Here is a 230,686-nt window from a genome sequence, read left to right as displayed (position 1 = left end):
ACCAGATCATCAATGATCAAAACACCAACACCCTTGGTATCGAGAATTTTGCTGGAGACTGTTTTCAGGATCGCCAGTGCTCCTTGCGTCTGCTCACCTGTGCCGCCATGATCATAGCTTGCAATGGACACCGTATCGATGGTGCGAATGCCCAGTTCGCGGCACACAATGGCCGCAGGCACCAACCCACCACGGGTGATCGTTACCATGGAATCGAACGGCCCTTTTTCGGCCAGGCGCCAAGCCAAAGCTCGAGCATCGCGGTGGAACTGATCCCAGGAGACCGGGAAGGCTTTGTCGTTGAGGGGGTCACTCACAAGATCGGTCCTTGGCTAGTCGGCGTTCATTTGGGTGCGCAGCTTTTGGGCTGCTTGGGTGGCGGCGTCAAGCGCGGCTTTATCGCGTGAGCGCAGCACAATCTCGGTGGTGAAGCGTCCATTGGTGAGTTTGGGATAACTACCAATGGCCACGGTTGGAAAATGGGAGTCAATGGACGCAAGACTTTCAGCCAAATCCCCTTCGCCGCAATTGAACGGCAGAGTTTGGACAGAGATTGGCACACCACCATTGAGGCTCGGCAAGACGCTTTCCAGCATCGCCGCGAAAACCGACGGCACGCCAGCCATGACGTGAACGTTGCCCAGGCGAAAACCTGGCGCGATCGAAACCGGATTATCGATCAAATCGGCACCGTCGGGAATGCGTGTCATGCGTTCACGCCCAGCGTTCATCTCGCGCCCGGTGCGGTCATAGAAGTCAGAAAGCAACGCGTAAGCTCGTGGATCAACGCCAATACCGACACCAAACGCTTTGGCCACGCTGTCGGCTGTGATGTCATCATGGGTTGGTCCGATGCCACCGGAGGTGAACACGTAGGTGGTGCTGGTGCGCATGGCATTGAGAGCGGAGATAATCGCACCCTCTTCATCAGACACGATGCGCACCTCGATCAGGTCAATGCCCACCATGGTCAGCGCATCGGCAAGCACACCGATGTTCTTGTCCTTGGTTTTGCCTGAAAGGATTTCATCCCCGATCACCAGCATGGATGCTGTGGCTGTCATTTGCACTCTCCTGTGCACGCATCCCTAAACCCGCCTTGGGACGCTTGCAATTTCGCTGCGCCGCCGCCAAGCCAAAAGGATGCAGTTTCCCACACCCCTTTTTGAAGCGCGGCTGATCAAACGCTACAAACGCTTCCTAGCGGACGTTGAAATGATCACTGGGCCGGATGCCGGTCAGATGATCACCATCCATTGTCCTAACCCTGGATCGATGATGGGCCTTGCTCGTCCTGGCGCGCCGGTTTTTGTATCCCGCTCTCCCAACTCCAAGCGCAAGCTGGCCTACACCTACGAGCTGGAACATGTAGAGGGTCCTGGCAGCCCTTGCCTGGTTGGCATCAACACGATGCACCCCAACAAGCTTGCCGAAGAAGCAATTGTCGCCGGATTGGTTCCAGGCCTGACAGGTTTTGACAGATTAAAGCGCGAGCAAAAATATGGCGAAAAATCCCGCATCGACATTTTGCTTGAAACTGACGCTGCGCCCCTCACCTATGTGGAGGTGAAGAACGTCCACCTAATGCGCCAAGCTGGGCATTTGGAATTTCCAGATTCAGTCACCGCGCGAGGCGCCAAGCATCTGGCTGAGCTTTCAGCCATGGTCGAAGCGGGACACCGGGCGGTCATGCTTTTTGTGGCACAATGGCCCGGCGCACAAACGATGAGCGTGGCTGCGGACATCGATCCCAAATATGCGACTGCACTGACCAACGCCATCAATGCTGGTGTTGAGGTTCTGGCGCTCGATTGCGCTGTGACCCAAGACGCAATCACGCCCTGTGGGATGGTGGAGTTCGTCGCGCCCTAGCGCGTCAGCACCACGTTAAGGCGCGTCTCGGCGATCACCTGATAACCCTTGCTCTGCGCCAGCGTGATGCAATTGGTTTGCCAGCTCTCCGGGCTGTTCTCAATGATCATCAGGCGCGGCCAAAGGCTTTCCGGCCCATCTTGGAAGAAAGGCACCAGAGCCAAATCTTCAGCACCTTCAATATCGATCTTCAGCGCATCGATACGTGGCAGATCGCGCTCGCCAAGGATCGACGACAGCGGCTTGGCCTGCACCTCAATCATAGTGGCGGAATGCGTGTCACTGCGCACGCGCCGCATACTGGTTTCGCCGGCATTGCCACTGTCCACAAACAGTTGGATCGGCCCATCAACGTCGGCAACAGCCAGCGCAATCGGCTCAATCGGTACACCAGGATTGTAAGCAATGTTGTCACAGAGACGCTGATAAACATCCGGCTGGGGTTCAATAGCCAAAATCTTAGCAACCGAACTCATGCAGGATGCAGCAAAGAAGCTGTACGCGCCGACATTAGCGCCGATATCGACGAACACCCCATCGCCAGGCAGCACCCGTCGCAGCAAATCGCGCTCTACCGGATCAAAATATTGCGGTGTAAAAAGCACGCGCTTCTCAGCCAAATTGGCCATCGGTTCGATGCGCATTCTGTGCCCAAAAACGTCCACATCCACCGGGCCACTCACCGCCGCCAAAGCCATTTTCCGCGCCAGAAAGGCAAGCCGTTTTCCCACATAGCCATCGGACTGTGCACTGGAAAAGCCACGCAAACGCTCAATCCAAACTGATGGTGTGTAGGCGCCCCATTGAGGGGGTGAGCTGAGAGACTGAGACATGGAAGACGTGTTGGTTTCTTCAGAGACTGGCATCACGTGATGTTCGCAAGGTTTGGTATGCTGCTCTGCAGCAAAAACAGATGTCGTAATTGCCCCAATGTGATGCCCTTCTTTTTGAGATCAATTACGGTTAAGTTTATCGCGTCGTGACCCGACTATTTCCATTCGTCACGTCCGGCGCCCAATTCAAGACGCTGCTTTTACACCAAATGTGTGCGATGTCACCGCATCGTGCCGACGTTAAGTGAAGCCACAGCCAGGTCACCATGCTGCAAACGCAACCGCCCATCAAACTGTTCGGCCCCGAAGCCTTTGAAGGCATGCACCGCGCGGGACGCTTGACGGCCACGATCCTTGACCAGCTTATCGATCTGATCAAACCCGGCGTGACCACGCAGGAGATCGACGATGCGGTGATGGATTTTGCATTGGCCAACAATGCCGTACCGGCAACGCTGAACTATCGCGGCTATGGCAAATCAAGCTGCACGTCGATCAACCACGTTGTGTGCCATGGTATTCCCAACACCAAGCCGCTGCGCCAAGGCGACATCGTCAATGTCGATGTCACGCTGATCCTGGACGGCTGGCATGGCGATTCCAGTCGCATGTATCCGGTAGGCGAGATCAAACGGGCGCCCGAACGACTTGTTGAAGTGACTTATCTGGCGCTGATGCGTGGCATCGCAGCAGTCAAACCCGGCAACCGGACAGGCGACATCGGTGCCGCGATCCAAACCTATGCTGAGGCCGAGCGCTGCTCGGTTGTTCGCGATTTTTGCGGCCATGGCATCGGCGATGTGTTCCACCTCCCCCCCAACATCTTGCACTATGGCAGGTCTGGCGAGGGTGTCGATTTGCGTCCCGGTATGATCTTCACCGTCGAGCCGATGATCAATCTGGGTCGTCCCCATGTGAAAATTCTCTCCGATGGTTGGACCGCCGTCACCCGTGATCGCTCCCTTTCGGCCCAGTACGAGCACTCCATCGGCGTCACCGAAGATGGCTGCGAGATCTTCACCGCCTCGCCTGCTGGTCTGTTTGCGCCACCAACCTTGCGCGAGGAAGCCGCCACATCCTGACGGGGTCCTCTCCATCGATGTCGGAAAAGTCAGCGCCAAAACCTCACTTTCATGGCCATCGTGAACGGTTGCGCACGCGCTTTGCTGAGGGTGGTCGGCAAGCTCTGGCAGACTATGAAATGCTGGAACTCTTGCTCTTTCGCTCCATTCCCAGGCGCGACACCAAGCAACTGGCCAAGGATTTGATCGCCCGCTTCGGCTCGCTGGCCGATGTTCTGACCGCTCCGGCAAACCAGCTATGCGAGGTGCGTGGCATCCAGGAAGCTACTGCCAACGATCTGGCTTTGGTGCGCGCGGCTGCGGAGGCGTTGGCTCAGGGCAACGTCGCCCAGAAGGAGGTGCTTTCGTCTTGGTCAGATGTGGTGAGCTACTGCCGTGCGGTCATGGCCTATGATGCGGTGGAGGCATTCCGGGTTCTCTTTTTGGATAAGAAGAACCGCTTGCTGCGCGATGAGGTTTTGCAATCAGGAACCGTCGATCACACCCCGGTCTATCCCCGCGAAGTGGTCAAACGAGCCCTCGAACTCGGCGCATCAGCGATGATCTTGGTGCACAACCACCCCTCTGGTGACCCAACACCATCACGCGCCGACATTGAAATGACAGGCACGATCATCACCGCCGCCTCAGCCCTGGGGGTGAGCGTTCACGATCATATCATCGTTGGACGCGAGGGTCATGCCAGCCTGCGGGCTTTAGGCTTGATGCACGCGGAGTAGCTGCCCAAGCATTTTTTGAACCATGCCATCGTTTGTGCGTTGCAACGTTCAACCGAACCCGCGTTTACTTCGCCTGCATATCATGCTGCACTCGCATATGCCGGCGACGCCAAGCGCGAGATGACATGCACAACCATATGGGGCGCGATGACAGCATTTGACGAGATGAGCGTGGATGGCAGCCAGTGCCGGACACCCTATGAATTGGTCCGCACATGGCTTGATAGCCTTGATCCTGAAGCCCTCAAACGCCAAAGCGCTGAAGCGGAGATGCTCTTCCGTCGCATCGGCATCACCTTTGCGGTCTATGGCGAAGCGGACGCTGAAGAACGGCTCATCCCATTTGATCTCATCCCGCGCATCATCGCTCATGACGAGTGGGTGCAACTGGAGAAGGGTCTCACCCAGCGGGTTAACACGCTGAACGCCTTTCTTGCGGACATATATGGCCCCCGAGAGTGTATCAAAGCAGGCGTCATCCCAGCCGATTTGATTGATCAAAACCCGCAGTACCGGCCAGAAATGATTGGCGCCAAACTGCCTGGCGACATCTGGGTCAACATTGCGGGCATCGACATTGTCCGTGTTGATGCCGACAATTTCTATGTTTTGGAAGACAATGCCCGCACGCCATCCGGGGTGTCTTACATGATGGAAAACCGCGAAGTGATGATGCGCATCGCGCCGGAGGTTTTCTATGATCACGCAGTCGAACCGGTCGACAATTATGGCGATGAACTCTTGCAGGCTTTGCAGTCTGTCGCGCCGCGCAATGCACGCAAAGATCCAACCTGCGCACTCCTAACCCCCGGCCCTTTCAACAGCGCTTATTACGAGCACTCGTTTTTAGCCGACAAACTGGGCATTGAACTGGTGGAGGGCCGCGACCTCTTTGTGCGCGATGCGGTTCTTTACATGCGCACAACGCTCGGCCCGCAGCGTGTGGATGTGATTTATCGCAGGATCGACGATGACTTCATTGATCCGCTGGTCTTCAACCCAGACTCGATGCTGGGCGTGCCCGGCCTGATGACAGCCTATCTGGCTGGTAATGTCACGCTGGCCAACGCGGTTGGCACAGGCATTTCCGACGACAAGGCCATCTACACCTACATGCCAGAGCTGACGAAATTCTTCCTCAATGAAGAACCGATGCTCAAAAACGTGCCCACCTGGCGCTGCCGCGAACCGGACGCGCTTTCCTACGTGCTCGACCATCTGGATGAGCTGGTCGTTAAAGAGGTCGCAGGGTCCGGCGGCTACGGCATGTTGGTGGGGCCGAAATCCACCAAGGATGAGATCGAGATTTTTCGAGCCAAGCTGAAAGCCAACCCGGATGATTTCATCGCTCAGCCAACCTTGGCGCTGTCCACTTGCCCCACATTTGTTGGCGAAGGTGTTGCACCACGTCATGTGGACCTGCGTCCTTTCGTTCTGTCGGGCACCAATGGCGTGAACATCATTCCTGGCGGGCTAACACGTGTTGCCCTCAAAGAAGGTTCCCTTGTCGTGAACTCCAGCCAAGGCGGCGGGACGAAAGACACCTGGGTTCTGGCGCGATAGGGAGGGACAGATCATGCTTTTAAGCCGCACAGCCGACAGCCTCTTCTGGACCGCCCGCTACATTGAACGTGCCGAAAACACAGCGCGCCTTCTGGAAGCCGCCACACGGCTTTCCAATGTTGGCAGCAGCAGCGAGCAGGTTTCCAACGAGTGGGAATCCGCCGTTTTGGCAACAGGCATGGAGGAGCTCTTCAAAGAGCGGTATGGCGAGGCCAGCGCCCGCACGGTGGTGGATTTTTTGGCTTTCTCTGAGGCCAACCCCTCCTCAATCCGCTCTTGCCTGGAAGCCGCTCGTGCCAACGCGCGCTCGGTACGCACAGCCATCACCATAGAAATGTGGGAAACCATCAACGCCGCCTGGCTTGAGCTGAAGCGCTACCGCACCTTTGGTCAGTCGCGTGGCGAGCTGATGGAGTTCCTGCGCTTCGTCAAACAGGTCGCGCTCAGTGTCGATGGCATCGCCCACCGTACCATGCTGCGCACTGACGGGTTCTCGTTCTTCCAGCTTGGCAGTGCCATTGAACGCGCCGACAACACCGCACGCATATTGGATGTGAAGTATCATGTGCTTTTGCCAGCCGGTGATCGCGTGGGCGGTGGCTTGGACTACTTTCAATGGACATCGATCCTGCGATCGGTTTCAGCGCTCACCGCCTATCACTGGGTGTATCGCGAGAGTCTCAAACCTTGGCTGATTGCTGACCTATTGATTCTCAATGAAAAAATGCCCCGCTCCCTTGCCAGCTGTTATGGCAATGTAACCAGACATCTCGACAGCCTGTCCAAAACCTATGGACGGCAAGGCAAGGCACAGCGCATGGCGCGATCGATCCACAGCGAGTTCCGCAACCGTGATATCGACACGATTTTTCACACCGGACTGCACGAGTTCGTCGAAGACTTTATTGGCAAGAACAACAAGCTCGGCGGGACCATTGCCGAGCAATACTTGTTTTAGAAACCAACGCCTTCAGCCCAGCCAGCTCTTTCACACAAGCAAGACGTCCCGATGCGATTATCGATCCACCACACCGAAACACTTACCTATGCGACGCCGAGCATGGGCACTATTCAGGTACTGCGGCTCACCCCACGCGACCATACCGGGCACTATGTGTGTGATTGGTCAGTGGATGTGGACGCGGACTGCAAGATCGAGAGCAACAAGGACGCTTTCGGCAACATCGTGACCAGTTTTTCGCTCAATGGACCGCTCGAAACACTCACGATCAGCGCCGTTGGTGAAGTCGAGACCGAAGAAACCCACGGCATCGTGCGCGGCGCGCCTGATAAAGTACCCCATGGTGTTTTCCTTCGGCCAAGTCATGCCGAGGGCGACGCAGCGCTTGTACGCACTGCGATGAATGCCCTTACCGATGTTTCTGGCCCGGTGTTGGCACAAATGCACGCCTTGATGGCGGTGGTGCATGCCGCTCAACCAACCAACCAAGATGGAAGCGAGCAGGCAGCTCATGAGCAAGCGGCCATGCAAGCGCAAGCGCAGGCACAAATGGGTGGGGCAAACAATCAGCAACAACAGGTTGCAGGCGCTGAGGAAGATGCGCTGACGTCTCCGGCTGCAACACGCCTGCGCGCCATGCTGGAAGAGCGCAAGGTTGAAAGCGCGGCGGATTTGGCTGAGATCTTCTGCAACACCGCTCGCCGCCTTGATCTGCCTGCACGTTTGGTTTCCGGCTACCGCTGGCCGGGTGAAGACAAGGCCGACGGAAAATCACGGGACATCTGGGCTGAAGTGCATATCGATGATCTAGGCTGGGTTGCCTTCGATCCCCGTGAAGGCAACTGCCCCAGCGAGGACAGTGTGCGGGCGGCGATCGGCCTCGATCAGCACGCTGTCGCGAGCACAAGAGTTGGGCATTACGGCGGTATCAACGACTTTGAACGCGAAACCAGCATTGCCGTGCGCCGCATAGGGGGCTAACGCTAGTCTGTTGTGGCAACAATCGGCGCGCATTTGCAGCGCCGATGACGGCATGAAGGACATTCCCCCTTGACCTATTGCGTGGGCCTGCTGGTCGAAGATGGCCTGGTGATGATCGCCGACACCCGCACCAATGCTGGGCTGGACAACATCGCCACCTTCCAAAAGCTCTATCGCTTTGAACAACCCGGCGAGCGCAGCATTGCCATCGCCACATCGGGCAATCTGGCGGTTAGCCAAGCGGTGATGTCGATCATGAGTGACGGCTTTGAAAACCCGCAAACCGGCATGTTGGAGACCATCTACGACCATCCCACCATGTTCCGTACCGCCAGCTATATCGGCCGCGCCATTGGCGAAGTGATGCGCATGAACAATGGCGGATCCCAGGGCATGGGGATGGCTTTTGACGTCACCATGCTGGTGGGTGGTCAGGTGAAAGGCGGGCGATTGCGCCTCTTCATGGTCTATTCAGCCGGCAACTTCATTGAGGCGACCGAAGACACGCCCTACCTGCAAATTGGCGAGCACAAATATGGAAAGCCGATTCTCGATCGCGCAATCACTTTCAAAACCAATCTACCCGATGCGGTGAAGATTGGCCTGATCTCCATGGACTCCACCATGCGCTCCAACCTCGGCGTGGGCATGCCAATCGATCTTTGGGGGCTGCGCCGCGATGCGCTGGAAACAAGCCTCTCCACACGTATCGAGCCGGGCGAGCCTTACTTCCATGATCTTCAAGAGCGATGGTCATCTGCCCTTAGGTCAGCACATCAGTCGATCCCAACACCACCTTATTTTTAGTATCGCGTGATACGTCAGTGTTCTTAGACAACGATTTGTTCTGAATACAAATTCTCAAAAAATGACTCTGCGTCATTTTTGATTGCAACACGCCGTTCATCACTCGTTCGTTCTAGCGAACGATAGATCATACCCATCCGCGGATTGGCTTTAAGCTTGTCCGCATTGCGCATCACAAAATCCCAATAAAGATAGTTGAACGGGCACGCCTCAGGACTGTTTTTCACCTTCACCTTGTAGCGACAGCCAGCGCAGTGATCGCTCATCTTGTCGATGTAGGCGCCAGAGGCTGCATAGGGCTTGGAGGCCATGATCCCGCCATCGGCATAAATAGCCATTCCGTGCGTGTTCGGCAGCTCCACCCATTCATACGCATCGGCATACACAACCATGTACCATTCATTGATCGCATCCGGTGCGATGCCAGCAAGCAACGCGAAGTTACCGGTGATCATGAGCCGCTGGATATGATGGGCGTAAGCATGCTGCTTTGTGGTTGAGATCGCATCAGCCAGGCACGCCATATCGGTCTTACCGGTCCAGTAAAAGTCCGGCAAAGGCCTATCGGCTTCCAAAGCATTCAGCCCTTTGTAGTCCGGCATTTTCAGCCAATAGAGGCCGCGCACATACTCCCGCCAGCCAAGGATCTGACGGATGAACCCTTCCACCGCATTGAGCGGAGCTTGGCCAGCTTGATAGGCGGTTTCTGCGGCTTCACAGACCTCGCTGGCAAGCAGCAACCCAGCATTCATCGCCGCGGAAACGGTGGAGTGGAACAAAAACGCCTCTCCCTCCGCCATCGCATCCTGATAGTCTCCAAACCGCGGCAAGCATGTTTCGATAAAATGGGTGAGAACCTCCAATGCCTGCGCGCGCGTCACGGGCATACCGAAGGGCTCAAGATCACCGAAATTGTCCGGAAAACGGTCATTCACCAGTGCCAGAACCTCTGTGGTGATGGCATCAGGCTCAAAACGTAGCCGATCTGGCAACGTCACGTCCTTGGGTAGTTTACGGCGGTTTTCCTTGTCGAAATTCCACTGCCCGCCTTCTGGTTTATCGCCATCCATCAGATGGCCCGTTTCACGACGCATTTCGCGGTAGAAGAACTCCATGCGCAGTTGCTTCTTGCCGTCAGCCCAGCGCTCAAACCGGTCAAGCGATGCAAAGAAGCGGGTGTCTTCGCGCACAATCACTGGCACATCCAAACTGTCTTGCCAGCTATGGATCATCTCCATCACGCGGTACTCGCCGGGCTCGGTGATCACAACCCGGTCGAAGTCGCCCTCGCCCAGCATCCTTTCCAGCTCGCCGGTGAAACTGCCCGAATTGTCCTGATCATCAAGCTTCACATACCGCACTGGCTTATCATCGGCTTCCAACGCCCCTCTAAAGTGCCGCATGGCCGAGAAGATGAAGGCGAGCTTCTTTTTGTGGTGCGGTACATAACGCGCCTCTTCCATCACCTCGCACATCAGGATCGTGTCGCCCTCTTGCCAATCGACAAGCGAAGAAAGGCTCATGGAAAGCTGGTCTCCAAGCACGAGACGAAGTGTGGGCATAAAACACCTATGATTTGCGATGGCTGGCGCGCTGGCGGTCTGCGCGCGACGCCTTAGATTAGCTCCCAACCTAGGGCGCACGGAGCCAGTTCAACCCCAATGATCGAGCTTGTTTGGTTCAAACGCGATTTGCGTGCCGCTGATCACGCGCCCTTAGCAATGGCAGCCAAGAGCGGGCCAGTTCTACCGCTTGCCGTGGTTGAATCAGATTATTGGAAACTGCCTGAAACCTCTTCGCGGCATTATCTTTTTTGGCGTGAGAGCATTGATGATCTGCGAAGGCAGGGCGTTCCGCTCTGTGTGCGGATCGGCGAGGTCACTGCCATCCTCAAGGCGCTTCATGACAGTCATGGCATTCGACGCATCTGGTCGCATGAAGAAACGGGCAATGCCTGGACGTACGAACGCGATAAATCCGTTACGCGCTGGTGCCGGGAAAACAGCGTCGGATGGAAGCAAATCAGGCAGTTCGGCGTCCTGCGTGGCCCGACTGACCGAGACCGCTGGGCAAAGCAGTGGGAAGCCTTCATGGCAGAGCCTTTGGCGAAACTGCCCGATAACATCACCTATGCAGACACAACGGGCGATCAGCTACCAAGCCACGAAGGGCTCGGTCTGACCTATGCTCCTTGCCCGCAGCGCCAGCGCGGCGGCCGCACAGAGGGTCTTGCGCTTTTTGAAAGCTTTCTCAGCTCGGGTCGAGCACGTCACTATCAGCGCGCCATGTCCAGCCCGACAAGTGCTGCGGAGGCGTGCTCACGGCTTTCCCCTCACCTTGCTTATGGTACGCTTTCAATGCGCGAGGTTGTGCAGCGCGCATACAGCGAAGTGAGCGCCCTTAAGGCCGTACCGCCAGACCATCAGCCGATCCCGCCGCGCGGTCTAAACGCCTTCATCGCGCGGCTGCACTGGCATTGCCACTTCATCCAAAAGCTTGAAAGCGAACCGGAAACGGAATGGCGCGACCTGCATCCAGCCTTTCGCGATGCGCGGACCCAAGGCTTTGGCGACCCGCTTTTCGAAGCTTGGGCCAACGGCAACACCGGCTTTCCGTTCGTCGATGCTTGCATGCGCTCGCTCATCGCCACTGGCTGGATCAACTTTCGTATGCGCGCCATGTTGGTGGCGTTCGCAAGCTATCATCTTTGGCTCGATTGGCGGGCTACCGGCACGCGGCTGGCGCAGCTTTTCACCGATTACGAGCCAGGCATTCATTGGCCACAGGTGCAAATGCAGTCAGGTTCCACCGCGATCAACACGCCGCGCCTCTACAACCCAGTCAAGCAAAGCCATGACCAGGACCCAGACGGCATTTTTATCAAGCAATGGGTGCCAGAGCTAAGCAAGCTCAAAGGTCGGGCGGTCCATGAACCGTGGACGCTCTCGCCGCTAGAGGCGCGTGAACAGGGCTTTATTCTCGATGAAAGCTACCCCGCCCCCATCATCGATCATGAGGCCGCTGCACGCGCCGCTCGTGAGCGCCTCACCCGCATCCGCGCCAGCGATGGGTTCTATCAGCATCAGCGTGCTATCTACCTGAAACATGGCTCACGCAAATCTTCTCGCCATACGCCAAAACAAGGGCGTGCCTGGGTGAAGAAGAAACCAGCCAACCAACTGGAGTTGGACCTCTAGCTATGGCCAAGATGCGCAGGAAAGCTGACCTGCCCACCAAAATCTGCCCTGTTTGCCAAAAGCCCTTTGCCTGGCGCAAAAAATGGGAGCGCGACTGGGAGCATGTTGTCTACTGCTCCAAACGCTGCGCCACTACAGGCAAAACGCGCGCCTCGAACGTCAGCGCATCAACGCATGGTTGAGCCAGAAATCAAACGCAACCGCATTCAGAGTTTCTCAACTCGAAACTAGTACGATCTTTTCTTCATATCCGCATGAAGCCGGAGAAAAGCGTATGTATTTGTTTCGACTGACCTATTACAGCCGCAACACGATCAAAGATCTTAGCTTGCCGGTTGGCGCCGAAGTGAAAAAGATCATGCAGGAATCAAGCGCCAACAACCCTGCAGCAGGGATCACCGGCGCTCTTGTCTTCAACGATCACTATTTTGCACAGGTTCTTGAAGGTGATCGTAAGGCGGTCACGCAGGCCTTTTGCAAGATTGCAGCCGACGAGCGACATTCCGAAATCGTCATATTGGAAGCCAAACCAGTCAGCGATCGCATGTTTGACGGTTGGGCTATGGCTTTTGCTGGCCATTCGCCAGAACTGGATCGCCTCTACCTGAAATACGGCACAGCCATCGGCTTTGCACCAGCGAAGATGTCAGCGGACGCCTTCGTTAGCTTGGTCAATGATCTGGTGGAATCAGGATCACGCATCGCCAAAACCCCACTGGTCGAGGACAACGAGCAACCTGCAGAGCCAATGGCCAAAAGCGCCTAATACCAACCTCGCATAAGGCCTTGAAGCACCAGATCTTGCGGCATCACGACACTGCAACAGCGCGTGAAGTGGGGTTTCAACGCGCCGCCGCTTGCGCCATATCAGTGGCATGGTTGAGCCTAACCCTCCGCGCGCAGGCTCAGCACCACGCGAGATAGGGCCATAGATCGAATGATCGGCGAACTGACATTGGCAGCTGTTTTTGTAGCAGGGGTTATTTCCTTCCTCTCCCCGTGCGTGCTGCCGCTTGTGCCAGCCTATCTCACCTACATGACCGGCGCTTCGCTGGAAGAACTGTCCGATGACGAGCGCAGCGCCAAGCTATCGCGTTTCCTGTTGGTTCAGTCCGTCGCCTTTGTGGTCGGGATTGCCTTGGTTTTCGTGCTGCTGGGCGCAACGGCAACGCAGATCAGCCTGCTTCTTCGGCAATACTCGTCCATTCTATCGATTGTGGCAGGGATCGCGATCATCATCATGGGTCTGCATTTCTTGGGCATCTTTCGATGGTCACTGCTCTACCGGCAAGCCAAAATGGGAGGGCCGAAGTCAACATCAGGGCCTGGAGGCGCACTTGCGATGGGTCTTGCCTTTGGCTTCGCCTGGACACCCTGCATCGGACCAATTCTTGGCGCGGTGCTTGCTGTTGCGGCCAGTCGTGAGACGGTGGGGCAAGGCGCTGGGTTGTTGCTGGTCTACGCGCTGGGCATGGGCTTGCCGTTCATCTTATCGGCACTGGCTGTTGGGCCTTTCACACGATTTCTGGCGAAGTTTCGCCAGCACATGCAAACCATGGAGCGGGCGACGGGTGCCTTGTTGGTGGCCACAGGCATGGCCTTCTTGCTCGGCTGGCACACAATTTTGGCCAATTGGATGCTCGACCGCTTCCCAGGCCTTGTAGCGCTGACCTGATCCGCATCTAGCCTTCTTCAGCGGAGGCCGGTTCAAACGGCCAGATCAAATCATCACGCCACTGCCAGAGCTGGAATGACGGCACATTGGCATCGCCATTGGCGTCAAAGCGTATCGGACCAAGAACGGTTTCAAACGGCGCTTCATCGCCATCGACCAGTTGCAAAGCAACTTGGGCAGCCGCCATAGACGGCAGGATCAGCCCCGCCATAGATCCCAATTCTTCGCCTTCCAGCTCGCTCAAAACCTCATCATCCACCAAGGAGCGCCAAGGCGTAGGCCGGGCAAAGACAACCCCTTCCACACCGTCAGCCGCCATGAGGCGAAACTCAGACGTCATGACGCTATCACCAGCAAGAACCGGAACCTCTGGCAGGCTCTGATGCAACTGATCGGCCAGCAGCGCGCTATCGGCTTGGCCGGCAAGCACAATCACCAGCCCGGCGCCTTCTGCCTGCGCCAGCGAGGCAAGCTCGGACAAGTCATCATCCGGCGCAAAGGCTTGGTAAAGCGCAAGCGTCACACCGTCCTCGCCCAGCGCATTTTCAACGCCTTCGGCCAAGGTGCGGCCATAATTGCCATCGGTGTAGAAAAGTACCAACGGGCGGTTGCGCGCGGGACCTCCGACCAGGTCATCAAGCGAGCCATCGAGAATGGCGTCAGCCAGATAACGCGCTTGATCATCATCGCGCCCACTCAGCCGAAACACCGGGCCATCGGCCTCATCGGTAAAACTCTGGTACCGCACACCGCTCGAAACGAAGGGAATATCGGCAAAGGCAAAAACATTGCGTGCGGAAACAGCCGGGCGCCAGCAAACACCGCCCACGACCACATCCACTTGTGCACCAACCAGCTGATTGGCAGCATCACGTCCGCGCTCTTCATCGCACCCATCATCGACGGCCATCACGGTGATGTTGGCTTGATCAGGCAGACCTTCCAAAGCCAAGGCCACACCCTGTTCCAGTTGACGGCCCAGCACTTCAAACGGACCAGACAGCGGCGCAAGAACGCCGATATGGATCGTGTCCGGCTCGCCCACTTGATCCTGAGCACTGGCAGGCATGCCAACAACGCAGAGCACAGAAAGAAAGGCGGTTCTTAGCAGGAGAGACTTTACTTCGCGCATAGAATCCCTTGGGCTATCGCAAACATCACTGATTTAGACCTGCAAGCGGTGACGCCCGCAAGGCTTTCACGTTTTTGTCATACCGCGAACGTGCCACAGAGTAAGGAGAAAGCGCCATGTGGCATAAGGGAAAGACAAACGGCCCAACCGATATCGCAGGCGTGCGTGTTGGGCATGCTAGCGACGCCAAGGCCAAGACAGGGACGAGCGTCATTGTGTTTGACGCGCCTGCCACCGCCAGTGTTTCCGTGCTTGGACAAGCACCAGGAACCCGGGAGACCGACCTCCTCGACCCAAGCCGCACGGTCGGAATGATCGATGCACTCGTTTTATCGGGTGGATCAGCCTTTGGTTTGGCAGCCGCCGACCCGGTTGTGGCGGAGCTCGCCAAAGCTGGTCGAGGTTTTGCAGCAGGTCCCGCCCGCGTTCCAATCGTACCTGCGGCGATCCTGTTCGATTTGGCCAACGGTGAAAAACCTGACGATCCAACGGCACTTTACCGCGAGTTGGGTGATGCAGCCTTCAAAAGTGCCGACACAACGCAACACATCGGCAGTGTTGGCGCAGGCACGGGCGCGACAACAGGTGCTGGTCCGGGCGGATTAGGCGCTGCATCCAGTGTGTTTGGCGATGAGGTACCCGAACCGTTACGCGGCCACACCCTTGCCGCCCTCGTCGCGGTAAACGCCATCGGCAGCCCTTACATTGGCGATGGTCCGCACTTTCGCGCGGCCTCGTTTGAGTTGGATGATGAGTTTGGTGGTCTCGGAATGGCTCACACACCTCCCAATCCAATGCCGCGCATGAAAACGCTGGCAAAGCCCGGCCAAAACACCACGATTGGCGCGATCATCACCGACATCGCTCTTAGCAAACGCGCCTGTCACAGCCTCGCCATTGCTGGGCAGGATGGCATCGCCAACTCAATCTATCCCGCACACACGAGCCTCGATGGTGACTTGGTTTTTGCCGCATCAACAAACAAAGAGCCCGTCACGGATGACCCCGCTTTGCTCGCACTGCTTCAAGCCTGTGCCACTGCCACCATGGCGCGCGCGATCGCTCGTGGTGTTTACGCAGCCGCACACCCGTTCCAAGGACGCCCTTTTCAAGCGTGACCAAAGGGGCGTAAAGCGCCTTCATGCATGTTTTCCTCGCTCCGCTAACCTTTTTGGGCCGTCACGGCACGCTTGCCATCGCTCTTAGCCTGCTGGTGGGCACTGCCCTGCCTTTCTTGTCAGCGGTCATGCGGCCCTTTCTTGATGAAGCGATCCTCACTCTGCTGACACTGGCTTTCCTGCGCATCGGGTTTCGCGCAGTCGGTAATGAGTTCAAGTCACCACTGCCCGTTATCATCGCCACCGTCATCGCAATGCTTGTGATGCCTGCGCTGGCCTTCTGGATTGCCAAGGCGTTTGGATTTGATGAGTCGCACCCTGGTCTTTATCTGGCGCTGTTTATCGCCCTGGCCGTCCCACCCATCACGGCCGTGCCCATTTTTGCCAGCTTGCTGCGCTTGCCGGGCGCCATTGCTTTGGCGTTCCTCATCCTTTGCATGGCGGCAACGCCGTTTGTGGCAACACTACACGCGCGTCTCTTCTTTTCCGGGCAAGGCCTGCCCTTCGATGGCATGACAATTGGCCTGCGCTTGGCGGGCTTCATGGCCGGCGCAATCATCCTTGCGACCATTATCAAGCAGCTTATCGGTGAAGAACGGTTGGAGCGTCATCGCACCACGTTTGATGGCATCAACGTACTGGTCATGCTGGTGTTTGCCATTGCCGTAATGGACGGGTTTGGCCCGGCAATTGTGACCTCACCCGGCTTGGTGGCTAGCTTGTTTGTTGCCACTTTTGCGCTGGCGACAGCGCAAATGGCGGTGATGCGCACGGCACTTTTCTTCTTGCCGACTGACCAAGCCATGTCCATCGCGTTTGCCACCGGCTTGCGCAATATGGGCCTTATGGTGGCCGCTCTAGGCCTCGCAATCCCCGAAACCACATGGCTCTGGTTCGCGGTGGGCCAGTTTCCGATCTATTTCATGCCCTGGTTCATTGAACTGGCCCGGCGCCAACGCCAATCCTCACAGCTTACACCTTAGCGCACCTTGACCCTCACCGGAGGATGGCGCACTCGAAACCCATGACTGATCTCATCATCGCTCCCTCTATCCTCGCCGCTGATTTTTCACGCCTGCGCGATGAAGTATGCGCCATTGATCAAGCCGGGTGCGACTGGGTGCACCTGGATGTGATGGATGGTCACTTCGTGCCCAACATCAGCTTTGGCCCAGCGGTCGTGGAAGCCATTCGTCCGCATACCAACAAGATTCTCGACGTCCATTTGATGATCGCACCATGCGACCCGTATCTGGATGCCTTTGCCGAGGCTGGCGCCGACATCATCACCGTGCACGCTGAAGCAGGCCCGCATCTCCATCGCTCGCTGATGGCCATCAAAGCGCTGGGCAAAAAGGCTGGAGTCTCGCTGAACCCAGGCACGCCCGCACATGCCATTGCCGAAGTGCTCGATCTGATCGATCTGGTGTTGGTGATGACCGTGAACCCCGGGTTTGGGGGACAAAGCTTCATCGCCAGCCAGGTGGGCAAGATCGCACAGATCAAAACCATGATCGGTGATCGCGATATCGTTCTGGAAGTCGATGGCGGCATCACGCCGCAAACAGCACCCAGCGTGGCAAAGGCAGGCGCCAACGCGCTGGTCGCAGGCTCGTCCGTGTTCAAAGGCGGAACACCAGACGACCCAAGCCACTATCAAGCCACCATGAACGCCATCCGCACTGCCGCCACCAACTAAGGACACCCCCCATGATACCTCGCTATGCGCGCCAACCGATGGTGGACATCTGGTCGCCGGAAACAAAGTTCCGCATCTGGTTTGAGATCGAGGCGCATGCCTGTGACGCACAAGCCGAGCTGGGCGTCATTCCCAAACAGGCTGCTGAAGCGGTTTGGGCGCGCGGCGGCAACGCAACGTTCGACATTGACCGCATTGACGAAATTGAGCGCGAAACCAAGCACGATGTGATCGCGTTTCTAACCCATCTGGCTGAAATAGTCGGACCGGAAGCGCGCCTAGTACACCAAGGCATGACATCGTCTGATGTTTTGGACACATGCCTAGCGGTGCAGCTTACGCGCGCCGCTGACATTCTGTTGGAGGATATGGACGCTCTGCTCGCTGCGCTGAAAAAGCGCGCGCAAGAGCACAAGATGACGGTGTGCATCGGCCGCTCGCATGGCATCCACGCAGAGCCCGTGACGTTCGGTCTGAAATTGGCACAGGCTTACGCGGAGTTCGACCGCTGCAAACAGCGCTTGGTTACTGCCCGTGCCGATGTCGCCACCTGCGCACTGTCAGGAGCAGTTGGCACTTTCGCCAACATTGATCCAGCCGTTGAAGCGCATGTGGCCCAGAAAATGGGCCTTACACCGGAACCGATTTCCACCCAGGTTATCCCACGCGACCGGCACGCCATGTTCTTTGCGACGTTGGGTGTGATTGCCTCCTCCGTTGAGCGGGTAGCAACAGAAATCCGTCACCTTCAACGCACCGAAGTTCTTGAAGTGGAAGAGTATTTCTCGCCGGGCCAGAAAGGCTCTTCGGCCATGCCACACAAACGCAATCCTGTGCTGACAGAAAATCTCACAGGCCTTGCTCGCATGGTGCGCAGCTATGCAATGCCCGCGATGGAAAATGTGGCGCTTTGGCATGAGCGCGACATCTCCCACTCCTCGGTGGAACGGTATGTCGGCCCCGATGCAACGATCACGCTCGATTTTGCCTTATCGCGGCTCACCGGCGTTATCGACAAGCTTCTGGTTTATCCCGACCGCATGGAAGCCAACATGAACAAGCTTGGCGGCCTTATGCATTCGCAACGCGTGCTGCTGGCCCTCACGCAAGCTGGTGTCAGCCGTGAAGACGCTTACCGCTTGGTTCAGCGCAACGCCATGAAAGTCTGGCACGAAGGTGCGGACTTTTTTGATGAGTTGACGGGTGACGAGGAGGTCATGGCAAGTCTGTCCAAGGCAGACTTGGAAGACCTGTTCGATCTCGGCTACCACACAAAGCATGTCGACACGATTTTTGCCCGTGTCTTCAAAGGCTAAACAGGACGTGACATATGGCCATCTCTGACATTGATGTTCTGGTAGCCCCTGGCTGGAAAGGCGGCGACAAGGACACGTGGTACACTGGCTGGATCGAAAAACTGCCGCACGCACGTCGCGTGGAGCAGCGAGACTTTGAAACGCCGACCCTGTCTGATTGGACCGATGAGATCGAAAAGCAGATCTTGCTCAGCGAACGCCCTGTGGCACTGGTCGGCCATTCTCTGGGTGCACTGACCATTGCTCATATGGCAGAAACGCTTGCTAAGCTGCCAGTGATCGCTGCTTTCCTGGTGACACCCCCAGAGCTCGATGGCCCAAGCACGATCGGTCCAATGCTCACCGGTTTTCAGGCGATGCCCACAGATCCTCTGCCGGTGCCATCGTTTTTGGTGGCCAGCCGCAACGATCCCTTTGCCACCTACCCGTTCTCTGAAGCCTGCGCCAACGCGTGGGGTTCAGAACTGATTGATGCCGGCGATGCAGGACATATCAATTCCGATTCAGGGCATGGCCCATGGCCTGAAGGACTGTTGCGTTTTGGGGTGCTTTTGAAGCGCGCAAGGGCGGCCAGCTAGGCGCACTGCCACATTTGCGCCTTGCAAGTTTCATGGTCGCACTAAAAATCTGCCCAATTGTTCAAATCTGATGGATCACCTTTAGCGGGTTGAAAGAGCAACGGCTCTATTGTCCCGCTAGGCCAGTCAGATGGCTTGAAAAACGACCTCACAGATCGTCAAACAAACTCACGTTTTGGCGGCCAACACTCCCCCTGTTGGCCGCCCTTTTTCTGTTTACTGCCAAAGCTTTAGGATGCAGCAGCACCGACAGCCGCAGCCGCCTTGAGAGCAATCAAATCAGAGCCGACAGCCGCAAAGGTGAACCCTTGCTCGAAGAAAGCTTCAGCCTTCTGCGCATCAAACGCGTAGACGCCCGCGATCTTGCCCGCCGCCTTTGCGCGAGCGCCAAGATCAGCTGCTGCCTCAAGGACATGCGGCGCCGTTGCCTCAATCCGGGCACCGTCAGCAAGCGTGATCGAAAGGTCAGAAGGCCCTACAAAAATGCCATCGATACCTGGAACGGCCAAAATAGCATCGAGATTGTCCCGCGCCTCAACGGTTTCGATCATCGCGATTGTCAGCGTCAGCTCATTACCAGCGGCCAAATAGTCGCCTTGCGCGGCTCCCCAAAGTTCTAAAGCTGCCGCAGGGCCCCATGATCGGCCACCAATGGGCGGATACTTGGTTGCGGCTGCCAAGGCTTCAGCATCCGCAACCGTGTTGATCATCGGCGCGATCACAAACTGCGCGCCAGCATCCAGGGCACGCGAAGCCAGATCAAACCGACCGACAGGAATACGCAGACCTGGCGCCGATCCAGCCAGATGCACCGCTTGCATGGAGGCAAACATCGAGGCTTCATCATGAAAGCCATGCTGCAGGTCAACGCAGACGGCTTGAAACCCTCCGCGTGCCATCGCTCCAGCGTTCATGGGCGCTGGGATCGAGCTCCATCCCATCGGAACGGTCACGCCGTTGCGAAGCGATTGTGCGAACGCAAGCCCGCGGTCAAGAGATGGTGACAAGCGCCTAGCCTTTGGTTTGGATCTCTTCGATCGCCTTGTCCATCAGGTCAGCCATCTCGCGACGCAACTGATGCTCGGAGATATCGACGTTCTTCTCTTCAAAATCAGCTTTGATCTTGCGATAGACATCTTCATCGCCCGGCTCTTCAAAATCAGCCAAAACAACAGACTTTGCATAGGCTTCCGCAGCGTCGCCCGACAGACCCAGCTTGTCAGCCGCCCATGCGCCCAACACCTTGTTGCGGCGTGCTTCAGCCTTAAAGCGCAGCTCTTCGTCATGCGCGAACTTGTTCTCAAAACCTTCTTGGCGTTTGTCGAATGTTGACATCGTGATCTCTCCTCAAAGTGCACCGATAAGCGGCATATCACCGACATGACGCTTACATGGGGTGCCGCAAACAATCCCCCAAGCCCATAGCCAGCGCACTGTCTCAAATCAATGACCATAAGGAGGTTAGGAGAAGCCCGTGTACAGCTGCGCATTGTGTTTGCGAAGCGACCCTTGCTTGGCGTAGGTTCCCGCCACACAAAAGATTCTTTGGCCCGCCATAGCGTTGGGGCCATATCCACCCCAGACAAAAGGCATCTGTATGAGCCGTCGCCGCAAGATTTATGAGGGCAAAGCAAAGACGCTTTACGAGGGCCCTGAGCCTGGCACGCTGGTGCAGCACTTCAAAGACGACACCACCGCCAACAATGCTGAAAAGCATGAGGTGATCGACGGCAAAGGCGTCATCAACAATCGGATTTCGGAATACATCTTCGATCAACTCAATGCGATGGGCATCGGCACCCATTTCATCAAGCGCATGAACATGCGCGAGCAATTGATCCGAGAAGTGGAAATCATCCCCGTTGAAGTGGTTGTGCGCAACATTGCCGCCGGATCGCTGGCCAAGCGGTTAGGTCTGGATGAAGGCACCGCACTGCCCCGCTCCATCGTTGAGTTCTATTGTAAGAACGATGCGCTGGGCGACCCGATGGTGTCGGATGAGCACATCACCGCGTTTGGCTGGGCAAACCCGCAAGAGATCGATGAGATGATGGCGATTGCCATTCGCGTGAATGATTTTCTTACCGGGCTATTCCTGGGCGCAGGCATCAAACTGGTCGATTTCAAAATTGAATGCGGCCGCCTTTGGGAAAACGAGATGATGCGGATTGTTGTCGCGGACGAGATATCGCCTGATTCCTGCCGCCTCTGGGACAACAAGACCGGCGAGAAGCTCGACAAAGACCGGTTCCGCCGTGATCTTGGCGGCATGCTCGACGCCTATCAGGAAGTGGCACGCCGCCTTGGCGTGCTCAATGAAAATGATCCGGTGCCCACCGGTGGTCCAAGATTGGTCAAAGGCTGATGCGCCACTATTCTGCCCGTATCATCATCACGCTGAAAAACGGCGTGCTCGACCCGCAGGGCAAAGCAAGTGCGGGCGCGCTTTCAGGGCTCGGCTTTGAGGGCGTGAACAGCGTGCGCCAGGGCAAAGTGATGGATGTGGAACTGTCAGCATCCGATGATGCAACCGCACGCGCTGACCTCGCTGCCATGTGCGAAAAACTGCTTGCCAACACGGTGATCGAGGACTTTGAGATCGCCGCCCTCACCGAACGGCAGATGGCTTAACCCATGGCTGTATCCGTCATCCAGTTCCCCGGCTCCAATCGCGATCAGGACATGCTGGACGCGATGGCCCACACCACAGGCAAAGCGCCCCACGACGTTTGGCACGCTGATACGGCGCTGCCGACCGATACGCAGGCTATCGTTTTACCGGGAGGTTTCTCCTACGGCGATTACCTGCGCTGCGGCGCCATTGCCGCTCGCGCTCCGATCATGGCCGACGTGATCAAGGCAGCTGAGCGTGGCATGCCAGTGCTCGGCGTGTGCAACGGCTTTCAAATCCTCATTGAGGCTGGCCTTCTGCCAGGTGCCCTGATGCGCAATGCGAGCCTGCGCTTTGTCTGCAAATCAGTGGATTTGAGGGTGGAAAGCACCCGCTCGGCGTTCATGTCCGGCTTTACCAAAGGCGATGTTTGGTCCTGCCCTGTTGCCCATGGAGACGGCAATTATGTCTGCACGCCAGACATGCTGAAAAACCTGCAAGACGATGATTGCATCGCGGTCACCTATGCAGGCGGCTCCAACCCCAATGGATCGGTGGCCGATATTGCAGGTATCACCAACAAAGCTGGCAATGTGCTTGGCATGATGCCCCATCCGGAAAACATCGCCCTACCCCACCAGCCAAGCCAAACCGGCGCCAAACTGTTTGAAGGACTTTTGAACCTTGCTGCGTAACGCGCTTCTGGGCCTGGCCACCGCCGCCCTACTAACCGGTTGCATGAGCATTGACCTGCCTGAGGGCTCCTATGCTGCACGTGGCGGCCTTGGCTCGACATCAGAACGCATCGCTGAGCGCATCCGTGTATGCTGGTTCCAATTAGGCGATACAGCTTTTGCAGCTTACCGCCAGGAAACTGAAATCACCTCTATGTCAGGTCAACCGCGCATTTTGCTGGTGAACCGCGATGACCGTGGTGGCTTGCCGCAACTGGTCGTGACCATGCGAACCATTTCAGGTGCTGGAACGGTTGTCTCATCCTTTGGACCGCTCACCGAAACACCGCTGGTGAACCGCATCAACGCTGATTTGTCGCGCTGGGCCCGTGGAAGCCGTGCCTGTGGAGCCGCTGCTTAATGTTGAACCCAGATATCGCGATCACTGATGAGATGATCGCTGCGCATGGCCTTACTGACGACGAGTACGCCCACTTCAAAAGCCTGATCGGTGGCCGCGAGCCAACCTTCACCGAACTTGGCATCGTCTCAGCCATGTGGAACGAGCACTGCTCCTACAAAAGCTCCAAAAAGTGGCTGAAAACACTGCCAACCGAGGGAGCGCACGTCATTGAAGGCCCGGGCGAGAATGCCGGTGTCGTTGATATCGGTGATGGCGAGGCTGTGGTGTTCAAAATGGAGAGCCATAACCACCCCTCTTACATCGAGCCATATCAAGGCGCCGCAACCGGAGTTGGCGGGATCTTACGTGATGTTTTCACCATGGGCGCACGGCCTGTGGCGGCCATGAACGCACTGCGCTTTGGTGAACCTGATCATCCTAAAACTCGCCATCTTGTTTCCGGTGTGGTCGCTGGGGTCGGCGGCTATGGCAACGCGTTTGGCGTGCCAACCGTTGGCGGCGAAGTAGAGTTCCATGCCCGCTACAATGGCAACTGCCTGGTGAACGCATTCGCGGCAGGCATCGCCAAAACCGATGGTATTTTCACCTCGCGTGCTGAAGGTGTTGGTTTGCCGGTTGTGTATCTTGGCGCCAAGACGGGTCGAGACGGTGTTGGCGGCGCAACCATGGCTTCGGCGGAATTCGATGATTCCATTGAAGAAAAACGCCCAACGGTTCAAGTCGGTGATCCGTTCACCGAAAAATGCCTTCTGGAAGCCTGTCTGGAATTGATGGCAACCGGTGCGGTGATCGCCATCCAGGATATGGGCGCGGCGGGCCTCACCTGCTCTGCGGTGGAGATGGGCGCCAAGGGCGATCTGGGCATCCATCTTGACCTTGATAAAGTCCCCTGCCGCGAAACAAACATGTCGGCCTATGAGATGATGCTCTCAGAAAGCCAGGAGCGCATGCTCATGGTGCTTCGGCCGGAAAAACACGCACAAGCGGAGGCGGTGTTCGTCAAGTGGGGACTGGACTTCGCGGTGGTTGGCAAGACCACCGATACGCTGCGCTTTGAAATCTTCCACGAGGGCGTCAAAGTCGCAGATCTACCGATCAAAGAGCTGGGTGACGAAGCACCGGAATATGATCGCCCTTGGGTGCCACCGACCTCGCCCAAGCCGCTGCAAGACAACAACTTTGACGGCGATATCGCCGATGGGTTGCTAACTCTGCTTGCCGCCCCGAATGGGGCATCTAAGCGTTGGGTTTACGAACAATATGACACGCTTGTTCGCGGCCAAACGCTGGCAACGCCCGGTGGAGATGCTGGCGTCGTGCAGGTGAACGCAGCAGGCAAGGCGCTTGCCTTTACAGCAGACGTGACGCCGCGCTACGTGGAGGCTGATCCATTTGAGGGCGCCAAGCAGGCCGTCGCCGAAGTCTGGCGCAACTTGACCGCCGTTGGCGCAACACCTCTGGCTGTCACTGACAATCTCAATTTCGGCAATCCCGAACGCCCGGAAATTATGGGTGGGTTTGTCGCCGCCATCAAAGGCCTTGGCGAAGCGTGCCGAGAATTGGATTTCCCCATCGTGTCGGGCAATGTCTCGCTCTACAACGAAACCAATGGTGTTGGCATTTTGCCGACACCCGCAATCGCAGGCGTTGGGCTGCTAGAGGCAGGCGCGCGGCGGGTCGGTGCAGCCTTTGCCACCGCTCATGAAGCGATTTTGCTTGTCGGCGGGCCAGAGGGCTGGGGCGGCCACATGGGCCAGTCTGCTTATTTACGCGACGTACTTGGCCGCGAAGAAGGTGCACCGCCACCCGTTGATCTGTTTGAAGAAAAGCGAACGGGTGATTTCGTCCGCGGCCTCATCCAGGACGGCAAAGTCAGCGCCGTGCATGACCTATCAGACGGCGGCCTCGCCGTTGCACTGGCCGAAATGGCCATGGGTTCCGGCATTGGTGCCAAGGTCGATGCACCGGACAGTGTCATCCCGGCCTTTTTCGGTGAAGACCAGGGCCGGTATCTGGTCACAGCATCGGCTGATGGCCAAAAAGACATTCTGGATCAAGCCAAAACACTTTCAATTTCTGTCATGATACTCGGCGCGACAGGCGGGAAAGAATTGAAACTGGGCGAGAGCCGGGCCATATCTATTGAAGACCTGTGCGCCGCTTATGAGAGTTGGTTGCCAGACTTCATGGACACCGCCACCTAGCCAAAAAGGGCCGATGCCACATGCCGATGAATGCCGCTGACATCGAGAAAATGATCCTGGACTCCTTGCCCGACGCACATGTTGAGATTCGCGATCTAGCAGGCGATGGCGATCACTATGCCGCTGTGGTGGTATCTGAAGCGTTTCGCGGAAAGTCGCGTGTGCAGCAGCATCAAATGGTTTATGATGCGCTTAAAGGCAATATGGGCGGCGTGTTGCACGCCCTTGCTCTGCAAACCTCCGCACCCACGACTGACGCCTGAAAGGCGCCCTCCCAGAAAGTTGAGGAACACCCTATGACCGATGCCGCCACAACCATCGACAATGCCGTCAAAACCAATGATGTCGTTCTCTTCATGAAAGGCACAAAGCAGTTTCCGCAGTGCGGCTTTTCTGGCCAAGTGGTGCAGATCCTCGACTATGTCGGGGCTGACTATCAGGATGTGAATGTCCTGGAAGACATGGATATTCGCGAAGGCATCAAGGAATATTCCAACTGGCCGACCATCCCGCAGCTCTACATCAAGGGCGAGTTTGTTGGCGGTTGCGACATCATCCGCGAGATGTTCCAGGCTGGCGAATTGCAGCAGATGATGACCGACAAGGGCATCGCGGTGAAGAACGCCGAAAGCGCCTAAACCCGTGTCTAACATTCCACCCTTCAAGGGCATGGGCAAAAAGGCCCTGCCCTTTTTGAAGGCGCTTGGCTTTCACCAAGACAGGGACTGGTTCAAGGAAAACAAAGCGCTCTATGAGAGCGAAGTGAAGGTCCCACTTGGCGATCTCATTGAGCATGTCTCAGCCCGGATGGAAGCTGAAGGCTTGCCACTCCGCGGCACACGCAAGACCTCTCTCTACCGCGTGAACCGGGATGTACGTTTCTCCAAAAACAAAGACCCGTACAACACCCACGCCAGTGCACTTCTGACCCGTACAGGAACCAAGAAGGACCAAGGCTTTGCCTATGTGCACATGTCCAACGAGCGCTCTTTCGTCGCCACGGGTTTCTACGGGCTAGCCAGTGCCGAGCTTGCCGCCATGCGCGCTGCGATTGTCGCCAACCATGCAAAGCTTCAAACCATGCTGGATGGGTTCCAAACTCAGGGGCTGGCGTTCGACTTCTCTGAAAGCTTGAAGCGTAACCCCCGTGGGTTTGAAAAGCTCGATGACGAAGCTCTGCAAAAGCTGGTGCGCCTGAAGCATCACCACTTTGTGCGTGAAATGGACAACAAAGACATCACAACACCAAAAATTGCCGACGCGCTGTTGGAGCTGACGCACATCACCTTACCCTTCCTGGAGTTTGGCTGGGCTGCGATTGATCCGGTTCGCGAAGAAGAAGCCTTGAAGAACGCCACCTAGCCGATAGCTCTGCCCATGACCGATCTTCCCAACTGGCAAGGCTGCGCGCCACCACGCCCCAGACGCCTTGAAGGGCGCACTGTGGCGCTCGAAGCATTCGATGCAACGGTTCACGCGCACGATATCTGGCAGGCTTTGGGTGGCGATATGGGTGCCAACACACGCATTCGCTTCTTCCCGGACGCGCCCTATCGCGACGCCGATCATTTTGGTCAAGCCTATCAGGCAAAGCAGGGCGAATGGCACACCATGGTCATGCGCGACACGCATTGGAACATCGTGCGGGGTATGGCGAGCTACATGCGCATGCGTCCTGAGCAGGGCTCGGTCGAAATCGGCGCTGTGGCCCATGGTGATGCGATGGCGCGCTCACCGCTGGCCACCGAGGCGCACTATCTGCTGGCAAAACACGTTTTTGAGGACCTTAGCTACCGCCGCTATGAGTGGAAGCTCAATGACGACAATGCGCCATCCCACAAAGCTGCGGTGCGCCTTGGCTTCACATTTGAGGGCACATTTCGCCAGGACATGGTGGTTCACGGCGTAAACCGCGACACCGCTTGGTATTCCATGCTTGATTCTGAGTGGCCAAGCCGCAAAGAGGCTTTGGAGACCTGGCTCGCCCCCGGCAATTTCTCCGAGGACGGCCAACAAATCCAAAAACTAGAGGCCTTGCGGGCAAGCTAGGCCTGATAGCTTTTGATGCTTTCTGCCGATGCCAGAATCGCATCGCGCGCAGGAATGAAGTCTATCCCAAGCACATCTTTTGCCCTTTGATTGGAGATGTGCTTCGGCACACCCAGCTGAGGGATGATGGTTTTGATGTCGCTATCGAACAACGCCATCATCTTGATCAGAAAATCCGGGGCTTCTCGAGCTTTGATCCCGCGATCTGGATAGGCCTGCTTCATGGTTTCAGCCATATCTTTCATCCACTGAAAGCTCTCGCTGGCCAAGATGCGTTGTCCCTCACTCTGCGGCGTTGAGAGCGCTTTGACATGCATCGCTGCCACATCGCGCACATCCACCACAGGAATGCCAAAGCGCGGCTGCATGGGATCTTTTCCGGAGAAAATCCGTTCGGCCACCTGAAGCGAGGTCCCATAGTTGCCATCAAGCGCCGGACCGAGCACCAGAACGGGGTTGATGGTCGTCAGCCGAATAGTGACGCCGTCTTTGGCGACAAAGGCCCAGGCCGCCTTCTCCGCATGCGTTTTAGAGCGGCCATAAGCATTTTGAGTGGGGTAGAAGTCTTCAGACCAATCGGCCTCGTCATAGGCCTGTCGCCCTCTCGGTAAGTCGCTATGCATCACAGCAACAGCCGACGATGTGAGAACAACGCGCTCGATGCCCGCCGTCTGCGCCGCCTTCAGCGCGCGTTCGGTGCCATCAACAGCTGGTCGGATGATCTCCTCATCATTATCCGGTTGCTGCAAAGGAAAGGGTGACGCGGTATGCAGCAGCACGGAACACCCTTCCATAACCCCGTCCCAGCCATCATCTTTGCTGAGATCCAAAGCCACGAATGAAAGCCGCTCCTCCAGCTTACTGGCATCATCCAACTGGGGCGTCACGGCCTTGATGATCTCATCGCTGCGAGAGAGTGAACGCACTGATCCGCGCACTTGGTAACCAGCATTGAGCAGCTGCACGATGATGTGCTTAGCGATGAACCCAGATGCGCCGGTAAGGAAAACAGTTTCCGTCATGTTAGTATCTCTTACTTGTGATCTTTGGGCGCAGATAAGCTCAAGGCGTCATGGTTCAACCCCTTGAGTTTCAGAAAGCTGCAAAAATCGTCTTCTAGGACGAAGAAGCGGCGATCCGCCGGTCACCAAGCACGTTGATCGCAAGTCCAGCCAACACCAAAACAGCACCCACGCCGATACCAAGGCTCCAGCGTTCGCCAAGGAAAAGGGCCGCCCCACCGAACCCAAAAATCGGCACCAGCAACGCAAACGGCATCACAATCGCCGCTTGGTAGGTCCGCAACAGCCAAACCCAGATGGCAAAAGCCAAGATGGTGGTTGGGACAGCCAGCGCCATGGTCGTCCAGGTGAGTGTCCATAGATCCACACCGCGCAAACCCATCAATGCGTTCAAAGCACCTGGTTCCAAGACCAGGCTACCAGCCACAAGCAAGGGTGGCGCGGCGGCACTGGACCAAACAACAAAAGATACAGGATCGGCTGATTTTGCCCGCCGCGAAACGATGTTCGCCATGCCCCAGGCGAAAGCCGCCATAACGGTCAAGATGAGAGGCCAAAGCGGCACAGTCTGCCCATCCGTTTTGGCCAGCGCGATGACAAAAATGCCCAATGCAGCAATGCCCGCTGCCAAAAAATGATGGCGCTTGGGCCGCTCTCCGTCAAACAGCGCGGCCAGCCCAACTGTGAAGAACACCTGGCACTGCACCACTAGGGACGCCAAGCCAGCGGGCATGCCAATAGAGATGGCGTGGAACACAAGGCCGAACATGATCGCACCCTGGATTACGCCATACGCCACAACGATGTGCCAGGGTGCTTTGGGCGGTCGCAAGAAAAGCAGCAAGGGAAACGCTGCAAAAACAAAGCGTAACGCCGTCAGAAGCAGGGGTGATACCACGTCCAGCCCAAGGCGAATGACAGTGAAGGCAATGCCCCAAATCGCAGCAACCAGCAGCGCCAAAGCCATATGTTTGATGGTCATGCCTTGCTTAGATCAGCTAAAGCGCAAACAAAAAAGGCCGCCAAATGGCGGCCTTTGAAAGCGTCCAAGCAAGATGTGCTTGTTAGCGTGAGTAGAACTCGACCACGAGGTTTGGTTCCATCGCCACCGGGTAAGGCACATCGGTCAGCGTTGGAATACGTGTCAGGCTGGCAGTGAGTTTGCCATGATCGGCGTTGACGTAATCGGGCACGTCGCGCTCATCAAGCGCCACAGCTTCCAGCACGATGCCCAACTGACGCGAGCGTTCGCGAATCTCGACCACATCACCAACTTTCAGACGGTAAGATGGGATATTCACGCGCTTGCCATTCACCAGCACATGGCCGTGATTGACGAACTGACGGGCAGCAAAAACAGTGGGCACGAACTTGGCGCGGTAAACTACGGTGTCCAAACGACGCTCAAGCAGACCAATCAGGTTCTCAGAGGTGTCGCCCTTCATTTTCGAAGCCTGATCGTAAATCTTACGGAACTGCTTCTCCATGATGGAGCCGTAATAGCCTTTCAGCTTCTGCTTGGCGCGCAGCTGAATGCCGAAATCAGAAAGCTTGCTGCGGCGACCTTGGCCATGCTGGCCTGGGCCATACTCGCGGCGATTGACGGGGCTTTTCGGGCGGCCCCAGATGTTTTCGCCCATGCGGCGATCGATTTTGTATTTCACACTGTCGCGTTTTGACATCGCGGTATCCTTTCAAAAGTGAGGTTACACGCGCCCTCCTCTTTCGTCTCGCAAGAGACAAACGACAGAACTGTGACGCCAGCGTTTTGTCGCCACAACACAGTCCACGGGACACGGGAATGAGAAAAGGGGGCGTAAAGCCCCCAAAACTCGAAGCGTTCTCTAGGCTTTCTGGGCTAAGCCGTCAAGCCGGACCGTACTGGTTGTCGCCCTCATCGCCGCGCTGAACAAACCAATAGATCAGGATGAGTGTCCCAATCAGCGGGATGAAGCCGAGCAACAACCACCAAGCCGACCGTCCAAGATCATGCATGCGACGAAACGCAACGCCCAATGAGGGCAGAAAAGTACCCAGGCTGAACAAGGGGCTGAGAATAGCCAGGTCGTTCGCATCGAAGCCGAAAATGACGCCATCAACAACGGTCAAAGCGATGCTGACCAGGATGACGAAGAGAATCCAATACCAGTACTCCGAACGTCGCGCACGACCGCGAAACAGAACGTACCGGCTGAAAACCGTGCGAATAACATCGGCAAACTGCGTGGGGTGGTAATAGTCACCGCTGGCATAAGCTGCACCGCCACCAGAGGAGGCCGTTCCAAAGCTGGGTGGTGTTGCAGCGCCTGGCGCTGGTGCCGACATCGCATCCACCCAACTCTGTGGAACCATCGACCCTGGCAAGCTGGCGCGCGCTGCGCCCCACTCGCTCATACCTTCACGCCAGACAAGTGTGTCTGGTCCAATCTCACCGCGCCCGATCAACAGGGCAATATCATCTGTGCTTACTGGGCCGCTCTGCTGGCTGCCGACGGCGTAGTACCAAGCCGCATCACTCATGGTTAGCTTTCCTTATTGGGTATCCCCACCGGCATCGCCTAACCGCGAAAGCCTGCAAGCTCAACCCAAAAGGCTCAACCTAAACGTTCAAGTTTTTGATTTGCGTCCGCGTTCGTGGGCTCGATCAAGGGATGAAAACACCCCGCGAAGGGTACGAACTTCCTGCTCGTTAAGCCGAGCACGCTGAAAAAGCGTGCGCAGATTGTGAATCATGCCTTCGCGTTTTTCAGGCGGGCGAAAGAAACCCGACGCATCCAGCAGCCCCTCCAAATGCGAGAAAAGCCCCACCATCTGACCCTTGTCGGCAATAGGCGAGCGCTCAGCTGTCTCCACCGGCAGTCCGTCTTCCTCACGCTGCGCCCCACCCTGTTCCAAAGCGTGTTTGCGCCACTCATAGGCACAGACAATGACAGCCTGTGCGATGTTGAGCGAGGCACAGTCGGGGTCCACCGGCAGGGTTAGAATATCATCGCAGAGGGCGACCTCCTCATTCGTCAAACCCCAAGCCTCCCGGCCAAAAACGTAACCAACCCGCGTTTCCTCGGTCACTTCCACGCCCCGGCGTCCCGCCTCCATCGGCCCAACAACGGTTTTGGCCAAATCATGCTTGCGAGCCGATGTTGCAAAAACCAAAGACAGATCGGCCAGCGCATCCTCCAGCGTGTCAAAAAGGTCAGCGTTCTCCACCACGTGTACGCCGCCGCTGGCCGTAGCATTTGCCCGCTCGTTCGGCCAACCATCGCGCGGACGCACCAGACGCAGACGCCGCCAACCAAAATTGGCCATGGCACGCGCGACCATACCGATGTTCTCACCCATTTGGGGCTCAACAAGAATCGCCACGGGCGGCCTGACACCCAACTGCGACAGATTGCTTGGCGCGCCATCGGGACCAAATCGGCTCACGGAAAACTCCAAAAATATCAGCTTGCTGCCACGAGATAGGATTAGGCGTCTTCACCCTTCGACCGGTTTGAAGCCGCCCTTACCCTTTGCTATAGCCCGCGCAGACATAATCCATTCCTGTCACCTTCCATACACACGCACGGCGCACAAGCGCCCACAACACGAGGACCATTCATGGCGAAGATCAAGGTTGCCAATCCCGTTGTCGAACTCGATGGCGACGAGATGACTCGGATCATCTGGCAGTTCATCAAGGACAAGCTGATCCATCCCTATCTCGATATCGACCTGCACTATTACGATCTGGGTATCGAAGAGCGCGACCGCACCGACGATCAGATCACCGTGGATGCGGCCAACGCGATCAAAGAGCATGGTGTTGGCGTCAAATGCGCGACCATCACGCCAGACGAAGCGCGCGTGGAAGAGTTCAACTTGAAGCGCATGTACCGTTCGCCCAACGGCACGATCCGCAACATTCTTGGCGGCGTTGTCTTCCGCGAGCCAATCATCATGCAAAACGTGCCACGTCTGGTTCCTGGCTGGACTCAGCCCATCGTAATTGGCCGCCACGCTTTCGGTGATCAGTACCGCGCCACCGACATCGTCGTGCCCGGCAAAGGCACGCTGACCATGAAGTTTGTCGGTGATGACGGCACGGTGATCGAAGAAGAAATCTTCAAGTTCCCTGAAGCTGGCGTTGCCATGGGGATGTACAATCTGGATGAATCCATCAAGGATTTTGCCCGCGCGTCCATGAACTACGGCCTTAACCGCGGTTACCCTGTGTACCTCTCCACCAAAAACACCATCATGAAAAAGTATGATGGCCGGTTCAAAGATATCTTCCAGGAAATCTTCGACACCGAGTTCGCCGGCAAGTTCAAAGAAGCCGGCATCACCTATGAGCACCGTTTGATCGACGACATGGTGGCTGCCGCTATGAAATGGTCCGGCGGCTATGTCTGGGCCTGTAAGAACTATGATGGCGATGTGCAGTCCGACACGGTTGCTCAGGGCTTTGGTTCGCTTGGCCTGATGACATCAGTGCTCATGTCACCTGATGGCAAAACAGCCGAAGCAGAAGCTGCGCACGGCACCGTGACCCGCCATTACCGCATGCATCAGCAAGGCAAGGAAACGTCCACCAACCCAATCGCCTCCATCTTTGCTTGGACGCGCGGTTTGGCCCATCGCGGCAAGCTGGACGACAATCAGGCGCTGGTGGACTTTGCCAACACGCTGGAGCGGGTGTGCATTGAGACGGTGGAAGCCGGCGACATGACCAAGGATCTTGCGATCCTTATCGGCCCAGACCAAACCTGGCACACAACGCAAAGCTTCCTGGCTAAGATCGATGAGAACTTGCAGAAAGCTATTGGGTGACGCGGTTGGTCCAACCTGGACCATGCAAAACTGGGATCAAACCAACCAAGTAATCGGCCGATAGGCCAGAAAACATCAAGGCCCGCCGTCAATCGATGGCGGGCCTTTTTCATGGGTTTAGCACGCTGCTTAGGCTGCCACAGGCACGCAGACTTTCGTCACAAGCTCGCTTGCTGGCACCTCACGGGGATTGTTCAAATAGTCCTCGTATGGCGGGGCAGCGCGCAAAGGCAGGTCTCGATCCTTCAGCCACACCGAGTAGAACCAATCATAAGCCGATGGCAGATCGGAGTACGGACCCTTGTGGGTCAGGACGGCATAGCTGCCACCTTCCAGTTTCTCGGCCTCCAAAGGTGACTGGATGTTGGCATCGTCAGCGACAATGAAAGCCGCTCGCGAGCGAAGCTCTTCTTCTGGCGTCGCCATAGGGTCATCGTAGTAGACGCCGACCATGCCGCGAACATCGGCCATAAGCCCGCGCGTCGCAGCGAGGCCAACCAGTTTCTCAAAGCTTTCGCCGATGCGCTGATAGGAGCCTTTGTGAAGGACGCCAGCGATGGTGCGAGATGGTAGGGTTTCAATCTCAACAGTGTACATGGGGTTGCTCACTTTGTGTGCCGTTTGGGTGTAACGGCTATGCCCCCCAGAGGATCGGTACTTCCCCGGCGGCACACCGTAGGCATCGGTGAACGCGCGGGAGAAAGACCGTTGGTTGGGATAGCCGCAGCGCCGCGCAACCGCATCAAGCGACAGTGTGCCCTCGGCCAGATCAAAGCCTGCGCGCGTCATACGCACCCGCTTCAGTGTCTGGGCCGCTGTTTCGCCCTGAATGGCCCGGTAAATCCGGTGCCAGTGAAAGCGCGAGAGGCAAGCAATCTCGGCCAGTCGATCAAGATCCAATGGCTCATCGATATGCTCGTGAAGATACTGGGTGACCCGGTTGATACGCTCTTCATAAGCCGACCAGTCGCCAGGCATGTTGGTGAAGACAAAGTCTCGGCCTGTGTCTGCGGTGTCAGCTTCTGATAGCGGTTTGGTCATGGTCGGCTCTTCGTCTGGATGGACACACCATGCATGGCACCACACCGCAGAAACGGTGTGGCAGGCTGCGTGGCACGTTCACCAAAGCATGGGTGGAACGGACAAATCTTGCTGACTTGCGGGCGATGCCGACAAGCGACTTTCGCTAACCAGCTAGCGCCGATTTCACCGCTTCCAGAGCGGCCTCAGCTTTGGACGCATCGGGGCCACCGGCCTGCGCCATGTCAGGCCGTCCGCCGCCGCCTTTGCCGCCAAGAGCTGCTGATCCAGCGCGCACCAGATCCACAGCGCTGTGGCTGCCCGTCAGATCGTCGGTCACACCGACAACAATCGCAGCTTTGCCTTCGCCCGTTGCGACAAGGGTCACAACACCAGAACCGAGCTCGCGCTTCATTTCATCGGCAATGCCTTTCAGGTCTTTCGGGCTGACGCCGTCCAGCACACGCCCGGAGAACGCAATACCAGCCACATCTTCCTGAGCGGTCGCCTGCTGCCCGCCACCACCAAGCGCCACCTGCTTTTTCAGCTCGGCGACTTCACGCTCAAGCTTGCGGCGCTCTTCCATCAAAGCATCGACACGCTCCAACGCCTGATCAGGCGTGACCTTGAGACGCGAAGCAATGGCTTTCACGCGCGTGTCTTGATCAGAAAGATAAGCGCGAGCCGCCTCACCGGTTAGCGCTTCGACGCGGCGTACACCAGCGGCAACAGCACCTTCCGACACCACGCGCACAAGACCAATTTCGCCTGTGCGCCCAACATGCGTTCCACCGCAGAGTTCCACCGAGAAGGTCGATCCATCAGGTTTGTCGCCCATGGAGACAACACGCACCTCATCGCCATATTTCTCGCCGAACAGGGCACGCGCACCTGACTCAATCGCGCTGTCGACATCCATCAGACGCGTCTCCACTGGGCTGTCCTGAAGGATCATACGGTTGGAAATGTCTTCGATGGCAGACAGCTCATCGGCTTCGATGGGTTTAGGGTGAGAAAAGTCGAACCGCAAACGATCGGGCGCAACAAGCGAGCCTTTCTGTGCGACGTGATCGCCCAGTGTTTCGCGCAAAGCTTCATGCAACAAATGGGTCGCCGAGTGGTTCGAACGTATCGCCTGGCGACGGACACCATCAACGGCAAGATCAACGGGCTCGCCCACCTTCAAAGGTGTGCCGGACACTGTGCCCATATGCACAAAAACACCATCGGCACGCTTCACCGTATCGCGCACAGTGAAAAGAGCATCGCCTTGTTTGATCGTGCCTTGGTCGCCCTGCTGGCCGCCGGATTCAGCGTAAAAAGGCGTCTGATTGACAACAACGGCGCCCTCCTCACCTGGCTTCAGAGCCTCAACCTCCGCACCATCCTTCACCGCAGCAACCAGCACACCTTCAGCGATCAGGGTATCGTAACCTAGAAACTCGCTGGCGCCATGGGCATCGCGAACGGCAAACCAGACTGTGTCGGTGCCGGCATCACCTGATCCCGCCCAAGCAGCCCGCGCATCAGCGCGCTGGCGTTCCATCGCCGCGTCAAAAGCATTCGTGTCCACAGAGATCGCCCGCGAGCGCAACGCATCCTGTGTCAGATCAAGTGGGAAACCATAGGTATCGTAGAGTTTAAACGCGACCTCGCCATCAAACGTATCGCCATCGCTGAGAGTTTTCGATGCATCGTCAAGCAAACCAAGACCACGGTCGAGCATCTTTTTGAAGCGATTTTCTTCAAGCTCCAACGTTTCGGAAATCAATGCGCGAGCGCGGTCGAGCTCTGGATAGGCCTCCCCCATCTCCCGCAGTAACGCTGGTACCAAACGGTGCAGCACAGGGTCTTTGGCCCCGAGCAAATGGGCATGGCGCATAGCACGGCGCATGATCCGGCGCAGCACGTAGCCCCGTCCTTCGTTGGACGGCAAAACCCCATCGGCGATCAAAAAGCTGGTCGCACGCAGATGATCGGCAATCACGCGGTGGCTAGCCTGAGCATCACCCTCAGCCGATACGCCGGTCAGATCAACCGAAGCTGCGATCAGTGACTGGAAAAGGTCCGTGTCATAGTTGTCATGCTTGCCTTGCAGAAGCGCAGCTAGGCGCTCCAACCCCATGCCTGTGTCGATGGATGGCTTGGGCAGCGCGATCCGATTGTCGGCGTCGACCTGCTCATATTGCATGAAAACCAGGTTCCAAATCTCGATGAAGCGGTCCCCATCTTCATCCGGTGAACCTGGAGGACCACCTGGAATGCTCGGCCCATGATCATAGAAGATCTCTGAGCATGGCCCGCAAGGACCCGTGTCACCCATGGCCCAGAAATTGTCAGACGTTCCAATGCGAATGATCTTCTCATCCGGCAGACCAGCTATCTTACCCCAAAGGTCAAACGCCTCATCATCATCGGCATACACGGTGACGAGCAGCTTGTCCGGATTGATGTCGAAGTCTTTGGTGACAAGGTTCCACGAATGGTAGATCGCCTCTTCCTTGAAGTAGTCGCCAAAAGAAAAGTTGCCGAGCATCTCAAAGAAGGTGTGGTGCCGCGCCGTGTAGCCGACATTGTCCAAATCATTGTGCTTGCCACCTGCGCGCACGCACTTTTGCGAGGTGGCAGCGCGCGGCGGTTCGCGGGTTTCAAGACCGGTAAAAACGTTCTTGAACTGCACCATGCCCGCATTGGTGAACATGAGCGTTGGGTCGTTGCGCGGAACAAGCGGTGAAGACGGCAGAACCGCATGGCCATGCTTCTCAAAGTAGGACAGAAACGCCGACCGAATTTCGTTTACACTGCTCATTTCAACCGTTCACCTTTGAACAAACGCCAGCTACCGCAATGCCAGCAAAAAACGTTTCAAACCAAGGTTTGAAAGGCTGGTGGGCAGCAAACAATAGGAAACGGTCGACCTCACGACATGAGATCGACCGCTCATAAAAGTTATCTATAGCTGGTGATGAAAGCTGTCCAGCAAACCAAAGAGTGTTTGCTGATCAACCCGGTTAGGCTGAGTGCCTACTCGCTTTTGCCATCGTCCGGAGCGTCAGTCTCATCATCATTGACCGGCTCGCCTTCCAAAATCTGCTCAGCAATCAAACCGGCATTTTGGCGGATTGCCGCTTCAATCTCATCGGCAATATCGGGATTGTCGCGCATGAACTGCTTGGCATTCTCGCGACCCTGACCAAGACGCTGGCTATCATAGGAAAACCAAGCGCCGGACTTCTCAACGATCCCGGCCTTCACACCAAGATCGATCAGCTCGCCCATCTTTGAGACGCCCTCGCCATACATGATGTCGAACTCAACTTGGCGAAACGGTGGAGCCACCTTATTCTTCACCACCTTCACACGTGTCTGGTTGCCCACCACCTCATCGCGATCCTTGATGGCGCCGATCCTGCGAATATCTAAACGTACCGAGGCATAGAATTTCAGCGCATTACCGCCTGTTGTGGTCTCCGGGTTGCCGAACATCACACCGATCTTCAACCGGATTTGGTTGATGAAGATCACCATCGTGTTCGATTTGGAAATCGATGCGGTCAGCTTGCGCAGTGCTTGGCTCATCAAGCGGGCCTGCATGCCAGGAAGACTGTCGCCCATCTCGCCCTCAAGCTCAGCGCGTGGCGTCAGCGCGGCAACGGAGTCGACCACCAGCACATCCACGGCGCCCGAACGCACTAAGGTATCAGCAATCTCCAAGGCCTGTTCACCAGCATCAGGTTGCGAGACCAAAAGATCATCGACATTGACACCCAACTTGCGGGCGTAAATCGGGTCAAGCGCGTGCTCTGCATCGACGAAGGCGCAGATGCCACCCTTCTTCTGGGCTTCTGCAATGGTGTGTAGCGCAAGCGTTGTTTTACCGGAGGATTCTGGGCCATAAATTTCAATCACACGGCCACGCGGCAAACCGCCAATCCCAAGCGCAATATCAAGGCCCAAGGAACCCGTAGAAACCGCCTCGATCTCCAGCGCCTCACCGGCACCAAGCTTCATGATTGAGCCTTTGCCGAACGAGCGCTCAATCTGTGAGAGGGCTGCATCCAGCGCCTTGCTCTTATCCATACCGTTGCCTTCCACCAAACGAAGCGTCGATTGCGCCATACCAGATATCCCTTCTTTTCACGCAGCGCCGATTCCCGCAACGCAAACCCTTCCGGCTGCATTTGGTGCGCTCAATGGGGGGTATGTACCATGTTTGTTCACAGTGAACAAGATAGGAACAAACGTTTTGAAGATAGTCGCTTAGCTCGCCAAAACGCGTTTCACTGTCTCAGCAAAATCCTTCATCGAGAAGGGCTTAGCCAGGAACGTGAACTCTTGATCATCCGGCAAGTTTTTAGCAAAGGCGTCCTCGGCATAGCCGGAGACAAAAATGAACCGCATCTCAGGATAAAGACTGCGCGCTTCGTGCAACAGCGTTGGGCCGTCCATCTCTGGCATCACCACATCAGAGACGATGAGTTGGATCTCATCACCAAACTCTTCAAGCACCTCAAGCGCTTCCACACCGCTATCGGCCTCATGCACCGTGTAGCCACCTGAACGCAGCAGCGTGGCGTTCACCATCCGCACACCCTCATCGTCCTCAACCAGCAACACACTGGCAGCACCTGTTAGGTCTTCTTGCGGCTGGTTTTGTGATTGTGCGGCCTGTACGGCGGCAACTTCAGTGCCAACATAGCGCGGAAGGAAGATATGGAAGCTGGTGCCCTCACCCACCGTGCTTTCAGGGTACACATAGCCACCCGTCTGCTTAATGGTGCCGTAAACGGTTGCCAGCCCAAGCCCCGTACCTTTGCCGACATCTTTGGTGGTGAAGAACGGCTCGAAAATCTTCTCCATCACCTCCGGCTCAATGCCGGTGCCTGTGTCTGTCACCGATACCAGAACGTAGTCGGCAGCCTCCAAGCCCTTGAAGTTGAATGTGGCGCACTCCTCACGCATCACATTGCGCGTGGTCATGGTCAGCTTGCCACCATCGGGCATCGCGTCGCGAGCATTGACGGCGAGATTGATCAGCACATTTTCAAGCTGAGTAAGATCGGCCATCACGGGCCAAACATCTCCGGAGATATCAACCTCCAGCTTCACTGTTTCACCCACCAGGCGATCAACCGTCATGGAGAGATCAGACAACACATCGTCCATATGCATCACTTGCGGGCGCAAGGTCTGTTTGCGGGAGAAGGCAAGCAGATGGCGCACAAGAGCCGCCGCACGGTTACAGTTTTGGCGGATCGGCGAAATGTAGCGATAGCTTGGGTCAGACGGAGGATGGTTGAGCATCAACAAATCCACATTGCCCATAATGGCTTGCAGCATATTGTTGAAGTCGTGCGCCACCCCGCCGGCCAGCTGGCCAAAGGCCATCATCTTCTGGGTCTGGGCGAACTGCTGCTCCAGCGCTTTTTGCTCGGTCGTATCGATCAGAAACACCAGCGCTTCGGTGTCCGCGCCATCCCCAACAGCGGAGACAAAGAGCTGCGCGGAAATCTGATTGCCAAGATCAGGCATGCCCGGTTGTTCAGACTGTTCCGGTGACTGACCAATCACCACATCAACCGGTCGCATACGACCACGTTGGGCAGCAGCATCATCCAGTGCACGCTGAACAGCATCACGGGCTTCGTTTGAGAAAAGCTCCACCAGTTTGGCCGCGCTGGGTGAGGATGCCTCATGCGCTGAGAGCGCGGCATCGTCGGGCACTTGTTCTGGAAAGAGGCTAGCAAAGGGCGCGTTCATCTGCACCAGAGCGCCATCGCGGTTTACCACAGCGATGGCAATCGGCGCATTATTAAAGAAGCGGGCGAACTTCACCTCAGCGGCCCGCACACTTTCATCGACATCGAATCCGCTGGACCGGTTGATCACCAACGTGCGTGAAGCACGCGGCGAACCATCGACTGAAATCGGCACACGATGATGAATACGCACCGGCAGCCGGGCCCCATCGCGGCGCACCAGATCAACATCAATGATCGTTGCCAACCCGTCAAAATCGGTGGTGGTTGGAGCCGCCGCGAGCAACGCAGCCCCGTCCCCAGCCAACAGCTCATCCAGCGTCAGGCCAGTTTGGTCGATCATCGCAAGATCGTAGCCGAGCCAGGCCGCCAGCGTGGCGTTCATGTAGTTGATCGTGCCTTCCGGATCGGATGAGAAAAATCCAGCGGGCGCATGGTCCAGATAATCCACCGCCTGCTGCAAATCCTGAAACACCTGTTCCTGGCGCGCACGCTCATCAGTCACATCGGCGATACGCCAGACCACGCCATAGGGTGTCTCAAAGTCCGCCACGGAGGCAACCGACACACCGTCTTCGGGCAAGGGCCGAGCGGTCACGTGGTACCAACGTGGCGCCCCCTGCCCGGTTGCCCCACGCGCCAGGCGCACATCGGCCTCTCCCACCTTGCCCTCGGCCACCGTACGCAACAGTTGGAACATGGTGTCAGCGGCATCAGCTTCGGTGCCAAAAACACGATCTGGCAGCCGGATCATCTGCGGGTCATCCACGCCGGTCAGCGTGCCATACGCCCGGTTGGCATAAACAATCTGGCCTTGTGCGCTGGTGGACAAAACCCCTTGGGCATCTTCATCCATAAACTGATCGGCCCAACTCGGCGCCGGCGCACGGCCAGACAGCTGAAGAAACCCAAGAACCATCGCCAAAAGCGCCGCGATACCCAGCGCAGCGAACACACCCAGCACCATCAGCAGAACGGTTGGACTGGAGCCCATATCCGAAAAGCCGATGAAAACCATCAAGGCGAGCAGGCTGATAAGGGTGAGCACGACAAGCGATCGGCGTTGTCGGCTGCGCGAGAAACGCGGCGCATCAGCATTGCGCAGATCAATCAAAGGCTCAGTCACAGAACGGCAAGCACCATAGAAAAAGACGAAAGCAGGCTTAAGCAAACCGAACGATTCGGCCAGCCCAAACTATCGCGGCACATACTGGTTCGCCTAGCGCAGGCCAGCGTAGCAGCAGCAAAAGCTGTGATTGATGGGATCAAAGCCGGGCAGAGCGCTTCTCACGCATGCGCATCACAAAGCCGATCACTTTGGCCACGGCCTCAAAATACTCAGCAGGGATCGACTGATCGATATCAACGCTAGCATGCAGCGCCCGGGCGAGTGGCGGGTTCTCAACAATCGTCACCTCGTGCTCACGCGCGACCTGGCGGATGGAGAGCGCCAGCGCATCAACGCCTTTTGCCACGCAGATGGGCGCTTGCATGCCGCTTTCATACTTCAAGGCAACAGCAAAATGGGTCGGGTTGGTCACCACCACAGTCGCATCGGGCACAGCAGCCATCATGCGCTTACGCGAGCGTTCCATACGCACCTGTCGCAGCTTGGCTTTGACCGTTGGGTCACCCTCTTGCTGCTTGTACTCGTCGCGCACCTCTTTGACCGTCATTTTCTGACGCTCAAACCAGCGGTGACGCTGATAGAGATAGTCGGCCACGCCAATCACAATCATCACAGCGGCACTGGCAAGCAACAGAGCAACAGCAAGATCAAGCATCGCAGGAAAGAACTGGCGAAGGTCCGTGAAAAGGATAGCGTCCAGCTCGTCACGCCGTGGCAGCAAGATCAGCACCATAAGCACGCCAATCAGGCTGATTTTCAAAAGCCCTTTGATGAAGTTCATCAGGCTCTCGCTTGAGAACAAGCGCTTGAAACCGGCCACAGGCGAGATTTTTGAAAGCTTTGGCGTGATGGGCTCAACCGAAAGCACAGGACGGTGCTGCACCACATTGCCTAGCACAGCCATGGCCATCAAAAACAAAAACGGCACCGCCACAGCCAGGGCAATGGCCGGGCCAAAAGCGCCAGTCAACGCGACAATGGCGCCGCCATCAACGGGTATCAACGCCGCTTGCTGCATCAAATTGGCGAACAAAGGCGTTAGCTTGGCCATGGCGGGGCCCACCATCAAGCCAACCACCAACGTGCCTCCAAGTAAGACAAAAGCGGAGGAAAGCTCTTGCGACTTGGGAACGTCACCCTTTTGGTGCGCGTCTTCTAAGCGTTTATGGGAGGGGTCCTCAGTCTTTTCTGACTGGTCGGCTTCTTCCGCCATCAGTCCTCCTGCGGCCTGTTGGCTCTAACCGCTAGGACGGGAAAAGAACCAACATGACCTCGCGCACATGGTCGATGTAAAGCGCCATCAACGCGCTGAGCATCGCCGCCAAAAGAATAAACCCGCCCAAAATGTTCACCGGCATGGCGATCATGAAGATCTGCAACTGTGGCATAAGACGAGAAAGAATGCCGAGCCCCAGATAAAAGATCAGGCCAAACACCATGAAGGGCGCGGAGATTTGTATCGCCACCTCGAACGCCTTGGCCGCGCTCATCAGCGCGTACTGCGTAAAATCGCCGATTGGAATGATGCTGCCGACGGAAAACACGTCGTAACTGCGCACAATGCCTGCCAACGCCAAGTGATGAAGATCGGACAGGAAGATCAACGTGATCCCCAAAAGGCCCAAAAAGTTGCCCAGCAACACGCCTTGCACCCCCTGCGAGGGATCGACGTTGAGCGCAAAACCCAGCCCCATCTGGAACGCTATGGTGGTGCCGGCGACCTGCATTACCGAAAGCACGAACCGTACCGCGAGCCCGAGGCCAAGCCCAATCAAGATTTCCCAGATAATCAGGCCAAACACTTCCACGGCGCTTTGTGGGACCTGCGGAAGAACCCCTGAAACAGTGGGATAGACGACCAACAGCGTCGCCAAAGCCATCACCAAGCGCACGCGCACAGGAACGGTTTGCTCGCCAATGCCAGGCATCAGAAGAAACAAGGTGCCCAGCCGCGCGAACAACAGCAGTGCGAGCCAAGCAAGATCTGGCAGGAGCGAAATGTCCAACGACTGAGCCTATCAAGGATGCTGACATCAACACTGGCTCAGCCATGGCAGCCGGCCTAACCAGCGATGATTCGTTCAGCGACGCGGTTCATGTAGCCTGCCATGAGGCTGCCCATGAACGGAAGGGTGAGCATGAAGGTGACGAAGATCGCCATGATCTTCGGCACGAACACCAACGTCATCTCCTGGATTTGTGTAAGCGCCTGGATAAGACCAATGGCAACACCAACCCCGAGACCAACGATCATCATTGGCCCGCAGACATAGATCAGCGTCACGACGCCATCGCGGGCAACATCAAGCACTTCAGGTCCGGTCATTGAAACGTCCTAGAAACAAAGGAGCACAGGCCTTAGATCGGCATGCGGAGAATTTCTTGATAGGCTTGGATCACCCGGTCACGCACGGTCACCACGGTTTCAAGCAGCACCTCGGTTTCGGCAACCGCTGTCACAACATCAACAACATCCGCTCGCCCTTGCACCAAATCCATGCCGGCAGCTTCGAAAGCGCGCCCTTCATCGACCAAGTTGGTGGCCTGCTGTTCAATGAGGGCGCCAAACCCATCTGATGGGCTGGTGCTCGCGGCCTGCGCACCACTCTGCCCGTTGCCAGACAGCGCCTGGGCAGCTTGAGCATAGGCCTGAATGGCTTGGTTGGTTGGAATGCTGGTCATGACGGCCTACCCTTCTAAACGCGCAGAATATCAAGCGTGCGTGAGATCATCTGGCGTGTGGATTGCACGACATTGAGGTTGGCTTCGTAAGAGCGCTGCGCGTTGCGCATGTCCATGGCTTCCACCAGGCGGTTCACGTTGGGCATGGCGACATACCCTTCGTCATTGGCAGCAGGATGGCTGGGATCAAAGCGCATACGAAACTCACCGCGATCGGGGCGAACCGGGCCCAACTCAACGATGCGCGAGTTTATTTCTCGGTCCAAAGAGGCGCGAAATGTCGGGATTTGCCGACGATACGGGTCACCCTCTGGCGTTTGTGCCGTTGAATCGGCGTTCGCGATGTTCTCAGCGATGATACGCATGCGCCCAGACTGAGCTTGCAGGCCCGAAGCTGCCGTCACCAAGCTTTTGAGGAAGTCCATGTATGCCGTCCTTCAATTAAGCGCTAGCGACGGCCAACAGCCGTGCGCAGCATGCCAAGGGATTTCTGGTAAAGCGTTGCCACCGTTTGATAATCGAGCTGGTTGGCAGTCATTTTCATGACCTCTTCTTCCAGCACCACCGAGTTGCCTTCCGGCGTTACTTCAAACGTTTGCTCGCGATTGTTGTCGAACCCGGTTGTGTCGGTCACAGGCCGCCCGGCGATGTGTTTGGCATCCGTGCGGACAGGCGCTGTGGCCGTGGGCCGGGCAACCGAAAACTGAGCTTCATGATTCACGCGCTGTAAATCGCGCGCTTGAAAGCCTGGCGTGTCAGCATTGGCAATGTTTTCTGCCAGCACAGACTGGCGCGCAGAATGCCATTGCATTTGCGTGCGCAGGGCCGAAAAGAAGGGCAGATTACGAAGCATTGGGCCAAAGCCACCAAGAGTTTATGGTTAACGGGACATATCAATCTGGGCAGAATGTGCCGGGTTCACAGTTAACAAGCTGTTAACGGCCAAGCGCTGTGACAGGTGAACCCTTGGAAAACCTCAACAATTCGCGCCAACAAGTTGGGGGCTTAAACCCACCCCCTAACGACAAGCCTTGCTCAATTGAGTAATCTTACGATCACAGCTTGCCGAATCGCAGAAGGTGCACCTGCGCCATCTGCAATGGCCGGTCAGCTAAAGAGGTCAGCACGCGCCTCTTCACACATGTGACGCGTGGAGGCCTGTGGTGTGCGTTGGAGGGGTACGGTGTGTTCGAGGAACAGTTAGGCGAAACCGGCGGTACCATCGCCCAGTTTGGGCTTTCTTTGATCGTTGTTGTCGCGCTGATCTTTTTGGTGGCCTGGGTTGTCAAACGCTTTGGCGGCGCACGATTTGGAGGCCACCAGGGCGAGGAGGCCGAGCTGCAGGTGGTCGACACACTGTCCATCGACCCCAAGCGCAAGCTTGTTTTGGTGCGTCACGGCAAGCTGGAACATCTCCTGCTGATTGGAGGCAACTCCGATGAGGTGATTGAACGTTCCATGGTCGGCGGCATTCCGCTGGCGGCGCGCATGCAGGCCAGCAAAGCGCAAGAGAAGCAGGAGGAAGAAACCTATGCTCGCCCTGCTGATCGTTTCAGAACAACCAATCGGTTCTCCTCTGCCTTGCTGCGCACCAAAGCCGGAGAAGAAAACCGCGAGCCGACACCCCCACCGGCAAGTTCGCCCAGCGCAGCCGTGGCGGCTGCAGGCGTTGCAGCAGGTGCCGTTGGCGCGGCAGCAACAGTGGCAGCGGCAAAACCTGACGCAGCAGCCAAACCAAAAGCTGCAGAGGCCGCCCCACCCAAACCGCCAAGCACACAAGCAAACGAACCTGCCGCTCCACCTGTGATCAGTCCTGTCGTCCAAGACGAACGTGCTGCGCTGGATCGCTCCTTGGATGAAGCTCTATCCGCTTCGTTGCTTGATGAACCCGCCGCTGCACCACCTGTGCCCAAAGAGCCAACGAAGCCGGTCGCAAGTCCTGCTGCGGAAGCATCCAAACCTGACCCGCTCAAACTTGACTCGCTTAAAACAGAGCCCGCGGCCGCACAGCCAATGCCGGCCTCGCCAGCAGCATCCGTATCAACGCCAAAGCCAGACACCCCCGCTGCTACACCGACGGCCTCTCCACCACCGTCAGCAGCGATCGACGATTTGGATTTGGAACGCGAGCTGGAAGCGGCGCTCGAACTGGATGGCTTCGAAACACCGTCCAACAACGGCGATGCGCCTGCAGCCGTTGATCTCCCACCCCTGCCCGATATGCCCGACCTGCCAGACCTTTCCACCCTCACCGGCAATGGTGACAGTGAGAAAGAAGCTGCACCAAGCCCAGAGGCGGCAAAGAGTGAGGCTGTTGAGGCACCCAAAGACGTAGCCGAAACCAAGTCGAGTGAACTTGAAGCGGGCGAACCAGCAGATCCACTTAAGCTATCGAGCGTTCGCGATATCAAGGAGAGCGGCGAAGCCGATCAAGCGGCGAAAGTTTCCGACGGAGAGGCGGAGACAGCAGCGGAACCCGCACCAGCGCCTGACATCCCTGTTGCACTGTCAGGCCGTGATGATCCGCCCATCCCCGTGACCATTCCAAGCAGAGGCCCAGCCGCCAACGCCACGACGCTGGCTAAAGCAGATGAACAAGAAGCAACTGAGGGTGCTGACGAGAACCCGGTAGAACAAGCCGTCGATATCTCGTCCAAGCTTCAGCCCGTACCGGCATCGACCGAGGATACTTCCGGTAAGGCCAGCACTGAAAAGTCTTCTGATGATCTGGACGACGAAATGCGGCGGTTGCTCGGAGAGATCGCAGGCGAGCCTGAATCCAAGTGAGCGGCGAAAACCGGCACAACCACACACGTTCAGCTCACGCAAATTCTGCCGACAATATAGGTGAGGTTGAGCGACCAAGATTACGCGTTGGGTGGGTTGTTGTGGCCCTCCTGCCGCTCGCGCTAGCATCTCTTTTGGCCTTAGTGCCACAGAGCATGGCCCAGGACATCTCCATCTCACTCGGCGATGATATCGGCGTGACCGAACGCGCCGTTCAGATCATTCTGCTGATCACCATACTGTCTTTGGCGCCGTCTATCCTGGTGATGGTAACATCGTTCACGCGCATTGTGGTTGTGCTGTCACTGCTGCGCACGGCCATCGGCTTGCAAACCGCGCCGCCTAACACGGTGATCATCTCGCTAGCGCTGTTTCTTACAGCCTTCATTATGGCACCAACCTTTCAAGAGGCCTATGACGTCGGTATCCAGCCGCTGATTGATGAAACAATCGAACTGGACGAGGCCTTTGAGCGCGCCTCTGAACCATTCCACGTGTTCATGCGCGCTCATGTGCGCGAGAACGATCTGCGCCTCTTCCTCGATCTGTCGCAAACGCCCACACCCGAGGGCCCTGAAGCCATTCCGCTGACCGTTTTGGTTCCGGCCTTCATGATCTCAGAGTTGCGCCGGGCCTTCGAAATCGGCTTCTTGCTGTTCGTCCCGTTCATCATCATCGATCTGGTCGTCGCATCGGTTTTGATGTCGATGGGTATGATGATGCTACCCCCAGTGATCATCTCCCTGCCGTTCAAACTGATATTTTTCGTGCTTGTTGACGGCTGGAACCTGGTGGCAGGATCGCTGGTGCAAAGCTATGGGCCGCCGCCCGGCTTATAGCCAGACTGCTCAAACCTTTGGCCATCAAACGCCTGGTGGGCTGCTTGGAACCGTTTGAGAGGAGAACGTGGAGCGGTAGTCCGACAAGAACCGGTTGAGTGTGTTGAGGCTGGCGATACCACGCACCACATCGCGGAACGCGCTGCCCTGCGTCTCGATGGGCGCGGTCACAACATCGAACGCACTTGCATAAATGCCTTCAGACATTTTGCCGTCAAACCGTGCGCGCAAACGCTCCAAGGCATACTCATCACCGGCGAAACCAAAGGCGATGGATGCCCTTAACACTTGCTGCATTTCGTCTTCGTCCAGTGGAATACGATCGTTCCAACGATCTGCAAGAGAGCGCTCGATAACCTCTCCGGCCTCAACCCAACGTTCAGCGTTCCACAGCACATCAGCACGCACGGCATCGACATCACTGCCGTCTAAGCTGCGCAGCATCTCCAGCGCCAACTCGTGGCGACCCAGCTCTGATAGCGCCCGCGCTTCAATCACCCGGCGACCGCGTTCAATCGATGGCGGCACCTGCGATACGCGCGAGCGTTGAAGAACAGCCACGGCTTCAGAAGGTCGGTAATCCATCAGGTAGATCAGCGCCAAGTCAGCTGCAATTTGCGCTTTGGCCGTTCCAGTCAGTCGGTTTTCAACCTGATGCTCAAGAAGATCAGCGGCTTGGTCGAGCAAGTCGATACTCACCAGACGCTCAGCAAGACGCCGAACCAGTTCATCGCCACGGCGACCGATCGGGGTTAGCTCGCGAAAATCATAGAACAGAGTCAGCGCATCGATGGCCGCCATTTGATCAGCTTCGCCATTCAGAAACAGATCGACAAAAATCGCCTGCATATCATCCGACACGTCGGTCGCGTCAGGATGGTCGGGTTGCGCGATCAAAATGCCTTTGAGAGCCGAAAGCGCTTCGGCGTAACGCCCTTGCTCCACGTAGAGTTCACCCAACAAACGCCGGGTTCGAACCTCGGTGTCGTCACCGCGCCAAGCGACCGCCAAGTTTTCCAGCTGATCAAGGCCTGTTGCAAGACTGATCTCCTCATTGGCAATCCGCGTCTCAATGGCAAGCAACGTCGCCTGTGCGCCGAGCGGCCCCTCATTACCATCACGAACTTTGTCGAATACGCCAAGAGCGTCGTCATCTCGGCCTTTAGCCAGGGCAACTCTGCCTTGCAGCAACTCCAACCGATCTTCTTTGGGACTGCCAGTAAGACGGGACGGGTCGATCTGCGAGAGCCGCTCAGTCGCCAGATCTAGGGCGCGCACATGCAGAGCAGCTTCAACACCGTCCAAACGCGCCTGCGCCACAAGCGATGCTGGATACCCATCAAAAAGGGCCGCCACTTCATCATAAGCAGAGTTTACCGCAGGCCAGTCATGCAAGGCAGCGTTGGCCAATAGACCCCAGAAACCGGCATCCACCACACCATCCATGACATGGGAGTTGACGATATCGCGGGCTTCCTCATTGCGCTGGGCCAACGTTAAGGCCGCCGCGCGAACCATCAGATAGCCTGCATCATGCTCAAGCGAAGATGCTTCGGACAGCACAATGTCCAAAGCTCCGTTGGCCTCCTGGCCAAGGTCAAAGGCGAGCAGAAACCGCGCGAACGCCATCAATCGTTCTATGCGCACGGCCCCTTCGGAGGCTGCGATGGAGTTTTGGAAATCCTCGTAACGCCCACTAAAGGCAGAGGGGCCCTCGCCGGCGTAGGCCCGCAAATCGAAATAGCCTGGACGCTCATCAGCAGAGAACCCAAACGACCCCAACGACAAACCAACTTCAGAGAGAGTTAGTCCTTGCTCACGGGAGAGAACCACGCGCTGCGGTTCGGCTTCGAGTGTCAGCGCGTCAACGTTGGGCCGCACAACCAAGCCATGGGCCGATGGCAAGACGTCAAACTCCACCAATTCTTGCCGCGACAGTGCACCTTGCGATGGGCCGAGCATCGGTACAACAAACAAGGCATCGCCCACATGCGGGTGCGTGATCTGCCGCATGGTGCCGAAGCCATCGCCCAAAACTTCAAAAAAGGCCTTGCCGTCCGGGAACGTGCCACGCCCGACCTCCAGGCCTTGAGGTGGTTCCAAAACCGATGGACCAAGCACCACAACCCAACGATCCCCGCTGGGAACCATCGAAACCAAGGCATCTTCATGCAGCTCGAGGTGAATCAGATTGAGGTCATTCACCCGTGCAGGCTGAATGGACCGCACCAGATCATTGAGCTCTGAGCGCATAGCACGCAGGTCAAAAGGGATCGGATTCTCAAAAACGAGCGTAACGAAGGACTCGCGACGGAATGCGGCAGCTGGCGTTGGCTGCGTAAACGGGAAGATAAGACGCGTTGCATCGCCATCCATCCGCACCTCGACACGAATGACATTCGGGTCAACAGCATCACCTGTGGGCTCACCAACTTCGGGAGAACGCCCGCTCTGTAGAACAGGGGCCGAGGCGACATCCGGGCGCATGGCGAGCGACTGAAGGTCATCTTCCGTTGGGGGAAGACGGTCATCGGCCATCTGCGCAACAGGTACCTCTTCTGTCATATCGCCAGACGATGCGGCCATCGGACCGATATCACCTGGATCAAGCGGGCTGACCTCGTTGGCAACGCTTTCATCTGGCTGAGGCACCACCACGTCTTCTTCGCGCGGTCCCACGGTTGAAAACCGCGTTGTGCCAGCATTCACACCCTCTATGGGCGGCGACAGCGTTTCCATCACACGATCGAGCGCGGCTTGATCAATACCTTCCATCTCAAGCGGGATTTCGCGTTCCAAATCGATGATAAAGCGTTGATCATCCTCAAACCAGCGCAGGCCCGCGCCCGGGAGAACATCCATCGTGACGGAGAGGCTTGCGCCATCACGCTCGTACTCAAGACCTTCCAACTCTATGGGCTGGTCAACAAAGGCAGGTGTCAGATCAATCGGCACATCATAGTCGAACTGCAACACAACCTGCGGTCCGGTTTGGGAGACAGCGACATTGAATGGCACGTTCCAATTGAATGCGTATCGGGTGAAAGTTGGTGCAGCCCCGACGCGCAGCGTCACCTCTGGCTCCAACTCACCAAGCAAACGACGACGCTCGGCTTCAGCCGCTTCACGTGCGGCCTGTTGCGCGCGCTCAGCAAGGCGCTGAACAACCTCTTCAGGCAGAGGCGGTGGAAAACCCTGCCAAGAGGTGGGGAGGAAATCGATGAACAGCGTTTCACCAGCTTCCATCGTGTTGACCCGCACCGCTCGTGACAGGCCAAATCGCATTGCGCGCCCATCAGGGTCTTGACGGGCGATGGTCACAAAATCTGACAGCACCCGCATGGCGTCGCGAATATCGGTCTCCACGGCCTCTTCAAAGACAATGCGCAAAACACCGTTTTCAGCGTCGATCTCATAAGGTGGAAGATCAAGGCGATCACGGAACTCAAGAGTCAAACGGCCAAAATCGCGCTCGCGTTCGGCCACGGCAACGGCAACGGCTTGCAAACCTTGTGCTTGAGCGCTCCCTGTCAACACAGCCATCCATGCAAGCACAAGCACACTCAACAGACCTACCAGAAGCGGCAGCTGAGGCGTGCGATGTAGGTGCAGCTTGGAACGCGGATTCAACACAGCAAAGATCACCGGACTAACGATCCGATGACCTTAAATTCCACGCCTTAAGAAGCGCTTACTGAAACCTATTGAATGGGAACACCTTCAATGCGCGGCAATTCGCCGGGGGCTTCGCTGGTTTCTGTGGGCACATGGACGGGCATTCCAGCCAGAGCAATTGTTAGCCTGCGGGCGGACTCTGTGTTCATTTCACCTAGAATATCAGCCATCTTGCGCGGGTTCATCGCATTGGCAACTTGCATCAATATGGGCAGATCAAGCAGATCGAAAATTGCCGCGGCATCCTTAGCGCGCATGGCCGAATAGACCTGAACAAGGCGCGCAATCTCTTCGTTTTCCCGCTCTTCTTCAGCATCGGCCACAGCCGTGACGCGCGCTTCGAGGGCCTCCAACTCGGCAAGCCGCTCTTCCAAGCGGCGTTCTGCAGCGGCAAGCAACTGCTCACGTACGCGCAGATCCTGTTCGCGCTCTTCCATCAAAACACGCCGCTCGCCTAGACGCTCAAGCAGCGCTTCGCGCGACGTTGCAACGGGCAGTTCAATCTGATCCTGGACCGTGGTGCCGCTTCCATTGCCCATAAGCGGCGCTTCGCCAGCAGGGTCGGCATCGGCGTCACCATTGATGTCGGCATCAGCCATAGCAGCTTCAGTTTCAGCCATGGCAGCATCATCAGCCGCATCCTCCACCACTACAGCGTCACCCTCATCGCTTTCCTGGGCACGTGCGGTTTCCACACCACCAACGCTGTTACCCGGCCCAGCAACAAGGTTAAAACCTTTCATGCCGAGCAACATCATCGACGTCAGAATGACGATTGGCAGCAGACGGATCGAACGCATGGTGAAGCTCCCCCAACCAGACTTCTAAGATGCCACGCGCTGCAGACGTTCCTGCAACGCCCGGGCGGCGTCATCCAAACGACGGCTCGGGCTGGCAGCCTGCTGCGCTGGAACGGCCTGTATAGATGGTGCCTGAACTGGCGCTGGCTGAGGTTGGGCTGGCTTCACCGCCCTGGCAGCGGGTTTTGTTGCTGGCGCTTCCCCCATTGGGATCCCGGCCATTTTACCGAGGCGTTCCACTACGGCACCGGCTGCGGTCAGCTTGGTGGACAGTTCATCTGAAACTTGTCCTGCCTGGTGCAAACGCTGACCAAGGGTCTGATCACACTGGGCTGAGGTTGTACGAAGGCCTTGAATGGCTCGTTCAGCAATCTCAGTAGCAGTCAAGAGTTCAGCGATCGTGGCGCGTAGACCTTCTTCATCAGCACGCAAACGCTTCAAACGACCATTGAGAAGGATGCAGTAGCCGATGGTGATCACCAAAAGAATGGCCACCAGTCCTTCAATCACCAGGCTTAGAGGAAGGTTCAGCATCACGACTCCATAGGGTTTGGCTGCTCGGCATGCTCAAAAGATGCCAATGTTGTTTTTGGTTTGCGCAGATCTTTCATCACGCGAACGGCCACGTTGCGGTCACGCTGACCAAGTTGACCTTCGGTGATGATGGTTTCGCCACATTTCAAATAAATCGGATCAGTTGGCGCCGTCTCGAACATCAAAGTCTGCCCCTCTTTGAAGTCCATCACCTTGGAAAGCGGCATCATCTCTTCATAGATCACGGCATCAACGCCGATTTTGGCCGAATAGATTTCGGTTGCCAGATGGCCTTCCCAAATGGAATCACGCCCGAATTTCTCCCCCATGAACATCTGCAGAAGAAGTTCACGAATGGGCTCGATGGTGGCGTAAGGAATGAGCAGCTCGACCTTGCCACCGCGATCTTCCATGTCGACGCGCATTTCAACCAGAATAGCCGCGTTGGCAGGCCGACAAATGGTGGCAAAGCGCGGGTTGGTCTCCAGTCGGTCAACGTTAAAGGTAACCTTGGACAGCGGCGCAAACGCTGCTTCGGCATCGTTGATCAAAACCTCGACCATGCGCCGCACAAGGTTCATCTCGATGGTGGTGTAAGGACGGCCCTCAACCCGCATAGAAGATGATGAGCGACGGCCACCCAAAAGCACGTCAATGACGGAGTAAATGAGACTGGAATCAACCGTGATCAGCCCGAAATTGTCCCACTCTTCAGCCTTAAACACCGATAGAATGGCGGGCAGCGGGATAGAATTGAGATAGTCACCAAAACGCACCGAGGTGATACCATCGAGCGACACCTCCACATTGTCGGAGGTGAAATTGCGCAAGCTTGTTGTCGTCAGGCGCACCAACCTGTCGAAGATGATCTCCAACATCGGCAGGCGCTCATAAGACACCAAAGCCGAGTTGATAATGGCGCGTACCCCAGAGGTTTCGCCGTCATGCCCTTGCTCAGCGTTGAAGCCAAGCAGATTATCGATCTCATCCTGGCTTAGGACACGGTCTGCGCCTTTCTGCTGGGACTCAGAATCGTCTTCATCCTCATCATCAAGCATAGCCGCCCATTGGGCCGCCATATCATCGGCGTCGTCATCATCTTCAAAATCGTCTTCTTCAGCCATCATGATCGGCTCCTATTGAACGATGATTTCACGAAACAGAACGGCGTCGATTTCCGCAGGAAAGATCGCCAAGTTGATCCGGCGCTGAAGCTCGTGCTTCAGTCGAAACAGGCCCGCGGACCCTTCCAGATCAGACACGCGCAGCTCCCGCAGATATGTTTGAAAGACGTCCAAGATGCGCGGCAGGTTTGGCTCGATAACCGCGCCAATTTCTTCGTTCGACATTTCCAGCGCCACCAAGAGGCGGAGATATTGCGCACGCCGCTCCGCATTGGCGAGGTTCACGGTGATCTCGGGAAGGTCATAATAGAACTTCGGCGCCTGAGCTTGCTCAATGGCAATCTCTTCGGGACTTTCACCTCCGCCCACCCAACCAAGCAGGAACGCAGCGCCAACGCCGCCGCCGACAAGAAACAGAACGCCCACGCCAGCGATGATCATAAGCATCTTTTTGGAGAGCTTACGCTTGCCACCTTCTTCGGACGCATCATCGCCTTCGCCAGCGGCATCAGCAGCCACATCGTCGGGGGTTACATCTACGTCGGCCATGAGCGCGCCCTGTTGGAAAAGTCTCGTGCATTAACCAATGGGCGCCGTTGGTTAACGAAGTGTTGACAACCCGGCCAGATTTGCCGGGCGGCGGCAGTTCAAGGGCGGCAAGAACACCCTTTTGGTAAGGGCTGCAGCCGGTAAAAACCTTCTAAAATATTGAAAAAATTGTATTTTTCAAACTGGCACAGCTCCTGCAACAGGTAACACATCATTCACCATGTTGCCCGCTGGGGAGCTCGGCATCATGACCTGAATGAGACCCACATCACCGGATTTTGGCGGTGTGTCTTAACGATTCATGGAGAGGAATCGCCCGTCATGATGAATGCTCAGCTTGTTGGATTGTCCCGCGAGGTAGCCTTACGGCGCGAACTGGACGTCATCGCCAACAATTTGGCGAACATGAACACCAATGCCTTTCAGGCTGAGCGTGTCGCATTTGAAGACTATTTGATGCCACGCGCTGAAGCTTCGGCGTTTCAACATCGCGATCACGATGTAGCCTTCGTACAAGACTGGGCGACCTACCGCGATACGCAGCCCGGCGCACGCGAAATGACAGGCAACGAACTGGACGTTGCCCTTTCGCCTGGCGGGTATCTTACCGTCGAGACGCCACAGGGCATCCGCTACACCCGCGACGGTGCGTTGCAAATCAACAATCAGGGCCAACTGGTCACGCAAAGTGGCCACCCGGTCATTTCGCTCGGCGGTACGCCGATCCTCTTCACGCCTGCTGACAGCGACATCACCATCACCGGGACAGGCCAAATCACCACCAACGCTGGCGGTCGCGGCACGCTGCAACTGGTCTCGTTCGCTAGCGAGCAGACGTTGGAGAAAGTTGGCTACAACCTTTTCGCAGCACCAGAAGTTGCCGACCCCGACCCGAGTGTCCGCCTAACACAAGGCGTGATCGAGACCTCCAATGTTCAACCGGTGCGGGAAATGTCGCGTTTGGTTGAGGTCCAGAGGGCCTACGAAATGCAATCCAACATGCTTCGCCAATCTGATCAGATGCGCCAGGAGGCTATCCGCCTTCTTGGTCGTCTGAGCTAAGCGCCTAGGAGATCACGTCAATGCAAGCGCTTTACATCGCATCCACAGGCATGATGGCCCAGGAAACGAATGTGGAGGTCATCTCCAACAACATCGCCAACATGCGCACAGCAGGCTTCAAGAAGCAGCGTGCTGAGTTTCAGGACCTTCTCTACCAAAACCTGCGCCGTGTTGGAGCAGAAACGTCTGAGCAGGGCACGATCCTGCCATCAGGCGTTCAGATCGGTTCAGGCGTCATGACCGCCGCCACGCCACGCATCATGAGCCAAGGCTCCATTCAGCCGACCGACAAAGAGCTCGACATGGCGATCTCAGGAGACGGGTTTTTCCAGATCCAACTGCCAGACGGGGGTACGGCGTACACCCGCGCGGGCACCTTTGAGCGCGATGCCACCGGAACACTTGTGACAGCCGATGGTTTCACCGTGGAGCCCGGTATCACCATCCCGGAAAATGCGCGTGGTTTGGCCATCGGGGTTGATGGCACGGTCACCGCCGTTTTGGGCACCGGAGGCACGGCAACGACAATCGGCCAAGTACAGCTTGCCCGTTTCATCAACCAAAGCGGGTTGCAAGCCATCGGCGACAATCTGTTCACCGAAACAGCCTCCAGCGGCGCGCCGGTGACCGGTAATCCGACGGATGAAGGCTTTGGCTCGATCCGCCAAGGCTACATTGAGCTCGCCAACGTGAACTCGGTGACCGAAATCTCCGATCTCATCGCCGCTCAACGCGCCTATGAGATGAACGCACGCGTGGTGCGGGCAGCTGATGAGATGCTGTCAAACACCTCGCAAATGATGCGCTAAGGGAGGGTTGAACCATGATCACCCGCTTGCTCCTGGCCCTGCTCTTTTTCTTCGTGGCCGCCCCGTTTTCCGCCGCCCAGTCGACCATCGGCGCGCGCATCTCCGATCAATTCGATGCGCCACTGCCGATGCTGCGTCCACAGGTCATCGTGACATCCGACCTGGTCACACTTGGCGACCTTTTTGATCACGCCGGAATGTACGCTGAAACACCCGTTTTTCGCGCTCCCGCTCCAGGCACTCGTGGTCGTGTTCAAGCGCACACCGTTTTGGATGCTGCACGCCAAGCTGGGCTCGACATCGTTGACTTGGCCGGGCTGACTGAGATTTCTGTTGAACGCGCTGGTGTCCGTTTGAACGTTATGGACTTCGAACAGTTGGTGCGGGACGCGCTGCAAACGCAGTTGAGCAGTCTGTATGGTGAGAACCCCGGTCGCTACGCGATCACACTGACCAGCAACCCCTCACCAACAACAATCGCGACAGAGATTGCGAACCGCTTGGTGGTGGATCTGCTTGTTGCTCCATCAGGACGTTCAGAGCGCTTTTCAGCGCTCATCCGAACCCCATCAGGCCAAGAAATCGCACGCCTTGATGGCCGTGCTGAGCACCGGGTTATGGTGCCCGTTCTTGGACGCGCCTTAGCGCGCGGCGATGTTGTGCGGGCTTCGGACTTGCGCCTGCAAGATGTTCCGTTCAGCCGCACAATGGGAACACCAACTCTGTTGGAAAACGCCGATATCATAGGCCAAGCTGCAAAGCGTTCGCTTCGCGCTGGTTCACCGCTCAATCCAGATGACTTGACGGCCCCACTGATGGTCGAACGGCAGGACCTGGTGACACTGGTCTACCGCCATGGGGCGCTTGCTCTCACGGTGCGCGCCCGCGCCATGGACGAGGGAGCCGAGGGCCAGTCCATCGACGTTATGAATCTACAGTCTGATCGCGTTGTGCGCGGCGTCGTGGCCGGTCACGGGTTGGTCCATGTCCTTGGCCCTATGCAGGACATCGCCGCTTCAACTGATCTTCTTTCTTCAAACACTGCGACGGCGGAGCGCATCCAATGAGCCTTTTTTCAAACTATCAGCGTCTTGCCGTTCTGACCCTTGCAGGGCTCGCATTGGCTGGCTGTTCAGCTGCAGACCGTGTTGCCAACATTGGTGAACAACCAGCGCTCTCAGCGATCGAAAACCCAACCACACAGCCCGGCTACCGCCCGGTTTCGATGCCAATGCCTGAGCCGATGGTGGCGACCTATAGCCCAAACTCGCTGTGGCGCTCCGGCTCACGGGCTTTCTTTAACGATCAGCGTGCCTCGCGTGTTGGTGACCTGGTGACAGTGCAGGTCGATATCACGGACAGCGCACAGATTGCCAACCAGACGGCACGCACCCGCTCCTCCACCGAGCAACTTGGTGGCGGTGCATTCATCGGCACCACGCTCGATCGAATCATTCCATCCGAACTTGGAGCGACGGCCGAGACCATTGCGGATTTTGACTCCGATTCTTCCTCCAACGGCCAAGGCTCGGTTAACCGATCAGAGCGCCTCACCACCACGGTTGCGGCGGTGGTGACGCAAGTTCTTCCCAATGGCAACATGGTCATTGAAGGTCGGCAAGAGGTTCGCGTGAACTTTGAGGTACGCGAGCTCATCGTCGCCGGTGTGGTTCGTCCTGAGGACATCGATGCCTCCAACACCATCGAATCCTCAAAGATTGCCGAGGCACGTATCGCCTACGGTGGACGCGGGCAGATCACCGATGTCCAGCAGCCACGTTACGGGCAACAACTCTTTGACATCCTAATGCCGTTCTAGACAAAGCGGTCAAATTGGCGGAGGTCACTGGGCCCCCAACCTGACGACCTCCACCCCTGGCATGCCCTCTCCAAAGATGGGCTGAAGCTCCCCAATTTTTCGGCCCATCACACCGCATGTCAGACAAAAAAGGCGCGGCATTCAGAACAGATGCCGCGCCTTATTGCGTTGAATATCAAGCGATAAGATCAATCGTCGCGATAAACCTTTTCGCGGCGCTCGTGAGCCTCTTGCGCTTCCAACGAAAGCGTCGCGATGGGTCGGGCGTCCAAGCGTTTCAATGTAATCGGATCGCCAGTTTCCTCACAGAACCCATACGTTCCATCATCGAGCCGCCGCAATGCCGCATCGATCTTAGAGATCAGCTTGCGCTGGCGGTCACGCGCCCGCAGCTCAATCGAGCGATCAGTCTCAGATGAGGCGCGATCAGTGAGGTCGGGGTGATTGACCGTATCGTCCTGCATGTGGGCCAGCGTGTCGCGCGCCTCGGCCAGTATGTCATCTTTCCAGGCAATCAACTTCTTTCGAAAGTAATTGCGCTGCCGCTCATTCATAAACGGCTCATCCTCAGATGGCCGGTAGTCATCTTGTACGTCCAACATAACGCTCCCTCCGCCCAGATTCGGCCTATCGCCAAGGTTGAAGTTTCGGCAGCCTATACGCCATAGCTTCGCACGCTACAAGCAACGCGTGCGCGAGCGATATGTGAACCCGGTATGAGGCTGTTAGCAAAACCAACACGACAAAAATATGATAATCGATCGAGGTTTTCGACGTGCTAAGCGTCGATCCCAAGCTTGGCCAACTCGACCCGGGCCCGCAGCGCGATATCATCAATCAACACAACGAGTTTTGGATCATCAGCACCTTGTTTTGCACGAACAAGGGAAAGAAGAGAGCCAACACGCTGCGGTGAAACATGTCCTGCTAACAGGTCGGCACGAAGCGCTTCCAATTGGTCCAACAGATCATGCCCATGGCGCACAGCACGCCGTTCGCGATCTTCCGGATTATCCACAGATTGCAGGGCTAGGATCGCATCAAGGCTTTGAACGCCAGCGACACCGCTAGGGACAGTGGAGGAAGCGCTGGTTGCATCACTGCCTTGCGAAGGAACGGAGAAACCGCTCGCCGCACTGCTGTTTTTGCGCGTCTTGCCAGCACCTGTGGATGTCTTTGGTCCTTCGACCCGCATAAGGCCCTCCAGCCCAGTTCCTCAACCCCACCCTTTGTTCTGCCATTTTGGTTAACCAAACCTTAAAAGCTCGGCAGATTTGGCCGACTTCAAGGCAAGCCTCGCCATGCCTTGACCATATTGCCGCCTCTTCAGCGCCGCCTTTGCCTCAATTTTACATCGATAAATCAAAAGGCTAGCGTGTTCGGGACACGTTGGCACGGCTCTTGTAGCGAAAGACAGCAAACCGTTGCCATTAGGAACCGCACATGCGCGCCCATATCCTGTCTATCACCACCCTTCTGTTTGCGATTGCGCTGACCATTGCGCTGGCGATTCCCGCAGGCGCCACGTCACGCATCAAAGATATCGCCGATTTCGAGGGCGTTCGAGAAAACCAACTGGTTGGCTATGGCCTGGTGGTTGGTCTCAACGGTACTGGCGACACACTCAACAACGCGCCTTTTACCAGGCAATCTCTGCGCGCCATGCTAGAGCGGCTGGGCGTCAACACACCCAGCGCTGAATTGCGCACAGCCAATGTTGCCGCGGTGATGGTCACCGCCAATCTCCCACCCTTTGCCACCCAAGGCACGCGGATCGACATCACTGTTTCCGCGCTTGGTGATGCCGACAGCCTTCAAGGCGGCACACTGCTGGTAACCCCTCTTTTGGGCGCTGATGGCGAGGTCTACGCCATCGGACAAGGCCCGGTGGCAATTGCCGGTTTCGAAGCTGGTGGAGCAGCGGCATCCATCACCCGAGGCGTACCGACCACTGGCCGCATCGCCAACGGTGCCCTTGTGGAAAGAGAGGTGCATTTCGACCTCGCCAACATGAGTTCAATTCGCCTAGCCTTGCGCAACCCTGATCTGACAACAGCGCGTCGGATGGCTTTGGCAATCAATGCCTTGTTGGGGGAAGAGCTGGCTGTCAGCACCGATCCTGGCACGGTTCAACTCACCCTGCCCTCGCACTACCAGACATCCATGGTTGAACTGCTCACTGACATTGAGCAGCTACTCATCGAGCCCGATCAAACCGCCCGCATCGTTGTCGATGAAAGCTCCGGTATCATCGTACTTGGCCGCGATGTTCGCGTCTCAACAGTCGCGATCGCACAAGGCAACTTAACCGTAACCATCACCGAAGAACCGCAAGTCAGCCAAGCCCTGCCCTTTGCTGAAGGCGGTGAAACAGTTGTCGTTCCACGCACCGCCATTGACGTGGTGGAAGGTCAAGAGACCCAACTCGGCATTGTTGAGCAAACGGTGACGCTCCGCGAACTGGTAGATGGCCTCAACTCGTTGGGCATCGGCCCTCGGGACCTGATCGCCATCCTCCATGCGATCAAAGCAGCCGGCGCGCTGCAAGCTGATATCGAGGTGATGTAAATGGACAGCTCCCTGCAAACCCAAGCTGCAGCTCTGGCAAGCCCGTCAACTCAATCACTCCACCGCATGGCAGCTGCCACACAAGGTGATCCTGAAGCCGTGAATGCAGCCGCCGAAGAGTTCGAGGCGGTGATGCTAACGGCGATGCTGAAACCCATCTTTGATGGTGTTGAAATCTCAGAACCCTTTGGCGGTGGCGAAGGGGAGAAAATGTGGAAGGGCCTACTCGTTGAAGAGTACGCCAAAGAGATGGCGGCATCCGGCGGCATCGGCATTGCCGATCAAGTTCGCTCAGAGCTGCTGCGTATCCAAGAAACGATGAACTAGAGTAACCATCATGACACAACCGCCTCTGACGCCTGATGTGCCGATCACCGACCGCGAAAGCGCTGCCAACTTTGCCGAACGCCTGCATGGTTTGATGATCGCCCTCACCCAACATCTACGTCGCGAGACCAAAGCACTGCGCGATGGCTCCTTCTCAAAAGACGCAACCGATCAAGACACCAAAAACGAGTTGATGTTCGCCTATCGCGCAGCACTTGGGCACCTTCAGACGCACAAAGACATCATCTCGCGCTATGTGCCAGTGAAGCTGGATGAACTGCGCCGACTGAACGAAGAGTTTCAGACCGAGCTGCAAAAGAACCTGGCAACAGTATCAACAGCCAAAGCGGTCTCGGAGCATCTTCTCACCCGCCTCTCCGACAAGGTTTCTGCCGGCCGCCAGCCAAAAACCTATGGCGCTTCTGGAACCATCACGTCCGGCGGTCAAGCGGCAGCCATCTCCATTGATCGTGCTCTTTGATCACTTACCGCTACGGCACAATACCTAACGGAATTCTTAACCGAAGATTCACGCGTTCGTCCTATCCTGACTCACAGTGAGACAAGTTCGCCTCTCTTGTAGTGAGTAACCGAGGATAGGACGATGGATACGCGAGCACCGCAGGGCTTTGTGCCTCTTGTTGCCGCTGTCGAACCCAAAGCAAAGCGCGGTTCGGCCGCGACTGATTTGCCAAAGCCAAAAGCCGTTGAGCCAAGCGCAGAAACACCACGCTCCAACAATGAGCGTATTGCCGAAGATGAAGCGCGCCGCGCCAGACAGCAGGCCAACGCGGAAGCGCTGCGGGCTCAGTCGGAGTGGGATGTCAAAACCCATGAAGCGACCGGCTCTTTGGTGATCCAGACACTCGCCGGTGACACTGGCGAACTGCGCCATCAGTTCCCCAACAATGCGATCCTTAAGCAGCGTGCGATTGCCCGTTACGATGCGTTGCAAGGTGTGTCTGAGATCCGTCGTACGGTTTAGGGCGCACTCTACCCCACGGCAGCACCCAGCCAAGTCCCTGTCAGGCGATTCGGCGGCGTGGTTTTGTCGCTGAACACACCCACCTTCCCCAGCCAAACTTTTCTACCGGGCACGATAAGTGTTTGCTGTTGTCGGCAGACCCACAGCAGCTTGAAAACGCGTCTGGCCATTGGGGCGTCAGGGTTAAGCAAATATGACCCAGATGGTCGCTGTTAACACACCAGAAATCATAGCCCCAAAACTCGGCTAAATGACTAAAATCATTCAAAATTTACCATTCCACTTAAGCAGCTCTTAGCTGGCTCAGGTCATGGTGCTCGAACGCTTCAGGAAGAGGCGTTTTTTGACCCTAGGAAAGGTACAACAATGTCTGATGTTACTCTCTCAAGCGCTGTGCGCAACAACCTCCTCTCTTTGCAGAACACCGCAGACCTCATGTCGAAGACGCAAGAGCGTCTGGCTACAGGTCTTAAAGTGAACTCAGCCCTCGATAACCCAACCAACTTCTTCAATGCGTCTGCGCTGAACAGCCGGGCCGGTGATCTGGGTCGTTTGCTCGATGGTGTTTCCAACGCCACACAAACGCTGGAAGCTGCCGACAACGGTATTGAAGCCATTACCAAACTGGTTGAGTCTGCGCAGGCGACTGCCCGTCAGGCTCTCCAAACGCCAGGTACAGTTGAAACCGCAGCCTCCGTGGAGGGATCTGCACTGGCTAACGACACCGCGGCAGTCGCCACCGGTTCAACCGGTCTGACAGGCTCCAACGATTCAGATACCGTTTTCACCTCTGGTGAAACGCTCACAATCGATATCGGCGGTACGTCCCGCACGTATGAGTTCGTGACCAACCAAGGCGATTCTGCATCGGGTTCCAACGTTGCCATCGCTTTGAATACAACTGGTGGTGCCGCTGCCATTGATATCGACACCGCTCTTGGTGCTATCCAAAGCGACGTGCAAGCCAACATTGATTCAGATGCGACAGTCGCATTGGATTCAGGGACCATTACAGTGAATACCGTCGGCGTCGGCTCCGGTGATCTGACCATCAGCGGCACTGGAAATGCCGAATTTGGTGGCAGTGCTACTTATACCGATACCAATGCTGCTCTGGCGGCATCAAGTGACAGCTTCACCGTTCAGTTTGGCAGTGCAGCTGCCTCAACGATCGATCTGTCCAGCGTCAACTCTGTTGAAGAGCTGACAACAGCTCTTAGCTCGGTCTCCGGCGTTACCTATGATGCCACCGATGGCCGCGTTGAGATCACAGCAAGCAACACCGATGATTCCATCGTGATTGCTGGTACCGGCGCAGCTGCTGCTGGTCTGACCGCTGGGACAACAGCACCAACCTCTGAGGTCAATGCTGAACGCGGTGAGTTCGTCTCGCAGTACAACGAATTGATGGGTCAGATCGACGAACTGGCTGAAGATGCTGGCTTTAACGGCGTCAACTTGCTCAATGGCGATGATCTGTCGGTGATCTTCAACGAAGATGGCTCGTCCACTCTGTCGATCACAGGTGTCTCTTTCGATGCCGCCGGTCTCGGCCTGAGCGAGCTTGCGTCAACAGGTTTAGACACCGATGCAAGCATCAACAGCACGCTAGACTCGCTGGACTCTGCCATCAGTTCACTGCGCTCGCAGGCCTCTGAGTTTGGTTCCAACCTCTCCATCGTTGAGACTCGCGAAGACTTCACCAAGTCGATGATCAATACGCTGGAAACCGGTGCTGCCAACCTGACGCTGGCCGACACCAACGAAGAGGGTGCGAACCTTTTGGCCCTGCAAACCCGCCAGAGCTTGTCTTCGACATCTCTGTCGCTCGCCTCGCAAGCTGACCAGAACGTGCTGCGTCTGCTTTAAGACGCCCTACCCTTCACACTTTCTGCCAGAGGGCGGCGCTTCGGCGCCGCCCTTTTTTTTGCTGCCTGAAAGTCATTCAAAATCAGTCAGTTAATGGACATGATCAATGATCTGTAAGAGTTTCTGATTGGGTATGGTTACCCGTTAACCACCTTTTATCGTTTCCAAGGCCATGGTGATGTAACGCCCAGAATGAGGCGTGTTGGACCCTAGGAAAGGATCAATTATGTCAGATATCACTCTCTCGAGCGCCGTACGCTCCAACCTCCTCTCGCTGCAGAACACCGCAGACTTGATGTCGAAGACGCAAGAGCGTTTGGCGACCGGCCTGAAAGTGAACTCAGCTCTCGACAACCCAACCAACTTCTTCACCGCTTCCGCTTTGAACAGCCGCGCCAGCGATCTGGGTCGTTTGCTGGATGGTGTTTCCAACGCCACGCAGACTCTGGAAGCAGCCGATAATGGTATTGAAGCCATCACCAAACTGGTTGAGTCTGCACAGGCAACTGCACGTCAGGCGCTTCAAACACCTGGAACAGTGGAAACAGCCGCTTTGGTCAACGGTTCGGCTCTTGCGAACGACACGGCTGCGACGACAACTGGTACAGCCACGATAACAGCTGACTCAGCAGCTGTGCTCACCGGCACAGTTGCATTCCCTGGTTCTGTGACAGCCGGTGATGAAGATGCTGGTACAACGCTGTCTGGTGTAGGCGATGATGAGTCCTTCACCGTAACCGTTGACGACGGCTCCGGCCCAACTGCTGTGACCTTTGAACTGGACACCGCAGGTGACGGTGGTTCGGGCGCAGGCGGTGTAACTGTCATCGATATCTCTGGCGCTGAGACAATTGCTGACATTGGAACAGCGGTGCAAACTGCGGTTCGCACTGCAACCAGCGGCACCGAAACAGTTGGCTTCGACGGAAGTGGTAACTTCACCATCACCGCCGATGACAACACGACAACCATCGCTGTTTCAGGTACAGCAGCCGGCGATCTATTCGGCACGACAACGTCCGCCGATCCAACCAACGCTCAAATTGGTGCCCTCACCGGCTCTATCACAGTTGGCTCGGAAACGCTGACCTTTGGCTCCGGCAACATTGAAACCCGTGCTGATTTGGAAACGGCCTTGGGCGCACTGACCGGTGTGACGGCTTCGGTTGATGGCTCAAACAATGTCACCTTTCAGGCCAACAACACGACTGATGACATCGTGATTGGCGGTGACGCGGGCAACTTGACCGCCTTAGGTCTAACGGCCGGCACCACAACCGCGACCAACGCTGCTCTGGCTGCATCAAGCGACAGCTTCACCGTTCAGTTCGGCAGTGCAGCTGCCTCAACGATCGATCTGTCCAGCATCAACTCTGTTGAACAGCTGACAACAGCACTGAGTTCGGTGGCTGGTGTGACCTATGACGCCACCGATGGCCGTGTTGAAGTCGAAGCCAGCAACACCGATGATTCCATCGTCATCGCTGGCGCAGGTGCAGCCGCTGCTGGCCTGACTGCCGGGACAACAGCACCAACCTCTACGGTCAATACTGAGCGCGGTGAGTTCGTAACGCAGTACAACGAACTGATGGGTCAGATCGACGAATTGGCCGAAGATTCAGGCTTCAATGGTGTGAACCTCCTTGATGGTGATGATCTTTCGGTGATCTTCAACGAAGATGGCTCGTCCACTCTGTCGATCACAGGTGTCTCTTTTGATGCTACAGGTCTCGGTCTGAGTGAGCTTGCCTCAACAGGTTTGGACACCGATGCAAGCATCAACAGCACGCTAGATACCTTGGACACCGCCATCAGTTCACTGCGTTCGCAGGCTTCTGAGTTTGGTTCCAACCTCTCCATCGTTGAGACTCGCGAGAATTTCACCAAGTCGATGATCAACACGCTGGAAACCGGTGCTGCCAACCTGACGCTGGCCGACACCAACGAAGAGGGTGCGAACCTTCTGGCCCTGCAAACCCGCCAGCAGCTGTCTTCGACCGCTCTGTCGCTCGCTTCGCAGGCCGACCAGAACGTGCTGCGTCTCTTCTAAGACCAGCCTTCCTACTAAGTCTTCTCAGAAGGGCGGTGCTACGGCATCGCCCTTTTTGCTGGGCGCTCGCATTATTGCTCAAGCGTTAATCGGACCCTTCAACTCAGAGCGTCCGTCCCTACCCGTCCTTCAGCTCCGCTGGCGTAGGCTCGTCACACCAAACCACCTCCTTGACCGGGAAACCGGCAAAGCGTGGTAGATTGGCAGCGCCGCAGAATCACTGGCGATGGAGTAGGCTAGAATGGCCCTAAAAGTAGAACTGAAGCCCGGCGAACGCATTATCTTGGGCGACTGTGTCATCACCAACGACAATCAGCGTACCCGGCTGTTTATCGAAGGCGATGCGCCCATTCTGCGGGAAAAGGACATCCTGACCGCAGAGACGGCCGACACGCCGGCCAAGCGCGTCTATTTCGCCGTTCAACTGATGTACTTGGACGGCAACATCGACAGCCACGCGGATGGCTTTTTGGCGCTCAGCAAAGACTTCATGAACGCCGCCCCTTCAAGCGCTGGAATCATCGAGCGCATCAATAACAAAATATTAACGGGTGACCTCTACAAAGCGTTAAGAGAAGCTAAGGCTTTGATTTCGCACGAAGAGGAGCGATTGAAGGATGCAACACTCAGCGGCGGCGGCTTACGGGCGCACGACACAGGCGACGGTCCAACCACGTGACCTGGAAGCGCATTTGCTGATGAAATCAGCTTCGCAGTTGCAGACCATCTACGACAATTGGGATGACCTTCAAGAAACCCTCAACGATGCCCTCCTCTACAACCGACGTCTTTGGGCGGTGTTCCTTGATGCGGTAACTGCCGAGGACAGCCCATTGCCAAAGCCCGTCGCGCAAAACGTTGCCAATCTGGGCTTCTTTGTTTTCAACCACACACTGAAAATTCAAATGAAGCCCGAAGCCGCCAAGCTTCGTAGCCTCATATCCATCAACAAAGAGATCGCAGCAGGCCTTCGCGGCGTCGACGAAGATGATGCAAGCATTGAAAGCGCTGAGACGCAGCCACCATCAGCTGCTTAGGTCACCACACCCTATTCCAAGAAAAAACCCGGCGATTTCGCCGGGTTTTTTGTATCTGTCGGGTGAAAACTTAAACCTGCTTATTAAAGGTAGTTCACCAGAGAGAGATCACGGAGCAAGGCGGTGACTGAATAGGAGGCTTCAAGTCGCGTTTGAATGTTCAGCAGCTTGGCCGCCACTTCTTCCTGTGTGATCCCATCTGTTCCCGCCAAGATATCGTTGAAGACCGCACGGGTTGCAATGTGACGCTCTTTGGTCGCCTCCACCAGCGTTGATGCGGTACCAACCTCCAGCGCAACAGATCGTGGCAGGGTTCCGCCCGAAGGATCATCCAAATTCTCTCGTGTGCGTCCAGCGACTTGGGTGTAGCGGTCAGCAGCAGACGGATCATCGACATCAAAGCTTTGGGCCGAGAACACAGCCAGCTCTCGCAGCGTGGTGCGCAAGGCCTCCTCATTGGCACGGGCGCCATAGGCAACCTGCACGCCATCATCAACGCGCGTTGTGTTGGTCAAACGCGCATCCAACGGGCCATCCTCACCCTGGTACCAGATCACCGTGTTGGTCGCGTCGGCAACCGTGCTGGTTGCGCCTGCAATACCGTTCAGTGCATCGGGAACCACACGCAATGGAGGGTTGTTGTCAAAAAAGTCCTGCCCTGCCCGCACCGCTGAAGACGCAGCGAGATCGGTGCGCGCCAGATGATCAATGGCATCGCGGATCGCAACGCCGAGGTTCGCTGCTGTTGCGGCTGGATTGGCATCGACTTGGAAGACATTCTCACCATCTTCCCAGCTGTTGGCCGCCGTCAACGTTATATCTTCGCGCGTGCCGTCAGGCATCGTGACGGCGAAACGCACCGTCTCACCAACATCCACGGCCCCTGTCACATCAAAGCTTAGAGCCTCTGGGGCACCGGCAGGGCCAGTTGTCGTGATCGATGGCGATGAAGAAGACGCACCAGCCACGGTATCCAGCTGGAAGCCAAAAACATCACCGCCAGCCTCGGTGAGTGAAGTCGTGGTGCCCACAGTTGCCAGATCAAGCCGACCTGTCAGCAGTGGATCAGAAAGGCTGCCGCCCAGATCGGCTTCTTGGCGCTCATCGAGCACCTGCTTAAACCCATCACGCGCGCCAGCACCTTCCATGATGTCGGCGGCGGGTGCCACGGGCTCAGTGTCGGTTGATAGCCCGGAGAACAGATACTGCCCCTCAATATCGGAGTTAAGCAGGGTCACCGTCTCGTAAAAGCGATACTCTGCCGAAACCTGAGCCGTGGTGCGATCACCGTTCTGGATCACGAACGATGTTGGCAGCGCATCACCCTTCATGTCGCTGGCAATCTCGTCCAAGCGCTCAAGCGTTTTCGACATAAGGGAGAACGTGACTTCGGTGCGCTCGATTGCAGCTTGGAAGCCATCAAGGGCCGCACGCTCGGCACGAAAAGTCAGCGATGTGGACCGCGAGGAACCCAGATCGGCATAGTTGTCGGCGCGCATGCCTGTGCCCAGCTGCCGCTGAAGGTTATCAAGCTGCGAACGCAGCGAAAGCATCCGATCGGTGTTGATGGAGGTCTGCGTGACGGAATTCACGGTCATTGCGATACGCTCCTTTAAATGTTGAGCAACAGGTCCATCATCTCGCGCGCGGCACTCATCACTTGAGCGTTGGCGGCGTAGACAGCCTGAAGTTCGGTGAGACGGGCCATTTCTTCGTCAATGTTGACGCCAGACTCCGCGCTTTGGCGGGCCAAGAGGCCGTTGGTAACGATGTCTTGGCCTTCCTGCGCACGTTGTGCTGCGGCGGCATCAAACGCCGTCTTGTTGACAATCTCCCGGCCAAAGGATGCCAGGCTGATCTCAAGCGGATTGGCTTCTGATCCGATGCCCGTGTTCGCATCCACGCCAAACTGCGTGGAGGTGAACTGCTCGTAGAGATAGGTCGCGCGCGTTGCATCCCCAGAGGCAGTGGTGGGCGTCATTTTGGAAAGAACGGATGGATCGCTCAAGATTCCAGTGTTGAGCTGAATACGGGCGGAAAAGCCAACTTTCTGATCCTGGCCGTCCTGGCTGTTGGTGTAAAAGCCATTATTCTCAATACCATCATTGAACATTGGCAACTGTGCAGATCCACTTTGCAGATCCGTCACAGACACGCGCGCAGACAGGGAGTTGATGTCGTATTGGCCAGCCGCACCATCATCAATGAACTGCAACGCACCGCCCGTGCCGGTTCCAACTGTAAGGCCGATGCCATTGGCCGCCAGCGCAGCCTCGACGGCGGCCGGGTCGGTGAGATCAACGCCGATGACCAGATCGTTGGGATTGGTGGTCAGGTCATTGTCCAGCGGCAAAGATGCCGGATCCGTCACATGCACCAGCGTGATCTGCTGGGTGGAGGATGCCACATTGTCCGTGACATTCAATGAGACCTGATTGCCAGGCTGAATGTTCGTTAGATCAACCTGCAATCCATCAAAAGCCGAACCACCGGTCGCGGTGCCATTAGCGAGCGTGGTCGTGCCAGCAAGGTTCGCTTCGGTGTAGGAGGCGACCCCAACGTTGGAGCCGGCACCGGTTGTACCAGAGCGTAAATCAATCGCGGTGCCGTCAGCGGCAGCATAGGTCACGCCAACAGTCGAGAACGCGGTGTTGGCTTCTTGGTTGATAAGGTTCACCAGCTCCGCTTGCGTGACTGCTGCGGGGTCAACGGCACCGGCAGCGGCTTCGGCATAGGTGATATCGACCGTCTGGGTCACGCCATCAATGGTCAGGTCAAATGAGATAGTGCCGTCATTGGAACCGGCGTTGGTGAAGTCGATCGGCGCAAACGCACCTGTTCCGCCAAGGTCGGCGTTGGTGTCGCCAGGGATCGGATCGAGCGCTGCACTCTCTTGCGTCACCGTTGACATTGAAAGTGCCAAATGATGCGCGAACTCATCCAGCCGGTTTTGCATCTCCACCAACGTGTCGTCGCGCAGCTCAACAAAAGCGGCCAAACGACCTGAACGAATGTTGTTGCCTGCCAGCAGATCGATGGAGTCACTGCCCAGCGAGCCAATGCTCACCGTGCCAACCGTACGTTCGCTTGGGATGCTTGAATATTGCGACAACGGGGTGAGCTTGGCCACTTGATCAAATTCAAGCGTCTGCGCTTCACCAGTGAACAGCGAAATGCCCGAGTTTGTGAAGATCGAAACCGAGCCATTTTGTTGCTCAATCACCTGAATATCGATTTCCTTCGCCAGGGCGTCGATATGGCGGTCACGCTCATCGAGAAGATCGGCTGGAATCTTAAAGTCACCGGCAACACCCAAAATGGTGTTGTTGACGTCTTCGATACGTTGCAGCGCATCGTTGATGTTGCGCACACTCTCAGCGATGCCCTGCTCTGCCTCGGTACGCAGCTGCTGGATGTCATCGCTCATTGAGTTCAGCGTTTGCGCCAGCACCTGTGCATCGCCGATCACCGCCTGCTGTGCGGTGAAAGAGGACGGGTTATCGCTGAGCGTGGAGAGGCTGGTGGAAAAGTTACTCACCAGCGTATCGAAAGCACTGGCAGAGCCTGGCTGGCCCATCATGGCGTTCAAACGATCATGATAGCTCGCCGTGGTTTGCACATAGCCCGACGCGCCAAGTTCGGAGCGAATTTGCTTTTGCAACAGCACATCAAGTTGCCGATCAAGAGACTCAGTGCGAACACCGATAACCCGATCACCAGCAATTGTGGTCGATTGAGATAGGCTCTTGCGGGTATAGCCAGGCGTATCTGCATTGGAGATGTTGACCGCCAAGACATCAAGCTGTGCCTTGGTGACCGACAATCCTGAAAGTGAAGCGCCAAGCGCGCCGTAAACACCCATTCTGCTGCCCTTACTCTATACCCGTTGAACCAAGCTGGGAGGCGGCCCTAACGGACCATACCCAGCACCTCCTGCATCATTTCATCGGACACAGAGACGATGCGGGTGGAGGCCGAGTAGGCCTGCTGGGTCACGATCAATTTGGTGAACTCATTGGAGATATCGACGTTCGACATCTCCAAGGCACTGCCGACCACATCACTGGCATCCACCAGGATTGGGTCACCCGACTCTCGGGTGGCAAGGAATCCCCCGCCCTCGGTTTTGCGTAGCTGTGAGTCACCGTTAAAGGTGGCAATGGCAACTTCGGCGATATCAACCACCTGGCCGTTCGAATAGGCCGCCACGACGCGTCCAGCTTCAGAGATAGAAACACCGATCAGCTCACCTGCGGCATAGCCGTTTTGGCTCAGGCTGGTCAGCTGAGCGTTACCACTTGGATCAGAGAACTGTGTCACGCCATCGCTGTCATGGCGCATGCGCACACTGTTGAGCGTCGAACCATTGATCTGGAAGTTGACGACTGGATCCGTTGTTGGTGCCGTCATCGTGCCATCAGTGGCAAAGGTGTATGTTGTTTCTGTGCTGCGCCAAGCTGGGTCAGTGCCGGTAGCCGTTGAATCGCTAAGATAATAAAGCTGCCACTGATCAGCCGGATCGCCATTGCCGACAGAGGCAGTTTTCGCCCAACGGAACTGAATGTTCACAGGCGCACCGGACTCATCAAACACAGTCGTCGCACCGCCAGCCACCGTGTTTTGTAAGAACACCGGAACATCAGCGGCCTGGATAAAGCCATCTGTTGCTGTTGCAGGCACAACCGTTGGGTCATTGGTGAAATCGGTGGGGTCGAGAAGCTCTGAGCCCGGCACATCAACATCAGCGTCAGCGGTCAGCGGAAAACGAGCCAGGTTGACCCGATAATCGATCTGCGTTGTTGGCAGAGCCGCCAAGAAATCGCTCTGAATTTGAACAGTTTCAGGGGCAGAACCTTGCGGGTTACCGGTGGTCGGATCAATCGGCAGACCTTGCAGGAAATACCCTGCGCCATTCACCAAATAGCCTGACCGATCAATCTCAAAATCACCGCGACGGGTGTAAGCGTCCGTGTCATCAAAAACTGGGCGGTTGTCCACCTCACCAATTTGTTGGGCAACGACGAAGTAACCGTCGCCCTGGATCGCCATGAAGGTTTCAACGTCGCTTCGCTGAACTGAGCCCTGCACATCGTTGGTCGCGCGGGTCGATGCCGTCACACCACCAGGAACCTGCCGCTGCGGCGCCGCATCAGCCACCATATCGGCAAAGCTTGTCTCTGCACGCTTATAACCAACCGTTTGCGAGTTCGCGATGTTGCCTGAGATTTGCTCCAATGCGTAGGCCTGCGACTGCAAACCAGACACCGCATTGTTCAGTGCGCCAAAGATACCCATAACTCTGCCCTAGCCTTTATCGTCTGTGGTTTGGCCCCTGCCGCGCAGGGACACGTCAACTGCGGGAAGAGATGCAGCATCCGTGCCAGAGTTTTTTAGTATTATTTTTCAATAGACTAAGCTGGGAGCGCGATCTGACCGACGCGTTTCAATCCGGCAAAACTCGCCCTGCCCGGCAAGTTTTTCCCTGCTTGCCCAGCCGGGTGCGCGCTTCCCAATTAGACGCCTGTCAGCTAAGCCGTAGCCATGGATGAGATGGACACCACACCCCCTACGGGCCGCAAGACGTTGCTCTTGATGCGTCATGCCAAATCGTCTTGGAACGACTCTGGACTGGCCGATTTTGACCGCCCTTTGAACAAGCGTGGCAAGCGCTCCGCTCGGGCATTGGCGCCACTGATTGCCGCTTGGCAGCCGCACTGGATTGGATGTTCAACCGCCAAACGCACCAGGCAAACGCTTCTGCCAATCTTGGATGAGCTGCCGACACCGAGCGAAGTTTCCCTTTCGCCAGCGCTCTACGAAAGCAATGAGGCAGCGTATCTGCGCATGCTCCGCGCGCTGCCGAGCGCCGTCGACCGCGCTTTGGTCATCGGCCATAACCCGGTGATGGAAGATCTAACGCGCCTGCTTATCGGTTCTGCTGAGCCGCGGGCGCTTGATCGTATCTCGGAGAAATTCCCCACTGGCACGCTGGTCGTGCTGGAATGCGCCATCAATCGTTGGTCCGACCTGGCACCTCATTGCGCCAATCTGCTCGACACCATTCGCCCCCGCGATGTTCTGGAACTTGGCTAGGGTGGGAACCTGGCGCTTGCAATCGCCCCCATCCAAGCAAATATGAAGGTCGCTCAAGGGTCAGTCAGTGACCCAGACCAGTTGCCCGGACCGTCTTTTCTTGCCCAATCTCACCGTTCTTGATGATGTTCGCCTCGGCGCACAAAGCTTGGTCAGCAGCGCCGCTGACTTGGCCACACCTAGCGTGCGCATTGGGATCACGGGGCTTTCTCGGGCAGGCAAAACGGTGTTTCTCACATCGCTGGTCCATGCCCTACTGCACGGCGGCCACCTACCTGCCCTTCAAGCATCCCGATCAGGCCGTTTGATCGGCGCAAGCCTCACACAGCAGCCCGATGATGATGTCGCCCGCTTTGCGCTGGAAGACCATGTCCATGATTTGCTGCACAACCGGACCTGGCCAAACTCCACGCGGCAGATTTCAGAGCTGCGGCTCACGTTGCGTTTTGAACCAAACTCTGCACTCGCCCGCACCCTAGGGCGCACAAGCCTGCACCTTGATTTGGTGGATTATCCCGGCGAATGGCTGCTGGACTTGCCATTGCTCGATCAAGACTATGAAACCTTCTCCCGCGAAGCTCTAACCCGAGCACGCGACCCGGAGCGCAAGGCTCTCGCACAGCCCTTTTTGGATGCCATGCGCCGGGTAGACGGTGCAAAGGCGCTTGATGAGCCACAAGCAGCGCGTCTGGCAGAGCTCTACACCCAGTATTTGCGCGCCTGCAAAGAAAGCGAGAACGCGCTCTCCATGTTGCCACCAGGACGCTTCTTGATGCCTGGTGAACTGGAGGGCTCACCAGCCCTCACCTTTGTCCCGCTTGATCCACCTCTCAATGGCAAGCCAGCCAAGAACAGCCTCTACGCAGCTATGGAGCATCGTTTTGAGGCCTACAAACGCGTGGTGGTCAAACCGTTCTTCATCAACCATTTCGCGCGCCTGGACAGGCAGATCGTTCTGGTTGACACCCTGGCAGCCATCAATGCTGGGCCCAGCGCACTGAGCGATCTACGCGACGCGCTATCGGCCATTCTCTCTTGCTTCAAAGCAGGCGAAAACTCGATCCTCTCCAAACTGTTTGGACCACGCATCGACAAGATCGTGTTTGCTGCCACAAAAGCCGACCATCTGCACCACACCCAGCACGATCAGTTGGAGGCCGTTCTCGACCATTTGGTCAATGATGCGCGCAAGAAGGCGCTCTTCTCAGGAGCAAAAGTCGAAACCATGGCCATTGCCTCGGTACGGGCAACCCGTGAAGCCAGCGCGAAAACGGGCAACGACACCATAGGCGCGGTGGCAGGCGTGCCTATGAAAGGCGAAACCATCAATGGCCAGACCTTTGATGGCGAACGCGAGGTGGCAATCTTCCCCGGCGATCTACCCGCCGACCCCGCTAAACTGATGGGGCCAACCGCGAAAACCTACCCGCTGCGCTTCGTGCGTTTTCGCCCACCCAAGCTCGATACCCGACCAACCGCAAAACCTGGCCTGCCGCACATCAGGCTTGACCGGCTGTTGCAGTTTCTTCTTAGCGACAAGCTAGCCTAGGCCTTTCTCAATGACCAAAACCCGCAAACCTCAGGTTCTTGAACTCACCTCTGTTGACGTGGAGAGCGAAGCGCCGATGTTCACCGAACCGCCAAGCAGTGCCGAAAGCCAGGCCGTACCATCATCACGTGGGTTCAAGTGGCTGGCGCTGTTTGGCTCTGGCTTGGCCGGGTTGGCGGTGCTCGGCATCACGCTTTGGGCAGAAAACCTGGTGCGCACCCTGCTGGAACGACAACCAGCACTTGGATGGGTGGCTCTGGGCTTGCTTGTTTTGGCAGCGCTTGGCCTGCTGGGTTTCATCGCCAAGGAAACGCGGGCCGTCATGCGCTTAGAAAAGCTCGATGATCTGCGTGAAAGCTTTCAACAGGCCTACGACGAGGAAGATGCGCTAGCGGCCCGCAAAGCGATAGATCAGGTCACCGCCATCTACCGCAGGCACCCAAACACCGCCCAAGGCCGCGCAACCTTTGAGCAACAACGCGTCGGCGTGTTGGACGCGCAGGACTTGATCGTCATCGCCGAAGAAACGCTGATGGAACCGCTTGATCGTGAAGCGGTGCGGCTGGTCTCCACATCGGCAAGGCGCGTTTCGCTGGTCACAGCACTCTCTCCTCGCGCGCTGGTCGATATCGCGATGGTCGCGTTTCAATGCGTCACGCTAACCCGACAGGTCGCCCAGCTCTATGGCGCCCGACCAGGCCTGCTTGGCGCACTGAAGCTTGGGCGTCATATGATGGCCCATCTGGCCATTACCGGCGGCATTGCGGCAACGGAGGGACTTGTTTCGCAAGTTTTGGGTCACTCACTTGCGGCACGGCTTTCCACGCGCCTTGGTGAAGGTGTGATCAATGGGCTGCTCACCGCACGTGTTGGCATCGCTGCCATCGCTGTTACACGGCCCATGCCGCACATAGCAGGCAATGGGCCGACCTTGAGCGAAGTTACCAAAGGCATCGCCGGGCTTGGCGGATCAAACGATAAGAAAACCGACGGCTAACCGGTGCGGGCCAAAGGCAGGTCGAACACAGTGATGTTGGCGCCATCAACAATCGTGGTCACCAGAAGCCGAACCTGATTGGAACTTTGCGCGACCAGAAGGAGCCGGCCTTCCGAACCATCGTCGGCCGATAGGCGCAAAAACAAGTCGCCACGCGACAGACGGCCATTTAGTCCGCCACTGATGTAATTGAGCGGGCTGGTGAGCTCTCCGTGAAACTGCTGGGTCATATCGCTGAAATAGAGCGACATGCCGATGCTACCGGACTGACCTTGAGTTCGACAGTCTGCGCGGAACGAAATGCGCGCAGCCGCCTGCATCTGGCTTTCCACCTCACAGATCACTGGCGTTTCACCGCGTGTGGTGGCTGCTCGGCCTTGCCCAGTCCAGCGCCCTTCCAAGGTCTGCAAAAAACTCACCTCGGCAGGCCCGGCATAGCCCGTACCACCCGCCCAAAACCCGGTGCACAGCGCCACTAAAACGGCCATGCAATGGCGCAAGCGAAAGGATGAAAGAACAGCGGTCAAAAAACACCCAGTTTCGTTTGCGGGTTCGATGAGGACATCGTGCGTTGGTAAACGAGACGTGTATCCTCAGCAACAATGCGCTGAACCGACGTTGCCATCAAGACATCCTGGCGAAAACCGGTGGGGTAAGCTCAGCAGGCGACCGCCGCTAGGGGTCGGATTAGGCAAAAAAACGGCAGAATGCACGGGTGCCCGAGCTTTGCCGAGCCACCCGTGTTTCAGACCCATGAACATCCAATGCCCCATGCGTTCAGGGGAAAAAAGTGCTTAAGCTTGGAACTCTGGTACGCGCACGACAAGGCCGTTGAAAGCAGGCGTCACGCGCAATTGGCACGACAAACGGCTTTCATCGCGGATCTCATAGGCGAGGTCCAACATGTCCTCTTCCATGACTTCAGGACTGCCCGTTGTCTCTTTCCAAGCGGGATCGACGTAAACATGACAGGTCGCGCAAGCGCAGGCTCCGCCGCAGCTCGCTTCAATGCCGGGCACTCCGTTCATTACAGCAGCCTCCATCACGGTTGAGCCTTCTTGAGCCTCAACCTCGTGCTGCGTTCCATTGTGTTCGATGAATGTAATTTTGATCATAAACCTGCCTGTCCGTGGGCGCCGCACCTGTTGAGCGTTCACTCAGGCGCAAGAAGATGGCGCCTCCTAGCAAAGGGCACCTTACCTTGTGAAGCGCAACAATAGCTTCAACAGCAGGTTCATTTAGGTTGCAATGTCGCAGGACCAAGCCGTTAAGAGGCCAAAAGCTCGCTTACACGGTTTGAAACGGCTTCAATAGCGCTGAGTGTGCCAGCAAGGTTCGCATCATCATGCGGCTGATTTTCGCCAGCCTGCGCCAAAGCCGCCAGTTGGAACGCGCCAACACCGCGCGCACTGCCCTTCACCAAGTGATATAGACGGCCACGCTCAACCGCGCTGGATGTGGCCCGCAAGGCACGCCCTGTGCTCTCAGCTTGATCAAGGAAGAGGCGCAAGACGTCGCGCTCAAGGTCCGCATCGCCAAAAGTCTGGCAGCTCAAGTGAACCAAATCGAGAAGCTTCGCCGACTGGCCCAGATCTCCATCCGCGGTTTGTCCGCCAACTCCAATTGGCTGTGGCACCTGTTGTGCGCCCATCATCTTGTCCCTTGTCTGACACGCATTGCTTGCCAGCCCGTACCCAATCCGAACGTCAACCTAATGCCATCGCCCTTTCATCGGCGTTAACGGCCAGATGGGCTCCTGTCCTAAATCCGGCGACATTAACTATGATGAACAAATTGCTAACAAAGCGACGCAAGTGTCTTCAATTTGAACGGTCAAAGGAATAGTTTGTCCGCTCAATTGTGGGCAAGTGTGGCTGTCCGTGCGCCCGGCATTGGGTGCGAACGGACAAAGGAATGCCCAAAAAGCGTGAGGCGTATCAATGGCGAAGAAACCTTCCGAAGCGAACAAAGCAGCGCTCGATGCAGTCGAAGAGGCCTTGGCCATCGACTTTGCAGACGACGGCTTTGACGGTTCTGCGGACGATAAGGATCAAGAATCGACCAAAGCATCTTCCAACAAAGGCTCGGCCGTTATGCCGCGCGCTGACGATGTTCTTGGTGACCCGCTGGCTACGCCGCCAGCCCAGGAAGATGTGCCATCGGCTCGCGAGCGCGCCGAAGATCAACGCCTGCGCGAACGTCGCGCACCTGCCAATGACGACCGCCGTGCCACCAGCGCGCTTGTCTATGAGCTGCAACGCCGCCCAGCCAACACGCCCTACCTGTTTGCCACCATCGCCAGCGCCTTGTGGGTTGGCATCGCCCTAGCACTTGCGCCATCGGTGTTCGGCACAAGCTTTGGCGGCCTGTTCTCTGACGGAACAACCCTGACCTCACCAGGGTTCATCGCCTACACGGTCGCCGCACTTGCACCCGTTCTGCTGTTCTTCACCATCGCCTTCATGGTGTACCGAGCGGCGGAAATGCGCATCGTTGCCAAGTCCATGGCCAACGTCACAATGCGGATCGCGCAGCCTGATGAACTGGCCAAAGAGCAAGTGTTGTCGGTCAGCCAAGCCATCCGCCGCGAAGTCGCAGCCATGGGCGACGGCGTGGAACGGGCCCTCGCCCGTGCTGGCGAACTTGAATCGATGGTTCAAGGCGAGGTTTCCAATCTGGAACGGGCCTACTCTGACAACGAAACCAAACTGCGCACGCTTTTGGGCCAACTGACCAGCGAGCGTCAGGACATTCTTCTCAACGCCGAGAAAGTTCGCGAAGCGATCTCCTCCTCACACGATCGTTTGAACGCTGATCTGCTCACCGCATCCGACGCCCTGACCCAATCATTGGCTGAAACCGGCGCAACCGTTGCACACAGTCTGGCCGACAAAGCCTCGCAAATCACAAATGCCCTGTCACAGGCCGGTGAAACCATGAGTGACACCCTGCAGTCGCACGGTGATCGCTTGGTGGAACAGCTGTCCTCAACCGGGCTTGATGTCAGCGACAAGTTGGCCATCATCGGCGGCGACATTGTCCGCGAAATCACTGAAAAATCAGCAGAAGTTGATACTGTTCTCAAAGATCGCTCGGCCACAATTTCCGCCGATCTGGCAGACACGACCAATGCTATTGTGAGCGAGTTTGAACAGCGCGGCAGCAATGTGACGCGCGAACTGGAAGAAACCAGCCACTCGGTGACCGAGAACTTTGCCGCGCGTGCCGAAGACGTCACAACGACGCTCAAGACAACTGCGGACTCGTTGCTCATCGACATGGAGTTGCGTGGCACGGCCATCACCGCCAAGCTGGATGATGCGGGAACACAAATCTCTGACAGCATCACCGAACAAGGTGGCGCCCTCGCCCAGCGCATGGAGGCATCCGCCGAGCGTTTGCATGATGCCGTTGTGGAGCGCGGTGTTGAACTGCGCGACGGATTTGAGCTTTCCGCTCAATCTCTTATCTCCTCCGTTGACGCGAAACTGGAAGAGCTGCGGAAAACCGCCGACGACACCAGCGCAACCATCCAGTCGAGCATTATGCGTGATCTCGATCTGGTCGATATGCGCATGGCCCAGGGCCGTGACGCGGTTGAAGACCTCATCAAATCAGGCACTGGCAACCTGACCGACAATGTGCAGGCCGTTGGTGAACGCGTCGTGCAGATCGTTCTGGAGCAAGGTGAAAACCTTGGCCTGGCCTTCACGCAACGCGCTGAAGAATATGCAAACATTCTCAAATCAGACAGCGACGCGCTGGTTTCTGCCCTGGATGACCGCACCGTTGCTCTGGATGAGCAGATGCAAACCCGCGCGCACGCCATCCGCGCGCTGCTGGACGACAAAGCTCAGTCCATTGATCTGGCACTGGCGGACCGTTCTGGTGCCATCGAGGCCTCCTTCCTCAACCAGCGCACCGCACTTGAGGAGAGCATCGACCGTGCAGCCGCTGAAGCCAGCGCGGTGTTGGGTGAGCGCTCGGCCGTTATCTCCGAGCACATCAACACCTCCACGCGCGAATATCTGGAAACGCTGAACGACCGCACACAGCGGTTCATGAGCGTTTTGACCGAAGCCAACTCGGGCGTTGAGAGCCGGATGAATGCGCTCTCCGATACGCTGGTCGAGCGCATCAGCACTGATACCACCGGCTATCTGGAAGCCATGGACAGCCGCACCACTGGCCTGATCGACGCCCTTAATGAGCGCTCGGACACGCTGATGCAGTCGCTTCAAGAGGTTACTGGCAGCACCGAAGAGCGGATTATTGGCATTGCCGGCGAACTCAACAACCGTGTGGTGGATACCGCTGACGGCTTTGTTGAGCAGCTTGAAAAAACCGCAACAGGGCTGGTCAACCGTGTCGACCAGACCGCCATCGGCCTCGTCATCCGCGTTGATGAGAGCACGACCAACCTCACCAACCAGGTTGAGGAAACCTCAAGCGGTATCACTGGTCGCATCGATCAAGCTGCCACCAACCTGGCAAGCCATGTCAATGAGACAACCACCAACCTTGTGAACCGCGTTGAAGGCACCACCTCCAGCCTGGCAACGCAGGTGGATCAAGCAACATCGAACCTTGTCAGCACCATCGACAACCGCACTCAGGGCCTCACAGATGCTATGAGCGCCGTTGGTGGTGACCTGACCACGCGTGCTGAAGCGATCGACAATCAATTGCGTGAGCAGATTGAAAGCCTGTCGAGCGCCCTTCAGATGCGCACAGTTCAGCTTGAAACCACCGTGGACGAGCGCCTTTCGGCCTTCGACGTCAAGGTCAACCAGCGCATTGAAGACGCAACCACTACGTTCGTGGAGCGAGCCGATCAGCTCGATGGCGCCCTTTCCAACCGTGGCCGCGAAATCTCCGAGACACTTATCGAACGCACCCGCGAAGTGGCGCAGGCCTTTGTCAGCGGTCGTGATGATATCGAGCGCGCGATCACAGCCCGCATCGAAGCCGTTGGTGAGACCGTCAATGAGCAGACCAACAACCTCACCGATCTGATGGCTGGCCGCGTGGCTGACATCAATCAGTTGCTTGGCGACCGGGTTATGGAAGTTTCTCAAACCATCAAAGCGCAGGGCGATGCTCTCGAAGCGATGGTGTCGGATCGTGCCAACAGCTTCGGTGAGACGCTAAGCAGCGAAGCAACCAGCGCCCTTGAAGGCTTTGAGGTTCAGGTCGGCTCGGCCACCAATGCCTTGGTGGCTGCCGCGGCCAATGTTCGCTCGGCGGCGCACGATGAAACCATCACAGCCAGCCAACAACTGGCTGAGCGCGCCGATGCGCTGCGAGAGGCCCTTGCAGGTCAAACAACGGCGATGGAATCCATTCTCGACGACCGTGGCCAAGCCCTTGTTGGTGCCTTGGAAAGCCGGACGAGCGAGTTTGCTCGCTCCATCCATTCGGCAACACAGTCCTTGCAGAGCAGCGTTGAAGAACGCGAACGCGAGATGGTCGACACGCTTGCTGGCCAGACCGATACACTGGCACAAAGCCTGCAATCGGCCACCAACCAACTCGGCACCGTTCTCGACAGCCGCTCCAAAGAGCTGTCTGGTGTTCTTGACGACCGGGCTTCCACTCTCAGTGCAAGCATCACGGCAGCAACCGAGTCCATCGAAACGGTGCTCAACAGCCGCGGTCACTCGCTGCTCGGTGCCCTCGATACACGCACCAGCGCTTTCAACCAGTCAGTTGAAGCGGCAACCCAGCTTATGGACACAACGCTGGAAGAGCGCACACGCGACGCCTCCTCTAACCTTGCCCGTGCACGCAACCTGCTGAACCAGGATCTGCAGGAACTGACCGGCCAGATTGGGTCGGTGAACAGCTCCATTGAGGAACTGCTCAACAAGTCCGCTGTCACACTCGGGTCGATGGGTGAGGTTCTTCAAGAGAAGATCGCTCGCTTCAGCACCTCTGTTCAATCCATTAGCAACGACACGGCGACAACCTCAGACGCGCTTGAAAAGCAGCTTGAAGCCCTCAGCGGCATCTCAACTGAGGTTTTGAGCTCCATCGTTGACCTGTCTGATCGCTTCGATGTCCATGGTCGCTCGCTTTCGGGTGCCTCACAGGCCATCTTGCGCACGACCGAGAAACTGGAAGGTTCTGTTGGAACACAGGTCACCCAGATGGACACGATCAGCGAAAACATCGCTGACCGCACCAACCGTGCTGAGCAGGCTCTGCAGCTGACCTCAGAGCGCTTGGCATCAACACTTATCGATGCTGAGGAACGCGCAGCCGCCCTCGCCTCGGCTCTTTCTTTGGCGGCCGATGACGCCGCCAAAGGCGTGATCGCGCAGTTCAACAATCTGCGCGAAACAGCCAGCAGTGAGAGCGCCAAGGCCAGCGACATCGTGCGGACCACTCAGGAAGAGGTTGCGCGCGAGCTTCAAGGTGGTTTGGAAACCGCTGTCTCAGCGTTCCATTCTTCCATCGAAGATATGCGCCGCATGACGAGCGATCTGAGCTCTGAACTGGCCACGACCCGTGCCGACATCCGTCGAGGCGTCTTTGAACTGCCCGAAGAGGCCCGCGAAAGTGCATCGGCGCTCCGTCAGGTGGTCAATGAGCAGGTGGCAGCACTCAAAGAGCTCTCCAGCTTGGTGTCTGACGAAGGCAATGCCCGTGATGCGTCCTCCCGTCAGCTTCAGGCCCCTGCTCCAGCGCCTGCCATCGCCTCCTCACGGGGTAGCGCACAGCTTGCAGAAGCCCCCAGTGCCATAAGCCTGGAGGATCAGCGCGTGGACGATGACATCGCCCGCAGCATGGAAGATGTCCGCCAAGCGGTCTCCCCTGCCGTTGCACCTCCTGCAACACCGGCACCAGCATCCAACAACAATGGTGATGCACCATCAGGTGGTTGGATCAGCGACCTGCTGCGCCGCGCTTCAAGCGACGAAGGCAAGGATGGTCCACTGCAAGAGATCCACGATCAGCTTGCCGATGCGTTGGACGAGCGTGCCTACGCGCAACAGTGGGACAGCTACCTGTCAGGCAACAAAGCGAGCTTCTCTCGTCGCATCTATACGTTGAACGGTCAGCAGGTTTTTGACGATATCCGTCGCCAGATTGGCCGCGATACCGATCTGCGCAATGCTGCGCAGGAGCACCTGACATCGTTTGAAGCGACACTGCGTGAGATGGCATCACGGCGCGCAAGCCGGTCAGAAACCCGCACCCTGTTGATGTCCGATCAGGGCCGCCTTTACACGGTTCTTGGTCAGGCCTTGGGTCGCTTCGGCAGCTAAAACTGCGACAAACAAAAAACAAGAAAGCCGTCGACCAGAACCCTGGCCGACGGCTTTTTCTATTGTCTTAGAGGGGCTAAAAGAAGAGGTCGCCTCAAACCGCGTCGAGAACGAAAACCACCATCTCACGCAAGAGCGCATCGAGCGCTGTGTTCAGCGCCTCAACGCCATCCTCAACGCCATCGCTGGCTGCGGGCACCGTGGCAGCAAATGTCTGGCCAGCCAGAATGCGGCCATTGGCATCGTTCATGATTTTTAGCGCGATATCGATCACAGCATTGGCTTGACCGCCATCGGCGATCGCGATCTCAAACGAGCGAATTTCAGGCACCAGACGGATATCGATCAGGAGTCCCTGCCCTGGACGCCCCACGGCGCGCGCGCGGCCAGTCCGCTCAATGGCCTCGGCAAAGCGGGCCTGAAGCAAGTCTGGCAAAGCATCCGACCAGGAGGCGCCGGGGAAATAGGCAAGAGTGGCAGCACTGTCGCGCACCACAATCCGGTCTGTGGCGTAAAAACGAACCGCCGCAGGCTCAGCTACCAAAAGCTGGCGGCTGGTGCGGCTGTTGCCAACATCAATGGAGGCTGGAGCGCGCAAGTCATAGATACGTGGCGCGGCCTCCAGGCCCAGTGTGGAACATCCAGCCAGCAGTAAGGCAGCACAAACACTGCCAATCAATGGCAGCCGCTTGCCCCCGATTTTACGCCCTACATTGCTCATAGCACTCTACTCACACGTCCCAGCTTGGCGCACCAGCCTACTACAGCCTTGATTTGTCTATCAATCATCGCCTCACCGCCTTTGCGGCGAGTATTCAGGGGCACGATCACCACCAAAAATGAATTGCTGCGGGTTACGCTCAATCGACGTCACCACACGCTCCAACCGGTTCAGAACACGGCGCCCATCGCCGATCAAAGCCTCAGCATCACGCAAGCCAGGGCCGGTAAAGCGTGCCAATCCAGCTGCGATTTCATCCGAACGGCCTTCAAATGAGACAGCGACATTGCGCAAGGCCCGCGCCGCTTCGCGTGCATCGGCGATCAAGCCTTGGGTTTCGTCTTCACCCAGCAACCCATCAACAGAGGCCAGAAGTCCATCGATCCGTCGTGAGGCAACCTCAAGCCGATCGGCGATCACCACCGCGTCTTCAAAAATCGCATCCACTTGCTCAGCATTGTCTTCCAAGCTTGAGGTGAAGGCCGTGACACTCTCCGTTGCCTCTTGGGCACCGGCCAGCACTGCGTCAACGCGTTCTCCTGCTTCGGGCAACTGCGCAGTGAACGCACGCACATCCGCCACCGACTGGGAAATGACTGCCGGATCAACGGCTTCCACCACAGCTTGAACTGTATCGAGCGTCTCAACCAGCGTGCCGGATGAGGCTTCCAAATTGTCGAAAACAACCTCGCCGCGAGCCATTAAGGTGCGCGCATCTTCGCCAATGCCACGAAACTCGGTGGAGGCAACGCGCACATTCTCGACCACTTCGCTCACGCTTTCCGGATCAACCGCTGCGATCAATTGTTCTGAGCCGGAGATAATCCCTTCCAATCGACCGGAAAGCCCCGATATCTCGCTGGCAATCGACCCAACGCCCTCCATCAGCAGTTCGATGTTGTCAGACTGTGAGGCCACCGCACTGGTGACTTCGTTGATGTCAGCGATGGTCTGGGTCAGGAACGGCTCGTTGACGAGAAGAAAGTTCTCAATCGTCTGCATGGCATCATCAGCACGGCCAAGAACGTTGCGCGCACCATCAATCAAATCCTGGACCGCTGAGACCTGCGCCTCGATGATCACCGGTGTGGTGGGGTCAAGAACAGCGGGTTCATCCATCGACCCACCGCGCAAAGCAACAAAAGCGGTACCGGTGATGCCGGTGATGCCCAAAGATGCGTCGGTATCAGAGCGAATGGGTGTGTCGCCTTCCACAACCGCAAGCGCGAGCGCTTCCTGCGGGTTGTTTGGGTTGAGTGACAGGGTGCGCACTTCACCAACCTGGATGCCGTTGAAGAGCACAGGGCTGCCAGCGCTGAGGCCGTTTACGGGCCCGTTGAACTGAAAAATCACCTCAGCGGTGTTGTCCTGACCGCCAATTTCGGCGACCCAATAGATGAACGCCATGCCCGCAGCGATAACTGCCAAGGCAAACAGGCCGATCACAATATGGTTGGCTCGAGTTTCCATGAATTAGGGCCTTACCGTGGCAACCAAAGCGAGCAAAGCGTCATCACAGCTTTGACGCTGGAAACGCTGCACTTTTCGACCAACCGTTGCATTTTGACTGCGCATTGCTGCCCTATTCCAACCGAGTAGCGGCCGGAGAGCCTCTACCCACCGCGCGGCCGGTGTTGAAATAGTCCTGTACCCATGGGTGATCAAACCGGCGCACCTCTTCAACTGGCCCAACAGTCAGCACCTTTTGGTTGCCAAGAACCGCCACCCGGTCGCAAACGGAGAAGAGGCTATCGAGATCATGTGTCACCATAAAAACGGTCAGACCAAGGGCGGAGCGCAGATCCGAAATCAACTCGTCGAACGCAGCTGCGCCGAGCGGATCTAGGCCCGAGGTCGGCTCATCGAGAAAGACGACATCTGGGTCCAGAGCCAAAGCACGCGCAAGCGCTGCACGTTTGATCATCCCACCTGAAAGCTCAGATGGCGCCTTGAGTGCAGCATCTTCCGGCAACCCGACCATGGAAAGCTTCACCGCTGCCAACCGGTCCATCATCGGCTTATCAAGACGCCAGTGCTCTCGCATCGGCACCTGGACGTTTTGGATGACATTAAGCGCAGAAAAAAGCGCGCCATGTTGGAACAGAACACCCAATCGTTCTTCCACATGCACCCGCTCGCGTTCATCCATCTGCGAATAGGGCTCGCCAAACACATCGATTGTGCCAGCTCGCTTTTGGTTGAGACCCAAAATAGCGCGCAACAACACCGACTTGCCGGTACCGGACGCGCCAACAAACCCCAAAATCTCTCCGCGATAGACCGTGAGATCAAGGTCTTTGAGCACCGTCACATCGCCAAACCCGACCTCAAGTCCGCGCACGTCGATAATCGACTCGCGCGTTGATGCCGTGTTCTGAATATCGTGCACTGCCATACCAGCCTCTAATAGTTTACCGAGGCGAAATAGATGGCAAAAACACCATCAAGCACGATGACTGCGAAAATGGATTTCACCACCGCCGCCGTCACCCGTCGACCCAGCGACTCAGTGCTTCCGCTCACCCGGAAACCCTCCATACAGGCAATGCAGCCAATAGCCAGCGCCATAAACGGCGCCTTGATAAGACCGACCATGACCGTCTCAACCAGAACGCTGTCATGCATCCGGTCAATGAATACCACTGGGCTGATTCCCGAGTAAGCCCAAAGGGTTAGCATGCCACCAAGAAGCGCGGCGGCATTGGCAATGATGGTAAGCAGCGGCAGGGCCACGACCAGGCCCATGATGCGCGGCACCACCAACACATCCACCGGATCAAGACCGATGACCCGCATGGCATCGACCTCTTCGCGCATACGCATCGCGCCAATTTCGGCGGTGTAGGCAGACCCTGTGCGACCGGCGACCATAATGGCCGATATCAGCACACCCATCTCACGCAGCACCAAAATGGCCACCAGATTGACCGTGAAAATCTCCGCACCGAAGAAACGCAACTGGTAGGCGCTCTGCTGAGCGACAATCCCGCCAATAACAAACTGAATGAGCAGAATGATTGGCACGGCGCGAAACGCGCTTTTATCAAGCTGCGTTACAAACGCATTGAACCGCCAGCGAGAAGGATTGATCAGAGTCTGCCCAACGGAGCTCAACACCAAGCCGAGCATGCCCACAACGCCGAGCATATCATCCCATGTAGCGGCAACACCACGCCCAAAGGCGGCAACGGCAGCATCCAGACCAAAACGCGGGCTATCAGGACGGCGAACATCTGCTCGCTCGCGCACGACCTCATAGAGGTCGCGCTTATCGGCGGACAGATTAACCAGCTCAACGGACTGGCCTGATGCAGCAAGCTCTTTTTCAAGGTCTGCAAGCGCCAAGCATCCCAATGTGTCCAACTGACCGAGACCGGACGCATCGACTTTGATTGGCGCGTCCGTGGAGTGTTCATCGGCCCACTGCGCAGCGTTTGCAAAACCGGCATCCATCAGCACGGTGCGCACGCACGGCCTGATCCAATCACCATGAACGGATAGGCCATTACCATCACGCAACACTTCAGCTGCACGCGGAGCATCACCGCCACGCTTGGCAAAAGGAACATCGGTTGGGGGCCCAGACCAAAGGGCGTCGGTTGCTGTCACGCAAAGGCTGCCAGATCACTCAAACAAGGGCCTATAAGTGCCACGCAGAACCGCTATGCGCAAAGCCCATTTCGCACCGTGACAAAATATGCGACGTGAGGATGTCCTTCTCCTTTTGTAACATTTGTGCGGGCGCGACTTTATGGCTGAACTGCAAAAACCCTACCTTCTTTTTCTTGGCGATGTGCCTGATGCACTCGCGGCAAAAACCGCAACCGGCGTTGTGGATTGGCGCCGCGACTGGTGTGTCGGCCAAGTGCGCTTGGAAGGATGCCAAGCCGACACGGGCCTGCAAGACATGAATATCGCCCAAGGTGTTGAAAATGGGGCGAAAACCATGGTCATCGGCGCGGTAAACGCTGGCGGCGTTCTACCAGATCATTGGGTGACTAGCATCGTGGAAGCCATTCATGCGGGGCTTGATATTGCCAGCGGTCTGCATGCCCGTTTGCAAGACGTCCCTGCCATTGCCCAGGCAGCCGCCGCCAAAGGCGCGACACTCCACAATGTCCGCCATGTGGAACAAGACCTTGCCACCGGCAAAGGTACAAAGCGTAGTGGCATGCGGGTTCTCGCCGTTGGTACCGATTGCTCAGTGGGTAAGAAATACACCGCCCTTGCTCTAGAGCAGGGGATGAGCGCGAAAGGGATGAAAGCCAGTTTTCGCGCCACCGGCCAAACCGGCGTGCTTATCTCAGGGCGTGGATTGGCCATCGATTCGGTCGTGGCCGACTTTATTTCAGGCGCTGCGGAGTGGATTTCTCCGGCCAACGATGCCGATCATTGGGATGTCATTGAAGGTCAGGGCTCGCTGTTTCACCCATCTTTCGCCGGCGTGTCGCTTGGCCTGTTACACGGTTCGCAACCCGACGCTTTTATCGTGTGTCATGAGCCAACCCGCACAACCATGCGCGGCGTGACAACACCTTTGCCCAGCATCCAAGAGGTGATCGAGGCGACAATCGCCATGGGCAAACTCACCAATCCAACTATCCGTTGCACCGGCCTGGCGGTGAACACCGCTGCACTTGATGGAGCAGCAGCCAAAGCACTCCTCAGCGAACTCTCTGACGCGCATGGTTTGCCGGCCACAGACCCGGTGCGTTTCGGTGTTGAAAGCCTCATCGCACCTCTTCAGGATATGACGCCAACACCATGATATCCCTCCATATTGATGATGATGCATTTCGCATCCGTGGGCTGTTCTCGATTGCACGAGGGTCGCGCACCCACGCGCATGTGGTCACCGTCACGCTGAAAGATGGTGAGCATGTTGGGCGGGGCGAGTGCACACCCTATGCACGCTACGACGAGAGCGTTGAGAGCGTCACGGCGCAAATTGAAGCCCTTCGCGACAGACTTGAGCAGGGCCTCACCCGCGAAGCCCTCCAGGAGCTGCTTCCCGCCGGTGCCGCGCGCAATGCGGTGGACTGCGCCCTATGGGACTTGGAGGCCAAGCGCACTGGCAAGCCCGTTCATGAATTGGCCCGAGTGCCTGCTGTTCAGCCGCTCGAAACCGCCTACACCATCAGCCTTGATACGCCTGATGAGATGGCACGCGTGGCGTACGACCATCGCAACCGCCCTCTGTTGAAGGTCAAGCTTGGTGGCGATGGTGATCCTGACCGCATGCGTGCGGTCTGCGGCCATGCCGGTGATGCGAAAGTGATCGTTGACGCCAACGAGGCCTGGGCGCCAGAAAACCTCTGGACCTGGATGGATCTGGCAGCAGAGCTCGGAATTGCGCTGGTTGAACAACCCCTACCGGCAGGCAAAGACGCTATCCTTGCCGACCGTCCACATACCGTTCCAATCTGCGCCGACGAAAGCGCGCATGACCGAGAAGGTTTGTCCCACCTGGCCAGGCTCTACGATGTCATCAACATCAAGCTCGACAAAACCGGCGGTCTGACCGAAGCACTAGCACTGAAAGCCGAGGCCAAAGCTGCTGGTCTTGGCATTTTCGTCGGCTGCATGATGGGATCATCGCTCGCCATGGCCCCGGGCACGCTGCTGGCCCATGATGCCGACTATGTTGATCTCGATGCGCCTTTGTTGCTGGCCGAAGACCGCGACCCGGCCCTTCAGTTCAACGGCAGCATCTTACAGCCACCAAGCCATGCCTTGTGGGGCTAGGCGACCAGCGCCTAGCATTTGGGTTGAGGGACGACACCACCTGGTATCCGCAACCGGTCGATGAAGATAACGACAACGCCAAGCGCTGTCATTGCCCCCATCACAAGATACGCCATCGCGCCGAAAGCCTCATATAGCGGCCCAGCTGACAGAGTTGCCACTGCCATCAACGCACCGGAGACAACGCCGTACACGCCTTGAGCGGCGCGCAATTCACGGGGACGCGCCCGCCTTTGAATATAGCTGATCAGCGCCAAATGGGTCATGCCGAAGGAGAACCCGTGTAGGATCTGCAAGGCAGCCGTGAACGCCAAATCGGGTGAGAAGGCAAAAATCACCCATCTCACCGTCGCACCGATGCCTCCAAGGATAAGCAAGCCCCGCGCACCGAGCTTGGCAATGATCGGCGCAGAGATCGCAAACAAAATGATCTCGCACACCACACTGAATGCCCAAAGCAGCCCAATAGCGGTTTCTGAAAACCCCTGCGATGCCCATGACAGGCTGCCGAACCCGTACAGCAAAGCATGACTTGCCTGCATCAACCCGGCACCGATGAAAACACTCATCGCTCCCTTACGGCGCAGAAAAAACACCCAGCCTGAGCGCAGTTTTGGCGAGGTTCCGGCGTTTTTTGCTGTCGGATTTTCTATTTTAGGTTGCACAAAACTGGACGGTAGAGAAGCGCACACCAGCACAATCGCAGCAAATGTCGCGAGCACCATCCACGGAATGGTTCCATTGCCGTAACGCTCAATAACCGCCCCAGCAGCAAAGCTGGCTGCAACGAAAGCAATCGAACCCCAAACGCGCACACGGCCATAATCAACACCAGACTGCCGCGACAGTTGAATACCCAAGGCATCGCTAAGCGGCAGCAACGCATTCCATCCAACGGCCATAATCGCAACGACCACCAGGATCATCCAGGGTGTTGAAAAAAGACCAGAAAGCGAGGGAACAAGCGTCGCCAGCGGCAACAGCGAAAACACCAACGTTGCGGCAATCGACAGGCCAAGAAGCGGCTTTCGCGGATCGTCGAAGCGCTCGGCGCGATCTGTAACTGCACTCGTCGTCACAACACGAACGATCAGAGGCACCGACACCAAAACGGCGATCCAGCCTGCCGAAAAACCCAACCAGTCCAGCCAGACGGGAAAAAACGGCAAAAAGACACCGAATCCAGCGAAATAAGCTGCGAACAAAGCCGCGACGGTAACCCTTTGGTGACCAGCTTGGGTTGCAATGGGGGCTAGTGGCTGCACGAAGTGAGACCTTACACTGTGAGGGCAAGGCTCCGATTCGCTGGTTTGGGCGCGGAACCTTGATCGGTTTGGGCAGACAAAAGGAACGTGAACCGCCGTGACGAGGGCTCGTACCGGCGATTGAATGGGGGTAGATTCTGCAGTGCAGCTGTCACGCTGCATCGCAGGGTCTTTGGGGCCACGGGACAGACCATGAGCGAAACGCCGCTGGCGACCATGAGTCAAGATGGTGATGAAGGCGACGCACGCGTGGCCTCCACCAATGGTATGCCTGAATCAAGCGCAAGCACAACGGTGTCTGCCAACGCACCGATCAGTGAAGCTGACTATGAGGCCATCGCCGATGCTGTGATGGAAACCGAGCGCGGCCGCTGGTTCCTAAAAGAATACGCACGTCGCAACCGCAACACCGACACGCAAACCGTCCTCAACGCGCTGGAACGCTTGGAAGATCGCATCAGCTCCGCCGACACCGGCGGCGACACATCTGTCGCGCTTATCAGCCACAATGTGATTGATCTGGCTGAAGCCATCACCCAGGTAAAGCGCGAAGTACAAGAGCTTGGTGGTCAAGGCGACGACAAAGATCATTTCAACTCAGCCACCGAAGAGCTTGAGGCCATTGTCACCCAAACCGAGACGGCGACCGGCGAAATTCTGGAGGCAGCTGAAAAGATCCAGGAAGTGCTTTGGACCCTGCGTGAAGAGGGGGCCAATGAAACGCAGTGCGACATCATCGAAAGCAAAATCATCGATGTCTACACAGCCTGCTCCTTCCAGGATTTAACAGGCCAACGCTCAAGCAAGGTCGTGCGTTTGGTTGGCTACGTCGAAAAACGCGTTTCGGCGATGATGGAAATTCTCGGCTTGTCCTCGCAGGACACCGCAGATCAAAGCGCGCCAAAAGCATCCGCTTCCTCCGAGCCTAACACTGAAATAGAAGCCTCTGAAGCCTATCAAGAGGGCGATAAACGCGCCGATGCGCACTTGCTGCATGGCCCCGGGCTTGAAGGCGAAGGTATTGAGCAAGACGATGTGGACGCCCTGTTTGGTGGCGAAGCTGTTGAGGCAAACAACGCAGCGGCCACAGAAGAATCTGAGGCAGAAGCCTTCGACGCTGGCGCGGTCGTTGATGAAAGCTCCGAAGTTGCAGAAGCAGCCGACGAGATTGAGTTTGACACCCCAGCGCCAGACGTCTTTGACGTCCAGGCCGAGCCGGATGCCCAAGCAGAGCCGGACACCCAAGCCGAGCCAGAGCAACTGGCGGAGCCCGATCCAATCTCTGACATCGAGAGCGCCGACGCTGCCACGGACAGCATCAAGGACGAGGATGAGAAAGCATCCGATGATGTTGACATCATCACCGATGAGGTTGTCGTGGAACTCCACGATGCTGAAATCCTGCGAAAGCCATCAGAAGACGCTCTGATCAATGATGCCCTGAGCAAAGCCTCGGCCCCACCTGATATTTTTGATGTTGAAGCGCTCGACTTTGACGGACCGGACATGGGCCAGCGCGGGCCTTGGGATGATGCAGGCGACGGCGCCTCGGAGGTGCAATCACCGCGTGATGATCGCAAAGTGCTGGTCAACATGCCTGATGACTTTGCCGTTGATGCCGCGGCGGCCGATATGTTTGTCGACACCGGCTCTGGAGGTGCCGACGAGCCACGCGCGTTAACAAGCCAAACCGATACAAGTGCCGCTGCTCAAGACATTTTTGATGTCGATGAGTTCGGATTTGATGAGTTGGATGTGGGCCATGAAGCGGACGCGTTCAGCGAAGTGGCAGAACCTGAGGCAGTCGAGGACGCTGACACCCTCTCGGTGGACAAAGTGGACGCCGACGAGTCCGTGCTTGATGATGCCCTCAATGCGCTGGAAACCGCCGTTGCCGAAGAGCAGGCCGCTGAACTGAACGACCAGAACGAGGCCGAAGCCGACAAGGCCAACACCGCGGCGGACGCAGCAGAGCCGGTGCCCTATACAGATGAAGAGCGCATTGCCCTCTTCTCGTAACACGAGACCAGTCTAACGCTGCAAAGCCCGGGCCAGAACAGCTGGATCAGCATTGCCACCCGACAGCACCGCAAGCGCCACTTGCCCTTCAAGATCAATCTTACCTGCCAGCAGCGCAGCGAGGCTCACTGCACCCCCTGCCTCCACCACCAGCTTGAGCTCGCGCAGGGCAAACGCCACCGCGTCCAGCACTTCGTCATCGCTAACGGCAAGTCCGCGCACCTGGTTGGCAACATTGATTGGAAAGGTCAGCTCCCCTGGTCGGTCGGTCAAAATGGCATCGCAAATCGATGAGGCGCCAGGCATGTTGGCTTCACGCTGACCACTGGCGAGCGAGCGCACCGTGTCGTCATATCCCTCTGGTTCAACCGCAAAGATATCGATGGCAGGAAAGGCATCACGCCAAACGGTTGAAACACCTGCACACAAACCACCGCCTCCTGTGCAAACGAGCCCAATATCTGCGCTCAAGCCAAGCGCGCCCAGCTGAGAAACCGTTTCCAGGCCCACAGTCCCCTGCCCGGCCATCACACGTACATCATCATAGGGGCGCACGAACTCAGCACCGGTCTCTTCAACCAGGTCGCGCGCAAAGCTGTCGCGGTCGTCGACAGCCCGATCATAGGGCACAACCTTGGCGCCGAGACGACGCACACGCTTCGTTTTTATCGCTGGCGCGCTGGATGGCATGATGATGGTGGCCGGTACCCCAAACATGCGAGCAGATTCTGCGATGCCTTGAGCGTGATTGCCGGAGGAAACCGCAACAATGCCGTTGGCGCGCTCGTCGGCGCTCATCGAAGCAATCGCATTGTAGGCGCCACGGAACTTGAAAGAGCCAGTGCGCTGCAGGTTCTCGCATTTCAAAAAGACACGCCCGCCAACAACCTCATCAAGATAAGCATTGTTGATAAGCGGCGTCACAACCGCTTCACCAGCAATCCGGTTTTGCGCTGCCTTAATAGCGTCGAGCGACAGTGTCGCGGTATCAGTGATCATAGTCCGGCACACTCCAATCAGCCTTGAGCGGATAGAGGTGCTTAAAGAACGCTTTGGCGCTCTCATGCCAACTGTAATTTTGCGCAAACGCCGCACAATCATCCCGATTGAGAGTCAGTGCTGCCAAGCAAGCCTCCCGCAGATCATGGGACAGCACACCGACTTTTGGGTCGGTGATCACATCAATCGGACCGGTGATTGGGAACGCTGCCACAGGAAGCCCAGATGCCAATGCCTCCAAGAGCACAATGCCAAACGTATCGGTGAGGCTTGGGAACACGAAGACATCGCTGCCTGCATAATACTGCGCCAATTCCTCCCCTAATTTGGGTCCAACAAACACGGCGTCACTATATTGAGCTTTCAACGTTTCCAGCGCTGGCCCGCCACCAACGATGAGCTTGGTGCCAGGAAGATCAAGATCAAGAAAAGCCTCCAAATTCTTCTCCACTGCGACGCGCCCCACATAGACAAAGATCGGTCCAGGATAAGGCAGTTCCACCGCCGGGCGCGGATAGTAGCGATCAAGATCAACGCCCCGCGACCAGCGCACCAGATTGTTGAACCCTCGCCCGCGCAACTCGTCTTCCAGACTGGGCGTCGCCACCATCACCCCGGTCGCTGCGTTGTGGAAGCGGCGCATGTACGCGTAGCTCCAGCTTTCCGGGATTGGTAGGCGCGCAGCCAAATACTCTGGAAACCGGGTATGATAGCTGGTCGTGAAACCAAGGCCATGCTTGATGCAGAAGCGTCGTGCAACGGTGCCCAGCGGACCTTCTGTGGCGATATGGATCGCCCGTGGCTCCTCCGCTCGGATGGCGCGGCGGATCGAGCGCGGATGTGCCAAAGCCAATCGGATTTCAGGATAGCTCGGCATCGCCATGGTGCGAAAGCGCGCCGGGCCAAGCACTTGGAGATCCACGCCAAATTTCGGCGCTTCTTTCACCATCCATTCAATGGTGCGCACCACGCCGTTGATCTGCGGATGCCACGCATCCGACACGATCAAAGCGCGCGCGGGATTGGAAGCGTTGAACTCAAACATGGTGCGGCAAGGGTGAAACCAGGAGCCTAGGCTGCTGCCGAGCGGTCATCATCATCGCGGGAGGACGCCTGGGGATCGAATGCGAGCACCTGGGCTGGGTCATCGGCCACGTTTTCAGGTTTGGCCTTGGCGGCCCGCAGTTCCGCTTCGCCGGCGGCACTGAGGCGTGTCCATTTTATCAACTCAAACGACCCATCTTCGTTTTCGCCGACAGCGGTACAGCTCTCCACCCAGTCGCCTGTGTTGACGTAAGCGATCCCGCCAACATCTTGCATGGTCGCATGATGAATGTGACCACAGATCACGCCATCCACGTCAGCCTTCCCAGCCTCGTGGCTCAAGGTTTCCTCATACCGTCCGATAAAGGACACCGCATTTTTCACCTTGTTCTTCGCCCAAGCCGACAACGACCAATAGTCAAAGCCCATCCGGCGGCGCACAAGGTTCACGTAAATGTTGGTCCACAATGCAAAATTGTAGGCCCAGTCGCCCAGGAAGGCGAGCCATTTGGCATGCCGCACCACCACATCATACTGGTCGCCATGGACCACCAAAAAGCGGCGGCCATCGGCGGCTTCATGGATTGCGGTATCCACGATCTCGATACCGCCCATCTGCATTCCAAGATAATCACGCAGAAACTCGTCGTGATTGCCCGGCAGATAGACAATGCGCGAGCCCTTGCGGCCTTTGCGCAGAAGTTTCTGCACCACGTCATTGTGCGCTTGTGGCCAATGCCAGCGTTTCTTCAACCGCCAGCCATCAACGATGTCGCCGACCAGATAGATGGTGTCCGCATCGTGAAAGCGCATAAAATCTAGAAGCAAATGCGCCTGGCAGCCCCGCGAGCCCAGATGAACATCAGAAAGGAAAAGCGTGCGAAACTTTTTCGCATCCGGCGCATCGCCAAGCCCACCAGAGGGGGGTTGAGAACCTGTTGTGAGTTCCGGCTTGCCGGGTTGATTGCTCATCGTGCAATCCCTTCTTGCCCGTTGGGCGGTCAACGCGGAAACCCCAGCGCGTCTGGGGCCTGCTGGCCAGTACATAGGCCGTTCCGATTGCCAAGACCAGTAGGCACTCTACCTGCGCTGTCTTTGGGGGATTCTGTTGTCACTTTTGTGACACAGCATGGCCGTTCCGCCTTGACCAAAGGTCGTAAAACCCGCCATCAACGGGCAAACACCCAACACGAAAGACACAGATTTCATGGACCTTCACATCGCCGGAAAATGGGCCATTGTTGGCGCCTCCAGCCGCGGACTGGGCTTGGGATGCGCAGAACATCTGGCCAAAGCAGGCTGCAATCTGGTTATCAATGGCCGCGACGCCGCGAAGCTGGACTCCGAGGCACACGCGCTCAAAAAACTGGGTGCGCCCGAAGTGAAGATCGTGGCCAAGGATATTGGCACACAAGAAGGCCAAGATGCGCTGTTCGCTGCCTGCGCCAACCCGGACATTCTGGTCAACAACAATGGTGGTCCACCGCTCAAGGCGTTCGAAGACTTAGACAGCCAATCCATCATGAACGGCGTTGAGCAAAATATGATCACGCCCATCATGCTCGTCCAACGCGCCCTGCCCGGCATGAAGGAACGAGGCTTTGGCCGGATCGTCAACATCACATCGTCATCGGTTCTCGCACCAATCCCAGGGCTGGATGTGTCGTCCGGCGCGCGCGCTGGCCTGACCGCCTTTGTTGCCGGTGTTGCCAAAAACGCAGCCGCTCACAATGTGACCATCAACAACATCCTGCCGGGCAAAATGGACACGGATCGGCTGCGCGGGAACTTAGAAGCGCAAGCCAAACGCACAGGAAACAGCTTGGAAGACACCAAAGCTGGATCCATCGCCGCTATTCCAGCCAAGCGCTTCGGCACAGCGGACGAGTTTGGCGCCGCCTGCGCCTTCCTGTGCTCAAGCCATGCTGGTTACATCACTGGCCAGAACCTGCTTATCGACGGCGGGCTTCTGGGCCGAGCCTTTTAGGCGTCAGTGGCCGAACAAGCCCGCGAGCCCATCTTCCAGTGCAACGTTCACACCGAGCGTGAAGATGTGCACATCGGCATCAACTGTGGCGCTCACACCGCCATTGCTGGCGAATGTGCTGGGAATGCTCGTTTCCCCGACATGAATGTAGCTGTAGCCAGCATCCAAACGGATGTGATCACGTGGCGTGTAAGACAGGCCTGCCGATAACCAAAGCCGGTCATCATCGGGCAAACGAAGGCTGCGCACCGCATCACCGACGGGCGAGAGTTCATAGCCGATGCCAGCCCGCAGCGTCAGATCGTCCGAATAGTCGTATTCCCCGCCAAGCGCAAAGTACCAGCTGTCATCGTACTCAAGGGCAACGCTGATCGGGACACCCACGACGTGCTGTGCACCGGTGTTGGTGTTAATGACAGGAAACGTTTCGGCACGGCTCCAGTTTGTCCATTCGACGGTTCCTGAGACCCGAAAAGCCTCTGTCACGCGCTGCTCAACGCTAAACGTGACAATTTCAGGTGTGTCGAAGTTATCGATACGGATCGGAACATTGTTTGCCGTATCTGAGCCCTCGAGCGTGTTACTCACCGATGATCGGAAACCCAAGCCAATCGATGTCCCCTCTAGGGGTCGCCAAAGTAATCCAGCGGTGAAGCCAAAGCCAACATCATCCCCGCGCAAATCAAAGGAATTGCTGGTGTATCGCACATCTATGTACTGAATTTGTGCGCCCAGAGCGACTGTGAACCCATCGGCAACCTCGTACGCGACCGTTGGTGCAACATTGAGCGAGAAAACCTCGCTTGTGCCAGCAACGTTGCGGATCGGATCGTTGACTGGGAATTTGGTGGCAAGACCGAAAGGGCCATTCGCGGAAAACCCGAGGGCCAAACGCTCATTGACCCGGTACGCGCCGTACGATCCTGGGATAAACGCATCCAAACCGATGTCGCCGCGCAATCCTGGCGTGATAGCAAGCGGCGCGACAGTGTTGGTCACCGTCACATCGCTTGTTGGCACCACAAAACTGAACACCGCTTCATTGGTGAAACCATCACCCACTGTGCCCAAGGCGGCCGGGTTCCAAAACATTGATGACAGCGTTGCGCCAGCCGCGGCGCCCGCGAATGATGTTCCTTGGTAAAAAGAAGACTGCTCACGCAGAGCAAACCCACCTGCCTGCGCTTGCGTCGCTAACCCCGAAACACAAAAGGCAAGCACATACGCTAAAGCAAACGCTCGAGACGTCCTTCCCATAGTCCACCCCTCTTAATGCGCCCGTTTCTTTTTTTGGCGCTTATGGGAAGAAGAGTGGCAGTGCTTTTGCTGGTCGACAAGACAAGTATTGTAACAAACAGTGCGATGATATTGACTATTCCATCACAGCTGCTTTGAGGATGCAGACCATAGTGGCGCGGCCTTTTGCGCCATCTGTGCCAGCTTCCAAGCACCGCACGGTGTGGGGACGGTCGCACCGATAGCGAACTGTACCTCCAGCCTCCACCCGACGTGTTTCCTGGCCAGCAACAACCTCAAATGTGCCAGAAAGCACCGACAGACACTCGATAGAACCGCGTTGATGCCCTTCCGATTCCAGCACCGCACCTGTTTCAGCCGCAACATCGTACCATTGCAGCCACTCAACCGTTTTCGACCACCCGATAATGGTCAGCTGCATCTTACCATCTTCTGATGTCAGAACCGGCATATCGTTGGGTGGGATATCTTCAACGAAATCAGCATCATGGGCCGCCGAAAGCACCCGGTCGATTGAAACATCGAGGGCTTGCGACAATCGCCAGATGGTCGCTAGCGTGGGGTTTGTCTCATTGCGCTCAATCTGGCTGATAATCGATTTGGCAACGCCGGACTGCTCGGAAAGCTCCGACAGCGACAGATTATAAGCCTTGCGCAGACGCTGGATCGTCTTGCCCAACTGCCCGGAAAAGGCCAGCGCCTCGGCTTCGCTTTGGGCATTGCGCGGAGATTTATCGGCCATAACGGGTCCCAACGGATCAAAAACGGATGATCAGCTGGGCGTGCGTGCTTTCAAGGCCGCTTCGCGCGAAATGCCGATCTGGTGTTCGCGATAGATCACAAACAACCCTGCCCCGACAACCAGCACTGATCCAGCAAGCACCGCAAGCCCTGGCACCTCGTCAAACAGGAAGTATCCAACTATGAGGGCGAAGATCATGGCCGTGTAGTCAAATGGCGCGATGACGGAAGCCGGTGCTAGACGGAAGCTGTGGGTCAAGAGGATCTGAGCAAGTCCACCCAAAAGGCCAAGGCCAATCAGCAAGGCCCAGGTCGTTGCATCGGGCATGATCCAGCCAAACGGCAAGGTGGCCAAGGCAAACACGCTGGTGATGGCCGAGAAATAAAACACCACAGCCGTGGTGGACTCCGTCTTGATGAGCTGACGCACATAGACCTGCGCCAAGGCCATAAAACCTGCCGATCCAAGGGCAAGCAATGCACCAACCGACCGGTCAGGATCATCCAAAGCGCCGATTAACCCCAGATTTGGCGACAAAATCACCAAAACACCCAGGAACCCGACGACCACAGCTGACCAGCGGTAGAGCCGCACCACCTCGCCCAAAATCACCACAGCAAGGGCGGTTGTGATCAAAGGTTGCGCAAAGCTGATCGCCGTCGCATCGGGCAAAGGCAGGCGAGACAAGGCCATGAACCAAAGCGTCATAGCGCTGGCACCAATGATCGCGCGACCGACGTGACCAATGGGCCGTTTGGTGGCCAACGCCGATGACCATGTGTGCTGGTACTGGATCATGATCGCCAGCGGGATCAGTCCAAAGAAGGCGCGCGCGAACACGATTTGGCCTACCGGTACGCTGTCGCCCAGCACTTTGACGCCCGTCACCATGAAGGTGAAGGCGAGCACAGACAGCAGCTTAAAACCGATACCGGCGAGTGGCACGAAGAAATCCAGACTATGAGAGCCCTCTCTTCTGGCAGCTATCGTCGGATTCCACCACCACCAGTGTCGCATGCCTCCCATGCAGCGTGCCGTAACGTCCTCAGCAAGACATGCCACAACTTTGCGCTGGCAGGGCCCGCAACGGCTCTCTAGGTTAAACGTTGGCGAGTATCTGTGCTTCGCCACACCTATGCTGCGCACAAAGGCTTTTCATGTCCCTGCTCGCCTCGCTTACCCACACAACGCGCTACACCTATGACCGACCGGTCACCCTCGGCCCTCAGCTGGTTCGGTTGCGCCCGGCGCCTCACACGCGTTCGCGCATCCCGTCCTATGCGCTGACCATCAAGCCCGAAGGCCATTTCATCAATTGGCAGCAAGACCCTCACGGCAACTGGGCTGCCCGGATTGTTTTCCCCGAGCCGGTGCAAGAGTTTTCCATTGAGGTCGATCTTCTGGCGGACATGGCGATCATCAATCCCTTCGATTTCTTCATCGAACCAGAAAGCGAAGAGCTCCCCGTCGTCTACAGTGATCGCTTGAATCACGATCTGATGGCCTACACACGCGTTGAATCACAAGGTGAACTGTTTGACTCTTTTTTGCAGGAGGTCGACGCAAGCCCTCAAAATACAACAACTTTTCTGGTCAGCCTGAATCAAAAGGTGAGCGATGCGGTTGAGTATATCATTCGCATGGAGCCGGGTGTGCAGACGCCGCATGAGACATTGGAAAAAGGGCGCGGCTCCTGCCGAGACTCAGCTTGGTTGATGGTGCACTTGCTGCGCCATCTGGGCTTCGCGGCGCGTTTCACCTCCGGCTATCTGATCCAGCTAAAGCCCGATGAAAAAGCGTTGGATGGGCCTGCTGGCACCGATCATGATTTCACCGATCTGCACGGCTGGACCGAGGTCTACATTCCTGGCGCTGGGTGGATAGGCCTTGACCCAACATCTGGCCTGCTCTGCGGCGAAAGCCACATCCCGCTGGCGGGAACCCCACATTATGAAAACGCAGCCCCTATTGAGGGCGTAGCAAGCGCTGCCAATGTCGACTTTCATTTCGATATGCGTGTTGGTCGCGTTGATGAGCGCCCACGCGTTACCGCCCCCATCGCCGACGAGGCCTGGGAAACGTTGCTAACGGTCGGCGATCAGGTCGATGACGGACTGGTAAAAGACGATGTCCGCCTCACCATGGGCGGTGAGCCAACCTTCATTTCCATCGACGATCTGGAAGGGGAAGAGTGGAACACATCGGCCGTCGGCCCGACAAAGCGTAAGCTTGCTGATGAACTGACCCATCGCCTCGCTGATCGGTTCGCGCCGGGCGGCTTCCTGCATTATGGCCAGGGCAAATGGTATCCTGGCGAGAGCCTCCCACGCTGGAACTTCGCGATCTATTGGCGTGCCGACGATAAGCTGATCTGGGAGGACCGCTCGCTCTTTGCCCGCGAGCCACTGGAAGGTGAAACATCAGACAGCGCCATCGCCAAAGAAGATGGTCCAGTTGCGGCTAAGACGCTCCTGCTCCTCATCGCACAGCGCCTTGGCGCAGACAGCGCTCACCTCATGGCAGCCTATGAAGACACGGCTGCCTGGCTCTCCAAAGAAGCGGCATTGCCAGACAATGTGACACCCGAAAACGCCAAGCTTGCGAGCGCCGAGGATCGCGCCCGCATTGCCCGCGTGTTTGACCGTGGCTTGACTGAACCAACAGGCTACGTGCTGCCGCTCGCCCGCCATGATGATGTGGAGTCCGATCAGCGCTGGGTGTCAGAGGCCTGGAGCCTCCGCCGCGATCAGCTGTTCCTGGTGCCCGGAGATTCCCCCGTTGGCTATCGCCTGCCGCTGGACTCCCTGCCGCACCTGGAACCGGAAGACTTTCCCTACATCGAGCCGGAAGACCCGCTTGCCGACAAACCACCGCTATCCGACCCAGACGCCATCCGCGCTCGTGTCAGCGAGCCCAAAACCGGCACGCCCGAACCAACCCATCAGCACGTGCGCACCGCACTGACCATTGAGCCACGCGACGGCAAGCTCTGCGCCTTCATGCCGCCAACAAAGACAGTCGAAGACTATCTGGAACTGGTCACAGCCATCGAAGAGGCAGCCAAAGAAACCGGCCACCCAATCCAGATTGAGGGCTATCATCCACCTGCCGACCCGCGCATCAGCGTCATCAAGGTCGCGCCCGACCCAGGCGTGATCGAAGTGAATGTGCATCCGGCCAGTTCCTGGCGTGATGCGGTTTCAATTACCGAGGCCGTCTACGAGGAAGCACGGCTTACACGCCTTGGCACCAACAAATACATGGTCGATGGCCGCCACACCGGCTCAGGTGGCGGCAACCATGTCGTTGTTGGCGCTTCCAAAGCGCCTGACAGCCCGTTCCTGCGCCGCCCTGATCTGCTGAAAAGCATCATCACCTACTGGCAGCGCCACCCGTCCCTCTCCTACTTGTTCTCCGGCCTCTTCATCGGGCCAACCAGCCAAGCCCCGCGCGTTGATGAGGCCCGCCATGACACGCTCTACGAGCTTGAGATCGCGATGGCGCAGGTGCCCCATCCTGAAGAGGACGAACCGCCTGCCCCTTGGCTGGTCGACCGACTGTTTCGTGATTTGCTGACAGATGTCACGGGCAACACCCACCGCGCTGAGATTTGCATCGACAAGCTCTACTCACCCGATGGCCCAACGGGCCGCTTGGGTCTGGTGGAATTTCGCTCGTTTGAAATGCCACCATCAGCACGCATGAGCCTGGCGCAGCAGCTTCTCATACGCGCGATCATTTTGATGTGCTGGCGCGAGCCCCAAACCCCACCGCTCGCCCGTTGGGGTACGGCTCTTCATGATCGTTTCATGCTTGGCGCGTTCCTCTGGGAAGACTTCTTGTCAGTCATCGGCGATCTACAACAGGCAGGGTTCGCCTTCGACCCAGACTGGTACCGGGCGCAGTATGAATTCCGCTTCCCACAGTTTGGCGCAATCAGCCACAATGGCGTCTCTATGGCGGTTCGTGGGGCTTTGGAGCCCTGGCATGTGCTAGGTGAGGATGGCGTTGCTGGCGGCATGTCGCGCTATGTCGACAGCTCCGTGGAACGCATTCAGGTGGAAGCAACCGGTTACAATCCGGCTCGCCACGCCATCACGTGCAATGGTCGTCAGGTGCCTATGCATGCTACAGGCGCAGGCACACATGCGGGCGGTGTGCGCTACAAAGCCTGGCAACCCTGGCGCGGCCTGCATCCATCCATTCCAGTGCACGCTCCCCTTACCTTCGATATTGTCGATCGTTGGAACGGCCGCGCGCTCGGTGGCTGCCGGTACCATGTGGGCCATCCAGGCGGACGCAACTACGAAACCCCACCGGTCAACGCTTATGAGGCCGAAGCGCGCCGGCTGGCACGCTTTGAAGCCATGGGGCACACGCCTGGCGCCGTTACAGTGAAGGAAGAAAAGCCCAACCCATTCTTCCCCTATACGCTGGACCTGCGCACCCCTGGACCAGACGAAACACGCTAAGCATCCCCGTCAAGGCCGCGGGGATGCATGCACCACATGCAGATCGACCCGCGTGGTGCACAAAGCCGTTTGAAGGACAAAAACAGGAGCCACCGATCCCGCCGGGCCAACATGGTTGGCCACAGCCTCGACCACTGTAAGCAACGAGGGAGGCTTGATCTTCAGCAGACCACATTCACGATCATCAGCCTGACGCGCTGCAACAGTGGTTTTGGCGGGATGAAAGTGATCGTAGCCATAGCTTGCCAGGGCCTTTTGTAAGGAGCCCTCCCTTCGCAAGACATCAAGGAAGCGCGGAAACGCATCACGCGCCAACCTGATGGTCGCCAAAGCCAGCGGCACATCATCGGCAGTAAGGCGCAATTCAATCTCATGAACCCCATGGATGGTGGGTAAGCCGAGCAGTGCACCCATCTTTAGGCCCGCCTCAACCTTGCGATCGCGTACCAGTGAGCTGGAAAGCGTTGTGAGGCCGGGCCAAACGGCATCAGAGATCGGGTCCTGACCATCAAGCTGGTAACGCACCTTTTCACCGGTGGTGATAAAAGTCCCGCGTCCCTGTGTGGTGGCAATCAGACCGTCTCGAGCAAGGTCGGCCAAGGCGCGACGAACCGTGTGACGGTTCACCCTAAAATGAGCGGCCAGCTCCAACTCAATGGGAAGACGGGCTCCGGGCTGCCATTCGCCGAGCTGAATAGGATTGCGCAGAGCAGCCGCAATCTGTCGCCAAATCGCCCCCTCACCGCGCGTTTTACGCCCCTTGTCATGATTGCCCTGCTCGAAAGGTGGCAACGGAACACTCGCCTCCACGGCCGGTGGTGCTGGAGGGCTGACAAGAGGAAGGTTTTTACGGGGCATTGGTGTTCTGAGGCTGATACGTGACTGTGCCCAAAACTCTAAGATCAGCAGATCAGAATGCCAAAAGAAAACGGACCGAACACCCAAGGGCATCCGGTCCGCATCAATAAGTTATCATCGGTCAGATCAATCGATCAGACCAGCAAAGTCTCAGTGACCGTTTGCATCCGGGATAAGCACGGAGTCGATCACATGGATGACGCCATTGTCGGCGTGAATGTCCGCTGACACCACATTGGCACCATCCACAGTCACCGAGCCGTGGGACTTGGTCACACGCAAAGTATCAGCGGTGTTGAGGGTGCGTACCGGAATGGAGCGGCCGGGCAGATCGGTCGAGCGCAGTTCGCGTGGCAAAACATGGTAGGTCAGGATCGCAACAAGCTGATCACGGTTCTCTTCCAAGAGCAGTGAGTCGACTGTGCCCTCTGGAAGAGCCGCAAAAGCTTCATCGGTTGGGGCAAAAACCGTAATGTTGTCGGTTGTGGCCAGTGCATCAGCAAGGCCGGCGGCGGTGGCAGCGGCAAGAAGCGTGTTGAAGATACCGGCTTCAGAGGCTGTCTCAACAACATTGGCAGCCTGTGCACCGGTGGCAATCATGGTTGTGCCAGCAAGGGCAAGGATCAGTTTACGCATGGATATGTCTCCCTGGACATTCGTTTTGGTAAGCTCGGACATGGGCGGAAAACGCCGGATACCGTGAGCGGGTCATGTCGTCAGCACCCCCGAATGTCCCGCGCCTGATCAAGGTGCGTCCCTGCTGTTGACGGGCTTCCTACGGGGCGCTGAACGCAGCGGTTTGGCAGATAACGCGTCTGTGAACACGCGTGATCACCGTACCGCGAGACAAACGAGCGCCCTTGTCCGCACCCAGGCCAAACGATAACCCTCGCGCCACGGCGCATATGGCCGACGCATTGGTCGAAACACTGGGCAAAGCATTGGGAAGAGACGTGCCAACTGAAACTGCTGCAACCGCTTTGCTACACGAAGACCGATTGTTTCCAGTTGATCCGTCGGTCCGCGCCATCACCCGGCGCCTTTACAATCAGATCAAAGATTTGCCGCTTGTTTCACCTCACGGGCACACGGACCCGGCCTGGTATGCGCGCAATGAGCCATTCCCGGATCCAGCACAGCTGTTCGTGGTGCCCGATCACTACGTTTTTCGCATGCTGTACTCGCAGGGCGTTCCGCTGGAAAAACTGGGCGTGCCACATGCCAACGGAACGGCTGTTGAAACCGATGGGCGCACCATCTGGCGACTGTTCGCGGAGCACTATCATTTGTTCCGCGGCACGCCGACGCGCATGTGGCTCGATCATGCGTTTTCTGATCTGTTCGGGCTTCAGGAGCGCCTCTCCCCATCCAACGCCGATGCGGCCTATGACCGTATTGCTGAGTGCCTGACGCAGGATGCCTATCGCCCCCGTGCGCTTTTTGAGCGGTTCAACTTGGAAGTGATCGCGACCACCGAAAGCGCACTGGATGATCTGGCGCATCACAGAGCCATTCAGTCCTCCGACTGGAACGGGCGCGTGATCTCAGCCTATCGACCCGACGCGGTGATCGACCCGCAGTTCGAAGGGTTCCATGACAATCTGAAAATGTTTGGACGTCTGACCGGCGAAGACACTCTAACGTGGGATGGGTATCTGCAAGCCCATCGCAAACGGCGCGCCTTTTTTAAGGAAGTCGGCACCACATCCAGCGACCATGGCCACCCAACGGCGCGAACGGCAGACCTTTCAGACACCGACAAACGCGCGCTCTTCAACCGGGTGACCCAAAGTGCGGCAACTTCAGAGGACGCCGAACTGTTCCGCGCCCAGATGCTGACCGAAATGGCGATCATGAGCTTGGACGACGGGTTGGTGATGCAAATCCACGCCGGCTCGCACCGCAATCACAACGGCCCGCTTTTCCAACAGTTCGGTCGTGACAAAGGCGCCGATATTCCAGCACCCACAAATTTTGTCGATGGCCTAAAACCACTGCTCTCCAAGGTTGGCAACGAACCTGATCTCAAGATCATCGTCTTTACGTTGGATGAGACCACCTATGCCCGCGAATTGGCCCCCTTGGCCGGACACTACCCTTGCCTCTATCTCGGACCAGCCTGGTGGTTCTACGACGCGCCAGACGGTATGAAGCGCTACCGTGATCTGGTCACTGAAACCGCAGGTTTCTACAACACGGTCGGTTTTAACGATGACACGCGCGCTTTCCCCTCTATCCCTGCACGCCATGATGTGGCCCGCCGGATAGACTGCGGTTTTCTGGCCGAACGCGTGGCTGATCACCGCTTGGATGAAGACGAAGCCAACGAGATCGCCCATGACCTTGCCTATGGTCTCGCCAAGAAAGCCTACAAACTATGACCCGCCTGTCAGCCGCCACCCTTGGCCAGGTGCCATCATCGGTCCAAACACCAGCCTATGATCGTAGCCGTGTGACGGTTGGCATTGTCCATCTCGGCATCGGTGCTTTTCACCGTGCGCACATGGCAGCCTATGTGGATGATGGGCTGGCCGATGATCTTAGCTGGGGCATCTGCGGTGTCAGCCTGCGCTCAGCAACCACCAAGACAGCGCTGGCCCCACAAGACGGGCTCTACGCGCTGGGTGTCCAATCAAGCGATGGGCTAAGCCCCCGTGTTCTTGGGGCGGTGACAGAGCTGCTGGTCGCTCCGGACGAACCGGAAACGCTTGATCAACGCTTGGCAGACTCCAATGTGCGGATCGTATCACTCACGGTGACCGAGAAGGGCTATTGCCATGATCCTGCAACCGGTCGTCTCAACGCCGATCACCCTGACATTCAGCATGATTTAAACACAGACGGGTTTCCCAAATCGGCCATCGGATGGCTTGCTTATGGTCTGCTCACGCGCAAAGCAGCAGGGGTAGCGCCCTTCACCATCCTCTCCTGTGACAACCTGCCCTCGAACGGAGCCACGCTCAAACAGGTACTTGCCGACTTCGTAGCGCTCAAAGCACCGGCACACACGGCATGGTTTGAAGCCGAGGTCGCCTGCCCTTCATCCATGGTGGATCGCATTGTGCCCGCCACATCTGATGAAGATCGAGACGCCATCCATCAGGCAACAGGTCTGGACGACGCTTGGCCGGTTATGACGGAGCCTTTCAGCCAGTTCGTGGTCGAGGATCGTTTTCCTTTGGGACGGCCAAATTGGGAAAAGCACAGCGTGACGATGGCCGCAGACGTTGAACCGTTTGAACGGATGAAGCTACGCATGCTCAATGGCAGCCATTCCACACTGGCCTATTTGGGGTATCTGGCTGGCGATGAGACCGTGGCCGACACAATGGGCGATCCCGCGTTCAAGGCACTGATCGGCACCATGATGAGTGACGAAATCATGCCAACGCTCTCAATGCCCGATGCCATTGACCTACTGGCCTATCGCGATGCGCTGCTGGAGCGCTTCTCCAACACGTCACTGAAACATCGCACCTGGCAAATCGCCATGGATGGCTCACAAAAACTGCCGCAGCGACTGCTGGGCACCATCAGCGACCGATTGGCAAGTGGCAAGCCATTCGACCGTCTGGCGCTCGGTGTGGCCGGGTGGATGCGCTACGCGCTGGGCACGGACGAACAGGGCCAGCCCATCGATGTCCGCGACCCCATGGCCGATGCCTTCAAACAGATCGATACAGGCAGTGCAGACGACCGTGTGCGCCAGTTCCTAGCGCTAGAGCCCATCTTTGGAACCACCCTTCCTGCCAACTCCCTATTTGTTGAAACGGTGTGCGCCAAACTGCATCAACTGCAAACCCTTGGCGCGCGCGCAACCATTAAAGCCAACGCCTAGCAACTTTGGCCATAAGCCACCAAGTCATTGTAATATATATGATTTAGTCGCATTTCAGCTTGCGATGTAACAAATCACTGGCCCCTATGGATGGGGCCGCACTGCACCGTCAGCGCGCCCCAAAACAGCAACGCAAACACCTCCCCCAGCCCTATGCCGATAGGTCAGCGCGATCCCCGCCCGTTGACAGCTTGAAAAAAGCTGACCTCCTAACTGGTATTGAGGCCGGATCAGCAGACTAGTTAGAACGCCGGCCCAAGGGAGGAAAAAATGACCATTCGACTTGCAACAGCCTTTGCGATTCCACTCGCCCTTTCCGCGATGGCCGCCAACGCTCAGGAATATCCAGAGCCGCAGCGCGGCACTTACGTCATCGAGAATTTTGAGTTTCAGACGGGCGAAGTTCTGCCGGAAATGAACGTCAGCTACCTGACCATTGGGGATCCAGCCAACCCACCTGTTCTGATCACGCACGGCACGACGGGTCAGGCAACATCGATGCTTGGCAGCGCCTTTGCCGACAATCTCTATGGCCCAGGACAACCACTTGATGCCGAGAGGTATTTTCTGATCCTGGTCGACACCATTGGCGCGGGCCAGAGTTCAAAGCCGTCTGATGGACTGCGCACAGACTTCCCCGAACACACGTTGCTCGACATGGTGAATGCGCAAAAAATGCTGCTTGAAGACCATCTGGACATCGATCATCTGCACCTGAAGATCGGTTTCTCAATGGGCGGGATGCTCACCTGGACGTGGTTGACCGAATACCCTGACTTTATGGATGGCGGCGTTCCTATCGCCTCGCTTCCTGGGCCAATGGCTGGTCGCAACTGGATGATGCGCCGCATGGTGATTGATGCAGTGCGCGATGATCCAGCTTGGAACAATGGCAACTATGACGAGCAGCCCCCTATGCTGCGCTACATGTCAGCTTGGTTTGGTATTGCGACATCCAACGGCAATCTGCGTCTGCAAGAGATCGGCGCCACAAGGGAACTGGCCGATGCCTTTGTCGATGAACGCAAAGAACAGCAGACCGTCGGTGACGCCAACGATGTGATGTATATGTGGAACGCATCGCGCGACTTCGACCCGACGCCACTGTTGGGCGACATCCAAGCCGATGTTCTGGTTCTTCTCAGCCAAGATGATGAGCGCAATCCAGTCGAGCTACCGATGCTTGAGGAAAACATGGCGCTGATCCCCAACGCGGAGATGTACATCGTCCCGGAGGACAACCAGACCCGCGGACATGGGACGACATACAACGCATCTTACTACGCCGATGTCCTGGCCGACTTCATGGCGCAGTTGCCCAACGCACCTGAGTAACCAACTTAAAAGAAGCAAAGATAAAAAGGGCGCTTCTGGGCACCCTTTTTTAGATGGAGAGCGCTTCCTTGGCCAAAGGCTTGCCATCCAAAAAAGCACGCGTGGTGACATAGATGCGCATGGCATGCTCCACCACTTTGCTTTCGGCAAGATCAGGATCAGCAGCCTCTAGAGCGGCCAATATGGCACGATGATCCGACAAGCTTTCGGCGATTGAGCCGGGTTCGGCAACGATGCGTCGGCGATGGTCGAGAAGATGGTTGTAAAGCGACATCGCCACATCAAAGAAAACATCATTGCCCGCAGCGCGATAGAGCGCAGCGTGAAACTCCCGGTCGCACAGAAGAAAACGCACAGGATCATCACCGCATTCTTCCTGCGCTGCAATCGATGCGCGCAGTGTCGCCAATCCCTCTTTCCCAATACGCCGGGCAGCATCAGCAGCGATACGGCGCTCCACCAGAAGCCGCGCCTCATGCACGCTTTCCAGGTCATAGGGGCCATCAAAACCCGCCGCCCGAGGCCCGCGAACCAGCGAGCGCGTGTCAGCGGTTGCCACTGTTGTGCGCGCGCCATGCGCGACGCGCAAAATGCCGTGAGAGGCAAGAATACCGATCGCACCGCGAACCGTTTCGCGGCTCACCGACAGCGATGCTGCCAGCTCACGTTCACCGGGAAGTTCATCGCCCACGGAGAGCACGCCTGAGGACACCAAAGCGGCAAGTTTTTCAGCAATTGTCTCACGAACCGAACGACGCGAGACATCGCCCATAAGGGCTTTGGTTTGCTCAAGCGGCATCCGTTTGGCTGAGTCCATGGTGTCGTTTTTCCTCAATTGCAGGCGCAAAAAAGCAGATAGCAGGTCCGTGCTGCGGAATATAGCGCCGCAGACAAAGGCGCTGTTGAAGTCGCTACGCAAACACCGACCAAGCAGATGGTTCAGTGAGATGTTGACAGTTATTCATCAATGGTACAGTGTCCAGACCAGTAGTCCAAAAATGGTGCCATCGAGCGCCGCAAAAATCGAGCCGTCTTGCCAACCGGTGACGGCCTGAACAGCCGAAACGGCATTTCCATGGGAGGAAACCAAATATGATCAATCGCAGAACTTTTGGAAAAACGCTGTCTGCCGCGCTCGCGACAGGCTTGCTGGCGATGGGCTCGCCAACACAAGCGCAAGAAAACGGTGAACTGGTCTACATGACACCTGGCCTTGATCTAGCGTTCTGGCGCTATGTCTCCGAGGGCGTGCGCTCGGTTGCCGAAGAAAATGGCTACGGTTTTTCCGCGCTTGATTCCACCAACGACCCGCAAACACAGCTTCAAAATGCGCAAGATGCTATTGCTCGTGGCGTGGCGGGCATCATCCTGTCTCCGACAGATAGCTCCACCGCACCTGCCGTGCTGCAACTGGCACAGGACGCCGACATCCCCGTGGTGATTGCCGACATCGGCACCGATTCTGGTGAGTTTGTTTCCGTCATCGGATCGAACAACTACGAAGGCGCCAACGGCGTTGGCCAGGCGCTTGCAGCCGCTATGCAAAGCGCAGGCACCGCAGATGCCAGCGTTGGCATCATCGGCATCAGTCAGGCGCGTTTGAACGGCCAAGCCCGTACACAAGGCTTTCTTGATGCGATGGCTGAAGGCGGCGTGACCGGCGATGCAGGATTGCAGCAAATGCAGGCCTACACAGCCGATGAGACCTTCCGCTTTACCCAGGACATGATCACTGCCAACCCGGATCTGGGCGGCATGTTTGCGCAGACCGATGGCCCGACCCTTGGTGCATTACGCGCGATCAGAGCTGCGCGGATGACCGGCGACGTGCTGGTGGCGGCGTTCGATGGTATTCCAGAGTTTGTGCCTCTGCTTCAGTCAGGCGACTTGGTCGTTTCCGGCATGCAGCAGCCCTATCTGATGGGTGTGCGCTCAGCCGAAGCCATGCTTGAGCATCTGGGCGGCGGCACTCCGGACAAGGAAATCACTGTTCCGATTTTGATCGTGACGTCGGACAACATCGATGAGATGTTGCCAACGATTACCGAAACGGTTTTCGCGAACGAAATCGAATGAACTGGGTCGGTTCTGCTGGGGAGAGGCGCGTCCTCCCCCCGGCAGAATCGGTCCTTCTGCCATGGAACAAGTCCAGTCGTCACATGACATTACGGCGCGTGCAGAGCCTTTGCTCACCGCCCGTGGTGTTTCCAAGCATTTCGGCAAAACCCATGCCCTTGTCGATGCGTCTCTAACGCTTCGCCCGGGCGAGGTCACCGGCTTGCTCGGCGCCAACGGCGCTGGAAAGTCCACCCTGTCGCGGATCGTTTCCGGCCATATTCAGCCAACAGATGGCGACCTGACCTTTGATGGCGCACCGCTCGCCCTCTCTTCAACACGCGATGCCTTGCGGCAGGGCATCGCCCTGGTTGCGCAAGAAACCTCGCTCGCGCCTGATCTTTCTGTCCTGGAAAATGTGTTCCTGCCCGACCTGGCGAACCCGGGACGCCTTTCGTTTCGCGCCATGCGCGCCCGTGCGACTGACCTCCTGGCGGATTTGGGCCACGAACATGCCCTGCCCTTGGATGCTGAGGTGCGCACCCTGTCGGCGGCGCAGCGCCAGTTGGTCGAGATCGCCAAGGCCCTCGCCCTGGATGCAAGGCTGGTGATTTTCGATGAACCAACCGCATCTCTATCAGCAACCGAAGTCGACCGACTGTTTGACATTGTTGATCGCCTGCGCGCCGGTGGCCGCGCACTTGCCTTCGTTTCACACCGGCTGGAAGAAGTTTTCGCCATCACCGACCGCGTGACCATACTGCGCGAGGGCCAAGCCGTCTGTGAGGATGTGGCAACATCCAGCCTGACCCAAGGCGATATCATTCAGCACATGGTGGGTCGCGATCTCGGTGCCATCTACACAAAACGAGATGTTGCACCAGACGCCGCTGGCGAGACCGTGTTTGAAGTCCATGGTCTGAAGGCGACCCCTTGGGTGCGTGACATGAGCTTTTCTGTGCGTGCTGGTGAGATCATGGGCTTGGGCGGCCTGGTTGGCGCGGGACGTTCCGAAGCCATGGAAGCGATCTGGGGCCTGCGCAACCGACAGGCTGGCGAAATTTTGGTTCATGGCAAGCCGGTCAATCTGCGCAAGCCCGCCGATGCCGTGCGCGCAGGCATAGGCTTCGTGCCCGAAGATCGCCGCGCGCAAAACATCGTGCCGGACCTTTCGGTGCGGGAGAATTTGCTGATTGCCCAGATGGGCCAGCATCGCGGTTTCCTGCGAGGCTATGGCCGTAAAGCCGAAGAAACTGCTGCACTGCTCGCTGATCTTGGCTTGCCTGCAGATCGGCTGGACACGAGCCTGCTGAACTATTCAGGTGGCATGCAGCAAAAGATCATTATCGCCCGATGGCTGCTCACGGCACCGGAAATCTTGATCCTGGATGAGCCGACCAAAGGCGTGGACATCGGCACACGGTCGTCGATCTATCGCATCTTGCAAGACGCCGCCGACAAGGGGTTGGCGGTTATCGTCATTTCGTCCGACTTTGAAGAGCTGCTTGGACTTGCTGAGCGCATCGTGGTCGTTTCCGATGGCGTCACCATAGCTGACTTGCCTTCCGAGCTGCTGACCGAAGAGAAGCTCACCCTGCTGGCAGCACCGCGCACATCCACCGAACGCAACCAGGCCGTGCTCAGCGACATTTCAACAACACATGGTGGCGATGCGTTTTGGATCCTGCTCGACAAAGACGAAACGATTTGCCTTGCGCAGGCCGGTGCGCAACTTTCCGGCTTGGTGCCTGGTCAAGCTGCGGCCGCGCACGAGACGCGCATCCCGCAAGCAATCAGTTCCCTTGGCGATAGCTTTGTTGTCGAAGCTGATGGCCATCAGACCTTGCTCACCCAAATGACCGACCGACGAGGCCATGATCTTGGCTGGATCGGTCTGACGCTGCCCGCCAATGCCGCCTTGCCAGAGCCCGGCGATGTACGAGCCCGCGTCCATAACCTTACCCATCTGGAGACCTGATATGGCGGAAACCACGAGCAATGCGAACGGCTCAAGCCTTGCCGGAACAGTGTTTCGCAGCCTGGAATTCAGGATGCTCTGCCTGGCCCTGCTTCTGGCTGTGGTCTTGTCGTTCGCATCGCCCTTCTTTCTGACTGAACGCAACATCTTCAACATCCTCGATCAATCGGTCGTCATCGGCATTGTTGCTGTTGGCATGACATTCGTGATCCTCACTGGCGGTATTGATCTGTCGGTTGGCGCGGTGTTTGGCCTCACGGGCATCATTTTGGCCCAGGCGCTGCAAATCATGCCGATCCCCATGGCCATACCGCTGGCCATTCTGGCCGGGGCTGGCATCGGGCTGTTTTCCGGCATCTTGATTGCCGTGTTTGGCCTGGCACCCTTTGTGGTGACGCTTGGCGTCATGGCCATCGGGCGCAGCCTATCCTTCATCTTCTCCGGTCAGCGCAGCATCTCAGGTCTGCCACCGGAGCTGGACTCCATCGTCTACTCAACTTTCTTGGGCATCCCTGCCAACGTGCTCTTCCTCATAGGGCTTTACCTTTTGGCCTGGGGGTATCTCACCTACACCAAGGGTGGGCGCACCATTTACACCATCGGATCGAACCATGAAGCAGCGCGCGCAGCCGGGCTTTCCACGATGTTCTATTCGATCTTGCCCTATGTGATTTCAGGCGCCCTAGCCGCTGTCGCCGTCACATTCAGCCTGGCGCAGATCATGTCAGCCGACCCTCTTGCTGGGAACCAACTGGAGCTGGACGCCATCGCCGCCGTCGTGATCGGTGGCGCGAGCCTCTATGGCGGACGCGGTTCGATCATCGGCACGCTTTTGGGCGTGTTGATCATGGTGATGATCCGCAATGGCCTGAACCTGATGGGCGTATCGCCGTTCTGGCAGGGCACCGCCATCGGCTCCATCGTCATCATCGCGCTTTTGGCAGAACGCCTCATCAACTGGCGCTCCGCGCGCGCCTAGAGGGAGACACCATGCAAAACCCATCCCGCGCCATCGCACTCTACGGCACCGAAGAAGATGTACCTGCACCCCGCATCCTACGTGCAGGCAAGCTTTCAGCCGAGCTAGAAGCAGGCAATCTGCGCTACATCCGATGGGATGGCGAAGAGGTGCTACGCGCCGTGTCTTTCATCGTGCGTGACCGTGACTGGGGCACCTATGCCCCTGAGATTTCAAACCTTGCCGTTGAAGAAGACACCAACGCATTCAAAGTGTCGCTCAACGCCGTTGCGCAAGGCGAAGGCGAAAGCTTTGCCTATAACGCACAGATCGAAGGACGCTCGGATGGCACACTGATCTTCCATGGTCGTGGCACAACCCAAACCGGTTTTGAAACCAACCGTACCGGCTTTGTGATCCTGCATCCCATCGATGGCGTTGCTGGTGCTCCCGTCACCATCGAACACACCGATGGCCGCGTGGTGGACGATCATTTTCCAAAAATCATCGATCCGGTCCAACCCATGATGGATTTGCGCGCCCTCTCCCACCAAACACCGGGTGGATTGGCGGTGAAGGTTCTGATGGAAGGCGACACCTATGAGATGGAGGATCAGCGCAACTGGACCGATGCCTCGTACAAAACCTATGTTCGTCCGCTGGCTCTGCCCTGGCCTTACCAGATCGCGCCCGGTGAAATCATCGATCAGACCATCACGGTCTCCGTCAGCGGAGAGAGCGGTGAAAAGGTGGCGCTTGGCGCTGTTGACTTGGTTCCAGGGGCGCCCGCTGGCGCCGTTCCACCCCTCGGCATTGGCCTACGACCGGAAAACACGGCAACAAGCTCTGCTGCAATCGATGCCCTGAAAGCCCTCGGGGTTCACCACATGGTGCTCCACCATGACCCGCGCGCTGGCCACGACCAAGCATCTCTCAAGGCCATGGTGGATGTGGCCCACGCCGTCGGTGCGGAGCCATGGCTTGAAGCCGTGATTGAAAACACCAGCGACCAAGGTGCCCACGACGAAATCGCGGCACTGGGCAAGATCGCAGTACACTTGGGCAATCCGTTTGCCACGGTTCTCATTTCCCCGGCTCCTGATCTGAAATGCACGCTACCAGGCTCAGTGTGGCCGGACGCACCGGATGCCCAGGCGCTCTATCAACAGACACGCAATGCGTTTCCAGATGCGCGTATTGGCGGAGGCATGTTCAGCTATTTCACGGAGTTGAACCGCAAGCGGCCACCGGCTGATGGGTTGGACCTGGTTTCCTTCACAACGTCACCCATGGTTCACGCAGGCGATGATCGCTCCGTGATGGAAACCCGCGAAGCCCACGGCGCCATTGCAGCGTCCGTGTCTGGCATCGCGGGCAACACCCCATGGGCGGTTGGTCCTTCGGCCATCGGCATTCGCGACAATCCCTACGGCGCGTCTGCCAAGGACAATCCAGACAACATCCGCCAGGCGATGAACCGCAACGATCCACGGCAACGCGGCCTGATGGGGGCTGCTTGGACCCTTGGCTACATTGCAGATTTCGCAGAGGGTGGCGCATCGGCCATCGCCATGGGCGGTGCCACCGGACCCTTCGGCGTTCTCTCTGCACCGGGTGATGATCCGGACCCCTGGTATGAAGGCAAGGGTGGTCTCTATCCGGTTTTCCATGTTCTTCGCGGCTTGGCAAATTTGCATGGCACGGAGAGGCTTGCGCTGAATCTTCCAGCCTCAGGCCCTGTTGCTGCCATTGCCGCGCGCACCCAGGAAGGCACCGAGATCTGGGCCGCCAACACCGGGCCTGAGAAAGCAGAGATCACCTTGCCCCGCGTTGCACGTATTGCTGTGCTGGACGCCAGTAGCTTCGCGGCAGCCGCCGAAAACCCCACTCATTTTGACACGCTTGCCGACCATCAAAACGCCCTTGCTCTGGACGGCTTTGCTATCGCTCGCATTCTCCTGAAAGGCTAATTTATGCACGTTGCAATCATAGGCGCTGCGGGCATGATTGGCCGCAAGCTGGCTGAACGGATCGCCGATACCGGCAAGATGGGTGGCGCCTCGGTCGACGCCCTGACCCTGATCGACGTTCACGCGCCCAACGTGGCCGAGCACTTTGCAGGCACCCGAACGGCCTTGGCCGCAGACCTCTCCAACGCGGGGACAATAGCGGGGCTGATCGCTCAAAAACCCGACGTCATCGTGCATCTGGCTGCGATTGTTTCCAGCGAGGCCGAGGCTGACCTGGAAAAGGGTTACCGGGTCAACCTGGACGGCACTCGTGCTCTGTTTGAGGCACTGCGCCACGCTGAAGGCTACACGCCACGCCTGATCTATGCCTCCTCACTTGCCGTGTTCGGTGCCCCCTTCCCCACGCGCATCCCCGACGATTTTCAGCTGACGCCGCAGTCGAGCTACGGCACGCAAAAAGCGATGGGCGAGTTGCTGCTGGACGACTATTCACGCCGCGGCTTCTTGGACGGTGTGGGAATTAGGTTTCCCACCATTTGCATCCGACCAGGCAAGCCCAACAAAGCCGCCTCCAGTTTCTATTCCAGCATTCTGCGTGAACCGTTGAACGGACAACAAGCGGTCTTGCCCGTCAGTGAAGATGTGCGCCACTGGTTTGCCAGTCCCAGGGCTGCTGTTGGCTTCATTGAGCATGGCGCAACACTGAACAGCGCATTGCTTGGTGCACGCAGAAGCATGACGATGCCTGGCGTGTCAGCCACCGTTGCTGATCAGATCGAAGCTCTGCGCGTGGTCGCCGGTGACAAAGCTGTCGCGCTCATCCGCCGCGAGCACGACCCCGCAATCGCCAGCATTGTTGAAAGCTGGCCACGTGATTTTGACACAGCACGCGCGAACCAAATGGGCTTTCGCGCAGAAACATCCTTCCGAGAGATCATCGAGGTCTACCTGGAGGATGAGATGGATGGGCAAGGTCCAAACGCGATGCGCCCTGTGGCGTAAAGCCATGCTTCCGCTGCCAAAAAGCAAAAAACGCGGGGGCAAGCCCCCGCGTTGTCATCAAACAGCAAAAAGCCGTTAGCTCGCCTGCAACACATCCACCGGCGGCCGCTCGCGGCGCATGGCCAGCTTGTTGAGCGCCGAGACATAGGCTTTGGCGGAGGCGACCAGCGTGTCGGCATCGGCCGAACGCCCGGTGACAATGCTGCCGCCCTCTTCCAGCCGCACCGACACTTCGGCCTGCGCGTCGGTCCCTTCGGTCACCGCATGCACCTGATAGAGCGAGAGGCTTGCCTCATGCGGCATCAGAGCCTTGATCGCGTTGAACACAGCATCAACAGGGCCAGTGCCAGTGGCTTCCACCGTGTCGTGCGTCCCATCGACGTCCATGGTGAGGATGGCCTTCTGCGGGCCACCGGTACCAGCAATCACCGTCAGCGCCAGCACATGGTTGCGCTCACGGCGTTCGGTGATTTCGGTCTCCACCAGCGCTTCAATGTCTTCGTCATAGACATGCTTTTTGCGGTCAGCCAGCTCTTTGAAACGGTTGAACGCGTCTTCAAAGGCATTGTCGCCAAGCTCAAAGCCAAGGCTCACCAGCTTCTCTTTGAACGCATGGCGGCCTGAATGCTTGCCCATGACAAGGCTTGTCTCACGCACACCCACATCCTCAGGGCGCATGATTTCATACGTCTCGGCGTTCTTCAGCATACCATCTTGGTGAATACCGGATTCATGGGCGAAGGCGTTTTTGCCGACAATCGCCTTGTTGTACTGCACAGGAAAACCGGAAACTGCCGCGACCAGTTTGGAAGCACGCGTCAGGAAGGAAGGGTCGACCGCAGAGGCATAAGGCAACGCATCGCCGCGGGTGCGGATCGCCATCACGATCTCTTCCAGTGCGGCATTGCCCGCGCGCTCGCCCAGACCATTGATGGTGCATTCCACCTGACGGGCACCGCCAGCAACGCCGGCCAGTGAGTTGGCGACCGCCATACCCAGATCATCATGGCAATGGACAGAGAAAATCGCCTTATCGGAATCCGGCACACGCGCTCGGATGTCCTCAAACATTGTTTTGTACTCTTCCGGCGTGGCATACCCAACCGTATCGGGCAGGTTGATGGTGGTTGCGCCTTGTTTGATGGCCTCATCCACGCACTTGGCCAGAAACTCGATCGGCGTGCGGGTGGCGTCCATCGCCGACCACTCTACATCGTCCACCAAGTTGCGGGCCCGCGCGACGGTGGACTTCACGATCTCCAGCACCTCGTCTTCGCTTTTGCGCATCTGGTGAGCCAGGTGGATCGGTGAGGTGGAGACAAAGGTGTGGATGCGACCACGCTTGGCGAGCTTCACAGCCTCACCTGCCCGGTCAATATCGGCATTGATGGCGCGTGCCAGGCCAGCAATGATAGCGCCATTAGAGCGTTTTGCGATCTCACTCACGGCCTCAAAGTCGCCATTGGAAGCGATAGGAAAGCCTGCTTCGATGATATCGACGCCCATCTCTTCAAGCAGTTCAGCAACTTGAAGCTTTTCTTCCAGCGTCATCGACGCGCCGGGTGATTGCTCGCCATCGCGCAACGTGGTGTCAAAAATGCGAACGTAGTCGCGGTGTGATGGATCGATGTCTGACATCGTGAAGTCTCCTTGTGCGCTCTAGTGTCGGCACAATCTCAAAATGCGGGTTAGCAGCTTTTGAAATCCCCTAGAAGCCCGGTCCTTAAGGAAGAACCGACAGCGCCTAGGGGCAGATAAGGAGGAGGCCAGCCCCGTTGAGGCATGCATCTAGGCGCAGGCGTGAGGCCGCCAGCGTCTCTAGGTTCTGCAAGAAGGATGTGTGCTCACGCATCCGAAGGGTCGCCATATCTCGTTCAAAGCACATCACAGTGCGGCCTGATCGTTACTCAGTCCTTAACGCCTATGCAAGGGCAACAAAAGGAACAGATTTATCAAAGCAACAGTGTGCCCTCGGCAACACACACCGCATCGCCACCCAACCTTGAGGCACTCAAATGGCCATTAGGATCGATATCCAGCTCAAGCTCGATGATCGACGGTCGCCCCATGACGAAACCCTGCTCGATCTTCAAACGATGTGAGCCTTCCATCGGCGCATCGAACGCAACAATGGCGCCCGACAACGAGGCAACGCCAGAACCAGTGGCTGGATCTTCGCGCACCGAACCACCCACCGGCCACATCATCCGTGCAGCAAACGCGCTGTCGGCATTCACGGTCTCGCGGGTGTAGATATAGACGCTGTCATGGTTTTGGCCGCCGTTAAACAGCTCGGCAAAAAGGGGGCCATTGGGGGTGATGCTGTTCAAAGCGTCCAGATCATGAAGTGGCACGCAGAAATAGGGTAAACCGCCATCAAGCTGCGAGGGAACATGGTTTTCAAACCCTATCTGATGGGGTGATAGGCCGAGCGCCAACGCGACATCGTCCTTGTCAGGTTCCCATGGCAGTTGCTTGGGCATTGTCACCAAATCGAACTCTGCAAACCCACTGGTGCGGCTCGCCTGGTCGGCATCAACGTTCACCGCCGCGCGGATCAAGCCCACCTCTTCTTCCATAAGCACCAGGCCGGTCGATAAGCCATCGGCAACGCTATCACGCGCCAAAGCTACAGCAGCGCCGATGGTGGGATGGCCAGCGAAGAGCAACTCTCGGTCCGGCGTGTAGATGCGTAGCCGAGCGGTGTGCACTGGGTTCGTTCCATCAAACAGGAACACCGTTTCGGAGAGGTTGAACTCTTTAGCGAGTTTCTGCTGATCGGCGTCTGAAAGGTCCTGCTCGCGCAGATCCACAACCGCCAGCGGATTGCCCGTCATCGGCGTATCGGTGAAAACATCGTAGATACGATAGGGAATGGTCATGGGCAGAGCCTCGCTGAACGAACCGAAGCTCTGCCCTACGCGTGTCGCTGCGCTAGGGTCAACCGATCAAAAACGACAGCCCACTGGAAGACGAAAACTTACTGAATGTACGGTGAGCGGCAGTGATGATGCTGCCCGCTATACGCCAGGAACAGGTTCGTGCGCGGATTGTACGAGCGGAAGCGGTGCGTGCAGTACTCCAGATGGTGGGCCCAAAGGGGGCCTGACCCGAAGGCGTAACGGTGCCCGCGATAGGCATAGTGCATCTGTTGAAGCGCCCGCACCTCATGGTGGATGACGATGGTCGTGCGGCTTTGCACAACAACACCGCCCACCATCTGACCATGGGCCGGATAGTGGCGAACGCCGTGCGCCTCGGCACTCGGAACGGTCAAACCCGCGCCGATAAAAAGGGTCAGTGCGGCAAAACACGCTTTGGCAAACTGTCTCATGAAACCATCCTTAAGCTTGAGTGTTGCCGCACTGATTTTCTAAAAATCCTAACGAATCCAGGGCGATCGGCAGTGCCGGTAGTTGCCTGAATAGGCCAGGAACAGGTTTGTATGGTGGTTGTAGGAGCGGTAACGCCCGTAGCAATACTGAACGTGCTGGTTCCACATATGGCCATGGCCAAAACGCACAGGATGACCGCGATACATGTAGTATTGCGGCTGACGATGGGCATGAACCTGGCTGGCCAAAATGGTCGCCGTCACGCCACCAATGATCAGCCCTGCGATCAACGCACCGCGCCGTCCATTGTGAGCGTCTGCTGTATCAACCGACACAGCAAACATTGAACCAGCCAGCAACGTTACTGCCGCCAGTGAAAGAAAACGTTTCATGCGCAAGCTCTCCTCAAAGCTTCGTGAAAGTGCCCTCCAAGGAAAGGTTAGCACATCGTTAACCTTCTGAGGCCCCGTGAAACGCCTTACGCATTGACCAGCAGTGAAGCTCCGTTGCGAATGATCAAAGAAACGCCAAGAATTGCGATGCCAGCCAGGAAGAGTTTGCGAAACATCTCTTCAGAAAGAAGGTTGCGAAGCCGCTCGCCAATCGCCAGTCCGATAAGGGCTGGGGGTATGCAGAGTGCTGAAAGCAGCAGCAAAGGCGGCGTCATGATCGCCTTAGCGCCAAAAACCAGCCCGATCATCGCGGTAGAAAGCATGAACAACAGGCCAAGTGCCTGCACCAGTTCATCACGCTTCAAACCCAGTGACTGCAAAAAGAGCCCGCCAGGAATGATAAAAATACCGGTGATGCCGGTGATCAGTCCATTGATGATGCCGAGCGCGAAACCGAACGGCTTTTCTTGGGCGCGTGTCACGCGAATCTCATAGCGCAGTGCGCTTATGGCAGCGAACGACACTGCAAGCAGGCCAAGCATCAGGCCTGGATAGGCCTCATTGACCTGGAGCTGGATCGTAATTCCAAACCAAATCAACCCAATGGCCGGGATGAGAAACGGCCAAAGCCGTTTGACCAGCGCTATCAGGTAAGGACCGCGAAAAGCTTGGCGTACATTGGTGATCAGCGAGGGGCCAACATTGGCAGCAATGGCCGTTGTGAGCGGCATGATGAGCGCAAGCAATGTGATGGCAAACAGCGGCATGCCAAAGCCAACAACGCCTTTGATGATGCCTGCGAGGAAAAAGATTATCACCGCCAGCGCAACAGTCTCAGGCTCCAGAGCAGCAAGGGCGGACAGAATAGGCTCGATCATGGATCGTCCCTTACGCCCCAGCCGACCGCAACACCAGTCACACCCTTGACCAATCAGACGCCCGAGCGCATCACTCGCGCCTAGCCAACGGAGCATGCCCATGACCACTCAGCTTTCGGTCAACGTCAACGCCATCGCCTATCTGCGCAATCGTCGCGATCTGCCTTGGCCATCGATCATCGATTTGGCGCGGCTCTGCCTGGACGCTGGCGCTGTTGGCATCACGGTGCACCCTCGCCCCGATGAGCGGCACATACGCACGACGGACGTCCATGAGATCAAAGCTCTGTTGCAGGAACCAGCCTACCAGAACGCTGAGTTCAACATGGAAGGCTACCCTGAAGAGCGTTTTTTGGCGCTGTGTGAAGAGATCAAGCCCGATCAGGTGACGCTCGTGCCGGACGATCCGTCCCAATCCACCTCTGATCACGGTTGGGATGTGCCGGCCCACGCGGACATGCTGAGCGACGTGATTGCTCGCATGCAAAGCTTCGGTGCGCGCGTGTCCTTGTTCCTCGACGCCGACCCAGACATGGTTCCACATGTCAAAGCAGTCGGTGCAGAACGGATCGAACTTTATACTGGACCCTATGGCCACACATTCGAAGCAGCCGCCAAGGCAGACGAACTTGCCAAGCTGAAAGCAACCGCCGAAGCCGCGGACGCGTTGGGGCTGGGCATCAATGCCGGGCACGATCTAACCATCCAAAACCTACCGCCCCTGATTGAGGCCGCGCCCATGATTGCCGAGGTCTCTATTGGTCACGCGCTGACCGCCGATGCCCTCACCCATGGGTACGCACAGGCCGTCACGCTCTATCGGCAGGCGTGTGGGCAAGTTACTTAAAGCAAGACTCCGCGTCATCCTCGCCCTTGTGGCGAGGATCCATTCCTCTGAACCTCTTCTAACCATGGCGGCATGGATCCCTGCGACAAGCATAGGGATGACGACCGTCAGATAACTCGCACCACCATCCCCCTTGACGGCCTCTAACTTTTGCTGTTCATAGCCGTACCGAACCGTACAGTACGGACTTCATCGTAGGGCAAAGTTTAGGACATTCCGTGGCCATCGCGAACGACAATCAATCAGGTGACACAAGCGCAGAACCGCACGAAAGCTCGGAGTTTTCACCGCGCCAAAATGCCGTGCTCGCCGTCGCACTGAGCATGCTGGTGGACGGTGGCGAGAAAGCGTTGACCACCGCAGGTCTTGCCAAAGCCGCCAACTGTTCGAAAGAAAGCCTCTACAAATGGTTTGGCGACCGCGATGGCATTTTGGCGGCCATCGTTGTCTACCAAGCCTCCAAAGTGCGCGGAGTCGATGAGCGCGCCACGCCATCCACGCCAGAGGCTTTCAAAACCGCCCTCACCGCCTTCGCTGAAGACCTGCTTGCTGTGTTGCTTTCCAACACGTCGCTGGCACTCAATCGGCTGTCTATCGGGCAGACACCGGGAGAAAGTACACGGGGCGACAATCCAGGCCTTGGCGCCATTCTGGTCGACAAGGGCAAGCGTCGCATCGAGGGGCGTGCCATTCATCTGCTCACCCACGGCAAACGGCAACGCTTCATCGCCTTTGATGATGCGGCCACCGCCTATTCCACCCTCTACGGCCTCATCATCGGCGATGCGCACATCCGCGCGCTGCTCGGCGATGACCCGCAAATCAACGAAGATGGCCAGAAGGCGCATGCCGCCCTGGCCGTCGACCAGTTCCTTACCCTTCACTCTATCGAACGCTTCTAACGGGAGACTTCCATGCGCGTTTATTACGACCGCGATGCGGACATTAATCTGATCAAGGACAAAGGCGTCCTGATCGTCGGCTACGGCTCGCAGGGCCATGCCCATGCCCTCAACTTGCGCGATTCCGGCGTCAAAGACGTGCGCATCGCGCTTCGCGAAGGCTCAGCCACGGCCAAGAAAGCCGAAGGCGCGGGCTTCACCGTTATGACGCCCGCTGAGGGCGCCAAATGGGCAGACGTTGTCATGATGTTGACGCCAGACGAGCTGCAAGGCGACATCTATGCCCAGAGCCTTGCTAGCAACATGAAAGACGGCGCTTCGCTGGTCTTCGCCCACGGCCTCAACGTGCACTTCAACCTCATCGAGCCACGCGCTGATCTGGACGTGTTCATGGTCGCGCCAAAGGGTCCTGGCCACACGGTGCGCTCAGAATATCTGCGCGGCGGCGGGGTACCTACACTGATTGCCATCCATCAGGATGCGACTGGCAACGCCCACGACATCGCCCTTTCCTACGCCTCGGCCAATGGCGGCGGCCGCGCAGGCATCATCGAGACAACCTTCCAGGAAGAGTGCGAAACCGACCTCTTCGGCGAACAAGTCGTGCTTTGTGGTGGCCTTGTGGAACTCATCCGCGCTGGCTTCGAAACCCTGGTGGAAGCAGGCTACGCGCCGGAGATGGCCTATTTCGAGTGCCTACACGAGACCAAACTGATCGTGGATCTGATCTATGAAGGCGGCATCGCCAACATGAACTATTCCATCTCCAACACGGCGGAATATGGCGAGTATGTCACGGGCCCTCGCATCATCACGCCGGAAACCAAGGCGGAAATGAAGCGTGTTCTGGAAGACATCCAGTCAGGCAAGTTCACCCGTGACTGGATGCTGGAAAACAAGGTCTCACAGACCTCGTTCAAAGCGACCCGCGCCCGCAACGCTGCTCACCCGATTGAAGAAGTTGGTGAAAAGCTGCGCGGCATGATGCCTTGGATCAGCGAAAAAGCACTGGTCGACAAAGAGAAGAATTAACCGAGCGGCGCGGTCGGGCCGCAGGCTCGGAGCGAAGCGCCTAAGAAAGAGAAAGCCCCGGACGGCCTATGCCGATCCGGGGTTTTTGTTTGCGGATGCCAAGAGGCGAACGCGGAAAACAAAGTGTTCGGCTTCAAGAACAATCGCTCAGTGTTGGTTTTGATCAACGGCCTCAATGAAACGCTTGAGTGCTGCGGTGGTGTTGAGGAGATGCTCTGGATCAACCAGGCTCATAGTGTCGGCTTGAGAATGGGTGATCGTCTGCGTGAACATGTTTTCTAGAAGCCAATTGGACGTCACGGCTATTGCCTGACAACCGGCCTGAACAAACATTGAGTGGTCTCCTTGCGCCCACGCAATACCCTCACAAGCTTGGTCTTGTGCTGTGAGGATGGCCTTGGCAGCTTCTTCGAAGTTCGCTCCAAGCTGGAAGAACGAATAGGCCGTCTTCCCTTCGCGGTACCCAATGCCATCGATATTGACGTTCAACACACAGGCGCTGCCAAGATCTGGGTTCGCCTGTAGATAAGCCAATTGCCCCGGAACCGCATAGTGGTCCTCACCGTTCAACGCCACCAACTCAATGGCATAGCTACCTGCGTAAGTATCCAGAACCTTCGCCAAGAGAAAAAGCATCGTAACGCCCGTTGCGTTGTCAAGCGCGCCCGGAACGCCCTTCTTGGCGTCAATATGGGCTGTAACAACAATCCTCTCAGGTTCAGCATCATTGATACGGGCAATGACATTGCGAGCCGCAGATGGTCGACGACGGCAGGACGACACAAGTCGAACATGCCGCCCCGAATGACCTACCAAGGCCTGTCCCACATCCTCCGAGACAAAAACTGCCGGCAAACCAAAGTCACCATCCTCGATCATGGGAGCGCTAGAAGCAGCGGTAACAACCGCTTGGGCGCCCGAAGCCTCCAATGCGGCAATGATGTCTTGCTGAGCATCATCTTTGTAGAACGGGAAGTTCTTTGGCAGCAAAGGCGCCTGCGCTATCGGACCTGTTAGGAGAAGAAGCGCACCGTCTGTTGGTAACTGCCGCACATCATCCAGGTTTGTTGCCACCACAAGAGGGGCCTGGATGTCACAACCATCCGAATAGGGGCTGGCCGAACAACCGAAACGATGCTCGTCATCCACGGTGATAGCTGCAACACCATCTTCCCAGTCCAACGCCTCGAAGGTTTGCTCTTCAACCGCCCAGCCGAGCTTGGAGAAAACATCGTGAGCGTAGTCGGTCGCGGCCTGGTTGCCTGGCGACCCAACGCTGCGGTCCTCAACGGTTTCGGTGAGAAAGCGCAAATGTCGCTCCACCTCGTCAAGCAACTCGCCCTGGCTTTCAGAACTGATTGAACGTGTGTGATTTGGTAAGCTGATCATCGTGATCCGAACCTGTGCTCAGCCACCTCGCCCGACACACCAAGCGATGCGCCGATGACGTGCCATCCAAGACCCCGGCGGCGCACCTCTCCCACCTGCGCTTTCAGCCTTTCGCTTTGCTTGTCCACCAGTTCAGACACGGCCGCCAGTTGGCTCAACAGGAGCTCATCGTCGATCGAGCTCAGCTCCTCTGCCCTCACCGGGGCCTCTTCAAGTGCATCCCGAGTTGCGATTGTGCGCACACTCGTTGTGACGCAACGATCGCAAATGTTCACCCCGGGCCCGGCCAAAAGCGCTGCTGTTTGATCCGCTTTTCTCCCACAAAATGAACAGCTTAGCATTCCAATCTCCTTCGCATTTCAATGATAGACAGCCTTCGAGAGGGTGTTGATCACAACCACGCCGCTCACGATCAGGGCGATGCCCAAGCACCCCGCAAGATCAAAGGGTTGTCGGAAGATCACGACACCAAGCAGGGTGATGAGCGCCGTTCCCGAGCCTGCCCAAACGGCATAAGCAATGCCCAATGGAAGCGTGCGCAAAGCAAGCGCGAGAAAGAAAAGGGCAACTCCGAAGCCCAGAACTGCGAAAGTGGATGGGCCAAGCCGCGTGAAGCCCTCAGATAGCTTGAGAGCAGATCCGCCGGCCACTTCAGCCACAATGGCAATGGTCAAGTAGAGCCAGTGCATAAGCTAGCTCCAGTTCTCAGTAAGATGCAGAAGGGCTGTGGCGACATCTTCAGCCAACCTCTCAACCGCATCGAGAGGCACCTCGATCTCTCCAAACTGCACTTGGAGTGATGCCCCATCAATGAGAGCAACCAAGACTTGGGTCAGGCTTTGCCGACGGTCCAAATCGAGCGAAGGGACCAAAACACCAACAAGACTCTCCACCTCGCGAAAAACGTGGGCGTATCCACCCGCCTTCAACTGCGCAAACCGGGGATCATGAAGAGCGAGAGATTCAGCAATCGTGTAGAAGCGTCCAGCTTCACCAGCGTAGTGATGAAGAAGTGTTCGAACCACGGTTTTTGTGGAGGAAACGACGTTGGTTGGGTCCCAATTGACCCCGTGCATGATGTCCAGTGACGCGTCGATTTCTCGGGTCAGGAGAGTTTCAACCAAGTCATCTTTGCTCGAGAAGTAGTACTGCAGGTTGCCAATCGAGATGTTTAAGGCCGCTGCAATACGTCTCAGCGAAAGGTTCTGATATCCTTCGCCGAGCAGCATCCGCCTCGCCTCTGTAAGGATAGCTTCCCGGCGGAGTTCACCCTTCGCGCTTTTTTTAGCTGTGAGTGGCAAAGCGAACGCTCCTTCTCGGTTACGTTCAATAAATTAGGTCATCGACCTAAAAAGGTCAATGACCTAATTTATTGAACTCTTCGTCTCAACCCTCGTCGGCAGTGTCATCATCGCTTTGCGCCAAGTCGTGGCGAGATCCTGTTGATACAGCCAACGAACCCCCTTCACTTTTGGGCTAGGCACCCGTTGAAAAAGTGACTAGCGCAGGAGGAACCTCTTTTCCGAAAGCGCTTTTATGACCACCGCCACTGCGCCTGTTGCGCCCTCCTCTTTCATCAAGCATCGCGTGGCCGTCTCCATCATGTTCTTGATGAACGGCCTGCTTGTTGGCGGCTGGGCGCCCGCAATCCCAGTCTTCAAGGACAAGCACGGCCTGGCTGAAAGCGAGCTTGGCCTGATGATCCTGCTTATTGGCATCGGCTCGTTGCTCACCATGCCGATCACCGGCGCAATCATCGCACGGCGCGGCTCCACCGGCATTTTGGTCTTGGCGGCATGGCTTTGTGTGCCGCTGCTGCCACTGGCTCTCTTTGCGCCCAACCTCTGGCTGGCGGGCATTGCGTTGCTGCTTTTTGGTGGTGGTTTGGGGTCGATGGATGTCGCCATGAACGCCAACGCCGCGCGCATCGAGGACCATCACAGCAAAGCCATCATGTCATCCTGCCATGGGTTCTGGTCGCTTGGTGCGCTCATCGGGTCAGGAGTGGGCGGAACGCTGCTTGGACTTTTCGGCTTGGGAACGCAGGCACTCAGCATCGCCTGCTTGATGCTCCTTGGCACCTTCATCGCAATGTCCAGGCTGATGCGCGACGAGGTGGAACGCGGCGAGGGCATCGAAAAGCCCAAGCTCGCCCTGCCTCGCACGCTCACCATCTATCTGGTTGCCATCATCGCCTTTGCCGGGTTCACCGCCGAGGGCACAGTGCTCGATTGGGCAGCGCTCTTCCTGCGCGAAGATCGCAACGTGCCTGAGTGGATGGCAGGCTACGCCTTTGCCGCTTTCGCGGGCACCATGGCGTTGGTGCGCTTTGTCGGCGACCCGGTGCGCAACCGACTGGGTGACCTGCGCACCATGCAGATCTCCGCGTCGCTGGCACTGGTCGGCTTTTTGATGGCAGGCCTTGCGCCCAATCTCACAGGCACGCTTCTCGGCTTTGCCATTGCAGGGCTTGGCCTTGCCAATGTGGTGCCGATCGCATTTGCCGCCGCCGACCGGGTGCCAGGCATCCCACGCGGCATCGGTATCTCAGTCGCGACGTTCTGCGGCTATGCCGGTATTTTGGTCGCGCCACCGCTCATCGGCTTTGTCGCCGAACATGTGGACTATGCGGTGATTTTCGCCTGCGTTGCGGCACTGCCGCTCTACTGCTTGCTGGCCGCGCGCACGGTGAACCAACGTTAGACTTGCTGGCCTCCGCTAAGGCTCAATGATTTCAACATCCATGCGGGTGGCATACACCGTCACCCGCACCAACGGCGTGCCATTGATGATCGCGCGAGCGGTATCTGGTTGCACAACGCCGCGCGACATCAAGCGTTCGAACCGGCCACGTTCGCGGCGATCATCGAACACATCATCGCCTTCATCCTCAGCATCTGCCTGGTCGAAACGGTGATAGTTTGCCCGGTCTTGTCGAAGGATCGCCGCTGCGGTTTCAAGGCGATCACCGAGCGAGTTCACTTTGTCCTGCGGGCCGATCCGCGTGGTGTACTCCGTCAACACCCTGCCCTGCGCCAAAGCCGCCGTTGAAGCCAGCAGAACCAGCGCAACCGTTAGAAATCGCATGCGTTACCCTTCTCAAGCATCCAGTCGGCCATCGCCTCCACGCTCATGACCGATGGATCCAGCCTTGGCCAATCGCCCATCTGGCCGCGAAACCAGGTCGACTGGCGTTTCGCATAGCGGCGGGTTTCGATGGTCAGAGCATCCAGCGCCGCCTCTCGCGACATGTCACCGTCCAAATAGGCACCGAGCACCGAAACGCCAATAGCGCGCATCACCGGAAGCTCTGAGGAAAGGCCACGCGCCCGCAAAGCCCACACTTCCTCCAATGCCGCCTTACTGAGCATAGTCTGCGCGCGCGCACGAATGCGGGTTTCCAACCAGTCGCGCGGCGGCGCAAGAACCACATGGCAGGTGTCTGCCAGATTGAGCAACGCTCCCTCCGGCGGCAAAGCCTGCCATTCGGCCAGAGATGTACCGGTTGCAAGCAACACTTCCAGTGCCCGTGCCACCCGTTGGCTGTCCGTTGGGGAGAGTTGCGCGGCCATCGCCTCATCCAGCTCAGCATGAAGCGCCGGTGCCCCCTCTTCGATCATCCGGTCGCGAACGGTTCGGCGGATCGCATCAGGGATGTCTGGGATGGGAGACATCCCCTCCGTCAAAGCACGGAAATAGAGACCCGTTCCGCCGACAAAAATCAGCGATTGGTCTGTTTTATGGAGCGGACCGTCCGCTTTAGTCCGCCCATAGTCCGCCTTAGTCCGGTCGTCGTCTGCTGGTTTCGGCGGACCGTCCGCCTCATTTTGCAGACGGTCTGCTACCAAATCACGCCAACGCGCCGCGCTGAAGAGCGATTCCCCGTCTTCGGTTCCGTAGAGAACATGGTCAAAACGCGCCTCTTCGTCTTCGCTTGGCCGGGCGCTCACAAGGCGCAAATCACGATAGATTTGCATGGAATCTGTATTGACGATCAGCGCCTTGCCCAACCGTTCGGCAAGCCGCATAGCCAGGGCGGACTTGCCGCTGGCCGTCGGCCCTGCGATAAGCAGAACCTGCCCCGTTCCCCCAGATTTTTGAGCCTTTTGCATGACGCACCTATGCACGTTGATCGCCGATCGCACCACCCGCATCCTCACCCCAGCTGTGCGCGAAAAAGCCGCCGAGATCATCATGCAAACGCTCGGCGTCGAGGTGGCGATAACCGAGCTTTCCGATCATGCGGCCTATGATCTGGCGTTCGCGGCCAATGACACCAACGCTTTGAAACCTTTGCAAGAAAAGGTTCGTCACGCCCTCGATCCACTTCCCATCGATGTGGCTGTTTTGCCTGCGGAAGGGCGCCGCAAGAAACTGTTCCTGGCAGACATGGATTCCACCATGATTGAGCAGGAGTGCATTGACGAACTGGCCGATCAATTGGGCATCAAAGCCCACATTGCTGATATCACCGAACGCGCGATGCGCGGTGAGATCGACTTCGAACCGGCCCTGCGCGAACGCGTTGCCATGCTCAAAGGGCTGTCGGAAAGCATCATTGACACGGTGTTTGCCGAACGCATCACCTTTACCCCGGGTGGAGCAGAGCTTCTGGCGACCATGAACGCCCATGGCACGAGCTGCGTTTTGGTGTCCGGTGGCTTCACCCACTTCACGGCAAAAGTCTCTGAAAAACTTGGATTTTCTGCCAACCACGCCAATCAGCTTCTGGTCGAAGACGGCGTGTTGACCGGTACGGTTGCAGAGCCGATCCAGGGCCGCGAAGCAAAAAAGAGTCATCTGGAAAGCTATGCGAGGCAGCTCGGCGTTGACCTCAGCGAGTCGCTGGCCATCGGCGACGGCGCCAATGACTTGGGTATGATTGAAGCCGCAGGCCTTGGCGTGGCGTTCCGCGCGAAGCCTGCGGTGGTTGAACGCGCCGATGCGGCACTCAGCGCAGCCGATTTAACCGGCGCACTGTACTTGCAAGGCTATGCGGATAAGGATTTCGCGAAAGCCTAAGACAGGCCGTCATCGTCGGCGATCACGACCAGGTTCAAACGCGGTAACCGCGCCTTAGTCCGCTGAAAGCGCCACAAACTGGCTTTGGCCTTCATTGTCCTGAACAAGCATCAGAATTTGGCTTCGCCCTTCTTCGCGCAAGGCATCCACGCGGTCGACCACATCTTGCGGTGTCTCCACAACCTGCTGCCCAACCTCCAGAATCAGCGTGCCAGGCTGGATGTCTTTGGCAGCTGCTGGGCCGTCAGAGAAGACCACAGTCACCACCGCACCGGTCGCCCCCTCATCCATCTCAAAGCCGAGCTCATAGGCTTCTTCAACGGTGGAAAGCTCCATACCAAGCAGCGATACCGGTTCTGGCCCAGGCTCAATCACCGCAGCCTCACCGCCTTCACCATCGCGCAGTGCCAGCACCACAGTCAGTGACAGACTTTCACCGCGCCGGATCACCTCAACCGGCACCTCTGTGCCTGGCGCGATCTGTGCCACACGGGCCGGCAAATCGCTGTAAACATTGATGGCCCGGTTGTTGAAGCGAACGATCACATCGCCGCGTTCGATACCGGCCTCATCGGCGGGCCCACCATCATTGACCACAGAGACCAGCGCGCCGCGTGGTCTATCCAGTTGCAGGCTCTCAACCAAATCCGGCGTCACTTCCTGAATGTTCACACCCAGCAAGCCGCGCCGCGTTTCACCAAAATCGATGAGTTGCGTGACAATGGTTTCAACCGTTGCAGCAGGGATCGCAAACCCAACGCCAACGGAACGGCCATTGGGCGATAGGATCGCCGTGTTCACGCCGATAACACTGCCATTGAGATCAAACAGCGGGCCACCAGAATTCCCGCGATTGATGGCAGCGTCGGTTTGAATGAACGAGTCATAGGGCCCTGCCCCGATGTTTCGGTTCATCGCCGAGACGATACCAAGCGATACTGAGCCGCCAAGACCAAACGGGTTGCCAATCGCCAGCACCCAATCACCGATGCGCAGATCATCAGAATTGCCAAAAGAAACAGCCTGCAATGGTGTGTCCGGTACGATGCGCAGCACCGCCAGATCGGTGGCTTCATCCCGGCCGATCACTTCAGCGGGAAACGAGCGACCATCCGTCATGATGACGTCGATATCATCAGCACCAGAAATCACGTGATTGTTGGTGACAACAATGCCTTCAGGGTCGATCACAAAACCGGACCCCAATGAGTTCTCACGGCTTGGCCCGTCACGGTCGCTATCATCGTTGAAAAAGTCCTCAAAGAACTCTTCAAACGGCGATCCTTCCGGCAGGTTGGGCAAAGGTGTGGATCTACGTCCAGAGACACGCTGCGACGTAGAGATGTTGACCACGGCACCCAGCAGCTCCTCAGCCAAATCGGCAACAGGAACAGGCCCCTGGGCCCGCGTTGTTGACTCGCTTTGCGACCAGGCATTGGGCGCAGAGAGCAGCAACGCCACCGCGCATAAAAGACTTAGAAGCACAGCTTTAGTCCGAAACGCAGCCCCCTCGGAAGAAAGAACACGCGAACAGGTGGCAGAACGGACGACCCCGGGTATGGCGACCATAAAATAAGACCTTGAAAACAGAGGCGGCCAAACGAGTCTGACCAGAACAATCCCCACCAACCTGTCGCCCAACGATGATGAGATCAAGGCGTGTTACGCGCCAAAAGTGCGTGCCAACCAAAACAGCAAAACACCGAGCGCTAACGCGCCAACGCCACCCATACGCAGCATTTCAGGTGTCATTTGCCCAACCATCTCTACCATACGGCGGGCCTGATCAGGGAACAGCGCATAAAAAAGGCCCTCGGCGACAAGTGCGCCGCCGAGGACCAAAAGGATGACTTCAACAAAGGCCATCAGAACCTAACGCAACAACTACTGTTGTGCTGGAGCTGTCGCAGGCGCAGCAGCCCGTGTGCCAGATGTTGGGTTCAACGTGGTGGAGCTTGTGATGTCTCCACCTTGCTGGTCGCCAAAGTACCGGAAGAAGTCAGAATCCGGTGAAATGACCAAGCTTGCGCCATTGGAGAAGCCAGCTTCATAGGCCTGCATGGAGCGATAGAAGGAGAAGAACTCCGGATCGGCTCCAAAGGCGGTGGCGAAGATGTTGGTCCGCTCCGCATCACCTTCACCGCGAATTTGCTCGCCCTCGCGTGTGGCATCAGCAACAAGCACTGTTACCTCACGGTCGGCACGCGAACGAATACGCTGCGCTGCTTCTTCACCCTGCGCGCGGATCTCAGTGGCTTCACGCTCACGTTCGGTCTGCATGCGCTGGAAAATGGCCTGGCTGTTGGCTTCGGGAAGGTCGGCACGACGAATGCGCACATCGACGATTTCCATACCGAAGCTATCAGCTTCACGGTTCACCTGGTCCCGAATGCGGTTCATCAGCGAAGCACGATCATCGCGCACGATGGTCAGATAGCTCACTTCACCCAAAACACGACGGGTTGCCGAGTTCAGAACCGTGGAAAGACGTGAGTTGGCACCAGCCACACTGCCCACAGTTTGGAAAAACGCCAGCGGATCTTCGATCTGGTAGCGGGCAAACGTGTCGACCACCAAACGCTCTTGGTCGGCGGCGATGATTTCCTGTGGCGGGCTATCAAGATCAAGCACGCGGCGGTCAAAATACGACACGTTTTGCACAAACGGCAGTTTGAAGTTGAGGCCAGGTTCTTGGACAACGTTCACAGGCTCACCGAACTGCAGCACCAGTGCTTGCTCGGTCTCATCGACGATGAACAGCGCCGAATAGATCGCTGCGCCCAGGATGACGAGGATAAAGAGGCCAACGCCTCCAAAGAGACTTTTCATTATTGGGTCCCTCCCGCACGGCGGTTGAGTTCATTGAGCGGCAAGTAAGGCACAACGCCTTGGCCAGCATCATTTGTGTCCAGAACGATCTTATCGTTGTCACGGAAGATGCGTTCGAGCGTTTCCAGATAGAGCCGCTGACGCGTCACTTCTGGTGCTTGAACATACTCTTCGTAGACCGCGGTAAAGCGGTCTGCCTGACCACGCGCTTCGGCAACGGTCTGTTCGCGGTAAGCGTTTGCCGCCTCCAAGATACGCGCGGATTCACCACGCGCTTCGGGGATCACACGGTTGGCATAGGCCTGCGCTTGGTTCTGCACACGCTCATTGTCAGCGCGCGCGGCCTGAACGTCGCGGAACGCGTCGATCACTTGGCTTGGCGGGTCAACCGTCAGCAGCTGAACCTGCGTGATTTCAACGCCCGCACCATAGCTATCAAGCGCTTCCTGCATCAGCTCTTGCACAGCCGTCTCGGTGATCTGACGACCTTGGGTCAGAAGCGGCTGAATTTCAGAGCGTCCAACAACTTCGCGCATCGCACTTTCAGCCACAGCGCGCACAGAGCCTTCAGGGTTCTGGATGTTGAACAGGAAGAGCGGCGCATCAGAAATCCGCCAGAAGACAGCAAAGTCGATGTCAACGATGTTGCCATCGCCGGTTAGCATCAAGCTTTCTTCGGGAACATCGCGGGCGCCAGAACGACGTGGATCATCAGCGCGCGTTCCGATGTCAGCGCGGTTGATGGTCGTCACCGATGGTGTGAACACCTGCTCAAACGGCGGTGGAAGGCGGAAGTTCAGACCAGGCTGAGCCTGACGGTCAAACTCACCAAACTGCAACACAACGCCTTGCTGATCAGGCTGCACGCGGAACGTGAAGAAGTTGTAACCGACAAAAACCAGTGCGATAAGCACGACAAGAACAATCAAACCTTTGCTCGCGCCAACCCCACCGCCGGAACCGCCACCGCCAGGCAAAATGGTTTTCAAACGATCCTGGCCTTTGCGGATCATCTCCTCAAGATCGGGCGGCTGACCTCCGCCGCCCCCCTGTCCACCAGAGCCATTGTTGCCACGACCGGGGCCGCTGCCCCCGCCGGAACCCCATGGGCCGCCACCGCCGCCCCAAGGGCCGCCATTTCCGCCCGATTGGTTATTCCAAGGCATGTGTTTCCTTTCTCACACCACAACAACGCTCAGCGCTTTGAAAAAGCACCGGGCGCATCGCACACTTTGATCCGCGATTGTGCGTACGGACATGGTCCGCAAACGCTCATCTTTCAAGCACCAACCGCCGTTTGGTGCCGCTTTTTCGACACCTTAGGTTAAGTTTGCACCATTTGGTCGCAGGCTGGCCGGTTTGCTACTGTATTGGGCGATAGGTGGTGAAGACCATATCGGCTTCATCTTTGGGTCCAGCGGGCACAGATTCGGTGGCTGCAACCGACCATTTTTCCCGGTCGATTATCGGGAAGGCCGTGCTGCCGTCGGCTTCCATTGCCACATGGGTGATCTCAAGACGATCAGCCTCATCGATCGTTTGCGCATAGATCTGCCCACCGCCAATGATGAAGAGCGCGGATTTGCCCAAACCCTCCGCCAGCATTTTGCCCCGCTCTATCGCCGTGTCGAGATCAGAATAGACTTCACAGCCATCGGCGCGAAAATCAGGGTCGCCCGAGACAACAAGATTTGGTCGCCCAGGCAGCGGACGGCCAATGCTTTCATACGTTGCACGTCCCATCAGCACCGGATGACCGAGGGTTAGAGCTTTGAAATGTTTCAGATCTGTCGGCAGGCGAAACGGCAGATCGTTGTCGCGCCCGATCACACCATTGCGCGCAACGGCAGCAATCAGCACCAGTTCGATGTTCGCCAATGCTTAGCCCTCACCGCGCAGACGGCGGGCGATGGGGCGATCCATACGTGCCGAGTACGCGTCCAATACATTGCTTTCAGGCATCAGGTCGCGCACAAAATTGAGGGCGCCAGCGAGGAAAAAATCCGGGATCACCGGCGCATCGCCCATCAGATAATCATGCGCGCCGAGCTGCTTCTCCACCAGCGTGCAGACCCTCTCATACATGCGTTTCTTGCCTGGGTTGTCATCAAGCACACCATCGAACTTGGCGATCAAGGCAGGCTCAAAGGTGGCTGCATACCAGCTGATCCAGGACAGAAATGCCCCGCGTTCAGGATGGCCAGGCGCGCGCACCAGCGGCGAGTCGGGATAGAGTTCCGACAGATAGATCGCGATGGCCGACTGCTCCCAGATCACAGCATCATTGTGGATCAAAGCTGGCACCTGTTTGTGCGGATGCGGGTTGTTCTCATCCTCGCCACCAGAGCCATCGCGGCGATAGATCGATACCTCACGCAGCTGATAATCAGCGCCAAGCTCCTCCAAAATCACGCGCATCACGTCAGAGCGCGACATGGGGGAATGGACAAGCGTCAGCATAAAGGGCTCCTAAACCGCAATGGGTGCCTTGATGGCGGGATGCGGATCATAGCCCTCGATGGTGATGTGATCATAGCGGAAGTCGAAAAGACTGCTGACAGATGGGTCAAGTTTCAGCCTCGGCAGCGCGCGCGGCGCCCGCGACAGCTGAAGTTCGGCCTGCTCGATGTGATTGAGATAAAGATGCGCATCACCAAAGGTATGCACGAAATCCCCCACCTTCAGCCCGACAACTTGCGCCATCATGTGGGTGAGCAGCGCATAGGAGGCGATGTTGAACGGCACGCCCAAAAAAATGTCGGCCGAGCGCTGATAGAGCTGACAGGAAAGTTTGCCTTCAGCCACGTAAAACTGAAACAGGCAGTGGCAGGGCGGTAGCGCCATCTCATCCACGTCGGCAGGGTTCCAAGCCGACACGATGTGACGGCGGGAATCGGGGTTTTTGGTCAAGCTTTCCAAGAGCTTGGCAATCTGATCGATGCTCTCGCCCGATGGCGTTGCCCAGCTGCGCCATTGCTTGCCATAAACCGGGCCAAGCTCGCCATTCTCATCGGCCCACTCATCCCAGATGGAGACTTTGTTGTCTTTCAGATAGCCAATGTTGGTGTCACCGGCCAAAAACCAGAGCAGCTCATGAATGATCGAGCGCAGATGCAGCTTCTTGGTCGTGACCATCGGAAAACCGTCGGCCAGATCAAAACGCATTTGGTAACCGAACACAGAACGCGTCCCGGTTCCGGTGCGATCCATGCGCGTGACGCCGGTGTTCAGCACATGGTCAAGCAGATCGTGATAAGCGCGCATCGCAAAATCTCCGGGCGAATGTCCAGAAGGAAAAGGGTGCGCAACACTATGCTGATTCCCAGCCCGCAACGCACCCCTCAATCCTTAAACCAATCGCCCGGTGACCAGGGCGCGGCAGCGATCACTTTTTGTGGAAAAGATCGAGCTTTTCGTAATGCTCGGCCAGCAGATAATAGAAGGTGACGCGTGCTTTGGCCGTGTCGGCCTTCATTGCCTCACAAACCGATTGAATCGCGCCATCCACCCCATCATCGGGGTCGTCGAGACGCAATTTCTTGCGGCAGAACCCATCGCGGATACGCGCCAACTCGCTCGGGTCGGTGCAGGCCACCAAGGACGCATCGCGACTTCGCAGTGCAATCCCCAGATGCCGCACAATGCCATCCACTGCCGCTTCATCGACATTGGAGGCGAACTTTTTCACATCAGCCAAATAGTCTCGCATCCACCATTCTCCCTCAATCCAATATGTCGCCAGCCACGCTGGCGCCGCACGACCACACCAATCGCGCCGAACGCGCGAGAGATGAAAGTCCCCTGCGCGGCGTTGTTCGATGTGCTGGTGTTTGAATGGTGAGAAAACGTGGCGATTATGCGCCTATTTTAAGCTCGGCCAATTGGCATCAGCTTGCATGATGAAGCCATCCACATCCCGCAACCAACGACGATTAACGCCTTGTGTGGCGTTGAGAAAAAGGCGGCCATCAAAGATGCGCCAAATCTCCGGATCGCCCTGCGCCAGATAGCCCTGAGCGGTCGCCCAGGCGCAGTGCCCGCCATATTCGGGGGCATAAGCATCGGGATTGGCCTCAAAAAGCGCACGGTTGTCCGCGCTGGCAAAGCGCCATGTGGCGCCCTCATGCTCCAGCGTGATCGCTGGATCGCCTGGCACGGCCTGCCCCTGCGTGTGGTAGGCCACCGCATCATAACCGCCAACGGCAGTGCCTTCGATAAAACCGGTGAAAATGCGCGCCCGCGCCGTCCGGGCGCTGATCATAGTGGCGGTCGCTGCCGCGAACCCAACGGCCAGCAGGCGCAAAGCGCCCCGGCGTGTCGGTTCGGCGACATCTGCGCGAACTGTGTCTGTCTGAAACATAGGTGCTCTCCAAAAGCAAAAGACTGTGTTGCCCCTACGCTGCCAGCACCCGCCGCTTTCGTCCAATCACCAAGCCTGAAGCACCCATCACAAACCCGTGCATCGATTGAGAGACGCCATCACAAGAATTTTTGATCTCAAAACCTGGCGTACGTCGCCTTGGATCAACAAGCATCGTGTCGAGGAGGCGTTGCTGATGTGTCACAGCATGCACGAAAGACCGGGCTACAACCCTAGCTTGGTGTCGCAATGACGCTACGCCTGTTTAGGCTGGTCTCTCGCTATCGTTGGCCGAGTCGGGGCGGCCAATAACGGCCCACCTGACGTCACGCCTGGCGTGAAATGAGACACTATGACCCTTGCCACACCCATGCTGGTGGGTGTCGAAACGGCTTATGCGCAGTGCTTGCCCACAAATATTGTTAGCGGCAACACTGTCATCTGTTCGGGTTCAGAAACGGGCGGCGTAGGTAATGGATTTCAGAGTAACATCAGGCTAATCGTGCTTGAAGGTGCTAACGTCACACGAACAGGCGCCAACTCAACGGCGATTATTCTTAACAGCAATGGGTCCGTCGTCAATCTCGGCACCATCGGCGGAAACGATGACGGTATCGAGGCTGCAGTGAACCTCACACTCACCAACATCGGCACCATCAGCGGTGACAATCAGGGCGTTGATGCTGGATCCATCAGCTCCTTGACCAACTCAGGGACCATCAGCGGTGGTATTGACGGCGTTGATGGTGGAACCATCAGCTCCTTGACCAACTCGGGGACCATCAGCGGTGGAGATGTAGGTGTTACTGCCTTCCGAATCTTGTCCTTGACCAACTCAGGGACCATCAGCGGCGGCGATTTTGCGATTGAAGTGACAAATATCAATCCCGGAAGCAACGATACCACCCTCACGCTCAACGCGGGGTCCATTCTGATCGGGCACGTTGATCTGGGTCGCGGCACAAACACGTTGAACATCGGCGAAGGGTTATCGCTTAACTCCATGTTCGAAGCTCCTGATGGAAACTCCACCGTTCCGATACTCGGCACGACCAGCGGTCATCTGGTTGCGGTCCTAGATCAGACCACTGGCGCGCGCACTGAGCGCCAAGTGGTCGCCATTGACCCGTCGGCCTTTGCCAGCTTTGACGATGCGCTGGCCGCATTGGTTTCTGGCATTGGCCAGACGGTGCAGGGGCGTCAGGCGGCACTGCGTTCGGATCCAGCGCTTGGCTTCGCCTCCAGCTTTGCCAGCCGGTATGCTGCCGCACAGGAGGAGAGCCTGGTCGCCTTCTCCGATCTTGATCTGGACAATACCCCGCATCTCAACCCGAACCGCTTCTGGATCGAAGGCTTTGGGGCCTATCGCGAGGATGACAGCAACCGTGTGGGCCGCACCTTTGAGAGCCTGACCGGCGGTCTGGTGGCCGGTGTCGATGTGCCGCTGGATGCGATCACCAGTGTTGGTGTCATGGCAGGCTTTGCTGCCAGCCGGTCGGAGAATGAGACCGACACCCAGGAAACCGATACGATGAGCTATTATGCCGGTGTCTATGTCTCCACAGAGGCTTGGGGTCTCGCTTGGGATGCGTCACTGACCCTCGGCTACACCGACTATGATCAAGAGCGCATCACCGCCAACAATCTGGTGGCTACTGGCTTGGAAACCGCCAGCGCTGACTTTGGTGGCTGGTTCATCAATCCGCAGGTCACCGTCACCAACAGCACATCCACCGGGCTCTCGCCCACCGCCACAGGGCTGATGGGCTTTGCTCTGCCCACCATCGAACAGTCACTCACCCTGGCCTATGCGGGTCTGTTCTTGGATGGCACCACCGAAACCGGCACCACCAATCCCCTCACGCTGGATGATCGCGACGTTCACATCGCTTCAGCCCGTGCGGCACTTGCCCTGCCCTTTGAGGCCCTTCATGCCAATGGGGCGCTTACCACCATCAGTCTCATCGGCGGCATCGAAGCGCGCACCCAGTTTGGTGATGATGCCATCTCCGGCACGCTGCTGGGTCAGACCGTCTCCACCACGCTCGATGATGACGACACCGCGCTTGGCGGCTTCCTTGGCCTGGCAGGCGAACATCAGACCTCATCCGGTCTCACCGCCTATGCCAATGCCGAAGCCATGCTGGAAACCAACTCAGCCTACCAGATCTCCGCAACCGCTGGCCTGCGCATCGCCTTTTAGGGCATCGTCCTGCGGCTCAGTTGACATGACCCAAACAGCAGTTTCCGATTCAGCACCACGTCTTCGGCCTTGCACGAATAGCCTTTGAAATCACAGCCAATCGCGCCTATATTGGTCCTGCCGGGCAACCGGCTATGGCGATAAACTGTCATCGTAATAAACCTATCGGACCCGGGGGCGGTACCCGGCGCCTCCACCATAAACGGTTGCGGAACCAATGTTGTGGGACTGTTTTTGTGGGGGCGAAATAGGATCGACGAGGGCGTAAAGGGTGTGCTTTCGCTCGGCATGGTTCCGCCGTTATCGGACCAATTTGTAGTTGCAAACGACAACTATGCTCCGGTTGCACAGGCTGCGTAACGCAGTTTGTAAGACCGACTTAAACTCCCACTAGGTTAGCCCCTGGTGGTCGGGGTTCGCAGGCACCTGGCAACAGAAGCCTGCACTTTAGCTTTCCCTTGGCTTCGTTTGCTTTGCGCTGATTTCCTTCGCGTTCTTTTCGGTCGTTTCACACAAGCGTCACCATCGCGCAGGCATGTTGGAGCAAATCGCTCTTTGCAAGCCCAACGAAGCGTTGCAGTATGCGACTCATGTCCGATGATTTGATCCGGTACGATGTTTTGGTCAGCGATGCCTTGCGGGGCGTCGTGCGCCAGGTGCTGACTGAAATTGGTTCAACAGGTCTGCCTGGTGACCACCACTTCTACATCACCATCGACACGCGCCTGCCTGGCGTGCGGATTTCGTCCGCGCTGCGCCAACGTTTCCCTGAGGAAATGACGGTGGTGCTTCAGCACCAGTTCTGGGATTTGAAAGTCACCGAGCAAACCTTTGAAGTGGGCTTAAGCTTCTCCGGCGTGCCAGAACGCCTGCTCATCCCCTTCTCCTCTGTCACTGGGTTTGCTGATCCATCGGTGGATTTCGCGCTTAAGTTCGAAACGCTGCTCGTCGATGAAGACGATATGATCGGTGAAGCCGCCGAGCCGATGCCCGAAGAGACGGGCGAGAACGCGCCTGTCCGGCTTGAAACGGCAACCTCCGAAGGCCCCGTCAACAGCGATGCCGCTGAGGGCGACACGGACAGCGAAGACGATGATGGCGAAGAAAAATCTGCTGATGTCGTCTCGCTCGATGCGTTTCGCAAGAAAAGCTAGCCGCCTCGTTTAAGCGATTTATCCGGCCTTACCCGCCTGTCTGATAGTCACGGCCCAAAGCCCGTGATAGGTCACGCGCAACCGCATCTGCGCGCCCGAAAACCCTTGGCTGAGGACCCTTGAGCATGACCGACACCCGCCAAAAATCCACCAGAACAGAATCCGATACCTTTGGCCCCATCGAGGTGGATGCCTCCAAATATTGGGGCGCACAGGCGCAGCGCTCGCTGGGCAACTTCAAGATCGGTTGGGAAACCCAGCCCGCCCCCATCGTGCGCGCTCTGGGTATCGTAAAGCGCGCCGCCGCCGAAACCAACATGGATCTCGGCAAGATGGACCCAGACCTTGGCAAAGTGATCGTTCAGGCCGCGCAGGAAGTGATCGATGGCAAGCTCGATGAGCATTTCCCTCTCGTCGTCTGGCAGACGGGTTCCGGCACTCAGTCCAACATGAACTCCAACGAGGTGATCTCCAACCGCGCCATTGAGATGTTGGGCGGTGACATGGGTTCCAAAACGCCAGTTCACCCCAATGATCACTGCAACATGAGCCAGTCGTCCAACGACACCTTTCCAACCGCCATGCACATCGCCTGCGCCGAAGAGGTGGTGCACCGGCTGGTCCCTGCCCTTACCCATCTGCGCGATGCGCTGGCGGCCAAATCAGAGGCTTGGGCTGACATCATCAAGATCGGGCGCACGCACACCCAGGATGCGACACCGCTGACACTCGGCCAGGAGTTTGGCGGCTACACCCAGCAGCTCACCAACGGCATCAAACGCATCGAAGACACTTTGCCTGCCCTCATGGAGCTGGCCCAAGGCGGCACCGCGGTCGGCACCGGCCTCGCCTCGCCTGTCGGCTTTGCGGAAAAAGTGGCGGAAAAAATCGCGGGTATCACCGGCCTGCCCTTCACCACCGCGCCCAACAAGTTCGAGGCGCTCGCCGCCCACGATGCGATGGTGTTCACCCATGGAGCGATCAACACGGTGGCCATGTCGTGCTTCAAAATTGCCAACGATATCCGCTTCTTAGGCTCCGGCCCGCGCGCCGGTCTTGGCGAGCTGGCCCTACCGGAGAACGAGCCAGGCTCTTCCATCATGCCGGGTAAGGTGAACCCCACCCAGTGCGAGGCGCTCACCCAAGTCTGCGCCCATGTGCATGGCAACAACGCCGCCATTGGCTTTGCCGGCAGCCAGGGGCACTTTGAACTCAACGTCTACAACCCAATGATGGCCTACAACTTCCTTCAGTCTGTGCGCCTGCTTGCCGACGCGGCGATCTCTTTCACGGACAACTGCGTGGTCGGCATCGAGCCGCGCCTAGAGAACATCGCGCAAGGCCTCACCAACTCGCTGATGCTGGTGACGCCGCTGAAAGAAAAATACGGCTATGATCTGGCCGCCAAAGTCGCCAAGAACGCCCACAAGAACGGCACGACCTTGAAGGTCGAGGCGCTGGCGCTGGGTATCTCAGAGGAAGACTTTGACGCCATCGTCGTGCCTGCCAAGATGATCGCGCCGTCCTAGTCAGGCAGGTTACATGATGAGTATCATACATCCAATAATAGGTTTTTTTACTACTAATTTGGGCGATACACTTATCCATTAAGTTCTATCGCGAATTTAGATATGGAAATATCGAAGTAAAAATGTGGTACGGCGACTGTCCGAGCCCTGACAATAAAAAGGGAGAGAATGAGGTTAAATCAAAGACTGAGAGGTATATTTCATTTTTCATAGTGATATCAGTTTTTCTGATATTTTCTTTCATTTTGATTTTTTCATAGTTGTAATGACAAGAATTACCAACCTACGGCAGGCCCGCAAAGCCAAGGCGCGTGTGCAAAAGGAGAAGGTCGCGGATGAGAACCGCGCCCTTCATGGCCGCACGAAGGCCGAAAAACAGAGCGACAAAAGCTCAAAAGCCAAGATCGCCAAGCATCTGGATGATCATAAGTTGGGCGACTAGTCGCTATGCTCGTCAAACGCTCGGTCAGCCTGGCCGGTCACCGCACATCCATCGCGCTTGAGCCAGAATTCTGGGCAGAGGTAGAACGGCTTGCCAATGACAAAGGGGTGAGTTTGGCAGCCTTCATTCGTGCCATCGATGAAGGACGCACACCAGACTCCAACCTTGCCAGTCAGCTACGCCTGGCCGTGCTTGCCGATCTTAACAGGCAGTTGGTCCGTCAGGACCGAGCATCCACCGTCGCTAGCGAGGGGTGAGATCAAGCGGCGCTGATGTGGCAGGCGGCGGGCTTTCGCCGATGGCCAGCGGGTTGCGCGGCACAATGATGGTCTCAAGCGGCGGCAGGGTGAGGTCCAGCGCCGATGGCGTGCTTGGTAAGGCCTGCTCGGCCTCGCGCGCAAGCAACGCCTCACGCAACACCCGTTCGCGCTCTGCTTCAGCGTCTCGTGCAGCCTGCGCGGCAGCCTCCCGTTCAGCAACGATCCTCGCACGTTCGCGCGCTTCTTCTTCCAAGCGCTCCTGCTCAAGGCGAAGGTTTTCCTCGCGCTCAAACTCAAGGCGCGTCTGATCAAGATCGACCGCTGCCATGATACGCAGCAGGCGCTCGCGCTCCAGAATTTCAGCGTTCAAGGCCTCAACGCGACGAATTTCAAGCTCCAACTGACGCACGTTCAAAAAGCTCGATATCTGTGAGACGTCCAACTGTCGTTCCGGCGCTGCCAAAGGCCCTGCGAACGACAGGCCGACATTGGGCATCGCTTCCACATCGCCGGGGCCATCAACAGCCGCGTAGGAGAAATCAGCATCCACCTCATTGGTCGAAAGATCGACCGTTAGACCGCCACGAAGCGCTGTTTGGCCACCCTCAAGATAGAGGTTGCTGATCTGCGCCACACCACCAACAAGACTCACCGGCGTGTCAGCCTCGTCTATGCGCATGGTGCCAGCGCTTAAGGCATCGGAGAAGGCAGCTTCCAGATCAGCGTCTTCATCGAGCAGCCCGGCATCGGAGGCCTGGAGAATACGGGAGAACCCATCAAGCCCAAGGCCAGAGACGGTTACTTCGCTCAGCGCCAGTGTGCCGTCGCCAGTGAGCCCGGAAATCAGTGAAGCAACCGAGCCCCCAGCACTCTCAAAGCTTACATTGGCCGACATCTTCCCACGCATGACCGGCTGACCGCCACGCTCCCAAGCCAAACGTGCCACATCCACGTTGCGCAGGGCCAAGCGCCCATCAGCGATCCCTCCGCGATCAGCATCACGCAGCACCAAACGCCCATCCAGCGCGCCGCCAAGAAGCTCGCCACGAAGCGAATCCAGCGTCAAACGCCCCTCTTCGGCGGCCAGCTCAACTTCTCCATTGAGCGCCGTCAGCTCATCCCACAGCCGCACACGCGGCGCCGCCAACTGCAAAGAAAGGTCCAACGGCAAAGGGTTGAACACCAATGGGCCTTCTGGCCAAACAGGACTAAACCCTTGGTCAAAAGCCGATGGCCCGACAAAACCGGCAAGAAGCCCGGGCAGATCAAGGCTGTCGGCCTCCAAGTTCAGCGACAGCGAGGTGCTGAGCGGACCGCGCTGCACACTACCGGAGCCTGAAAGCGCAACATCAGCGAAATCGCCGGATAGCCCGGTCAAATCAGCGCGCTGCGTTTCCACATCATAGGAAAGGTCAAAAACTGCCGACGCACTGATCGGGTCAAAGAGGCCCGGCACCGCCATGCCAGCCATCAAGCCGAGCTGGGCAACATCGCCGGCAAAGAGAGATCCTGTGCCTTCAAGTCCAGTCACACCGGTGTCGACATCGCCTTGCAAGGTGCCGTTGACCCGCAGCGTTGTATCCAATCCATCAAAGGCAAATCGGGTGTTTGGTGCACCGTCACCATCGCTGATTAGGCTGGCAACCGCGCTTCCCTCACCTGACACATCAACAGGAAGCGCTGCGACACCCAACTGTCCAACAAGGGCGTAGGCATCGTCTGAGCGGGCTTCAAAGCGAAGTTCTGCCGCACGCTCAAACAGGCTCGCCAAACCGGTGGGAAGATCACCAGCCTCATCGGCCGGCATAGCACCAAAAACCTCAACATCAGTTTCACCCAGCGTGCCCGAAAGCCCGATTTCCAAGCCATTTGTCGCATCATGATTGTAGCTCCCTGCAACGGAAGCAGGCGCGTAAAGGCCTGCATTTCGGTAGAGATCGAGCAACACAGGATTGTCGCCGAAAACATCACGCGCAAGGCGCAGCAGCCCCCCAAGCCGATCCATATCGGCATTGACCGAGAGCGTTCCGATAGGCGGAAACGCCCCACGCTCAAAGAACCCGGATGCTGAAACGCTGGCACCGACTGCATCGCCAATGGACAGTTCATCGACGCGAATGCGCTCTGGCGTTGTGGCGACCGAAACAGTGACCTCGCCCAAGTCTTCGGCGCCAGCGACAAGCTCCTCCACCACCAAATCGGCGTTGAGTGTATCGATCAGCGGCCCGTCGGAGTCGGCGGACGATGATCCGCCAGCATGCGTGAGCCACCGTCCCAGCCCAGATAAAAGGCCAAAATCAAACCGACCAGCATTGAGATCAACGTCCAATTGACCGCCAAGACCTGCCACGTCGCGATAAATCAACGACCCTTCCAGTGCTGCCCCATCGATCTGGCCACGCAGCCGCTCAACAGACACATCGCCGGGTGCTGCTACCACGCGCCCACGTAGATCAACCGAAGAGAGCTGAGAAAACGTGCCACCCTCATCGCGGCGACCGGTCGACCACCCGACAAAGAGGTCGGGCGCGGCGCTTTCCAGCGTCATCACCCCGTCGAGCGCCAAATCGGTGCCTGCAACGTCGCCAACGGCACCAACAGCGCCAGTAAAGCCAAACGAAGTCTCGCCAGGGAAAGTTGCTATCAAGTTCTCAAGCGCAATCGGCAGGCCTGGGCTGTAGGTGGCATCAAAACCGATGTCCCGGATGACCGAGCCCCCGAGCACGATAGCTGGAATATCAAAGGAAACCTCGCCAGGCACCGTCATTTGGTCGATCCAGCGCACAAGCGTGCCGGCGGAGGCCCAACCGGCATCCAAGTCCACCGGCTCAGCTGCACCGCCACCCAACATGCGATCCAGATCAACCTGACGCGATGAAATCTCCGCGTTGAAGGCTGGCCGCTCGCCCAGATTCACATGCGCCCGACCATTGAGCACAAAGGCCTGATCCTGTGCTTGGCCAAGGGTTAGTTCGATCTCTTCGGCTTCAATATCATCAAGAGCAGCCACGATATCGGCCGCAACTCGCCAAGTGAGTGGTTGTGTTTCCGCATCAGCGACCAAACCGTCCAGGCTGCGCGCAACGCCCCGCCCCTCAAAGGTGGCATTAGCATCTGACCAGTCCAGATGCCCATCGATGGTGATCTCCATAGGCCGCGCCACGGGCAAGACGGCCACGCGCATACGCATTTGCCGGTCGCCATTGTAGGCACCTGTGTTGACCCGAAGATCTACACGCTCGCCGCCAACAATCGCCGACCCCGGATCAATGCGCCATGGTCCAAGAAGGCTGGGCGCTGATAGGCTGGCGTTGAGCCCATCCATCAGCACTTGCACCGTTCCATCGGCGGCCACGCGCTCGATCCGTCCGTCGATGATGGTCGCCTCATCGATACGCACAGCGCCAAGATCCAGCGTCTCGCTGGCGATCTGCGACATGCCCTCACCCAGTGCGGCAAGACGCACCGTCGGCTCTTCCAGCGTTAGCTCAACAATATGGGTTTCACCGCTCAAAAACGGCGCCAGCGACATAAGCGCCTGCATACGTCGGGCGGTAAAACCAGGCTCAGAACCATCAGCCTCGCCAGCGATCTCAACATCAGAAAAAGTGATGCGCGGCATCGGTAAGAAGCGCAAATCAACCGCGCCGGAGACGTGCACCTCCCGGCCCAAAACGCGCGAGGCCTGCTCCTCGATCACATCGGTGTAGTTGCTCCAATCGATGAATCGCGGGGCGATCAGCGCCGTTGTCAGCGCCAAAAGCAGCAAAGAACCCATCAAGAGAAGGAAGCGATTCATCGTCCGCCGATAGCCAGATCAAGGGTCAATATTAGGGCGTGTGCCCGGGCCGTTTATCATGCATTGCACACAAAAGGCGCTCAGCCCATCGGGAGCCTTACAACTTTCGCAGCAAAATAAGCCATAAACCATTGCACCAACGCAAGAATGGGCGCCCTACTGTTGGGGGCCTCAACCCTACCAAGCGGCTTGCGCGTCATCATGGTCGATCTCTTTCGCTCAATCACCAACAGCGTCCTCATGTGGGCGCGACCCAATGTTACCTATGCATTGCGCAAAAAGCAGCCGCTCGTTTGGCTGCTCGCTTTACTAATTGGTGTTGGAACATCGCTGGCCGCCATCGCCTTTCGCGAACTCATCGGCGCCGTGCAATGGACCTGGCTTGGCACCATGAGCGAACAAGTGGCCAGCGCAGCGCGCGTTTTGCCCTGGTACACGGTGGTGTTTGTGCCGGCCTTGGGCGGCCTGCTGGTTGGGCTCTTTTTGCACTACACTCAGCCCCAGAAACGCCCGCTGGGCGTGGCCGATGTGATTGAGGCCAAGCACACGCCGGAAACCAGCTTGCGGTTTTGGCCAGGCATTGGCTCCGCACTGGTCTCAGCAACCTCACTGGGTTTTGGCGCCAGCACCGGTCGTGAGGGACCGGTAGTGCATTTGGGCGCGACGATTGCCGCCAGCATCTCACGCCTCTTCAAGCTGCCCCGCTCGTCCAACCGGGTGCTGCTAGCTTGTGGCGTCGCAGGGGCAGTGTCCGCATCGTTTAACGCGCCGATTGCTGGGGTGCTCTTCGCGCATGAAGTGATCTTGGGTCACTATGCGCTCTCCGCCTTCTCCGCCATTGTGATTGCCTCAGGCGCCGCAACCATCATCTCACGGCTCTACTTTGGTGACGCCGTGGCCTTCACCATCCCTGACTACCAGATCACCTCATTTTTTGAGTTCCCCGCGTTTGCGCTGCTTGGCTTGGTCTGCGCGCTTGTGGCGGTGCTCTTCCAATACGCCCTGATTGGTACCGACTATGTCGCCCGTACGATCCAGGCCCCCACCTGGTTGCGGCCAGCCGTTGGCGGGCTGGCCGTTGGCATCATCGCCGTTTGGTTTCCTCAGGTGCTTGGCGTGGGATATCAGGCCACCGATCTGGCGCTGCGCAATCAGTTGCCACTCGATCTGATGATGACGCTGATTTTCTTGAAAACAGCGGCAACAGCCATTTGTCTCGCGTCTCGCTTTGGTGGCGGCATTTTCTCGCCGTCGCTCTATGTCGGGGCAATGACGGGCGGCGCTTTCGGGCTCATCGCGGCAAGTGCATTCCCCGAAATGGCCTCATCCGAGGGGCTCTATGCCATCTTGGGCATGGGCGCGGTGGCCGCTGCCGTGATCGGCGCGCCCCTCTCGACCACCATGATCGTCTTTGAGCTGACCGGCGGTTACACGCTCTCCATCGCGCTGCTCCTCACCGTCTCCATCGCCACTGGCATCTCCATCGCCGTCCATGGACGATCTTACTTCTATTGGCAGCTGGAGAGCCGGGGCCTTGCCATCGCTGATGGCCCGCACAGCCAGTTGATGCGCTCGGTGCGAGTCAACGAGTTCATGGAACGTCTACCGCCAGACCTGGATGAGCGACCGGACCCACTGGAGGAAGGAGCACCCAGGCTTCTTACCTCGGACACAATGGAGCGAGCGTTGCGCGTGTTCGACGAACATGGGCTCGACGAGGTGCCCGTCGTTCGAGCTGCCGCCGTCTCGCAAACCGTGGGCTATGCCCGCCAGGTGGATGCGCTGCGGCATTTCAACGAGGCGCTGATTGACGCCTCAATTGAAGAGCATAAATAGCTAAGAACAGGAAGCGAACAGGCGACGTGTTCCCGTCGCTTGGCTACTCTGTGTGTACACGAATCATAGCACCCAATCCATTTTCGATAAGGCCAGCTGTTCCCTATGTCCGATCCGGCACCTCAACCAGGCTCGATCACTGCTCGAGCACTCGCAGCGCGTGGCGGTGCCGTGGCTGCTACCAACGTGCCATGGCTAGAAGGGTTGAACCCTGAACAATTGCGCGCGGTTGAAACGCTGGATGGCCCTGTCTTGGTGCTGGCGGGCGCAGGCACCGGCAAAACTCGCGTGCTCACCACCCGCATTGCGCACATTCTGGGAACAGGGCGAGCCTCACCCGGCCAGATCATGGCGGTGACCTTCACCAACAAGGCCGCCCGCGAGATGAAGCAACGCATCGGCGGCATGATTGGTTCAGCAGTTGAAGGAATGCCCTGGCTTGGCACGTTTCACGCGATCGGCACCCGCATCCTGCGCTACCATGCTGAACTGGCAGGCCTGAAATCAAGCTTCACCATTCTTGATACCGACGATCAAATCCGGCTTCTCAAACAGCTCATCCAGGCTGAGAACATCGATGAAAAGCGCTGGCCTGCCCGCCAGCTTGCCGCCCATATCGACCGCTGGAAGAACCGTGGCCTGCTGCCCGATCAGGTGCCTGCGTCCGACGGCGTTTTTGCCAATGGGCGTGGCGTGGAACTGTATGAAGCCTATCAGGAACGTATGGCGGTGCTAAACGCGGTGGACTTCGGCGATCTGCTCGTCAAACCCATCAAGCTGTTCACCGAGAATCCAGACATTCTGGCCGACTACCATCGCCGCTTCAAATTCCTGCTGGTGGACGAGTATCAAGACACCAATGTCGCCCAGTATCTCTGGCTGCGCCTGCTCGCCCAAGGTACCGATGAGACCAAGCCCAACATCTGCTGTGTCGGCGATGATGACCAGTCGATCTATGGCTGGCGCGGCGCGGAGGTGGACAACATTCTGCGCTTTGAGCGCGATTTTCCAGGCGCCACCGTGATCCGACTGGAACGCAACTACCGCTCCACCTCGTCCATCCTCGCCACGGCCTCGCACCTGATCGCGCACAATGAGGATCGGCTGGGAAAAACACTTTTCACCGACATGGTCGCTGAAGACAGCGAGGAGAAGGTCACCGTGGCCTCGGCCTGGGACAGCGCCGAAGAAGCGCGCGCCGTCTGCGAAGAGATCGAAAGCCTGCAAACCAAAAGTCATCCGCTCAACGAAATGGCCATTTTGGTGCGCACCTCCGCACAGATGCGCGAGTTTGAAGACCGGTTCTTCACTCTTGGCCTCAACTACCGTGTGGTCGGCGGCCCACGCTTTTATGAACGGCAGGAAATCCGTGATGCGCTGGCCTATCTGCGGGTGATCGCCCAGCCTGAAGATGGCATGGCGTTCGAGCGCATCGTCAATGTGCCCAAGCGCGGCCTGGGCGACACAACCGTGCGCAAGATCAACGCGCTGTCACGCGACCAAGACATGTCGCCACTCGCCGCTGCGCGCCTGCTCTCAGAGACCGAAGAGATACGTCCGGCAGCACGCACAGCGTTGCGCAAGCTGATCGAGGATTTCGACCGTTGGCGCGGCAATCTCGACACGCTGCCCCACACTGAGCTGGCCGAAATCGTGCTCGATGAATCCGGCTACACGAAAATGTGGCAGGACGACACCAGCCCGCAAGCCCCTGGGCGGCTCGATAACCTCAAAGAACTCATCCGCTCTATGGAAGAGTTTGAGAACCTGGCTGGTTTCCTGGAGCACATCTCGCTGGTGATGGACGTTGACAGCGCCGAACAGGAAGATGCCGTCACGCTGATGACGCTGCACGCCGCCAAGGGCTTGGAGTTCGACACGGTGTTCCTGCCGGGCTGGGAAGAAGGGCTTTTCCCCTCACAACGCTCGCTGGACGAAAACGGCAAAGCGGGCTTGGAAGAAGAGCGGCGCCTTGCCTATGTCGGCATCACGCGCGCTCGCAAGCGGGCGAAGCTCTGGTTTTCCTCCAACCGCCGCATCCACGGCCTCTGGCAGTCCTCCATTCCTTCGCGGTTCCTGGACGAGCTGCCCGTCGATCATGTCGATGTGATTGAGCAAACCTCCAGCTATGGCGGCTATGGCGCGCGCGGCTATGGCAACTATGGCGCAAGCCGCTTCGACAAACCGCTGGAAATGGACTCAGCTTACCAAACACCTGGCTGGAAACGCGCCCAAGCCGCCAGAAGCACCGGCAAACGCCCCTCCTCCGGCCCGATGACCATCGAGGGCGAACTGGTCGCACGATCCGTCTCCACCAAAGCCTCCAGCTTTGCGTTAGGAGACCGTGTGTTCCACCAAAAGTTCGGGTATGGCGATGTGAGCCTTATCGAGGGTAACAAGCTCACCATTGATTTTGACAAGGCTGGCCGCAAGAAAGTGGTCGAGAGTTTCGTCACGCCTCACAATCAGGCTGGCTGATCGGCCGCCTACCGCCCGCATTGCCGCAATCGGAAAGCCATCGTGCAAGATCTTATCTTCACCATCGCGCTGATCGGCGCGCTCGGCATTGGCGCGCAATGGATCGCATGGCGCACGCAAGTACCTGCCATCGTGCTTTTGCTCTTGGCCGGTCTATTGGCAGGCCCAGCCACGGGCCTTGTGAACCCGTCTGAGGATTTCGGCGATCTACTCAAGCCACTGGTTGCCCTCGCCGTTGCAATCATTTTGTTTGAAGGCGGGATGACGCTCAACTTCGCGGAGATCCGCGGCACCGCCAAGGCCGTGCGCCGCATCATCATCGTCTCAGCACCACTGGTTTGGCTTTTCGGTACCGCTGCCGCTTACTACATTGGCGGCCTCTCAATCGAAGCCGCCGTGGTGTTTTCCGGGATCATGGTGGTGACCGGACCCACCGTCATCATGCCGCTTCTGCGCCAAGCCAAGCTGCCATCGCGCACCGGCTCGGTGCTGCGCTGGGAAGCCATCGTTGTCGATCCAATCGGTGCTTTGTTTGCTGTCATCGCCTTTGAAGTGGTGCTGGCGCTCAACAGCGGCGCGCCGGCGACAATCATTGCTCTACAAGTGGCGGCAGCACTGTTGATCGGCGTTTTGGGAGGATGGGTTGCCACCAAACTGCTTGCAACCGCCTTTTCCCGCGGGTTGGTGCCCGACTATCTGAAAAGCCCCATCATCCTGGTTGCTGCACTGGTTGGTTATGCCGCCACAGACGCGGTGCTGGCTGAAGCCGGGTTGGTGACAGTCACCGTGATGGGGATCGTGCTCGCGAACGCAAAGCTTGCCAGCTACACCGATATTCGTCGCTTCAAAGAGGTGATGACGGTGCTGCTGGTCTCCGGTCTCTTCATCGTGCTGACTGCCAGCATTGCGATGGACGATATCTTGTCGCTCGGCTGGCGTGACGTTGCGTACATCGCAGCCCTTTTGCTGGTGGTGCGCCCGCTGGCCATCATGCTTGCGACCATCGGAACAGAGCTATCCATGCGCGAGCGGCTTCTGATCGGTTGGATCGCACCACGCGGTGTGGTCGCGGTGGCTGTGTCCGGCCTTTTTGCCGGTACGCTGGTCAGCATCGGCGTCGAAGATGGAGCGCGCCTGGCACCGCTTGCCTTCCTGGTGGTGATCACCACGGTGATCCTGCACGGATTCTCGCTGAAACCGCTGGCCAACATGCTTGGCATCACATCATCTGACCCGGATGGTTTTCTGATCATCGGCTCCAATCGCTTTTCGTTGGCACTGGCGGAGAAGCTGAAAAGTGCCGATCTGCCGGTGTTGATCGCCGATCGAAACCATTCGCGTCTCTCTGCTGCGCGTCAGGCTGGATTCCAGACCTATCTGGGTGAGATCCTGTCCGAAGCCGCTGAACACCGGCTCGATCTGTCGCGCTTTGGCACGCTGATCGCAGCCACCGATAACGACGCCTACAATGCGCTGGTCTGCACCGATTTTGGCCCCGAGCTTGGTCGCGCGCGCGTCTTCCGTCTTGGTATCGAAGAGGGCAAGCGCGATGAACTGGCCACAACGGTGAGCGGTCAGCGCCTGTTCAACCCATCTATGGGTGAAACCGAAGCAGAATTCCGCATGATCACGAACGATTGGACGGTACAGCGAACCAAGCTGACCGAGGAATTCACCATGGAAGCTCTGCGCACCCAGCGCGACCCAGCAACCCAGGTGATGTTTGCTGTTTCCCCAAAGGGAGCGTTTATCTCGCCAGCCCTTGGCGCTCAGTTTAAACCGACGGCGGGTGATACGGTGTTTCTCTTCGGGCCACCGCCACCGCAAAAAACACAACCCAAAGCCAGCAGCGATACCAAACATGCCGACCGTTAAGGCCACTCTCACCGTTCCTCATCGTGAAGAAGCAGAACGCATTGCCGATCTCTTGGAGCAGGCATTTGAAGCCGAACAGGCTCCGATTGCCTTTTTTGAGGATGAAGACGCCGGACACTGGACCGTGGATGTGTTTCGCGAGGGCAAGGATGCTGAAGGCCTCGAAACGGCGATCCGCGACGCTTTGGGCTCCGATGCCTTTGCTGCGCCGCTTATATGCGCTGTCTTGGACGAGGTGGATTGGGTAACAGCCAGTTTGGAAGGCTTGCAAGCGATCCGTGCCGGGCGCTTCGTGGTCCATGGCCTGCACGCCCGCGATGCGGTCGGACCAACCGACATTGGCATCCGTGTGGAAGCAAGCCGCGCCTTTGGCACCGGCCATCACGGCACGACACTTGGCTGTTTGGAACTCATCGATTGGGCCTGCGCCCGCCAACGCTTCACCAACATGCTTGATGTCGGCACAGGCACCGGCGTACTGGCCATGGCAGCTGTGCACTTAACCAAAGCGCCAGTGCTGGCAACCGATATTGATCCGATTTCGGTGGAGGTGACACGCCAAAACGCACAGCTCAATCAACTGGCGCCATGGATATCGGTCGCTGAGGCAGATGGAGTGAAAGGACGGCCCCAAAACGGAGCACCCTACGACTTGATCATGGCCAACATTTTGGCTGGTCCACTGATTGCGCTTGCCGCGCCTATGACAAAGCTTTTGGCAACCGGCGGCGCCGTTATCCTGTCGGGCCTGATGCGCCATCAAGAGCGCGCCGTGCTCGCGCGCTATCGCGCTGAAGGTCTAATAGCAGAGAAGCGCATCCATCACGGTCAATGGTCTGCGCTTCTCTTAAGGTCGTTGTAAATCAGCTAATCAGTACGGCCAGATGTAAACGCCATTCTTGCCGGTGACCGCATCGCCAAGATCAAATTTGGCGCGGGTTTTCGGGTCGAGCGTTGCAATGTGGGCCTTAACCTGACGCTGTGCCTGCGCCATGCGTGCTTCGATGATGGCGTTCAGAGCGCGACGAAAGATCGAAGGTTTTTCGCCCTGATCGGCAAAAACGCGTTGTGGTTCAGAGAAAGCGAAAACGGCCATGACTGGCTCCTTAGTGGCTTAGAATTCTTATGTGAGTCTCTTGGGGGGAGACGTTTGGTTCTTACCTTGCCAACATGGTCCTGAACGCGGTTTTTAGGTAGACCCAATGTTTCACATCAGCCCTGCGTCCAGCGCATGATGCACTGCACCATTTGTTAGGTTTTTCGATGAACGACGCCCAACCGCTTCAAAGTTACGACGACACCAGCGAACCCGACAAAGGACCAGCCCGCCTGGCCGATTTGCGCGCAGCCATGGCTGCCCAAGGGTTGGACGGGCTTTTGGTGCCACGCACCGATGAGCACCAAAGCGAATACCTGCCGGCCTATGCAGAACGTGTGGCCTGGCTGACGGGATTCACCGGCTCCAACGCTTTTGTGCTTGTGCTGCCGAGCGAGGCGCGTGTCTTCACCGATGGGCGCTACACGCTTCAAGTGCGTGCGCAAACCGTCCAGCCAGATTTTACACCTGATGATATGGTGGAGAACCCAATAGCTGCCTATCTGGACGGCCTTGATCTGGCGGAGAAAACCATCGGCTATGATCCCTGGTTGCACACGATCAATGGCTTCAAGCGTTTTAAAAAAGCAGCCGAAAAAGCCGGTGCCACCCTTATACCGACACCCACAAACCTGATCGACACCATTTGGGCAGATCGGCCTGGACGACCGGCTGAACCCATCGTGGTTCACCCGTTGGAGTTTGCCGGACAACCCTTTGCAGAAAAGATCGCCGATATTGCCCAAACCGTGAAAGACAAGCGAGCCAATGCGGTCGTGCTTACCCAAGCCGATGGCGCGGCATGGCTGTTCAATCTGCGCGGCAACGACGTACCGCAAAAGCCAATGTTCTTGGCCTTCGCCATTGTTAGCGATGATGGGGGAGCCCAACTGTTCGTCGATCCAGGCAAGCTAACATCAGAAGCGCACGAACATCTGCAAGATGTGACCATCGCCGACATTGCCGACTTCCCCGCAGCCTTGCAGGCTCTGGGTAAGGCCAAGGCAACTGTTATGGTCGATCCGGCCAATGTGTCAGTAAAGATCGCCGACACTATCACTGAGGCGGGCGGGTCTTTGGTGGAAGCCACGGACCCCATCGAAGCGCCGCGCGCGCGCAAAAACGCGGTTGAGCAAACCGGAGCCCGTGCGGCCCATGTGCGCGATGGTGCAGCCGTCACACGCTTCTTGGCCTGGTTTGACAAAGAAGCGCCCAAAGGCAACCTCGATGAAATTCAGGCCGCTGAAAAGCTGCTCGCCTGCCGCCGCGAGACCAATCAACTGAAGGACATCTCCTTCCCAACCATCTCTGGCTCCGGGGCCAACGGCGCCATCGTGCACTATCGTGTCACCCACGCCACCAACGCGCCGATAGAGCAGAACTCACTCTATCTGGTGGATTCCGGTGCCCAATATCTCGATGGCACGACGGACATAACCCGCACCTTGCTCGTTGGTGATCCATTAGAAGAGCACAAGCGCCCTTACACACTGGTTTTGAAAGGCCATATCGCGCTTGCCACAGCCCGCTTTCCCAGGGGCACGACAGGCGCACATCTTGATGTTCTGGCCCGCCAGTTCCTGTGGGCCAACGGCCTGGACTATGCTCACGGCACCGGACACGGCGTTGGGTCCTATTTGGGCGTTCATGAAGGCCTTGCTCGCATCGCCAAACAGGGCAGCGTACCACTGGAGCCTGGCATGCTGCTGTCCAACGAGCCGGGCTACTACAAGGAAGGTGCGTTCGGCATACGCCTGGAAAATCTGGTCTTTGTCACCGAACCGCAGGATATCGGCGGTGATCAGCCCATGATGGGCTTTGAGACCATCACCCGCGCGCCGTTTGAGCGCCGCTTGGTGGATGTTGATCTCATGTCAGATGCTGAGCTGAATTGGCTGAACAGCTTTCATGCGACGGTTCTGGCTGACATCGGCCCGCTGCTCTCCGGCGATGACTTGGCATTTCTGGAAGCCGCCTGCGCGCCTATTCGCTAGCAGGCGTCACGCCCACGAGCGCAAACCAGCCATCTTCGTCGATGGTTTCAACGCCAAGGCTCTGGGCTTTGGTGAGCTTTGAGCCTGCCCCGGGGCCAGCAACCAAAAGATCGGTCTTCTTCGACACTGACCCGGAAACCTTGGCGCCAAAACGCTCAGCCATGGCTTTGGCCTCATCACGAGTCATCTTTTCCAATGAGCCGGTGAACACAACCACCTTGCCAGCCACAGGACTTTCCAGAACCTCGAAAACTTCATCGTCGATGGTCATCTCAGCAAGCAGCGCATCGAGCACCTGTTCATTGTGGCTTTCACCAAAAAACTGGATCAGCGACACGGCCACCGTTTCGCCGATTCCATCGATGCCGACCAGTTCTTCGCGCGCTTCTTCATCACCGGAAGCTGCGGCCAACATGGCCGCACGAAAGGCGTCGAAACGGGTGTAGTGACGCGCGATTGTGCGGGCGGTCGTCTCGCCCACGTGCCTGGCACCCAGAGCAAACAAGAACCGAGAAAACGGCACTTGCCGACGTTCATCGATGGCCGCCCATAAGTTCGCAATGCTGGTCTCGCCCCAGCCTTCGCGGTCCTTCAACTTTTTCAAGCTTCGCGCATCACGCGCTTGCAGCGTGAAAATGTCTGCCGCGTTGGCGATCAAGCCATCTTCGTAAAACGCCTCAATCTGCTTGTCGCCAAGCCCATCAATGTCCAGGGCGTTGCGCGACACGAAATGCTTCAGCCGCTCCACCGCCTGCGCCGGGCAAATCAGCCCGCCGGTGCAACGCGTCACGCTATCCGGCTTGCCTTTGGCATCCACCTCGCGCTTGGCCTCACTTCCACAGGCTGGACACACAGTTGGAAACTGGAAAGGCTCGCTATCAGCAGGTCTTTTGTCCAGCAGCACGTCCACAATCTGTGGGATCACATCACCGGCCCGCTGCACGATCACCGTGTCACCAACCCGAAGGTCCCTACCCTCGCGGATCGGCAATCCATCATTGCCAATCCCAGCAATATAGTCCGCATTGTGGAGGGTCGCGTTGGAGACGACCACACCGCCAACGGTAATAGGATGCAGCTTGGCAACAGGCGTCAGCGCGCCCGTGCGACCCAGCTGAATCTCAATGTTTTCAAGGGTTGTGAACGCTTGCTCGGCTGGAAACTTGTGCGCAATGGCCCAGCGCGGTGAACGCGAAACGAAGCCCAAACGCTCCTGATAGTCGAGCCGGTCCACCTTGTAGACCACGCCATCAATGTCATAGCCAAGTTCAGCACGCTGAATGGCAATGCCGTCATAAACAGCAATCGCCTCATCGGGCGTTTCGCAGAGTTTCATCAACGGATTGATCTTAAAACCCAGCTTTTCCAGGCGCTCCACTGCTCCCATCTGGGTATCAGCCAGCGGTTCGGAAAGTTCACCCCAGGCATAGGCGAAGAAGGCCAAAGGTCGAGATTTGGTGATCTCTGGATCGAGCTGGCGCAGAGACCCGGCCGCCGCGTTGCGCGGGTTGGCAAACACTTTGCCGCCATTGGCTTCCATGCGCGCATTGAGCGCCGCGAAATCCTCAGCTGTCATATAAACCTCGCCGCGCACCTCCACCACATCCGGCACTTTGCCTTTGAGTGTGTGAGGTATCGAGGCAATCGTGCGTGCATTGCGGGTGACATCTTCACCAACAGCGCCATCACCACGAGTCGCAGCAGTCACAAGTTCGCCGCGCTCATAGCGCAGCGAAAGCGACAGCCCGTCGATTTTCGGTTCAGCCGTCACGGCGGGCGGTGCATCGAGCCGCAAAAAACGCGCAATACGCGCCCCGAACTCGTGCACGTCCTCAGCCGAAAAGGCATTGTCCAGCGAAAGCATGGCCCGCGCATGGGTGACCTTAGCGAACTTCTCTGATGGCGCACTGCCAACCTTTTTTGAAGGGCTTTCGGCAAGCACCAAGTCCGGGAACCGCGCCTCAATCGCTAGATTGCGGGCCTTCAGAGCGTCATAGGCTGCGTCGGAAATGACCGGGGCATCCTCGCCATGATAGGCTCTGTCATGCGCCGCCATCTCTTCGGCGAGCGCCTGTAGCTCTTTCTTGGCCTGGCGCTCGGAGAGCTGCTCCACTGGCGCATCACGCAACACGCTCACACCCGCTCTCCCTGCAACAGACTGGCGGCCGCGGCGCGCGCTTCATCGGTGACCTTGGCGCCAGAAAGCATACGCGCAACTTCTTCAAGCCTGCCGTCTTCGGACAAGCGTTCCACTTGCGTGCGCGTTTCATCGGCCTTGATGGCTTTGGCAATAGAAAGGTGCCCATGGGCGCGGGCAGCAACTTGCGGTGCGTGGGTCACGGACAGCACCTGAACCTGGCCTGCCAGACGGGCAAGCCGCACGCCAATCGCCTCGGCCACAGCGCCCCCGGCACCGGTATCGATCTCATCAAAAACCAGTGTCGGCGCGGAGCCTTTGTCAGCCAGAACCACCTTCAGAGCCAAAAGAAAGCGCGAAAGCTCACCACCTGAGGCAACCTTCATCATCGGCCCAGGGCGTGTGCCAGGGTTGGTCTGCACCTGAAAGGCAACGCTGTCATAGCCATGAGCACCGCGCTCATCCTGATCGGTCGAAACATCAGCCATAAAGCGCGCCTGACCAAGTTTGAGGTCCGGTAGCTCGGCCTCCACAGCGGCACCGAGATGTTCCGCACATCGATGCCGCGCGGCTGACAGCTCCTGTGCCAGTCCATCATATCTTGCCTCAGCCTCTTTGACGGCTTGATCAAGCGCGGCACCACGATCCACCCCGGCATCCAACGCCTCAAGCTGCTCGGCAAGCACAGCAGCTTTTTCCGGCAGCCCATCGCACGTCACCTGATACTTGCGCGCCGCTGCACGAAGCGCGAACAGTCGCTCTTCGGTATCGTTAAGTTCCTTGGGGTCGAACTCGATGCTCACCAGGGCCCGATCAATTTCCATGCCCGCATCGCCAAGCGCATCCAGTGAGCGGCCAAGCGCATCAATGATCGGGCCAAGCAACGCCTCACTGTCGGGACCCTTACGCTCCAACCGCCGCATTAAAGCTGCGAGAACGGGCGATGGCGAAGCCGACCCAGACACGGCCTCCTGCGCTTCGTGCACATCAGCGGCCACCTTCTCAGCCTGCATCATGTGAGTGCGACGGGCTGCCAATGCCTCCTCCTCGCCGGGTTCTGGCGAAAGGGCCGTGAGTTCTTCGACGCTGGCTTTCAGATAGTCCGCTTCTTTGGCGGCCTCAGCCAGGGCAGCAGCGTGCACATCGCGATCATGCTCTGCCGCCCGCAGGGCTTTGTGGGCCGCAGCAACATCGCCGACCAAGCCCTGCAACCCGCCATAGGCGTCCAGCAGCTGTCGGTGACTGGCAGGGTCAACCAAAGCGCGATCATCATGTTGGCCATGGATTTCAACCAGCGAGGCACCCAAGGATCGCAGCAGCGTCATCGACACCGGCTGGTCGTTCACATAGCCTCGTGCGCGCCCATCAGCGCTTTGCGTACGGCGAATGATCAGATCGCTTTCAGGCTCCAGTCCAGCCTCGTCCAAAATCACAAAAGCCAGATGATCCGGTTCCAGCTCAAACACAGCCCGCACCTGGCCGCTTTTGGCGCCAGAACGCACCAAACCGGCATCACCACGCGCGCCAAGGGCCAGAGCCAATGCGTCCAGAAGGATGGATTTGCCCGCACCGGTTTCACCGGTGAGCACGGTCATGCCCCGGTCAAGCTCAAGATCGAGCGCTTCAATGAGAACAATGTCCCGTACGGACAGATGGGTCAGCATATCAGCGACCCAATACACCCAGACGGCATCTGCCAAAAGGGTTCATCAGAAAGGGCATGAGCGAATCGTCAGACTTCCAGCGTTAAGGCTGGAACGAAGATGGGTCAGGAACCCTGGCCGGTAAAGCCAGCAAAGGCGCGACTGATCCAAGATCCTGAATTTTCTTGCGGCTCCAAGCCACCTGATTGCAACAGACGGTAGGAGCGCTGGTACCATTCAGAATCTGGGAAGTTGTGGCCAAGCACCGCCGCTGCGGTCTGTGCTTCATCCACCACGCCCATCGACATGTAGTTCTCAACAACGCGATGCAGTGCTTCTTCCACATGGCGTGTGGTCTGATACTCTTCGATCACAACCCGGAACCGGTTGATCGAGGCCACATAGTTGCGGCGATCCAGATAATAGCGACCGACGCGCATCTCAGAACCGGCGAGCTGATCGTTGGCAAAGCGAATTTGCTCCTGCGCCGGTCCGACATATTCGGAATCTGGGTACCGCCGGATCAAATCACGGAAGGCGTTGATCGCGCGCGCTGTTTGCTCTTGGTCGCGGTTCACATCCGGAATTTGATTGTAATAAGACTGCGCCACGATGAACTGCGCATAGGCTGCGTCTTCACCGCTTGGGTGCAGCGTCACATACCGACGGCCAGCATTGACCGCTTCGGGGTAACGACCGGACGAGAAGTGTGAGAAGGCACCAAGAACCAGGGAGCGCTTGGCATATTCTGAATAGGGGTGAACCTGCTCAAGTTCATCAAACTGCTCAGCAGCCGCGCGATAATCACCGCGCTCCATCGTCGCCAACGCTTCATTGAACATCACCGCAGGCGGGCGCGTATCATCAACGAAGTCAGCAAAATCATCGGCTTCAGTGGACGCGCATCCAGCCAATGCCAGAGCCGCGATACCAACCAGAGCACCCAAACGGGCTGATTTCGGGAGGAGATGAGCGAACTTGAAGATCATGATACCCAAACGCAAACGGTCTTCCAAAAGGCCAGAGAACCATGTCCTTCTGGCAACGACGTGCCGCCATACCATAGCAATGGCGTGCGCCCTACCCCGAACATGCAATTCGCACAATCAAGAGTTCAACGCGGTAAACCCGCATCACTGCGTCATGGCGAAACTAGGGCAGCGCCACGCTGCACGGGCAAAGTGTGGTGTGTTGTCGAGAGTTAGGGTTAGACCCTAGTTGGTTTCAGGCAGCAAAGCTGCAGCTTCCAAGCGTACATTCACTTCATCACCAGCGCGCTCACGGCGCACGCGTTCAGCGGTCTGCTGGCCATCAACGATCTCATAGGCCGTCGGATCAGCGAACAAAGCTTTCAGCATGGTGAAATTCAATTTGTGGCCACCTTTGTGCGACCGATAACAGCCCTCGATCGGCAAGCCAGCCAGAGCGAGGTCGCCGATGGAATCAAGTATTTTGTGACGGACGAACTCATCACGCCAGCGAGGTCCCTCTGGGTTCACAATCTCATCATCCCCAAGGACAACCGCGTTCTCCAGGGATGATCCAAGCGCAAAATTGTTGGCCCAAAGATGCTCAACATCTTTTAAGAAGCCGAACGTGCGAGCGCGAGAAATCTCATCACGGAACCCATCAGGAGAGAGATCAAACACCATCTCTTGGTGGCCGATAGAGCTGTGATCATACGCGATGCTCACTTCAAAGCGCGATCCAGCGTGCGGACGAAGCTCACCAAACGCATCACCAGCATCAACGCGAACTGGCTTGAGAATACGCAGCACTTTGCGCCGCTTGGACTGCTGCACAACACCAACGCTGTCGATGGCATCAACAAACGATGCCGACGATCCATCCATGATCGGCACTTCAGGGCCGTCCACCTCGATAAGAGCATTGTCGACCCCCAGCGCACGTAGCGCGGCCAAAGCATGCTCAACGGTGGAAACAAAAGCACCTTCAGGATCACCAAGTACGGTGCACAGCGCGGTGGCAGAGATGGCCGACCAATCAGCTTTGATCTCGATGTCGCGAGAGCCAGGCAGATTGGTCCGCAAAAAGATGATGCCGGTGTCTTCGTCGCTGGGATGGATTGTCATCGTAGCGGCTTGGCCGCTGTGGACGCCTATGCCTGAAAGGGAGACACTGTCGCCGACTGTACCCTGATACCCAGAACGAAAAACCATGTGGCCCCCAGCGGTCCCAAAATCGGCACAATCGACCGACACAACATTAACTCAAAGTTAACCAAGAAGACTGCTACTGGGCGTTCAGTAGCGTGGAGCGGTTCGCAAATTCGGGCGAAGACGCTGCAATCCCCTTTGGCACTTGGCTCTAACCTACATGGGCAGAGCGTGCGGCAGAAATCACGCTTTCTTTCCGTGTGTTACACAATTTGCACTAAGTGTAACTTTTATAACCCTCTGAAAATCATTAGCTTTTTGTTAACGTAAAAGCCGGGCACGTCACCATGCCCGGCCGTAATGTTTCAAACTGTTACCAGCCCGTGAGCCTATCCGCTCTTCCTGCGGAGGAAGGCAGGGATGTCCATGGCGTCATCCTCAGCAGCGCGATTCGACGCCGCTGGAGCCGCTGTCTGGCGACCCAAACCGTCATGACCTGCCTGGGCCGCACTTTGTGGCCGTGCTGTGGCAGGCTGGGGGGCAGCGGCCGGCGCCTGTGTTGCTGCTGGACGTTGCACAGGTGCACGCTGAGCAAGTGCAGGAGCCGCTTGGGGCGGTATCTGCGACGCCGCTTGCGGTGCGGCAGCCTCGTCCTCGCGCTTGGGCATACCCACATGCGCCAGCTTGCGCAGCAAACCCAGAGCGCCCTTGTCGCCCTCCTCGGCAGCTGCAGCAGCTTTTGCACGCATCTGGTCCTGCGCGATGGCTGGGAACTCCTCGACGCTTGGCATGCGCGGCGCACTGGCACGCGAACGCGGTGCAGCTGGACGCATACCGGCTGGACGTTGTGGTGCTTCAGCTTCTTCAGCCATTGCCTCGGCCATGATCTCGTCAGCCAAGGCTTCCTCGTCAAAAAGCTCAGGCACTGGGCTGAAAGGGGCAATCGAGACAGCAGCCTCGTCAGCCGGTGCGCTTTCACCCTCAAGCGGAAGCGACAGCTCACGCTCGATACGATCGATCCGCTCAGCCGGTGACTCATTGGCTGGCACGCCCATGGCTTGAGGTGCTTCGGCCTGCGCGGCCTGAGGGACAGCCGTTTGCGGAACCGGTTCGTACGCAGGGGCTGCCTCTTCAGCCTTCGGTGCTGGCTGAACAAGCGGACGACCCACGGTCGGCACGCTGGTTGCAGCGCCTTGCGCCAAGTTCTGCGCCGCCAGTTCATCGTCCACGCCAGTGGCAACCACCGACACACGGATCATGCCTTCCAGCGACTCATCAAACGTTGCACCGAGAATGATCAGAGCGTCCTGATCGACCTCTTCGCGAATACGGGTTGCCGCCTCATCCACCTCAAACAGGCGCATGTCCTGACCACCTGTGATCGAGATCAGCAGACCTTTGGCGCCCAGCATCGACACATCGTCAAGCAGCGGGTTGGCGATGGCAGCTTCTGCGGCTTGCAACGCACGCTTGTCGCCAGAAGCCTCGCCCGTGCCCATCATCGCCTTGCCCATGCCACGCATAATCGAGCGCACATCAGCAAAATCGAGATTGATGAGGCCGTCTTTGACCATCAGATCGGTGATGCAGGCAACGCCTGAGAACAGCACCTGATCAGCCATCGCAAACGCATCAGAGAACGTGGTGTTCTCATTGGCGATGCGGAAAAGGTTCTGGTTCGGGATACAAATCAGCGTATCCACTTCCTTGTGCAGCTCATCAATGCCGCTATCGGCAATGCGCATGCGCTGGCGGCCTTCGAAGTGGAAAGGCTTGGTCACCACACCAACGGTAAGGATGCCCATCTCGCGAGCAAGGCGGGCCACAACAGGCGCAGCACCCGTACCCGTGCCACCGCCCATACCAGCAGTGATGAAGGCCATATGTGCACCAGAGAGATGATCAGAAATCTCGTCGATCACTTCTTCAGCTGCCGCTCGGCCAATCTCAGGCTGGGCACCAGCCCCCAGACCTTCAGTCACGGCCACGCCCATTTGGACGACGCGTGGCGCCTTGGAATTGGTCAAGGCCTGAGCATCGGTGTTGGCCACGATGAAATCCACGCCCTCAAGGCCAGACTCGATCATGTTGTTGACGGCATTGCCGCCTGCGCCGCCGCAGCCAAAGACGACGATCTTAGGTTTCAACTCGTGGATATCGGGAGCTTCCAACTGGATAGGCATAGGACCCTCTCTCATTCTTCCTGGAACGCGGCGCACAATGGGAAGTCTTGTGGAGCCATGGTCGTCACGTCGTGACGGGTGGGGTTACGTAAAGCGTGGGTGCGGGACACACTGAACACGCCGGTGGGGTTGGGGACGGGAAGTCTTCTTTTTTGGCCCTGCCGTTCCGTTCCCTTGGAACGACCACGCAGGGCTAAGAGTTTTCGCGACGGAGTGGTTGTGCTGCAAGCACAGAGCGACCGAGCTAAACTTAGAGAGAGCTGCGCAGCCATTGGCTTACCCTCCCAAAATAGCCGCCTGTACCAGTCGATTGACCGGCAAAGCTGTGAGACGCGATATGGTCGCGCGGCACCATGCGCACGCATTGCGGATAGATCAGCAAGCCTGTGGCAGCCGAAAAGGCAGGACCCGTGCCAGCTTCCGGCAAACCCGAAAGACCAAACGGACGACCCAGGCGCACATTGCGGGAAAGAAGGCGGCGGGAAAGCTCAACCACGCCACTCATCTGGCTGGCACCACCGGTGATCACCAAGCGCTTGGAGGCTAGCCCGGCAAAACCTGAGGCTGCCAAACGGTCACGCGTCATTTCAAGCGTTTCTTCAAGACGCGGACGAATGATGCGAGTGAGTGCGCCGCGCGGCACTTGATGGCCGCCCTCATGCCCGTCTTCACTGACAGGCGGAATGGTCAGCATATCGCGGTCATCAGCTGGGCTAGGCAGCGCAGAGCCATGCAAGGTTTTCAGACGTTCTGCTTCATCAACACGGGTGGAAAGACCACGCGCCAAATCCATCGTGATATGGTGGCCGCCAACCGGCACCACGTCAGCGTGCACAAACTCGCCATCATAAAACACACCGATGGACGTGGTGCCCGCGCCCATGTCGATCACAACCGTGCCAAGATCCATTTCATCATCAGCCAGCACGGCAAGGCCTGAGGCTTGAGCAGAGGTGACGTAGCCCTCCACCTCCAAGTGCGAGGCGTTGATGCATTGCTCAAGATTGCGCAGCGGACCAACATCGGCAGTCACCAAATGCATATCGACGCCGAGACCAGACCCAAACATGCCGCGTGGATCAGCTATGCCGCGATCTCCATCCAACGCAAAGCCAATGGGCATGGAGTGCAGAATAGAACGACCCGGCGCGATGGCATGATCGCTGCCAGCTTTCAAAACCTTGGCGATGTCGCGTTCAGTGACAGCATGGCCATCAAGAGCCACCGTGGCTGACAGCGTTTCAGAGGCGATACGCCCGCAGGTCAGTGAGGCGATGACCGCATCAACGGTCAAATCACCCATGCGCTCGGCCTGGTGCACAGCCTGGCGAATGGAGTGCTCTGCACGCTCCAAATCAATCACATAGCCCGACTTCAAGCCTTGGCTGCGATAGTAGCCAAAGCCAAGCACATCGACGGTGTGGGTGCGGCTGCGCTGCGCACCGGAGCTTTCACATGGCTTAAGCCGCGCAATGATGCAGCTGGTCTTGGCCGTGCCGACATCAAGCACGCAAATCGTGACAGACTTGCGCTGTGGAAGCGGGTTTGGGCCATAGAAGTCGAGCGGACGGCGACGAACTGTGGTCATCAGGCCCCTCCCCGCGCAGCGGTGAGGCCTTCTGCCTCTTCGCTCATCGCTTCCACAGCAGCATCGGTGAGTTGCACCACCAACTGATCGGGTGAGCGTAGATCAATCACCGTGATAGCGCGCTCCAGCACCGCTTCGCGGCGCATCATCTCTTCAAGTCGAACAAGCGCAGCATCGACCTCTAACTCAGGCAGATGCACCTGGACATCCTCACGCATGTGAAGCGTCCAGCGCCGATCTCCAACGCGTTCCAAGGCAACCACGCTGCCAAGCACATGCGGACGGGCCGCAAGGTGGGCAAAAAACGCCGTCGCTTCGCCGGGCGCACCCTCGCCCACCACAAGTGGTAGACCAGCATGGACATCGGTGATTTCGTCGGTAATCTCTTCGCCTTCGACCGTAACCAGATGGACACGGCCACGCTGCAACATGCGCGCGAACGGCGCATGCTCTTCGATCTCAACCATCAATTGATTGGGATAGACCCTGCGCACCGAAGCCTCTTTCACCCAAGGCAGGGCCAACACACGGTCGCGGGCGGCATCAATATCAAAACCAAGCACCGATGTTGTGGGCGTAACAGCCAAATAGTCGAGCACGTCTCCCTCACGGGTGTCGCGCAACCCTTCAATCCTGATCGCATCAACACCAAAGCCAGCGTTGGCGGCGACATAAGCCAGCGATTGGCCCGCTGCCTCGCGCGCTTCAGCAGTACGTTCACCGAAAGAGAACCCGCCAACCAGCACAGGCAACACCACCAAACTGGACAGCAACGCATTGGGGTGACGCACCGACTTCAACGCCGAAACGCTGAACCGATAAGCCGACTGCGCGCGGATGCGCTGGGTGCGAGAAAAATGGAAAAGGCGGGTTAGCGCTGACATGACGCATCCTCCACCATCCAAGACACCAGTTCCTCAAAGGAGTGCCCGGCGTGCGCGGCAATTTCTGGCACCAACGAGGTTGGCGTCATACCCGGCTGCGTGTTGACCTCCAGACAGATCAGTTCGCCAGTGCCCATGGGTTGGTCGTCAAAGCGAAAATCTGCACGTGTCACGCCGCGGCAGCCAAGCGCCTGGTGCGCTGCGAGCGAGTAGCTTTGGATGCGCGCGTAAACATCCGATGGGATGTCAGCAGGCAAAATATGCTCCGATCCGCCATCGGCATATTTCGCGTCATAGTCATAAAAGGCTTGGCCTTGCGGCACGATATCGATGATTCCAAGCGCCACATCGCCCATAACGGCGCAGGTGAGCTCGCGGCCAGCAACGTAACGTTCGGCCATCAAATCATCGCCATAGGGCCAATCAGAGCGGAAAAGCTCCTGCGGTGGATGTTCCATGTCTTCGGAGACGATCAACACACCAAAAGAAGAGCCCTCGGCCACGGGCTTGATCACATAGGGCGGCACCATCACATGGGATTTGGCCGCCTGCTCGCGCGTTGTAAGGCGATGCTTGGCAACGGGCACACCGGCGGCCGCCATCACCACCTTGGCACGGTCTTTGTTCATCGCGAGCGCTGAGGCCATCACACCGGAATGGGTGTACGGAATGTCCAAAATCTCAAGCACACCCTGAATGGTGCCATCTTCCCCGAAGGGACCGTGGAGCGCGTTAAAAGCCACATCAGGCTTTAAATCACTGAGTGTTTGGGCAATGGAACGGTCGACATCGACACGCGTGACTCTGTAACCGGCGCTCTCTAAGGCGTCGGCGCAAGGCTCTCCTGTGGCAAGGCTTACCGGTCGTTCTGACGACCAGCCTCCCATGAGCACTGCAACGTGTTGTCCCTTGCCCGCCATAGCGTGCACACTTGTCCCGTTTAATCAGTCCAAAATGGACCTTCCCAGGAGCCAAGCTATGATTGAGATCGTAAGAAATCCTTAACCGGAAATCGAAAGGTCCGATTTACGAATTTTCGGCGATCACGTGATGTTTCAAGGGCGAAAGGTTTCCACAGCCTGCCCATTGGTAAACAAACCCATGCGTTTCACCTCCCACTGAAGGAGGGTGCCGGAATGCTCGTAAACCCGTTTTCGCACGGTCTCGCCAAGCGTCTCCAGATCATGGGCAGTGGCATCGCCTGTGTTGATCATGAAGTTGCAATGCATGGGGGACATTTGCGCTCCACCAACTTGAAAACCGCGCAGGCCAGCTTCATCCACACACTTCCAAGCCGATCCGCCCGGTGGATTCTTAAATGTTGAACCAGATGTACGCTCTTTGATCGGCTGATTCTCTTCGCGATGCTTCTGCACCGCATCCATAGCCGCTTCGATTTCCTCGCGTGGCGCTGGATAGCCCTCAAAAAGAGCAGAGACAAAGATTAGATCATCAGCCGCTTCACTATGGCGATAAGTGAAACCCATATCATCGTGTGAAAGGGTGACCAATTCGCCTTGTCGGTTCACCGCATCCACCGAGACAACACGCTCGGTCGTTTCCACGCCATTGGCGCCAGCGTTCATCCGCAGCGCACCGCCAAGCGAACCAGGGATGCCATGATAAAAATGGAACCCGCCGATCCCGGCTTCCAGCGCGATGGCAGCGAGCTTGCGATCCGACATGCCGGTACCCGCACGAATGCGTGGGCTATCCACGTCAGCCTTGCCGTCATTGAAGGGGCGCATGGTGAGCCGAATGACAGCGCCTTTCAGACCACCATCGCGGATCAACGAGTTGGAGGCCAAGCCCATCACGTGCACCGGCGCATCGTCGGGCAACAGCCGCATAAAGGTTTGCAGGTCTTCCACATCGGCAGGGACGAAATAAAGCTCCGCCGGTCCGCCAACACGAAACCAGGTGAAGTCTTTCAAGGTCTGATTGGTTCGCAGCTTGCCGCGCAGCGCTTCAACACCAGGCCCCATCCGGGCCAGAAGCGCGTCACCATCGATCGCGCTCATCACGAATGCGCTTTCAACTGATCAGGCAAAGCGTTGGCCCAAGCGGTGATCGTGCCTGCGCCAAGGCACAACACTGTGTCGCCAGCTTCCCCGATATCGGCGATGCGCTCAGCCAAAACCTCTGGGCCCTCAAGCGCAGACACGTGGCGATGCCCATGCGCTCGGATGGCATCAACCAGATCGGTGTGTGTTGCGCCTTCAATCAGCGTTTCACCCGCTTCATAAACAGGCGCGACCAGAACGTGATCGGCGTCGTTGAAGCACCCGGCAAACTGATCAAACAGATCGCGAAGGCGCGTGTAGCGATGCGGCTGCACCACCGCGATCACTTTGCCCTTGGCAGCGGCTCGCGCGGCCTGCAGCACGGCGGCTATTTCCACCGGGTGGTGACCATAGTCATCGTAGATGTCGACGCCTTGCCACGATCCTGTGTGGGTGAAACGGCGTTTGACACCTGAAAAGCGCGCAAGCCCCTCGCGAATGGCATCGTGCGCAATGCCTAGATGGTGCGCGACGGCAATCCCGGCAGTTGCATTCAAAAGATTGTGCAAGCCCGGCATGGGCAAGCTTAGATCATCGATGCGCGCGCGTTCATCGGTTCCGCGTTGGCGCAGCTCAATAGCAAAATGTGAAGTCGGCCCTTCCATCCGCACATCCACCGCACGCACATCGGCCTGGGGGTTCTGTCCATAGGTGACCACGCGGCGATCTTCGATCCGTCCGATCAGGCTTTGCACCTCCGGGTGGTCAAGGCACATCACGGCAAAACCGTAAAACGGCACGTTCTCGACAAACTGGTTGAACGCGGCACGCACGCCATCAAAATCGCCATAGTGATCAAGATGCTCGGCATCAATGTTGGTCACAACCGCGATGTCGGCCGGCAGTTTGATGAAAGTGCCGTCAGACTCATCGGCTTCCACCACCATCCAGTCGCCCTCGCCTAGACGTGCGTTGGTTCCGTAAGCGTTGATGATGCCGCCATTGATCACGGTTGGATCCATCCCGCCGGCATCGAGCAGCGTCGCAACAATCGATGTGGTTGTGGTTTTGCCGTGAGTGCCGCCAATGGCGATGGCAGATTTCAAGCGCATCAATTCGGCAAGCATCTCGGCACGGCGCACCACTGGCAGGAAGCGCGCGCGTGCTTCAATCAGTTCGGCATTGTCTGGTTTGATCGCGGACGAAACAACGACAACCGCCGCGCCATCGAGGTTTTCTGGGCGATGCCCCACAGCCACTTTGATGCCCATGGCACGCAGGCGCTGGACATTGGCATTGTCAGAGATATCGGAGCCTTGAACGGCGTAACCGAGAGTGTTCAGCACCTCGGCAATACCGCTCATGCCGATACCGCCAATGCCAACAAAATGCACCGGACCAAGTTCGCGAGGAAGTTTCATGCCATCAATCCTATCGGGTTCGGCTTGCGGCGTTAGCGCGCCAGCGCCTCAACTTCAACGGCCAACTGTTCCACTGCCTCTGGGCGTCCGGCGTCTTTGGCAGCGGCGGCCATCTTGTTCAGTTCATCGGAGGCGGGATCGATCAATCGCGCCAGCACTTGCGACAATCGCACAGGTCCAATGTTCTTCTGCAATGTGAGAACCGCACCGCCAGCCGCCTCGAGGCGTTCCGCGTTGCGCGCCTGATCATGATCAAGGGCGTGCGGATAAGGCACCAGAATAGAGGGCCGTCCCATCACGGAAAGCTCGGCCACCGTCGAGGCGCCGGATCGGGCAATCACCAGGTGAGCACCCGCCATACGTTCAGGCATATCAACAAAAAACGCGCCAAGATCGCTTTGGATGCCAAGTGTCTCATAGGCTTCGCGCACACGCGCAATGTCTTCAGGCCGGCATTGCTGGGTGACCCGGATCGTCTTGCGCACCTCTTCGCTGAACTGTTCGAGTGCACCTGGCACCAAGTCGGCAAACACGCGAGCTCCTTGGCTGCCACCAAACACCAAAAGCTCAAAGGACTGATGAGGTTTCGGCCTTGTGTATTTGGCTTGTGCCGCTGCCAAAACTTTGCCGCGCACAGGATTGCCGACATGGATGATAATGGCTCGCGAAGATGATGGGATACCGTCGGTGTTGGCAAAACTGGTGGCGATCAGCTTGGCCCGGTTGGCCATTGCGACATTGGCCCGCCCCAACACCGCGTTTTGCTCATGCAGCACTATCGGCACCCCACGCAAACGGGCGGCAAACAGAGGTGGCAGGGTTGGGTATCCGCCGAAGCCAACAATGGCCGCCGGTTTCTGACGACCCATCACCATCAACGCCTTGTAAGCACCGCGCGCGATTGTAAGCGCACCGGGGATAGCCTGGAAAATCTTACGCGGCGAGAATGTCGCCGACGGGATGATGTGCGTGCGTCGAGCCGGGAAAGACACGCCATACTGGTCAGCCCGTTCATCAGTCATCAAATCGACTGTGTGGCCACGCCGCTGGAGCACTTCGCTAAGCGCTTGCGCTGGGAAGAGATGACCGCCGGTCCCGCCAGCGCACAAAATGAAATAAGCCATACATCGCCTTAGATGACCCAGTGCCCAAGAAACAACACTGGAGAGGCGATCAGCCGCTTTGCAGATTCCAACGCCACGCATTGGTGGCGTTGCGACCTTGCCCCATGCGGGCCTGTCGGCCACGCGCGGTTTGCCTGGTGAGTGCCAGCAAAATACCAGCCGACAAACCAACGGACAAAAGCGATGATCCCCCGTAGGAAAGGAATGGCAACGTCATGCCCTTAGCAGGCAAAAGTTGCAAGTTCACGCCCATATTGATCGCAGCCTGCGTCGCCAGCAGAGCCACAAGACCGATAGTCGCGTAACGCGAAAACACATCGTCTTGGCGCAGAGCTGCTCGAATGAAGCGACCAAACAGAAACAGATAGAGACCGACAACAATAAGGCACATCAGAATGCCGAACTCTTCAGCCATCACGGCAAACAAAAAATCAGTATGACTGTCCGGCAGATGTTCTTTGACCACACCCTCGCCCGGACCCCGGCCGAACCAACCGCCTTCGACAAACGATTCAATCGCCCTGTCCGTCTGGTGATTGTCCCCCGCTTCAGGGTTCAAAAACCGATCGATCCGGCTCGTGACATGAGGAATGAACATATAGGCAGCTGCAAGTCCGCCAACCGCCGCTGAGCCAAGGATTGCGATCCAAAGCCAGCTCATACCGGCGACAAAGAACAAACAGCCCCATACCGCGGTCACCAACATGGTTTGACCGATGTCAGGCTGCGCGACCAAAAGGCCTGCGGTTAGCAAAAACAACACCAAAGCAAACAGATTGGCATGCAGATCAGGGCGCTTGGCATGCTCAGCAAACAGCCACGCTGACAGGAGAACAAGTGCTGGTTTTGCCAGTTCCGACGGTTGCATTTGGAAGAACCCGAGATCAACCCAGCGTCGCGCGCCCTTCACCTCTGCACCAAAAGCCAACGCCGCCAGCATACCCAAGATGGCTAAGCCGAACAGCACAAGGCCAGCGCGTACCAGTTGACGCGTTGAAAGCATCGAGACGCCAACAACCAAACCAAGTGTGGGGATGAGGAAGATGATGTGCTTCTGGACGAAATGAAACTCATTCGCCAAGCCCAGGTCACGCGCGATGGGCGGGCTGGCGGCAAACGACATCACAACGCCAATCACCAACAAAACCAGAATGGACAGAAGGGAGACCTTGTCGAGGGTCCACCACCAATCGCCAAGAGGCGAGCGGTCGGCACGGGTCAAACGCATCTACGCTACTCAATACTCTTTTACCGCGCGCGATGCTCCTCAACAAAAGTGTGCACAGCGCGCTTGAACGCATCACCGCGTGCTTCAAAGGATGTGAACTGATCCCAAGACGCACACGCCGGAGACAGCAAAACGCACGCGCTTTCGAGCCCGTCCGTCAACGCATCGTCAGCAGCCATCGCCACTGCCCGCTCAACCGTTTCCGCCCGCACATAGGGCACATTGCCCTCCAGCGTTGCTGCGAAGCGGTCTTGCGCGTCTCCAACAAGATAAGTTTTGACGATTTGCGCAAAGAAACCGTTAAGTGAATCAATTCCATCGCTTTTGGCTTGCCCGCCAGCGATCCAATAGATGCGATCATACGAACCTAGGGCTCGCGCAGCGGCATCGGCATTGGTGGCCTTGGAATCATTGACGAAGGAAATTCTGCGATAGGTCGTCACCGGCTCCATACGGTGGGCAAGACCTGGGAACGATCGAATGGCATCGCCCAATTCTGTTGGGTCCATACCAAGCTTCAAAAGCGCGGCCACCACAGCGCAAACGTTTTGAGCGTTGTGCTCGCCCTTAAGGCTGGCAACACCGCCAACATCAAAGAGTTCATCTTGCGCTCCATCACGCGCAAGCCAGATGGAGGAACCTACCGCATAGACGCCGTCATGAACCGTGTGCGCGGCACTGATGCGGGAAACAGAATGACCATCACGCGCAAGCTCGTCGGCCATCCGCGCGGACAGCAAATCATCTACACCGACAACGGCGTGATCAGCAGCTGCCACCAACCGCTTTTTGATGGCTGAGTAGTTCTCCATGGTTCCATGACGGGCCAGATGATCTTCAGACAGATTGAGGTGCACGCCGACGGTTGGTGCCAAATGGGCGGACAAATCAATCTGATAAGAGGAGCACTCAATCACATAGTGTCGATGCGGCTGCGGCATCGGCAACTCAAGCACCGGCACACCGATGTTACCGCCCATTGCGGTGTCGACACCCATAGCTTGCATGGCATGCGCCGCGAGCGCTGTGGTTGTGGACTTGCCATTGGTACCGGTAATGGCAAGCACGGGCGCTTGCGGGCAATGGGCCGCACGTTCTTGGAAGAACAGATCAACATCGCCGGTGATCGCCACACCCGCCTCGCGGGCGCGCAGCACGCTCCAGTGGGGCGCAGGATGCGTCAGCGGTACACCAGGGGCCAGCACCAAGGCGGCAAATCCAGACCAGTCAGCACGCTCTAAGTTCTCTATCGCAATGCCAGCAGCCTGGGCTTTTCCGCGCGCGCCTTCGCCGTCATCCCAGCCAACAACAGCGGCGCCGGCAGCCTGCAAGGCATGGGCCGTTGGTAAGCCAGAACCACCAAGGCCGACCACGGCAACGTGTTTGCCCGCAAGGGTTGAAACCGGGATCATCGGGTCAGCGCAGCTTCAGCGTCGACAGCCCAGCCAGCGCAAGCACGAAGGCGATAATCCAGAAGCGGATCACCACTTGTGGCTCAGTCCATCCCAACTGCTCAAAATGGTGATGGATCGGCGCCATACGAAACACCCGTTTGCCGGTGAGCTTGTACGACGTGACCTGGATGATCACCGACATGGCCTCAAGCACGAACAATCCACCAACAATGGCGAGCACAATTTCGTGCTTGGTGGCCACCGCGATGGTGCCCAACATGCCGCCCAGTGCCAACGACCCGGTGTCGCCCATGAAAATCTGCGCGGGCGGTGCGTTGAACCACAAGAACCCGAGCGAAGCACCAATCACCGCGCCACACAGCACGGCAAGCTCACCGGTACCCGGAGTGAAGTGGATTTGCAGATAGTCGGAGAAAATCGCGTTACCGGCGAGGTACGCGATCAATCCAAAGGTGGCCGCGGCAATCATTACAGGCACAATGGCCAACCCATCCAGCCCATCGGTCAGGTTCACCGCATTGCCTGCACCAACAATCACCACCGCGCCAAACAGGATGAAGAACCACCCCAGATTGATCAAAAGGTCTTTGAAGAACGGGAAAGTGAGCTGATTGGAAAGCTCCGGCACAGAGACCTGCGCGATCACAAACACCGCCGCGCCTGCAATGGTTGCCTCAATCGCAAGCCTCGCTTTGCCGGATAAACCCATGTGCGATTGCTTGGTGACCTTCAAAAAGTCATCGTAAAAGCCAATAGCCCCGAACCCGACAGTGACGGCCAGAACGGTCCAAACCAGTGGACTCGATAGGTCAGCCCACAGCAAAACCGAGAAAATCAGCCCGGCCAGAATCATAAGCCCGCCCATGGTTGGCGTGCCTTTTTTAGTCAACAAGTGCCCTTGCGGGCCATCCTCACGGATCGGCTGCCCCCTACCCTGACGCACCCGAAGCGCTCGAATAATCGTCGGTCCGAAGAGGAAAACAAACAGCATGGCGGTTACCACCGCGCCGCCTGTGCGGAAGGTGATGTAGCGGAACACGTTGAACAACGGCACCGCATCGGCAAAGTCTGAGAGCCAGAAAAGCATGTCTTTTCGCGTCCTTACCGTTCACGGTCTTTGTAGCGTTGAAGAATGAGTTCCACCAAGGGGCCCATCTTGCTGCCCAGCGAGCCTTTGATCATCACTGCGTCACCTGGCGCAAGATCACTGAGCAAAGGATCACGCAATCCATCAGAGCTTTCGGCATAGGCGCCTCGCTTCTCCATCGGGAGAACGCGCCAAAGCGCCTTCATCAAAGGACCGCACGCATAGACCTTATCTACCCCCAGAGCAGTAAGGTCATAGACCAGAGCGCCATGCATCGCAGAGGCTTCGTCGCCCAGTTCCAGCATATCGCCAAGCACAGCGATCCGCCTTCCGCGTTGACCGGTGGGCAAGCGAGAGAGCACTTTGAGCGCGGCTTTCACCGAGGCCGGATTGGCATTGTAGCTTTCGTCCAGCAGCGTGATCGCATCGCCGGGCGTGTCGATCACATGCTTGCGCCCTCGCCCGTCGGGTTGCTCCATATTGGCAAGCGCCATACCAGCTTTGGCCAGATCAAGGCCCAGCGCTGAGCACACGGCCAAAACACCCAGCGAGTTGACGACCAGATGCTCGCCAGGAGCACCCACCTTGTAGGTCATTGTTTTATAGGAGATTTTCGCTTCTACCGTCGAACAATCAGGTAGCAATGCCACCTGCATCAGTTCCGCATCGCTGCCCGCGCCATGCCCAAAGGTCATCACCTTACCAGCACCAGAGGCGATGGCCCGTTCCTTTAAGAAATCGGAGTGATCGATATCGCCGTGAACCACGGCCGTGCCGCCTTCCAAGAGGCCGTCGAAAATCTCTGCTTTGGCGGCAGCGATAGCGTCCAAACTTCCAAGGTTCTCCAGATGAACCGGCGCAACAGTGGTGATCATCGCCACATGAGGCTGAACCAGTTTCGACAGCGGCGTGATCTCGCCTGAATGGTTCATACCAATCTCAAACACACCATAGTCGGTGTCGCGCGGCATTCGGCACAACGTCAGCGGGACACCCCAGTGGTTGTTGAAGCTTTTGACAGGCGCATGTGTCTTGCCGAAAGCTGAGAGGATCAAGCGGAACGTTTCTTTGGTCGATGTTTTGCCAACCGACCCGGTGATTGCCAGCATCGTTCCGGCAGCGCGGGCGCGGGCCGCGCGCGCCAAATCATAAAGCCCATCATAGCTGTCATCGACAACGATCAGACCGGCCTTTGGCACCTTTAAAGCATCAGCTTGATCCGCTGATACCAGAGCCGCAGCAGCCCCGGCCTCAAGGGCGGCATCAACAAAAGCGTGCCCATCAAACTGATCGCCTTTGATGGCAATGAACAGATCACCTGGCTCGACGGTCCGGCTGTCGATGGAGATGCCGGACGCATCTCCGGGCTTGCCACGCACCGATCCACCAGTTGCCGAAACAATCTCATCAACGGTCCAGAGAGACTGCTTCACGTTTAGGCACCCTCGTCCAACAGTTCGCGGATAACGTCATGATCAGAGAACGGGTGTTTAACCCCATGAATCTCTTGGCCGGTTTCATGGCCTTTGCCCGCAACCAAAAGGATGTCGCCCTCCTCAAGCATGGCCAACCCGGCGGCAATCGCATCGTGGCGGTCACCAATCTCCATGGCATCATCGCCAGCGCCGGCCATCACGGCCTGACGAATGGTAGCCGGGTCTTCGGTGCGTGGATTGTCGTCGGTGATGATCACCGCATCGCCATAACGTGAGGCAGCTTCACCCATCATAGGACGTTTGCCCTTGTCGCGATCACCACCCGCACCGACCACGATAACAACCTTGCCATTGGAAAAGGGGCGCAGCGCTTTTAAGGCTTCTTCCACGGCACCAGGCTTGTGGGCGTAATCAACAAAGGCTTTGCCGCCGCGCTTGGTGGTGCCGATATACTCAAGACGCCCGCGCGCGCCTTTCAAACCTGCTAAGGCATCAAAGACGGCATCTGCATCGCAGCCAGCTTGGATCGCAAGACCTGCCGCCACCATCGCATTGGCGACTTGAAAAAGCCCAGGAAGCGGAAGCTCTACGGTGCGGTTTTCGCCCAAATAGGTGCAGCCAACGGTCTGTGCGTAGCCTGAGGGTTTAACCGTCTCAACAGCAATATCGCCCTGGCCCATGCCAGCCAACAGAACCTGGTGGCCGCGCTGACGCGCAAGATCGGCCATGCGCTCACCATAAGAGCCATCCATCCAAACAACCGCGCCCGCCCCTTCTGGCAACAAAGGGTCGAAGAGCCGCAATTTGGCCTGGAAATAATCTTCCATGGTCGGGTGGTAGTCCAGGTGATCACGGCCAAGATTGGTGAACGCGGCTGCTTTTAACACCACACCATCCAAGCGGCGCTGCTCAAGACCATGAGATGATGCTTCCATCGCCATGTGGGTCACGCCATCATCAGCAAGTGCCGTGAGCGCTTGGTGCAAGGACACCGAGTCGGGCGTTGTAAGTGCGCCAGCTTCAGCGCCATCTCCACGCGTGATGCCAAGTGTGCCCATCGCAGCCGCTTCATGACCAAGCGCCTGAAAAATCTGGCGCACAAAGGCTGCAACTGATGTTTTGCCCGACGTCCCCGTGACAGCAACCATTACCTTGGGCTGCGGCGCAAAAAATCTGGCTGCCATCAGCGCGAAAGAGCGACGTGCATCGGGCGCGCGAAGCTCGATCACGCCATCCGGTAACGCGACATCAACACCGTCATCGAGCAATATGGTCGTAGCGCCATCGATGATTGCCTGATCGACAAAGTCCTTGCCATGCCGCACCGCACCGCCAAGGGCGGCAAAAACAAAGCCAGGCTGCACTTTGCGGCTATCCAGAGCCAAGCCTTTGATGGACTGATCCGGGTTGCCGGACACCAATCGAACGGTTGGATCAATCAGATCAGACAGCGAATGGGCAACGGTCATGGATGGCAACGATTCCGCTTAGTGAACACAAGGCCCCTGCCATAAGGGTTTTTGCCCGGCGCGTCACGCCTACTGTGAGGTGACGTCAACGCGCGGGACGACGCCGAGGATCGGTGCAATACGCTCAATGATCTGCCGCGTCATCGGTGCGGCGTTCAAACCAGCCGTAGCACTTCGCTGTCCCTCGGCTGGTTGAGGTTCATCGATCACCACAATCATCGCGTATTGCGGGTCGTACATGGGAAAGGCGGAAACAAAACTGTTCAGGCGATGGTCGCCAGAATACACACCGTCAACAATCTTCTCAGCCGTGCCGGTCTTGCCGCCGACATCAAGCCCGTCCACAGCAGCCCGTCGCCCCGACCCGTGATCGACATTGGCGCGGAACAGTTCGCGCATCTGCGCACTGGTTTGGCCGGAAAGAACCTGGTGTGCCCCGCGCATCGCCTGCTCTTCATCGCGCGGCAAGAACGTCGGTGCTACATAAACACCACCATTCACACTGGCAGAGGTGGCCGCCAACAACTGAAGCGGGGTTGTGGTGAGGCCGTGACCAAAAGAGATCGTCGCCGCTGAAAGGCGCGACCATTCCCCGCGCGGGAAGAAGGGCGAGGCAACACCCGGCAACTCCAAATCCATACGGGACAACAAACCAAGCCGGTCATAATAGGCACGCTGGGTCGGGACACCCATCGCCTCTGCGATGCGAATCGTGCCTATGTTGGACGATGAGGTGAAAACCTCAGACGTGGAAAGGATCGCACGGCGCGCGTGGAAATCGTTGATCGTGGAGGATCCTATGCGGATCGGACGGCGCGCGTCATGCTGGCTGTCCATGGTGATCGCGCCAGAGTCCAAACCAGCGGCAATCGTGAAAACTTTGAACACAGAGCCAAGCTCAAACACACCACCTGTTGCGCGGTTAAGGGCCGCTTCTTCGCCCAACCCCTCGCGGGTGTTGGGATCAAAATCAGGGAGCGATACCAGAGAAAGAATTTCACCGGTGCGCACGTCCATCACGGCAGCCGTCGCGGCCATGGCTTGGTATGTTTCCAGCGCCTGCACCAAAACATCGCGCACCACATGTTGGACACGAACGTCAAGTGACAACGCCTGCGGCGCAAAATCAGGATTGGCGCGATCTAAAAACCCGAGCGCTTCCAACTCAGCCAGCGGGCCATTGTCGAGATAACGCTCAATGCCCTCCAGGCCTTCGTGATCAACATTGACGGCACCCAAAACATGCGCGGCCAAACGACCGGACGGGTAGAAACGGCGCGCCTCTTCCAGGAACCCAACACCTGGAATGCCCTGGCCCATAAGCAGATCACGCTCCGCTGGCGTTAGATCGCGGGCGATCCACTCAAACCGAGAGTTGTTGTCGAGGCGCTGGCGTAAACTATCACGCTGCAGATCTGGCATCACGACGGCAAGTCGATCCACCGCGTCGTCCACATCCACCAAAACAGATGGGTCGGCGTAGACCGCCGTAGCGGGCACATCCGTTGCCATCAATACACCGTTTCGATCGACAATATCGGGTCGATGCGCGGCAATCTGTTCCTGCGGCGTGGGAGCTCGCACCCCAGCGCTGGGCGTATCAAGCGCCAGGTCGACCAAGCGCACCCCAATCACCGCGTAAACCAAGGCCAGACCAACTGCGAACATCACCAACCGTGAACGCGTCGCATCGGAAAGGGTTTTGCCCTGCCCATCCAGATGGATCGGTGCATCGTCGGGCTGATCATCGTGTACCGCTGCCGTCCCAGATCCCAGCAATCCACGCGCTTTGCGCAGCCAAGACGAAACATCATCCTGCCGAACATGGCTTGCACGGCCATTGGTGTGATCGGCGAACGGTGGAACATACGTCACGGCGTGCTCTCCCCCGTTACATTTTCAAGCAGGGCACCGATGCCATCAGCGGGTTCGGAAGGCGCAACTGGTGCAGCTTGCGGCTCAGCCGAACCGGCATTGAGAACCTGCAAAAGCAAATCAATCTGGCCTGGAGCATTGATGGCGATCGCGTCGTCCTGATCACCAGCGATAGCGTCTTCGCCATCCTGCGCTTCTTCCTCAACGATCAAGTCGCTTCGAAACGGAATGTCAGCCAAGCGAACATAATGAGCTGATGTGATTGGCTCCAAGTCGAAAACGTCTGGAAGGTCAGACACGACAGCCTGCAACCGTGACGGTTGTTCCAGAGCTGCTAGGTCGGCTTCCAAGAGACCAACATCGCGCGAGAGCGCGCCAATCTCGCGCTCAAGACCGCGGCGTTCATCGTGGGCCAACTCAGCCTCGTGCTTCACATTGTAAACATAGGCCGCGCCGCCAATGGCTGCGGCAAGGCACACAATATCAACCACGCGCATGACCAGCCCCCTGCTTGGCAGGCCGCGAACCACTCGCGCGTTTCAATAGGGGCAGGCCAAGCGCCCGTGCCGAAGCATCATCAAGGACATCGTCCTGACGTGCGGCTGCGTCGGTGCGTCGGGCTGCACGCAATTTGGCAGAGCGTGCCCGTGGATTGCCCGCCATTTCTTCATCGCCTGGCACAATGGGGCGCCGAGTAATGGGGTCAAAGCGGGCCGGTTCCAGCGCCACATCAGGTTGATGGCGTGACCCGCGCGCAGTCTTGGCAGCATCGGCAAAGAACCGTTTGACGATGCGGTCTTCCAAGGAATGAAAGGTAACAATGGCCATCCGGCCACCAGGCTTGAGAACTTGCTCGCCAGCTTGCAAAGCGCCAACCAGCTCACCCAACTCGTCATTGACGGCAATACGCAGCGCCTGAAACACCCGCGTTGCTGGATGGATAACTGGCCCCGGTCCACGTTTACGCACAGGCATCAGCTTTTCGATCAGTGTTGCCAGGCCGCGCGTTGTCTTGATCGGCCATTCTTCACGCACTTCGCAGATGAAGCGTGCGATCGCGCGAGAGCGCCGTTCTTCGCCATAGGTGAAGAAAAGATCAGCAAGATCAGCTTCAGACCATGTGTTGACGATGTCCGCCGCTGTTGGGCCGTTTTGATCCATCCGCATATCGAGCGGGCCGTCATGGCGAAAGGCAAAACCACGATGGGCCTCATCCAACTGCATGCTGGAGACACCAATATCCAAAACAACCGCGTCAACGCCATCGATGCCGCGTGCGTCAAGCTCTTCGCGCATCAACGAAAACGGCGCTTCGACAAGGGTCAGCGCTTCGCCATACTCAGCAACCAAGTCTTGGCCAGCAGTGATGGCATCAGGGTCGCGATCAAAGGCGACAACGCGCGCGCCTGCGCCTAGAAATCCGCGCGTGTAGCCGCCAGCACCAAAGGTGCCATCGACAACAAGCGCGCCATTGAGGGGCTGCACAACATCGATGACCTCGTTCAGCAACACCGGGATATGACGCGGTGCAAGGCTCTCAGCAGAACTCATGGTTGCGGCACCGTCTGTACGGATGCCTGATCGCCCCACAGCACCCGCCGTGCGGCGCTCACCGCTTGTGCCCGGTAGGCCTGATAGCGCTCTGGTGACCAGATTTGAAACTTGTGGCCCTTGCCAACAAAAATGATCTGGCTGTCGATGCCCGCCACGTCTTTCAAACGTTGAGGCAGAACAATACGACCTTCCTTGTCGAGCGAGAGAACTTCGCTTTCGCCGAAGAAAGCCGTTGCCAGAAGATCGTAGTCGAACGAGGTCGGATCGAGCGCGGCCAATTTCTCCTCGAACATGGCAAAGAGACGCTTGCCGCCCGCATCGAGTGACTGACCATCCGGACTTGGAATGCAGTAAAGGCCCTCGAAGCCATCGGCTTTCAAAACATCGCGGAAGGGTTTGGGGATGCTCACGCGCCCTTTTGCATCCGTCTTCATCTCGATGGTGGACACGAAAGCGTGCATCAGAACTCGCGGCAGGTTGCGGGGTCAGCAAAGACAGATGGTTACTTTCCCTTACGGCGCCCGTGGTCTTCTCGCATGGGGTAGCGCTCCATCTCATCCAATGGGCTATCATGGGATTTAATGGGTCACAATGGGAAATGACTTCACAAAACATTGCGGGCGCACGCTGATGAAACACGTGTGCTGTTTAAAACCTATTAAACTTAACATGCGGTTTCTGCAGCCAACCGTCTGAAAAGACGTGCGGAGTCTGATGCGGGGCACAAGCGATATCTCCACCCGGCAGTGTGGAAAAGTGTGTGGAGGAAGGTGGAAAAAACTGACCCACCGCAGGCAATGAGACCGCGTAGGCAGCGGCATACGTGTGTGGTTGGGCGCCAGTCGGCCTGTAAGCCGGGTTCTGTCCGCCAATTCTAAAAGAATTGTGGGGCAGCCATTCCTCTAGGGCAGACCTTGCGGCCAACCTCTAGCAACCAACCCGAACACCTCACCTGAAGACGAAGCTACCAGGCAAGCCTGGCACGGCGTTCCTATTTGGTCTTGCTCCCGATGGGGTTTGCCATGCCGCTTGCGTTGCCGCCCGCGCGGTGGGCTCTTACCCCACCCTTTCACCCTGACCCCGACCAAAAGGTCGAGGCGGTCTGCTCTCTGTGGCACTTTCCCTAAGGTCGCCCTCGCCGGGCGTTACCCGGCATCGTGTCTCCATGGAGCCCGGACTTTCCTCCCGAACGTAAGTCGCCCTACGCACCGGCGGCTGCCCGGCCAACTGGCATGGGTGGCCTCGCACGCAACGCAGGTGGCGGTCAACTGCGTAGCGCAGTGCGCCATCATCAATTGAGGGCTGGATGGTTTTTCAAGTGGCCTGCGGCAGCAACAGCGTCGAGCAACTCAACCGCTGTTGGATAGGCCGTCATGCGCTCGCGCAACAACTCAACCGACCGCGCCAATGCGCGTACTTCCACCGGGGTGTCGCAGCCGCGCCGCGTCATCAGCTCCAGCACATCAACAGCATCACTGATCCCCTGGGCCGGCGCCCGTTCACGCAACAAACGCACCAAAGCTTCCACCTTGGGGCGTACATCGACAAATGCCGCACCAGGCACACCAACATGATCGCCAAAAGGTTGTCGATCTGGTTCCTCTTCGGCGTCATCTGGAAGCTCCGCCTCAGCGTCATCCGAAGATGCCTCGTCTGCTTCGCCTTCCGGCTGTTCATCACTCGAGGTTGAGGGTTCTTCCTCGTCGTCATCGGCAAAAGACGGCACCGGCGGCAATTCGGTCTCATCGTCATCGGCGGTGTCATCGCGCGGCTCATCGGCTTCAAGAGCAGCCGAAACCTGTGTTATCGGCTCTTCTGGTTCCTCTTCCTTATCCGCCTCACCGTCGCTCAGCGATAAGGGAGGCAGAGGCGGCACGACTGTTTCCGTTGACGGCGGTTCAGCAGCGTCATCTTCGACCGGAACGTCAGGCAGATCAGGTGGGCTGTCGGTCTTAGCTGGATCAGCCTCAGGGCCTTCGTCATCATCGCCAAACACAGGCAGTTCCAGCGCCATCGGACCCTCATCAGGTGTGTTCGCCAGAACATCGATACCGCCAGCAGGCGGACCAAAGTCCACCGAGCGATGCGCTGCATGCAGATAGAGGGAGGATTTGGCACGCATGGGGTCGGCCCAAAGCCGTTCAAAGGCTTCCAAGCAGCGCGTCAAAAAGTTGCCATCGCGCGACAGCACGCCCAGCGCTGAACCATCGCGAAGCAAAACGGTGAAATGCTGCCGTGGACGCAGTCGATAAGACGCAAATCCAAGCACCAACAGTGGCAACAAAGAGAGCGCAAAGACGGTGTAGTCGGGCTGAAAGAATTGCAGCGTTTCCAAGAACGCGCCGATACTCGCCACCACGTTGATCACAAAGAGCGCCAATACGATGATGAACGAGACACGCACACCAAGCGTGTCGATACGCGCACCAGCCAGCATATCGCGCCGCACGACCACATCATCAGCGGTCAGGCGTTCACCTTCCAGCGTTATTGATTGCACCCAGCGGATGTTTTCGGTGAGTAAACTCAAGGAACAAGGGGCCTTTTTGGCGGTCTCTGCGCGGTAATGATGTGTCCGGGCTCTAGCCGATAAGGCTGCTCAACAGCTGATGCAAGGTTGAAACGGTGGAACTATCGGCCACACCGTCAATCCGATCCGGGCGAAAGTGTCGCTGAAAAGCCTTCACCACCAGCTCCGTTTGCAGGTCAAACTGCCCCGTGGGCTGCAAACCATACCCATAGAGTTTCAGCATAGATTGCAGCGCGCCAACCGCCTCACCAGCATCGCCAACAGCCATGAACCGGCCATCTTGGATCGGCGCGGGCGGCACATAATGGCCAACACCATGGGCGTGCAGCTCGTCCCAAGGGAACAATTCGCCGGGATCCTCTTTGCGCTCCGGTGCAATGTCGGAGTGCGCAAGCACGTGCTCGCGAGCGATCCCGTGATGGCCGATCAAGGGTTTGGCGAGCGCAATCAGACTGGTGATCTGTGCCTTGGGAAAGGCTCGATAGCCATGTTCATGGCCAGGATTACAGATCTCAATGCCGATAGAACGGGCATTGATATCCGAAACGCCTTTCCAAGACCCCTGCCCCGCATGCCAAGCCCGCTCAGCCTCATCCACCATCTGAACGATGCGGCCATCCTCATGGATCACATAGTGGCAAGAGACTTTGGAGCGTGGATCGGCCAGCCAGCGCACAGCGGCGTCATCATCAGGCATGCCAGTGTAGTGCAAAAGCAAGATATCGACCGGCGCGCCATCACGACTATCAAAGTTGGGGGATGGAACGGTGCTATCGATGATCGGGTAGACGCTACTCATGAGGCTACCCCTGCTCCACCCTGGGGCGGCCTGTTGCGAAGTTCAATCTGATCGAAGGCGGCGTTGATAGCAGCCAATCGGTCGGACGCGATTTTCACAAATTCAGGCGGCACGCCACGCGCAACCAACCGATCAGGGTGGTTCTCGGCAACCAGTTTCCGATAAATGCGGCGAACATCCTCGTAGGTAAGGTCAGAATCGACTCCAAGCACCACATAAGGGTCCAATTCGCCCTCAAACACATGGCGTGCGCGGACGCGGCGATACTCTACATCGTCCATGCCGAACTCGCCCGCGACGATCTCCAAATAAGCAGCTTCACGATCGTGCAGCACACCATCCGCCATCGCGATATGGAACAGGCCGTCCAGAATGTCTTCTAAGATGGCATGCTCGCCCTCAAACAAGCCTGCGATCTTGCGCGCATAGGCATCAAAGCCAGCCACATCCTGTTTGGCCAGATTGTAGAGCCGCGCGACATTTTCTGACTCGTTTTGGGGAAACTCGACCAGATCGCGAAACGCCTCAATCTCATCATTGGTCACAACGCCATCGGCCTTGGCCATTTTCGCCGACAGACCGATCATCGCCACAGTGAAAGCCACCTGGCGGCGCTGGTCCTCATCGCCCACCAAACTGCGCAGACTGTCGACAAGGGTGCCAAGAACCGCCCCGGCGCCGCTGGCAGCGGAACCAATCAAAGATGTGAGGGAAGACCAAAGGCTCATAAGCTTTACATCGCTGCGGCAGCGCGCGCCGCCTGATCATAGGACCCAGACAAGGCACGCATCATCGCAGCAAGATTGGAAATGTCCTTACCATCAATGTTGAGCGCTTTGACCGACTCGATAAACAGCGCCTCACGCAGCTCGCCATAGCGCTCGCAAACAGCGGTGCCTTTCTCAGTGATCGCCACGGTCTTTTCCTTGCCCTTGCGCCCGCTTTCCACCAGCCCACGCTCGGCCAGCTTCTTCACGGCGTAGGACACCAAATGGGTGTCTTCGATGTTCAGAACAAGGCAGATATCTGCAAGTGTTTTCGGTCGGTCGCGATGGTTCACCAGGTGCACCACCAGCACTTCCAGCGGTGACAAGCCCTCCTCGCCAGCTGCTGTCATACAGCGCGTCATCCAGCGGTGAAACGCGTTCACCGTCATGGTCAGCGCAAACTCAAACTCCGACTGAGCAGGCAATGAGGATTTGGCAAGGTGCGCAGAGGAAACAACGGGGCCAACGGTTGGCCCCGCACCCTCTTGCTCCCCGTCTAGCGGTTCGACAGCATCGTTTCGGGCAGCCATAGTGCAATCTCCGGAAAAACTACCAAGAGCACTGTGCCAAGCACCAAAAGGCCGAAGAACGGCAGGGCATAAAGCGCGACCTGGAAAATATTGCGCCCCGTCATGCCCTGAATAACGAACAGATTGAACCCCACCGGAGGTGTGATCTGGCTCATTTCCACCACGAGTACCAAAAAGATGCCGAACCATATCGGATCAATCCCCGCCGCCTGAACCATCGGCAAGATGATGCTGGTGGTGAGCACAACGATGGATATACCGTCCAAAAAGCAGCCCAGAACAATGAAAAACAGCGTCAAGGCTGCAAGCAAGGCATAGGGCGACAGGTCCAACACACCGATCCAAGCCGCCAATTCGCGTGGGATGCGTGTGTATCCCATGGCCACGGTCAAAAAGGCCGCCCCCGCCAAGATGAAAGCGATCATGCAGCTTGTGCGCGTCGCGCCAAGCAGCGCCTCGGTGAAGCTTTCTTTGGACAGCGTGCCCGAGACCCAGGACAGGAAAAGCGCGCAGAACACGCCAACAGCGGCAGCCTCCGTCGGTGAAGCAAGGCCTGCATAGATGGAGCCAATGACAGCCACAATCAGCAAGATGATCGGAATCAGGCGACCAGTGGCCGCCAAACGCTCACGCAGCGGGATGGCCGGCTCGTGAGCTGGCATCTTGTCGCGGTTCAGGATCGCCCAGATGGCTGTGAAACCCATAAACAGCACGGCAAGCATGATGCCTGGCAACACGCCTGCGATGAAAAGCCGGGCGATGCTTTGCTCCGTCGCTGCGCCATAGACGATGAGAATGATGGATGGAGGAATGAGAAGCCCGAGAGTGCCTGATCCTGCTAGCGTACCGATGGCGATACGAGGATCATAGCCGCGCTGCGAAAGCTCCGGCAGTGCCATACGCCCGATGGTGGCTGTCGTTGCGGCCGACGATCCAGAGACCGCGGCAAATATCGTGCAGCCCAGAATATTGACGTGCAGCAAACGCCCCGGCAGCCCGCGCATCCAAGGTGCAAGCCCGGCGAACATGTCTTCCGACAGCTTGGAGCGGAAAAGAATCTCTCCCATCCAGATGAACATGGGTAGCGCCGTCAGCTCCCAAGAGTTCAGCTTACCCCAGAACGTGGTGGCCAAAACCGTGCCAACCGGCACGCTGGTGGCAATCACAATGCCAAGCACGGCCACGGCAGTGAGCGCCAGCGAGACCCAAAGACCAAGAGCCAAAGCTGCCAACATGGCGAGCCCGAGCACGATGGCGAGTGTTTCAATGCCCATCAGCTTGCTCCCCGCTCGGCGTCTTCCGGTGTAATCACCGGCTTCTGCAGCATCTCTGATTTGGCCTCTTCATGAGCCTGATAGGTGGGCACGCCGGAGGTGAGAACGGTTGTCAGCTCATCGATCATGGAAATCGCAAAAACGACCAAGCCAGCAGCCAACGCCGATTGTGGAATCCAAAGCGGGATTGCGATCACACCAAAAGACACTGTGCTGAACTGGATGGAATCAACCACCTGAAGCACCGCGTGATAGGCAGCGTAGGCAGCAATGGCCGACCCAATCAACAAGACCAGCGCCTCCAAAACCCTGCGCACGCTCAGCGGCACCGCTTTGATAAGCATGGATACGCGGATGTGATCAGCTTTGCGCAGCGTGGCGGCGAGCGCCAAGAACGTGGCTGCGACAAAGAGAAAACCTGCAATCTCATTGAGCGATGGCACGGTGATGCCGGCAATCGGCATATCAAGCGCGCGAAGCGCTGCGTCCAAGATGCGGCCGAACACTTGAACCAGCACAAGCCCAGCAATCACGCAGAGGCAAACGGCAGCCGCAGCCGATGAAGCTCTATAGAGCCCGTCCAATATCGCACGCATCACAAAACCCCTCTGGTGACGCAGGAATGGAAAAGTATGGAAGGAAAAAGGGCGGAGCGCCTGTTGGTTGGCACCCCGCCCAATCTCAAGGAGGATTACATACGGTAAGCGTCGATGACAGCTTGACCGGCCTCGCCCGCACTTTCCAACCATTCGTTGGTCATCGTCTCGCCAATCTCACCAAGCTGGGCAGCAAGCGTTGCAGAGGGTTCGACAACGCCCATACCGTTCTCGGCCAACGTATCGGTTTTGGAGCCAGTTTCTTCCTCCGACATCGCCCAACCACGCGCTTCTGCTTCATCAGCTGCAGCCATCAAAGCAGCCTGCTCATCAGCGGAAAGCGCCTCAAAGGCAGACATGTTCACAATCACCATGTTCTTTGGCAGCCAAGCACGCGTGTCATGATAGACCGACACGAAGTCCCAGGCCTGCGATGCAACACCGGTGGAAGGCGATGTGATCATGGCGTCCACGCGACCGGTTGAGAAAGCGGTTGGAATGTCACCGGCTTCAACCTGGGTAGGAACAGCCCCCATCAGGGTGGCAAGACGCTCAGTGGCCGCGTTGTAGGCACGGAAACGCACGCCATCCATTTGCGCAGCATCCGTCACTTCTTCTCCAGCGTAAATGCCCTGCGGTGGCCAAGGCACAGCGAACAGAAGCTTCAAGCCTTCTTCTTCCAGCAGGGCTGCGATCGCAGGCTCGGACGCTTCCCACAAAGCGCGCGCTTCATCATAGCTGGTGGCGAGGAACGGAATGGAATCCACGCCGTAGAGTGGGTTTTCGTTTGAAAGCCGAGAGATCAGAACCTCACCAATAGGTGCCAACTGGCGACGCACAGCGTCTTTGATTTCGGGGTGGCCGAAAAGCGACCCGGCTGAGTGCACGGTGATATCAAGCGATCCATCGGTCGCCTCACGCACATCATCGGCAAATTCCATGATGTTGGCGGTATGGAAGATGCTGTCACCATAAGGCGTTGGCATGTCCCAAGCGGTTTGCGCGAATGCGCCCGTAGCCGCAAAAGACACCGCTCCAAAGGACATGGCGCCAGCAAGCGCAAGTGTTTTCAATCCAGTCATGAGTTTCCCCTCTCACAGTTTGACAACGCCTCCAGCCATTGTGTTTGGCCCGGTCAGCGCACCGCTGACTATCGCGGCGTAAGGAGAGGTTGACGCGACGATGACAATTTGTCAACAATTTATAAGTGACGAATTACTGCCGCCGATCGGAGACACCCTATGGCCAGCGCGACACCTGCTGAATCCAACGCCAACAAAGGCCTTTGGGACTTCTGGATCGATCGGGGCGGCACTTTCACCGACATCGTCGCGCGAACACCCTCAGGCGAGCTGCTGACCAAAAAGTTGCTGTCGGAAAACCCTGAGGCCTATCGCGACGCGGCGGTGGAAGGCATTCGGCGCTTCCTTGGCGTGAAGACCGGCGAGCGCGTTCCTGCGGATCAGATCGCTGCCGTCAAAATGGGGACCACAGTCGCGACCAACGCCCTTTTGGAACGTAAGGGCGAGCCAACCGCACTGATCATCACCAAAGGGTTTCGTGATGCGCTGCGCCTGGGCTATCAAGCGCGCCCGGACATCTTTGCCAAAAACATCATCTTGCCTGAGCAACTCTACGATCTGGTCATAGAGATCGATGAGCGCGTGCTCGCCGACGGCACGGTTGAAACCGCCATCACCGATGCCGCGATTGATGCGGCGCTGGATGCTGTTGAAGCCAAGGGTTTCAAAGCTTTGGCCATCACGCTGATGCATGCCTACGCCTATCCCGAGCACGAAAAGCGTATCGCCGAGCAAGCACGCGCCCGAGGCACCATCCCTCAAGTGTCCGTCAGCCATGAAGCGTCTCCTCTGGTGAAACTGGTGGGGCGTGGCGACACGACGGTGGTGGACGCCTACCTTTCGCCCATCCTCAAGCGCTATGTGAACCAGGTGGCCGAAGAACTTGGCGTTGAAGGGACCGGTTGTCGGTTGATGTTCATGATGTCTTCGGGCGGACTGACCGCCGCCGACATGTTTGAGGGCAAAGACGCCATCCTCTCCGGCCCAGCCGGTGGTGTGGTCGGCGCTGTGCAGACCGCGCAAATGGCCGGCTTCGACAAGATCATCGGTTTCGACATGGGCGGCACCTCCACCGATGTCAGTCATTTCAACGGCACCTACGAGCGCGCGTTCGACACTGAAGTCGCTGGTGTGCGCATCCGTGCCCCGATGATGCGCATCCACACAGTAGCAGCCGGTGGTGGTTCTATTCTGCATTACAAGGACGGCCGCTTTCAGGTTGGCCCTGACTCCGCTGGGGCCAACCCCGGCCCGGCCTGCTATCGTCGTGGTGGGCCGCTTGCCGTGACCGATGCCAACGTCATGGTTGGCAAGTTGCAGCCCGCCTTCTTCCCTTCGATTTTTGGTCCCAATCAGGATCAACCGCTCGATGCCGATGCCGTACGCAAAAGCTTTGAAGATATGGCCGCCGAAGTCGGTGATGGCAAAAAACCTGAAGAGATCGCTGATGGCTTCTTGAAAATCGCCGTTCAGAATATGGCCAACGCCATCAAAACGATCTCTGTTCAGCGCGGCTACGACGTGACCCAATATGCCCTGGTCAGCTTCGGTGGCGCTGGCGGTCAACACGCCTGCGCCATTGCCGACACACTCGGCATGACCACCGTGCACCTTCATCCGTTTTCTGGTCTGCTGTCTGCCTATGGCATGGGCCTTGCCAGCATCTACGCCTCAAGAACCAAGGCATTCGTGCAGCCGCTGGCTGAAGAAAGCCGATCGCCCCTGGATGCCCTGATCGAAGATCTGACCAAACAGGTGCTCGACGAGTTGAAAGATCAGGGAGTCACCGAAACCACCCACCAGCCGGTCTTGCACCTGCGCTATGAGGGCACCGATACAACCATCGATTTGGATTTCTCGGCACGCGATATGGCCGTGATCCGCACCGCCTTTGAGGCAGAACACAAAGCCCAGTTCGGCTTTGTTTATCCTGGTCGCACGATCATCATCGAGAGTGTCGAGTTGCAAGGAGCCGATAGGACCGCCGCCGGTCGCGATGAGACCGCTCAAGCCACTACTGAGGGCGCAGCGCCCCGCGACGGGAGCACCCGGATCTTCACCGATGGCCAATGGCACGACGCTGCCATTGTCCGGCGGCGCGACGTGGCTCGTGGCCAAACCATTTCCGGTCCGGCCATTCTGGTGGAAGATCACCAGACGGTGGTCATTGAACCGGGTTGGCAGGCGCAGCTCACCGCACGCGACCATCTTGTACTGAAGCGTGTTGAGGCCAAGGCCCGCGATCTTGCCATCGGCACGCAGGCTGACCCCGTCATGTTGGAAGTGTTCAACAACCTCTTCATGTCCATCGCCGAACAGATGGGCGAAACGCTGCAAAAAACCTCCTCCTCGGTGAACATCAAAGAGCGGCTCGACTTTTCCTGCGCAGTCTTTGATCGCTCAGGTGCACTGGTGGCCAATGCTCCCCATATGCCGGTGCATTTGGGATCAATGGACAGGTCGGTGGAAGCGATCATACGCCAGAACGAAGGTAAGGTGCGCCCGGGCGACGTGTATGCGCTCAATGCGCCCTACAATGGCGGCACCCACTTGCCTGACATCACAGTGGTCACACCGGTCTTTGACCCCGACGAACGCGAGATCATCTTCTGGGTTGCCTCACGCGGCCACCATGCCGATGTCGGTGGCACAGCTCCTGGCTCCATGACACCACTTGCCACAAGCGTGGAAGAGGAAGGCGTGTTGTTCGACAACTTCAAAGTAGTTGATCAGGGCATCTTCCAGGAAATCGCTCTGCGCAATCTCCTGACTGATCACCCCTACCCTTGCCGCAATCCTGACCAGAACATTGGGGACCTGAAGGCGCAGATCGCCGCCAACGAAAAAGGCGTGCACGAAATGCGCAAGATGGTCGCCCAGTTCAGCTGGGAGGTCGTCTCGGCCTATATGGGCCATGTGCAGGACAATGCCGAGGAAAGTGTGCGGCGTGTTCTGGAACGTCTGGATGATGCTGAAATTGAGTATCCAACCGATCAAGGCGCTGTGATCAAAGTGAAGATCACCGTGGATCGTGAGAAGCGTGAAGCAACGGTCGACTTCACCGGCACCAGTCTGCAACAACCCAACAACTTCAATGCGCCGGAACCGGTGGCGCGTGCGGCGGTGCTTTATGTTTTCCGCGTGCTCACTGAGCAGCCCATCCCGATGAATGCCGGTTGCTTGAAGCCAATCAACCTGATCATCCCCGAAGGCTCGATGTTGCGCCCAGAGTACCCTGCAGCAGTTGTGGCTGGAAACGTGGAAACCAGCCAGCACGTGACCAACGCCATGTTCTGCGCCACCAAGGCACTCGCGGCTGCGCAAGGCACGATGAACAATCTCACCTTTGGCAACGCCACCTACCAGTATTATGAGACGATCTGCTCAGGGGCGCCTGCCGGGCCGGGCTTTAACGGAACGTCCGGCGTACACACCCACATGACCAACTCGCGCCTCACCGATCCAGAAATCCTGGAAATGCGTTTCCCGGTGGTGCTGGAGGATTTCCACATCGAACCCGGATCGGGTGGCAAAGGGCAATGGAATGCTGGCGACGGCACCCGCCGCATCATCCGTTTTCGCGAGCAGATGGACTGCGCTGTGCTCTCCTCCCATCGCCACGTACCCCCTCCCGGTGTTGACGGCGGCGACCCTGGACGTCTTGGCAAAGCCGAAGTGCGGCGCAACTCGAACAAGGTTGAAACCCTGCGCAGCTGCGACCAAACCGTTCTTGAACCCGATGAGGCCATTATCATCACCACGCCGACAGGCGGCGGGTATGGGTCACCTGCATAAGGTCGTCATGGCCGGGCTTGACCCGGCCATCCAACCCTACCGATTTCGTTGGTGATGAAAGTTGCCTCCGAAGGCGAAGTCTTCGAACCAAGTCCGAGGGTGACAGATGACGAAGCGGCTTGACGCAGGACCGTTTCGCGGGATTGCTCCTTTCAACCTAGGAGCACCCCATGACCCTCGAACTCTATCTCTCTTATGTCATCGCCTGCTTTGTCGTGCTTGCCGTACCTGGCCCGACGATCCTGCTGGTCATTTCTTACGCGTTAAGCCAAGGCAAGCGGGCTGCGCTTTCCACGGTTGTCGGGGTGGGAGCAGGTGATGCCATCGCGGTCACCGTTTCGCTGGCAGGGCTTGGAGCTGTTATGGCCACCTCGGCAACGGCTTTTACGGTGCTTAAGTGGGTCGGCGCAGCCTATCTCATCTATCTCGGTATCAAGATGTGGCGCACACAGCCCAAGCTTGACCTTACCGAACAACCCGAAATCTCCGGGCGCAAAATGACGCTGCACACGACCATCGTGACGGCGCTGAACCCCAAGGGAATCGCTTTCTTCATCGCGTTCCTGCCGCATTTCCTCAATCCAGCGGCCCCAGCTGTGCCACAACTTGTACTTTTGGGAACAACCTTCGTGGTGCTCGGTGTCGTGAACGCTGCGCTTTACGCCCTGTTTGCAGCGCATCTGCGCAATCGCATCACACGGCCATCCACGTTGAAATGGGCCAACCGCGCTGGTGGAACGATGCTGCTTGGTGCTGGCCTTATGACGGCCACATTGCGACGCGCCTGAAACTGGCTTTGAGGCAGTATCCACACTTAAGGCATTGAACTTACGACGTTTGTGCAATGCAGCGACGATTTTTCTTCGTCTGGCGTTTTTTTCAGGTTAGCGTCTTCATTACCAAACAAAGAGGGGAGGCCCGAGCCTATGAACGGTCAACGCGCTTTGAACTTGGTGATTGTCGGTGCAGCATTTGTTTTCATCGGCGCCATCGTTTTAGGGATGGTTTGATCCAAGACTTGAGTGAGTATGGCAGTCGTCGACACGGTCTGAACATTTTCGCGGAAACAACAAAAGCAATCCGCAACCATGAAACGGCGCTTCGCGAGAGGCGCCGTTTTTCTTTTAGGACGTGCTCTAAGCTGCAAGAGCGTTGATGGCAGCATCAGCCTTGGCCATTGATGCATCAGCATCCACCATCAAACGGTCAGCAGCGACCAGATCCACGTCATGAACACCGATAAAGCCAAGAACGTGCTTCAGATAGGGCGTTGCAAAGTCAATCTCTGATCCTGCCTCTGTTCCACCAGACGAGATCACGATGGTTGCGCGTTTGCCTTCCAGCAATCCAACAGGCCCAGCTTCGCTGTACTTGAACGTAACACCGGCGCGCGCGATCTGATCGACCCAGGCCTTCAGAGCTGCCGGAACGCCAAAGTTCCAGATCGGCGTGGCGATCACGATGTGATCAGCCGCCTTCACCTCGGCAACCAACTCCTCAGACGTGGTGAGCGGCGTCTTGTCGTCACCACCATGAGCCGCGCCAATCCAGGCGCCATCAACGACTGGTACGCCGTCGCTGACGTCACGGGTGATGATCTGGGTGCTGCCATCGCTCAGCCGATCAATGACTTTGCCCGCGAGCTGACGGCTAACCGAGGCCTCGCCCCGAGGCGAGGCGACGACATTCAAAATGATGTTTGCAGATGACATGGGTTCGGTTCCTCAACAGATGATGTGTTGAGGAGAGCGTGCGCTGAAACCTTTCATCGTAAAAGACCGATTAATGGAAACGCGCTGTCATCGAACGGCGAACAATAGGAGGCTTATTGTGCAGCTTCGGTGAGGATATCGGCTGGATCATAGGCAAGCACAGGGCGCAGCCACGTTTCGGCCGTTTCAACATCCCAACCCTTGCGTCGCGCATAGTCCTCAACCTGATCGCGCTCCACTTGGCCAACTCCGAAATAGTAGCTCTCCGGGTGACCAAAATAGAGCCCCGAGACCGACGAGCCGGGCCACATGGCAAAGCTCTCGGTCAGCGAAATGCCTGTGGTGGCCTCCGCATCAAGCAACCGAAACAGGGTGTCTTTCTCGGTATGGTCAGGCTGTGCTGGATAGCCTGGCGCGGGGCGAATACCGTGATATTTTTCACCGATCAGCTGCTCGGGCATCAGAGCCTCATCGGCGGCATAGCCCCAAAACTCCTTGCGCACGCGCTCATGCATATGCTCCGCAAAAGCCTCCGCCAGCCGATCGCAAAGCGCCTGGATCATGATCTTTTTGTAGTCATCATCACCAGCCAGCGCTTTGATGGCGTCTTCCTCACCATGCCCAGCGGTAACAGCAAATCCGCCAACATAGTCACCTTCTGGTGCGACGAAATCGGACAGCGCCGCCTGGGCGCGATCACCGGATGAGCGACTGATCTGCTGACGCAGCGTATGGAAGGTGCCCACTGTTTTCGTGCGGCTTTCGTCGGCAAAAACAGTCACGTCGTCGCCATCCCGCTGGGCGGGCCAAAGGCCAACCACGGCCTTGGCGGAAACTAGCCCAGAACCGATGATGTCATCCAGCATCACCTTGGCATCGTCCAGAAGTTCACGTGCCACTGGCCCGGCTTCGGGATGGTCGAGCACCGCTGGATAAACACCTTTAATTTCCCAAGTCGCCAAAAACGGCGTCCAATCGATATAGGGCACAAGGGTTTGAAGATCGTAGGTCTCAAACACCTTGGTACCGAGCATCTTCGGTTTCACAGGCGGCGTGGCGGCGAAGTCTGGTTGGAAGGCTTTGGCGCGAGCTTGCGCAATCGGCAGGCGTTTTTTCGCCGTCTGCGCCCGTGCGTGGCCTTCGGCAATGCGCGCATACTCAGCCGAGACATCATCGAAATAAGCCACCTTGTCGTCGCCGAGCACCTTTTGGCAAACGCCGACCGCGCGGCTGGCATCGGTTACATAAACCGCCTGCCCTGCTGAATAGGCCGGATCAATCTTCACCGCCGTGTGCACGCGGCTCGTCGTCGCTCCACCAATCAGTAGCGGGACCTCAAAGCCCTGACGTTCCATCTCGGAGGCAACGGACACCATTTCATCGAGCGACGGTGTGATCAGGCCCGAAAGCCCAATCACATCCGCACCGATCTCTTTGGCCTTGTCGAGTATCTGTTGACCGGGCACCATAACGCCCATGTCCACGACCTCGTAATTGTTGCAACCGAGGACAACGCCGACAATGTTCTTGCCAATATCGTGCACATCGCCCTTCACAGTGGCGAGCAGCACCTTTCCAGCCGATGGCGCATCGGTGAGGCCCATCTCCTCTTTTTCACGTTCCATGAAAGGCATCAGGTAGCCAACGGCCTGTTTCATCACGCGGGCGGACTTCACCACCTGCGGCAGGAACATCTTGCCGGACCCGAACAGGTCACCCACCACGTTCATGCCATCCATCAGCGGACCTTCGATGACGTGCAGCGGCCGCTCAACCGACTGGCGCGCCTCCTCAGTATCCTCGGTGATGAACTCGGTGATGCCGTGGACCAGCGCGTGTTTTAGCCGCTCCTGCACCGGGTTCTCGCGCCATGAAAGATCGACCTCGCGTTTCTTCGCACCGCCGCCTTTGAATTCTTCGGCAGCATCAACAAGCCGCTCCGTCGCATCGTCGCGGCGGTTCAACACCACATCTTCGGCAAGTTCCTTGAGGCGCGGATTAAGCGCATCATAAACGCCGAGCTGACCGGCATTGACGATACCCATATCCATGCCTTGCGCGATCGCATGATAGAGGAACACTGTGTGCATTGCCTCGCGCACAGGCTCATTGCCACGGAAGGAGAAGGAAAGGTTCGATACCCCGCCCGACACATGGGCGTGCGGCAGGTTCTGGCGGATGAATTTGGTGGCGTTGATGAAATCATTGCCATAGTCAGCATGCTCTTCAATGCCGGTGGCAACCGCAAACACGTTGGGATCAAAAATGATGTCTTCGGGCGGAAAGCCAACCTCATCCACCAACACGCGGTAGGCGCGCTCGCAAATCTCAGCCTTACGAGCATAGGTATCGGCCTGGCCTTGTTCATCAAAGGCCATCACGACAACAGCGGCACCATGACGACGGCATAGACGCGCCTGCTCCAGGAACTGCTCTTTGCCCTCTTTGAGGGAAATTGAGTTCACAATTGGCTTGCCTTGAAGGCATTTGAGACCCGCTTCGATCACCGACCATTTGGAGCTATCGACCATCACGGGAACACGAGCGATATCCGGTTCAGCGGCAACCAGATTGAGGAACGTGACCATCGCCTCCTCGGAATCGAGCAGCCCCTCATCCATGTTGACGTCAATGACCTGAGCGCCGGCTTCCACCTGGTCGCGGGCCACATCAAGCGCGGTTGGATAGTCGTTGTTTTTAATAAGCTTGCGGAACTTAGCTGATCCCGTGACGTTGGTCCGCTCGCCCACATTCACAAACGGAATATCAGAGGTCAGCTCGAACGGCTCCAGGCCGGAAAGCCGCATCATCGGCTCAATCTCAGGCACCTGACGGGTTGCCTTGCCTTTCACCGCATTAGCGATGGCACGAATGTGGTCAGGCGTGGTGCCACAACAGCCACCAGCAATGTTGACCAGGCCAGCCTCCGCAAACTCTTCAAGCATGCCAGCCGTTGCTTCGGGTAACTCATCGTACGCCCCGAACTCATTCGGCAGACCCGCATTTGGATAGGCGCAGACCAGCGTGTCAGAAACTTTGGCAAGCTCGGCGATGTGCGCCCGCATCTCTTTCGCGCCAAGCGCGCAGTTGAGCCCGATTGAAAACGGTTTGGCGTGGCGCAGCGCATACCAGAAAGCACTTGGCGTCTGACCGGACAGAGTACGGCCGGAAAGGTCAGTGATCGTGCCAGAGATCATGATGGGCAGGCGTATGCCCATCTCTTCAAAAGCCTCATCAATGGCAAACAGCGCTGCTTTGGCGTTCAGCGTATCGAAGATCGTCTCGACCAACAGGATGTCGGCGCCACCAGCAATCAGGCCTCTGGCAGCCTCCCCATAGGCTTCACGCAGATCATCGAAGGTTACCGCACGGAAGCCAGGGTTTTGCACATCGGGCGAGATCGAGGCTGTGCGGTTGGTTGGGCCCAACGCACCTGCCACAAAACACTCTCTGCCCGGCTCATCAGCCATGACTTGATCAGCAGCTTCGCGCGCCAGCCGCGCGCCCTGCTCGTTCAACTCATAAGCAAGGCTCTCCATGCCGTAGTCGGCCTGGGCGATGGTGGTCGAGGAGAACGTATTGGTCTCAACGATGTCCGCCCCCGCCTTGAAATAGGCCTTGTGAATATCGCGGATGGCATCAGGCTGGGTAAGGATCAGAAGGTCATTGTTTCCTTGAAGGTCTTGCTCCCAATCAGCAAAACGTTCACCGCGAAAATTTGCCTCAGAAAACTTCTGGTCCTGGATCTGCGTACCCATCGCTCCGTCGAGCACAAGGATGCGCTCAGCGCTCAGCTGATTCAAAACTTGAAGACGCGGATGATTCAGAATCATAAGACGAAAACCTTGCCCTAAGCCGCTGTTGCAGCGTCATTTTCCGACGCTTCTTGAACCGTTTTCGCCGGACGCATGCCAAGCAAATGGCAGATCGCAAACACCAGATCGGCCTTGTTCATGGTGTAGAAATGGAAGTCTTTAATACCGTGTCGACGCAGCCCTTCCACCTGTTCAGCAGCCACAGTGGCCGCGACCAGTTCATGGGTTTTGGGATCATCATCCAGCCCCTCAAAACGCTTCGCTACAGCCAATGGAACGCGCGCGCCACAGCTTTTGGCAAAGCGGGATATCGACTTGAACGAGTGGATCGGGGCGATGCCCGGCACAATTGGAATGGTGATACCGGCGTCTGACACGCGATCAAGATAGCGGAAATAGTCGGTGTTATCGAAGAAGAACTGGGTGATCGCTCGGGTCGCACCAGCATCCACTTTGCGCTTCAAAACATCGATCTCAGTCTCCCAGTCAGGGCTTTCCGGGTGACGCTCCGGATACGCCGAAACAGAGATTTCCATCGCATGGCGACCGCGAATGGCAGCGACCAAATCAGCAGTGTTCTGATATCCGTCAGGGTGGGCACGATAGGCTGATCCAACGCCATCGGGCGGATCGCCACGCAGCGCTACGATGTGGTTGATGCCTGCTTGGCGATAGCCGTCGACCACCTCATCGACTTCGCCACGCGAGGCCCCAACGCAGGTGAGATGGGCCGCAGGATCAAGCGCTGTTTTCGCTTTCAGTGCCGCCACCATCTTATGCGTGCGCTCACGGGTCGAACCACCGGCTCCATAGGTGACCGACACGAACTTTGGCTGCAACGGAGCAAGCCGATCAATCGAACGCCAGAGTGCTGCTTCCATCTTTTCAGACTTCGGCGGAAAGAACTCAAAGCTCACATTTAAGGGCGACGGGGCAACCATGGGGTGTCCTCAGGCAAACGCGACAGGCGTAGCAACAGATGGTGGGTCAACGAGCAAACGGGTGTCATGGGCAAGCCAGATGTACACCGGCAAAGTTGGCCCGGTATTGCGCGTGGTGTTGTTCAAAAGGATGGGCGGATCAACGCGCAAATCAAGCGCTTCAAGCCAACGGCCAACCTCCTCGCCATCAAAACCCAGACGACGATGCTGATGCTGACTCCGCAAAGCTTCGACACCATGCGGAGCAAAATCGACAATCAAAAGGCGTCCAGATGGTGACAGAACGCGCCTGGCTTCAGCAAGCAACGGACGCGGATCGTCAAAAAAGTGCATGACCTGATGCAACGTCACCAGGTCTTGGCTATCGCGCGAGATACCAAGCGCCAAACCGTCTCCATGGCGCACCTGAGCATGGTCAATGGCGTTTTCAGCCAGTGTTGCGCGTGCCACTTGAAGCATAGCGTGCGTAGGGTCGACCCCGATAGCGCTGGCATAGAGATCACACAACAAAACCAGCATACGACCCGTACCTGTGCCTATGTCCAGCAGTCGATCAACACGCTCCCGACCGAGGGCATCAACAATGGCCTTTTCAACATCATTGTCAGGCACCAGGTCAGCGCGCAGAGCATCCCAACGGGCAGCATGCTCCTGGAAAAAGGCCTGCGCCTGCGCGCTTTGTTCAGCTTTCAGGCGCGACAGACGCTCCGCGTCATCGCGCAACACGGAGTTCTCAAGCCCAACAAGTGCTGAGGTCGCATCCCACACCGCTCGCAAAGCAGGATCTTCGGCGATGCGGTAGTAGACCCAAGCACCCTCAGGGAACCGCTCAATCCAACCGGCATCGGAGAGCAGCTTGAGGTGCCGCGAAAGCCTTGGCTGACTTTGCCCCAGAAGACTTGTCAGATCTTTTACGCTGAGATCGCCATGCTGCAACAAAGCAAGCAGCCGCAGCCGCGTCGGCTCAGCGAGCGCTTTCAGTGTTTCAATGCTGGCATCAAAGGATCGGGTCACAACCTACTCTTGCACAAAAGACATAAAGATATCTTTATGCGGATATGAACGAAGGTGCAAGACCGTAGCGCATACCAAAACCCCGGCGTTCTGTGCGTCCGCCGGGGTTTCGTAACAACAGGAAGTGTTTGGCTTCGCCTAGGCGGCCTTCTGATCGACCCGGCGCTTCTTCCATTCGGAGAAGATTTGCTCGGCCATCGCTTGGTCCAGCGCTTCATAGTCGAACATCGCACGTTCACGCTCATCACGGTCCAAGCGGCGCAGCCATGGCCCGAGTTTCAAGAAGGATGCAACGGTATCCGATGAGAACCGCATCGACTTACAAACAATCAGGAAGGGCTTTGGATCAGCACGCACACACCAATGCTTGGACTCTTCCAAGGCAACACCAGCACAAAGTGCAAACATCACCACTGCCTCGGCAAACTTGCCTGAGTTCGCCATAGCCGCCACCGAGGCCTCGTTCACGGGCTGAGATTTAAGCGTTTTGCAGACGGTGCGGTAGGCAGCTTCAAAATCATAACGCAGCAGCCACTGTTCGTTGGAGAGACGCTCAGCGGCCAACCCGGCAGCCTCGGTCACACGCTTGGCAACCTCCGGGCGGCCATGACGCAGCAGCTTGCGGCGAACCGAAACGCTGGCAACATCCACCAAGGCGCGCACGACGCTGACAGGCAGATCTTCGCGATCAGCCAACGAGCTTTGCAGGCTCTCATCGCTGCGTGAATCGCTCACCAACTTGGCGTAGGAGTCATCGCAGATTTTTGCGCCCTCATTGCGCGTGAGCTTCACCTTCACAGGGTTATTGCCGTGCTCAACAATGGCCGAGGATACCGCCGGAGCAACGTGCGGACGCGCGGCAATCGCGTCCATATGATCGAGCCCCTTTTCAACCACAAGGTCGGTCAGATCTTCATCGGAGAGCAGTGGACTCTGTTCCAAAACAGGTCGGGCAATGGAAATAGGCTCAGCGGCAAGCTTGCGCACCATGCCACGTGGCGCTTTGGCCAGCGGAGCGAGCTTCTCAGCAACAAAAGCCAGTGCTTCCTCTTCGACGAGGTCGGCCAGGCGCACCAAAACATCATCATAGACAGCCAGGAGCTCCGGATTGATCCGGTCGGTTGTCAACGCATAAAGCTGAACCACATGGGTCATCAGCCGATTGCGCTCTTCTTGCGAGTGCGTGCTTTCCACGCGCTCAAAATCTACTAATTCACTCATCGGGGCAGCTCACAGCTGTCCCTCCACCGTCTTCCCACTATCACAGGTAGCAGTCGGACGTTGGCAAACGTTCAAATCGATTGCTCAAATTGCAACTAATGGCGGATGACGTTTGGCCCGCTTATGTCCGCACAGATGGCTTAATCGACGAACTCGTAATCGCCATCATCGATGAAACGAACAAACTCCGCGACAGAGCGATCCCAGATATCAAGATAGGCGGCGAACGCTGAACGGCTCATGGCCTCATCGTGGAACAAAAAGTCCATTTCCAGGATCGCTGAGTTAACGTCGGCTGTGTAAAGCTTGGTCCAACGCTGCTCAGTGTTCCAATTGTTCATCGCTTCAAAAGATGCGCGACCCGAACTCATGCGCTGCGCTCGCAGAGACAGCGATGTGCACGCTTCGTGCTCGGTGCAACCATAAAAAATGATGTTGTAGTCGACGTTGTCGACACTGGTTTCAATGAAAGGATCGTTGAACTCATCAACCGTGACGATGGCCGTCTGTCCACGATCACGCAGCAGCTTGGCAATGCTGGCCGGATCCTGAGAGGAAATCATTTGCGCGCTGGCCACAACAGGCGACAAGCATAGCGCACCCACCATGAAACAGAAGACCCGCAGCCGCCTGGTCGCTTTATTCACATACTGATTGCAACATTCATCATTCATCGCCGCACACTGAACCAACCGCTTTTCCTACTCAACCGACGCCTTGGCAGAACATCGCTAGCTTTCAGCTGGTGTGCAACGCTGCAGTGGACCAACGTCCCAAGGTGCTGAAACGAAGGCGTCTTCACCCAGTGCCCACCATCGCATGGAAATCGACGATCCGTTCTGGGTGATGTCGATCTCCCACGGGCGTTCAATGGCATCTTCGCCACAGAGAACCCACACGCGAAAACCCTCTTCACCTGGGAAAACTTCCATCACACGACAGTAAAAGAACCAGCGAGACAACCAGTGGCCATTAATGCGGTAGGGCGCATCGCGCACATGTGAAACGGTTGTATCAGGCCCAGCGGCATCCTGCGCAGCGCATTGTTCTGGGGTACCCCAGTCACCCTCCAGCTCAGTTGGTGCAAGGGTTTGCGCCGTTGCGGGCAAAACAAACCCTACAGCCGACATCACAATCCAAAAAGCCAGAACGCAATAGCGTGCGAAAACGGTGTGCATCACGTCTTCTGGTGTAAGCGACATATCAGAAAGCGTACAGCCAACGGGTGGTCACACTTGCGCGAGCGCCCAGAGGGTTTCTAGCCTTCCCAGATCCACTGCTCTGGCACCTGGACGGTGACGGTTTCGCCCGCCGTGATGGTGCCCGGCTTTTCCACCCAACCAACCAGACCACGTTTGCCAACCGCTTTCTTGGGAAAAGCCAGAGCCAGCGCCTTTGGATTATGCTCAGGGTAGCGCTCGGCAATGCTTTCGCCGGCAAAACGGCACGGGGCATTCTGACCATCCACTTTGATGGTCGCCCCACCTTCAAAGAAGAGCAGACAACGCGGTGGAAGCTTGGAAAGATCCTTCGCGCCTGCAAGCACGATGTTCGCGCCGATCCATTCCGGCTCGATCTTGTCCAGCTTCATGGCAGCAGCTGCATCGGCCAGCTCAGTGCGGCAGAGGATGGACAGCTGGCGCTCATTGCGCATTTCTGTGCCGCGCTTGTACCAAGGCTCCCGCCCACCAGACTGACGGGTCAACCCGCCATGGCGGTCCCCGGCAATGCCTTCATAGGTGAGATCAAGACTCTCAACCGGCGAGGACACAAAACCCTCGCCCAAGGCCGCAAACAGTCCATCAACCCGCGCTTCGAAACGTTTGGCGTTGTAGATGGACATCGCCTTACCTGGTCAGCCTTTTATACGTCACCCGTTTCGGGTTCACGCTTTCTGGGCCGAGGCGGCGGATCTTGTCCTGCTCATAGTCATGGAAATTGCCCTCAAACCATTCCACATGGCTGTCGCCTTCGAAGGCAAGCATGTGCGTGGCAAGACGGTCGAGGAACATGCGATCGTGCGAGATCACCACCGCGCAGCCGCCATACTCTTCCAGCGCATCTTCCAGCGCGGCGAGCGTTTCCGTATCCAGATCGTTGGTCGGCTCATCGAGCAGCAGAACGTTCGCGCCTGACTTCAAGATTTTGGCCAAATGCACCCGATTGCGCTGACCACCCGAGAGCGTGCCCACCGGTTGCTGCTGATCGCCACCCTTGAAATTGAAGCTGGAGCAGTACGCGCGCGAATTGATCTCTTTGGTGCCGAGTTTGATGATTTCATCGCCGCCTGAAATCTCTTCCCAAACGGTCTTTTTGGGGTCGAGCGCATCACGGCTTTGATCGACATAGCCAAGTTTTACGGTCTCACCGATGGTGACTGTGCCAGAGTCTGGTTGTTCTTGGCCCGTGATCATTTTGAACAGCGTGGTCTTACCAGCGCCGTTCGGTCCGATGATCCCAACAATGCCGCCAGGTGGTAGGTTGAAATTGAGATCCTCAATCAGAAGCTTGTCGCCAAAACCTTTGGAAAGACCTTCCGCTTTGATGACATTGTTGCCCAAACGCTCGGCCACCGGAATAACAATCTGCGCTGCGCTGGGTGCGCGCGCTTCTGCCTTTTGCAGAAGCTCATCATAAGCGTTGATGCGCGCTTTGGATTTGGTCTGGCGGGCCTTTGGGCTTGCAGCGATCCATTCGCGTTCGCGTTCCAGGGCTTTCTGGCGCGAGGCCTCCTCGCGACCTTCTTGCGCCATACGCTTGGCTTTGGCCTCTAAGTAGGCAGAGTAATTGCCTTCGTAGGGAATGCCCCTGCCGCGATCGAGCTCAAGGATCCAACCAGTCACATTGTCCAGGAAGTAGCGATCATGGGTGATGATCAACACGGCGCCTGGATATTCGCGCAAATGCTTTTCAAGCCACGCTGTGGTTTCCGCGTCCAAATGGTTGGTTGGCTCGTCGAGCAGGATCAAATCTGGCTGCGACAGCAGCAACTGGCAGAGCGCCACGCGGCGCTTTTCGCCGCCCGACAAATGCTCCACCGATGCATCGCCAGCGGGACAGCGCAGGGCATCCATCGCCTGCTCAACTTGGCTTTCCAGATCCCAAAGATTTTGACTATCGATCAAGTCTTGAAGCTGCGCGCCCTCCTCCGCTGTCTCGTCGGAGTAGTTCATCATCAGCTCATTGTAGCGGTCGAGGATCGCCTTTTTGTCCGCCACGCCCAGCATGACATTTTCCATGCATGTTAGGCTTTCATCGAGCTGCGGCTCCTGTGGCAGATAGCCAACCGTCTTGCCGTCAGCCAACCAAGCTTCGCCGGTGAATTCTTTGTCGAGACCAGCCATGATCCGCAGCACCGTGGACTTACCGGCACCATTCGGCCCCAGAATGCCGATCTTGGCATCCGGGTAGAATTGGAGATGGATGTTATCGAGAACTTTCTTGGCGCCGTACGCCTTGGAAAGACCTGACATGTGATAGATGAATTGCCGCGCCATAAACGCCCCGCACTGACCGAGAAAGAGGGATAGACCCGCCTTCTAATCGGCGTTGCAGCGCTGTGCAAACATCAATCGCGCATGGCGTGCTCTTTATCGCTCCGACGAGAAATGCGTTTGCAAATAAGCAAGGATCGTCTCACGCGCTTCAGGTCCATAGTCGGGCATGTTCTGGTCCGAAATCATCCAGTCCCAAAGATACTCCCAACGCGCATCGGTCAGCCGCTGCTGAGCAAAGGTCTGGGCCGAATGACAGGCGGTGCAAGAATAATAGGTGTCTTCAACACCGGGCGTATCAGGCAAATTGCCAAGATCAGGACGCAGCGCGATTTGCTCTTCACCGGTTTGAGGCGTGACAACCATAGGGTTGAGAATGCCGCCACCAGGGGGCATCGGATTGGGCATGACGGGGTTTGGCATCGCGCTCGGCCCCGTAACAGGCGCTGTCAGCGTTGGCGTCATGGGATTGGGTGACAAGGGTGTGACCGTCATCGGGTTCGCAAGCGGCACCATAGGATTGGGAATAGCACTGGCCATTGGATCAGGAACTGCAGACTGGCCCAAAGCAGAGACTGTCCCACCAACCATCATCAACACCGTCGCAAGGGTTCGCCCCACGCGCACACTCAGAAACGTCATCGCACATGCCTGCATTTTGAGAGAGAAACCCGCAGCCCAGCTAAACCGGGCTGCGAGCAAGGGTGGAGAACCTAGGCAGCTACCACAGCGATCCGATGGATCATGTTGTTGCCATAACCACGTGGGTTCCAACCTGGCGTGGTTGGCGGTTGCGTGCGCCCTTGGTCATCGGTGGCACGCACCCACACCTCGTAATAGCCAGCCTGCGGCACGGTGATTGAAGCGGTGAAATGCTGCCAAGCAAAACGGTTGCGCGGCGCACCAAGCGATGCTGGCTGCCATGTCTGGCCGAAGTCGATAGATGTTTCCACCGCTTCCACCTCGCCGTCGGCCCAGGCATGGCCACGCACCGAAAACGCACGATCCACTTGCGTACCGGTAGCTGGATTGGTGATCAGCGACTTCACCGGCATGGTGTCCATGATCACCATGTCTTCCTCAGGCACTTCTGTGCCCGGGGCGACAGGATAGGCCGGCAGGCGATACGAATAGCCACCCATTTTAGCCCCGTCATGCACCTGATCGCGCACCCAAATACGGTCAAGCCATTTTTGCGAAGCCGACCCTGGATAGCCCGGCACAACCAACCGCAGCGGGAAGCCGTGAATGCCCGGCAAGTCGCCACCATTCATGCCAAAGGCTATCAAAGAATCTTCTTCTAGTGCTTTCTCGATGGGCACGCCGCGCGAGATGGACTCTTTCTCGGGATCGCCGGAAAGATGCGGATCATTGCCGTAGTGAGCGGTGTAGACAGCACTCGGTCGAACACCAGCACTGTTGAGCACATCCCGCAGCCGAACACCGGTCCATTCAGGACAGCCAATAGCACCGGTGGTCCACTGATTGCCCGATGCACCAGGATTGAAGAAGGCACGGCCATTGCCGCCACACTCCAAAATCAACTGGCGCGTCACGACCTCGTAATTGTTGCGCAGATCATCGAGGGTCAACGTGAGTGGCGTCTCGACCTCGCCATCGACGGTCAAGGTCCAGCCAGAGGCATCCATGGTGAAGGCTTGCTCAGGGACCATGCCATTGTTACGCACAAACAGGCGACTGGCGGGCGTGATGTTGTCGTCCAAGAGGTGGGCTGGCGTCTCTGCGTTCACGGGACGCTCATTGAGGATGGTTACACCATCCTTGTCGGCCATCGCCTCCATATCGACGCCCTGTGCATGGGCCAAACCGACGGGTTGATAGCCTTCCGGCAGATAGCGCCCGAAGGGAATACCGACACCCATCATGGCGGTGAGAGCGGCCAAACTGGTGCCCTTCAAAAACGCGCGACGACCGCCTTCGACAGGCGTTTCATCGACAGAACGCTGATCTTCATCCGATGCGACAGGCAACTGCTTATCTTCAAAATCCATGGGTCGATCCTCCGTTTGGTTGCTACCCTCTTCTTGGGGACATTGTTTTTATTCGTAATATTACCAAGGTACCGCTGTGATGACCGCCGTCAATACCAACGCAGATGGCGTCAGCTTTCTTGAGTTAGCGAGAACGTTGCATTTGAAATCCACCTAAATGTGACCTACGTCACCGCTTGCCTTCGCCGCCGCGTCTAAACTGATTGCGCGGCACCACATCTCACCACTTGGCCTGATCTATATGCTCCTTGATCCCATCGCCGCTTTGGCGATCCTTCTTGGCCTGCAAGCCAAACATTTCCTGTTCGACTTTGTGTTCCAAAGTGATTGGCAGGTTCGTAACAAAGGGCATTACGGACACCCTGGCGGGCTGGTGCACGCCGGGCTGCATGCGCTTGGTGCGCTGGCTGTGGGTGTAGTTGCAGCGATGTTTGGGGTTATCGGCCTGGCCACTGCACTCATCCTGGCACTCGCCGACGGCCTCATCCACTATCACATAGACTGGGCAAAAGCGCAGATAGCACGCCGCATGAAGCTAACGCCGGATCGTCATGGATTTTGGATTGCCCTGGGCGCTGACCAGGCTGCCCACCACGTTACGTACATTGGCCTGGTCACATGGCTGGCGTTGACGGTTGGCTAGCCACCAACAAGCAGTCCAACTGTCAGGCCAATCAACAAAACGAGCACAAGGACGATCCAAATGGCAGGTTGTTTGAGCGCTGTTTTCAACGCATCTAATGGTGACGGCGCCAGATGTGGCGGTTCAAAATCACCCGTTTGGGCTTCAAGAGCGCGGTTTAAGAAATCCACCTGCGCTTCATTCAAGCCAGCCTGAAACTGCGCCAGATAGCGTTCGCGCTCATCGCCGCTCACTTGGCCCTTGTCCAAACTTTGTTCCAGCCGAGCCCGCGAACGCTCGAAAAACACAGCAAGATCGTCCACGGAACGTGGCGGCGCTTTTTCCAAAGCGTCGAGAAGCATTTTTTTGAACACGCAGTAACAAGCCTTCTACCCCACCGACCCTTACGCTGCCGGTTCCCACACCATTAGAAGGATAAATCGAACGGAACTGCAAGAAAGCGCCGATCCAAACCTTCAAACCCCAGTTGATAAACACTGATCAAGGCAACAGCACGGCCAGGGTCACGATCAAAGGGCGTTATGATGGCTGCGATGCCGTAATGGGCTGGACAAGCGCGTGAGTAAGGCAAACGATCGTCGCGATGGATGGTCTGTTCAGCGAAGCCCTCCACCTGCAAGGTGAGCATGAAACCCGCTGTTTCGACCATATCAAAGCAGTCGCGGGGGCTCGCCATGGGCAATCTTTCAAGGCGCATCGTTCTTGGCGGATCAATAGGCGTGAGAATAGGGCGTGGATTAAAGGTCAGACGGCGCTCTTGGTCTCCCTCTTCCATTGGCGTTGTTGCTGCCAGGGTCCGAAACGCAGCACTGATATGGAGGCGATCAAGGTGCGGCTCAGCATCGGCCATCGCTTCGGCACGCACATCAAAGAGGCGCTCTGTCTCATCGACGCCACGTTTTCTGATCGGGGTTCCCGGCACCCAGCGATCATTCTCCAGGTCTATGACAAAGACTTCAGAATAGGCAAAACCTGACCCATCCTGAACACCGAACTGTTCGAACGCAAAGTAGCGTCCGTCCACGGAGTACCCGATGATGTTGGCCTCGGCCAACTCCGCAGCATTGGCCTGAACAGCGACGACACCAAAAAACGCTAGAAAAACCGCAAAGCTCCTGCGTAGAAGGTGCCGCAGATAAGGTTCAACACGGAACATGGCGTTTTCCTTTGCTGGAACACGACGAGGTTAGCATGACAGACACGCCCATCGACTGGGATGCCATGGACGCGCTTTACGATGAGGCACGTCAAGCCGATGTGACGGGCAACACAGAGCAAGCTGTTACGCTCTACCAGCAATTGATGGTGAACGACCCGGACGATCATCTGGGCGTCTCGCTACGTTTGGCCAAACTCACCGGCGAGCACCCTGCAAAGGCACCGAACGCCTATGTGGCGGCACTTTTCGATCAAACGGCTGATCGTTTCAACGCGATCCTGGTCGACGAGTTGGGCTACAACGTGCCGTTGTTGATCGCTGATGGGTTGAAGGCTCTGACGCTTGGCCCTTTTGAAACCTGGCTTGACCTTGGCTGCGGCACAGGCCTTTGCGCCATGGCGTTGGAAGATGTCACCGTCAAACGAACCGGCGTTGACCTCGCCCCGACAATGATCGAGATCGCCGATGAGCTTGAAATCTACAACGATCTGTATGTTGGCGAAGCGGTTGCTTTTTTGCGCTCACAAGAAGCGGTCGGCCCCTACAACCTGATCACCGCCGCCGATGTCCTGCCCTATCTGGGTGATCTTGATCCTCTGTTCACAGCGCTTAGCGATGTGACGGCACCAGGGTCGGTGCTTGCCTTCTCCAGCGAACACTTGCCCGGCGATGCCTGGGATTTTCAGGTCGGCGAACACAAACGCTTTGCCCATTCCTCCGCTTGCTTGGTGCGCACCTTAAAAAAGCATGGCTGGAAACCGCTGCGCATAGACCGCATCACGGTACGCTTGGAGCAAGACGTGCCGGTACCTGGCGAACTGGTCATCGCACAGCGCATCGAGGCATGAATTCCCCACCCTTGTTATTTTGTGCACTGCAACATAAACTCACCGACCAACGGAATCGCACGCGCTGATGGAAGCGTTGGAGAGGTATCATGGCCGGATTGATCATCACTGTTGCGCAGCAAAAAGGCGGCTCTGGAAAGACCACCATGTCCGCGCATTTGGCCACGGCACTTGCCTATTCAGGGATGAGCGTAGCGATCCTCGATTGCGACCCCCAAGGCAGTCTCGGCGAATGGTTTGAGGCGCGCGAGCAAGCACTCGGTGAGGATGAAACCGGCCTGACCTTCCGCACAGCATCAGGCTGGGGTGCTCGCCGCGAAGCACGCAATTTGGCAGGCAGCCATGATGCTGTGGTCATTGACACGCCTCCCAAAACCGACACCGAAGCGCGACCAGCCATCGAAGCAGCAACGCTGGTTGTCGTGCCCGTCCAGCCCTCACCTATGGATGTTTGGGCCTGCGGCTCAACGATTGCACTGGCAGGCAAAGAACGAACCCCTGCCCTGCTGGTGCTCAACCGCGTGCCGCCACGAGCTGCGATCACCGAAGAAATGGCAGACGCACTCAGCGAGATCGACGCACCGCTTGCCAAAACGCGTATCGGCAATCGTGTTGGTTTCGCAGGCGCGATGAAGCAAGGCCTGGTGATCATGGACACCGATCGATCAGGCAAAGGCGCCAAGGAAATGGAAGCGCTGCGCGCTGAAGTGATGAAAGAAGCGCGGGCGGTCTAACCCAAATAGGCTTGTGCCAAACGGACAGTGCCTTCGGCAAACCCACGCCCATAAAGCGCATCGGTATCATTGCCCGCACGGCTGGCCAGCCACGCAGTCAGCAACAAACGCCGCGCCAGGATCATGGCTGGCAAGATAGCCTCATCCTCATCACCAAAAGGCGCGACAGTGCGATAGCCTTTAAGCCAGGCATTCTGGAGTGTGGGCACAGCCTCATCCTCTTCATGGAAGCTGATCGCCGCAGCAAAATCGTAAGCGAACCAGCTGAACCCACAATCATCAAAGTCGATCACGGCCAACCGGTTGCCATCATCAAGCAGGTTGGCAACCCTTAGATCGCCGTGGATCAGGCCAAACCGGTCCGGCCCATCACCATAGTCGTCCAGGGTGGAGCGCAGATGTTTCTCCAAACCTTCCAACAGAGCGATATCTTTGCTTTGATCGTAAGCTGCACGCCAATCGCCCCAGATGGGACGAGCGCCAAACATCAGATCAAAGTCCCAGCGTTTGCGGACAAACCCATCAGGCCTAGCCCAGCCCCTCGCGTGTTGGTGAAGCCGGGCGTTGATCATACCAAGCTCTTCAAAACGATCGGCTAAGTGGTGCCCAACCTTCGGTTCCTCGCCCTCAAGAAACGAAAACGCGCTCACCCAATGCCGCTGACCGTCAAGCTCTACAGCACTTAACCTCTCACCATCCTGGCGAGCGATTGGAACGGCGGTGGTTACAGTGCCGCTGTCATGCAGGCCAGCAATCCAGTCCAACTCGCTGAGAATCTCGCTCCGGTCGTGGTACCCAGCACGATGCACCCTCAGAACCAGCTTTTGGCCTCCAGAGCCCGCGCAATAGGTGTGATTCTCAGAGACCGTGAGCCGGTCGAGAGCCTCCGACGTGCTTCGCCCATAGGATGGCAACAGCGCGCGCAACAAGGGCAAGAAGGGATCGCTTGTCAGCGTCGCTTGAGTCGGCACGGGCTTTGGATATCTTCACGTTGGTTCGCGGCATCGGCGCCGGAGTGACCTGTTCAAACATGTCCTCCAGCGCACGGTCACCTTCTAATGCCTGGGCCTTCGTCTCGTCCAGTTCCAAGACCAGTTGCGCATCACCCAAACCAAAACCACAAAGACCACACATCGTCGCTATCCTTTCGTGCGAAGCGCATGCCAAAACGCAAGTTCAGCTTCCCACGCGTGCAAGCTAGCGCTACATCCGCATACCCCACATTGAGGTTCATCAAGCCGCGCCATGCGTTTCAGTATCACCCACCAAACGCGCTACCAGTTCTCGCAACCGGTGGACCTTCACACCCACCGTGCCATGTTACGTCCGCGGGATGGCCACCACCTACGCGTGGTCAACGCCACCCTTACGCTGTCGCCCAACGCACCAGTGGTTTGGTCATTCGATGTTTTTGGCAACTCCATTGCGACCATCGCGTTTAGCGGATCGTCTCAGGAACTGATTGTCACCTCAACTTTGGACCTGGAACGCTTTCCGTCACTGCCTGAAAACCTGGTTGTTGATGGCCGCCAAGCTCCTTATCCAATTCAGTACAGCCCTGAAGATCGACGCGATCTGGCAACGCTCATTTTGATGGATGATGAGCATGCAGCAGCGGACCTGCAAAACTGGATCGACACACGCGGCATCGCCAACAACAGCGATGGCCTACAGGTCGCCCGTAACCTGATGCAGGCTGTTTATGATGGCTTCACCTATGAGGCACGCTATGATGAAGGCACGCTGAAGCCGCTGGAGCTGTTGGCCCGCGGGGCCGGGACGTGCCGCGACTATGCCTTCTTCATGATGGAGGCCGCTCGCATTCTCGGTTTTGCAGCGCGTTTTGCTACAGGGTATCTTTATTCGCCAGCACTGGATGGCGGACAAGACGCGTATTCGGGTGCAGCAGCAACCCACGCCTGGGCAGAACTGTTCGTACCGGGCATTGGTTGGGTTGATTTCGACCCCACCAACAACCTCACTGGGACCGCCGACCTCATCAAAGTGGCCAGTGTGCGCAAACCATCACAAGCAATCCCACTGACGGGCAGCTTCACCGGACCGGCAGGCGTAGGCGGACCGCCAGAGGTGAGTGTCAGCGTTGCGCAGCGTGATTATGGCGTGCTTTGACCTGACCGTACCATCGAGGCTTCGATGTGGCTCACCATAGTGCGGTAGGCGTGGTCGGACAGCGCGACATTGTCAGTCCACATGTTACGCCAAATCGCAATATCATTGGAAAGCCCCTCATCAAGAACCTCTGATGAAAAGCTCTCAAAGGTGATCCAGCCCTTGTAGTCGATGTCTCGAAGTGCCGTGAAAGCACTGGCGAAATCGATTGACCCGGATCCAAGCGGCCCGCGATTGTTCTCACCGATATGAAAGTAGCCAAGCTTGTCACCGGCACGACGGAGCGCATCACCGATATCGCACTCTTCGATGTTCATGTGATACGTATCAAGATGCAGCTTCGGCCAGTCATGACCAATATCAGCAAGGAATTGTAGACCTTGATCGGTGGAGTTCAAAAGGTTCGTCTCGTAGCGATTGACGATCTCAAGCACCATCGGCACCTCGACCGCCTGCGCTTTATCGGCGATCCGACGAAGGGCATCGACAGCGTTCTGTCGTCCTTCTCGGGTGGGTGCCTTGGGGTACTTGCCAAGCGCTGAGTAAAGAATGCCGCCGAGCAGTTCCACATCGATATCTCGTGCCGCTGACACGGCAGTGTCTAGCATCTCTTCACCACGCCGCGCGATCTCAGCGTCAGGGTTGGAGATGTCTGCATCCCAAGCGAGGCCCATGGTGATGGCGCATTTCAGATCGTGTGCATCCAGTAGCTTGCGAAGCTTATCGGCGCTGATCATCGACGGGTCGAAGCGCGGCAGCTCGATCAATTCATAGCCAATACGGCGCGAATGCTCGAACGCGCGATTGAGGTAATCTTCATCCCACGACGCGGTCCAAACCAGCGCGTGGACACCAAGTTTATTGGGAAGATGGTCAGCAGTCATAATGCGTTCCTTCAAAGCGTTGGTAGGAAAAGTGGGCACCGATTTTCCGTCCGAAAACGCGACCAACCTTAGGCGTGCGCATGCAGCGCGGCGTGTTGAAAAGATGCCTCTCGCTCCGCCATCAACGCTTGCGCAGCATCGAGAACAGCGCGCCAGCCACGCGTTGCAAAACGGATATCAAGAGGGCGCTTGGGTGGAAGCGTGGCGCGCGCGCGGACTTGCTCAACCAGAGCCTCTCGTGGGTACCCGCGCATGTCCAAGACGCCGCCTCCAAGCACCAACGTTTCTGGGCAAAACATCAACAAGCTTGATGCGGTGGCAAAAGCCTGATCGCGCACGAAAGTTTCTAGATCATCGAGCAATGCTGGCGGACCTTCCTGTTCAAACAAGGCTTCCACCGGCACACCATAAGTCTCGGCAAGCTGGTTGAGACGCCGGCCCGAGGCGTAAACCTCCAAACTATCGGCCTTCAGTCCATCAAGCGGCTCTGCATCGCCATGGATAGGCATATGCCCAATCTCCAAGGCCCATCCAGCGCCGCGAAACACTTGATCGTTTTCGATCAAAGCTGCGCCAACCCCAGTGCCGAAAAAAATGCCGAGCACGCTATCGGTCCCTTGTGCCACACCACTCGCCCGCTCACCTTGCAGCAGCAGCACAGCATCACGTTCTAAAGTCACAGGAACGCCAAGGCGTTTGGAAAGCCCTGAAGAAAGAGAAACGCCGTTGAGTTCAGGAAGATTGGCAGCATAGAGCACGCGATCAAAGTCGCGGTCCACAAACCCTGGCACAGTCATCACAACAGCGTCAAAGGCCAACGCATGGTTTTTCGCAAAGGTCTGGAAGATGGTTTCAAATGCACCCAGGGGATCGGCGCACCGCAGTTCATGCGATGAAACACGCTGGCTAAAAGGCGCTGGCGCTCCGTCCAACACCGCGCTGAGCTTCATGGATGTACCGCCCACATCTGCGACCAAGATCGTCCCGTGATCAGTCATTGGCAAACGCCGACGCCGGTGTTGCAACCGCACTTTCTGCGCTTTCCACGCTGTGCAGAAAACGCTGAACGGCTGATGAAAACTCAGAGGCATAACGCTCTTTGCTGGTGCTTTTCGGCGTGATTTCAACAAGCTCAGACCCAGGCGTCGCATCAGCAATGGCCCGTGCCATCGACAATGGGTGGATGGCATCCAGCTCATGGCCAATCACCTGCACTGGCAATCGCAAAGCCTGATAGTCGGCGAACGAAATACCTGGACCATCAACCGCAAGGCGTGAAAGCAACGCGACTGTTGAGAAAGGGTCAGATCGATCAAACTGCCCAAGCAATGAAGTCGCGTTGTCGGGCGAGGCGGCCTTCAGCGCAGCATAAGGCTCGCTGGCTGCAAAACGTTCACGCCCCCCCTCTACCCCATGGGCATCAAGAAAGGCCGCAGCCACAGCAAAGATCGCCATATTGTCCGGCGCCGCACGGTCAAACCAAGCAGGACGCGCCACACACAGAGAGCGGGAACGCAACGGGTTGAGCACCGCAAACCGCGTAGCGATGGCAGCGCCCATAGAAATACCACCAACATGGGCGCTGGCGATGCTCAAATGGTCCATCAGGGCCAAAAGGTCATCAGCGAAGGTGGCGATGGAAAGCTCGCTGGGGTCGCCCAAGTCGCTGGCCCCATGGCCACGACACTCCAACGCGATACGACGAAAGCCGTCATAACTGCCCATAACGTCGAAAGGCTGGTCAGCGCTGGCGCCAAGGCCATGCTGGAAAATCAACGCTGGCCCCTCGCCTTCATCGCGATAGGACAAGGTGAGTCCCTGATGATCGAAGGTTCGCATCATGCCAATTGCTCCGAAAGGAACATGGCAACACCCGGCGCATCGGCCGCCGATAGACCATGGGTGATCAGCGGGCCATTGAACCCAACGGTGCGCAGCCCTTTGAGGAAAAAGGGATAATCGAGAACACCCTGCCCTGCGGTGGTGAAGCCTCCATCAGCTGTACGATCCTTGGCGTGGGCCATGCCTATATGCCCGGCCAATCGCTCCAGCGCTTCCGCAACGATGTGCTGTTGCTCGTCCAGCGAAGCGATCTCAAAGAGATTGGCCGGATCAAAGACAATCGTGATGGCGTCGGACTGAACCTCATCAATCAACCGTTTGGCTGCCTCGGCGCTGTTGATAACATTGGCCAATTCCGGCTCAACACCGAGCCTCACACCAGCCTCTTCAGCCACCGGCAACAATTGCTCCATGGCCGCCAACAGGTCCATCCAAGCCTCAGGCATCTGGTTGTCTGGGTGATCGGCCCACTGATCGTCCGCATTGCGCGATCCCGTGCACAGAGTCACGACGGGTGCCTGGATGGCGGGGGCTGAGCGAATGACAGTCTTGAGATTGTCGATGCCTTGCTGACGGACAACCACATCCGGATGGATCAAATTCACTGTGCCCGACACCGCCGCCATCTGAAGGCCATGCGCATCCATGGCATGGGCCACATCAGCCTGCGCGTCGTCAGGAATTGTGCCTGGCACAGATGCGAGTCCCGAACACGCCCAATTGTGTTGAACAGCGGCAAATCCAGCAGATTTCACCGATGCAAAAACAGTATCAGGGTCACTGCCTGGGAAGGTTTTGGCGAAGATACCGATCTGCATCAGACCGCTCCACCTGCCGTTGCCACATCCACTGGCTGACCGGTTGCAACGGACTGACGGATCGCCGCCATCACCCTCACGCTCTGTACGCCATCCACAATGCCAGCCGCTTGCGTGCTTTCACCGCGCGCACCACGCACAAAACCCTCCACCTGACGGCGGAAAAAGTGGCCATCAGCACCCAGAACGCGCGTGGTGCTGGCTGTGGCTTCATCAAAGATGTCGACTTCAGAAGACCGGTAGTACCAAGGGTTGTAAGTCTTCGCGAGGATGGCGCCGTGCTCACCATACATCTGGAAGCCCTCATGCCAATCCATACGCACAGCGACGGTCAGATCCATATGTCCAAGCGCGCCACTGGCAAACTCCACATCCACAAACCAGCAATAAGCACCGAACTTCTCTGAGAGACGTGCCGAAACGTTTATGATCTCGCCCGCCAGATGCCGCATCAGATCAACCAGGTGCGAGCCATGCGCGAGCATGAAATAGCTTTGCTTGTCAGCTTTGGGATCACCTGCAGGTTTCTTGGCATTGGCAGAACGCACAGGCAGCGGCTGCACAGCATCGGTGTTGGTGTAGCGATGCGTTGAATCGCAGTACCAAGCTTTGAGGGCCTGAACCTCCCCCATCTTTTCGTCGATGAATGCCTTGGCCGCCTCAATACCTGGATCGAAACGCTTCATGTGACCAACTTGCAGATAGCCGCCAGTGCGCGCCACAGCGCCCTCAAGCTCCAAAACATCCTCAACGCTGATACCCAGCGGCTTCTCACTCAACACCGCTTTACCCGCTTCCAACGCCTTGATGGACATGGGGACATGAAATGGGTCGGACGTTGCGATGATCACACCGTCCAGAAGAGGGTCGGCAAGCATCGCATCGTAGTCGGTGAACACCTGACCAGCATCATGGGTCACAGCCATCCGTGTGGCCAAGTCTTCGGCGACATCGCAGATCGCGTAAAGCTCAGCATTGCCGGCTTTCGCGCAGGCCTCAAAATGACCAAATTGAGCAATCGGTCCGGCGCCCAAGACACCGATCCGGAAGGGGGGAGTTTCTTCCATTGTCAGGCTGCTTGCGTCTCTTGGGGCTGGTTGGTTTCGTCCACATGGGCGATGCGCTGTTCGCTCAAAGCATCAAAAAGGAGAGCTTTGGAAAGGTCCGCTTTGAACCGGTAGCTTTGCCCGGCTTGAACATCAGCATCACCGGAGAGCGAGGCGTGGAACTCTGTGCCATCCACCTCAAACAATGCCAGCGTTGCCGGACCGGTAGGTTCGGTCACATCGATGCTGCGATCAAACTCCCAGCCTTGATCGATACGACTATCGTGCGCAACTTCTGAGGCCAAATGAACGGCTTCAGGACGAATGCCCACCAGCACCTCCTGCCCTTCGCGCAGGCCGGAGACGTCCACATGGCGCGGCACGGCAACCTTTTCAGTGCCATGATCGACAACCCAGGCAGCGCCATCTTTTTTGATGGTGCCTTTGAGTAGGTTCATGGCAGGCGAGCCCATGAACGTCGCAACAAAGGTGTTAGACGGACGATCGTAAATGTCTTTCGGCGCACCGAACTGTTGGATGATACCACCCTTCATCACCGCTATCTTCGTCGCCATGGTCATGGCTTCGATCTGATCATGGGTGACATACACAATGGTTGCACCAAGGCGCTGATGCAGCTTCTTGATCTCAACGCGCATGTCCACACGCAGCTTTGCATCAAGGTTCGAAAGCGGCTCATCGAACAGAAACACCTGCGGCTCTCGGACCAACGCTCTGCCCATCGCTACACGTTGGCGTTGACCGCCAGACAATTGGCTCGGGCGCCGGTTCAGAAGGTCGGTGATCTTTAAAAGCTCGGCCACTTCTTTGATGCGCTCAGTCCGTGTCGCCTTGGCGACCCCCGCCATTTCCAGAGAAAAGCCGATGTTCCGCTCCACCGTCATCGATGGGTAAAGCGCATAGGACTGGAACACCATCGCGATGTCTCGTTCCTTTGGCTGAAGATTGGACACATCGCGCCCAGCAATCACCACTTGGCCGGACGTTTGATTTTCCAAGCCAGCAATGATGTTGAGCAGCGTGGACTTCCCGCAACCGGAAGGACCAACCAGCACCAGAAAGTCCCCGGTGCCGATCTCCATATCGATGTCTTTGAGCACCTCTGTGGGGCCGAAGCTTTTCTTGATGTCCTGAACAGCAAGCGTGGTCATTGTGAGTATCCTTTTTGGCCCTAGGGTCTCGACCCTAGCCCTTGACGGCGCCCGACATCAGGCCGCGCAGGAAGAAGCGCCCCGCCACGATGTAAACGAAGAGAGTTGGGAAGGCGGAGATCATGGCGCCTGCCATATCGACATTGTATTCTTTGACCCCGGTGGACGTGTTCACCAGATTGTTTAGCGCAACCGTCACCGGCTGATTGTTGCCGGACGAGAACGACACGCCAAACAGAAAGTCATTCCACACACCGGTGAACTGCCAGATGACCGCAACGGTCACGATGGGCCAGGAAATCGGCATCAAGATATGCCACCACGTGCCCCAAAAACCTGCGCCATCAACACTTGCCGCCTTCACCAGCTCTTTGGGAACCGAGGCGTAGTAATTGCGGAAAAACAGCGTCGTGAAGCCGATACCGTACACAACGTGCACGAACACCACTCCGGGAATAGACCCGGCTATGCCCATGATTCCCAACATACGCGCCATCGGGATGAGCACGATTTGGAATGGGATGAAGCAGCCAAAAAGCAGCGCCCCAAACACCCAGTCAGCGCCGGGAAAGCGCCACATGGTGAGAACATACCCATTGATGGCACCCAGAGCGACGGAGATAGCCACCGCTGGAACAACGATCATGAGCGAGTTGACAAAGTAAGGCGCCAGCCCGTCGCACTGCACCGAAATACAGGCTTCATTCCACGCCTTCAGCCACGCAGAGATCGTGATATCGGATGGTGGTGCCAACAGGTTGCCGCCACGAATCTCATCCATGTCCTTCAGACTGGTGAAAATCATCGACATAAGCGGCACCAGGAAAACAAGAGCCGCGAATATCAAGACCCCGTAAACCGCGATGCGGCTGAACCGTGCGCCCCAATCCACCTCGGCGCGTTGCTCGCTGCCCGAGGGGGGCGTATCGTCAAGCGCTGCGACGCTCATTTCGAATCTCCGAGTAGAGGTAAGGAACAACCACAGCAGCAATGGTGCACAGCATGATCACAGCACTGGCTGCACCCAGCCCCATTTCATTGCGGGTGAAGGTGGTCGAATACATGAAAGTCGAGGGCAACTCGGTGGCAAAGCCGGGCCCACCCTTGGTGAGGGCCACAACCAAATCATAGCTTTTGATCGCCAAATGCGCCTGCACCACAAAGGCTGTCAGAAACATGGGGCGCAGCTCGGGCAAGATCACATAGCGATAGGTTTGCCACGTCTTCGCGCCATCGATCTTAGCAGCGTTCACAATGTCGGTGTTGATACCGCGAAGACCCGCCAAAAACAGCGCCATGATATAGCCGGAGACTTGCCAAACACCTGCGATCACAACGCAGTAGATGGCCAAATCATTCTGCACGAGCCAGTCAAAGGTAAAGTTTTCAAACCCCAGATTACGCATGAACGTCTGGATGCCCAGGCCAGGGTTCAGGATCCACTGCCAGATCACCCCGGTCACGATGAAAGAGATCGCCATCGGGTAGAGGTAGATCGTGCGCAGGACACCCTCATTGCGGATCTTTTGATCCAACAAAATCGCCAACGTCAGGCCTATCAGCGTTGAAAGCAAAATGTAGAGAATGCCGAAAATCAGCATGTTCTCCACGGCCACTTCCCAGCGTGGATTGGCGAAAAGACGTGTGTATTGATCAAAGCCAACAAAGTTGAACCGCGGAAACATGCGCGATCCGGTGAAGGACAAGATCACCGAGAAAACGATGAAGCCGTAGATGAAGATCGTCGTCAGAATGATCGTCGGCGACAACACCGCAACGGGCATAATTCGGGCGAGAAGGCGCTGCATCAGGCAGGTCTCCGCTAAGGGGCCAAAAGGACCACCAAGAAAGGGTAAAGCGGACGCCTTGAGAGGGGATCAGGCGCAACAAACGCTCTGCCGCAGGGAAAATACCTGCGGCAAAGCTTGAGAAACGCGTGCGGCCTTAGCGCGCGGCGTTGACGGCTGTAACCAGCGCTTCGACAGCGTCAGCAGACGACATGTCAGAGTTGAAGTGCTGAGTCACCGTGTCGACCATGGCACCCTGGATCGCACTTGGCTGCGCGTGACCGTGAGCCATCGACCCCATCAATGTACCAGCTTCAGCCGCTGCTGCCATGTCGGAGATCGACTGCTGGCCACAAGCATCAAAGTTGTCAGGAGACACGTCGGTACGTGCTGGGATTGAGCCCTTCACCAGGTTGAAAGCTTCCTGGAAGCCTGGATCAAGGATACCAGCAGCAAGCGCCTGCTGTGCTTCAGCATCGCCAGCATCAACATCGAACATCGCAAAGAAGTCGGTGTTGAAGAGGAACGCGCCCTCAGTGCCCGGTGCCGTGGCACACATGATTTCATCACCTGGCGTCAGGCCAGCCGCAATGAACTCACCTTTTGCCCAGTCGCCCATCAGCTGCATGGCGGCTTCGCCACGCACCACCATGGCGCTGGCAAGGTTCCAGTCACGACCTGACATGTTGTCATCAACGAAACCGCGAATGGTGCGCATCTGGTCAAACACGGCAACCATGGTGTCCGATGACAAAGCATCTTCATCCAAATCGATGATTGCAGCCTGGTAGAAATCTGGGCCACCGATGCCGAGCACCACATCATCAAAGATCGTTGCATCCTGCCAAGGCTGACCACCGTGAGCCAAAGGGATGATGCCCAAGTCCTGCAGCTGCTCGGCCACAGCGTTGAACTCTTCCCATGTGGTCGGAACATCAAGGTTGTTGGATTCAAACACCTCGCGGTTCATCCACAACCAGTTCGGGCGGTGGACGTTCACCGGAGCGGCAACCCACTCGCCTTCATAGGTGCCAAACTGTTGGATTGCTGCTGGCACGACATCGTTCCAGCCACCGGCGTCGGCAACAGAGTTGAGGTTGCCAAGGAAACCTTCCTGCGCCCATTCAGTAACCTGCATACCAAGCAACTGAGCGGCGGTTGGTGGGTCACCAGCAACGACACGGGCACGCAGCGTGGTCCGTGCAGCGTCACCGCCACCACCGGCCACAGCCATGTCTTCCCAGGAATAGCCTTCAGCTTCGAGCGAGTCTTTCAGGACTTGCACAGCAGCGGCTTCACCACCGGATGTCCACCAGTGAAGAACCTCTACGCCCTCAGCATGAGCTGGGGCGGTTGCGCCAACCGCGAGAGCGGCCACGCACACTGACGATGCGAGCAATTTTTTCATATTTTTCCATCCCAAGACGGGCACGCTCGGGCGCGCCGTAGGTTTTTGCTTTTTCTTGGCTCGGCATTCGAAGGCGCAAAAACGTGCGCAAATCCCGAAACCGATTTCTCCCGAGTTTGTTCAGACTGCAAACAAAGTCGCTGGCTGTCAACAGGCAACGTCGAGCTTGTCAGAAGTAATTCGCTTTCACTCGATTTATCAGGCGCTTAGTGCACCATCTGTGTTGGCTGAAACAGCAAAGCTTTGGCGATGCGTGACGCTGGCAACACCAACACTTGCGGCCAAAACACCCAGCGCGCTGGTGCGCAAAGTGGGTGTTTTGAACATAAACCGCAGATGTCGGTTCGCTTCGTCGTGCACACGTTTGGGGTCGATGGAAAACAGCTCAGCGGTTTTTCCCCCAAGCACAATCTGGTCGGGGTTGAGGATCACGCAAAGGTTCGCAACACCCACAGCCAGACAGCGCGCCCACAGTTCAAACACACGCCGTGCCGCAGGATCGCCGGTCTTCGCCAGTTCAACAAACTCTCGGATCGAGGTTATCGGCAACTGGTGACGCGCGCACATCCGCAGCACCCCTTCCCGGCCAACTGTATCCTCAAAGGTCGGTGTGGCAGCAAAATCAGTCTCGTCGCTCAGGCCGCCAAAGAACCGTGCATGGCCAATTTCACCGGCCACGCCCTCTTGTCCGCGAAACACCTGGCCCTGGTGAAGAATGCCAAGCCCAACGCCGCTGTCCATCAGAAAATAAGCAAGCGTGCCTGATGAAGACGCGTCCATGCGATAGCCCTCTGAAAAGGCACAGGCATTGGCATCATTGTCAAAATACAGGTCAATCGGGACATCGAACGCCCGCTCGATCATGTCTTTAATGTCGACATTGCGCCAATTGAGGATTGGCGCGAACACGATCACACCATCGGTTTCCACAAGGCCAGGAATAGCAATACCGAGCCCCTCAACAGAGCTGAATTGGAGGCCGTTCTCATCCAACAGTTTCTCAACGGCGGGACGAACAAGGCTAACGACATAATCAGGTGTAGCCGGATCAGTATAAGGCACCGTCAGTGACGCGATAATGTTTGCCGTCATGTCCAAAGCAACGATGCGAAGCTCAGACACAGCGATATCAACGCCGATATAGGTGCGTGCACTGGGATTGAGCTTCACCACAAAGCCAGGCCGGCCGATCCTCTCCACATCTGCCGTCTCTTCTGTCTCCAGCAGCAGCCCACGTTCAACAAGGCCAGCAACCAAGGCAGAAGCAGTTGATCGCGTGACTTGAAGCTCGCGAGCGATATCGGCACGCGAATGCGGGCCGCGCTGAAACAAAAGGTTCAGAACGCGGGTCTCGTTGATCGTCCGCAAAAGGTTCGGCGTTGCCATGGCCACAAGCCGAGCAAAATTCATTCGTGCTGTACAGCCCCCTACTGGAATGACCTCTGCCGCCGGTTTCCAAGCACAAGTCATCCTTCTCCAATCAGTGTTGATGCAGTTGCAAATCATTCGCAGCTAGAATAGTACTTGCAAATCGTTCTCATAATCATTCAAAACTAGAAACCAGCTTCAAGGAGCCTTCGATGCACCACACTCCCCCCTCCAACCCTGATGCGACCAACAAGTTGTCGACAACGCCCACTCAACCACCAAGCACGTCACGCGTGCGCAAAAGCACAGGCTTTTTCACGATGGTTTTGGGCGCCGCCATCGCTTTGCTGTACACCGCCAATTATGTGGCTGCAGAAGAGCGGTTAAAGGTGGTCACAACATTCACTGTGCTTGCCGACATGGCGCAAAACGTTGCTGGCGATGCGGCCGATGTCGTTTCGGTCACACGTCCAGGCGCCGAAATTCACGGTTACCAGCCAACCCCAGGCGACATCCGTCGCTCGCTGGATGCAGACCTTATTCTTTGGAATGGGCTCAACCTGGAACTCTGGTTCGAGCAGTTCTTGGACAATCTTGGCGACGTGCCGTCGGTCACGCTCACTGAAGGCATTGACCCAATTGCGATTGCCTCGGGCGGATATGAAGGCCAAACCAATCCTCACGCTTGGATGGGATTGAACAATGCGCTGATCTATGTCGACAACATTGAGCGCGCGCTCGGTGAAGCTGACCCAGCGAACGCGGAAGTCTACGCAAACAACGCAGCAGCCTACAAACAGCAGATTCAGGACACGATCGCACCACTGCGTGAAGCGGTACTGACGATCCCAGAGGGTCAACGTTGGTTGGTCACCTGCGAAGGCGCTTTCTCCTACCTCGCGCGCGACTTCGAGATGCAGGAGCTTTATCTTTGGCCGATGAACGCTGATACCGTTGGTACTCCCCAACAAGTGCGTCGCGTTATCGACACCGTTCGCACTGAAGATATCCCAGTGGTGTTCTGCGAGAGCACCGTGAACACTGATCCAGCCCAGCAAGTCGCGCGTGAAACCGGCGTGACCTATGGCGGCGAGCTCTATGTTGACAGCTTGTCAGAAGCTGATGGCCCAGTGCCAACCTATCTCGATCTTCTCACCGTGACCTCGCGCACCGTCGCGGAGGGACTGACAGGAAGCATCAATTGAACCAAATTGCCCCTATCTCCAGCGATACAAACGACGTGGTCGGCCTCTCGGCCAGCCACGTTACCGTTACCTACCGCAATGGCGTCACCGCACTGCACGATGCATCCTTCGAGGTGCCCACCCACACAATCACGGCTCTTGTGGGCGTCAATGGCTCGGGGAAATCGACCCTCTTCAAGGCATTGATGGGTTTCTTGCCACTCGATGGCGGCCATATTTCCATCCTCAATCAAAGCGTCAGCCAAGCGCTGAAAACCGGTCTCGTGGCCTATGTACCGCAGGCCGAAGAAGTGGATTGGTCCTTTCCTGTTCTGGTGGAAGATGTGGTTATGATGGGCCGATACGGCCACATGAACATGCTGCGCATACCGAGCCGCAAAGATCATGAAGCCGTGACCAATGCCCTTGCGCGAGTCGGCATGGAGGGCTTTCGCGACAGACAGATCGGTGAGCTTTCCGGCGGTCAGCGCAAACGCGTTTTTCTCGCACGAGCCCTCGCACAAAATGGCCAAGTCATCCTACTCGATGAGCCTTTTACAGGCGTCGATGTGCAAACCGAGGAAGCCATCATCAAACTGATGAAAGAACTGCGCGATGAAGGTCGCATTATGTTGGTTTCCACGCATAATCTTGGATCAGTCCCAGAGTTCTGCGACCGCGTGGTCCTCATCAAAGGCACGGTGCTCTGTCACGGACCAACCGAGACAACGTTCACCCAAGAGAATCTCGCCAACGCCTTTGGCGGCGTGTTGCGACACTTCGTGCTCGGCGGCCAGGATCTCCACGATGATGATGATGCCCGTCAGGTGACCATCCTCACCGATGATGAACGCCCAATGGTCATATATGACGACAAAACCCGAACCACCAAAGATGGTGAGCGGCCCGGAGATGATGCATGAGCGTGCTCTTTGAGCCCTTTACCTACGGCTACATGCTCAACGCCATGTGGGTTTCGTCATTGGTAGGCGGAGTGTGTGCCTTCCTCTCAGCATACCTCATGCTCAAAGGTTGGTCGCTGATTGGTGATGCGCTGTCCCACGCTATCGTGCCCGGCGTGGCGGGTGCGTATATGCTCGGTTTGCCGTTTGCCTTTGGTGCGTTTTTGGCTGGTGGATTGGCTGCCGGTGCCATGCTGTTTCTCGGTCAGCGCACGGGCCTAAAACAAGATGCGATCATCGGGCTCATCTTCACAAGCTTCTTTGGTCTCGGCCTCTTTATGGTATCGGTGTCACCCGTCCCGATTGACATTCAGACGATTATCCTAGGCAACATTCTGGCCATCACGCCAACCGACACAATTCAACTGGCCATCATCGGCTTCGTTTGCCTGGCCGTGCTGCTCGCCAAGTGGAAAGATTTGATGGCAGTGTTCTTTGATGAGAACCACGCACGCGCCATTGGACTAAATCCCTCTCGCCTTCGGTTCATCTTTTTCGTTCTCCTGTCAGCCGCCACGGTCGCTGCATTGCAAACCGTAGGAGCTTTTCTGGTCATAGCGATGGTGGTGACGCCCGGCGCGACGGCCTATCTGCTAACCGACCGTTTCCCACGACTGCTTGTCGTTTCGGTCGCAGTTGGGACCCTTACCTGCTTTGTTGGCGCTTACATCAGCTATTTTCTCGATGGAGCGACAGGTGGCGTGATCGTCGTCCTGCAAACCTTGTTGTTTCTCGCTGCCTTTGTGTTCGCACCCAAGCACGGTCTGCTTGCCAACCGACGCGCGGCAAGGCTTGCCGTTGAGGAGCGCGCACTATGATCGAGACGCTTCTGCTGCCGTTCCAGTTTGGCTTCATGCAGCAAGCCTTTTTGATCACATGCATTTTAGCAGTGCCGACCGCGATGCTTTCATGCTTCCTAGTCCTCAAGGGATGGTCTCTAATGGGCGATGCGGTGAGCCACGCTGTCTTACCGGGCATCGTGCTTGCCTATCTTGTCGGACTGCCACTGCTCATAGGCGCTTTCATCGCTGGCATGATCTGCGCAGTGGCCACTGGTTACATCAACGACAATTCGCGTGTGAAACAAGACACGGTTATGGGTGTTGTTTTTTCGGGCATGTTTGGGCTTGGCCTGGTCATATACGCCGCAGTGACAACCTCGCTTCACCTTGATCATATCCTGTTTGGCAACATGCTTGGCATCGGATCACAGGACCTTTGGACCGCGGGCAGCATCTCGGCATTGGTGACAGCTGGTTTGTTGTTGTTTTGGCGCGATCTCATGCTCCATGCCTTTGACCCGGCACAGGCACGAACCATCGGCCTGCCCACCAAATGGCTGCACTACGGGCTGCTGGCAGCGCTCTCGCTAACCATCGTTGCAACACTCAGTGCGGTGGGCATCATTCTGGCAATTGGCCTTTTGATCGCGCCAGGCGCCATTGCATTTCTGGTGACCAAGCGGTTTGGCCCGATGATGATCGTTGCTGTTGGCGTGACACTGATTGCTGGCATTGCCGGCATCTATGCCAGCTTCTGGATTGACTCAGCGCCGGCCCCAACAATCATCTTGATGCTAACAGCGGCATTTTTGATGGTGTTTGTTGCAAAGACCATACGATCGCGGCGCAGCACCGCGCAGACGATTATTCCTGAGGCGGCATCGCAGCCTGCGGAATGATCGCCCCCTTCTGGCCGATCACAGCACTGGCCAGCCTATGACCTGCCGTGGCGGATTGCTCTGCTGAGCGCCCTCTAAGGCGCGCGGCTAGGTAACCAGCGTTGAAAGAGTCCCCAGCTGACGTTGTGTCCACAACATGATCGGCAATCGGAAAGGCCATCTTTGGCAAGGCTTCGCCAGTCCAAAGCCAAGGCCCTTCAGGGCCATCTTTAAGGGCAACTTCTGCCACATTAATCCGCGCGAACAGCTGTGTCGGCGTCTCGCCTGGCCACAGTTTTTCTTCATCATCGCGAGACGGCAAACCTACGCTTGTTGCCGCCCACATAGACCCAATCACCGACCGTGCTTCAGCCTGTCCTTGCCAGAGCGCGGGCCGGTAGTTGCTGTCAAAGACAACCACCTTGCCTGCCATTTTCATGCGCTCGCATACAGCAATCAACCGTGCCCTAGCGTCGGTTGGAAGAATAGCAAGGGAAATGGCGGACAGCACCAAAACGTCAAAGCTGGCAATAGCCTCATCAGATAATCCATCGACATCCAACATGCTTTTGGCCGCCGATTGCGAGCGCCAATAGCGAAACGATCGCTCGCCTCGATCATCTAGCTCGATGGCGTATAGGCCCGGCAGCTTGTCAGCAAACCGCACCACCTGGTCGGAATGAACGCCTTCGGTCTGCATAACGTCGATCATCTGCTCGGATAGCTGATCGACGCCCAAAGCCGTCAGATAGTTCACCTCGACATCCAGGTCTTGGCAGCAACGCGCCAAATAAATGGCAAAGTTCAGCGTGTCGCCAGCAACGCCCATCGCCACACGTCCATCGGCGGCGCCAAGATCAGAAAGTTCGATCATGCATTCGCCAAGAGACGCAACGCGTATGGGGCGATCAAGGCTAGCAAGCGGTGCAAAAGGATCAGAGTAGGTCATAGCTTTGCCATAGCGAGAGACTGGGCTATCGCAAAGCCCCTGTTGTGCCCTTGCAGTACGCGCATAATGGCTAGACACAGGTCGGTCTTTGGGCCACCGTCCGACTCTGATCATCCGCCTGGAAACACCATGGCCACCGGCACGCCGCCCTCTTCTATCGACTGGACGCAAGATCGTGACGGTCTTGCCTTGGCGCTGGCCAATCTTGCCTCACAAGCAGGGCAAGCGGTGATGGCGATTTATGCCGATGGTTTTGACGTCATCGACAAAACCGATGGATCGCCCCTGACCCGCGCTGACCTTGCTGCCGATGAAGTTGTGGCCAAAGGCCTGCGCACTCTGGCTCCATCGATCCCAGTGCTCTCCGAAGAAAGTGCTGAAACGGTAGACCCATCGGACCTGGGCGATGTGTTCTTTGTGGTTGACCCGCTCGACGGCACCAAAGAGTTTGTGCAGAAAAACGGCGAGTTCTCCGTCAACATTGCGTTGGTCGAGAACGGTGTTCCAACGGTCGGTGTGGTCTATGCCCCTGCTCATAACAAGATGTGGTTGGCCGGAGACGTAGCCTTTGCTGCCAAAGTACATCCCGGTGAAACCCTCAGCAGCGAAGACATCCGAGAGATCACCACCTGCCCAGACCCCGATCAGCCAATCCGCGCGGTGGCCAGCCGGTCACACAAAGACGCCAAAACACAGGCCTTCTTGGGGAAAATGAGTGGATGCAACACCACCACGATTGGCTCCGCTTTGAAGTTCTGCTTGGTCGCGGAAGGCCAAGCCGACGTCTATCCTCGCTTCGGCCCAACAATGGTTTGGGACACGGCCGCAGGGATCGCTGTATTGCACGCCGCAGGTGGCGTGGTGCTGGATGAAAACAATGCGCCGATGCGTGTCCATTTCGGTAAAGACGGATGGCGCAACGGTGCGTTCACAGCTTGGGGCTGTGAAAAACTAAAAAACAAGACGGATACGAATGGCTGATCGACGCGAGCGAAACAGGAAGAAGCTGACAGTGAATTACGCCCCTGCCCAAGACCGGTACGAACGCATGGCCTATCGACGTTGCGGCGCTTCTGGCCTGCAGCTACCAGCGATCTCACTCGGCCTTTGGCACAATTTCGGCCACGACACGCCGCATCAGGTGAAGCGAGACCTCTGTCGAACCGCGTTCGACAACGGGATCACCCATTTTGATCTCGCCAACAATTATGGCCCACCGCCAGGCAGCGCCGAGGAGGCCTTTGGCGAAATTCTGCGCACTGATTTCGCGGGCTATCGCGATGAACTGATCATCTCATCCAAGGCGGGCTATCTTATGTGGCCAGGACCCTATGGTGAGTGGGGAACGCGCAAATACCTGATTTCGTCCTGTGACCAGAGCCTGAAGCGCATGGGCCTGGATTATGTCGACATCTTCTACTCGCACCGCTTTGACCCGAACACGCCACTGGAAGAAACCATGGGCGCTCTCGACCAGATCGTACGCTCCGGCAAAGCCCTTTACGCTGGGATCTCCTCCTACAACTCGCAGCGAACGCGCGAGGCCGTCGCCATTCTGGAAGAGCTGGGCACACCCAGCCTCATTCACCAACCGAGCTACAATCTGTTCAACCGCTGGATAGAACGCGACGGACTGAAAGATACATTGAAGGAACTTGGCGTCGGCTCGATTGCCTTCACCCCGCTAGCCCAAGGGCTGCTGACCAAGAAGTATTTGGGCGGGATCCCCGAAGGCAGTCGGGCAGCGCAAGACAAGTCTCTTGATCCTGGCTCACTTTCGGAGGCAACGCTTGCCTCTATCCGCGGGCTCAACGCGATTGCTGAGAAACGCGGTCAAACCTTGGCACAAATGGCCATTGCTTGGGTGCTGCGTAGTGGCGGGATCACCACCGCGCTGATTGGTGCATCGAAACCATCGCAGATCGAAGACTGTGTTGGTGCCGTCACCAACCTGGATTTCACCGATCAGGAATTGGTCGAGATCGATCAGTTCGCCCACGATGCCGATATCAATCTGTGGGAACAGTCTTCAGAAAGCGTCTAGCGACCTACTCTCCCTGTTCCAAGAAGCGGCGCGCCTCGTCCGCTGTCTCGAATATGTGTGGCGCCCGCGTTAGCGTTTGTCCGAGCTTCAAACGCATGAACGCCGATGATGAGTAACGGGTAACACGGGCATAATACTTGTCCTCAAGACCCGCGACCATTTCGGCGTAGTCTTTGGCCACATCCTCCTCAATGCGAGTTCCATCGTAGTTGACGATCACATCGACAGCCTGGTCGTGGGGCGTCAGCAAAGTCTCAACACGCGTGCCAATCTGATCAACATCATCGCGCGTGCGAATGCGCAGTTTCTCAAAATTGATAAACAAGCGATTGGTCGCTGCATCCAACGCAATGCGGTCTTCCAAGTCCAGATGCAAAAGATCAACGCGCAAACCCATGGGTTCATCAGCAAAAATTCTGGCGTCCATAATGTCCGGCTGATCGACAAGCGGCGTAAAACCCATTTGATCCAGGATGTCGCGTTGCACATCGATACCCGGTGCGATCTCCGCCAAACGCAGACCATCTTGAGTGAGTTGGAAGACGCAGCGCTCGGTCACGAACAGCACCGGTGTGCCAAGGTCTGCAGCCCGCGCTCCTGAGAACGTAACCTGCTGCACCTGCTCTAAGAGCTTGCGGGCCTTGCCTTCGGTTGTAATCGATAGCGTTTGATCACTGCAGCCCACAACCAATCCACCAGCGGTAAATGTGCCGGTGAAAACAACTTGGCGGGCATTCTGGCT

At 57.4% G+C, this 230,686-nt stretch carries 208 protein-coding genes, 2 other RNA genes and 1 pseudogene (2 of these 211 cut by a window edge); 85 read left to right on the top strand and 126 right to left on the bottom strand.

Annotated features, from left to right (window positions below):
• Both gpt and ABWH92_RS11790 read right to left on the bottom strand, forming a co-directional pair.
• Positions 1-317, bottom strand: the 5' portion of a protein-coding gene (gpt, locus tag ABWH92_RS11795; protein WP_375568586.1) for a xanthine phosphoribosyltransferase. 196 nt of this gene lie to the left of the window's left edge; the window shows 317 of its 513 coding nt (coding positions 1-317); its start codon is at positions 315-317; its stop codon lies beyond the left edge, outside the window.
• 15 nt (positions 318-332) lie between these two features.
• Complete coding sequence (locus ABWH92_RS11790) at positions 333-1,064, bottom strand: competence/damage-inducible protein A (protein ID WP_375568584.1); 732 nt, start codon at positions 1,062-1,064, stop codon at positions 333-335.
• Between the two features lie 79 nt (positions 1,065-1,143).
• Here ABWH92_RS11790 and sfsA point away from each other — a divergent pair, with 79 nt between their 5' ends.
• A complete protein-coding gene (gene sfsA, locus ABWH92_RS11785) occupies positions 1,144-1,872 on the top strand; it encodes a DNA/RNA nuclease SfsA (protein WP_375568582.1) in 729 nt (242 codons plus the stop codon).
• Here the strand turns inward: sfsA and ABWH92_RS11780 are convergent.
• Positions 1,869-2,705 (bottom strand): FkbM family methyltransferase, encoded by an 837-nt coding sequence (locus tag ABWH92_RS11780; protein ID WP_375568580.1) that lies wholly within the window; start codon positions 2,703-2,705, stop codon positions 1,869-1,871. The genes sfsA and ABWH92_RS11780 overlap by 4 nt on opposite strands.
• 266 nt (positions 2,706-2,971) lie before the next feature.
• Here ABWH92_RS11780 and map point away from each other — a divergent pair, with 266 nt between their 5' ends.
• From map to ABWH92_RS11750, 6 genes are all read left to right on the top strand, one after another.
• Entirely contained in the window at positions 2,972-3,787 is an 816-nt protein-coding gene (gene map / locus ABWH92_RS11775; RefSeq protein ID WP_375568578.1) for a type I methionyl aminopeptidase, read from the top strand.
• A gap of 17 nt (positions 3,788-3,804) precedes the next feature.
• A complete protein-coding gene (gene radC / locus ABWH92_RS11770) occupies positions 3,805-4,506 on the top strand; it encodes a DNA repair protein RadC (protein ID WP_375568576.1) in 702 nt (233 codons plus the stop codon).
• Between the two features lie 147 nt (positions 4,507-4,653).
• Positions 4,654-6,069, top strand: a complete 1,416-nt coding sequence (locus ABWH92_RS11765) for a circularly permuted type 2 ATP-grasp protein (RefSeq protein ID WP_375568575.1) — start codon at positions 4,654-4,656, stop codon at positions 6,067-6,069.
• Positions 6,070-6,082: 13 nt separating this feature from the next.
• Positions 6,083-7,027, top strand: coding sequence for an alpha-E domain-containing protein (locus ABWH92_RS11760; RefSeq protein WP_375568573.1), 945 nt, complete (start codon positions 6,083-6,085; stop codon positions 7,025-7,027).
• Between the two features lie 51 nt (positions 7,028-7,078).
• The gene (locus tag ABWH92_RS11755) at positions 7,079-8,011 is read left to right on the top strand and encodes a transglutaminase N-terminal domain-containing protein (RefSeq protein ID WP_375568572.1); all 933 of its coding nucleotides are present in this window, start codon (positions 7,079-7,081) and stop codon (positions 8,009-8,011) included.
• Positions 8,012-8,080: 69 nt separating this feature from the next.
• Positions 8,081-8,818, top strand: a complete 738-nt coding sequence (locus ABWH92_RS11750; protein ID WP_375568570.1) for a peptidase — start codon at positions 8,081-8,083, stop codon at positions 8,816-8,818.
• Between the two features lie 23 nt (positions 8,819-8,841).
• Here the strand turns inward: ABWH92_RS11750 and ABWH92_RS11745 are convergent, their stop codons facing one another.
• Positions 8,842-10,380 carry a cryptochrome/photolyase family protein gene (locus ABWH92_RS11745; RefSeq protein WP_375568568.1) on the bottom strand — a complete coding sequence of 513 codons (1,539 nt, stop codon included), beginning with the start codon at positions 10,378-10,380 and terminating at the stop codon, positions 8,842-8,844.
• A 99-nt stretch (positions 10,381-10,479) separates the two neighbouring features.
• Here ABWH92_RS11745 and ABWH92_RS11740 point away from each other — a divergent pair, with 99 nt between their 5' ends.
• From ABWH92_RS11740 to ABWH92_RS11725, 4 genes are all read left to right on the top strand, one after another.
• On the top strand, positions 10,480-12,015 hold the full coding sequence (locus ABWH92_RS11740; protein ID WP_375568566.1) for a deoxyribodipyrimidine photo-lyase/cryptochrome family protein: 1,536 nt from the start codon (positions 10,480-10,482) through the stop codon (positions 12,013-12,015).
• A 2-nt stretch (positions 12,016-12,017) separates the two neighbouring features.
• Complete coding sequence (locus tag ABWH92_RS11735; protein WP_375568564.1) at positions 12,018-12,197, top strand: DUF2256 domain-containing protein; 180 nt, start codon at positions 12,018-12,020, stop codon at positions 12,195-12,197.
• Between the two features lie 92 nt (positions 12,198-12,289).
• The gene (locus ABWH92_RS11730) at positions 12,290-12,781 is read left to right on the top strand and encodes a BLUF domain-containing protein (RefSeq protein ID WP_375568562.1); all 492 of its coding nucleotides are present in this window, start codon (positions 12,290-12,292) and stop codon (positions 12,779-12,781) included.
• 171 nt (positions 12,782-12,952) lie between these two features.
• Entirely contained in the window at positions 12,953-13,690 is a 738-nt protein-coding gene (locus ABWH92_RS11725; RefSeq protein ID WP_375568560.1) for a cytochrome c biogenesis CcdA family protein, read from the top strand.
• Between the two features lie 7 nt (positions 13,691-13,697).
• On the opposite strand, the gene ABWH92_RS11720 is transcribed toward ABWH92_RS11725, so the two are convergent.
• Complete coding sequence (locus tag ABWH92_RS11720; protein ID WP_375568558.1) at positions 13,698-14,822, bottom strand: branched-chain amino acid ABC transporter substrate-binding protein; 1,125 nt, start codon at positions 14,820-14,822, stop codon at positions 13,698-13,700.
• A 116-nt stretch (positions 14,823-14,938) separates the two neighbouring features.
• Between ABWH92_RS11720 and ABWH92_RS11715 the strand changes: the two genes are divergently transcribed.
• From ABWH92_RS11715 to ABWH92_RS11695, 5 genes are read left to right on the top strand one after another with little or no spacing between them, the layout of a single operon-like run.
• Positions 14,939-15,940 carry a P1 family peptidase gene (locus tag ABWH92_RS11715; RefSeq protein ID WP_375568556.1) on the top strand — a complete coding sequence of 334 codons (1,002 nt, stop codon included), beginning with the start codon at positions 14,939-14,941 and terminating at the stop codon, positions 15,938-15,940.
• Between the two features lie 23 nt (positions 15,941-15,963).
• A complete protein-coding gene (locus ABWH92_RS11710) occupies positions 15,964-16,923 on the top strand; it encodes a sodium:proton symporter (protein WP_375568554.1) in 960 nt (319 codons plus the stop codon).
• A gap of 23 nt (positions 16,924-16,946) precedes the next feature.
• On the top strand, positions 16,947-17,639 hold the full coding sequence (gene rpe / locus ABWH92_RS11705; protein ID WP_375568553.1) for a ribulose-phosphate 3-epimerase: 693 nt from the start codon (positions 16,947-16,949) through the stop codon (positions 17,637-17,639).
• A gap of 11 nt (positions 17,640-17,650) precedes the next feature.
• The gene (purB, locus tag ABWH92_RS11700; protein ID WP_375568551.1) at positions 17,651-18,955 is read left to right on the top strand and encodes an adenylosuccinate lyase; all 1,305 of its coding nucleotides are present in this window, start codon (positions 17,651-17,653) and stop codon (positions 18,953-18,955) included.
• Positions 18,956-18,969: 14 nt separating this feature from the next.
• Positions 18,970-19,533, top strand: coding sequence for an RBBP9/YdeN family alpha/beta hydrolase (locus tag ABWH92_RS11695; protein ID WP_375568549.1), 564 nt, complete (start codon positions 18,970-18,972; stop codon positions 19,531-19,533).
• A 230-nt stretch (positions 19,534-19,763) separates the two neighbouring features.
• Here the strand turns inward: ABWH92_RS11695 and ABWH92_RS11690 are convergent, their stop codons facing one another.
• The gene (locus ABWH92_RS11690; protein WP_375568547.1) at positions 19,764-20,540 is read right to left on the bottom strand and encodes an HpcH/HpaI aldolase/citrate lyase family protein; all 777 of its coding nucleotides are present in this window, start codon (positions 20,538-20,540) and stop codon (positions 19,764-19,766) included.
• A gap of 4 nt (positions 20,541-20,544) precedes the next feature.
• A complete protein-coding gene (locus ABWH92_RS11685) occupies positions 20,545-20,868 on the bottom strand; it encodes a DUF1476 domain-containing protein (RefSeq protein WP_375568545.1) in 324 nt (107 codons plus the stop codon).
• Positions 20,869-21,130: 262 nt separating this feature from the next.
• Between ABWH92_RS11685 and purC the strand changes: the two genes are divergently transcribed.
• Genes purC through ABWH92_RS11640 form a run of 9 tightly spaced genes read left to right on the top strand, consistent with a single transcriptional unit; the run spans position 21,131 to position 27,495 of the window.
• Complete coding sequence (gene purC / locus ABWH92_RS11680) at positions 21,131-21,898, top strand: phosphoribosylaminoimidazolesuccinocarboxamide synthase (protein ID WP_375568544.1); 768 nt, start codon at positions 21,131-21,133, stop codon at positions 21,896-21,898.
• Positions 21,898-22,164 carry a phosphoribosylformylglycinamidine synthase subunit PurS gene (gene purS, locus ABWH92_RS11675; RefSeq protein ID WP_375568542.1) on the top strand — a complete coding sequence of 89 codons (267 nt, stop codon included), beginning with the start codon at positions 21,898-21,900 and terminating at the stop codon, positions 22,162-22,164. Before purC ends, purS begins: the two co-directional genes overlap by 1 nt.
• 3 nt (positions 22,165-22,167) lie before the next feature.
• The gene (purQ, locus tag ABWH92_RS11670; protein WP_375568541.1) at positions 22,168-22,839 is read left to right on the top strand and encodes a phosphoribosylformylglycinamidine synthase subunit PurQ; all 672 of its coding nucleotides are present in this window, start codon (positions 22,168-22,170) and stop codon (positions 22,837-22,839) included.
• Complete coding sequence (locus ABWH92_RS11665; RefSeq protein WP_375568539.1) at positions 22,829-23,239, top strand: hypothetical protein; 411 nt, start codon at positions 22,829-22,831, stop codon at positions 23,237-23,239. The genes purQ and ABWH92_RS11665 overlap by 11 nt, the downstream gene beginning before the upstream one ends.
• The gene (purL, locus tag ABWH92_RS11660) at positions 23,239-25,446 is read left to right on the top strand and encodes a phosphoribosylformylglycinamidine synthase subunit PurL (RefSeq protein WP_375568537.1); all 2,208 of its coding nucleotides are present in this window, start codon (positions 23,239-23,241) and stop codon (positions 25,444-25,446) included. The genes ABWH92_RS11665 and purL overlap by 1 nt, the downstream gene beginning before the upstream one ends.
• A gap of 20 nt (positions 25,447-25,466) precedes the next feature.
• Positions 25,467-25,709, top strand: a complete 243-nt coding sequence (locus ABWH92_RS11655) for a BolA family protein (RefSeq protein WP_375568535.1) — start codon at positions 25,467-25,469, stop codon at positions 25,707-25,709.
• Between the two features lie 33 nt (positions 25,710-25,742).
• Positions 25,743-26,084, top strand: a complete 342-nt coding sequence (gene grxD / locus ABWH92_RS11650; protein ID WP_375568533.1) for a Grx4 family monothiol glutaredoxin — start codon at positions 25,743-25,745, stop codon at positions 26,082-26,084.
• A gap of 4 nt (positions 26,085-26,088) precedes the next feature.
• Positions 26,089-26,808, top strand: a complete 720-nt coding sequence (locus ABWH92_RS11645; protein ID WP_375568531.1) for a TIGR02453 family protein — start codon at positions 26,089-26,091, stop codon at positions 26,806-26,808.
• Positions 26,809-26,823: 15 nt separating this feature from the next.
• Positions 26,824-27,495, top strand: a complete 672-nt coding sequence (locus ABWH92_RS11640; protein ID WP_375568529.1) for a GNAT family N-acetyltransferase — start codon at positions 26,824-26,826, stop codon at positions 27,493-27,495.
• Here the strand turns inward: ABWH92_RS11640 and ABWH92_RS11635 are convergent.
• From ABWH92_RS11635 to ABWH92_RS11615, 5 genes are all read right to left on the bottom strand, one after another.
• Positions 27,492-28,517, bottom strand: coding sequence for an SDR family oxidoreductase (locus ABWH92_RS11635; RefSeq protein WP_375568527.1), 1,026 nt, complete (start codon positions 28,515-28,517; stop codon positions 27,492-27,494). The two genes, ABWH92_RS11640 and ABWH92_RS11635, sit on opposite strands and share 4 nt — an antisense overlap.
• A 94-nt stretch (positions 28,518-28,611) precedes the next feature.
• On the bottom strand, positions 28,612-29,499 hold the full coding sequence (locus ABWH92_RS11630) for an EamA family transporter (RefSeq protein ID WP_375568525.1): 888 nt from the start codon (positions 29,497-29,499) through the stop codon (positions 28,612-28,614).
• Between the two features lie 82 nt (positions 29,500-29,581).
• Positions 29,582-30,199: a 30S ribosomal protein S4 gene (rpsD, locus tag ABWH92_RS11625; RefSeq protein WP_375568523.1), complete on the bottom strand. Its 618-nt coding sequence runs from the start codon at positions 30,197-30,199 to the stop codon at positions 29,582-29,584.
• Positions 30,200-30,383: 184 nt separating this feature from the next.
• Positions 30,384-31,037: a DUF805 domain-containing protein gene (locus tag ABWH92_RS11620; RefSeq protein WP_375568522.1), complete on the bottom strand. Its 654-nt coding sequence runs from the start codon at positions 31,035-31,037 to the stop codon at positions 30,384-30,386.
• Between the two features lie 87 nt (positions 31,038-31,124).
• On the bottom strand, positions 31,125-31,943 hold the full coding sequence (locus tag ABWH92_RS11615) for an RNA methyltransferase (protein ID WP_375568520.1): 819 nt from the start codon (positions 31,941-31,943) through the stop codon (positions 31,125-31,127).
• A 174-nt stretch (positions 31,944-32,117) separates the two neighbouring features.
• Here ABWH92_RS11615 and ABWH92_RS11610 point away from each other — a divergent pair, with 174 nt between their 5' ends.
• Positions 32,118-33,329 carry an NADP-dependent isocitrate dehydrogenase gene (locus tag ABWH92_RS11610; protein WP_375568518.1) on the top strand — a complete coding sequence of 404 codons (1,212 nt, stop codon included), beginning with the start codon at positions 32,118-32,120 and terminating at the stop codon, positions 33,327-33,329.
• 129 nt (positions 33,330-33,458) lie between these two features.
• Here ABWH92_RS11610 and ABWH92_RS11605 read toward each other — a convergent pair whose 3' ends face one another.
• The 10 genes from ABWH92_RS11605 to flgB all read right to left on the bottom strand — a co-directional run bounded on the left by ABWH92_RS11605 (position 33,459) and on the right by flgB (position 44,772).
• Positions 33,459-34,370, bottom strand: a complete 912-nt coding sequence (locus tag ABWH92_RS11605; protein ID WP_375568516.1) for a GyrI-like domain-containing protein — start codon at positions 34,368-34,370, stop codon at positions 33,459-33,461.
• Positions 34,371-34,515: 145 nt separating this feature from the next.
• On the bottom strand, positions 34,516-37,158 hold the full coding sequence (gene alaS / locus ABWH92_RS11600) for an alanine--tRNA ligase (protein WP_375568514.1): 2,643 nt from the start codon (positions 37,156-37,158) through the stop codon (positions 34,516-34,518).
• 215 nt (positions 37,159-37,373) lie between these two features.
• Complete coding sequence (gene recA, locus ABWH92_RS11595) at positions 37,374-38,468, bottom strand: recombinase RecA (protein ID WP_375568513.1); 1,095 nt, start codon at positions 38,466-38,468, stop codon at positions 37,374-37,376.
• 141 nt (positions 38,469-38,609) lie between these two features.
• Complete coding sequence (gene cckA, locus ABWH92_RS11590) at positions 38,610-41,234, bottom strand: cell cycle histidine kinase CckA (protein ID WP_375568511.1); 2,625 nt, start codon at positions 41,232-41,234, stop codon at positions 38,610-38,612.
• A 139-nt stretch (positions 41,235-41,373) separates the two neighbouring features.
• Positions 41,374-42,450 (bottom strand): flagellar biosynthesis protein FlhB, encoded by a 1,077-nt coding sequence (gene flhB, locus ABWH92_RS11585; RefSeq protein ID WP_375568509.1) that lies wholly within the window; start codon positions 42,448-42,450, stop codon positions 41,374-41,376.
• Positions 42,451-42,481: 31 nt separating this feature from the next.
• Positions 42,482-43,243 carry a flagellar biosynthetic protein FliR gene (gene fliR, locus ABWH92_RS11580; protein WP_375568507.1) on the bottom strand — a complete coding sequence of 254 codons (762 nt, stop codon included), beginning with the start codon at positions 43,241-43,243 and terminating at the stop codon, positions 42,482-42,484.
• 56 nt (positions 43,244-43,299) lie between these two features.
• A complete protein-coding gene (gene fliQ / locus ABWH92_RS11575; RefSeq protein WP_375568505.1) occupies positions 43,300-43,563 on the bottom strand; it encodes a flagellar biosynthesis protein FliQ in 264 nt (87 codons plus the stop codon).
• 32 nt (positions 43,564-43,595) lie between these two features.
• Positions 43,596-43,919 carry a flagellar hook-basal body complex protein FliE gene (locus ABWH92_RS11570; protein WP_375568503.1) on the bottom strand — a complete coding sequence of 108 codons (324 nt, stop codon included), beginning with the start codon at positions 43,917-43,919 and terminating at the stop codon, positions 43,596-43,598.
• 14 nt (positions 43,920-43,933) lie between these two features.
• Positions 43,934-44,344: a flagellar basal body rod protein FlgC gene (gene flgC, locus ABWH92_RS11565; protein ID WP_375568501.1), complete on the bottom strand. Its 411-nt coding sequence runs from the start codon at positions 44,342-44,344 to the stop codon at positions 43,934-43,936.
• Positions 44,345-44,367: 23 nt separating this feature from the next.
• Positions 44,368-44,772 (bottom strand): flagellar basal body rod protein FlgB, encoded by a 405-nt coding sequence (gene flgB / locus ABWH92_RS11560; protein WP_375568499.1) that lies wholly within the window; start codon positions 44,770-44,772, stop codon positions 44,368-44,370.
• Between the two features lie 332 nt (positions 44,773-45,104).
• Here flgB and ABWH92_RS11555 point away from each other — a divergent pair, with 332 nt between their 5' ends.
• Positions 45,105-46,706, top strand: coding sequence for a flagellar biosynthetic protein FliO (locus ABWH92_RS11555; RefSeq protein ID WP_375568497.1), 1,602 nt, complete (start codon positions 45,105-45,107; stop codon positions 46,704-46,706).
• A 155-nt stretch (positions 46,707-46,861) separates the two neighbouring features.
• Complete coding sequence (gene fliP, locus ABWH92_RS11550) at positions 46,862-47,545, top strand: flagellar type III secretion system pore protein FliP (protein ID WP_375568495.1); 684 nt, start codon at positions 46,862-46,864, stop codon at positions 47,543-47,545.
• A 24-nt stretch (positions 47,546-47,569) separates the two neighbouring features.
• On the opposite strand, the gene ABWH92_RS11545 is transcribed toward fliP, so the two are convergent.
• The 5 genes from ABWH92_RS11545 to ABWH92_RS11525 form a co-directional block, all read right to left on the bottom strand.
• Positions 47,570-51,079, bottom strand: coding sequence for a hypothetical protein (locus ABWH92_RS11545; RefSeq protein ID WP_375568493.1), 3,510 nt, complete (start codon positions 51,077-51,079; stop codon positions 47,570-47,572).
• Positions 51,080-51,246: 167 nt separating this feature from the next.
• A complete protein-coding gene (locus ABWH92_RS11540; RefSeq protein WP_375568491.1) occupies positions 51,247-52,020 on the bottom strand; it encodes a MotE family protein in 774 nt (257 codons plus the stop codon).
• A 24-nt stretch (positions 52,021-52,044) separates the two neighbouring features.
• Complete coding sequence (locus tag ABWH92_RS11535) at positions 52,045-52,554, bottom strand: DUF6468 domain-containing protein (protein WP_375568489.1); 510 nt, start codon at positions 52,552-52,554, stop codon at positions 52,045-52,047.
• On the bottom strand, positions 52,554-53,681 hold the full coding sequence (gene fliM / locus ABWH92_RS11530; RefSeq protein WP_375568487.1) for a flagellar motor switch protein FliM: 1,128 nt from the start codon (positions 53,679-53,681) through the stop codon (positions 52,554-52,556). Before fliM ends, ABWH92_RS11535 begins: the two co-directional genes overlap by 1 nt.
• Before the next feature lie 9 nt (positions 53,682-53,690).
• Entirely contained in the window at positions 53,691-54,227 is a 537-nt protein-coding gene (locus ABWH92_RS11525; protein WP_375568485.1) for a flagellar basal body-associated FliL family protein, read from the bottom strand.
• A gap of 321 nt (positions 54,228-54,548) precedes the next feature.
• Between ABWH92_RS11525 and flgF the strand changes: the two genes are divergently transcribed.
• Genes flgF through flgH form a run of 4 tightly spaced genes read left to right on the top strand, consistent with a single transcriptional unit; the run spans position 54,549 to position 57,917 of the window.
• Positions 54,549-55,289, top strand: a complete 741-nt coding sequence (gene flgF / locus ABWH92_RS11520) for a flagellar basal-body rod protein FlgF (RefSeq protein WP_375568483.1) — start codon at positions 54,549-54,551, stop codon at positions 55,287-55,289.
• 20 nt (positions 55,290-55,309) lie between these two features.
• The gene (gene flgG, locus ABWH92_RS11515) at positions 55,310-56,098 is read left to right on the top strand and encodes a flagellar basal-body rod protein FlgG (protein ID WP_375568481.1); all 789 of its coding nucleotides are present in this window, start codon (positions 55,310-55,312) and stop codon (positions 56,096-56,098) included.
• 14 nt (positions 56,099-56,112) lie between these two features.
• Positions 56,113-57,165 carry a flagellar basal body P-ring formation chaperone FlgA gene (gene flgA / locus ABWH92_RS11510; protein ID WP_375568479.1) on the top strand — a complete coding sequence of 351 codons (1,053 nt, stop codon included), beginning with the start codon at positions 56,113-56,115 and terminating at the stop codon, positions 57,163-57,165.
• On the top strand, positions 57,162-57,917 hold the full coding sequence (gene flgH, locus ABWH92_RS11505) for a flagellar basal body L-ring protein FlgH (protein ID WP_375568477.1): 756 nt from the start codon (positions 57,162-57,164) through the stop codon (positions 57,915-57,917). The genes flgA and flgH overlap by 4 nt, the downstream gene beginning before the upstream one ends.
• Positions 57,918-58,105: 188 nt before the next feature.
• On the opposite strand, the gene dksA is transcribed toward flgH, so the two are convergent.
• Both dksA and ABWH92_RS11495 read right to left on the bottom strand, forming a co-directional pair.
• Positions 58,106-58,519, bottom strand: coding sequence for an RNA polymerase-binding protein DksA (gene dksA / locus ABWH92_RS11500; RefSeq protein WP_375568475.1), 414 nt, complete (start codon positions 58,517-58,519; stop codon positions 58,106-58,108).
• A 176-nt stretch (positions 58,520-58,695) separates the two neighbouring features.
• Positions 58,696-59,112: a flagellar assembly protein FliX gene (locus ABWH92_RS11495; protein ID WP_375568473.1), complete on the bottom strand. Its 417-nt coding sequence runs from the start codon at positions 59,110-59,112 to the stop codon at positions 58,696-58,698.
• Positions 59,113-59,360: 248 nt separating this feature from the next.
• On the opposite strand from ABWH92_RS11495, the gene ABWH92_RS11490 reads away from it, so the two are divergent.
• The 8 genes from ABWH92_RS11490 to flaF all read left to right on the top strand — a co-directional run bounded on the left by ABWH92_RS11490 (position 59,361) and on the right by flaF (position 66,753).
• On the top strand, positions 59,361-60,485 hold the full coding sequence (locus ABWH92_RS11490; protein ID WP_375568471.1) for a flagellar basal body P-ring protein FlgI: 1,125 nt from the start codon (positions 59,361-59,363) through the stop codon (positions 60,483-60,485).
• Positions 60,486-60,812, top strand: coding sequence for a rod-binding protein (locus ABWH92_RS11485; RefSeq protein ID WP_375568469.1), 327 nt, complete (start codon positions 60,486-60,488; stop codon positions 60,810-60,812).
• A gap of 10 nt (positions 60,813-60,822) precedes the next feature.
• On the top strand, positions 60,823-61,293 hold the full coding sequence (locus tag ABWH92_RS11480) for a hypothetical protein (RefSeq protein WP_375568467.1): 471 nt from the start codon (positions 60,823-60,825) through the stop codon (positions 61,291-61,293).
• A 123-nt stretch (positions 61,294-61,416) separates the two neighbouring features.
• Entirely contained in the window at positions 61,417-61,797 is a 381-nt protein-coding gene (locus ABWH92_RS11475; protein ID WP_375568465.1) for a hypothetical protein, read from the top strand.
• Between the two features lie 366 nt (positions 61,798-62,163).
• Positions 62,164-63,666 carry a flagellin gene (locus ABWH92_RS11470; protein ID WP_375568463.1) on the top strand — a complete coding sequence of 501 codons (1,503 nt, stop codon included), beginning with the start codon at positions 62,164-62,166 and terminating at the stop codon, positions 63,664-63,666.
• Positions 63,667-63,892: 226 nt separating this feature from the next.
• Positions 63,893-65,716 carry a flagellin gene (locus ABWH92_RS11465; protein WP_375568461.1) on the top strand — a complete coding sequence of 608 codons (1,824 nt, stop codon included), beginning with the start codon at positions 63,893-63,895 and terminating at the stop codon, positions 65,714-65,716.
• Between the two features lie 241 nt (positions 65,717-65,957).
• Positions 65,958-66,395 (top strand): flagellar biosynthesis repressor FlbT, encoded by a 438-nt coding sequence (gene flbT, locus ABWH92_RS11460; protein WP_375568459.1) that lies wholly within the window; start codon positions 65,958-65,960, stop codon positions 66,393-66,395.
• Entirely contained in the window at positions 66,334-66,753 is a 420-nt protein-coding gene (flaF, locus tag ABWH92_RS11455) for a flagellar biosynthesis regulator FlaF (RefSeq protein ID WP_375568457.1), read from the top strand. Before flbT ends, flaF begins: the two co-directional genes overlap by 62 nt.
• An 83-nt stretch (positions 66,754-66,836) precedes the next feature.
• Here the strand turns inward: flaF and ABWH92_RS11450 are convergent, their stop codons facing one another.
• From ABWH92_RS11450 to ABWH92_RS11440, 3 genes are read right to left on the bottom strand one after another with little or no spacing between them, the layout of a single operon-like run.
• A complete protein-coding gene (locus ABWH92_RS11450; protein ID WP_375568455.1) occupies positions 66,837-68,351 on the bottom strand; it encodes a hypothetical protein in 1,515 nt (504 codons plus the stop codon).
• A gap of 14 nt (positions 68,352-68,365) precedes the next feature.
• Entirely contained in the window at positions 68,366-70,615 is a 2,250-nt protein-coding gene (gene flgK, locus ABWH92_RS11445; protein ID WP_375568453.1) for a flagellar hook-associated protein FlgK, read from the bottom strand.
• 47 nt (positions 70,616-70,662) lie between these two features.
• On the bottom strand, positions 70,663-72,048 hold the full coding sequence (locus ABWH92_RS11440) for a flagellar hook protein FlgE (RefSeq protein WP_375568451.1): 1,386 nt from the start codon (positions 72,046-72,048) through the stop codon (positions 70,663-70,665).
• 255 nt (positions 72,049-72,303) lie between these two features.
• Between ABWH92_RS11440 and ABWH92_RS11435 the strand changes: the two genes are divergently transcribed.
• The 3 genes from ABWH92_RS11435 (at position 72,304) to ABWH92_RS11425 (ending at position 75,392) form a co-directional block, all read left to right on the top strand.
• Entirely contained in the window at positions 72,304-72,846 is a 543-nt protein-coding gene (locus ABWH92_RS11435) for a histidine phosphatase family protein (protein WP_375568449.1), read from the top strand.
• Between the two features lie 67 nt (positions 72,847-72,913).
• On the top strand, positions 72,914-74,395 hold the full coding sequence (locus tag ABWH92_RS11430) for a YcjX family protein (RefSeq protein ID WP_375568447.1): 1,482 nt from the start codon (positions 72,914-72,916) through the stop codon (positions 74,393-74,395).
• Between the two features lie 10 nt (positions 74,396-74,405).
• Positions 74,406-75,392: a YcjF family protein gene (locus ABWH92_RS11425; RefSeq protein ID WP_375568445.1), complete on the top strand. Its 987-nt coding sequence runs from the start codon at positions 74,406-74,408 to the stop codon at positions 75,390-75,392.
• Here the strand turns inward: ABWH92_RS11425 and ABWH92_RS11420 are convergent.
• The 3 genes from ABWH92_RS11420 to ABWH92_RS11410 all read right to left on the bottom strand — a co-directional run bounded on the left by ABWH92_RS11420 (position 75,389) and on the right by ABWH92_RS11410 (position 77,046).
• Positions 75,389-75,880, bottom strand: coding sequence for a hypothetical protein (locus tag ABWH92_RS11420; RefSeq protein WP_375568443.1), 492 nt, complete (start codon positions 75,878-75,880; stop codon positions 75,389-75,391). The two genes, ABWH92_RS11425 and ABWH92_RS11420, sit on opposite strands and share 4 nt — an antisense overlap.
• 306 nt (positions 75,881-76,186) lie before the next feature.
• Positions 76,187-76,507 carry a 2Fe-2S iron-sulfur cluster-binding protein gene (locus ABWH92_RS11415; protein WP_375568441.1) on the bottom strand — a complete coding sequence of 107 codons (321 nt, stop codon included), beginning with the start codon at positions 76,505-76,507 and terminating at the stop codon, positions 76,187-76,189.
• 152 nt (positions 76,508-76,659) lie between these two features.
• Positions 76,660-77,046 carry a hypothetical protein gene (locus ABWH92_RS11410; protein ID WP_375568439.1) on the bottom strand — a complete coding sequence of 129 codons (387 nt, stop codon included), beginning with the start codon at positions 77,044-77,046 and terminating at the stop codon, positions 76,660-76,662.
• 286 nt (positions 77,047-77,332) lie between these two features.
• Here ABWH92_RS11410 and ABWH92_RS11405 point away from each other — a divergent pair, with 286 nt between their 5' ends.
• Positions 77,333-82,663 (top strand): hypothetical protein, encoded by a 5,331-nt coding sequence (locus ABWH92_RS11405; protein ID WP_375568437.1) that lies wholly within the window; start codon positions 77,333-77,335, stop codon positions 82,661-82,663.
• 94 nt (positions 82,664-82,757) lie between these two features.
• Here ABWH92_RS11405 and ABWH92_RS11400 read toward each other — a convergent pair whose 3' ends face one another.
• The 4 genes from ABWH92_RS11400 to ABWH92_RS11385 form a co-directional block, all read right to left on the bottom strand.
• Positions 82,758-83,384 (bottom strand): ABC-type transport auxiliary lipoprotein family protein, encoded by a 627-nt coding sequence (locus ABWH92_RS11400; RefSeq protein ID WP_375568435.1) that lies wholly within the window; start codon positions 83,382-83,384, stop codon positions 82,758-82,760.
• A 72-nt stretch (positions 83,385-83,456) separates the two neighbouring features.
• Entirely contained in the window at positions 83,457-84,854 is a 1,398-nt protein-coding gene (locus tag ABWH92_RS11395) for an MlaD family protein (RefSeq protein ID WP_375568433.1), read from the bottom strand.
• Positions 84,855-84,966: 112 nt separating this feature from the next.
• The gene (locus ABWH92_RS11390) at positions 84,967-85,779 is read right to left on the bottom strand and encodes an ABC transporter ATP-binding protein (RefSeq protein ID WP_375568431.1); all 813 of its coding nucleotides are present in this window, start codon (positions 85,777-85,779) and stop codon (positions 84,967-84,969) included.
• 8 nt (positions 85,780-85,787) lie between these two features.
• Positions 85,788-86,993: an MlaE family ABC transporter permease gene (locus tag ABWH92_RS11385; RefSeq protein ID WP_375568429.1), complete on the bottom strand. Its 1,206-nt coding sequence runs from the start codon at positions 86,991-86,993 to the stop codon at positions 85,788-85,790.
• 142 nt (positions 86,994-87,135) lie between these two features.
• Here ABWH92_RS11385 and dgcN point away from each other — a divergent pair, with 142 nt between their 5' ends.
• Entirely contained in the window at positions 87,136-88,152 is a 1,017-nt protein-coding gene (dgcN, locus tag ABWH92_RS11380; RefSeq protein WP_375568427.1) for an N-acetyltransferase DgcN, read from the top strand.
• Positions 88,149-89,129: an N-acetyl-D-Glu racemase DgcA gene (dgcA, locus tag ABWH92_RS11375; RefSeq protein WP_375568425.1), complete on the top strand. Its 981-nt coding sequence runs from the start codon at positions 88,149-88,151 to the stop codon at positions 89,127-89,129. The genes dgcN and dgcA overlap by 4 nt, the downstream gene beginning before the upstream one ends.
• An 11-nt stretch (positions 89,130-89,140) precedes the next feature.
• On the opposite strand, the gene ABWH92_RS11370 is transcribed toward dgcA, so the two are convergent.
• Positions 89,141-90,394 (bottom strand): MFS transporter, encoded by a 1,254-nt coding sequence (locus tag ABWH92_RS11370; RefSeq protein ID WP_375568423.1) that lies wholly within the window; start codon positions 90,392-90,394, stop codon positions 89,141-89,143.
• 192 nt (positions 90,395-90,586) lie between these two features.
• Between ABWH92_RS11370 and ABWH92_RS11365 the strand changes: the two genes are divergently transcribed.
• Positions 90,587-92,413, top strand: a complete 1,827-nt coding sequence (locus tag ABWH92_RS11365; protein WP_375568421.1) for a hypothetical protein — start codon at positions 90,587-90,589, stop codon at positions 92,411-92,413.
• Between the two features lie 12 nt (positions 92,414-92,425).
• On the opposite strand, the gene ABWH92_RS11360 is transcribed toward ABWH92_RS11365, so the two are convergent.
• The 3 genes from ABWH92_RS11360 to ABWH92_RS11350 are packed head-to-tail and all read right to left on the bottom strand — an operon-like array spanning position 92,426 to position 95,428.
• A complete protein-coding gene (locus ABWH92_RS11360) occupies positions 92,426-93,412 on the bottom strand; it encodes a threonine/serine dehydratase (protein ID WP_375568419.1) in 987 nt (328 codons plus the stop codon).
• A complete protein-coding gene (locus ABWH92_RS11355; protein ID WP_375568417.1) occupies positions 93,402-94,457 on the bottom strand; it encodes a glycosyltransferase family 4 protein in 1,056 nt (351 codons plus the stop codon). The genes ABWH92_RS11360 and ABWH92_RS11355 overlap by 11 nt, the downstream gene beginning before the upstream one ends.
• A 26-nt stretch (positions 94,458-94,483) precedes the next feature.
• Positions 94,484-95,428 carry a UDP-2,3-diacylglucosamine diphosphatase gene (locus tag ABWH92_RS11350; RefSeq protein ID WP_375568415.1) on the bottom strand — a complete coding sequence of 315 codons (945 nt, stop codon included), beginning with the start codon at positions 95,426-95,428 and terminating at the stop codon, positions 94,484-94,486.
• 235 nt (positions 95,429-95,663) lie between these two features.
• Between ABWH92_RS11350 and ABWH92_RS11345 the strand changes: the two genes are divergently transcribed.
• Positions 95,664-96,443, top strand: a complete 780-nt coding sequence (locus tag ABWH92_RS11345) for an SDR family oxidoreductase (RefSeq protein WP_375568413.1) — start codon at positions 95,664-95,666, stop codon at positions 96,441-96,443.
• Between the two features lie 3 nt (positions 96,444-96,446).
• On the opposite strand, the gene ABWH92_RS11340 is transcribed toward ABWH92_RS11345, so the two are convergent.
• The 3 genes from ABWH92_RS11340 to ABWH92_RS11330 all read right to left on the bottom strand — a co-directional run bounded on the left by ABWH92_RS11340 (position 96,447) and on the right by ABWH92_RS11330 (position 99,387).
• The gene (locus tag ABWH92_RS11340) at positions 96,447-97,700 is read right to left on the bottom strand and encodes an OmpP1/FadL family transporter (RefSeq protein ID WP_375568411.1); all 1,254 of its coding nucleotides are present in this window, start codon (positions 97,698-97,700) and stop codon (positions 96,447-96,449) included.
• Positions 97,701-97,815: 115 nt separating this feature from the next.
• Positions 97,816-98,442 (bottom strand): helix-turn-helix domain-containing protein, encoded by a 627-nt coding sequence (locus ABWH92_RS11335; protein WP_375568409.1) that lies wholly within the window; start codon positions 98,440-98,442, stop codon positions 97,816-97,818.
• 30 nt (positions 98,443-98,472) lie between these two features.
• Positions 98,473-99,387, bottom strand: a complete 915-nt coding sequence (locus ABWH92_RS11330) for a DMT family transporter (RefSeq protein ID WP_375568407.1) — start codon at positions 99,385-99,387, stop codon at positions 98,473-98,475.
• A gap of 212 nt (positions 99,388-99,599) precedes the next feature.
• Here ABWH92_RS11330 and ABWH92_RS11325 point away from each other — a divergent pair, with 212 nt between their 5' ends.
• Positions 99,600-102,914, top strand: a complete 3,315-nt coding sequence (locus ABWH92_RS11325) for a DUF2126 domain-containing protein (RefSeq protein ID WP_375568405.1) — start codon at positions 99,600-99,602, stop codon at positions 102,912-102,914.
• Between the two features lie 9 nt (positions 102,915-102,923).
• Here ABWH92_RS11325 and ABWH92_RS11320 read toward each other — a convergent pair whose 3' ends face one another.
• The gene (locus ABWH92_RS11320; RefSeq protein WP_375568403.1) at positions 102,924-103,772 is read right to left on the bottom strand and encodes a GntR family transcriptional regulator; all 849 of its coding nucleotides are present in this window, start codon (positions 103,770-103,772) and stop codon (positions 102,924-102,926) included.
• 150 nt (positions 103,773-103,922) lie between these two features.
• The gene (locus ABWH92_RS11315; RefSeq protein WP_375568401.1) at positions 103,923-104,408 is read right to left on the bottom strand and encodes a fasciclin domain-containing protein; all 486 of its coding nucleotides are present in this window, start codon (positions 104,406-104,408) and stop codon (positions 103,923-103,925) included.
• 269 nt (positions 104,409-104,677) lie between these two features.
• Between ABWH92_RS11315 and uxaC the strand changes: the two genes are divergently transcribed.
• The 3 genes from uxaC (at position 104,678) to ABWH92_RS11300 (ending at position 108,945) form a co-directional block, all read left to right on the top strand.
• Positions 104,678-106,153: a glucuronate isomerase gene (gene uxaC, locus ABWH92_RS11310; protein ID WP_375568399.1), complete on the top strand. Its 1,476-nt coding sequence runs from the start codon at positions 104,678-104,680 to the stop codon at positions 106,151-106,153.
• Positions 106,150-107,610 (top strand): mannitol dehydrogenase family protein, encoded by a 1,461-nt coding sequence (locus ABWH92_RS11305; protein ID WP_375568397.1) that lies wholly within the window; start codon positions 106,150-106,152, stop codon positions 107,608-107,610. The genes uxaC and ABWH92_RS11305 overlap by 4 nt, the downstream gene beginning before the upstream one ends.
• Positions 107,611-107,880: 270 nt before the next feature.
• A complete protein-coding gene (locus ABWH92_RS11300) occupies positions 107,881-108,945 on the top strand; it encodes an alpha/beta fold hydrolase (RefSeq protein ID WP_375568395.1) in 1,065 nt (354 codons plus the stop codon).
• A gap of 49 nt (positions 108,946-108,994) precedes the next feature.
• On the opposite strand, the gene ABWH92_RS11295 is transcribed toward ABWH92_RS11300, so the two are convergent.
• Entirely contained in the window at positions 108,995-109,762 is a 768-nt protein-coding gene (locus ABWH92_RS11295) for a FadR/GntR family transcriptional regulator (protein ID WP_375568393.1), read from the bottom strand.
• 275 nt (positions 109,763-110,037) lie between these two features.
• Here ABWH92_RS11295 and ABWH92_RS11290 point away from each other — a divergent pair, with 275 nt between their 5' ends.
• The 5 genes from ABWH92_RS11290 to denD all read left to right on the top strand — a co-directional run bounded on the left by ABWH92_RS11290 (position 110,038) and on the right by denD (position 116,908).
• Entirely contained in the window at positions 110,038-111,021 is a 984-nt protein-coding gene (locus tag ABWH92_RS11290; protein WP_375568391.1) for a substrate-binding domain-containing protein, read from the top strand.
• Positions 111,022-111,082: 61 nt separating this feature from the next.
• Complete coding sequence (locus tag ABWH92_RS11285) at positions 111,083-112,978, top strand: sugar ABC transporter ATP-binding protein (RefSeq protein ID WP_375568389.1); 1,896 nt, start codon at positions 111,083-111,085, stop codon at positions 112,976-112,978.
• Position 112,979: 1 nt separating this feature from the next.
• A complete protein-coding gene (locus tag ABWH92_RS11280; RefSeq protein ID WP_375568387.1) occupies positions 112,980-113,957 on the top strand; it encodes an ABC transporter permease in 978 nt (325 codons plus the stop codon).
• Between the two features lie 11 nt (positions 113,958-113,968).
• The gene (locus ABWH92_RS11275) at positions 113,969-115,906 is read left to right on the top strand and encodes a hypothetical protein (protein WP_375568385.1); all 1,938 of its coding nucleotides are present in this window, start codon (positions 113,969-113,971) and stop codon (positions 115,904-115,906) included.
• A 3-nt stretch (positions 115,907-115,909) separates the two neighbouring features.
• Entirely contained in the window at positions 115,910-116,908 is a 999-nt protein-coding gene (denD, locus tag ABWH92_RS11270; protein ID WP_375568383.1) for a D-erythronate dehydrogenase, read from the top strand.
• A 75-nt stretch (positions 116,909-116,983) separates the two neighbouring features.
• On the opposite strand, the gene ABWH92_RS11265 is transcribed toward denD, so the two are convergent.
• The 5 genes from ABWH92_RS11265 to ABWH92_RS11245 all read right to left on the bottom strand — a co-directional run bounded on the left by ABWH92_RS11265 (position 116,984) and on the right by ABWH92_RS11245 (position 121,513).
• Positions 116,984-118,546 (bottom strand): 2-isopropylmalate synthase, encoded by a 1,563-nt coding sequence (locus ABWH92_RS11265; protein WP_375568381.1) that lies wholly within the window; start codon positions 118,544-118,546, stop codon positions 116,984-116,986.
• Between the two features lie 314 nt (positions 118,547-118,860).
• Positions 118,861-119,790 carry a PhzF family phenazine biosynthesis protein gene (locus ABWH92_RS11260; RefSeq protein ID WP_375568379.1) on the bottom strand — a complete coding sequence of 310 codons (930 nt, stop codon included), beginning with the start codon at positions 119,788-119,790 and terminating at the stop codon, positions 118,861-118,863.
• A gap of 98 nt (positions 119,791-119,888) precedes the next feature.
• Positions 119,889-120,242, bottom strand: coding sequence for a BA14K family protein (locus ABWH92_RS11255; RefSeq protein ID WP_375568377.1), 354 nt, complete (start codon positions 120,240-120,242; stop codon positions 119,889-119,891).
• A 48-nt stretch (positions 120,243-120,290) separates the two neighbouring features.
• Complete coding sequence (locus ABWH92_RS11250; protein ID WP_375568375.1) at positions 120,291-120,635, bottom strand: BA14K family protein; 345 nt, start codon at positions 120,633-120,635, stop codon at positions 120,291-120,293.
• A gap of 86 nt (positions 120,636-120,721) precedes the next feature.
• Positions 120,722-121,513, bottom strand: coding sequence for a sulfite exporter TauE/SafE family protein (locus ABWH92_RS11245; protein ID WP_375568373.1), 792 nt, complete (start codon positions 121,511-121,513; stop codon positions 120,722-120,724).
• 100 nt (positions 121,514-121,613) lie between these two features.
• Between ABWH92_RS11245 and ABWH92_RS11240 the strand changes: the two genes are divergently transcribed.
• The 3 genes from ABWH92_RS11240 (at position 121,614) to ilvC (ending at position 124,294) form a co-directional block, all read left to right on the top strand.
• Positions 121,614-122,360, top strand: a complete 747-nt coding sequence (locus ABWH92_RS11240; RefSeq protein ID WP_375568371.1) for a pyridoxine 5'-phosphate synthase — start codon at positions 121,614-121,616, stop codon at positions 122,358-122,360.
• Between the two features lie 224 nt (positions 122,361-122,584).
• Complete coding sequence (locus ABWH92_RS11235; RefSeq protein WP_375574240.1) at positions 122,585-123,262, top strand: TetR/AcrR family transcriptional regulator C-terminal domain-containing protein; 678 nt, start codon at positions 122,585-122,587, stop codon at positions 123,260-123,262.
• A gap of 12 nt (positions 123,263-123,274) precedes the next feature.
• Entirely contained in the window at positions 123,275-124,294 is a 1,020-nt protein-coding gene (gene ilvC / locus ABWH92_RS11230; protein WP_375568369.1) for a ketol-acid reductoisomerase, read from the top strand.
• 147 nt (positions 124,295-124,441) lie between these two features.
• On the opposite strand, the gene ABWH92_RS11225 is transcribed toward ilvC, so the two are convergent.
• The 5 genes and pseudogenes from ABWH92_RS11225 to ABWH92_RS11205 all read right to left on the bottom strand — a co-directional run bounded on the left by ABWH92_RS11225 (position 124,442) and on the right by ABWH92_RS11205 (position 126,984).
• Positions 124,442-125,683, bottom strand: coding sequence for a M28 family peptidase (locus ABWH92_RS11225; RefSeq protein WP_375568367.1), 1,242 nt, complete (start codon positions 125,681-125,683; stop codon positions 124,442-124,444).
• Positions 125,680-125,841: a hypothetical protein gene (locus ABWH92_RS11220; RefSeq protein WP_375574305.1), complete on the bottom strand. Its 162-nt coding sequence runs from the start codon at positions 125,839-125,841 to the stop codon at positions 125,680-125,682. Before ABWH92_RS11220 ends, ABWH92_RS11225 begins: the two co-directional genes overlap by 4 nt.
• Before the next feature lie 84 nt (positions 125,842-125,925).
• A pseudogene (locus tag ABWH92_RS11215) lies at positions 125,926-126,024 on the bottom strand (ClpX C4-type zinc finger protein); the annotation flags it as partial.
• Between the two features lie 18 nt (positions 126,025-126,042).
• Entirely contained in the window at positions 126,043-126,372 is a 330-nt protein-coding gene (locus tag ABWH92_RS11210; protein ID WP_375568365.1) for a DMT family transporter, read from the bottom strand.
• A 3-nt stretch (positions 126,373-126,375) separates the two neighbouring features.
• Positions 126,376-126,984: a TetR/AcrR family transcriptional regulator gene (locus ABWH92_RS11205; protein WP_375568363.1), complete on the bottom strand. Its 609-nt coding sequence runs from the start codon at positions 126,982-126,984 to the stop codon at positions 126,376-126,378.
• A 235-nt stretch (positions 126,985-127,219) separates the two neighbouring features.
• Here ABWH92_RS11205 and ABWH92_RS11200 point away from each other — a divergent pair, with 235 nt between their 5' ends.
• A complete protein-coding gene (locus ABWH92_RS11200) occupies positions 127,220-128,386 on the top strand; it encodes an MFS transporter (protein WP_375568361.1) in 1,167 nt (388 codons plus the stop codon).
• Between the two features lie 15 nt (positions 128,387-128,401).
• Here ABWH92_RS11200 and ABWH92_RS11195 read toward each other — a convergent pair whose 3' ends face one another.
• Positions 128,402-128,770, bottom strand: a complete 369-nt coding sequence (locus ABWH92_RS11195) for a hypothetical protein (RefSeq protein WP_375568359.1) — start codon at positions 128,768-128,770, stop codon at positions 128,402-128,404.
• On the bottom strand, positions 128,758-129,795 hold the full coding sequence (locus ABWH92_RS11190; protein ID WP_375568357.1) for a tRNA (adenosine(37)-N6)-dimethylallyltransferase: 1,038 nt from the start codon (positions 129,793-129,795) through the stop codon (positions 128,758-128,760). Before ABWH92_RS11190 ends, ABWH92_RS11195 begins: the two co-directional genes overlap by 13 nt.
• Between ABWH92_RS11190 and serB the strand changes: the two genes are divergently transcribed.
• A complete protein-coding gene (gene serB / locus ABWH92_RS11185) occupies positions 129,794-130,705 on the top strand; it encodes a phosphoserine phosphatase SerB (protein ID WP_375568355.1) in 912 nt (303 codons plus the stop codon). The two genes, ABWH92_RS11190 and serB, sit on opposite strands and share 2 nt — an antisense overlap.
• Before the next feature lie 54 nt (positions 130,706-130,759).
• Here serB and ABWH92_RS11180 read toward each other — a convergent pair whose 3' ends face one another.
• From ABWH92_RS11180 to ABWH92_RS11140, 9 genes are all read right to left on the bottom strand, one after another.
• Entirely contained in the window at positions 130,760-132,190 is a 1,431-nt protein-coding gene (locus ABWH92_RS11180; protein WP_375568353.1) for a Do family serine endopeptidase, read from the bottom strand.
• Between the two features lie 177 nt (positions 132,191-132,367).
• On the bottom strand, positions 132,368-132,571 hold the full coding sequence (locus ABWH92_RS11175; RefSeq protein ID WP_375568351.1) for a DUF2065 domain-containing protein: 204 nt from the start codon (positions 132,569-132,571) through the stop codon (positions 132,368-132,370).
• An 18-nt stretch (positions 132,572-132,589) separates the two neighbouring features.
• The gene (hflC, locus tag ABWH92_RS11170) at positions 132,590-133,534 is read right to left on the bottom strand and encodes a protease modulator HflC (protein ID WP_375568349.1); all 945 of its coding nucleotides are present in this window, start codon (positions 133,532-133,534) and stop codon (positions 132,590-132,592) included.
• Complete coding sequence (gene hflK, locus ABWH92_RS11165; protein WP_375568347.1) at positions 133,534-134,700, bottom strand: FtsH protease activity modulator HflK; 1,167 nt, start codon at positions 134,698-134,700, stop codon at positions 133,534-133,536. The genes hflC and hflK overlap by 1 nt, the downstream gene beginning before the upstream one ends.
• 196 nt (positions 134,701-134,896) lie before the next feature.
• The gene (locus ABWH92_RS11160) at positions 134,897-135,412 is read right to left on the bottom strand and encodes a dihydrofolate reductase (protein WP_375568345.1); all 516 of its coding nucleotides are present in this window, start codon (positions 135,410-135,412) and stop codon (positions 134,897-134,899) included.
• A gap of 3 nt (positions 135,413-135,415) precedes the next feature.
• Positions 135,416-135,994 carry a glutathione S-transferase family protein gene (locus ABWH92_RS11155; protein ID WP_375568343.1) on the bottom strand — a complete coding sequence of 193 codons (579 nt, stop codon included), beginning with the start codon at positions 135,992-135,994 and terminating at the stop codon, positions 135,416-135,418.
• A 9-nt stretch (positions 135,995-136,003) separates the two neighbouring features.
• Complete coding sequence (locus tag ABWH92_RS11150) at positions 136,004-136,798, bottom strand: thymidylate synthase (RefSeq protein ID WP_375568341.1); 795 nt, start codon at positions 136,796-136,798, stop codon at positions 136,004-136,006.
• Positions 136,799-136,919: 121 nt separating this feature from the next.
• Positions 136,920-137,243, bottom strand: a complete 324-nt coding sequence (locus tag ABWH92_RS11145; RefSeq protein WP_375568339.1) for a DUF2853 family protein — start codon at positions 137,241-137,243, stop codon at positions 136,920-136,922.
• Between the two features lie 153 nt (positions 137,244-137,396).
• Complete coding sequence (locus ABWH92_RS11140) at positions 137,397-137,894, bottom strand: YHS domain-containing (seleno)protein (RefSeq protein WP_375568337.1); 498 nt, start codon at positions 137,892-137,894, stop codon at positions 137,397-137,399.
• Between the two features lie 352 nt (positions 137,895-138,246).
• On the opposite strand from ABWH92_RS11140, the gene ABWH92_RS11135 reads away from it, so the two are divergent.
• The 6 genes from ABWH92_RS11135 (at position 138,247) to ABWH92_RS11110 (ending at position 143,479) form a co-directional block, all read left to right on the top strand.
• On the top strand, positions 138,247-140,097 hold the full coding sequence (locus tag ABWH92_RS11135; RefSeq protein WP_375568335.1) for an autotransporter outer membrane beta-barrel domain-containing protein: 1,851 nt from the start codon (positions 138,247-138,249) through the stop codon (positions 140,095-140,097).
• Positions 140,098-140,177: 80 nt separating this feature from the next.
• Positions 140,178-140,544, top strand: a transfer-messenger RNA (tmRNA) gene (ssrA, locus tag ABWH92_RS11130).
• 143 nt (positions 140,545-140,687) lie between these two features.
• The gene (locus ABWH92_RS11125; protein WP_375574239.1) at positions 140,688-141,251 is read left to right on the top strand and encodes an SspB family protein; all 564 of its coding nucleotides are present in this window, start codon (positions 140,688-140,690) and stop codon (positions 141,249-141,251) included.
• A gap of 125 nt (positions 141,252-141,376) precedes the next feature.
• Positions 141,377-142,780 (top strand): class II fumarate hydratase, encoded by a 1,404-nt coding sequence (gene fumC, locus ABWH92_RS11120; RefSeq protein ID WP_375568333.1) that lies wholly within the window; start codon positions 141,377-141,379, stop codon positions 142,778-142,780.
• A gap of 265 nt (positions 142,781-143,045) precedes the next feature.
• Positions 143,046-143,222: a DUF4169 family protein gene (locus ABWH92_RS11115; protein WP_375568331.1), complete on the top strand. Its 177-nt coding sequence runs from the start codon at positions 143,046-143,048 to the stop codon at positions 143,220-143,222.
• 5 nt (positions 143,223-143,227) lie between these two features.
• Entirely contained in the window at positions 143,228-143,479 is a 252-nt protein-coding gene (locus ABWH92_RS11110; RefSeq protein WP_375568329.1) for a ribbon-helix-helix domain-containing protein, read from the top strand.
• Here ABWH92_RS11110 and ABWH92_RS11105 read toward each other — a convergent pair.
• The gene (locus ABWH92_RS11105) at positions 143,466-147,281 is read right to left on the bottom strand and encodes an AsmA family protein (RefSeq protein ID WP_375568327.1); all 3,816 of its coding nucleotides are present in this window, start codon (positions 147,279-147,281) and stop codon (positions 143,466-143,468) included. The genes ABWH92_RS11110 and ABWH92_RS11105 overlap by 14 nt on opposite strands.
• Positions 147,282-147,482: 201 nt before the next feature.
• Between ABWH92_RS11105 and ABWH92_RS11100 the strand changes: the two genes are divergently transcribed.
• The 4 genes from ABWH92_RS11100 (at position 147,483) to ABWH92_RS11085 (ending at position 154,332) form a co-directional block, all read left to right on the top strand.
• Positions 147,483-149,117, top strand: coding sequence for a chloride channel protein (locus ABWH92_RS11100; RefSeq protein WP_375568323.1), 1,635 nt, complete (start codon positions 147,483-147,485; stop codon positions 149,115-149,117).
• A 105-nt stretch (positions 149,118-149,222) separates the two neighbouring features.
• Positions 149,223-151,595 carry an ATP-dependent helicase gene (locus ABWH92_RS11095; RefSeq protein WP_375568321.1) on the top strand — a complete coding sequence of 791 codons (2,373 nt, stop codon included), beginning with the start codon at positions 149,223-149,225 and terminating at the stop codon, positions 151,593-151,595.
• Positions 151,596-151,637: 42 nt separating this feature from the next.
• Complete coding sequence (locus tag ABWH92_RS11090) at positions 151,638-153,470, top strand: cation:proton antiporter (protein ID WP_375568319.1); 1,833 nt, start codon at positions 151,638-151,640, stop codon at positions 153,468-153,470.
• On the top strand, positions 153,457-154,332 hold the full coding sequence (locus ABWH92_RS11085; RefSeq protein WP_375568317.1) for a 50S ribosomal protein L11 methyltransferase: 876 nt from the start codon (positions 153,457-153,459) through the stop codon (positions 154,330-154,332). Before ABWH92_RS11090 ends, ABWH92_RS11085 begins: the two co-directional genes overlap by 14 nt.
• 9 nt (positions 154,333-154,341) lie before the next feature.
• Here the strand turns inward: ABWH92_RS11085 and ABWH92_RS11080 are convergent, their stop codons facing one another.
• A complete protein-coding gene (locus ABWH92_RS11080; RefSeq protein ID WP_375568315.1) occupies positions 154,342-154,566 on the bottom strand; it encodes a hypothetical protein in 225 nt (74 codons plus the stop codon).
• Positions 154,567-154,733: 167 nt separating this feature from the next.
• Between ABWH92_RS11080 and ABWH92_RS11075 the strand changes: the two genes are divergently transcribed.
• Positions 154,734-156,560 (top strand): aminopeptidase P family protein, encoded by a 1,827-nt coding sequence (locus ABWH92_RS11075; protein ID WP_375568313.1) that lies wholly within the window; start codon positions 154,734-154,736, stop codon positions 156,558-156,560.
• Here the strand turns inward: ABWH92_RS11075 and ligA are convergent.
• The 28 genes from ligA to ABWH92_RS10935 form a co-directional block, all read right to left on the bottom strand.
• Positions 156,550-158,697, bottom strand: coding sequence for an NAD-dependent DNA ligase LigA (ligA, locus tag ABWH92_RS11070; protein WP_375568311.1), 2,148 nt, complete (start codon positions 158,695-158,697; stop codon positions 156,550-156,552). The two genes, ABWH92_RS11075 and ligA, sit on opposite strands and share 11 nt — an antisense overlap.
• Complete coding sequence (gene recN, locus ABWH92_RS11065; RefSeq protein ID WP_375574238.1) at positions 158,694-160,361, bottom strand: DNA repair protein RecN; 1,668 nt, start codon at positions 160,359-160,361, stop codon at positions 158,694-158,696. The genes ligA and recN overlap by 4 nt, the downstream gene beginning before the upstream one ends.
• 104 nt (positions 160,362-160,465) lie before the next feature.
• Positions 160,466-161,344 (bottom strand): outer membrane protein assembly factor BamD, encoded by an 879-nt coding sequence (locus tag ABWH92_RS11060; RefSeq protein ID WP_375568309.1) that lies wholly within the window; start codon positions 161,342-161,344, stop codon positions 160,466-160,468.
• A gap of 210 nt (positions 161,345-161,554) precedes the next feature.
• A complete protein-coding gene (gene lpxC, locus ABWH92_RS11055) occupies positions 161,555-162,520 on the bottom strand; it encodes a UDP-3-O-acyl-N-acetylglucosamine deacetylase (RefSeq protein ID WP_375568307.1) in 966 nt (321 codons plus the stop codon).
• 326 nt (positions 162,521-162,846) lie between these two features.
• Positions 162,847-164,640, bottom strand: coding sequence for a cell division protein FtsZ (gene ftsZ / locus ABWH92_RS11050; protein WP_375568306.1), 1,794 nt, complete (start codon positions 164,638-164,640; stop codon positions 162,847-162,849).
• A 250-nt stretch (positions 164,641-164,890) separates the two neighbouring features.
• Positions 164,891-166,228 carry a cell division protein FtsA gene (gene ftsA, locus ABWH92_RS11045; RefSeq protein ID WP_375568304.1) on the bottom strand — a complete coding sequence of 446 codons (1,338 nt, stop codon included), beginning with the start codon at positions 166,226-166,228 and terminating at the stop codon, positions 164,891-164,893.
• Positions 166,228-167,112: a cell division protein FtsQ/DivIB gene (locus ABWH92_RS11040; RefSeq protein WP_375568302.1), complete on the bottom strand. Its 885-nt coding sequence runs from the start codon at positions 167,110-167,112 to the stop codon at positions 166,228-166,230. The genes ftsA and ABWH92_RS11040 overlap by 1 nt, the downstream gene beginning before the upstream one ends.
• Entirely contained in the window at positions 167,100-168,032 is a 933-nt protein-coding gene (locus tag ABWH92_RS11035; RefSeq protein WP_375568301.1) for a D-alanine--D-alanine ligase, read from the bottom strand. The genes ABWH92_RS11040 and ABWH92_RS11035 overlap by 13 nt, the downstream gene beginning before the upstream one ends.
• A 135-nt stretch (positions 168,033-168,167) precedes the next feature.
• Positions 168,168-169,133: a UDP-N-acetylmuramate dehydrogenase gene (murB, locus tag ABWH92_RS11030; RefSeq protein ID WP_375568299.1), complete on the bottom strand. Its 966-nt coding sequence runs from the start codon at positions 169,131-169,133 to the stop codon at positions 168,168-168,170.
• A complete protein-coding gene (gene murC / locus ABWH92_RS11025; protein WP_375568298.1) occupies positions 169,133-170,536 on the bottom strand; it encodes a UDP-N-acetylmuramate--L-alanine ligase in 1,404 nt (467 codons plus the stop codon). Before murC ends, murB begins: the two co-directional genes overlap by 1 nt.
• A gap of 32 nt (positions 170,537-170,568) precedes the next feature.
• Positions 170,569-171,660, bottom strand: coding sequence for an undecaprenyldiphospho-muramoylpentapeptide beta-N-acetylglucosaminyltransferase (murG, locus tag ABWH92_RS11020; protein WP_375568296.1), 1,092 nt, complete (start codon positions 171,658-171,660; stop codon positions 170,569-170,571).
• 49 nt (positions 171,661-171,709) lie between these two features.
• Positions 171,710-172,888 (bottom strand): FtsW/RodA/SpoVE family cell cycle protein, encoded by a 1,179-nt coding sequence (locus ABWH92_RS11015; RefSeq protein WP_375568294.1) that lies wholly within the window; start codon positions 172,886-172,888, stop codon positions 171,710-171,712.
• A 20-nt stretch (positions 172,889-172,908) separates the two neighbouring features.
• The gene (gene murD / locus ABWH92_RS11010) at positions 172,909-174,300 is read right to left on the bottom strand and encodes a UDP-N-acetylmuramoyl-L-alanine--D-glutamate ligase (protein ID WP_375568292.1); all 1,392 of its coding nucleotides are present in this window, start codon (positions 174,298-174,300) and stop codon (positions 172,909-172,911) included.
• A 4-nt stretch (positions 174,301-174,304) separates the two neighbouring features.
• A complete protein-coding gene (gene mraY / locus ABWH92_RS11005; RefSeq protein WP_375568290.1) occupies positions 174,305-175,390 on the bottom strand; it encodes a phospho-N-acetylmuramoyl-pentapeptide-transferase in 1,086 nt (361 codons plus the stop codon).
• 14 nt (positions 175,391-175,404) lie between these two features.
• On the bottom strand, positions 175,405-176,823 hold the full coding sequence (locus ABWH92_RS11000) for a UDP-N-acetylmuramoylalanyl-D-glutamyl-2,6-diaminopimelate--D-alanyl-D-alanine ligase (RefSeq protein ID WP_375568288.1): 1,419 nt from the start codon (positions 176,821-176,823) through the stop codon (positions 175,405-175,407).
• A 2-nt stretch (positions 176,824-176,825) separates the two neighbouring features.
• Positions 176,826-178,295 carry a UDP-N-acetylmuramoyl-L-alanyl-D-glutamate--2,6-diaminopimelate ligase gene (locus tag ABWH92_RS10995; protein WP_375568286.1) on the bottom strand — a complete coding sequence of 490 codons (1,470 nt, stop codon included), beginning with the start codon at positions 178,293-178,295 and terminating at the stop codon, positions 176,826-176,828.
• Positions 178,296-178,364: 69 nt separating this feature from the next.
• Positions 178,365-180,170 (bottom strand): peptidoglycan D,D-transpeptidase FtsI family protein, encoded by a 1,806-nt coding sequence (locus tag ABWH92_RS10990; RefSeq protein WP_375568284.1) that lies wholly within the window; start codon positions 180,168-180,170, stop codon positions 178,365-178,367.
• Positions 180,167-180,667: a hypothetical protein gene (locus tag ABWH92_RS10985; protein WP_375568282.1), complete on the bottom strand. Its 501-nt coding sequence runs from the start codon at positions 180,665-180,667 to the stop codon at positions 180,167-180,169. Before ABWH92_RS10985 ends, ABWH92_RS10990 begins: the two co-directional genes overlap by 4 nt.
• Entirely contained in the window at positions 180,654-181,721 is a 1,068-nt protein-coding gene (rsmH, locus tag ABWH92_RS10980; RefSeq protein ID WP_375568281.1) for a 16S rRNA (cytosine(1402)-N(4))-methyltransferase RsmH, read from the bottom strand. The genes ABWH92_RS10985 and rsmH overlap by 14 nt, the downstream gene beginning before the upstream one ends.
• Positions 181,718-182,185 carry a division/cell wall cluster transcriptional repressor MraZ gene (locus tag ABWH92_RS10975; RefSeq protein ID WP_375568279.1) on the bottom strand — a complete coding sequence of 156 codons (468 nt, stop codon included), beginning with the start codon at positions 182,183-182,185 and terminating at the stop codon, positions 181,718-181,720. The genes rsmH and ABWH92_RS10975 overlap by 4 nt, the downstream gene beginning before the upstream one ends.
• A 373-nt stretch (positions 182,186-182,558) precedes the next feature.
• Positions 182,559-182,955, bottom strand: an RNA gene (gene rnpB / locus ABWH92_RS10970) — RNase P RNA component class A.
• 60 nt (positions 182,956-183,015) lie between these two features.
• Positions 183,016-184,254 (bottom strand): hypothetical protein, encoded by a 1,239-nt coding sequence (locus ABWH92_RS10965; protein WP_375568277.1) that lies wholly within the window; start codon positions 184,252-184,254, stop codon positions 183,016-183,018.
• A gap of 52 nt (positions 184,255-184,306) precedes the next feature.
• The gene (locus ABWH92_RS10960) at positions 184,307-185,053 is read right to left on the bottom strand and encodes an N-acetylmuramoyl-L-alanine amidase (protein ID WP_375568275.1); all 747 of its coding nucleotides are present in this window, start codon (positions 185,051-185,053) and stop codon (positions 184,307-184,309) included.
• Complete coding sequence (locus ABWH92_RS10955; RefSeq protein ID WP_375568273.1) at positions 185,050-185,781, bottom strand: TerB family tellurite resistance protein; 732 nt, start codon at positions 185,779-185,781, stop codon at positions 185,050-185,052. Before ABWH92_RS10955 ends, ABWH92_RS10960 begins: the two co-directional genes overlap by 4 nt.
• A gap of 5 nt (positions 185,782-185,786) precedes the next feature.
• Positions 185,787-186,350 carry a winged helix DNA-binding protein gene (locus ABWH92_RS10950; protein WP_375568271.1) on the bottom strand — a complete coding sequence of 188 codons (564 nt, stop codon included), beginning with the start codon at positions 186,348-186,350 and terminating at the stop codon, positions 185,787-185,789.
• A complete protein-coding gene (locus ABWH92_RS10945; RefSeq protein WP_375568269.1) occupies positions 186,317-187,624 on the bottom strand; it encodes a TRAP transporter large permease in 1,308 nt (435 codons plus the stop codon). The genes ABWH92_RS10950 and ABWH92_RS10945 overlap by 34 nt, the downstream gene beginning before the upstream one ends.
• Positions 187,624-188,220: a TRAP transporter small permease gene (locus ABWH92_RS10940; protein ID WP_375568267.1), complete on the bottom strand. Its 597-nt coding sequence runs from the start codon at positions 188,218-188,220 to the stop codon at positions 187,624-187,626. Before ABWH92_RS10940 ends, ABWH92_RS10945 begins: the two co-directional genes overlap by 1 nt.
• Before the next feature lie 95 nt (positions 188,221-188,315).
• Positions 188,316-189,302 (bottom strand): TRAP transporter substrate-binding protein, encoded by a 987-nt coding sequence (locus ABWH92_RS10935; RefSeq protein ID WP_375568266.1) that lies wholly within the window; start codon positions 189,300-189,302, stop codon positions 188,316-188,318.
• A gap of 159 nt (positions 189,303-189,461) precedes the next feature.
• Here ABWH92_RS10935 and ABWH92_RS10930 point away from each other — a divergent pair, with 159 nt between their 5' ends.
• The gene (locus tag ABWH92_RS10930) at positions 189,462-193,097 is read left to right on the top strand and encodes a hydantoinase B/oxoprolinase family protein (protein WP_375568264.1); all 3,636 of its coding nucleotides are present in this window, start codon (positions 189,462-189,464) and stop codon (positions 193,095-193,097) included.
• 170 nt (positions 193,098-193,267) lie between these two features.
• The gene (locus tag ABWH92_RS10925) at positions 193,268-193,885 is read left to right on the top strand and encodes a LysE family translocator (RefSeq protein ID WP_375568262.1); all 618 of its coding nucleotides are present in this window, start codon (positions 193,268-193,270) and stop codon (positions 193,883-193,885) included.
• 348 nt (positions 193,886-194,233) lie between these two features.
• Here ABWH92_RS10925 and ABWH92_RS10920 read toward each other — a convergent pair whose 3' ends face one another.
• The 11 genes from ABWH92_RS10920 to ABWH92_RS10870 all read right to left on the bottom strand — a co-directional run bounded on the left by ABWH92_RS10920 (position 194,234) and on the right by ABWH92_RS10870 (position 207,306).
• Positions 194,234-194,809, bottom strand: a complete 576-nt coding sequence (locus ABWH92_RS10920; RefSeq protein ID WP_375568260.1) for an FMN-dependent NADH-azoreductase — start codon at positions 194,807-194,809, stop codon at positions 194,234-194,236.
• Between the two features lie 113 nt (positions 194,810-194,922).
• Positions 194,923-198,642, bottom strand: coding sequence for a methionine synthase (gene metH / locus ABWH92_RS10915; protein ID WP_375568259.1), 3,720 nt, complete (start codon positions 198,640-198,642; stop codon positions 194,923-194,925).
• Positions 198,643-198,659: 17 nt separating this feature from the next.
• A complete protein-coding gene (gene metF, locus ABWH92_RS10910; RefSeq protein ID WP_375568257.1) occupies positions 198,660-199,565 on the bottom strand; it encodes a methylenetetrahydrofolate reductase [NAD(P)H] in 906 nt (301 codons plus the stop codon).
• 9 nt (positions 199,566-199,574) lie between these two features.
• Positions 199,575-200,579: an ArsR/SmtB family transcription factor gene (locus ABWH92_RS10905; protein WP_375568255.1), complete on the bottom strand. Its 1,005-nt coding sequence runs from the start codon at positions 200,577-200,579 to the stop codon at positions 199,575-199,577.
• 138 nt (positions 200,580-200,717) lie between these two features.
• Positions 200,718-201,800 (bottom strand): DUF2336 domain-containing protein, encoded by a 1,083-nt coding sequence (locus ABWH92_RS10900; protein ID WP_375568253.1) that lies wholly within the window; start codon positions 201,798-201,800, stop codon positions 200,718-200,720.
• 140 nt (positions 201,801-201,940) lie between these two features.
• Positions 201,941-202,363, bottom strand: a complete 423-nt coding sequence (locus ABWH92_RS10895) for a YbjN domain-containing protein (protein WP_375568251.1) — start codon at positions 202,361-202,363, stop codon at positions 201,941-201,943.
• 168 nt (positions 202,364-202,531) lie between these two features.
• Positions 202,532-203,002, bottom strand: coding sequence for a hypothetical protein (locus ABWH92_RS10890; RefSeq protein WP_375568249.1), 471 nt, complete (start codon positions 203,000-203,002; stop codon positions 202,532-202,534).
• A gap of 56 nt (positions 203,003-203,058) precedes the next feature.
• The gene (locus ABWH92_RS10885) at positions 203,059-203,643 is read right to left on the bottom strand and encodes an MOSC domain-containing protein (protein WP_375568248.1); all 585 of its coding nucleotides are present in this window, start codon (positions 203,641-203,643) and stop codon (positions 203,059-203,061) included.
• A 4-nt stretch (positions 203,644-203,647) separates the two neighbouring features.
• Positions 203,648-205,297 carry an energy-dependent translational throttle protein EttA gene (gene ettA, locus ABWH92_RS10880; RefSeq protein WP_375568246.1) on the bottom strand — a complete coding sequence of 550 codons (1,650 nt, stop codon included), beginning with the start codon at positions 205,295-205,297 and terminating at the stop codon, positions 203,648-203,650.
• A 93-nt stretch (positions 205,298-205,390) separates the two neighbouring features.
• Positions 205,391-205,936, bottom strand: a complete 546-nt coding sequence (locus ABWH92_RS10875; RefSeq protein ID WP_375568244.1) for a hypothetical protein — start codon at positions 205,934-205,936, stop codon at positions 205,391-205,393.
• Positions 205,937-206,007: 71 nt separating this feature from the next.
• Positions 206,008-207,306, bottom strand: a complete 1,299-nt coding sequence (locus tag ABWH92_RS10870) for a sulfite oxidase (protein ID WP_375568243.1) — start codon at positions 207,304-207,306, stop codon at positions 206,008-206,010.
• Positions 207,307-207,547: 241 nt separating this feature from the next.
• Here ABWH92_RS10870 and ABWH92_RS10865 point away from each other — a divergent pair, with 241 nt between their 5' ends.
• Positions 207,548-207,949 carry a DUF3307 domain-containing protein gene (locus ABWH92_RS10865; RefSeq protein ID WP_375568242.1) on the top strand — a complete coding sequence of 134 codons (402 nt, stop codon included), beginning with the start codon at positions 207,548-207,550 and terminating at the stop codon, positions 207,947-207,949.
• Here ABWH92_RS10865 and ABWH92_RS10860 read toward each other — a convergent pair.
• Complete coding sequence (locus ABWH92_RS10860; protein WP_375568240.1) at positions 207,946-208,302, bottom strand: hypothetical protein; 357 nt, start codon at positions 208,300-208,302, stop codon at positions 207,946-207,948. The genes ABWH92_RS10865 and ABWH92_RS10860 overlap by 4 nt on opposite strands.
• A gap of 53 nt (positions 208,303-208,355) precedes the next feature.
• Positions 208,356-209,105: a DUF2259 domain-containing protein gene (locus ABWH92_RS10855; protein ID WP_375568238.1), complete on the bottom strand. Its 750-nt coding sequence runs from the start codon at positions 209,103-209,105 to the stop codon at positions 208,356-208,358.
• Between the two features lie 35 nt (positions 209,106-209,140).
• Between ABWH92_RS10855 and ABWH92_RS10850 the strand changes: the two genes are divergently transcribed.
• Positions 209,141-209,956 (top strand): class I SAM-dependent DNA methyltransferase, encoded by an 816-nt coding sequence (locus ABWH92_RS10850; protein WP_375568237.1) that lies wholly within the window; start codon positions 209,141-209,143, stop codon positions 209,954-209,956.
• A gap of 89 nt (positions 209,957-210,045) precedes the next feature.
• Positions 210,046-210,690: a ParA family partition ATPase gene (gene parA, locus ABWH92_RS10845; protein ID WP_375568235.1), complete on the top strand. Its 645-nt coding sequence runs from the start codon at positions 210,046-210,048 to the stop codon at positions 210,688-210,690.
• On the opposite strand, the gene ABWH92_RS10840 is transcribed toward parA, so the two are convergent.
• Positions 210,687-211,661, bottom strand: a complete 975-nt coding sequence (locus tag ABWH92_RS10840) for a phosphotransferase enzyme family protein (protein WP_375568233.1) — start codon at positions 211,659-211,661, stop codon at positions 210,687-210,689. The genes parA and ABWH92_RS10840 overlap by 4 nt on opposite strands.
• Positions 211,662-211,935: 274 nt before the next feature.
• On the opposite strand from ABWH92_RS10840, the gene ABWH92_RS10835 reads away from it, so the two are divergent.
• Positions 211,936-212,820: a transglutaminase N-terminal domain-containing protein gene (locus tag ABWH92_RS10835; RefSeq protein WP_375568231.1), complete on the top strand. Its 885-nt coding sequence runs from the start codon at positions 211,936-211,938 to the stop codon at positions 212,818-212,820.
• On the opposite strand, the gene ABWH92_RS10830 is transcribed toward ABWH92_RS10835, so the two are convergent.
• From ABWH92_RS10830 to ABWH92_RS10785, 10 genes are all read right to left on the bottom strand, one after another.
• Complete coding sequence (locus tag ABWH92_RS10830) at positions 212,805-213,704, bottom strand: TIM barrel protein (RefSeq protein ID WP_375568229.1); 900 nt, start codon at positions 213,702-213,704, stop codon at positions 212,805-212,807. The genes ABWH92_RS10835 and ABWH92_RS10830 overlap by 16 nt on opposite strands.
• A 68-nt stretch (positions 213,705-213,772) precedes the next feature.
• On the bottom strand, positions 213,773-214,702 hold the full coding sequence (locus ABWH92_RS10825; protein WP_375568227.1) for an ROK family protein: 930 nt from the start codon (positions 214,700-214,702) through the stop codon (positions 213,773-213,775).
• The gene (locus ABWH92_RS10820) at positions 214,695-215,546 is read right to left on the bottom strand and encodes an alpha/beta fold hydrolase (protein ID WP_375568226.1); all 852 of its coding nucleotides are present in this window, start codon (positions 215,544-215,546) and stop codon (positions 214,695-214,697) included. The genes ABWH92_RS10825 and ABWH92_RS10820 overlap by 8 nt, the downstream gene beginning before the upstream one ends.
• The gene (locus tag ABWH92_RS10815; RefSeq protein ID WP_375568224.1) at positions 215,543-216,364 is read right to left on the bottom strand and encodes a sugar phosphate isomerase/epimerase family protein; all 822 of its coding nucleotides are present in this window, start codon (positions 216,362-216,364) and stop codon (positions 215,543-215,545) included. Before ABWH92_RS10815 ends, ABWH92_RS10820 begins: the two co-directional genes overlap by 4 nt.
• Positions 216,364-217,437 carry a Gfo/Idh/MocA family protein gene (locus ABWH92_RS10810; RefSeq protein WP_375574237.1) on the bottom strand — a complete coding sequence of 358 codons (1,074 nt, stop codon included), beginning with the start codon at positions 217,435-217,437 and terminating at the stop codon, positions 216,364-216,366. The genes ABWH92_RS10815 and ABWH92_RS10810 overlap by 1 nt, the downstream gene beginning before the upstream one ends.
• Positions 217,434-218,582, bottom strand: coding sequence for an ABC transporter ATP-binding protein (locus tag ABWH92_RS10805; protein ID WP_375568223.1), 1,149 nt, complete (start codon positions 218,580-218,582; stop codon positions 217,434-217,436). Before ABWH92_RS10805 ends, ABWH92_RS10810 begins: the two co-directional genes overlap by 4 nt.
• A gap of 34 nt (positions 218,583-218,616) precedes the next feature.
• Entirely contained in the window at positions 218,617-219,531 is a 915-nt protein-coding gene (locus tag ABWH92_RS10800; protein WP_375568221.1) for a carbohydrate ABC transporter permease, read from the bottom strand.
• Positions 219,512-220,390, bottom strand: a complete 879-nt coding sequence (locus tag ABWH92_RS10795) for a carbohydrate ABC transporter permease (protein WP_375568219.1) — start codon at positions 220,388-220,390, stop codon at positions 219,512-219,514. The genes ABWH92_RS10800 and ABWH92_RS10795 overlap by 20 nt, the downstream gene beginning before the upstream one ends.
• Positions 220,391-220,526: 136 nt before the next feature.
• Complete coding sequence (locus ABWH92_RS10790; protein ID WP_375568217.1) at positions 220,527-221,777, bottom strand: ABC transporter substrate-binding protein; 1,251 nt, start codon at positions 221,775-221,777, stop codon at positions 220,527-220,529.
• Between the two features lie 198 nt (positions 221,778-221,975).
• Positions 221,976-223,163 carry an ROK family transcriptional regulator gene (locus ABWH92_RS10785; protein ID WP_375568215.1) on the bottom strand — a complete coding sequence of 396 codons (1,188 nt, stop codon included), beginning with the start codon at positions 223,161-223,163 and terminating at the stop codon, positions 221,976-221,978.
• A gap of 302 nt (positions 223,164-223,465) precedes the next feature.
• Here ABWH92_RS10785 and ABWH92_RS10780 point away from each other — a divergent pair, with 302 nt between their 5' ends.
• Genes ABWH92_RS10780 through ABWH92_RS10765 form a run of 4 tightly spaced genes read left to right on the top strand, consistent with a single transcriptional unit; the run spans position 223,466 to position 226,972 of the window.
• Positions 223,466-224,350, top strand: a complete 885-nt coding sequence (locus ABWH92_RS10780; protein WP_375574236.1) for a metal ABC transporter substrate-binding protein — start codon at positions 223,466-223,468, stop codon at positions 224,348-224,350.
• Positions 224,351-224,355: 5 nt separating this feature from the next.
• Positions 224,356-225,252, top strand: coding sequence for a manganese/iron ABC transporter ATP-binding protein (locus ABWH92_RS10775; protein WP_375574235.1), 897 nt, complete (start codon positions 224,356-224,358; stop codon positions 225,250-225,252).
• Positions 225,249-226,109, top strand: a complete 861-nt coding sequence (locus ABWH92_RS10770) for a metal ABC transporter permease (protein ID WP_375568214.1) — start codon at positions 225,249-225,251, stop codon at positions 226,107-226,109. Before ABWH92_RS10775 ends, ABWH92_RS10770 begins: the two co-directional genes overlap by 4 nt.
• Positions 226,106-226,972 (top strand): metal ABC transporter permease, encoded by an 867-nt coding sequence (locus ABWH92_RS10765; protein WP_375568212.1) that lies wholly within the window; start codon positions 226,106-226,108, stop codon positions 226,970-226,972. The genes ABWH92_RS10770 and ABWH92_RS10765 overlap by 4 nt, the downstream gene beginning before the upstream one ends.
• On the opposite strand, the gene ABWH92_RS10760 is transcribed toward ABWH92_RS10765, so the two are convergent.
• Positions 226,938-227,900 (bottom strand): sugar kinase, encoded by a 963-nt coding sequence (locus tag ABWH92_RS10760; protein WP_375568210.1) that lies wholly within the window; start codon positions 227,898-227,900, stop codon positions 226,938-226,940. The two genes, ABWH92_RS10765 and ABWH92_RS10760, sit on opposite strands and share 35 nt — an antisense overlap.
• Before the next feature lie 129 nt (positions 227,901-228,029).
• Between ABWH92_RS10760 and cysQ the strand changes: the two genes are divergently transcribed.
• Together cysQ and mgrA are read left to right on the top strand one after the other, a co-directional pair.
• Positions 228,030-228,881 (top strand): 3'(2'),5'-bisphosphate nucleotidase CysQ, encoded by an 852-nt coding sequence (gene cysQ, locus ABWH92_RS10755; protein WP_375568209.1) that lies wholly within the window; start codon positions 228,030-228,032, stop codon positions 228,879-228,881.
• The gene (gene mgrA / locus ABWH92_RS10750) at positions 228,874-229,944 is read left to right on the top strand and encodes an L-glyceraldehyde 3-phosphate reductase (RefSeq protein ID WP_375568207.1); all 1,071 of its coding nucleotides are present in this window, start codon (positions 228,874-228,876) and stop codon (positions 229,942-229,944) included. The genes cysQ and mgrA overlap by 8 nt, the downstream gene beginning before the upstream one ends.
• A gap of 4 nt (positions 229,945-229,948) precedes the next feature.
• Here the strand turns inward: mgrA and ABWH92_RS10745 are convergent, their stop codons facing one another.
• Positions 229,949-230,686 carry the end of an acyl CoA:acetate/3-ketoacid CoA transferase gene (locus ABWH92_RS10745; protein WP_375568206.1) on the bottom strand. The gene runs 1,185 nt beyond the window's last position, so only the last 738 of its 1,923 coding nucleotides appear in the window; its start codon lies off the right edge, out of view; it ends in the stop codon at positions 229,949-229,951.

It is taken from the genome of Ahrensia marina (assembly GCF_042140245.1).
GTDB lineage: Bacteria > Pseudomonadota > Alphaproteobacteria > Rhizobiales > MH13 > MH13.
The sequence above is the reverse complement of the archived record's forward strand: the minus strand, read 5'-3'. Positions and strand labels throughout refer to the sequence as shown.

Bases quoted from the DNA above. Each gene is read 5' to 3' on its own strand.
- ABWH92_RS11790 (WP_375568584.1), bottom strand. From the start codon at position 1,064: ATGACAGCCACAGCATCCATGCTGGTGATCGGGGATGAAATCCTTTCA.
- sfsA (WP_375568582.1), top strand. From the start codon at position 1,144: ATGCAGTTTCCCACACCCCTTTTTGAAGCGCGGCTGATCAAACGCTAC.
- ABWH92_RS11780 (WP_375568580.1), bottom strand. From the start codon at position 2,705: ATGTCTCAGTCTCTCAGCTCACCCCCTCAATGGGGCGCCTACACACCA.
- map (WP_375568578.1), top strand. From the start codon at position 2,972: ATGCTGCAAACGCAACCGCCCATCAAACTGTTCGGCCCCGAAGCCTTT.
- radC (WP_375568576.1), top strand. From the start codon at position 3,805: ATGTCGGAAAAGTCAGCGCCAAAACCTCACTTTCATGGCCATCGTGAA.
- ABWH92_RS11765 (WP_375568575.1), top strand. From the start codon at position 4,654: ATGACAGCATTTGACGAGATGAGCGTGGATGGCAGCCAGTGCCGGACA.
- ABWH92_RS11760 (WP_375568573.1), top strand. From the start codon at position 6,083: ATGCTTTTAAGCCGCACAGCCGACAGCCTCTTCTGGACCGCCCGCTAC.
- ABWH92_RS11755 (WP_375568572.1), top strand. From the start codon at position 7,079: ATGCGATTATCGATCCACCACACCGAAACACTTACCTATGCGACGCCG.
- ABWH92_RS11745 (WP_375568568.1), bottom strand. From the start codon at position 10,380: ATGCCCACACTTCGTCTCGTGCTTGGAGACCAGCTTTCCATGAGCCTT.
- ABWH92_RS11740 (WP_375568566.1), top strand. From the start codon at position 10,480: ATGATCGAGCTTGTTTGGTTCAAACGCGATTTGCGTGCCGCTGATCAC.
- ABWH92_RS11735 (WP_375568564.1), top strand. From the start codon at position 12,018: ATGGCCAAGATGCGCAGGAAAGCTGACCTGCCCACCAAAATCTGCCCT.
- ABWH92_RS11730 (WP_375568562.1), top strand. From the start codon at position 12,290: ATGTATTTGTTTCGACTGACCTATTACAGCCGCAACACGATCAAAGAT.
- ABWH92_RS11725 (WP_375568560.1), top strand. From the start codon at position 12,953: ATGATCGGCGAACTGACATTGGCAGCTGTTTTTGTAGCAGGGGTTATT.
- ABWH92_RS11720 (WP_375568558.1), bottom strand. From the start codon at position 14,822: ATGCGCGAAGTAAAGTCTCTCCTGCTAAGAACCGCCTTTCTTTCTGTG.
- ABWH92_RS11715 (WP_375568556.1), top strand. From the start codon at position 14,939: ATGTGGCATAAGGGAAAGACAAACGGCCCAACCGATATCGCAGGCGTG.
- ABWH92_RS11710 (WP_375568554.1), top strand. From the start codon at position 15,964: ATGCATGTTTTCCTCGCTCCGCTAACCTTTTTGGGCCGTCACGGCACG.
- rpe (WP_375568553.1), top strand. From the start codon at position 16,947: ATGGCGCACTCGAAACCCATGACTGATCTCATCATCGCTCCCTCTATC.
- purB (WP_375568551.1), top strand. From the start codon at position 17,651: ATGATACCTCGCTATGCGCGCCAACCGATGGTGGACATCTGGTCGCCG.
- ABWH92_RS11695 (WP_375568549.1), top strand. From the start codon at position 18,970: ATGGCCATCTCTGACATTGATGTTCTGGTAGCCCCTGGCTGGAAAGGC.
- ABWH92_RS11685 (WP_375568545.1), bottom strand. From the start codon at position 20,868: ATGTCAACATTCGACAAACGCCAAGAAGGTTTTGAGAACAAGTTCGCG.
- purC (WP_375568544.1), top strand. From the start codon at position 21,131: ATGAGCCGTCGCCGCAAGATTTATGAGGGCAAAGCAAAGACGCTTTAC.
- purS (WP_375568542.1), top strand. From the start codon at position 21,898: ATGCGCCACTATTCTGCCCGTATCATCATCACGCTGAAAAACGGCGTG.
- purQ (WP_375568541.1), top strand. From the start codon at position 22,168: ATGGCTGTATCCGTCATCCAGTTCCCCGGCTCCAATCGCGATCAGGAC.
- purL (WP_375568537.1), top strand. From the start codon at position 23,239: ATGTTGAACCCAGATATCGCGATCACTGATGAGATGATCGCTGCGCAT.
- ABWH92_RS11655 (WP_375568535.1), top strand. From the start codon at position 25,467: ATGCCGATGAATGCCGCTGACATCGAGAAAATGATCCTGGACTCCTTG.
- grxD (WP_375568533.1), top strand. From the start codon at position 25,743: ATGACCGATGCCGCCACAACCATCGACAATGCCGTCAAAACCAATGAT.
- ABWH92_RS11640 (WP_375568529.1), top strand. From the start codon at position 26,824: ATGACCGATCTTCCCAACTGGCAAGGCTGCGCGCCACCACGCCCCAGA.
- ABWH92_RS11635 (WP_375568527.1), bottom strand. From the start codon at position 28,517: ATGACGGAAACTGTTTTCCTTACCGGCGCATCTGGGTTCATCGCTAAG.
- ABWH92_RS11630 (WP_375568525.1), bottom strand. From the start codon at position 29,499: ATGACCATCAAACATATGGCTTTGGCGCTGCTGGTTGCTGCGATTTGG.
- rpsD (WP_375568523.1), bottom strand. From the start codon at position 30,199: ATGTCAAAACGCGACAGTGTGAAATACAAAATCGATCGCCGCATGGGC.
- ABWH92_RS11620 (WP_375568522.1), bottom strand. From the start codon at position 31,037: ATGAGTGATGCGGCTTGGTACTACGCCGTCGGCAGCCAGCAGAGCGGC.
- ABWH92_RS11610 (WP_375568518.1), top strand. From the start codon at position 32,118: ATGGCGAAGATCAAGGTTGCCAATCCCGTTGTCGAACTCGATGGCGAC.
- ABWH92_RS11605 (WP_375568516.1), bottom strand. From the start codon at position 34,370: ATGACCAAACCGCTATCAGAAGCTGACACCGCAGACACAGGCCGAGAC.
- alaS (WP_375568514.1), bottom strand. From the start codon at position 37,158: ATGAGCAGTGTAAACGAAATTCGGTCGGCGTTTCTGTCCTACTTTGAG.
- recA (WP_375568513.1), bottom strand. From the start codon at position 38,468: ATGGCGCAATCGACGCTTCGTTTGGTGGAAGGCAACGGTATGGATAAG.
- flhB (WP_375568509.1), bottom strand. From the start codon at position 42,450: ATGGCGGAAGAAGCCGACCAGTCAGAAAAGACTGAGGACCCCTCCCAT.
- fliQ (WP_375568505.1), bottom strand. From the start codon at position 43,563: ATGACCGGACCTGAAGTGCTTGATGTTGCCCGCGATGGCGTCGTGACG.
- ABWH92_RS11570 (WP_375568503.1), bottom strand. From the start codon at position 43,919: ATGACCAGCATTCCAACCAACCAAGCCATTCAGGCCTATGCTCAAGCT.
- flgC (WP_375568501.1), bottom strand. From the start codon at position 44,344: ATGGACTTCCTCAAAAGCTTGGTGACGGCAGCTTCGGGCCTGCAAGCT.
- flgB (WP_375568499.1), bottom strand. From the start codon at position 44,772: ATGCTTCGTAATCTGCCCTTCTTTTCGGCCCTGCGCACGCAAATGCAA.
- fliP (WP_375568495.1), top strand. From the start codon at position 46,862: ATGGCCCAGGACATCTCCATCTCACTCGGCGATGATATCGGCGTGACC.
- ABWH92_RS11540 (WP_375568491.1), bottom strand. From the start codon at position 52,020: ATGCGTTCGATCCGTCTGCTGCCAATCGTCATTCTGACGTCGATGATG.
- ABWH92_RS11535 (WP_375568489.1), bottom strand. From the start codon at position 52,554: ATGCTGAACCTTCCTCTAAGCCTGGTGATTGAAGGACTGGTGGCCATT.
- fliM (WP_375568487.1), bottom strand. From the start codon at position 53,681: ATGATGGCTGAAGAAGACGATTTTGAAGATGATGACGACGCCGATGAT.
- ABWH92_RS11525 (WP_375568485.1), bottom strand. From the start codon at position 54,227: ATGGCCGACGTAGATGTAACCCCCGACGATGTGGCTGCTGATGCCGCT.
- flgF (WP_375568483.1), top strand. From the start codon at position 54,549: ATGATGAATGCTCAGCTTGTTGGATTGTCCCGCGAGGTAGCCTTACGG.
- flgG (WP_375568481.1), top strand. From the start codon at position 55,310: ATGCAAGCGCTTTACATCGCATCCACAGGCATGATGGCCCAGGAAACG.
- flgA (WP_375568479.1), top strand. From the start codon at position 56,113: ATGATCACCCGCTTGCTCCTGGCCCTGCTCTTTTTCTTCGTGGCCGCC.
- flgH (WP_375568477.1), top strand. From the start codon at position 57,162: ATGAGCCTTTTTTCAAACTATCAGCGTCTTGCCGTTCTGACCCTTGCA.
- dksA (WP_375568475.1), bottom strand. From the start codon at position 58,519: ATGTTGGACGTACAAGATGACTACCGGCCATCTGAGGATGAGCCGTTT.
- ABWH92_RS11495 (WP_375568473.1), bottom strand. From the start codon at position 59,112: ATGCGGGTCGAAGGACCAAAGACATCCACAGGTGCTGGCAAGACGCGC.
- ABWH92_RS11490 (WP_375568471.1), top strand. From the start codon at position 59,361: ATGCGCGCCCATATCCTGTCTATCACCACCCTTCTGTTTGCGATTGCG.
- ABWH92_RS11485 (WP_375568469.1), top strand. From the start codon at position 60,486: ATGGACAGCTCCCTGCAAACCCAAGCTGCAGCTCTGGCAAGCCCGTCA.
- ABWH92_RS11480 (WP_375568467.1), top strand. From the start codon at position 60,823: ATGACACAACCGCCTCTGACGCCTGATGTGCCGATCACCGACCGCGAA.
- ABWH92_RS11475 (WP_375568465.1), top strand. From the start codon at position 61,417: ATGGATACGCGAGCACCGCAGGGCTTTGTGCCTCTTGTTGCCGCTGTC.
- ABWH92_RS11470 (WP_375568463.1), top strand. From the start codon at position 62,164: ATGTCTGATGTTACTCTCTCAAGCGCTGTGCGCAACAACCTCCTCTCT.
- ABWH92_RS11465 (WP_375568461.1), top strand. From the start codon at position 63,893: ATGTCAGATATCACTCTCTCGAGCGCCGTACGCTCCAACCTCCTCTCG.
- flbT (WP_375568459.1), top strand. From the start codon at position 65,958: ATGGCCCTAAAAGTAGAACTGAAGCCCGGCGAACGCATTATCTTGGGC.
- flaF (WP_375568457.1), top strand. From the start codon at position 66,334: ATGCAACACTCAGCGGCGGCGGCTTACGGGCGCACGACACAGGCGACG.
- ABWH92_RS11450 (WP_375568455.1), bottom strand. From the start codon at position 68,351: ATGACCGTGAATTCCGTCACGCAGACCTCCATCAACACCGATCGGATG.
- flgK (WP_375568453.1), bottom strand. From the start codon at position 70,615: ATGGGTGTTTACGGCGCGCTTGGCGCTTCACTTTCAGGATTGTCGGTC.
- ABWH92_RS11440 (WP_375568451.1), bottom strand. From the start codon at position 72,048: ATGGGTATCTTTGGCGCACTGAACAATGCGGTGTCTGGTTTGCAGTCG.
- ABWH92_RS11435 (WP_375568449.1), top strand. From the start codon at position 72,304: ATGGACACCACACCCCCTACGGGCCGCAAGACGTTGCTCTTGATGCGT.
- ABWH92_RS11425 (WP_375568445.1), top strand. From the start codon at position 74,406: ATGACCAAAACCCGCAAACCTCAGGTTCTTGAACTCACCTCTGTTGAC.
- ABWH92_RS11420 (WP_375568443.1), bottom strand. From the start codon at position 75,880: ATGGCCGTTTTAGTGGCGCTGTGCACCGGGTTTTGGGCGGGTGGTACG.
- ABWH92_RS11415 (WP_375568441.1), bottom strand. From the start codon at position 76,507: ATGATCAAAATTACATTCATCGAACACAATGGAACGCAGCACGAGGTT.
- ABWH92_RS11410 (WP_375568439.1), bottom strand. From the start codon at position 77,046: ATGATGGGCGCACAACAGGTGCCACAGCCAATTGGAGTTGGCGGACAA.
- ABWH92_RS11405 (WP_375568437.1), top strand. From the start codon at position 77,333: ATGGCGAAGAAACCTTCCGAAGCGAACAAAGCAGCGCTCGATGCAGTC.
- ABWH92_RS11400 (WP_375568435.1), bottom strand. From the start codon at position 83,384: ATGAGCAATGTAGGGCGTAAAATCGGGGGCAAGCGGCTGCCATTGATT.
- ABWH92_RS11395 (WP_375568433.1), bottom strand. From the start codon at position 84,854: ATGGAAACTCGAGCCAACCATATTGTGATCGGCCTGTTTGCCTTGGCA.
- ABWH92_RS11390 (WP_375568431.1), bottom strand. From the start codon at position 85,779: ATGGCAGTGCACGATATTCAGAACACGGCATCAACGCGCGAGTCGATT.
- dgcN (WP_375568427.1), top strand. From the start codon at position 87,136: ATGGCTGAACTGCAAAAACCCTACCTTCTTTTTCTTGGCGATGTGCCT.
- dgcA (WP_375568425.1), top strand. From the start codon at position 88,149: ATGATATCCCTCCATATTGATGATGATGCATTTCGCATCCGTGGGCTG.
- ABWH92_RS11365 (WP_375568421.1), top strand. From the start codon at position 90,587: ATGAGCGAAACGCCGCTGGCGACCATGAGTCAAGATGGTGATGAAGGC.
- ABWH92_RS11360 (WP_375568419.1), bottom strand. From the start codon at position 93,412: ATGATCACTGATACCGCGACACTGTCGCTCGACGCTATTAAGGCAGCG.
- ABWH92_RS11355 (WP_375568417.1), bottom strand. From the start codon at position 94,457: ATGTTTGAGTTCAACGCTTCCAATCCCGCGCGCGCTTTGATCGTGTCG.
- ABWH92_RS11350 (WP_375568415.1), bottom strand. From the start codon at position 95,428: ATGAGCAATCAACCCGGCAAGCCGGAACTCACAACAGGTTCTCAACCC.
- ABWH92_RS11345 (WP_375568413.1), top strand. From the start codon at position 95,664: ATGGACCTTCACATCGCCGGAAAATGGGCCATTGTTGGCGCCTCCAGC.
- ABWH92_RS11340 (WP_375568411.1), bottom strand. From the start codon at position 97,700: ATGGGAAGGACGTCTCGAGCGTTTGCTTTAGCGTATGTGCTTGCCTTT.
- ABWH92_RS11335 (WP_375568409.1), bottom strand. From the start codon at position 98,442: ATGGCCGATAAATCTCCGCGCAATGCCCAAAGCGAAGCCGAGGCGCTG.
- ABWH92_RS11325 (WP_375568405.1), top strand. From the start codon at position 99,600: ATGTCCCTGCTCGCCTCGCTTACCCACACAACGCGCTACACCTATGAC.
- ABWH92_RS11320 (WP_375568403.1), bottom strand. From the start codon at position 103,772: ATGCCCCGTAAAAACCTTCCTCTTGTCAGCCCTCCAGCACCACCGGCC.
- ABWH92_RS11315 (WP_375568401.1), bottom strand. From the start codon at position 104,408: ATGCGTAAACTGATCCTTGCCCTTGCTGGCACAACCATGATTGCCACC.
- uxaC (WP_375568399.1), top strand. From the start codon at position 104,678: ATGGCCGACGCATTGGTCGAAACACTGGGCAAAGCATTGGGAAGAGAC.
- ABWH92_RS11305 (WP_375568397.1), top strand. From the start codon at position 106,150: ATGACCCGCCTGTCAGCCGCCACCCTTGGCCAGGTGCCATCATCGGTC.
- ABWH92_RS11300 (WP_375568395.1), top strand. From the start codon at position 107,881: ATGACCATTCGACTTGCAACAGCCTTTGCGATTCCACTCGCCCTTTCC.
- ABWH92_RS11295 (WP_375568393.1), bottom strand. From the start codon at position 109,762: ATGGACTCAGCCAAACGGATGCCGCTTGAGCAAACCAAAGCCCTTATG.
- ABWH92_RS11290 (WP_375568391.1), top strand. From the start codon at position 110,038: ATGATCAATCGCAGAACTTTTGGAAAAACGCTGTCTGCCGCGCTCGCG.
- ABWH92_RS11285 (WP_375568389.1), top strand. From the start codon at position 111,083: ATGGAACAAGTCCAGTCGTCACATGACATTACGGCGCGTGCAGAGCCT.
- ABWH92_RS11280 (WP_375568387.1), top strand. From the start codon at position 112,980: ATGGCGGAAACCACGAGCAATGCGAACGGCTCAAGCCTTGCCGGAACA.
- ABWH92_RS11275 (WP_375568385.1), top strand. From the start codon at position 113,969: ATGCAAAACCCATCCCGCGCCATCGCACTCTACGGCACCGAAGAAGAT.
- denD (WP_375568383.1), top strand. From the start codon at position 115,910: ATGCACGTTGCAATCATAGGCGCTGCGGGCATGATTGGCCGCAAGCTG.
- ABWH92_RS11265 (WP_375568381.1), bottom strand. From the start codon at position 118,546: ATGTCAGACATCGATCCATCACACCGCGACTACGTTCGCATTTTTGAC.
- ABWH92_RS11260 (WP_375568379.1), bottom strand. From the start codon at position 119,790: ATGACCATTCCCTATCGTATCTACGATGTTTTCACCGATACGCCGATG.
- ABWH92_RS11255 (WP_375568377.1), bottom strand. From the start codon at position 120,242: ATGAGACAGTTTGCCAAAGCGTGTTTTGCCGCACTGACCCTTTTTATC.
- ABWH92_RS11250 (WP_375568375.1), bottom strand. From the start codon at position 120,635: ATGAAACGTTTTCTTTCACTGGCGGCAGTAACGTTGCTGGCTGGTTCA.
- ABWH92_RS11245 (WP_375568373.1), bottom strand. From the start codon at position 121,513: ATGATCGAGCCTATTCTGTCCGCCCTTGCTGCTCTGGAGCCTGAGACT.
- ABWH92_RS11240 (WP_375568371.1), top strand. From the start codon at position 121,614: ATGACCACTCAGCTTTCGGTCAACGTCAACGCCATCGCCTATCTGCGC.
- ilvC (WP_375568369.1), top strand. From the start codon at position 123,275: ATGCGCGTTTATTACGACCGCGATGCGGACATTAATCTGATCAAGGAC.
- ABWH92_RS11225 (WP_375568367.1), bottom strand. From the start codon at position 125,683: ATGATCAGCTTACCAAATCACACACGTTCAATCAGTTCTGAAAGCCAG.
- ABWH92_RS11210 (WP_375568365.1), bottom strand. From the start codon at position 126,372: ATGCACTGGCTCTACTTGACCATTGCCATTGTGGCTGAAGTGGCCGGC.
- ABWH92_RS11200 (WP_375568361.1), top strand. From the start codon at position 127,220: ATGACCACCGCCACTGCGCCTGTTGCGCCCTCCTCTTTCATCAAGCAT.
- ABWH92_RS11195 (WP_375568359.1), bottom strand. From the start codon at position 128,770: ATGCGATTTCTAACGGTTGCGCTGGTTCTGCTGGCTTCAACGGCGGCT.
- serB (WP_375568355.1), top strand. From the start codon at position 129,794: ATGACGCACCTATGCACGTTGATCGCCGATCGCACCACCCGCATCCTC.
- ABWH92_RS11190 (WP_375568357.1), bottom strand. From the start codon at position 129,795: ATGCAAAAGGCTCAAAAATCTGGGGGAACGGGGCAGGTTCTGCTTATC.
- ABWH92_RS11175 (WP_375568351.1), bottom strand. From the start codon at position 132,571: ATGGCCTTTGTTGAAGTCATCCTTTTGGTCCTCGGCGGCGCACTTGTC.
- hflC (WP_375568349.1), bottom strand. From the start codon at position 133,534: ATGAAAAGTCTCTTTGGAGGCGTTGGCCTCTTTATCCTCGTCATCCTG.
- hflK (WP_375568347.1), bottom strand. From the start codon at position 134,700: ATGCCTTGGAATAACCAATCGGGCGGAAATGGCGGCCCTTGGGGCGGC.
- ABWH92_RS11155 (WP_375568343.1), bottom strand. From the start codon at position 135,994: ATGCTGACGCTTGTCCATTCCCCCATGTCGCGCTCTGACGTGATGCGC.
- ABWH92_RS11150 (WP_375568341.1), bottom strand. From the start codon at position 136,798: ATGCGCGCTTATCACGATCTGCTTGACCATGTGCTGAACACCGGCGTC.
- ABWH92_RS11145 (WP_375568339.1), bottom strand. From the start codon at position 137,243: ATGCGAGACTATTTGGCTGATGTGAAAAAGTTCGCCTCCAATGTCGAT.
- ABWH92_RS11140 (WP_375568337.1), bottom strand. From the start codon at position 137,894: ATGTTTCAGACAGACACAGTTCGCGCAGATGTCGCCGAACCGACACGC.
- ABWH92_RS11135 (WP_375568335.1), top strand. From the start codon at position 138,247: ATGACCCTTGCCACACCCATGCTGGTGGGTGTCGAAACGGCTTATGCG.
- ABWH92_RS11125 (WP_375574239.1), top strand. From the start codon at position 140,688: ATGTCCGATGATTTGATCCGGTACGATGTTTTGGTCAGCGATGCCTTG.
- fumC (WP_375568333.1), top strand. From the start codon at position 141,377: ATGACCGACACCCGCCAAAAATCCACCAGAACAGAATCCGATACCTTT.
- ABWH92_RS11115 (WP_375568331.1), top strand. From the start codon at position 143,046: ATGACAAGAATTACCAACCTACGGCAGGCCCGCAAAGCCAAGGCGCGT.
- ABWH92_RS11110 (WP_375568329.1), top strand. From the start codon at position 143,228: ATGCTCGTCAAACGCTCGGTCAGCCTGGCCGGTCACCGCACATCCATC.
- ABWH92_RS11105 (WP_375568327.1), bottom strand. From the start codon at position 147,281: ATGAATCGCTTCCTTCTCTTGATGGGTTCTTTGCTGCTTTTGGCGCTG.
- ABWH92_RS11100 (WP_375568323.1), top strand. From the start codon at position 147,483: ATGGTCGATCTCTTTCGCTCAATCACCAACAGCGTCCTCATGTGGGCG.
- ABWH92_RS11095 (WP_375568321.1), top strand. From the start codon at position 149,223: ATGTCCGATCCGGCACCTCAACCAGGCTCGATCACTGCTCGAGCACTC.
- ABWH92_RS11085 (WP_375568317.1), top strand. From the start codon at position 153,457: ATGCCGACCGTTAAGGCCACTCTCACCGTTCCTCATCGTGAAGAAGCA.
- ABWH92_RS11080 (WP_375568315.1), bottom strand. From the start codon at position 154,566: ATGGCCGTTTTCGCTTTCTCTGAACCACAACGCGTTTTTGCCGATCAG.
- ABWH92_RS11075 (WP_375568313.1), top strand. From the start codon at position 154,734: ATGAACGACGCCCAACCGCTTCAAAGTTACGACGACACCAGCGAACCC.
- recN (WP_375574238.1), bottom strand. From the start codon at position 160,361: ATGCTGACCCATCTGTCCGTACGGGACATTGTTCTCATTGAAGCGCTC.
- lpxC (WP_375568307.1), bottom strand. From the start codon at position 162,520: ATGGTTTTTCGTTCTGGGTATCAGGGTACAGTCGGCGACAGTGTCTCC.
- ftsZ (WP_375568306.1), bottom strand. From the start codon at position 164,640: ATGCCTATCCAGTTGGAAGCTCCCGATATCCACGAGTTGAAACCTAAG.
- ftsA (WP_375568304.1), bottom strand. From the start codon at position 166,228: ATGACCACAGTTCGTCGCCGTCCGCTCGACTTCTATGGCCCAAACCCG.
- ABWH92_RS11040 (WP_375568302.1), bottom strand. From the start codon at position 167,112: ATGTCAGCGCTAACCCGCCTTTTCCATTTTTCTCGCACCCAGCGCATC.
- ABWH92_RS11035 (WP_375568301.1), bottom strand. From the start codon at position 168,032: ATGGCGGGCAAGGGACAACACGTTGCAGTGCTCATGGGAGGCTGGTCG.
- murB (WP_375568299.1), bottom strand. From the start codon at position 169,133: ATGAGCGCGATCGATGGTGACGCGCTTCTGGCCCGGATGGGGCCTGGT.
- murC (WP_375568298.1), bottom strand. From the start codon at position 170,536: ATGAAACTTCCTCGCGAACTTGGTCCGGTGCATTTTGTTGGCATTGGC.
- murG (WP_375568296.1), bottom strand. From the start codon at position 171,660: ATGGCTTATTTCATTTTGTGCGCTGGCGGGACCGGCGGTCATCTCTTC.
- ABWH92_RS11015 (WP_375568294.1), bottom strand. From the start codon at position 172,888: ATGCGTTTGACCCGTGCCGACCGCTCGCCTCTTGGCGATTGGTGGTGG.
- murD (WP_375568292.1), bottom strand. From the start codon at position 174,300: ATGATCCCGGTTTCAACCCTTGCGGGCAAACACGTTGCCGTGGTCGGC.
- mraY (WP_375568290.1), bottom strand. From the start codon at position 175,390: ATGCTTTTCTGGCTCTCAGACTTTGCCGATGCGGTGCCGTTGTTCAAC.
- ABWH92_RS10995 (WP_375568286.1), bottom strand. From the start codon at position 178,295: ATGACCGTTGCCCATTCGCTGTCTGATCTGATTGATCCAACCGTTCGA.
- ABWH92_RS10985 (WP_375568282.1), bottom strand. From the start codon at position 180,667: ATGCGCGTGGTTGATATTGTGTGCCTTGCCGCAGCCATTGGCGGCGCG.
- rsmH (WP_375568281.1), bottom strand. From the start codon at position 181,721: ATGAGTTCTGCTGAGAGCCTTGCACCGCGTCATATCCCGGTGTTGCTG.
- ABWH92_RS10975 (WP_375568279.1), bottom strand. From the start codon at position 182,185: ATGCACGCTTTCGTGTCCACCATCGAGATGAAGACGGATGCAAAAGGG.
- ABWH92_RS10960 (WP_375568275.1), bottom strand. From the start codon at position 185,053: ATGAGTAGCGTCTACCCGATCATCGATAGCACCGTTCCATCCCCCAAC.
- ABWH92_RS10955 (WP_375568273.1), bottom strand. From the start codon at position 185,781: ATGAGCCTTTGGTCTTCCCTCACATCTTTGATTGGTTCCGCTGCCAGC.
- ABWH92_RS10950 (WP_375568271.1), bottom strand. From the start codon at position 186,350: ATGGCTGCCCGAAACGATGCTGTCGAACCGCTAGACGGGGAGCAAGAG.
- ABWH92_RS10945 (WP_375568269.1), bottom strand. From the start codon at position 187,624: ATGGGCATTGAAACACTCGCCATCGTGCTCGGGCTCGCCATGTTGGCA.
- ABWH92_RS10940 (WP_375568267.1), bottom strand. From the start codon at position 188,220: ATGCGTGCGATATTGGACGGGCTCTATAGAGCTTCATCGGCTGCGGCT.
- ABWH92_RS10935 (WP_375568266.1), bottom strand. From the start codon at position 189,302: ATGACTGGATTGAAAACACTTGCGCTTGCTGGCGCCATGTCCTTTGGA.
- ABWH92_RS10930 (WP_375568264.1), top strand. From the start codon at position 189,462: ATGGCCAGCGCGACACCTGCTGAATCCAACGCCAACAAAGGCCTTTGG.
- ABWH92_RS10925 (WP_375568262.1), top strand. From the start codon at position 193,268: ATGACCCTCGAACTCTATCTCTCTTATGTCATCGCCTGCTTTGTCGTG.
- ABWH92_RS10920 (WP_375568260.1), bottom strand. From the start codon at position 194,809: ATGTCATCTGCAAACATCATTTTGAATGTCGTCGCCTCGCCTCGGGGC.
- metH (WP_375568259.1), bottom strand. From the start codon at position 198,642: ATGATTCTGAATCATCCGCGTCTTCAAGTTTTGAATCAGCTGAGCGCT.
- metF (WP_375568257.1), bottom strand. From the start codon at position 199,565: ATGGTTGCCCCGTCGCCCTTAAATGTGAGCTTTGAGTTCTTTCCGCCG.
- ABWH92_RS10900 (WP_375568253.1), bottom strand. From the start codon at position 201,800: ATGAGTGAATTAGTAGATTTTGAGCGCGTGGAAAGCACGCACTCGCAA.
- ABWH92_RS10895 (WP_375568251.1), bottom strand. From the start codon at position 202,363: ATGATTTCCTCTCAGGATCCGGCCAGCATTGCCAAGCTGCTGCGTGAT.
- ABWH92_RS10890 (WP_375568249.1), bottom strand. From the start codon at position 203,002: ATGTCGCTTACACCAGAAGACGTGATGCACACCGTTTTCGCACGCTAT.
- ABWH92_RS10885 (WP_375568248.1), bottom strand. From the start codon at position 203,643: ATGTCCATCTACAACGCCAAACGTTTCGAAGCGCGGGTTGATGGACTG.
- ettA (WP_375568246.1), bottom strand. From the start codon at position 205,297: ATGGCGCGGCAATTCATCTATCACATGTCAGGTCTTTCCAAGGCGTAC.
- ABWH92_RS10875 (WP_375568244.1), bottom strand. From the start codon at position 205,936: ATGACGTTTCTGAGTGTGCGCGTGGGGCGAACCCTTGCGACGGTGTTG.
- ABWH92_RS10870 (WP_375568243.1), bottom strand. From the start codon at position 207,306: ATGGATTTTGAAGATAAGCAGTTGCCTGTCGCATCGGATGAAGATCAG.
- ABWH92_RS10865 (WP_375568242.1), top strand. From the start codon at position 207,548: ATGCTCCTTGATCCCATCGCCGCTTTGGCGATCCTTCTTGGCCTGCAA.
- ABWH92_RS10855 (WP_375568238.1), bottom strand. From the start codon at position 209,105: ATGTTCCGTGTTGAACCTTATCTGCGGCACCTTCTACGCAGGAGCTTT.
- ABWH92_RS10850 (WP_375568237.1), top strand. From the start codon at position 209,141: ATGACAGACACGCCCATCGACTGGGATGCCATGGACGCGCTTTACGAT.
- parA (WP_375568235.1), top strand. From the start codon at position 210,046: ATGGCCGGATTGATCATCACTGTTGCGCAGCAAAAAGGCGGCTCTGGA.
- ABWH92_RS10835 (WP_375568231.1), top strand. From the start codon at position 211,936: ATGCGTTTCAGTATCACCCACCAAACGCGCTACCAGTTCTCGCAACCG.
- ABWH92_RS10830 (WP_375568229.1), bottom strand. From the start codon at position 213,704: ATGACTGCTGACCATCTTCCCAATAAACTTGGTGTCCACGCGCTGGTT.
- ABWH92_RS10825 (WP_375568227.1), bottom strand. From the start codon at position 214,702: ATGACTGATCACGGGACGATCTTGGTCGCAGATGTGGGCGGTACATCC.
- ABWH92_RS10820 (WP_375568226.1), bottom strand. From the start codon at position 215,546: ATGATGCGAACCTTCGATCATCAGGGACTCACCTTGTCCTATCGCGAT.
- ABWH92_RS10815 (WP_375568224.1), bottom strand. From the start codon at position 216,364: ATGCAGATCGGTATCTTCGCCAAAACCTTCCCAGGCAGTGACCCTGAT.
- ABWH92_RS10805 (WP_375568223.1), bottom strand. From the start codon at position 218,582: ATGACCACGCTTGCTGTTCAGGACATCAAGAAAAGCTTCGGCCCCACA.
- ABWH92_RS10800 (WP_375568221.1), bottom strand. From the start codon at position 219,531: ATGAGCGTCGCAGCGCTTGACGATACGCCCCCCTCGGGCAGCGAGCAA.
- ABWH92_RS10795 (WP_375568219.1), bottom strand. From the start codon at position 220,390: ATGCAGCGCCTTCTCGCCCGAATTATGCCCGTTGCGGTGTTGTCGCCG.
- ABWH92_RS10790 (WP_375568217.1), bottom strand. From the start codon at position 221,777: ATGAAAAAATTGCTCGCATCGTCAGTGTGCGTGGCCGCTCTCGCGGTT.
- ABWH92_RS10785 (WP_375568215.1), bottom strand. From the start codon at position 223,163: ATGGCAACGCCGAACCTTTTGCGGACGATCAACGAGACCCGCGTTCTG.
- ABWH92_RS10780 (WP_375574236.1), top strand. From the start codon at position 223,466: ATGGTTTTGGGCGCCGCCATCGCTTTGCTGTACACCGCCAATTATGTG.
- ABWH92_RS10770 (WP_375568214.1), top strand. From the start codon at position 225,249: ATGAGCGTGCTCTTTGAGCCCTTTACCTACGGCTACATGCTCAACGCC.
- ABWH92_RS10765 (WP_375568212.1), top strand. From the start codon at position 226,106: ATGATCGAGACGCTTCTGCTGCCGTTCCAGTTTGGCTTCATGCAGCAA.
- ABWH92_RS10760 (WP_375568210.1), bottom strand. From the start codon at position 227,900: ATGACCTACTCTGATCCTTTTGCACCGCTTGCTAGCCTTGATCGCCCC.
- cysQ (WP_375568209.1), top strand. From the start codon at position 228,030: ATGGCCACCGGCACGCCGCCCTCTTCTATCGACTGGACGCAAGATCGT.
- mgrA (WP_375568207.1), top strand. From the start codon at position 228,874: ATGGCTGATCGACGCGAGCGAAACAGGAAGAAGCTGACAGTGAATTAC.